Source organism: Stygiolobus azoricus, from assembly GCF_009729035.1.
In the GTDB taxonomy this organism is placed as follows: Archaea; Thermoproteota; Thermoprotei_A; order Sulfolobales; family Sulfolobaceae; genus Stygiolobus; species Stygiolobus azoricus.
Window position 1 is genome coordinate 1,138,537 of sequence record NZ_CP045483.1, and the last position, 230,686, is coordinate 1,369,222.

At 36.7% G+C, this 230,686-nt stretch carries 229 protein-coding genes, 12 pseudogenes and 3 CRISPR repeat arrays (2 of these 244 running past the window's edge); of the genes and pseudogenes, 137 read left to right on the top strand and 104 right to left on the bottom strand.

Annotated features, from left to right (window positions below; translation table 11 throughout):
* A protein-coding gene (locus D1868_RS06335; protein ID WP_196770211.1) for an ATP-binding protein crosses the window boundary here: on the bottom strand, positions 1-1,328 show its 5' portion. Its footprint begins 541 nt before the window's first position; only the first 1,328 of its 1,869 coding nucleotides appear in the window; the start codon lies at positions 1,326-1,328; its stop codon lies beyond the left edge, outside the window.
* Positions 1,329-1,595: 267 nt separating this feature from the next.
* On the opposite strand from D1868_RS06335, the gene D1868_RS11065 reads away from it, so the two are divergent.
* Together D1868_RS11065 and D1868_RS11070 are read left to right on the top strand one after the other, a co-directional pair.
* Entirely contained in the window at positions 1,596-1,739 is a 144-nt protein-coding gene (locus tag D1868_RS11065) for a hypothetical protein (RefSeq protein ID WP_231112317.1), read from the top strand.
* A 6-nt stretch (positions 1,740-1,745) separates the two neighbouring features.
* Positions 1,746-1,952 carry a winged helix-turn-helix transcriptional regulator gene (locus D1868_RS11070; protein ID WP_338055776.1) on the top strand — a complete coding sequence of 69 codons (207 nt, stop codon included), beginning with the start codon at positions 1,746-1,748 and terminating at the stop codon, positions 1,950-1,952.
* Here D1868_RS11070 and D1868_RS06345 read toward each other — a convergent pair.
* The 5 genes from D1868_RS06345 to D1868_RS06365 all read right to left on the bottom strand — a co-directional run bounded on the left by D1868_RS06345 (position 1,949) and on the right by D1868_RS06365 (position 4,450).
* The gene (locus tag D1868_RS06345) at positions 1,949-2,383 is read right to left on the bottom strand and encodes a nickel-dependent hydrogenase large subunit (protein ID WP_156006643.1); all 435 of its coding nucleotides are present in this window, start codon (positions 2,381-2,383) and stop codon (positions 1,949-1,951) included. The genes D1868_RS11070 and D1868_RS06345 overlap by 4 nt on opposite strands.
* A gap of 133 nt (positions 2,384-2,516) precedes the next feature.
* On the bottom strand, positions 2,517-2,930 hold the full coding sequence (locus D1868_RS06350; protein ID WP_156006646.1) for a DUF3211 domain-containing protein: 414 nt from the start codon (positions 2,928-2,930) through the stop codon (positions 2,517-2,519).
* 111 nt (positions 2,931-3,041) lie between these two features.
* On the bottom strand, positions 3,042-3,296 hold the full coding sequence (locus D1868_RS06355) for a hypothetical protein (protein WP_156006647.1): 255 nt from the start codon (positions 3,294-3,296) through the stop codon (positions 3,042-3,044).
* A 170-nt stretch (positions 3,297-3,466) separates the two neighbouring features.
* Complete coding sequence (locus tag D1868_RS06360) at positions 3,467-3,775, bottom strand: hypothetical protein (RefSeq protein WP_156006650.1); 309 nt, start codon at positions 3,773-3,775, stop codon at positions 3,467-3,469.
* 33 nt (positions 3,776-3,808) lie between these two features.
* Positions 3,809-4,450 (bottom strand): D-glucuronyl C5-epimerase family protein, encoded by a 642-nt coding sequence (locus D1868_RS06365; protein ID WP_156006652.1) that lies wholly within the window; start codon positions 4,448-4,450, stop codon positions 3,809-3,811.
* A gap of 538 nt (positions 4,451-4,988) precedes the next feature.
* Between D1868_RS06365 and D1868_RS06370 the strand changes: the two genes are divergently transcribed.
* The 8 genes from D1868_RS06370 (at position 4,989) to hypF (ending at position 11,421) form a co-directional block, all read left to right on the top strand.
* Entirely contained in the window at positions 4,989-5,990 is a 1,002-nt protein-coding gene (locus tag D1868_RS06370; RefSeq protein ID WP_156006654.1) for a (Fe-S)-binding protein, read from the top strand.
* A complete protein-coding gene (locus D1868_RS06375; RefSeq protein WP_156006656.1) occupies positions 5,987-6,214 on the top strand; it encodes a hypothetical protein in 228 nt (75 codons plus the stop codon). Before D1868_RS06370 ends, D1868_RS06375 begins: the two co-directional genes overlap by 4 nt.
* A gap of 3 nt (positions 6,215-6,217) precedes the next feature.
* Positions 6,218-6,667: a hypothetical protein gene (locus tag D1868_RS06380; RefSeq protein ID WP_156006658.1), complete on the top strand. Its 450-nt coding sequence runs from the start codon at positions 6,218-6,220 to the stop codon at positions 6,665-6,667.
* On the top strand, positions 6,613-7,155 hold the full coding sequence (locus D1868_RS06385) for a hypothetical protein (protein WP_156006660.1): 543 nt from the start codon (positions 6,613-6,615) through the stop codon (positions 7,153-7,155). The genes D1868_RS06380 and D1868_RS06385 overlap by 55 nt, the downstream gene beginning before the upstream one ends.
* Positions 7,156-7,235: 80 nt before the next feature.
* Positions 7,236-8,000 (top strand): hypothetical protein, encoded by a 765-nt coding sequence (locus D1868_RS06390; RefSeq protein WP_156006665.1) that lies wholly within the window; start codon positions 7,236-7,238, stop codon positions 7,998-8,000.
* Positions 8,000-8,536 (top strand): hydrogenase maturation protease, encoded by a 537-nt coding sequence (locus tag D1868_RS06395; RefSeq protein ID WP_156006667.1) that lies wholly within the window; start codon positions 8,000-8,002, stop codon positions 8,534-8,536. The genes D1868_RS06390 and D1868_RS06395 overlap by 1 nt, the downstream gene beginning before the upstream one ends.
* Before the next feature lie 133 nt (positions 8,537-8,669).
* Positions 8,670-9,185 (top strand): hypothetical protein, encoded by a 516-nt coding sequence (locus tag D1868_RS06400; RefSeq protein ID WP_156006669.1) that lies wholly within the window; start codon positions 8,670-8,672, stop codon positions 9,183-9,185.
* 13 nt (positions 9,186-9,198) lie between these two features.
* Positions 9,199-11,421, top strand: a complete 2,223-nt coding sequence (gene hypF, locus D1868_RS06405; RefSeq protein WP_231112318.1) for a carbamoyltransferase HypF — start codon at positions 9,199-9,201, stop codon at positions 11,419-11,421.
* A 44-nt stretch (positions 11,422-11,465) separates the two neighbouring features.
* On the opposite strand, the gene D1868_RS06410 is transcribed toward hypF, so the two are convergent.
* Together D1868_RS06410 and D1868_RS06415 are read right to left on the bottom strand one after the other, a co-directional pair.
* Positions 11,466-12,998, bottom strand: a complete 1,533-nt coding sequence (locus D1868_RS06410; protein ID WP_156006672.1) for a nickel-dependent hydrogenase large subunit — start codon at positions 12,996-12,998, stop codon at positions 11,466-11,468.
* The gene (locus D1868_RS06415) at positions 12,995-13,489 is read right to left on the bottom strand and encodes an NADH-quinone oxidoreductase subunit B family protein (RefSeq protein WP_156006674.1); all 495 of its coding nucleotides are present in this window, start codon (positions 13,487-13,489) and stop codon (positions 12,995-12,997) included. Before D1868_RS06415 ends, D1868_RS06410 begins: the two co-directional genes overlap by 4 nt.
* A gap of 162 nt (positions 13,490-13,651) precedes the next feature.
* On the opposite strand from D1868_RS06415, the gene hypE (D1868_RS06420) reads away from it, so the two are divergent.
* The 7 genes from hypE (D1868_RS06420) to D1868_RS06450 are packed head-to-tail and all read left to right on the top strand — an operon-like array spanning position 13,652 to position 17,623.
* Positions 13,652-14,707, top strand: coding sequence for a hydrogenase expression/formation protein HypE (gene hypE / locus D1868_RS06420; protein ID WP_156006676.1), 1,056 nt, complete (start codon positions 13,652-13,654; stop codon positions 14,705-14,707).
* 9 nt (positions 14,708-14,716) lie between these two features.
* Positions 14,717-14,968 carry a hypothetical protein gene (locus D1868_RS06425; RefSeq protein WP_156006678.1) on the top strand — a complete coding sequence of 84 codons (252 nt, stop codon included), beginning with the start codon at positions 14,717-14,719 and terminating at the stop codon, positions 14,966-14,968.
* A gap of 1 nt (position 14,969) precedes the next feature.
* On the top strand, positions 14,970-15,242 hold the full coding sequence (locus D1868_RS06430) for a HypC/HybG/HupF family hydrogenase formation chaperone (RefSeq protein ID WP_156006679.1): 273 nt from the start codon (positions 14,970-14,972) through the stop codon (positions 15,240-15,242).
* Positions 15,235-16,386, top strand: coding sequence for a hydrogenase formation protein HypD (gene hypD, locus D1868_RS06435; protein ID WP_196770212.1), 1,152 nt, complete (start codon positions 15,235-15,237; stop codon positions 16,384-16,386). The genes D1868_RS06430 and hypD (D1868_RS06435) overlap by 8 nt, the downstream gene beginning before the upstream one ends.
* The gene (locus D1868_RS06440) at positions 16,383-17,111 is read left to right on the top strand and encodes a class II aldolase/adducin family protein (RefSeq protein ID WP_231112319.1); all 729 of its coding nucleotides are present in this window, start codon (positions 16,383-16,385) and stop codon (positions 17,109-17,111) included. The genes hypD (D1868_RS06435) and D1868_RS06440 overlap by 4 nt, the downstream gene beginning before the upstream one ends.
* Positions 17,089-17,355, top strand: coding sequence for an iron-sulfur cluster assembly protein (locus D1868_RS06445; protein ID WP_156006681.1), 267 nt, complete (start codon positions 17,089-17,091; stop codon positions 17,353-17,355). Before D1868_RS06440 ends, D1868_RS06445 begins: the two co-directional genes overlap by 23 nt.
* The gene (locus D1868_RS06450) at positions 17,327-17,623 is read left to right on the top strand and encodes a hypothetical protein (protein WP_156006683.1); all 297 of its coding nucleotides are present in this window, start codon (positions 17,327-17,329) and stop codon (positions 17,621-17,623) included. The genes D1868_RS06445 and D1868_RS06450 overlap by 29 nt, the downstream gene beginning before the upstream one ends.
* A 733-nt stretch (positions 17,624-18,356) precedes the next feature.
* Here the strand turns inward: D1868_RS06450 and D1868_RS06455 are convergent.
* The gene (locus D1868_RS06455) at positions 18,357-18,920 is read right to left on the bottom strand and encodes a cysteine hydrolase family protein (protein ID WP_156006685.1); all 564 of its coding nucleotides are present in this window, start codon (positions 18,918-18,920) and stop codon (positions 18,357-18,359) included.
* Positions 18,921-19,055: 135 nt separating this feature from the next.
* On the opposite strand from D1868_RS06455, the gene D1868_RS06460 reads away from it, so the two are divergent.
* Positions 19,056-19,481: a hypothetical protein gene (locus D1868_RS06460; RefSeq protein ID WP_156006687.1), complete on the top strand. Its 426-nt coding sequence runs from the start codon at positions 19,056-19,058 to the stop codon at positions 19,479-19,481.
* Here the strand turns inward: D1868_RS06460 and D1868_RS06465 are convergent.
* The 3 genes from D1868_RS06465 to D1868_RS06475 form a co-directional block, all read right to left on the bottom strand.
* Positions 19,456-19,701, bottom strand: a complete 246-nt coding sequence (locus D1868_RS06465; protein ID WP_156006689.1) for a HypC/HybG/HupF family hydrogenase formation chaperone — start codon at positions 19,699-19,701, stop codon at positions 19,456-19,458. The two genes, D1868_RS06460 and D1868_RS06465, sit on opposite strands and share 26 nt — an antisense overlap.
* Before the next feature lie 202 nt (positions 19,702-19,903).
* Positions 19,904-21,670, bottom strand: a complete 1,767-nt coding sequence (locus tag D1868_RS06470) for a chloride channel protein (RefSeq protein ID WP_156006692.1) — start codon at positions 21,668-21,670, stop codon at positions 19,904-19,906.
* A gap of 641 nt (positions 21,671-22,311) precedes the next feature.
* A complete protein-coding gene (locus D1868_RS06475) occupies positions 22,312-23,469 on the bottom strand; it encodes an AAA family ATPase (RefSeq protein ID WP_231112320.1) in 1,158 nt (385 codons plus the stop codon).
* A gap of 400 nt (positions 23,470-23,869) precedes the next feature.
* On the opposite strand from D1868_RS06475, the gene D1868_RS06480 reads away from it, so the two are divergent.
* The 6 genes from D1868_RS06480 (at position 23,870) to D1868_RS06505 (ending at position 28,756) form a co-directional block, all read left to right on the top strand.
* Entirely contained in the window at positions 23,870-24,448 is a 579-nt protein-coding gene (locus D1868_RS06480; RefSeq protein ID WP_231112321.1) for a 2-oxoacid:acceptor oxidoreductase family protein, read from the top strand.
* Positions 24,445-24,705 carry a 4Fe-4S binding protein gene (locus tag D1868_RS06485; RefSeq protein ID WP_156006696.1) on the top strand — a complete coding sequence of 87 codons (261 nt, stop codon included), beginning with the start codon at positions 24,445-24,447 and terminating at the stop codon, positions 24,703-24,705. The genes D1868_RS06480 and D1868_RS06485 overlap by 4 nt, the downstream gene beginning before the upstream one ends.
* 2 nt (positions 24,706-24,707) lie before the next feature.
* Positions 24,708-25,868: a transketolase C-terminal domain-containing protein gene (locus D1868_RS06490; protein ID WP_156006698.1), complete on the top strand. Its 1,161-nt coding sequence runs from the start codon at positions 24,708-24,710 to the stop codon at positions 25,866-25,868.
* On the top strand, positions 25,861-26,775 hold the full coding sequence (locus tag D1868_RS06495) for a 3-methyl-2-oxobutanoate dehydrogenase subunit beta (protein ID WP_156006700.1): 915 nt from the start codon (positions 25,861-25,863) through the stop codon (positions 26,773-26,775). Before D1868_RS06490 ends, D1868_RS06495 begins: the two co-directional genes overlap by 8 nt.
* A gap of 191 nt (positions 26,776-26,966) precedes the next feature.
* Positions 26,967-27,788: a DUF1028 domain-containing protein gene (locus D1868_RS06500; RefSeq protein WP_156006702.1), complete on the top strand. Its 822-nt coding sequence runs from the start codon at positions 26,967-26,969 to the stop codon at positions 27,786-27,788.
* 71 nt (positions 27,789-27,859) lie between these two features.
* The gene (locus tag D1868_RS06505; protein WP_156006704.1) at positions 27,860-28,756 is read left to right on the top strand and encodes an Ldh family oxidoreductase; all 897 of its coding nucleotides are present in this window, start codon (positions 27,860-27,862) and stop codon (positions 28,754-28,756) included.
* 130 nt (positions 28,757-28,886) lie between these two features.
* Here D1868_RS06505 and D1868_RS06510 read toward each other — a convergent pair whose 3' ends face one another.
* A complete protein-coding gene (locus D1868_RS06510) occupies positions 28,887-30,602 on the bottom strand; it encodes an alpha/beta hydrolase family protein (protein WP_156006706.1) in 1,716 nt (571 codons plus the stop codon).
* A 278-nt stretch (positions 30,603-30,880) separates the two neighbouring features.
* Here D1868_RS06510 and D1868_RS06515 point away from each other — a divergent pair, with 278 nt between their 5' ends.
* Positions 30,881-31,333: a hypothetical protein gene (locus tag D1868_RS06515; protein WP_156006708.1), complete on the top strand. Its 453-nt coding sequence runs from the start codon at positions 30,881-30,883 to the stop codon at positions 31,331-31,333.
* Between the two features lie 81 nt (positions 31,334-31,414).
* Here D1868_RS06515 and D1868_RS06520 read toward each other — a convergent pair whose 3' ends face one another.
* The gene (locus D1868_RS06520; RefSeq protein ID WP_156006710.1) at positions 31,415-32,614 is read right to left on the bottom strand and encodes a PIN domain-containing protein; all 1,200 of its coding nucleotides are present in this window, start codon (positions 32,612-32,614) and stop codon (positions 31,415-31,417) included.
* A gap of 417 nt (positions 32,615-33,031) precedes the next feature.
* Between D1868_RS06520 and D1868_RS06525 the strand changes: the two genes are divergently transcribed.
* Both D1868_RS06525 and D1868_RS06530 read left to right on the top strand, forming a co-directional pair.
* Complete coding sequence (locus D1868_RS06525) at positions 33,032-33,907, top strand: pirin family protein (protein WP_156006712.1); 876 nt, start codon at positions 33,032-33,034, stop codon at positions 33,905-33,907.
* A gap of 153 nt (positions 33,908-34,060) precedes the next feature.
* Positions 34,061-35,824, top strand: coding sequence for a serine/threonine-protein kinase (locus D1868_RS06530; protein ID WP_156006714.1), 1,764 nt, complete (start codon positions 34,061-34,063; stop codon positions 35,822-35,824).
* Between the two features lie 49 nt (positions 35,825-35,873).
* On the opposite strand, the gene D1868_RS06535 is transcribed toward D1868_RS06530, so the two are convergent.
* A complete protein-coding gene (locus D1868_RS06535) occupies positions 35,874-36,341 on the bottom strand; it encodes a peroxiredoxin (protein ID WP_156006716.1) in 468 nt (155 codons plus the stop codon).
* Between the two features lie 186 nt (positions 36,342-36,527).
* On the opposite strand from D1868_RS06535, the gene D1868_RS06540 reads away from it, so the two are divergent.
* Together D1868_RS06540 and D1868_RS06545 are read left to right on the top strand one after the other, a co-directional pair.
* Positions 36,528-37,811, top strand: a complete 1,284-nt coding sequence (locus D1868_RS06540; protein ID WP_156006718.1) for an acetyl ornithine aminotransferase family protein — start codon at positions 36,528-36,530, stop codon at positions 37,809-37,811.
* Complete coding sequence (locus tag D1868_RS06545) at positions 37,808-38,245, top strand: hypothetical protein (RefSeq protein ID WP_156006720.1); 438 nt, start codon at positions 37,808-37,810, stop codon at positions 38,243-38,245. Before D1868_RS06540 ends, D1868_RS06545 begins: the two co-directional genes overlap by 4 nt.
* 111 nt (positions 38,246-38,356) lie before the next feature.
* On the opposite strand, the gene wrbA is transcribed toward D1868_RS06545, so the two are convergent.
* Positions 38,357-38,848, bottom strand: a complete 492-nt coding sequence (gene wrbA / locus D1868_RS06550; protein ID WP_338055777.1) for an NAD(P)H:quinone oxidoreductase — start codon at positions 38,846-38,848, stop codon at positions 38,357-38,359.
* A 573-nt stretch (positions 38,849-39,421) separates the two neighbouring features.
* Here wrbA and D1868_RS06555 point away from each other — a divergent pair.
* The 6 genes from D1868_RS06555 (at position 39,422) to D1868_RS06580 (ending at position 46,388) form a co-directional block, all read left to right on the top strand.
* Entirely contained in the window at positions 39,422-39,829 is a 408-nt protein-coding gene (locus D1868_RS06555) for a PadR family transcriptional regulator (RefSeq protein ID WP_156006722.1), read from the top strand.
* The gene (locus D1868_RS06560; RefSeq protein WP_156006724.1) at positions 39,822-40,817 is read left to right on the top strand and encodes an ATP-binding cassette domain-containing protein; all 996 of its coding nucleotides are present in this window, start codon (positions 39,822-39,824) and stop codon (positions 40,815-40,817) included. The genes D1868_RS06555 and D1868_RS06560 overlap by 8 nt, the downstream gene beginning before the upstream one ends.
* 2 nt (positions 40,818-40,819) lie before the next feature.
* Positions 40,820-41,707 carry an ABC transporter permease gene (locus D1868_RS06565; RefSeq protein ID WP_420824468.1) on the top strand — a complete coding sequence of 296 codons (888 nt, stop codon included), beginning with the start codon at positions 40,820-40,822 and terminating at the stop codon, positions 41,705-41,707.
* A 50-nt stretch (positions 41,708-41,757) separates the two neighbouring features.
* Positions 41,758-43,765: direct repeats of the CRISPR family, unit length 24 nt; unit sequence CTTTCAGTTCTTCCTTATTTCGAC.
* Between the two features lie 626 nt (positions 43,766-44,391).
* Positions 44,392-44,583, top strand: a complete 192-nt coding sequence (locus D1868_RS06570) for a hypothetical protein (RefSeq protein ID WP_156006726.1) — start codon at positions 44,392-44,394, stop codon at positions 44,581-44,583.
* A 95-nt stretch (positions 44,584-44,678) separates the two neighbouring features.
* The gene (locus D1868_RS06575) at positions 44,679-44,819 is read left to right on the top strand and encodes a hypothetical protein (RefSeq protein WP_156006728.1); all 141 of its coding nucleotides are present in this window, start codon (positions 44,679-44,681) and stop codon (positions 44,817-44,819) included.
* 201 nt (positions 44,820-45,020) lie between these two features.
* A complete protein-coding gene (locus D1868_RS06580) occupies positions 45,021-46,388 on the top strand; it encodes a CRISPR-associated DxTHG motif protein (RefSeq protein ID WP_156006729.1) in 1,368 nt (455 codons plus the stop codon).
* Between the two features lie 519 nt (positions 46,389-46,907).
* Here D1868_RS06580 and D1868_RS06585 read toward each other — a convergent pair.
* From D1868_RS06585 to D1868_RS06610, 6 genes are read right to left on the bottom strand one after another with little or no spacing between them, the layout of a single operon-like run.
* Complete coding sequence (locus D1868_RS06585; RefSeq protein WP_156006732.1) at positions 46,908-48,197, bottom strand: MBL fold metallo-hydrolase; 1,290 nt, start codon at positions 48,195-48,197, stop codon at positions 46,908-46,910.
* Positions 48,198-51,236: a protein NO VEIN domain-containing protein gene (locus D1868_RS06590; protein WP_196770213.1), complete on the bottom strand. Its 3,039-nt coding sequence runs from the start codon at positions 51,234-51,236 to the stop codon at positions 48,198-48,200. It lies immediately after the preceding gene.
* A complete protein-coding gene (locus tag D1868_RS06595) occupies positions 51,199-51,636 on the bottom strand; it encodes a hypothetical protein (RefSeq protein WP_156006735.1) in 438 nt (145 codons plus the stop codon). The genes D1868_RS06590 and D1868_RS06595 overlap by 38 nt, the downstream gene beginning before the upstream one ends.
* A 5-nt stretch (positions 51,637-51,641) precedes the next feature.
* A complete protein-coding gene (locus tag D1868_RS06600) occupies positions 51,642-55,073 on the bottom strand; it encodes a DUF499 domain-containing protein (protein ID WP_156006737.1) in 3,432 nt (1,143 codons plus the stop codon).
* Positions 55,074-55,079: 6 nt separating this feature from the next.
* On the bottom strand, positions 55,080-58,064 hold the full coding sequence (locus tag D1868_RS06605) for a DUF1156 domain-containing protein (protein ID WP_196770214.1): 2,985 nt from the start codon (positions 58,062-58,064) through the stop codon (positions 55,080-55,082).
* Complete coding sequence (locus tag D1868_RS06610) at positions 58,057-58,386, bottom strand: hypothetical protein (RefSeq protein WP_156006741.1); 330 nt, start codon at positions 58,384-58,386, stop codon at positions 58,057-58,059. Before D1868_RS06610 ends, D1868_RS06605 begins: the two co-directional genes overlap by 8 nt.
* Positions 58,387-59,247: 861 nt before the next feature.
* Between D1868_RS06610 and D1868_RS06615 the strand changes: the two genes are divergently transcribed.
* Positions 59,248-59,985, top strand: coding sequence for a magnesium transporter CorA family protein (locus D1868_RS06615; RefSeq protein WP_196770215.1), 738 nt, complete (start codon positions 59,248-59,250; stop codon positions 59,983-59,985).
* A gap of 413 nt (positions 59,986-60,398) precedes the next feature.
* Here the strand turns inward: D1868_RS06615 and D1868_RS06620 are convergent, their stop codons facing one another.
* Complete coding sequence (locus D1868_RS06620) at positions 60,399-60,689, bottom strand: C2H2-type zinc finger protein (protein ID WP_196770216.1); 291 nt, start codon at positions 60,687-60,689, stop codon at positions 60,399-60,401.
* 453 nt (positions 60,690-61,142) lie between these two features.
* On the opposite strand from D1868_RS06620, the pseudogene D1868_RS06625 reads away from it, so the two are divergent.
* The 4 genes and pseudogenes from D1868_RS06625 to D1868_RS06640 form a co-directional block, all read left to right on the top strand.
* Positions 61,143-61,346 (top strand): annotated as a pseudogene (locus D1868_RS06625) (hypothetical protein); the annotation flags it as partial.
* 56 nt (positions 61,347-61,402) lie between these two features.
* Entirely contained in the window at positions 61,403-61,582 is a 180-nt protein-coding gene (locus D1868_RS06630) for a hypothetical protein (RefSeq protein WP_156006745.1), read from the top strand.
* A gap of 237 nt (positions 61,583-61,819) precedes the next feature.
* Complete coding sequence (locus tag D1868_RS06635; protein ID WP_156006747.1) at positions 61,820-62,377, top strand: hypothetical protein; 558 nt, start codon at positions 61,820-61,822, stop codon at positions 62,375-62,377.
* Complete coding sequence (locus D1868_RS06640; RefSeq protein WP_231112322.1) at positions 62,370-63,089, top strand: RAMP superfamily CRISPR-associated protein; 720 nt, start codon at positions 62,370-62,372, stop codon at positions 63,087-63,089. Before D1868_RS06635 ends, D1868_RS06640 begins: the two co-directional genes overlap by 8 nt.
* A 69-nt stretch (positions 63,090-63,158) precedes the next feature.
* A CRISPR array of direct repeats spans positions 63,159-63,477; the repeat unit is 24 nt; unit sequence CTTTCAGTTCTTCCTTATTTCGAC.
* A gap of 1,225 nt (positions 63,478-64,702) precedes the next feature.
* On the opposite strand, the gene D1868_RS06645 is transcribed toward D1868_RS06640, so the two are convergent.
* Positions 64,703-65,383 (bottom strand): hypothetical protein, encoded by a 681-nt coding sequence (locus tag D1868_RS06645; protein WP_156006749.1) that lies wholly within the window; start codon positions 65,381-65,383, stop codon positions 64,703-64,705.
* Positions 65,380-66,357, bottom strand: coding sequence for a YncE family protein (locus D1868_RS06650; RefSeq protein WP_156006751.1), 978 nt, complete (start codon positions 66,355-66,357; stop codon positions 65,380-65,382). Before D1868_RS06650 ends, D1868_RS06645 begins: the two co-directional genes overlap by 4 nt.
* A 743-nt stretch (positions 66,358-67,100) precedes the next feature.
* Here D1868_RS06650 and D1868_RS06655 point away from each other — a divergent pair.
* The 5 genes and pseudogenes from D1868_RS06655 to D1868_RS11330 all read left to right on the top strand — a co-directional run.
* Complete coding sequence (locus tag D1868_RS06655) at positions 67,101-67,625, top strand: hypothetical protein (protein WP_156006753.1); 525 nt, start codon at positions 67,101-67,103, stop codon at positions 67,623-67,625.
* Complete coding sequence (locus D1868_RS06660) at positions 67,610-69,772, top strand: hypothetical protein (protein WP_156006755.1); 2,163 nt, start codon at positions 67,610-67,612, stop codon at positions 69,770-69,772. The genes D1868_RS06655 and D1868_RS06660 overlap by 16 nt, the downstream gene beginning before the upstream one ends.
* Positions 69,773-70,250: 478 nt before the next feature.
* Entirely contained in the window at positions 70,251-71,342 is a 1,092-nt protein-coding gene (locus D1868_RS06665; protein WP_156006757.1) for an MFS transporter, read from the top strand.
* Positions 71,343-71,798: 456 nt separating this feature from the next.
* Complete coding sequence (gene csx1 / locus D1868_RS06670; RefSeq protein ID WP_196770217.1) at positions 71,799-72,800, top strand: CRISPR-associated CARF protein Csx1; 1,002 nt, start codon at positions 71,799-71,801, stop codon at positions 72,798-72,800.
* A 7-nt stretch (positions 72,801-72,807) separates the two neighbouring features.
* Positions 72,808-72,867, top strand: a pseudogene (locus tag D1868_RS11330) (TM1812 family CRISPR-associated protein); the annotation flags it as partial.
* Positions 72,868-72,986: 119 nt separating this feature from the next.
* Positions 72,987-73,418: direct repeats of the CRISPR family, unit length 24 nt; unit sequence CTTTCAGTTCTTCCTTATTTCGAC.
* A gap of 48 nt (positions 73,419-73,466) precedes the next feature.
* Here D1868_RS11330 and D1868_RS06675 read toward each other — a convergent pair.
* A pseudogene (locus D1868_RS06675) lies at positions 73,467-73,701 on the bottom strand (hypothetical protein).
* Positions 73,702-74,022: 321 nt separating this feature from the next.
* On the opposite strand from D1868_RS06675, the gene D1868_RS06680 reads away from it, so the two are divergent.
* A complete protein-coding gene (locus D1868_RS06680; protein ID WP_156006761.1) occupies positions 74,023-75,039 on the top strand; it encodes a DUF973 family protein in 1,017 nt (338 codons plus the stop codon).
* Here the strand turns inward: D1868_RS06680 and D1868_RS06690 are convergent.
* Positions 75,036-76,592 (bottom strand): RNA-guided endonuclease InsQ/TnpB family protein, encoded by a 1,557-nt coding sequence (locus tag D1868_RS06690; RefSeq protein WP_196770218.1) that lies wholly within the window; start codon positions 76,590-76,592, stop codon positions 75,036-75,038. The genes D1868_RS06680 and D1868_RS06690 overlap by 4 nt on opposite strands.
* Positions 76,573-77,016, bottom strand: coding sequence for an IS200/IS605 family transposase (tnpA, locus tag D1868_RS06695; RefSeq protein ID WP_156006765.1), 444 nt, complete (start codon positions 77,014-77,016; stop codon positions 76,573-76,575). Before tnpA ends, D1868_RS06690 begins: the two co-directional genes overlap by 20 nt.
* Positions 77,017-77,192: 176 nt before the next feature.
* On the opposite strand from tnpA, the gene D1868_RS06700 reads away from it, so the two are divergent.
* Together D1868_RS06700 and D1868_RS06705 are read left to right on the top strand one after the other, a co-directional pair.
* Positions 77,193-77,618 (top strand): hydrogenase maturation nickel metallochaperone HypA/HybF, encoded by a 426-nt coding sequence (locus D1868_RS06700; RefSeq protein ID WP_156006767.1) that lies wholly within the window; start codon positions 77,193-77,195, stop codon positions 77,616-77,618.
* Positions 77,605-78,366, top strand: coding sequence for a P-loop NTPase (locus tag D1868_RS06705; protein WP_156006769.1), 762 nt, complete (start codon positions 77,605-77,607; stop codon positions 78,364-78,366). The genes D1868_RS06700 and D1868_RS06705 overlap by 14 nt, the downstream gene beginning before the upstream one ends.
* Positions 78,367-78,544: 178 nt before the next feature.
* Here D1868_RS06705 and D1868_RS06710 read toward each other — a convergent pair whose 3' ends face one another.
* The 4 genes from D1868_RS06710 to D1868_RS06730 form a co-directional block, all read right to left on the bottom strand.
* Complete coding sequence (locus D1868_RS06710) at positions 78,545-79,042, bottom strand: hypothetical protein (RefSeq protein ID WP_156006771.1); 498 nt, start codon at positions 79,040-79,042, stop codon at positions 78,545-78,547.
* A 261-nt stretch (positions 79,043-79,303) separates the two neighbouring features.
* The gene (locus D1868_RS06715) at positions 79,304-79,837 is read right to left on the bottom strand and encodes an adenosylcobinamide amidohydrolase (protein WP_156006773.1); all 534 of its coding nucleotides are present in this window, start codon (positions 79,835-79,837) and stop codon (positions 79,304-79,306) included.
* A 96-nt stretch (positions 79,838-79,933) separates the two neighbouring features.
* The gene (locus tag D1868_RS06720; RefSeq protein WP_156006775.1) at positions 79,934-80,656 is read right to left on the bottom strand and encodes a hypothetical protein; all 723 of its coding nucleotides are present in this window, start codon (positions 80,654-80,656) and stop codon (positions 79,934-79,936) included.
* A gap of 378 nt (positions 80,657-81,034) precedes the next feature.
* Entirely contained in the window at positions 81,035-81,181 is a 147-nt protein-coding gene (locus tag D1868_RS06730) for a hypothetical protein (RefSeq protein ID WP_156006777.1), read from the bottom strand.
* A gap of 451 nt (positions 81,182-81,632) precedes the next feature.
* Between D1868_RS06730 and D1868_RS11225 the strand changes: the two genes are divergently transcribed.
* The 3 genes from D1868_RS11225 to D1868_RS06745 are packed head-to-tail and all read left to right on the top strand — an operon-like array spanning position 81,633 to position 83,705.
* Positions 81,633-81,755, top strand: coding sequence for a hypothetical protein (locus tag D1868_RS11225; protein WP_269194898.1), 123 nt, complete (start codon positions 81,633-81,635; stop codon positions 81,753-81,755).
* A gap of 9 nt (positions 81,756-81,764) precedes the next feature.
* Entirely contained in the window at positions 81,765-82,553 is a 789-nt protein-coding gene (locus D1868_RS06740) for a hypothetical protein (RefSeq protein ID WP_156006779.1), read from the top strand.
* Positions 82,554-82,598: 45 nt separating this feature from the next.
* Positions 82,599-83,705 carry a putative phosphothreonine lyase domain-containing protein gene (locus D1868_RS06745; RefSeq protein WP_156006781.1) on the top strand — a complete coding sequence of 369 codons (1,107 nt, stop codon included), beginning with the start codon at positions 82,599-82,601 and terminating at the stop codon, positions 83,703-83,705.
* Between the two features lie 373 nt (positions 83,706-84,078).
* Here the strand turns inward: D1868_RS06745 and D1868_RS06750 are convergent, their stop codons facing one another.
* The 3 genes from D1868_RS06750 to D1868_RS06760 form a co-directional block, all read right to left on the bottom strand.
* Complete coding sequence (locus tag D1868_RS06750; protein WP_156006783.1) at positions 84,079-84,777, bottom strand: mechanosensitive ion channel domain-containing protein; 699 nt, start codon at positions 84,775-84,777, stop codon at positions 84,079-84,081.
* A 398-nt stretch (positions 84,778-85,175) separates the two neighbouring features.
* Positions 85,176-85,328, bottom strand: coding sequence for a hypothetical protein (locus D1868_RS06755; protein ID WP_156006785.1), 153 nt, complete (start codon positions 85,326-85,328; stop codon positions 85,176-85,178).
* Positions 85,329-86,034: 706 nt separating this feature from the next.
* Positions 86,035-88,092: a xanthine dehydrogenase family protein molybdopterin-binding subunit gene (locus D1868_RS06760; protein ID WP_156006787.1), complete on the bottom strand. Its 2,058-nt coding sequence runs from the start codon at positions 88,090-88,092 to the stop codon at positions 86,035-86,037.
* A gap of 218 nt (positions 88,093-88,310) precedes the next feature.
* On the opposite strand from D1868_RS06760, the gene D1868_RS06765 reads away from it, so the two are divergent.
* Both D1868_RS06765 and D1868_RS06770 read left to right on the top strand, forming a co-directional pair.
* Entirely contained in the window at positions 88,311-89,036 is a 726-nt protein-coding gene (locus D1868_RS06765; protein WP_231112324.1) for a molybdate ABC transporter substrate-binding protein, read from the top strand.
* Positions 89,037-89,041: 5 nt separating this feature from the next.
* A complete protein-coding gene (locus tag D1868_RS06770; RefSeq protein ID WP_231112498.1) occupies positions 89,042-89,353 on the top strand; it encodes a DsrE family protein in 312 nt (103 codons plus the stop codon).
* Between the two features lie 493 nt (positions 89,354-89,846).
* On the opposite strand, the gene D1868_RS06775 is transcribed toward D1868_RS06770, so the two are convergent.
* Both D1868_RS06775 and D1868_RS06780 read right to left on the bottom strand, forming a co-directional pair.
* Positions 89,847-90,281 (bottom strand): PIN domain-containing protein, encoded by a 435-nt coding sequence (locus D1868_RS06775; RefSeq protein ID WP_156006791.1) that lies wholly within the window; start codon positions 90,279-90,281, stop codon positions 89,847-89,849.
* Positions 90,241-90,468 carry an AbrB/MazE/SpoVT family DNA-binding domain-containing protein gene (locus tag D1868_RS06780; protein ID WP_156006793.1) on the bottom strand — a complete coding sequence of 76 codons (228 nt, stop codon included), beginning with the start codon at positions 90,466-90,468 and terminating at the stop codon, positions 90,241-90,243. The genes D1868_RS06775 and D1868_RS06780 overlap by 41 nt, the downstream gene beginning before the upstream one ends.
* A gap of 437 nt (positions 90,469-90,905) precedes the next feature.
* On the opposite strand from D1868_RS06780, the gene D1868_RS06785 reads away from it, so the two are divergent.
* The 3 genes from D1868_RS06785 (at position 90,906) to D1868_RS06795 (ending at position 93,872) form a co-directional block, all read left to right on the top strand.
* On the top strand, positions 90,906-91,436 hold the full coding sequence (locus D1868_RS06785) for a DUF998 domain-containing protein (protein ID WP_156006795.1): 531 nt from the start codon (positions 90,906-90,908) through the stop codon (positions 91,434-91,436).
* Positions 91,437-91,594: 158 nt separating this feature from the next.
* Entirely contained in the window at positions 91,595-92,659 is a 1,065-nt protein-coding gene (locus D1868_RS06790) for a glycosyltransferase family 4 protein (RefSeq protein WP_156006797.1), read from the top strand.
* Positions 92,660-92,876: 217 nt separating this feature from the next.
* Entirely contained in the window at positions 92,877-93,872 is a 996-nt protein-coding gene (locus D1868_RS06795; protein ID WP_156006799.1) for an alcohol dehydrogenase catalytic domain-containing protein, read from the top strand.
* 202 nt (positions 93,873-94,074) lie between these two features.
* On the opposite strand, the gene D1868_RS06800 is transcribed toward D1868_RS06795, so the two are convergent.
* The gene (locus tag D1868_RS06800; RefSeq protein WP_156006800.1) at positions 94,075-94,887 is read right to left on the bottom strand and encodes an HpcH/HpaI aldolase/citrate lyase family protein; all 813 of its coding nucleotides are present in this window, start codon (positions 94,885-94,887) and stop codon (positions 94,075-94,077) included.
* 262 nt (positions 94,888-95,149) lie between these two features.
* On the opposite strand from D1868_RS06800, the gene D1868_RS06805 reads away from it, so the two are divergent.
* The 4 genes and pseudogenes from D1868_RS06805 to D1868_RS06815 all read left to right on the top strand — a co-directional run bounded on the left by D1868_RS06805 (position 95,150) and on the right by D1868_RS06815 (position 99,979).
* Positions 95,150-96,529 carry an MFS transporter gene (locus D1868_RS06805; RefSeq protein WP_156006802.1) on the top strand — a complete coding sequence of 460 codons (1,380 nt, stop codon included), beginning with the start codon at positions 95,150-95,152 and terminating at the stop codon, positions 96,527-96,529.
* Between the two features lie 172 nt (positions 96,530-96,701).
* Positions 96,702-97,718, top strand: coding sequence for a GH12 family glycosyl hydrolase domain-containing protein (locus D1868_RS06810; RefSeq protein WP_156006804.1), 1,017 nt, complete (start codon positions 96,702-96,704; stop codon positions 97,716-97,718).
* Between the two features lie 308 nt (positions 97,719-98,026).
* Positions 98,027-98,226, top strand: a pseudogene (locus D1868_RS11335) (RNA-guided endonuclease TnpB family protein); the annotation flags it as partial.
* A 478-nt stretch (positions 98,227-98,704) separates the two neighbouring features.
* Positions 98,705-99,979: an ATP-binding protein gene (locus tag D1868_RS06815; RefSeq protein WP_156006806.1), complete on the top strand. Its 1,275-nt coding sequence runs from the start codon at positions 98,705-98,707 to the stop codon at positions 99,977-99,979.
* A 363-nt stretch (positions 99,980-100,342) separates the two neighbouring features.
* Here D1868_RS06815 and D1868_RS06820 read toward each other — a convergent pair whose 3' ends face one another.
* The gene (locus D1868_RS06820; RefSeq protein WP_156006808.1) at positions 100,343-101,029 is read right to left on the bottom strand and encodes an HAD family hydrolase; all 687 of its coding nucleotides are present in this window, start codon (positions 101,027-101,029) and stop codon (positions 100,343-100,345) included.
* 390 nt (positions 101,030-101,419) lie between these two features.
* Here D1868_RS06820 and D1868_RS06825 point away from each other — a divergent pair, with 390 nt between their 5' ends.
* A complete protein-coding gene (locus D1868_RS06825) occupies positions 101,420-101,866 on the top strand; it encodes an HPP family protein (RefSeq protein ID WP_156006810.1) in 447 nt (148 codons plus the stop codon).
* Between the two features lie 703 nt (positions 101,867-102,569).
* On the opposite strand, the gene D1868_RS06830 is transcribed toward D1868_RS06825, so the two are convergent.
* From D1868_RS06830 to D1868_RS06865, 8 genes and pseudogenes are all read right to left on the bottom strand, one after another.
* Positions 102,570-102,893 (bottom strand): PaREP1 family protein, encoded by a 324-nt coding sequence (locus tag D1868_RS06830; RefSeq protein ID WP_156007978.1) that lies wholly within the window; start codon positions 102,891-102,893, stop codon positions 102,570-102,572.
* A complete protein-coding gene (locus tag D1868_RS06835; protein WP_156006812.1) occupies positions 102,880-103,254 on the bottom strand; it encodes a PaREP1 family protein in 375 nt (124 codons plus the stop codon). Before D1868_RS06835 ends, D1868_RS06830 begins: the two co-directional genes overlap by 14 nt.
* Positions 103,255-104,029: 775 nt before the next feature.
* Positions 104,030-104,794 (bottom strand): glycosyltransferase, encoded by a 765-nt coding sequence (locus tag D1868_RS06840; RefSeq protein ID WP_156006814.1) that lies wholly within the window; start codon positions 104,792-104,794, stop codon positions 104,030-104,032.
* Positions 104,795-105,035: 241 nt separating this feature from the next.
* Positions 105,036-106,445 (bottom strand): oligosaccharide flippase family protein, encoded by a 1,410-nt coding sequence (locus tag D1868_RS06845; protein WP_156006815.1) that lies wholly within the window; start codon positions 106,443-106,445, stop codon positions 105,036-105,038.
* A 141-nt stretch (positions 106,446-106,586) separates the two neighbouring features.
* A pseudogene (locus D1868_RS11340) lies at positions 106,587-106,869 on the bottom strand (oligosaccharide flippase family protein); the annotation flags it as partial.
* A gap of 96 nt (positions 106,870-106,965) precedes the next feature.
* Positions 106,966-107,604: an FkbM family methyltransferase gene (locus tag D1868_RS06855; RefSeq protein WP_338055778.1), complete on the bottom strand. Its 639-nt coding sequence runs from the start codon at positions 107,602-107,604 to the stop codon at positions 106,966-106,968.
* Complete coding sequence (locus tag D1868_RS06860) at positions 107,564-107,881, bottom strand: hypothetical protein (protein WP_156006820.1); 318 nt, start codon at positions 107,879-107,881, stop codon at positions 107,564-107,566. Before D1868_RS06860 ends, D1868_RS06855 begins: the two co-directional genes overlap by 41 nt.
* A complete protein-coding gene (locus D1868_RS06865) occupies positions 107,878-108,033 on the bottom strand; it encodes a hypothetical protein (RefSeq protein WP_156006822.1) in 156 nt (51 codons plus the stop codon). The genes D1868_RS06860 and D1868_RS06865 overlap by 4 nt, the downstream gene beginning before the upstream one ends.
* Before the next feature lie 442 nt (positions 108,034-108,475).
* On the opposite strand from D1868_RS06865, the gene D1868_RS06870 reads away from it, so the two are divergent.
* Entirely contained in the window at positions 108,476-108,772 is a 297-nt protein-coding gene (locus D1868_RS06870; protein ID WP_156006824.1) for a glycosyltransferase, read from the top strand.
* Between the two features lie 28 nt (positions 108,773-108,800).
* Here the strand turns inward: D1868_RS06870 and D1868_RS06875 are convergent, their stop codons facing one another.
* Positions 108,801-109,865, bottom strand: coding sequence for a glycosyltransferase family 4 protein (locus tag D1868_RS06875; RefSeq protein ID WP_196770219.1), 1,065 nt, complete (start codon positions 109,863-109,865; stop codon positions 108,801-108,803).
* A gap of 52 nt (positions 109,866-109,917) precedes the next feature.
* Here D1868_RS06875 and D1868_RS06880 point away from each other — a divergent pair, with 52 nt between their 5' ends.
* From D1868_RS06880 to D1868_RS06910, 8 genes and pseudogenes are all read left to right on the top strand, one after another.
* Positions 109,918-110,910 carry a hypothetical protein gene (locus D1868_RS06880; RefSeq protein ID WP_156006828.1) on the top strand — a complete coding sequence of 331 codons (993 nt, stop codon included), beginning with the start codon at positions 109,918-109,920 and terminating at the stop codon, positions 110,908-110,910.
* A 587-nt stretch (positions 110,911-111,497) separates the two neighbouring features.
* Positions 111,498-111,754 (top strand): annotated as a pseudogene (locus D1868_RS06885) (hypothetical protein); the annotation flags it as partial.
* 119 nt (positions 111,755-111,873) lie between these two features.
* Entirely contained in the window at positions 111,874-112,866 is a 993-nt protein-coding gene (locus D1868_RS06890) for a glycosyltransferase family 2 protein (protein WP_156006830.1), read from the top strand.
* Between the two features lie 256 nt (positions 112,867-113,122).
* On the top strand, positions 113,123-113,323 hold the full coding sequence (locus D1868_RS06895) for a hypothetical protein (RefSeq protein WP_156006832.1): 201 nt from the start codon (positions 113,123-113,125) through the stop codon (positions 113,321-113,323).
* Positions 113,324-113,394: 71 nt separating this feature from the next.
* Complete coding sequence (locus tag D1868_RS11080) at positions 113,395-113,781, top strand: hypothetical protein (RefSeq protein ID WP_231112325.1); 387 nt, start codon at positions 113,395-113,397, stop codon at positions 113,779-113,781.
* Positions 113,772-114,317 carry an FkbM family methyltransferase gene (locus D1868_RS11085; protein ID WP_231112326.1) on the top strand — a complete coding sequence of 182 codons (546 nt, stop codon included), beginning with the start codon at positions 113,772-113,774 and terminating at the stop codon, positions 114,315-114,317. Before D1868_RS11080 ends, D1868_RS11085 begins: the two co-directional genes overlap by 10 nt.
* A 292-nt stretch (positions 114,318-114,609) precedes the next feature.
* Entirely contained in the window at positions 114,610-115,284 is a 675-nt protein-coding gene (locus D1868_RS06905; protein WP_156006834.1) for a glycosyltransferase family 2 protein, read from the top strand.
* Positions 115,285-115,555: 271 nt separating this feature from the next.
* Positions 115,556-118,036, top strand: a complete 2,481-nt coding sequence (locus D1868_RS06910; protein WP_156006836.1) for a hypothetical protein — start codon at positions 115,556-115,558, stop codon at positions 118,034-118,036.
* Between the two features lie 369 nt (positions 118,037-118,405).
* Here the strand turns inward: D1868_RS06910 and D1868_RS06915 are convergent, their stop codons facing one another.
* Together D1868_RS06915 and D1868_RS06920 are read right to left on the bottom strand one after the other, a co-directional pair.
* Positions 118,406-119,431 carry a glycosyltransferase family 4 protein gene (locus D1868_RS06915; RefSeq protein WP_156006838.1) on the bottom strand — a complete coding sequence of 342 codons (1,026 nt, stop codon included), beginning with the start codon at positions 119,429-119,431 and terminating at the stop codon, positions 118,406-118,408.
* A 256-nt stretch (positions 119,432-119,687) separates the two neighbouring features.
* Entirely contained in the window at positions 119,688-120,908 is a 1,221-nt protein-coding gene (locus D1868_RS06920) for a glycosyltransferase family 4 protein (protein ID WP_156006840.1), read from the bottom strand.
* A 36-nt stretch (positions 120,909-120,944) separates the two neighbouring features.
* Between D1868_RS06920 and D1868_RS06925 the strand changes: the two genes are divergently transcribed.
* Positions 120,945-121,952: a glycosyltransferase gene (locus D1868_RS06925; RefSeq protein ID WP_156006841.1), complete on the top strand. Its 1,008-nt coding sequence runs from the start codon at positions 120,945-120,947 to the stop codon at positions 121,950-121,952.
* Between the two features lie 143 nt (positions 121,953-122,095).
* Entirely contained in the window at positions 122,096-123,145 is a 1,050-nt protein-coding gene (locus D1868_RS06930) for a glycosyltransferase (RefSeq protein WP_196770220.1), read from the top strand.
* Here the strand turns inward: D1868_RS06930 and D1868_RS06935 are convergent, their stop codons facing one another.
* The gene (locus D1868_RS06935) at positions 123,146-124,300 is read right to left on the bottom strand and encodes a glycosyltransferase family 4 protein (RefSeq protein ID WP_156006845.1); all 1,155 of its coding nucleotides are present in this window, start codon (positions 124,298-124,300) and stop codon (positions 123,146-123,148) included.
* Between the two features lie 56 nt (positions 124,301-124,356).
* Between D1868_RS06935 and D1868_RS06940 the strand changes: the two genes are divergently transcribed.
* The 5 genes from D1868_RS06940 (at position 124,357) to D1868_RS06960 (ending at position 131,261) form a co-directional block, all read left to right on the top strand.
* Positions 124,357-125,394, top strand: coding sequence for a glycosyltransferase family 2 protein (locus D1868_RS06940; RefSeq protein ID WP_156006847.1), 1,038 nt, complete (start codon positions 124,357-124,359; stop codon positions 125,392-125,394).
* Positions 125,391-126,389 carry an FkbM family methyltransferase gene (locus D1868_RS11090; protein ID WP_231112327.1) on the top strand — a complete coding sequence of 333 codons (999 nt, stop codon included), beginning with the start codon at positions 125,391-125,393 and terminating at the stop codon, positions 126,387-126,389. The genes D1868_RS06940 and D1868_RS11090 overlap by 4 nt, the downstream gene beginning before the upstream one ends.
* A gap of 408 nt (positions 126,390-126,797) precedes the next feature.
* Entirely contained in the window at positions 126,798-127,526 is a 729-nt protein-coding gene (locus tag D1868_RS06950; RefSeq protein ID WP_156006849.1) for an FkbM family methyltransferase, read from the top strand.
* A 376-nt stretch (positions 127,527-127,902) separates the two neighbouring features.
* Complete coding sequence (locus tag D1868_RS06955) at positions 127,903-128,883, top strand: hypothetical protein (RefSeq protein ID WP_156006851.1); 981 nt, start codon at positions 127,903-127,905, stop codon at positions 128,881-128,883.
* A gap of 911 nt (positions 128,884-129,794) precedes the next feature.
* A complete protein-coding gene (locus D1868_RS06960; protein WP_156006853.1) occupies positions 129,795-131,261 on the top strand; it encodes a hypothetical protein in 1,467 nt (488 codons plus the stop codon).
* Between the two features lie 360 nt (positions 131,262-131,621).
* Here D1868_RS06960 and D1868_RS06965 read toward each other — a convergent pair whose 3' ends face one another.
* On the bottom strand, positions 131,622-132,728 hold the full coding sequence (locus tag D1868_RS06965; RefSeq protein ID WP_156006855.1) for an MFS transporter: 1,107 nt from the start codon (positions 132,726-132,728) through the stop codon (positions 131,622-131,624).
* A gap of 1,116 nt (positions 132,729-133,844) precedes the next feature.
* On the bottom strand, positions 133,845-134,582 hold the full coding sequence (locus D1868_RS06975) for a DUF973 family protein (protein WP_196770221.1): 738 nt from the start codon (positions 134,580-134,582) through the stop codon (positions 133,845-133,847).
* Between the two features lie 380 nt (positions 134,583-134,962).
* On the opposite strand from D1868_RS06975, the gene D1868_RS06980 reads away from it, so the two are divergent.
* The 3 genes from D1868_RS06980 to D1868_RS06990 all read left to right on the top strand — a co-directional run bounded on the left by D1868_RS06980 (position 134,963) and on the right by D1868_RS06990 (position 137,855).
* A complete protein-coding gene (locus D1868_RS06980) occupies positions 134,963-135,283 on the top strand; it encodes a hypothetical protein (protein ID WP_156006859.1) in 321 nt (106 codons plus the stop codon).
* A 291-nt stretch (positions 135,284-135,574) separates the two neighbouring features.
* Positions 135,575-136,489, top strand: coding sequence for an ABC transporter ATP-binding protein (locus D1868_RS06985; protein ID WP_196770222.1), 915 nt, complete (start codon positions 135,575-135,577; stop codon positions 136,487-136,489).
* Complete coding sequence (locus D1868_RS06990; RefSeq protein WP_156006863.1) at positions 136,470-137,855, top strand: ABC transporter permease subunit; 1,386 nt, start codon at positions 136,470-136,472, stop codon at positions 137,853-137,855. Before D1868_RS06985 ends, D1868_RS06990 begins: the two co-directional genes overlap by 20 nt.
* 682 nt (positions 137,856-138,537) lie before the next feature.
* On the opposite strand, the gene D1868_RS11230 is transcribed toward D1868_RS06990, so the two are convergent.
* Positions 138,538-138,699: an MFS transporter gene (locus tag D1868_RS11230; protein WP_269194916.1), complete on the bottom strand. Its 162-nt coding sequence runs from the start codon at positions 138,697-138,699 to the stop codon at positions 138,538-138,540.
* Here D1868_RS11230 and D1868_RS07000 point away from each other — a divergent pair.
* From D1868_RS07000 to D1868_RS11240, 3 genes and pseudogenes are all read left to right on the top strand, one after another.
* Positions 138,679-138,941, top strand: a pseudogene (locus D1868_RS07000) (hypothetical protein); the annotation flags it as partial. The gene D1868_RS11230 and the pseudogene D1868_RS07000 overlap by 21 nt on opposite strands.
* Before the next feature lie 17 nt (positions 138,942-138,958).
* Positions 138,959-139,177 carry an SDR family NAD(P)-dependent oxidoreductase gene (locus D1868_RS11235; protein WP_269194899.1) on the top strand — a complete coding sequence of 73 codons (219 nt, stop codon included), beginning with the start codon at positions 138,959-138,961 and terminating at the stop codon, positions 139,175-139,177.
* Positions 139,155-139,298: an SDR family oxidoreductase gene (locus tag D1868_RS11240; protein WP_269194900.1), complete on the top strand. Its 144-nt coding sequence runs from the start codon at positions 139,155-139,157 to the stop codon at positions 139,296-139,298. Before D1868_RS11235 ends, D1868_RS11240 begins: the two co-directional genes overlap by 23 nt.
* 85 nt (positions 139,299-139,383) lie before the next feature.
* On the opposite strand, the pseudogene D1868_RS11345 reads toward D1868_RS11240, so the two are convergent.
* A pseudogene (locus tag D1868_RS11345) lies at positions 139,384-139,554 on the bottom strand (hypothetical protein); the annotation flags it as partial.
* A gap of 163 nt (positions 139,555-139,717) precedes the next feature.
* Between D1868_RS11345 and D1868_RS07010 the strand changes: the two are divergent.
* The 11 genes and pseudogenes from D1868_RS07010 to D1868_RS07060 all read left to right on the top strand — a co-directional run bounded on the left by D1868_RS07010 (position 139,718) and on the right by D1868_RS07060 (position 152,056).
* The gene (locus D1868_RS07010) at positions 139,718-140,266 is read left to right on the top strand and encodes a hypothetical protein (protein WP_196770223.1); all 549 of its coding nucleotides are present in this window, start codon (positions 139,718-139,720) and stop codon (positions 140,264-140,266) included.
* A gap of 133 nt (positions 140,267-140,399) precedes the next feature.
* On the top strand, positions 140,400-141,761 hold the full coding sequence (locus D1868_RS07015) for an MFS transporter (RefSeq protein WP_231112328.1): 1,362 nt from the start codon (positions 140,400-140,402) through the stop codon (positions 141,759-141,761).
* A gap of 82 nt (positions 141,762-141,843) precedes the next feature.
* Positions 141,844-143,124 carry an MFS transporter gene (locus D1868_RS07020; protein WP_156006865.1) on the top strand — a complete coding sequence of 427 codons (1,281 nt, stop codon included), beginning with the start codon at positions 141,844-141,846 and terminating at the stop codon, positions 143,122-143,124.
* 333 nt (positions 143,125-143,457) lie between these two features.
* The gene (locus D1868_RS07025; RefSeq protein WP_156006867.1) at positions 143,458-144,921 is read left to right on the top strand and encodes a sugar porter family MFS transporter; all 1,464 of its coding nucleotides are present in this window, start codon (positions 143,458-143,460) and stop codon (positions 144,919-144,921) included.
* 645 nt (positions 144,922-145,566) lie between these two features.
* Positions 145,567-146,552 (top strand): annotated as a pseudogene (locus tag D1868_RS07030) (thiolase C-terminal domain-containing protein).
* Positions 146,549-147,703 (top strand): thiolase domain-containing protein, encoded by a 1,155-nt coding sequence (locus D1868_RS07035; protein ID WP_156006869.1) that lies wholly within the window; start codon positions 146,549-146,551, stop codon positions 147,701-147,703. Before D1868_RS07030 ends, D1868_RS07035 begins: the two are co-directional and overlap by 4 nt.
* A gap of 25 nt (positions 147,704-147,728) precedes the next feature.
* Positions 147,729-148,220: a Zn-ribbon domain-containing OB-fold protein gene (locus D1868_RS07040; protein WP_156007982.1), complete on the top strand. Its 492-nt coding sequence runs from the start codon at positions 147,729-147,731 to the stop codon at positions 148,218-148,220.
* Positions 148,221-148,640: a Zn-ribbon domain-containing OB-fold protein gene (locus D1868_RS07045; RefSeq protein WP_196770224.1), complete on the top strand. Its 420-nt coding sequence runs from the start codon at positions 148,221-148,223 to the stop codon at positions 148,638-148,640. It abuts the gene before it with no gap.
* Positions 148,637-150,457 carry an AMP-binding protein gene (locus D1868_RS07050; protein ID WP_156006871.1) on the top strand — a complete coding sequence of 607 codons (1,821 nt, stop codon included), beginning with the start codon at positions 148,637-148,639 and terminating at the stop codon, positions 150,455-150,457. The genes D1868_RS07045 and D1868_RS07050 overlap by 4 nt, the downstream gene beginning before the upstream one ends.
* A 583-nt stretch (positions 150,458-151,040) precedes the next feature.
* Entirely contained in the window at positions 151,041-151,310 is a 270-nt protein-coding gene (locus D1868_RS07055) for a hypothetical protein (protein ID WP_156006873.1), read from the top strand.
* Positions 151,311-151,318: 8 nt separating this feature from the next.
* Positions 151,319-152,056 (top strand): DUF973 family protein, encoded by a 738-nt coding sequence (locus D1868_RS07060; RefSeq protein ID WP_156006875.1) that lies wholly within the window; start codon positions 151,319-151,321, stop codon positions 152,054-152,056.
* A gap of 270 nt (positions 152,057-152,326) precedes the next feature.
* Here D1868_RS07060 and D1868_RS07065 read toward each other — a convergent pair whose 3' ends face one another.
* The 4 genes from D1868_RS07065 to D1868_RS07080 all read right to left on the bottom strand — a co-directional run bounded on the left by D1868_RS07065 (position 152,327) and on the right by D1868_RS07080 (position 154,458).
* Positions 152,327-152,656, bottom strand: a complete 330-nt coding sequence (locus D1868_RS07065) for a nucleotidyltransferase domain-containing protein (protein WP_156006877.1) — start codon at positions 152,654-152,656, stop codon at positions 152,327-152,329.
* On the bottom strand, positions 152,640-153,056 hold the full coding sequence (locus tag D1868_RS07070; RefSeq protein WP_156006879.1) for a HEPN domain-containing protein: 417 nt from the start codon (positions 153,054-153,056) through the stop codon (positions 152,640-152,642). The genes D1868_RS07065 and D1868_RS07070 overlap by 17 nt, the downstream gene beginning before the upstream one ends.
* 737 nt (positions 153,057-153,793) lie before the next feature.
* Positions 153,794-153,973 carry a hypothetical protein gene (locus D1868_RS11100; RefSeq protein ID WP_231112329.1) on the bottom strand — a complete coding sequence of 60 codons (180 nt, stop codon included), beginning with the start codon at positions 153,971-153,973 and terminating at the stop codon, positions 153,794-153,796.
* 389 nt (positions 153,974-154,362) lie between these two features.
* On the bottom strand, positions 154,363-154,458 hold the full coding sequence (locus D1868_RS07080) for a redoxin domain-containing protein (RefSeq protein WP_156006880.1): 96 nt from the start codon (positions 154,456-154,458) through the stop codon (positions 154,363-154,365).
* A gap of 136 nt (positions 154,459-154,594) precedes the next feature.
* On the opposite strand from D1868_RS07080, the gene D1868_RS07085 reads away from it, so the two are divergent.
* The 5 genes from D1868_RS07085 to D1868_RS11105 all read left to right on the top strand — a co-directional run bounded on the left by D1868_RS07085 (position 154,595) and on the right by D1868_RS11105 (position 159,913).
* Positions 154,595-156,277 (top strand): MFS transporter, encoded by a 1,683-nt coding sequence (locus tag D1868_RS07085; protein WP_156006882.1) that lies wholly within the window; start codon positions 154,595-154,597, stop codon positions 156,275-156,277.
* Positions 156,264-156,698: a MarR family winged helix-turn-helix transcriptional regulator gene (locus D1868_RS07090; RefSeq protein ID WP_156006884.1), complete on the top strand. Its 435-nt coding sequence runs from the start codon at positions 156,264-156,266 to the stop codon at positions 156,696-156,698. The genes D1868_RS07085 and D1868_RS07090 overlap by 14 nt, the downstream gene beginning before the upstream one ends.
* A gap of 631 nt (positions 156,699-157,329) precedes the next feature.
* Positions 157,330-159,048 carry a hypothetical protein gene (locus D1868_RS07095; RefSeq protein WP_156006886.1) on the top strand — a complete coding sequence of 573 codons (1,719 nt, stop codon included), beginning with the start codon at positions 157,330-157,332 and terminating at the stop codon, positions 159,046-159,048.
* 340 nt (positions 159,049-159,388) lie between these two features.
* Positions 159,389-159,832, top strand: coding sequence for a hydrogenase/urease maturation nickel metallochaperone HypA (locus tag D1868_RS07100; RefSeq protein WP_156006888.1), 444 nt, complete (start codon positions 159,389-159,391; stop codon positions 159,830-159,832).
* Between the two features lie 27 nt (positions 159,833-159,859).
* A complete protein-coding gene (locus D1868_RS11105; RefSeq protein ID WP_231112502.1) occupies positions 159,860-159,913 on the top strand; it encodes a hypothetical protein in 54 nt (17 codons plus the stop codon).
* Between the two features lie 690 nt (positions 159,914-160,603).
* Here the strand turns inward: D1868_RS11105 and D1868_RS11110 are convergent.
* The 14 genes and pseudogenes from D1868_RS11110 to D1868_RS07170 form a co-directional block, all read right to left on the bottom strand.
* Positions 160,604-160,913, bottom strand: a pseudogene (locus tag D1868_RS11110) (IS5/IS1182 family transposase); the annotation flags it as partial.
* 119 nt (positions 160,914-161,032) lie between these two features.
* Complete coding sequence (locus tag D1868_RS07110; RefSeq protein ID WP_156006889.1) at positions 161,033-161,650, bottom strand: hypothetical protein; 618 nt, start codon at positions 161,648-161,650, stop codon at positions 161,033-161,035.
* A gap of 40 nt (positions 161,651-161,690) precedes the next feature.
* On the bottom strand, positions 161,691-162,170 hold the full coding sequence (locus tag D1868_RS07115) for a hydrogenase maturation protease (protein ID WP_156006891.1): 480 nt from the start codon (positions 162,168-162,170) through the stop codon (positions 161,691-161,693).
* On the bottom strand, positions 162,152-162,583 hold the full coding sequence (locus D1868_RS07120) for a hypothetical protein (RefSeq protein ID WP_156006893.1): 432 nt from the start codon (positions 162,581-162,583) through the stop codon (positions 162,152-162,154). The genes D1868_RS07115 and D1868_RS07120 overlap by 19 nt, the downstream gene beginning before the upstream one ends.
* On the bottom strand, positions 162,583-162,798 hold the full coding sequence (locus D1868_RS07125) for a hypothetical protein (RefSeq protein ID WP_156006895.1): 216 nt from the start codon (positions 162,796-162,798) through the stop codon (positions 162,583-162,585). Before D1868_RS07125 ends, D1868_RS07120 begins: the two co-directional genes overlap by 1 nt.
* Before the next feature lie 10 nt (positions 162,799-162,808).
* A complete protein-coding gene (gene hypE / locus D1868_RS07130; protein WP_231112330.1) occupies positions 162,809-163,825 on the bottom strand; it encodes a hydrogenase expression/formation protein HypE in 1,017 nt (338 codons plus the stop codon).
* Positions 163,818-164,138, bottom strand: a complete 321-nt coding sequence (locus D1868_RS07135; protein ID WP_156006899.1) for a HypC/HybG/HupF family hydrogenase formation chaperone — start codon at positions 164,136-164,138, stop codon at positions 163,818-163,820. Before D1868_RS07135 ends, hypE (D1868_RS07130) begins: the two co-directional genes overlap by 8 nt.
* Positions 164,116-165,327 carry a hydrogenase formation protein HypD gene (gene hypD / locus D1868_RS07140; protein WP_156006901.1) on the bottom strand — a complete coding sequence of 404 codons (1,212 nt, stop codon included), beginning with the start codon at positions 165,325-165,327 and terminating at the stop codon, positions 164,116-164,118. Before hypD (D1868_RS07140) ends, D1868_RS07135 begins: the two co-directional genes overlap by 23 nt.
* Positions 165,314-165,949 carry a hypothetical protein gene (locus tag D1868_RS07145; protein WP_156006903.1) on the bottom strand — a complete coding sequence of 212 codons (636 nt, stop codon included), beginning with the start codon at positions 165,947-165,949 and terminating at the stop codon, positions 165,314-165,316. Before D1868_RS07145 ends, hypD (D1868_RS07140) begins: the two co-directional genes overlap by 14 nt.
* Positions 165,942-166,265 (bottom strand): Rieske (2Fe-2S) protein, encoded by a 324-nt coding sequence (locus tag D1868_RS07150; protein ID WP_156006905.1) that lies wholly within the window; start codon positions 166,263-166,265, stop codon positions 165,942-165,944. Before D1868_RS07150 ends, D1868_RS07145 begins: the two co-directional genes overlap by 8 nt.
* A complete protein-coding gene (locus D1868_RS07155; protein ID WP_156006907.1) occupies positions 166,262-168,160 on the bottom strand; it encodes a nickel-dependent hydrogenase large subunit in 1,899 nt (632 codons plus the stop codon). Before D1868_RS07155 ends, D1868_RS07150 begins: the two co-directional genes overlap by 4 nt.
* Before the next feature lie 59 nt (positions 168,161-168,219).
* Positions 168,220-169,581, bottom strand: coding sequence for a (Fe-S)-binding protein (locus D1868_RS07160; protein ID WP_156006909.1), 1,362 nt, complete (start codon positions 169,579-169,581; stop codon positions 168,220-168,222).
* Positions 169,581-170,399, bottom strand: a complete 819-nt coding sequence (locus D1868_RS07165) for a hypothetical protein (protein WP_156006911.1) — start codon at positions 170,397-170,399, stop codon at positions 169,581-169,583. The genes D1868_RS07160 and D1868_RS07165 overlap by 1 nt, the downstream gene beginning before the upstream one ends.
* Before the next feature lies 1 nt (position 170,400).
* Positions 170,401-171,657 (bottom strand): NADH-quinone oxidoreductase subunit B family protein, encoded by a 1,257-nt coding sequence (locus tag D1868_RS07170; protein ID WP_156006913.1) that lies wholly within the window; start codon positions 171,655-171,657, stop codon positions 170,401-170,403.
* Between the two features lie 155 nt (positions 171,658-171,812).
* Here D1868_RS07170 and D1868_RS07175 point away from each other — a divergent pair, with 155 nt between their 5' ends.
* Positions 171,813-172,367 carry a tetratricopeptide repeat protein gene (locus tag D1868_RS07175; protein WP_156006915.1) on the top strand — a complete coding sequence of 185 codons (555 nt, stop codon included), beginning with the start codon at positions 171,813-171,815 and terminating at the stop codon, positions 172,365-172,367.
* Here the strand turns inward: D1868_RS07175 and D1868_RS07180 are convergent.
* Positions 172,334-173,215 carry a UbiA family prenyltransferase gene (locus tag D1868_RS07180; RefSeq protein WP_338055779.1) on the bottom strand — a complete coding sequence of 294 codons (882 nt, stop codon included), beginning with the start codon at positions 173,213-173,215 and terminating at the stop codon, positions 172,334-172,336. The genes D1868_RS07175 and D1868_RS07180 overlap by 34 nt on opposite strands.
* 82 nt (positions 173,216-173,297) lie before the next feature.
* A complete protein-coding gene (locus tag D1868_RS07185) occupies positions 173,298-173,588 on the bottom strand; it encodes an antibiotic biosynthesis monooxygenase family protein (RefSeq protein WP_156006918.1) in 291 nt (96 codons plus the stop codon).
* A gap of 292 nt (positions 173,589-173,880) precedes the next feature.
* Here D1868_RS07185 and D1868_RS07190 point away from each other — a divergent pair, with 292 nt between their 5' ends.
* Entirely contained in the window at positions 173,881-174,435 is a 555-nt protein-coding gene (locus D1868_RS07190; RefSeq protein ID WP_196770226.1) for a hypothetical protein, read from the top strand.
* A gap of 100 nt (positions 174,436-174,535) precedes the next feature.
* On the opposite strand, the gene D1868_RS07195 is transcribed toward D1868_RS07190, so the two are convergent.
* Positions 174,536-174,841 carry a hypothetical protein gene (locus tag D1868_RS07195; RefSeq protein WP_156006920.1) on the bottom strand — a complete coding sequence of 102 codons (306 nt, stop codon included), beginning with the start codon at positions 174,839-174,841 and terminating at the stop codon, positions 174,536-174,538.
* Positions 174,831-175,346, bottom strand: a complete 516-nt coding sequence (locus D1868_RS07200; RefSeq protein ID WP_156006922.1) for a hypothetical protein — start codon at positions 175,344-175,346, stop codon at positions 174,831-174,833. Before D1868_RS07200 ends, D1868_RS07195 begins: the two co-directional genes overlap by 11 nt.
* A 229-nt stretch (positions 175,347-175,575) precedes the next feature.
* Between D1868_RS07200 and D1868_RS07205 the strand changes: the two genes are divergently transcribed.
* From D1868_RS07205 to D1868_RS11350, 6 genes and pseudogenes are all read left to right on the top strand, one after another.
* Positions 175,576-177,084 carry a cytochrome ubiquinol oxidase subunit I gene (locus D1868_RS07205; RefSeq protein WP_156006924.1) on the top strand — a complete coding sequence of 503 codons (1,509 nt, stop codon included), beginning with the start codon at positions 175,576-175,578 and terminating at the stop codon, positions 177,082-177,084.
* Positions 177,085-178,152 (top strand): hypothetical protein, encoded by a 1,068-nt coding sequence (locus D1868_RS07210; protein ID WP_156006925.1) that lies wholly within the window; start codon positions 177,085-177,087, stop codon positions 178,150-178,152.
* 277 nt (positions 178,153-178,429) lie between these two features.
* The gene (locus D1868_RS11115) at positions 178,430-178,870 is read left to right on the top strand and encodes a CBS domain-containing protein (RefSeq protein WP_231112331.1); all 441 of its coding nucleotides are present in this window, start codon (positions 178,430-178,432) and stop codon (positions 178,868-178,870) included.
* Positions 178,871-178,876: 6 nt separating this feature from the next.
* Positions 178,877-179,134 (top strand): CBS domain-containing protein, encoded by a 258-nt coding sequence (locus D1868_RS11120; protein WP_231112332.1) that lies wholly within the window; start codon positions 178,877-178,879, stop codon positions 179,132-179,134.
* Between the two features lie 24 nt (positions 179,135-179,158).
* Complete coding sequence (locus tag D1868_RS11125; RefSeq protein ID WP_231112333.1) at positions 179,159-179,416, top strand: Lrp/AsnC family transcriptional regulator; 258 nt, start codon at positions 179,159-179,161, stop codon at positions 179,414-179,416.
* Between the two features lie 86 nt (positions 179,417-179,502).
* Positions 179,503-179,700, top strand: a pseudogene (locus D1868_RS11350) (TrmO family methyltransferase domain-containing protein); the annotation flags it as partial.
* A gap of 148 nt (positions 179,701-179,848) precedes the next feature.
* Here D1868_RS11350 and D1868_RS07225 read toward each other — a convergent pair.
* Positions 179,849-180,688, bottom strand: a complete 840-nt coding sequence (locus D1868_RS07225; RefSeq protein ID WP_156006928.1) for an MBL fold metallo-hydrolase — start codon at positions 180,686-180,688, stop codon at positions 179,849-179,851.
* 267 nt (positions 180,689-180,955) lie between these two features.
* Here D1868_RS07225 and D1868_RS07230 point away from each other — a divergent pair, with 267 nt between their 5' ends.
* A complete protein-coding gene (locus D1868_RS07230) occupies positions 180,956-181,963 on the top strand; it encodes a HoxN/HupN/NixA family nickel/cobalt transporter (protein WP_196770227.1) in 1,008 nt (335 codons plus the stop codon).
* 175 nt (positions 181,964-182,138) lie between these two features.
* Here D1868_RS07230 and D1868_RS11355 read toward each other — a convergent pair whose 3' ends face one another.
* Positions 182,139-182,261 (bottom strand): FmdE family protein, encoded by a 123-nt coding sequence (locus D1868_RS11355; RefSeq protein ID WP_420824469.1) that lies wholly within the window; start codon positions 182,259-182,261, stop codon positions 182,139-182,141.
* 79 nt (positions 182,262-182,340) lie between these two features.
* On the opposite strand from D1868_RS11355, the gene D1868_RS07235 reads away from it, so the two are divergent.
* Positions 182,341-183,348, top strand: coding sequence for a glycosyltransferase (locus D1868_RS07235; protein ID WP_156006930.1), 1,008 nt, complete (start codon positions 182,341-182,343; stop codon positions 183,346-183,348).
* Here the strand turns inward: D1868_RS07235 and D1868_RS11360 are convergent.
* The 5 genes from D1868_RS11360 to D1868_RS11140 form a co-directional block, all read right to left on the bottom strand.
* Positions 183,335-183,475 carry a hypothetical protein gene (locus D1868_RS11360; protein ID WP_156007984.1) on the bottom strand — a complete coding sequence of 47 codons (141 nt, stop codon included), beginning with the start codon at positions 183,473-183,475 and terminating at the stop codon, positions 183,335-183,337. The two genes, D1868_RS07235 and D1868_RS11360, sit on opposite strands and share 14 nt — an antisense overlap.
* Positions 183,476-183,489: 14 nt before the next feature.
* Positions 183,490-183,819: a TrmO family methyltransferase domain-containing protein gene (locus D1868_RS07245; RefSeq protein ID WP_156006932.1), complete on the bottom strand. Its 330-nt coding sequence runs from the start codon at positions 183,817-183,819 to the stop codon at positions 183,490-183,492.
* Positions 183,820-184,013: 194 nt separating this feature from the next.
* Positions 184,014-184,715, bottom strand: coding sequence for a SufD family Fe-S cluster assembly protein (locus D1868_RS11130; RefSeq protein WP_338055780.1), 702 nt, complete (start codon positions 184,713-184,715; stop codon positions 184,014-184,016).
* Positions 184,660-185,079, bottom strand: coding sequence for a SufB/SufD family protein (locus D1868_RS11135; RefSeq protein ID WP_231112334.1), 420 nt, complete (start codon positions 185,077-185,079; stop codon positions 184,660-184,662). The genes D1868_RS11130 and D1868_RS11135 overlap by 56 nt, the downstream gene beginning before the upstream one ends.
* A complete protein-coding gene (locus tag D1868_RS11140) occupies positions 185,080-185,220 on the bottom strand; it encodes a hypothetical protein (protein WP_231112335.1) in 141 nt (46 codons plus the stop codon).
* Between the two features lie 182 nt (positions 185,221-185,402).
* Between D1868_RS11140 and D1868_RS07255 the strand changes: the two genes are divergently transcribed.
* On the top strand, positions 185,403-185,708 hold the full coding sequence (locus D1868_RS07255) for a hypothetical protein (RefSeq protein ID WP_156006935.1): 306 nt from the start codon (positions 185,403-185,405) through the stop codon (positions 185,706-185,708).
* Positions 185,709-186,020: 312 nt separating this feature from the next.
* On the opposite strand, the gene D1868_RS07260 is transcribed toward D1868_RS07255, so the two are convergent.
* The 3 genes from D1868_RS07260 to D1868_RS07270 all read right to left on the bottom strand — a co-directional run bounded on the left by D1868_RS07260 (position 186,021) and on the right by D1868_RS07270 (position 187,191).
* A complete protein-coding gene (locus D1868_RS07260; protein ID WP_156006937.1) occupies positions 186,021-186,299 on the bottom strand; it encodes a hypothetical protein in 279 nt (92 codons plus the stop codon).
* Positions 186,300-186,458: 159 nt separating this feature from the next.
* Positions 186,459-186,839 (bottom strand): nickel-dependent hydrogenase large subunit, encoded by a 381-nt coding sequence (locus D1868_RS07265; RefSeq protein ID WP_231112336.1) that lies wholly within the window; start codon positions 186,837-186,839, stop codon positions 186,459-186,461.
* A gap of 1 nt (position 186,840) precedes the next feature.
* Complete coding sequence (locus D1868_RS07270) at positions 186,841-187,191, bottom strand: NADH-quinone oxidoreductase subunit B family protein (protein WP_231112337.1); 351 nt, start codon at positions 187,189-187,191, stop codon at positions 186,841-186,843.
* A 405-nt stretch (positions 187,192-187,596) separates the two neighbouring features.
* On the opposite strand from D1868_RS07270, the gene D1868_RS07275 reads away from it, so the two are divergent.
* Entirely contained in the window at positions 187,597-188,040 is a 444-nt protein-coding gene (locus D1868_RS07275) for a hypothetical protein (protein WP_156006939.1), read from the top strand.
* Here D1868_RS07275 and D1868_RS11365 read toward each other — a convergent pair.
* The 3 genes from D1868_RS11365 to D1868_RS07285 are packed head-to-tail and all read right to left on the bottom strand — an operon-like array spanning position 187,950 to position 189,332.
* Positions 187,950-188,273 carry a hypothetical protein gene (locus D1868_RS11365; protein ID WP_420824470.1) on the bottom strand — a complete coding sequence of 108 codons (324 nt, stop codon included), beginning with the start codon at positions 188,271-188,273 and terminating at the stop codon, positions 187,950-187,952. The genes D1868_RS07275 and D1868_RS11365 overlap by 91 nt on opposite strands.
* The gene (locus tag D1868_RS07280) at positions 188,270-188,632 is read right to left on the bottom strand and encodes a succinate dehydrogenase/fumarate reductase transmembrane subunit (protein WP_156006941.1); all 363 of its coding nucleotides are present in this window, start codon (positions 188,630-188,632) and stop codon (positions 188,270-188,272) included. Before D1868_RS07280 ends, D1868_RS11365 begins: the two co-directional genes overlap by 4 nt.
* A 1-nt stretch (position 188,633) precedes the next feature.
* On the bottom strand, positions 188,634-189,332 hold the full coding sequence (locus D1868_RS07285) for a succinate dehydrogenase/fumarate reductase iron-sulfur subunit (protein ID WP_196770228.1): 699 nt from the start codon (positions 189,330-189,332) through the stop codon (positions 188,634-188,636).
* A 198-nt stretch (positions 189,333-189,530) separates the two neighbouring features.
* Here D1868_RS07285 and D1868_RS07290 point away from each other — a divergent pair, with 198 nt between their 5' ends.
* Both D1868_RS07290 and D1868_RS07295 read left to right on the top strand, forming a co-directional pair.
* Positions 189,531-190,046 (top strand): hypothetical protein, encoded by a 516-nt coding sequence (locus tag D1868_RS07290; RefSeq protein WP_420824471.1) that lies wholly within the window; start codon positions 189,531-189,533, stop codon positions 190,044-190,046.
* Positions 190,047-190,147: 101 nt separating this feature from the next.
* Positions 190,148-190,828 carry a class I SAM-dependent methyltransferase gene (locus D1868_RS07295; protein ID WP_156006947.1) on the top strand — a complete coding sequence of 227 codons (681 nt, stop codon included), beginning with the start codon at positions 190,148-190,150 and terminating at the stop codon, positions 190,826-190,828.
* A gap of 15 nt (positions 190,829-190,843) precedes the next feature.
* Here D1868_RS07295 and D1868_RS07300 read toward each other — a convergent pair whose 3' ends face one another.
* The 4 genes from D1868_RS07300 to tsaA all read right to left on the bottom strand — a co-directional run bounded on the left by D1868_RS07300 (position 190,844) and on the right by tsaA (position 193,183).
* Positions 190,844-191,020: a hypothetical protein gene (locus tag D1868_RS07300; protein WP_156006949.1), complete on the bottom strand. Its 177-nt coding sequence runs from the start codon at positions 191,018-191,020 to the stop codon at positions 190,844-190,846.
* Positions 191,021-191,071: 51 nt separating this feature from the next.
* Positions 191,072-191,245: a hypothetical protein gene (locus D1868_RS07305; RefSeq protein ID WP_156006951.1), complete on the bottom strand. Its 174-nt coding sequence runs from the start codon at positions 191,243-191,245 to the stop codon at positions 191,072-191,074.
* Between the two features lie 277 nt (positions 191,246-191,522).
* Complete coding sequence (locus D1868_RS07310) at positions 191,523-192,269, bottom strand: DUF364 domain-containing protein (RefSeq protein ID WP_156006953.1); 747 nt, start codon at positions 192,267-192,269, stop codon at positions 191,523-191,525.
* 446 nt (positions 192,270-192,715) lie between these two features.
* The gene (tsaA, locus tag D1868_RS07315) at positions 192,716-193,183 is read right to left on the bottom strand and encodes a tRNA (N6-threonylcarbamoyladenosine(37)-N6)-methyltransferase TrmO (RefSeq protein ID WP_156006955.1); all 468 of its coding nucleotides are present in this window, start codon (positions 193,181-193,183) and stop codon (positions 192,716-192,718) included.
* An 88-nt stretch (positions 193,184-193,271) separates the two neighbouring features.
* Between tsaA and D1868_RS07320 the strand changes: the two genes are divergently transcribed.
* The 13 genes from D1868_RS07320 to D1868_RS07375 all read left to right on the top strand — a co-directional run bounded on the left by D1868_RS07320 (position 193,272) and on the right by D1868_RS07375 (position 207,955).
* Entirely contained in the window at positions 193,272-194,078 is an 807-nt protein-coding gene (locus D1868_RS07320) for an alpha/beta fold hydrolase (RefSeq protein WP_156006957.1), read from the top strand.
* A 25-nt stretch (positions 194,079-194,103) separates the two neighbouring features.
* Positions 194,104-194,724, top strand: a complete 621-nt coding sequence (locus D1868_RS07325; protein WP_156006959.1) for a hypothetical protein — start codon at positions 194,104-194,106, stop codon at positions 194,722-194,724.
* Complete coding sequence (locus D1868_RS07330) at positions 194,721-195,524, top strand: Rossmann-like domain-containing protein (RefSeq protein ID WP_156006961.1); 804 nt, start codon at positions 194,721-194,723, stop codon at positions 195,522-195,524. The genes D1868_RS07325 and D1868_RS07330 overlap by 4 nt, the downstream gene beginning before the upstream one ends.
* Positions 195,525-195,937: 413 nt before the next feature.
* Positions 195,938-196,639, top strand: coding sequence for a hypothetical protein (locus D1868_RS07335; protein WP_156006962.1), 702 nt, complete (start codon positions 195,938-195,940; stop codon positions 196,637-196,639).
* Positions 196,640-197,142: 503 nt separating this feature from the next.
* Positions 197,143-198,222 (top strand): HoxN/HupN/NixA family nickel/cobalt transporter, encoded by a 1,080-nt coding sequence (locus D1868_RS07340; RefSeq protein ID WP_156007986.1) that lies wholly within the window; start codon positions 197,143-197,145, stop codon positions 198,220-198,222.
* Positions 198,223-198,725: 503 nt separating this feature from the next.
* A complete protein-coding gene (locus D1868_RS07345) occupies positions 198,726-201,836 on the top strand; it encodes a molybdopterin-dependent oxidoreductase (protein WP_156006964.1) in 3,111 nt (1,036 codons plus the stop codon).
* A 37-nt stretch (positions 201,837-201,873) separates the two neighbouring features.
* Positions 201,874-202,593: a 4Fe-4S dicluster domain-containing protein gene (locus D1868_RS07350; RefSeq protein ID WP_156006966.1), complete on the top strand. Its 720-nt coding sequence runs from the start codon at positions 201,874-201,876 to the stop codon at positions 202,591-202,593.
* Entirely contained in the window at positions 202,590-203,882 is a 1,293-nt protein-coding gene (nrfD, locus tag D1868_RS07355) for an NrfD/PsrC family molybdoenzyme membrane anchor subunit (protein WP_156006968.1), read from the top strand. The genes D1868_RS07350 and nrfD overlap by 4 nt, the downstream gene beginning before the upstream one ends.
* A gap of 6 nt (positions 203,883-203,888) precedes the next feature.
* Complete coding sequence (locus tag D1868_RS07360; protein ID WP_156006970.1) at positions 203,889-205,310, top strand: 4Fe-4S binding protein; 1,422 nt, start codon at positions 203,889-203,891, stop codon at positions 205,308-205,310.
* A 2-nt stretch (positions 205,311-205,312) separates the two neighbouring features.
* Entirely contained in the window at positions 205,313-205,855 is a 543-nt protein-coding gene (locus D1868_RS07365) for a TorD/DmsD family molecular chaperone (RefSeq protein WP_156006972.1), read from the top strand.
* A 131-nt stretch (positions 205,856-205,986) separates the two neighbouring features.
* The gene (locus D1868_RS07370; protein ID WP_156006974.1) at positions 205,987-206,142 is read left to right on the top strand and encodes a hypothetical protein; all 156 of its coding nucleotides are present in this window, start codon (positions 205,987-205,989) and stop codon (positions 206,140-206,142) included.
* A 33-nt stretch (positions 206,143-206,175) separates the two neighbouring features.
* Complete coding sequence (locus tag D1868_RS11245) at positions 206,176-206,307, top strand: hypothetical protein (protein ID WP_269194901.1); 132 nt, start codon at positions 206,176-206,178, stop codon at positions 206,305-206,307.
* 445 nt (positions 206,308-206,752) lie between these two features.
* The gene (locus D1868_RS07375; protein ID WP_156006976.1) at positions 206,753-207,955 is read left to right on the top strand and encodes a radical SAM/SPASM domain-containing protein; all 1,203 of its coding nucleotides are present in this window, start codon (positions 206,753-206,755) and stop codon (positions 207,953-207,955) included.
* Positions 207,956-208,522: 567 nt separating this feature from the next.
* Here the strand turns inward: D1868_RS07375 and D1868_RS07380 are convergent.
* Entirely contained in the window at positions 208,523-208,804 is a 282-nt protein-coding gene (locus D1868_RS07380) for a hypothetical protein (protein ID WP_156006978.1), read from the bottom strand.
* Positions 208,805-208,936: 132 nt separating this feature from the next.
* A complete protein-coding gene (locus D1868_RS07385) occupies positions 208,937-209,632 on the bottom strand; it encodes a hypothetical protein (RefSeq protein ID WP_196770229.1) in 696 nt (231 codons plus the stop codon).
* A gap of 89 nt (positions 209,633-209,721) precedes the next feature.
* Between D1868_RS07385 and D1868_RS07390 the strand changes: the two are divergent.
* Positions 209,722-210,145: pseudogene (locus D1868_RS07390) on the top strand (metal-sulfur cluster assembly factor).
* Between the two features lie 112 nt (positions 210,146-210,257).
* On the opposite strand, the gene D1868_RS07395 reads toward D1868_RS07390, so the two are convergent.
* The 3 genes from D1868_RS07395 to D1868_RS11150 form a co-directional block, all read right to left on the bottom strand.
* Positions 210,258-210,467, bottom strand: coding sequence for a PaREP1 family protein (locus tag D1868_RS07395; protein ID WP_156006982.1), 210 nt, complete (start codon positions 210,465-210,467; stop codon positions 210,258-210,260).
* A 798-nt stretch (positions 210,468-211,265) separates the two neighbouring features.
* Positions 211,266-212,060: an ATP-binding protein gene (locus tag D1868_RS11145; RefSeq protein ID WP_231112338.1), complete on the bottom strand. Its 795-nt coding sequence runs from the start codon at positions 212,058-212,060 to the stop codon at positions 211,266-211,268.
* The gene (locus tag D1868_RS11150) at positions 212,035-212,511 is read right to left on the bottom strand and encodes an ATP-binding protein (protein ID WP_231112339.1); all 477 of its coding nucleotides are present in this window, start codon (positions 212,509-212,511) and stop codon (positions 212,035-212,037) included. The genes D1868_RS11145 and D1868_RS11150 overlap by 26 nt, the downstream gene beginning before the upstream one ends.
* A 536-nt stretch (positions 212,512-213,047) precedes the next feature.
* Between D1868_RS11150 and D1868_RS07405 the strand changes: the two genes are divergently transcribed.
* The 3 genes from D1868_RS07405 to D1868_RS07415 all read left to right on the top strand — a co-directional run bounded on the left by D1868_RS07405 (position 213,048) and on the right by D1868_RS07415 (position 217,160).
* Positions 213,048-214,061, top strand: coding sequence for a DNA double-strand break repair nuclease NurA (locus tag D1868_RS07405; RefSeq protein WP_156006984.1), 1,014 nt, complete (start codon positions 213,048-213,050; stop codon positions 214,059-214,061).
* 1 nt (position 214,062) lies between these two features.
* Entirely contained in the window at positions 214,063-215,745 is a 1,683-nt protein-coding gene (locus D1868_RS07410; protein WP_156006986.1) for an ATP-binding protein, read from the top strand.
* Positions 215,746-216,146: 401 nt separating this feature from the next.
* The gene (locus tag D1868_RS07415; RefSeq protein ID WP_156006988.1) at positions 216,147-217,160 is read left to right on the top strand and encodes a coiled-coil domain-containing protein; all 1,014 of its coding nucleotides are present in this window, start codon (positions 216,147-216,149) and stop codon (positions 217,158-217,160) included.
* Positions 217,161-217,192: 32 nt separating this feature from the next.
* Here D1868_RS07415 and D1868_RS07420 read toward each other — a convergent pair whose 3' ends face one another.
* From D1868_RS07420 to D1868_RS07430, 3 genes are all read right to left on the bottom strand, one after another.
* Positions 217,193-218,068 (bottom strand): AAA family ATPase, encoded by an 876-nt coding sequence (locus tag D1868_RS07420; protein WP_156006990.1) that lies wholly within the window; start codon positions 218,066-218,068, stop codon positions 217,193-217,195.
* A gap of 608 nt (positions 218,069-218,676) precedes the next feature.
* The gene (gene malA, locus D1868_RS07425; RefSeq protein WP_156006992.1) at positions 218,677-220,725 is read right to left on the bottom strand and encodes an alpha-glucosidase MalA; all 2,049 of its coding nucleotides are present in this window, start codon (positions 220,723-220,725) and stop codon (positions 218,677-218,679) included.
* Positions 220,726-220,759: 34 nt separating this feature from the next.
* Positions 220,760-220,951, bottom strand: a complete 192-nt coding sequence (locus D1868_RS07430; protein WP_156006994.1) for a hypothetical protein — start codon at positions 220,949-220,951, stop codon at positions 220,760-220,762.
* 364 nt (positions 220,952-221,315) lie between these two features.
* On the opposite strand from D1868_RS07430, the gene fdhF reads away from it, so the two are divergent.
* From fdhF to D1868_RS07450, 4 genes are all read left to right on the top strand, one after another.
* Positions 221,316-223,271, top strand: a complete 1,956-nt coding sequence (gene fdhF, locus D1868_RS07435) for a formate dehydrogenase subunit alpha (RefSeq protein WP_156006996.1) — start codon at positions 221,316-221,318, stop codon at positions 223,269-223,271.
* 329 nt (positions 223,272-223,600) lie between these two features.
* On the top strand, positions 223,601-223,963 hold the full coding sequence (locus D1868_RS07440; RefSeq protein ID WP_231112340.1) for a hypothetical protein: 363 nt from the start codon (positions 223,601-223,603) through the stop codon (positions 223,961-223,963).
* A gap of 170 nt (positions 223,964-224,133) precedes the next feature.
* Positions 224,134-224,625, top strand: coding sequence for a nucleotidyltransferase domain-containing protein (locus D1868_RS07445; protein ID WP_156006998.1), 492 nt, complete (start codon positions 224,134-224,136; stop codon positions 224,623-224,625).
* Entirely contained in the window at positions 224,615-225,043 is a 429-nt protein-coding gene (locus D1868_RS07450) for a HEPN domain-containing protein (protein ID WP_156007000.1), read from the top strand. The genes D1868_RS07445 and D1868_RS07450 overlap by 11 nt, the downstream gene beginning before the upstream one ends.
* A 254-nt stretch (positions 225,044-225,297) precedes the next feature.
* Here the strand turns inward: D1868_RS07450 and D1868_RS07455 are convergent, their stop codons facing one another.
* Both D1868_RS07455 and D1868_RS07460 read right to left on the bottom strand, forming a co-directional pair.
* A complete protein-coding gene (locus D1868_RS07455; protein WP_156007002.1) occupies positions 225,298-225,849 on the bottom strand; it encodes a nucleotidyltransferase family protein in 552 nt (183 codons plus the stop codon).
* A complete protein-coding gene (locus tag D1868_RS07460) occupies positions 225,804-226,097 on the bottom strand; it encodes a hypothetical protein (protein WP_156007988.1) in 294 nt (97 codons plus the stop codon). Before D1868_RS07460 ends, D1868_RS07455 begins: the two co-directional genes overlap by 46 nt.
* Positions 226,098-226,443: 346 nt before the next feature.
* On the opposite strand from D1868_RS07460, the gene D1868_RS07465 reads away from it, so the two are divergent.
* The 3 genes from D1868_RS07465 to D1868_RS07475 form a co-directional block, all read left to right on the top strand.
* Complete coding sequence (locus D1868_RS07465; RefSeq protein WP_156007004.1) at positions 226,444-228,393, top strand: GH116 family glycosyl hydrolase; 1,950 nt, start codon at positions 226,444-226,446, stop codon at positions 228,391-228,393.
* A 642-nt stretch (positions 228,394-229,035) separates the two neighbouring features.
* Positions 229,036-229,680, top strand: a complete 645-nt coding sequence (locus D1868_RS07470; protein WP_156007006.1) for a TenA family protein — start codon at positions 229,036-229,038, stop codon at positions 229,678-229,680.
* A 575-nt stretch (positions 229,681-230,255) separates the two neighbouring features.
* Positions 230,256-230,686, top strand: partial view of a metallopeptidase TldD-related protein gene (locus tag D1868_RS07475; protein ID WP_156007008.1) — the 5' portion only. The gene runs 574 nt beyond the window's last position; only the first 431 of its 1,005 coding nucleotides appear in the window; its start codon is at positions 230,256-230,258; its stop codon lies beyond the right edge, outside the window.

Genomic DNA, 230,686 nt, shown 5'->3' on the forward strand with positions numbered 1-230,686 from the left:
TTCAGACTCCTCATCAACCTATTAATGTTAGACTTTGTACTGGAATGTAAATCGAGCTCTTTATCCATTACGTATTTTAACAACGTATATAAGTAAAAGACTGGGGAGTCAGAGTTCTCGTTTGACTTCTTTATAATGATATACTTATCTTTCTGATTATTGGAAGTCTTCACCACCTCGTTTACTTGTCTTAACAGACCACCCTTAAGATACAACGGCTCGTCAACAAGGTTACTCAATGTAATATTGTTGAGAATCCATCCCCAAAGACTGTCTATAATCTGTTTCGACTCATTGGTTAACTGTTTAGCATTCTTTCCAACTATTAGCTCCTTTAAGCTCTCGTATAGGTCTCCCTTGAAGCGGTTATATATCGCCTCCCACATCATCGATGCTTGTTCGCTCATGTAAGGGCTTATGTTGTTAAAGTTCTTGAACACATTTGAGAACTTCAACGAGAAGGGATAGAACCTCACTTTTTCACAAGTTACGTAATCCACTTCACTTATAGCATCTTCGCAATACCTACTCCTTATCATCTCCTCAAAAGTCTTATACTGTTCCACTAGCTGTTTAGTAATGGGAACTACTACAGATCCCTCTAACCCCTTTTCTAGGGCAAACCTTACGAAGTCCCCTTGTCTGTCAAAGACCACTGACTGTTTAGGTATGCCGTTGTCGTAGATTATCGACTTCAGGAGTGTAGTCTTACCAGACCCGGTAGTACCTATTATTAAAACGTGGTGTCTCAGTGTCTCTTCGTCAAGAATAACTCTAGCACTAATTTTTTTAAAACCTGAGAATACGTTACCTATAGTCACTCCTTCCTTAGGCATATTAAGTGCTATTTCTATGAGGTCGTCCTTAGGCAAAAACACTGGGGACTGCGGGTCTATAGGTGATATTACTGGTGTAGGTTTTGGGGTTCCTTTTTCTAAGTCCTCTAAATTAACCTCAGCTAGGGGGTTAATGGTGAGCACGGTATTGGTTATTATAGTGGAGGGGTCTTCTCTCCCTCTTATTTCCTTAATACCTAACGCGGTCATCATGTCACCTCTCGTTATGGTGTCTACAGAGCCTATAACAATTACCTTTGGTATTATCGAAGCTATGGCGATTATTTCTCCTCTTTTTACCGGGTTTTTAAAATAGCTCTCAAAGGATATGTCCACTTTTATGAGGGGTTTGCTTCCTACATTAATGTATTCAAAACGCGTTACTTTACCTATAATGTTCCCATCACGTGAATACTTCGTTACGGCTTCGTAAGCTTCTTTTAATCTCCCCCTCAGTTGCTCTATCAATTTGTCAGTGTAAAGCTCTTCCATAAAATGAAACTGCTTATAGACTTTAAAAAGTATTACGGAAATAGTAGAGGAAATAGAGTTCACGTACTCGTGTGGATTCATTAAGAAATCTCTAATAACTTTTGATGACAAGAGAGTTAAAGCCGAAAGTGGAATCTAAGACCCCTAGAGCACATTGACGTTGCATGAGATAATTAGAGATTTTAAACGGTGATTTTTCATTGTAGCTGCGCTTTCCTCACTACCCAATTCCAAAAAGCTTATTTTGAGGTGAAAATGAATTACACTATGTCTTCCAATTGCTGTATAAGAGATGCTGACTTATGTCTTGCCTATTCTTCAAGGTTATTCGAACTCATAGCGAAAAAATACACTTATGCAATTTTAGTTATCTTAGATAAATACGGTAAGATTAGGTTTAATGAACTTTAGAGAAAGATTAGCGGGATAACACAAAAGGCATTATCTACACGTTTAAAAGAGCTAGAAGCTCTTAAACTGGTAAAGAGAGAGGTAGAACAAGAACCTTTGAGAGTTTATTACTCTTTAACTACTGAAGGTAGGGCTGTAAAAAACGCTATCCAAATACTAATAAGTGTAATCAATCTCATTGATAGTGAACATAAAGACGCTTTCCTATGCTAATGCACGGTACAAACTAGACACGGATCTTGTGCTCTAACTATGTGATAAGCTTCTATAGGATCTCTTGGATCTGTCACTTCAACCCCAATTAACGCTTTCGCTGAGTGACCTTTATTACCCCAAGGATCTTCAGGGCTCATGTTTATTTGGGTGGGTGTAACAATCTGGTAATTACTTATCTTCCCGTCTTTTATGATCACCCAATGTCCCAGTGCTCCTCTTGCAGCTTCAACTAGACCGAAGCCCCTTCCGTCTCTTTGTTTAACACTTTTGTAAGTCGGTTTCTCGGGCACAAACTGGTCTAACCCTTCCTCGATCAGTCTGTGAAATAATGATACCTTAACTATCCTCGAGATAACTCTTGCTAATACACTTGGTCCATATCTTCTCACTATGTCTAAAATTAGAGGATGAGAGTTTACAGTTAACATAGATAGAGCTCCGACCTCTGGAGCTAAAAGTAAGTCCTTATATTTATATCTGAAACACTTCGTGAATGTATACTTTATTATTAAAAGTAAAAAAGAACTTTTCAAAAGGTACGTATTCTTTTTACGGCTTTAACTATATTTTTCTTCTTATCCTCTCTAATCTTATTTCTTCGTTGATATTAGAGATAAAACTCCCTATCCATTTTTTTAAGAGAATTGTAGCTCCTTTTTCCATAAAACCGCTATACTCCAGTGATATATCTAACCTCCCATCAGCATTTATGTTAAAGGTCAATTTTCCTGAAGCGCTATCTTTATCCCTTCTGATTTGAAATACATATGTGACTTTATTGTAAGAAGAGTATACATTACCTTGAAAATAGTGTTTGATGCCTAAATAGTTCGCCGTACCGGAGAAGGAAGAACCCTCGCTTCGTATTTCCTTTATAGACCTAAAAATTTTGGGAAGGACGAAATTCGGATCAGACAAGATTTCCCTGAGTGCATCAGGGGTGTGAGTAGTCGTAACAGAATACTCGAGCCTCATTAATATAATCTTTTATGTTTGGGATTTATAATTATAATGTGGTATACTATGAAATAAAATTCGTGGTTAAAAACAAATTTAAATCTTACTTTTCCTACTTTCTAAATTGCTCTATTCTTTTTTATACCTAAGGAATAAAATACCAATTATCACTAGGGCTGCTAGTGAGATTACGTCTTGAAGAACCATATACCAGATGAGAGATAAATCAAAATCATAAGCTAGAATAGCGAGTACTGGTAAAACTAAACTAAGTATTAAGTTAATAAACCAAATCAGACTGGTTAAAAACGACGACCATAAGGAATGAGAAAGCCTGTAAGCTAAAAAACCTACAACTATCACATTTATTACTGGAACAATCATTAAGAAAGAGACGTAACGGGATAGCCCGTTTAAATTAATCAAGATATCGACTATAAGCACGGCTAAGATTGCATAAGTTAAGAGTGGGGTAAACTAACCCATGCGAGAGCACAGACAAAACCTGGTAAAAAAATACACATTGTCCTAGCCCTATAAGCCCTAAATATACTTTAGTGATTAAACTTACCAAGCAGCTCACCTAGGACGAGAGCCAGTTGTGCTTGGTTAAAATAGGAATAGTAAATGTAGCTAGGTAAAATGTCTTCAACTATCTTTTCAGCTTCTTCTTTATTACCCATCATCAAAAACGCTTCAGCTAAAATTGAGTCATCATATAGAAACTTAAACCTTCCTATTCCTTCTCGAGTGGCAAATTCGAGCGTAACGTCGTAATATGAACCGTTACCGTAATACTCACTTAAGGAGGAAAATACGTTACTTGTAATACCGTTATCATGAACATATAAATACGCTCTCAATAAATATGCTAGATCGAAGAGGTATAATGTAGATTATTTATAATTGTCAATTCTGTGGTGTTTAGCTCCGGAAAGAGACTCTTGAAGCAGTTTAGCCCTTTCCGAAAAGTCCTCATAATCTTTCAAGCTATAGAAAGCCTCTAAAACGAGAGCGTTAACATGCAAAAAGGGTCTTTGATCAAGTTTGTCAAAAGCTATGCCGTTCATGATTAGTCCATCATCCCTTGTTAGTGATTTGAGGAACTCCCCAGTCCTAATTGCGTAATCTAAATAATTATCGTCCTTAAAGACCTTGTAAGCCTCGAGAAGTAGGGAAACCATACTTGCATTGAAATCAGCCATTTTAGCCCTATAAGGCTCTTTCCAATCGACGCTCTTAGAGAAGAGGTAGAACCCGTTGTCCCATAAGTGCTCTATTGCGTTGTCTAGGGTTATAAAAACCATAGATTGGTGGTAGGAGTCATTAAATTTAAGGAAAAGCCTCAAGACCTCTGGGGACACAAATTTCGGCTCTTTTTCAAAACCCCCAGAGATCCAGTCAAAGTAACTTTCACACCTCCTCAATATATCTTTAAATACATAATCCAGAGGGAACCTTTGTAACTCTTTCTTGACAGTGGGCGGTTTAACTAATTTTTCCTTATCATCTAAAAGTGTAATGGAATTAGAGATCATCTCACTAATTTTTTCGCTCTCAACGAAACCGAAGCTTCCCCCTATTATTCCTCTTTCTGAGATTATACTAATACAAGGATATATCTGAGGAGTATACCTTATAGCTAAGTCTGGTCTTTCATCAGCGTCTATTATCAGGAATTTCTAAGTCTTTAAACTCCTGCTCGACTTTTTTAACTCTTCCTCGAGGTAACAGCGAGCATTTCTTTCATATTGTACTTTCCTCTGAAAGTAGGACTCCATTCCGTAAATATCATATAATAGTTATATTGTGGGGATAATTTAAAAAGGTATACTAGGTATAATAAGGTAAACTTTATAATTATTATTAGAAAAAGTAATTATATGAACGGTGGTATTCACCAATTAGTATTGATCTATTTACTCTACATTATTACCATGACAGTGCTTATTTCTTACCTCATAAAAACATGGACAAGGCTTTTCTATTTCTCGAAGTATCGTTCATAATGACCGCTCTATTTTTTGTATTAATATCAGGTTCCCCTCTACTATCTCTAGCTATTAGCATATACCTATGGTTAATACCGAGACTACTCACTCCTTTGGAAAACTCTCACTAGCTTCTATATCTTCAACTATTTCCCACGAAGTCGTCATGAGCTTAATTTATTACGCGATTATTAAGGGTGGACTGATAAATTCTCTCTACTCCCTTTACCTTTTATGTAACAGATATCCCATTGTTATCATAGCAAGTAACACTAAGGAAAGCGGAAATGCGCTGGGTATAAGTAAAGACCAATGGACTCTAGCTGCGACTAATGCAGGACTACCGATAGATAAGAGAGGTGCCGAAGTACTCTACATACCTTCACCGTTAGAGATAAAGGACCAGGAGAACTTAGCCAATGTAGCCTCTGTAATGTCAAATCTCGGAGTTAGTTACACCGTCAGCTCTTCAATTTCAGATCCAGGCTATTATGCCTACATGGTAGGAGACTTCGAAACAGCTAGAAAGGTCTATACTAATATAGCAGAAATTTCAAAAACTTTAGGAATAAAGAAAATAGTGGTTACGGACGGTACGGCGTACTTCTGGTTGAGATGGCAAGGACCTAAGAGCACAAGGTTAGAACTACCAATTCCAGTTGAACACATAACCCAGACGGTATACGAGAGGTATAAAGCAGGAACGGTAAAGCTAAAGAAAGCCGATGTGGATACTCCAGTCACTGTTCATTATTCAGAGTTTCTAAGCAGGTTAGGAGGAGTTGAAGAACCGCCAAGGGAGTTAATGAGGCTCATCGCTCCACAGTTTAAAGAACCCAAAGTTTCACCCTCATCGGATAAATTATACACTTGTGGACATATGCTAGAACTGTTTGACGAAAAGAAAGATACGTTAAAGAAGGTCAGAGAATATGTTATGGCGCAGCTAAATAAGTGGGAGGGAAGGACCGTCGTAGTGTTCGACCCCAATTGCAAGTTATCGCTTGAAAATGGAGTTAAGGATAATCAAGGGAATTTTAAGGTAGTAAATATCACTAGTCTACTTAACAAGGCGATTGTGAAATGAGCATATTGTCTCGTATACTGGGTCTCGATGAACTGAAGAAGACGATCTTGGAGGACTACGACACTTTCAAGAAATTACTAACTATAAAGGAACCGAAAGAGGAAAGTCCCGACATTCTTAAAGAGCTACTCTCGTTATACGGTATAAAAGTCGATGAAAAATCCACTCAGGAAGAAATGTTTAATAGACTTGTTGACGAATTAAGACCAAAGAAGCGTGGGTAAGAATTGACTACGATTGTGGCTGTAGGATATTGGTATAAGGGTGACTACCAGATTCCACTTATAGCTATGGAGGAATTAAGAAGAGAGGGGATAGAAGTAATAGATTTAAGTATGGGTGCAATTAAGGCATCTACTTTTTTATACGAAATTTCTCCCTCTAAGCTTATTGTGCTAGTCAGTGAGAAAAGAGGTAAGAGGGAACTTAGGGTCTACAAACCGGAAAGGGGAGACGCATTCAGTGATTGGGCTGATATTTATAATAATATGAAGGCGTATTTCATGGATGTCGAAAGCTTCATAAAATCTTCAAATGCATTAGGCAGTTTACCCGATGAAACAATAATTATAGAGTGTGAAGTAGAAAACGAGGATGGAGAGATGAGTGACTGGGGTAAGGAGTGTTTAAAGCTGATGAAAGAGGAGGTGCACAAAATATTGGGAGTGAAGTCTTAGGAGATTTAAAGGAAAAGGCATATCTAATAACTTTCGTGAGGACTATCCCTAAAGACTTGCTCAGTAAGATTTTAGATGGAATACCTGTTGAAATAATCCCTGATGATAGGAACCCTAATTTTGTGAAGCAGGTGGCTTTTCTTTCCGGAGATGTTCAATATTATGCCGATTCTCTAATTGCAAGACTTTTAAGAAATAACATAAATCCCGATGACGTAGTCTGGTCTTACGAGGTTTACCTTGAGCTAGAGCTTAAGAAAAAGCTTAACTTATTGAAAATCCCGTCTGTATTGCCTCTAGTAGGTAACGTCACTACTACCGGGATTATAATTAGTAATGACCCGGACTTAAAGATGAGGGTGAGGAAGTTCACAACTGTACAAATAGACAAGACCGTGAAGGTGATAAAAAGAGATGAGAAACAAATTAAGATCCAAAACGTCATCTCTGAGTTAGAAGAGTTAATAGGCAAGTTACTCTCACCCTGAGTCATTAAGTAAGCTTCTTCCTCTTCTTTTTACATCACATTTAAATAATTATTTTAAATAACTATTATTGTGAATAAAAAGTGTCTGGTATATTTCCGTTCGATTCTCAACTAAGAAAAGTAAACGTGGCTGAACAGCTCGAAAAATACCTTAATGAAGCGAGGAAAATTTATGATGCCTGTACCAAGGAAGGAGTAAAGCTCCTCCTATACGGCTCTGTGGGGATATACAGCGTAGTTAAAGATAACAAGTTAGCTAGGGAGTTGATAACACTGTACAGACGTAACGGAGTTCAGGACATAAACTTTATTGTTAGACCGGAGAGCAGAGACAAGTTTAAGGAAATAATTTACAGCTTAGATTATACACCTTACATACACCTCGAAAAAACTTTAGGTCATATAGCAGGTATGTTCTTCAAAGAGGACATAATAGTCAAGGTTTATTACTCTGAGGACATGAAATTCAATCACATTATCCCTGTAAACTGGAATTCCGATTTTACATTCGATAAACAAGACCTCCTCTTATCAAAACTTCAAATGCATTTCCCTACTAATAAGGATCTTTCTGACATCATTGCGTTAGTCCTCTTTGATGTACCTGAAGAGAAGATACTCGAACTCACTTCAAAGGACTGGGGTCTTTGGAAGGATGTGACGAGTAACTTGCAAAAGAGTAGAGAGTTGGTGGCAAAGCTTATAACGGATGAAGTGAGGGAGAGGGAAGAACTAATGCCGGTAATATCTAAGCTGATCAAACTCCACGGAAAGATAATGAACTCTCCGAAGGCTGAGTCTTGGAAACCGCTACCGGAAGATGCTAAATATTGGCGGGATTTTTGATGAAGAGGATAGCTATAGTGGGTGTGGGTAATAGGATAATGGGTGATGACGGCCTAGGTTCGTATTTGGCACAAGCTATGCAGGGCAACGTAGAAGGTGCTGATGTAATAGATCTGGGCAGTGCCGGAGTAAATGCGATAGACTACCTGAAAGAATACGACATAATTATTATCCTCGACGCAGTAGCGGTAGATCAAGAAGGTGTTTATGTTTCTGAGGAAAAAATTGATGAAGAGGATGCAGATCAGGTTACGTCAACGGTCTTGGACATGCAAATTTCTGGATCCCACGGTATGGGGATCCAGAGTATTCTTTTTATCCTGAAACTAATGGGCTACAACCCTAAAATTTTCATTATAGGACATAGACCCTACGTCTTAGAACCTATGAACGGAATTTCAGAGAAGTTAAAGGAGAAAGTACCCCAAATACTTGATGCACTTAAAGATGTATTGAAGCCCTATAATGTTAAGATAGATAAAGAAAGAGTGTTAAAGAATTTTGAGGAGGTGATTAGCTCTGATAGACCTTTCTAGTAATAGAAATAGTATTGCGGAAATAGTAGGAGAGATCCCTATAACGCCCTATTGCTGTCTAGTATGAATATGTGGTTAGAGAGAGAAGTTTGCAAAGGTTGCAGAAGAAATACCAGAAGCAAAGACACTTTACATGTTTTTACCGTCTGATGTGATCTTATCATTAATTTTCAATGAGAAGGTGAAGATTGGTCAGTTGAAGATAAGCATTTCTAAGCCAAGTGTAATCTTGTCACCTTATTATGTAACCAAGACACTAAAGGAATGGGACTTGATAGCACATGAGGTGAAGGTATTTAAGGATGAGGTGTTGGCCAACTCGAGAGAGGACATATGCAAGAACGAGAAAGTCGTAGTGTCACAGTATGATATCTCCAAGAGGTTAATGGACAAAAAGTTCGTAGCGTCATGTGGGGTCGAGTTCAAGCCCCCTTATTATTTCGTACCCTCTAACGAGAGGCTAGATATAGCCCTTGAAGGTGCGGTAACAGTATTATATAAGTCTGAAGCCGACAGACTAAAGGTTAATTACATACAGACGGGGCTAACCATAGATTTCCATGTATCACTGTTTAAGAATTTCTCCAACCACGAAGTAAAGTTATATGAGGGTTTAAAGAATATTTTTCAGGTGAAAAATAATAGTTGAGTGCTATAAGATAGTGATCACGGGCATAGTACAAGGTGTAGGATTCAGGCCCTTTATATTCAGGATAGCTAAGAGGAGCGGAGTGAAAGGATACGTTAAGAACATGGGAGGAAGTGAAGTAGAAGTCCTAATACAAGGAGACAAACAAAATATTGGTAAGTTCATGGAGTCTCTCTTTAAAGACGTTCCAGAAGTCGCCAAAATAGATAAAATCATAACAGAAGAGACTGAATGCGGTGACTGGAAAGATTTCTTTATACTTCCCAGTGGTACTTACGTAAAAGAGCCTAGCCAAATACCTCCAGACTTTGCAGTATGTGAGGACTGTATGAGGGAAGTGCTCAACCCTCAGGACAGAAGGTATAGATACCCCTTCAACAGTTGCGTGAAGTGTGGTCCCAGGTTTTCTATGATGTACACAATCCCTTATGACCGGGAAAACACTTCCATGAGGGACTTTCCCCTTTGTAAAGAATGTGAGAGAGAATATCATAATCCGGAAGACGAGAGGAGATTTGACGCTCAGGGAATAAGTTGTCCTATATGTGGTCCCAGACTATTTCTATCTACAATAGAAGGAGAGATTATAGACGGAGATCCCATAAAAACTACGGCTAAACTTATCTCCGAGGGCTATATAATAGCAGTAAAGGGAATAGGCGGATTTCATATCGTAGTTGACCCACTCAACGATGACGTAGTGTTAAAGCTCAGGAAGAGGAAAAACAGACCCCAACAGCCCTTTGCTGTAATGGCACAGTCGCTCGAGATAATCGAAAATTACGCTATAGTAAATGAAAAGGAGAAGGAGCTTCTAACTTCTCCTCAAAGACCTATTGTTCTGCTGAAGAAGAGAGAGGATGGTGAGTCATTATCTAAATATGTTTCACCGGGCCTCGATCGTGAGGGATTCTTTCTTTTTTACACACCCCTTCATTACCTTCTGTTGGAAGAATTTCCTCCGCACCTCTTTATAGCCACGAGCGGTAACAAACACGGCTTTCCCATGTGTGTTGACGAGCAATGTGTTAAGGAGAAACTGAAAGACGTTGTAGACTATGTCCTATACCACAATCGGAAAATTGTTAACCGTGTGGACGACAGCATGATCAGGGTCTCCAATGGTAGGCCGCTTCTGTTGAGGAGGAGTAGGGGTTATGCCCCCTTATGGATACAGCTGAAGAATAAGGCCTTACACCATGATATATTAGCACTGGGTGCGGAGCTTCAGAATGCTGGGGCTGTAGCATTTAAGGACAAGGTAATCCTAACTCCTTACATCGGTGATACCGATGAATATTCAACTCTAATTGACTTAGAGAACTACGTCTTAAAGTTCGTCACAATGTATTCTCTCAAACCTAAAGTTGTTGTAGTTGACAAGAATCCCGCTTATCAGAGTGTATACTTGGGAGAAAAGCTTGCGGAGAAGTTCTCAGCTAAAGTAGTAAAGGTTCAACACCATGTAGCCCATATCCTGAGTGTTGCTGCAGAAAACGGTATTGAGAGTGGTGTCGGTATAGCCATTGACGGTATAGGTTACGGGGATGATGGCAACGGTTGGGGAGGAGAGGTGATTAAATTTGAGGGTGTAAAATACGAGAGAAAACACCACCTGAAATATGTGCCTTATGTTGGAGGTGATGTTAATGCTCTAAGACCTAGGAGGATGTTGGCGATGTTTTTGTCAACTTTTATGGATTGGAATGAGGCCGGAAAGATAGCTGGAATAAAGGAAGAAGAGGCGAGATTGTTGGAAAAAATTACAAAGAAGCCCGGTTTAATGACGTCGAGTACGGGGAGGTTCTTAGACGCAGTTTCTGCTTTTCTCAACGTGTGTGACCAGAGAACTTACGAAGGCGAACCGGCCATAAAGTTAGAGGCTTCCGCGAGAGGCGGTAAATTGCTCGACTTAGATATTAAGGTTGTGGGTGAGGAGATAGACACTCCTAGTGTCTTCAAATGGCTCATTGAAAACAGGGGGAGATATAGAATAAATGACATAGCTTATACTGTCCAGTATAGGCTCGGAGAGGCTCTAATTAAGACGGCGTTGAAATACGGAGACAAGGTAATAGTGTCGGGTGGAGCAGCAGTGAATGAGTACATCTTAAAGGGTATGATGGAGAACAGTGAAGGAGCTGAGATAATTCTACCGAGGAAAGTTCCGCCTAATGACGGAGGAATAGCTTTAGGACAAGCCTATTACTACGCTTTAATTAATGATACTTCTTAACGTTTTTAATCTGGCTAACTCAGTGAGATGACGTCTATAGTCCTTTATGGAACCGCTTGTATACTAACAATCTTCTCTCCCTTCTTGTTGAAAATGTGGACTGCACAAGCTGAACACGGATCAAAACTCCTTACTACCCTGAGTACGTCAAGGCCTGTTACACCGGTCTCCTCTGTTACCTTCTGTCCTACTATTGACTTCTCTACTGGTCCACCCTTGCTGAAGTTTCTGTCCGTGGGAGTAATTATCTCGTAACGTTGTATAACCCCTTGTTTTGCGATCATCCAGTGAGCGTTTCCTCCTCTCGGTGCGTCATGTGCCCCCACAGCCATTTCGCTCTCTTTACCTAAAGAGAATGTCTTGAAGTTCCTACTCACCTCTACATTAAGCAAATACTCTGCCAGAAAAGCGACTGTAAAAACCCTTGCGAAAAACCTCTCCATAACGTCGTTACTTTTATACTCCCACTCCTCATCAAAAGCTTTAGGCTTTCCTTTTATTTTTCTATAAGCGTATAACCTAGCTATATCTCCGGTAGTGGGTAGAAACTCTTCTTTACCAATATTCTGTCTTACGTGAAATAAGTAGTTCCTCCCAGAGACTTTAAGCCGAGTCTCTTTGTTCCAAGGGTGCCTTTCATCGACTTCATTCCCTAAAGAGTCTCTTTCAATGCTCCTTGTCCACTTCTCATAAGGAGTTCCTTCAACGTCCACCCTCACTCCTAACAGTATTTCCCTAAGGTCTCGTGAAACTATTTCCCCTCCTTTGACTAACGCGGGAGGGAAATACCTCTTCGAAGCCCAGTAACTCATGTTTTCATAAGTAGCGTCATACTCGTGGGGTTCTAATAAACCGTAAGTTATGAAGTCTTCACCTATATCCTTGTACATACCGACGAAAAACTCCCTCAGCTCTTTTGCTACGTAAAGTAATCTGTCAATATCCCCTTTTATGCCTTTTATGCCATCCTTAATTTTCTGATCTGCGTTTTGATCTCTGATTTCGAGACCTCCAGCCCGTAATGAAACAGGTTGCGGGTATCTCAACCATATCAAGGTTGCCATCTCTCTGATCTTAGTCTGGACTTTCAGCGCTGTCTTATATATTTCCCCGCTAAAGTAGAGCTGTTGCAGTAAGTCTGAGACCCTAACGTAACCGTGTCTATCCTTATATGTACAATAGGTTTCCTTCGCCTTATTGAACAAGGAGGGATTATAACGGGATACAAAGTTCGAAGAAAAATCTATAGCCTCAAACATAAATGCCACTACTACGTTATTATACATTATGTCGGCTAAAGAATAGGCTATATTCCTGAAGTCTATATACCCCTCACTCGGATAAACACCCTTAGCCATCTCTAACGTCTCCGTCGATACTAATGCGTGAGTTGCACCGCATACTCCGCAGATCTTTTCTGTAAGGTTAGGGGCTAGCTCTACCTTTTTACTCTTCAAAAGTATCTCAAAGCCCCTGAACATGGTTATCTCTACGTTAGCCTCAGTGTAGACATTACCGTCAATTTTGACGTCTACGCCCAGATGACCTTCGACCCTTGTGATGGGCTCTAATTTCAACTTTTGCTACCCGTTACAGCATAGTATATTGCAGCAACCATCATCTTATCCGAAGCCGGACAGCCCGGTACCTCATATACTTGTTTTCCTAAATACTCCTTAATACCCACGTAACCTAATTCTCTGATAACCCCTCCGTTAACGGCACACGAACCTACGGCGATGATAGCCTTGGCATTTTGACTCAGCCTCCTTATCAGTTCTCCACAAGTCATATCCCCTACATGACAGAGCTTTTCGTCCTTGGGTAAAGCCCCCTCAATTACCAAAATGAAGTCTTGTTGTTGGAGGATCTCTCGTAGATATTCCTGGCCACTTCTTTCACCACTTATAATGGAAAACATCTTAAATGGTGAGGAGTGAAAGAAAATGTCTTCTAATGACTTACAACCCGATTTAAGTATCGACACACTTTCGCCGGAGCAGGACTGGGCTTCGATCCAAACTACATTACTCTTAAGAACTGTCTCTAAAGCTTCACAATAATCCATAGAAAATTTTAGATTTACTGATATTTAAACTTGTGAGCCGGTTAAACGGGCATATAATAAAATTTTTCATAATTATATTGAAAAAAATAAAAATATTATTAAGATGATATTTTAGAACACAATATTTAATAAGTCCTGCGGTGATATTATAATGTAGCTACCATGAGTGATCCAAAAAGTGTGATCACTAGACTGCACGGAGCTGGAGGAGCTTATATGCATAATCTCATTAAGGAATACTTCCTTCAACTCTACGACGGTTACGGAGAGGTCGGTCTTGATGTGCTTGATGACGGAGCGGTGATAAACGGTATAGTCTTTACAACGGATTCCTTCACAGTCAGACCCCTTTTCTTCAAAGGAGGAGATATCGGTAGACTTGCCGTAAGTGGGACTGTAAACGATATCGCCATGATGGGCGGGGATCCTATAGCCTTAAGCTTAGGAGTTGTAATAGAAGAAGGATTCCCCAAGAGTGATCTAGCTAAAATAGTTGAGAGCATAAAAAATACAGTAGAAGAAGCAGGGGTTCACATAGTCACTGGCGATACTAAAGTTATGGAGAAAGGATCTTTGGACAAAATGATTATCAACACCAGCGGTATAGGCGTTGCCTCAGACGCACTTAAATATAACTTCACCGTCCTCAGAAAGACCAGGCAGGTAAAGTACGAATGGTTAGTCCCTATGAATTTACGTGATGGTGATAAGATCATAGTGTCGGGGAACATAGGCGATCATGCGATAGCAATACTTTCCTCTAGGCAGGGAATAGAGTTCGAAATAAATGTTGAGTCGGATGTAGCGCCGCTGAATAAGATGATGAAAGCTGTCCTCGAAGTAGGGGGAGTTGCCGACGCTAAAGACCCTACGCGGGGTGGGTTAGCAGACTTATTAAACGACTGGAGCGAAAAATCCGGCTTGGGAATTTACATAAGGGAGAACGATATACCGGTGAGGGAGGATGTCAGGAACGCGATAGAGTTCTTGGGCTTAGATTTGATGGAGTTAGGGAATGAGGGGAAAGCTGTTTTAGCCGTTTCACCAGAGATGGCTCGAGACGTTTTAGATACACTACATAAGACGCCCTGGGGTAAAAACGCTGCTATAATAGGTGAAGTCAGAAAGGATATTCAAGGAGTTATCTTAGAAACAGCTGTAGGAGGAAAGAGACTTGTCACAAGACCAGTAGGTGATCCCGTCCCAAGAATTTGTTAGGTGGTACCAATGGCAAGGTTAGTTTGTCTTGATTGTGGGCACGTAGAAAAAGTCCCACTGCATTGCAACAAGGAAATGACGTATGAATTGAAGGGTAACTTCAGGAAATACGAATACCTAAAGTGTGATGTATGTGGCTATGAGATTACGATGCCTCTTCACTGTTCTATCCCGATGCTTTACGTAGATGAAGACTACCTACCAGTTTCTAAGCCCAGTAAAAGCGAGCTAGAAGAGATTAGGAAAATTTACGGTGGTTGACATGTGTGTTGCATATCCAGGTAAGGTAATAGAAATAAACGGTGAATTCGCAAAGGTGGACTTCGGAGGGACAGTGAAGGACAACGTGTTGATATCGTTGGTAAACGCCAAGGTAGGAGACTACGTATTAGTTCACGCAGGTTATGCCATTCAAATAGTGGACGAAGAAGAGGCTAGGAAGACAATAGAGTTATGGGAAGAGATGACAAAAGAATTAGACGAAGAACAAAAAAGAAGAGATTTATACGAGGCGATAGGTGGTAAAGGTGAGTAGCGAGAACAAACAGAATCAAGAAAGACTCCCCCAGATTTTGAAGTATTACAGAAACCCAACCCTAGCGAAGGCGATAGTGGAGAAAATTAACGATCTAGCAAAGAAAATACAAGAGGATATAGCCATAATGCACGTTTGCGGTTCTCACGAATGGACAATAACCCATTACGGCATAAGGTCACTCTTACCAGATAATGTTCAGATCAGGGCTGGCCCTGGTTGTCCAGTGTGCATAACCCCGGCTACAGATATAGACGATGCGGTAAAACTTGCCTTAGACGGTGTGGTAGTCGTAACCTACGGCGACATGAGCAGGAGTAAAGGAACTAAGATGAGCCTACAAGACGCAAAAGCTTTGGGAGCTGACGTAAGAGTGATATATGGTGTCCAGGACGCTGTAGCGATGGCAAGAAAAGAGCCAAACAAAGAGTTTCTGTTCTTCGCCGTAGGTATGGACACTACTGCACCAGCTACAGCCTTCGAGGTACTCAAGGGAGTACCAAGGAACTTGAGCTTCCTAGTTTCATACAGATACACACCTTCAATTCAGGGCTCTGTAATGGAGTCAAACGTTCTAGGGATAGACGCTTTCATTTCAGCTGGCCATTCGGCAACCATTACCGGGATGAAACCTTATTACGAGTACTTCCTGAGGACTAAAAAACCTGTAGTTTTCTCAGGTTTTGAGCCCATTGACGTCCTTCTTTCAATTTACATGCTATTAAGGCAGATCTATGAGGGCAAGCCGATGTTAGAGAACGAGTATACTAGGGCTGTGACTTGGGAAGGGAACGTTAAAGCTCAGGAGGTGATGGAGAGAGTCTTCGATCTAGAGGACGGTTACGTTAGGGGGGTAGCTATATTTCCCAAGGCAGGCTTTAGGTTGAAGGATGAGTTCAAGGAAGTCGATGCAAGGGAGAGGTATGGGTTGAGGAAGGGGATTTCAACTAAGGACGAATATGTTGCTGGAGCAAGATGTGGTGAAGTAGTGATGGGTCTAATAGATCCCCCAGAATGCCCGCTTTATATGAAGACTTGTACCCCGGAAGACCCTAAGGGGTCTCCTATGGTATCTCAGGAGGGGACTTGTTGGATATGGGCTCACCACAAGATACTCAACTACGTTCCCAGATGTAAGAGGTGATTACTACGGTCTATATGATAGGTAATACGTTCTGTAAGTTATGCCAAACAGACGAAGAACAGCTCAAAAGAGAGCTGGTAAGGACTGTGAGGGCTTTTTATTATAAAGGATTAGTCACCAACGCAGGGGGTAATCAAAGTGCAAGATTGCCTGGGAGTAATAAGATATGGATTACTCCTTCCGGTTATCCCAGAATGAGCTTAACAGAAGAGGATCTGATAGCAGTAGACTTAAACGGTAATGTAATAGTTGGCGACTTAAAACCCTCTATAGAAACTTTCGCTCATTTAGAAGTGTATAAGAGGAGACCTGATGTGAATGCTGTTATTCACGCTCACGTCCCTTATGTGATGGGGGCAACTATTTCGGGTTACTTAGAGGTAACTCACGGTGAGGCCGCAGCGATACTCGGTGAAGTTAAGATAGTCCCCTATGCGCATCCCGGGACTAAAGAATTGGCTAAGTATATAGGAGAGGCGTTTCAAGGTGAGGGGATGAAAGTCCCCAGGGTAGTAATAACTCAAAATCATGGCGCGTTTTCAGCAGGTGCTTGTATCCACGAAGCTAGGGCTTTCATAGAGATACTTGATGAGTGGGCTAGGTTTAACATAGCGGCTAAGGCACTGGGAGGTATAAAACATAAGTTAACTTTGATCGACTTAAGGAAGCCCGGGGCAGGGTATATTAGGGCGGTGAAGTTCGGTGGAAGGACCGGATTTAAGTGAGGTTTTAGAGCCTGAGACCGGTGTACCAGTTGTAGAGTTGGGACTTGTCAGGGAAGGTGAGGACGGGACTTTATATTACAAACCTATATCTCCTTATACTCCTCAGATACTCGTAATAGCGTTAGGAATAGAACTTGTCCTATATACTAGAAGAAGAGTTAAGTTAGAAAATTACTATTTAGAAGAAGAAATAAACAAGAGGTTGGAAATGCTTTATGAAGCAATTAGCGATCAAACTACTTGAGATTGCTGAAGTAGAGAAAGACCCTGCAATAAAACTTTCTGCCTTATTAGAATGTATAGAAAATTTAGTCGAAGTGGACGATAGTGAGCCTGATTTTAAGAAGAAGGTTCTAGATACGATAAGACAAGACAAAGAATTGTATGAAATTTATGAAAGAATTATAGATGGGATGTTCGATCTTATAATTACGGGGAGTGTTACTGAGATTGATAGTTTAGTTACCGCTGTAAAAAAGAGAGTATCAGTAGTAGAAGGAAAGTCATTATAATCAACATAATGCTAAAGAATTGAACAACGATAAAGTAGATGTATAGAACTAGCTAAGGTCTAGTAACACTTAACACGTATATAAAGCTAGTTAAAATATTAGTTATAAAAAAGGAGTAACGGAATCAAAAGCGTGTGCGGTGGTGATGAAGAATACATTATATCCAAATTTAAACACTTATTTTTCAGAAGATCTCTCACTGATGCAAGAGACGCTCATCCGCAGTTTGGCTAAGCTCTTAATGGGAATGAGGAGAACAATAAGTACCTTTCCCCTATCACGGGACTAGGCATTGCGGATGAAAGCTCGGTTTGATTAAGTAATTTTTCTAAATAACAAACTAGGAATGAAGAAAATTTATCCAAATATTAACAGAGGAGGACTTCAACCATCTTTCACGTACCTAAGACTACCATACAGTATTATTTCATCTTTAGCTATAATTCTCCTCATAGTGATTTTTACAATATTGATGACGCAAGTATTGAGTAGTTAAAAGGATGTGTCTTTCATTGAGATTTTTCTAAATAAGAGTTCCAAAGTGATGTATGTTATATAGATAACCCTTTCATTTGGCCCTTCTGTTATGTGTAGTAACTTACCGTCATGTCTCCACTTACAACTATGGCAACATATTTTAAACTTTGTATCTACCCTCCTAAGGAGTTGACTTAGGGACTGCTTACCGTGCTCTGGAAATTGTGGAGTAGATTTAAAAAAGATTTTTAGTTATTTATTCAGAACTCCACCTTTCTATTATTTCCTTGTTGTCTAGGACTAACATTAACCTACTCATGTTAGCCAAAGACCTCTCATGGGCTTCCTTGTCTGCTGATGACACGGCTTCTCTAGCTATTACCGGTAAGAATCCCAAGGTTTGGGCGTGCCTCGCTGATGTTTCTACACCGATATCCGTAGCGATCCCCGTGAAAACAATGACGTTGATTCCGGCATTTCTCACCATGAGTTCGAAGTTAGTCCCTACGAATATAGAAGCAGTGTTCTTGTTCAGTACTACGTCACCCTCCTTAGGGTATACCTCTTTAACTATGTCACCCGGATCAAATCTCCTCCTCAAGTATGGGGGCTGAAACCTCTCAGGTAAGGGTGTTATCTTAGTGTAAACTATTGGCACGTTGTACTGCCTAGCAGCGTCGATTAACTCCTTAAGCTTGGAGAGAAATTCATCTTTGTTAAATATTGAGTTAACTAGGGCTTCTTGTACATCCCATACTACAAGAACGGAGTTCTTCCTAGTTATAAACTTTTTTACTTCGTCTTTGTTATACCAAGCCATAAATTCATAATTGATCAGTGGGTAAAAAGTTTATCACCAAACAAAATGTCAAGCAAAACTCGCCACGAGAGCCCTTAAAATTTGGATCTCATATCGGTGGTAAACATTTAATGTCTAATTTACGAAATAGTTGTTATGGAACTTAAACTCCCGCCCAGAATTAAAGTGCTTGAGGCACTTGGAGCTATTGCTGATGGTAGAGTTGAAAAGACAGAGGAAGGTTGTAAGGTAATCTCCTCAGAGAGGGATAAACAGTACGAGGTGAAGATCAAGGGGCAAGTGGTCTACAGTGATGATAACGGGACAAGGTTTAGGGGATATATAGGTTACCCTATTATATCCTGTCTTATGTTAAACGGTTCCCTCCCTTTTGACGATAAGTATGCAAATGCTTTAAGGGGTATACCATGGAAGAGGCTTAACGAGGAGTATAAGAATTACACTAGGGTAGAGGAAATAGTGTTTAAGGTAAGTGAAGAGAGGGGTGTTAAGAGGGAGGAACTTGAGAAATTTGTAGATCACGTTATGAACAAACTCAAGACCCTTCATCTACGTCGTTAATAACTGAACTTATTTTCCTCTTTAGGTCATCCTCGACTTCATCCTCTTTGAGGACTCTTATAGCGTAGCCAGCGTGTACTAGCACCCAGTCACCTTCCTTAGCGTCTACTAAAGAGAGCGAGATGTTTTTCCTAACACCTCCGAAGTCCACAATCCCTTCTTCTCCTTGCTTTTTCACCACTTTTCCTACAAAAGCCATATCGTAGGGGTCGTATTCCATAAATAAATATCTCCAAAGAAAGGATTAAAACATTGAGTTTTTACCCGAGGCGTAACTTATCCTGACTTTTAGTCTAATTTCACAATGTCTATAAAAAGCTCATGTTAACTTAAGTTAAAAGACTTCACTACGATCTTAAATCAGAAACCTCATGTGGATAACTCTGTTGATCAAGAAATGAGATAAAATAAAAATAATCTGGTTATTTTTGTGGAGTAGTATTCTGTTTCAATTCATTTAGTTTTTCTTCATATGATTTAAGTAGGTTATCTATGGTCAATACTCCTAAATATTTGCCATCCTTTACTACACAGACCCATCTACTCCTAAGTCTAGCCATTACGTCCCAGCAGTCTTCAAAGGTAGATTCTAGTCTAACATACGGTACTCCTCTAACTACATATTTCCCTACAATATCATCACCGTTAGCTTTCTCTAAGTCCCTTAAATACACTGCCCCTACAAACCTATCGTTTTCATCTGTAACGGGCAAACTCAAGAAATTGTTCTCCATCATCTTAGATAAAGCTGAGCTTACTTTATCACTTATCTTTACTCTAATGTCAGAAAGTTTGGCATCACTTACCTTCAATATTTGTAATAATGGTATTTCATATTCAAGCTTATGTGCTGGTGAATCTCTCCTAGTAGGGACTTGAGCTTGATAAATGGTGTAATTTCCTGAGATTAAGTAAGAGAGTGCTACGGCTATCATAGTCCCGGGCAAGAGCTGTAAACTCCCTGTCATTTCAGTTACCATTACTATCATTGAGAGAGGCACTTTTCCTGCAGCACCAAAAAACGACGCCATTCCTATTATAACGAAAGGTGCTATTGTAGGAACTATGTTCGGGAAGATATGATGGAAAATAAGACCTAAATCAGCTCCTACGAAAGCCCCTATGAAAAGCCCAGGTGCAAATACTCCTCCACTACCCCCTGAACCTATTGAAAAGGAGGTAGCTAATATCTTTAATAAGGGAAGTAAAGCGAGGAGTACTACAACAGGTAAAATGGGAGAGTAAAATACGTTAATTTTCTCGTACTCAACCAAATTTATCCATCCATAACCCGTACCCATTACTTCAGGAGCTACTAACGCTATACTCCCTGTAACTAACGCTCCAAGTACAGGTTTAAAGTATTTGTTTATCTTTAACTTCTTGAAAAACGAGTGTACACCATAAAACAGTTTAACATAAAGTATTGCTACGAGTCCGTTAACTATTCCCAATATAGCGTATAAGGGTAATCTGAGCGGATTAAATGGTTCTGAGTAATAACCGAAGACCGGTGTAAAGCCGTAAATTGACCCGAATATTACATAACCCACTGCTGCAGCTATTAAAGAAGGATACAATACTTCAGGTTCAAGATCTCTCCTATATAATATTTCTGCAGATAATAGCGCTCCGCCTATGGGAGACTTAAAGATAGTTCCTATACCTGCTCCAATACCCACAGCTACCATTTTCCTTCTATCCTCGGGAGGAAGTTTTAACAAATCAGCAAGGACAGAACCTAATCCTGCTGAGAACTGAGCTGTAGGTCCCTCTTTTCCAGCACTCCCTCCTGAGCCTATAGTTATCGATGATGCTATGAGCTTCACCGGTACTACTACCCACCTTATCTTACCTTGGTAATAATGATAAGCTCTTATAGCCGCATCAGTCCCATGTCCTTCAGCCTCAGGTGCAAATGTATAAACTATAAGTCCCGAAATTAGACCACCAATAGCCACTGAGACTGGAATTAGATAATAATTTCCAGGATGAAAAGTGAATGAAAGACTTCCTCCTTCTCCTAAAGGTTCTGGATAAGAAACACCTACAAATTTATGTATGAAGATAAATTCGAATAAATGTAATAAAGTGTAAAATATTGTAGCAGCTATACCTGCTACAACACCCGCTATAACACCTAGAATAAACCACTTTTCATAGTAATTTAGTCGTTCAAAGTAGTTCATAATGATCTTTAACAATATCAAGGTTTAAAGTTTTAAATAAAATTGAGGTTTAGTAGAAAATCTGCTAAAATAATCTATCAATCGTATTGCAATCGTTATTGACTACTTTCGTATAAGTAGTTACGGATTAAGAAAGCAAACATTTAGCAAGATCCTTTCCGTTCTCTTCCTGCCTACTAGCTAGGGTTCCTCATTGATTAGAAGATACGTTTGAGGGGAAGCCAAGAAGCCACCATTTAAGTTCGTGACATCAATTACGTTAAGGTAATTCTCAAAATGAAAATACTTATAACATGCCTCGACCTTTTTCCGTATTTAGGACACGAAATTGAGGAGTATTTTTGGGTTTAACTAAGCCCACAACGAGAGCACGTGTTTATTACCTGCCAAACAACCTAGAAGTCTACTTATGAAGTAGAATCTGGAAGTGACTCATTTTATAAATAGGGAAAACCCTAAATGGATGAACACAGTTACTCTCTCCTCATCGAGGGACAGAAAGACTAAAGTGCCTTTTTAGAGCAAATACAAGACTATATATTGTTTGGTTTGTGATATTAAGCTAAAATAGAAGATAGTGAAAGTAATCAGAGTCATTAAAAGTTTATCAGGGTTTGACCTTCAATGAAACTCCTAGTCTGTTAACTCACTTTACTTAGAATATCCTTAGAAGCTAATACCAAACCCTTTCTATCGGGCTCATCTTTAGGTAAGTAATACTCATCACCTTCTTTCTCTATGAAACTCACGTCTACCAGCCTATTTAAAATCTCGTAAACCCTCGGTTCCGGTACTTCGTTTAGTATACTATTCACGACCTTAGTAACATCCCTTAAACTCCCATGCCCGCCTAGCCTATCAAGTGATAAAATTACAGCAGAATACCTCTCGGGTGATTGCGTGTTAGAAATGAAGTCTTTAGCTTCCTTTCTTACCTCCTCTATAGCCATAGCCTCAATTTCATCAATGTCAGCCTTCTCCCCATGTTTAACCCTAAATGAATACTCTGCACCGAAAAACGTTAACCATCCTGGGATACCGTCAAACCTCTTTAATGCCTCCCTGATAACTTCCTCATTAACTTTTATTCCTTCCTCATCAAAGCCCTTGAGTAGGAAGTCCTTAGACATCTCTTCATTGAACTTTTCCACTTTAATCCTCCTTATGTATCTACCAAAAAACGGTTTTTCGTATTCAAGCCCCTTAAGCGTTTTTTCAAGTATTCCTACTGTACTCCCGGTGAAGATTACAGTAGTTGATTTGCAGTAATCGTAAATATCATGGAAGAATGAAGGGAAGTTAATCCCGTTCACTTTCAACAGCTCTTGTGCTTCATCAAATACTAGGACTAAGGTCTTCTTATTATCGCTTGAAAGTAAATCAAGTTCCCTTATTACGGAACTTAAGTCCTCATCCCTAAACCTCTTAAGCTTAGCCCTTATTTTTACCACATTAAATTCTATGAACGATTTCTCATCTATTCCTAACACATTAGAGATAAACCTCACGACCCTACCGCCTAAAGTGTACTTCTTTATAGCCTCATTAACGCTCTCTAAAAAGAGGCTAATGAAGGAGGATTTAGGGTACTTCTTTTTCTTCGGGTCGTAAATCCTAATTAAGTTGAACTTCACTACTATATATTTAGGGTCGTTGATAGCTACATTAACTACACTGGTTTTCCCTACCCTACGCACTCCATAAACTGCAAGCCATACCTTCCTTTCAACGCTCTCTTTTATTTCTTCTACCTCTTTATCCCTATCGTATAAGTCCTTTCTGTCCTCTTTCGGTCTCACGTCAAAAAGCATTTTACGCCGACGTAATAATTACGTCGACGTAAAATAAAAATTTAAGGCCTGCAACTTTTGTACTGTTAAAGATGCGTGGACAGTATAGTATTTTATTATCTTCGTTTACTCTTTTTGTATAACTCGCGTGCAGTTAGAAATATTACTATAATTATAATCTTAACTTCTAGAAAATTTAGTGTCAAGTCTTAACTTACCTACTCACTTTCATCCGTTGTGCTCTCGTTAAGGAACTCCTTAGCCTGAAGTGTATTTAGCAGTATTAACCCCCTTATCAATTTAGCAAATTATTAGCCTCTTAAACGGCTTGTAAAGGAGTAAGTCGATTTACCTCATCACCGTTTAAAACTTAAACTGGGTTAATTTGTCTCTCCTAATTTTATCTATAATGACAAATATTACCCTCGAAAGAGAAAATTATGTTATGAGGCTTGAAATAATTCTTAGAGGAAGAGGCGGTATGGGAGTAGTAACTGCAGGTGAAGTACTCGTTAAGGCTGCCGTCATTGAAGGTAAGTACGGCCAGTCCATTCCCTCCTATGGTGGGGAAAGGAGAGGGGCTCCGGTAACTTCTTATGTTCGCCTCTCGGATGATCCTATATACATACACAGAGAGGTTTATAACGCTGACCTCGTCGGGGTATTTGACCCCTCACTCTTTAAGGTCATGAACCCTTTAGAGGGTTTGAAGGAAGATGGGATCTTGGTCATAAACACCAAGACCCCGCAAAAGTTATGGAAAAAAACCTTTTACTTGGATGCAGTGGAGATCGCTGAGAAACTGAACCTTGTAATTGCGGGGTGGAGGTTAGTTAACATCCCTATGGTTGGGGCAATAGCTAGAATAACTGGAATGATATCATTGGACGCAATTGAAGAAGCTGTAAAAGAGGAGTTCGAAGGTAAGTTAGGTGAAGCTAATGCTGAAGCGGCTAAACTGGGTTATGAGATGGTGAGGGAGGTATGATCGAATATCCGATCCCCTTAGGAAGACCGAAAGTAGGTGCGTCTGGACTTACCGGGCATTGGAGGATAATAAAACCCGTAATTCACTACGACAAATGCACGAAATGTAGACTTTGTGTAATTTACTGCCCCGAAAACACAATAGACCTTTTGGAGGGATTCGATGTGAGGATAGACTATGATTATTGCAAGGGATGCGGAGTCTGTGCACAGATATGTCCTCAAAAAGCCATCGAGATGGTCCCGGAGGTGAAATGAAAATGATGACCGTGACAAAACACGTAACGGCAATGGTAGGTAACCACGCAGTAGCTTATGCAGTAAAACAGGCTAAACCACAAGTCTTAGCAGTTTTCCCAATAACTCCTCAAACTACGATGCTAGAGAAACTAGCAGAGTATATAGAAAAAGGAGAACTAAAGGCGGAGTTAATAAAGGTTGAAGGTGAACACTCAGCACTGGCTGCAGTTTACGGTGCAGCAGTAGCTGGAGCTAGGGTTTTTACTGCAACGTCATCCCAAGGTCTGTTATACATGACAGAAATGATTTACTGGGCTGGAGGTGAAAGAGTACCTATCGTTAATGCAGTAGCTACTAGGGCTTTAGCTGAACCTTGGTCAATATGGGATGACCACCAGGATTTCTTCAGTAAGAGAGATGCGTCTTGGATCATGATGATGGCGGAAAACGTCCAAGAGGCCTACGATATGACGTTGCAAGCCTTCAGGATAAGTGAAGACAAGAGGGTATTACTCCCGGTAATGATGGGATTTGACGGTTTCATCTTAACCCATACTATGGAGAGATTGGAAATTCTAGAAGATGAGATTGTAAATAAGTTCATACCTCCTAGGGAATTCAATCTAATAGATTTCAACGACCCAGTCAACGTAGGACCAATTGCTGCCCCTGACGATTACATGAGGATTAAGTTCGAGACTATGAAGGCAATGGAAGGGAGTAAGGAAGTCATCGAGGAGATAAGTAAGGAATACGAGGAGATAAGCGGTAGAAAACAGTTTGGCTTAATCGAGTGTTATATGTGCGATGATGCGGAATACGTGTTCGTAACTGCTGGCGCATGGACTGGGGACGCGAGAGAAGCCGTAAGGAGGATGAGGAGTCAAGGAAAGAAAGTGGGCTTACTGAAGATCAGAGTGGTAAGACCTTTCCCAAAGGAGAGGATCAAGGATTCGTTGAAAGGAGTACACGGTGTTGTAGTGTTTGACAGAGAATATTCATACGGTATCGGAGGGATTTTAGCTACAGAGATTAAGGCTACTTTATACAACAGCGGGATCGATGTTTATAGTGTAATAGCAGGTATAGGAGGGAAAGACGTAAGACCTCTCCACTTCCAAAAGGTAATGGAAGACGTGTTAAACGGTCACAAATTTGATGAGAGGTGGTTAAATGAGTGAGGAGTTAATTCCTGAGTATATTAAACAAAAGAAAGTGATCAGACAACAGTACTTCTTCAGGGGAAACGCCGCTTGTCCAGGCTGTCCTATACCGAAAGAGCTCGACCTACTGTTAGAGGTAATGGGTAAGAAAACAGTATTAGTAGTCCCAGCCTCATGTTCAACAGTGATCATGGGAGACATCAAAGGCTCTCCTTCACCAGTACCAGTAGTCCACAGTGCCTTTGCATCAGCTGCAGCCATAGCTAGCGGTTTATCGAGGCAGTTGAGGATGAGAGGAGAAGATGCCAAAGTAGTGGTTTGGGCTGGAGACGGTGCTACGGGAGATATAGGCTTTGCTGCAGTTAGCGGGGCGGCGGAGAGAAACGAGGACATAATTTACGTATGTTATGATAACGAGGCCTTCATGAATACAGGTATTCAAAGGTCATCGTTAACGCCCTTCGGAGCTTGGACTACAACTACACCAGCAGGTAAGAGGGAGTTTAAGAAACCAGTGCCCTTTATTATGATGGAGCACAAGATACCTTACGTTGCTACTGCTTCAATTGCCTACCCGTTTGATTATCAAGCTAAGTTAAGAAAAGCAAAGGATATGCAGGGGTTCAGGTATATACACTTACTCTCTCCGTGTCCTCCAGGCTGGAGGTTCGACAGTAGTTTGACTATCGAAGTGGCTAAACTTGCCGTGGAAACTGGAGTATGGCCGTTATTTGAGGTTGTTAATGGAGAGTTCTCATTAACGGGAATAAGCAAGACCTTACTTGATAAGTCTAAGAGGAAACCGGTAGAGGAGTACTTGAAGTTGCAGGGAAGATTTGCAAAGATGAGTGAAGAAGAAATTAAAGTGTTCCAAGAAGCCGTTGATTCGATGTGGGAATATATAAAGGATTTAGTAAAAAGATAACACGTTAAGGGAAACTTATTTTTTTAATTTTAGAAAGATTTTTCTCAACTCAACTTAGTTATAACACTTTTGAGCAAAAGATAACCCTCATGTTTAAACTCAAATTAAGGAGAAATTGTTTTTCACCTTCTAGGTATTAAACTCATTTTTTGAAAAGTCTAATTTATTACTCATTCCCTCTAAAGTTACATATGACTTTCTCAATTGTGATATACGATCCAAATGAAGAGGCGTGGGGAGTAGGCGTTGCAAGTAAATTCTTGGCTGTAGGTGCATTAGTACCTTGGTTGAAACCCGGTGTAGGTGCGATAGCTACACAAGCATTAGCTAATTTAGATTACGGAAGAATTGGCCTAGAACTATTAGAAAAATATGATGCAAGGGAGACGTTAAAGAGGCTTATTGAATCGGATCCACTAAGGGAGAAAAGGCAAGTTGGGATAGTAGACTCTAGAGGTTTGGCCACAGCATTCACCGGTAAGGAGTGCCACCCTTATGCTGGACATATTGTGGGAAATAATTTCACAGTCCAAGGAAATATACTGGCTGGTGAGGAAGTTTTAGAAGCTATGGCTAAAGAGGCAGAAGGAAAGGGTAAGGTTTATGAAAGAATTTTAAGAGCTTTAAAGGCTGGAGACGAGAAGGGCGGTGATAGAAGAGGGAAGCAAAGTGCTGCAATAATAGTTGTTAAGAAGGAAGAAGGGAATGACATAGGTAAAATAAATCCAGTTAAAATTGGGAAATATGTTGATGTGAGAGTTGACGACCATAAAGAACCAATAAAGGAGTTGGAAAGAATATTAAACATATGGATTTCAATGTTCATAGATGAGGAAATGGTTAATGTTTCAGAATACACAGAAGTTATTAATAGGGCTTTAAGGAAATTAGGTTATAGCAATTTAAGAGATTGGGTCGAAATAAACAACTTTGAATCAAAATACACGGGTGATAAGATAGGTAAGACTGTACTTAAAGTGTTGTTAGAACAAGCCGGTGAAAATGTTTCTTAAATAGCAAAGTCTTTTTCATCGTGATTTTATACTTACCTCATCTTTTTAATTTCGAGATAATATTCTTAATTATGAGGTTAAAAGTAGAGGAGGCACAACAACTAGTTTACAAAATATTCTCTAAGGTAACTTTTGAGGAGTATGCAGGGTATTTGGCTGAGGAAATTGTAGATGCAGAAGTAGATGGGCACTCAGATCACGGTTTACAATTAATCCCCTACTATGTCAAATCAGCTAAAGGGGAGGAAGTTGATATAGGTGGACAAAGGGTTCCTCCTATAAATCCCAAGGGGAAAGTCGAAATAAACGGTGAAAATTTTATTACAGTAAATGGTAACATGACTTTTGGACAAGTGGTTCTAAGGAAGCTAGTATCATACTTGGCTGAAAAAAGGTTGGACTATTACATCGTAATAGGTAAGAATGTAGGTCATCTAGGAAGGCTTTCAACATTTACTAAGAGAATGGGTGAGAAAGGTTATGCCAGTGTAATCATGGCTAGGTCACCTCCATTAATTTCTCTTAAGGGGATGAAAGGGAGGGTTCTAGGTAATAATCCTATTAGCTTTGGTTTCCCTGGCATAGTTATAGATACAGCTCTAAGCATAACTTCTTTCGGTAAAGCTTTACATAAGCTTATAAAAGGTGAGAAGTTTGAGGAAAAGGTCATAGTTACTAAAGAAGGAGAATTAAGCGATAACCCCAAGGATTTACTTGAAGGAGGCGCTTTATTGCCTATTGGAGATTATAAGGGGTTTAATATTGCTTTAGGAATAGAAATGTTAACTACAATGTTTTCGGACGAAAATGACGTGAACCCCTTTATAGCTCTTGTTATTAAGGCTAATGCCAATTACAAAAAGGTGTTAGAGAGGTTACCTAGAGATTATCATTTGCTAAATAAGAAAAGAAAGGAGGAAATTGAAATTCCTGAAAATCTATGGATAAGTTTAACAAGTATACTATAACATGAAATCACGTGTTTTATTGATAATTCATGATCATCAAATTACTCATCTAACTCACGGGACTTGGTTACAACTTCTGTTACTAAACAAGAAGGATTACTCTTGCTAATGATTGCACTTGTCAATTTAACTAACTTTTCTCTTTTTTAGTTTCTCTTTCTAAGAATAGAACAGCCGGTAGTATGATCTTCATTGTATCATCTACAGTATACGGTATGTGGCCCATGTCTGGTATTAGGTGTAACTCAAACTTCTTACCCAACTCTTGTAACCTCAGACAATATTTCAGCACCGGCAATGCAGGAGTTCTAGAGTCATTTTGCGGTTGAATAACACATAGAGGTGCTTTAACATTCTCTACATATGATATAGGTGACCTCTCTTTCATAAGCTCCTTGTTGCCACCGTTAAATACCATGGTTATAAATCCCTTGAAGAAACTGTCTCCGAGTTCATACATTTCCACCCAATCAGCTACAGCTGCACCAGCAACTCCGAAGTCCCACTTGTCCGGTTCTCTTCCTAAAGCCAGAAGTGTCATATATCCGCCGTAACTATATCCCATAATACCCACCTTGCTCACAACTTTTTTCTCTACGATATAATCTCTCACTCTCACAACGTCACTTAGATCTCCTCCCCCTAAATCTCCTATGTCCATTAACATGAACTTGTTACCGTAGCCCATAGATCCTCTAAAATTCGGCGCGATTACAACATACCCGTTAATCAGTAACGAGGCTATGATAGTATCCCAGCTGTTATCTACCGAGCCCCAAGGACCACCGTGAACATATATCACCCCTACATCTTTTTTGTTCTCCGGTGTAACGATAAACGTGGGCACTTCTACGTCCCCGTTCTTAACCTTCATAAACTCTACTTTACCTTTTATGCTCGCACTACTGTCTATAACTACTCGGGTAGTCGAATCCCTTAAGTCGTGTAAGTATATGGTAGATTTATTCAAGAGATGCGTATGAGTGAAGTAAACTTTATCTCCTACCTTTGTGGCCCCCGTAACATTTCCTTCAGGTGTCTTTATCTCCTTTCCGTCAATGTAGAGTTTACTCTCACCGTTCTTAGAAGCTATTACCAACCTGTCATCTGGGTTTATTGACAGACTAGTAGGTTGTGATTTCTCTAGATCGTCATAAGTAAACTTCACTCTACTGATCTCACCGCTTTTAACGTCGTAAGCATAAATCCACTCGCGTTCACCTGAGTACTCGTAATCGCTAATGAAGTACAATTTCCCCTCTTTAAATGCACTCGGTGTATTTACACTACCTTCTTTAGGAGTTATAACCTTGACTTCACCGCTTTTGTCAGCAAGGAATATCTCAAAAGATCTGAAGTTTTTGGTAAAGACGCCATAACCCGCTATGTGATCTCCATCAACGTCTGTAATTGCACTAAAAGGTGGTAGCTCTACTATCTTTCTTAACTTTCCGTCTTCAACCATATATAATGCTGTTGAATCTTGAGTAGAACCCGTAAATACTACTGCCTTTTCGTCATATGCAATTGATGTGATCCTCATCTTCGGTGATGCAAGTTCGTATTCTTCTCCCTTTAAATTCACTACGAAGATTGAATGTAACTCCTTGCCTCTCTCTACATCCCTGATTATAGGAACATAATCCAATTGAGGTTTAGGGTTGGCTAGTTCTGCTATAGGGTCTTTAGTTATTCGATCTAGCTTATCCCCACGTAATACAGATAAGTTAACTACACCTTCTGTAGTTGTCAAGAGCAGTGGTACGTCCTTGAGCTTACCTACCATATGGTATGAGGGGGCTTTTATAAGTTCCTCAAGTTTCTTTAATAATTCTGAATATTCCATAAAATATGTTACTCTAACCCAAGATAAAAGTCTTTCGTAAATTGTGACTTATTCAGATAAAATCTTGGTAAATTAATTTTTACTTGATTAGAAACCCTAGTTATCACTGACACAGATGCCACTATTCAAGGCACAGTAGCTTCTCTGATTTACAAGACTGGTATTAGCTCAGTTTCTTCGCACTCAGTATACTAATGCTTTATATTGTAACTATTATTTTGCTTAAATCTCATATTAATTAAGTAAATTTTTTAAACTAGCCTTCAAAAAAGAGTAATATGCCATTACTTGACTACGGCGAGGTAAAACTCGAGGTAAACGGTCTGAATGAGCAGGAGTTAAAAGACCTACAACAGAACATAGACAAACTATTCAAACTGTGCCATCTAGTAGCTGAGAAGTATGGTATTGCAATGAACGATGACGAAGTGAGGAAAATCGTGGACTATTTAGACCAGTTTACGGAGAACATGCGGGACGCTGTATTTAAGAAGGGAAACAGCACCATAAAGGTAATCCTAGAGGAATGGGTGACACTACCCAATCAGAGGAGGTTAATCGGCCTATGGTACTTATTAGATAGGCTTGGGTATAAGACCGACAGGCAGGCTGACCTTGAGCTAATAAAGCAAAGGCTCCTCGAGTGGAGGACTAAGGCTCAGGAAAGGAACGACAAAGACGTACTAGAACTGTTGAACTACTTCACAAAGTTAGGATTCTACAACTTCTAATCTTTTTTCCTTCTTCAACGATATTGTACATAGTTAGTATTAAGTAGTTCTCCTCAGAAGGAGACCTCCATTAGTCTTATTCTAGTTTTCACTTCCATTATTTTTCATTATCTCTTCCAATTTGCTTAATACATACGCGTAATTATATTCAGCTTTGAGAGTCTCTACAGTCACCTTTCTCTCATTCGGGAATTTGCTCTTCAGTATTCTAGCGAATGGCTCTCCATTAACACTTATCTCTATGTTGTTTTTGTAAAATGACTCACAGAATAACAACTCTCCTACGTTACGTTGTCCCTTAACCTTATCGTGTAATAAAATTACTTTAACACCTTGACTAGTTCCTGATGTTCCAACACCTCCATCAGCAGTGATCAATGCTAGAGGGTCTGGTAATTCCTTCTTCAATGCTTTAGCTTCCTCAATTAGAACTACATCAGAACCTCTACTAGATTCGGAGACCGGGACTTGCTTGTGAATTCTTCTGTACGAACTCATTGCTAGGTGAAATTTAGGATCTTCCCCCTTTTGTGTTGAAGTGGTATGCCTTAAAAGTTCATTATAAGTCGACCTCGAGGCGAGTAGACGGGGCCCAAATTCTTTAGACCAAGTAATCTTACCAAGTCTTTCCCCTAGAAAAACGTAAACGTTGACATCAGCTAAGAAAAAGTATCTATCCTTAACATATTGCATAATTTTTTCCTCTTCCTTAAACCTTATGTCACCAGACCTTAACCTACATATTTCTTCAAAATCTTCATCATAGTCAACATTACCTAAAAGAGAATAGAGGTTAATTAAGGCCTCTAATGACTCCACATCTATCTCAACTTTTCTAGGTAAGTTTTCCACTGTTTTAGGAGGGTCGTATGGGATACTTACACCATTCCTCACGTCATAAACTGTTATTTCCTGAAGTGGAACGTAACCGAAGATATTATATCCCTTGCTCTCTTCTTTTAAGTAAGCATAACGAACCTCTTTAGCCTTAGAGTAGTTGAGCACAGCAATAGCCATATACTTCCTCCCCGGGGTTATGTCAGCCACATCTATTTCAATATCCTTAATCTTATCTCTCCAAGCGTTTATCCCAATTCCCAGCTCTAAGTTTTCTGTTTCAACATTAAATCCGAAGGCTTTCATTACCTCACTTAAGTCTATGCGTCGAGCTTCTTCCGAAAGAATTAGAATTTTGTCGGGTTTGACCCCGGTAAATATTTCTGTCATTATTGCATCTAACGTAGTGACAAGTTTATTTGAGCCTAGCGTAGCGAAGATCATTAATAAATAATGAAAAAACTAATATTTATGTTATTGAATGGAAAATAAATGCATTTAAGGTGTACAAAGTCTAATCCGGGATGAGTAACATCCTTATAAACGTACGACACTGATCACGTCCTTTCTAGGTAGAAGAACAGTAAGCATATCATCAATGGGGAAAGATTTAGATGGATTTACTTTAAATTGGTTGTAGGCCTGAGCCAATCACATTGACGATTTTAGGAAAACTTGTTGTTCTCGTGTTAAGATAAGGGGGAGAATTGCGACCTTCTAGGATTTAGAAGTTACTACCAAATACTCGAAAATTAGGGCTTTGCACAATGTTAATTACTAAATTTTAACTTCTACCCTCCTTTCTTATTAACTTAGCTAAGTTGAATCACGTTTAAATAGTTTGTAGCCAAACTGAAACCTATGAGAAGGAAAGTCGAAGGCTTAATACAAGGTAAGATCACGAGAGACGGGGCAGGGGTAAAGCTATACCGTGTCTTTGGTGGCCCAGAAACTGTAGACATTACAGACCCCTTTCTTTTACTAGACTTCTTCGGCTCTGATAAGCCTGAAGAGTATATCATGGGCTTTCCTTGGCATCCTCACAGAGGGATAGAGACCGTAACACTGTTATACAAAGGTAGAGTAGAACATGAGGACAGTGAGGGTAATAAAGGTGTAATTTACCCCGGTCAAGCCCAATGGATGACGGCAGGAAGCGGAATATTTCATCAAGAGATGCCGAAACCTATGGACAAAACGTTTAACTACCCTTATGATCCAAACACAGTGTCTGGTCTCCAGCTCTGGGTCAACTTACCTGCAAACTTGAAGATGACAGACCCAGTTTATAGAGACGTTAAACAACTACCCAAAGAGGAGTTCGACTTCGGCACTATTCAAGTACTATCAGGAGAATACAAAGGACTAGTGGGACCGGTGAGAGTTAAGAGCCCAGTAGACCCGTCTTACTATGACGTGGAACTACACGGCGAGTTCAACGCTTCTTTCAAACATGGTTACACTGTTCTGGCGTATGTCGTAGAAGGAAGGGTAAAAGCTGAAGAATCCCTCCCTTCAATACCGAGAGGAAACTTAATAGTCTTCAGCAGAGAGGGAGAAGAGATTAAGCTCAGCGGAGAAGGGAGAGTAATAATTCTGGCTGGTAGACCATTATACGAACCGGTGGCTTGGTACGGTCCAATCGTCATGAACACAAGGGAACAGATCTATGAAGCTTTAGATGACTTAAGAAAGGGGACTTTCGTGAAAAAGACCGGATTAAGGGAAGATGTTTAATACCTTAACGTTAAGTTTATAAAGGCAGGTATATATAAACACACGCGGCCATATACTACAATTAGATAGTTGTATCATCGCTATACTTAGGTTAAAGTGACTTAATCTTCCTAACTAGTTTAGTTTATAATTTAGTATCACCGTAAAAATCATGTGTCGTCATTAAGGTCACTCATCTCACAAGGAAGACAATTTTACGATAGTAGGGATTACTACAACGCGTACAAGACTTTCGAAAGAGCCTATAAGATGTTTCCGGACCGTGAGGAAGTGCTACTGTGGAAGGGGAAGACAGAAATAAAACTGGGGAAGTTAAAGACGGCAATTAACACCTTGAGAAAGGTCGTAGAAGGTTATAACAAAGACTCATGGGAAGCCCTTTACACTTTAGCTTTAGCGATTTACTATTACTCCTTCTTTTTGGCGACTTCCTCTTCGAGGAAAAAGAACCTCAAAGTAGCCCTAGATTATACTGAGAAGGCTTATATTAAATCCAAGAAGAACAAGAGCGAAATAGCGTCTTTACGTTCGGTTATTATTGCCGAATTAGGTCAGCTGGGGGAAGCGGAGAAATCCTTATCAGCCGTGAGGAAGGGAAACAACTTCAACCCCCCGGTAAGCATAGCCCTCACACACATTTACAGGCTTAAGGGGTTACTCACGGAAGCCATATATGAGATAGACCGAGTCCTACTTTACGAACCCAATAACGTGGACGCGTTAATCGAGAGGGCTCTGGTACTCAGGGACAAGGGAACTTACGACCAAGCCTTAGTGACCTTGGACATCGCTTTGCAGACTGAACCCACAAACATCCTAGCCATGTTCTTCAAGGCTGAGGTACTCGAGACGGTCGGCAGGAGAAATGAGGCAATGGCACTCTACAAGGTCATAGACTCGATAGTCCCGAGCCCTCTAATCAAGAAAAAGCTCTCAGCGTCCCAGCCTAAGTCCTTGCCCTCTAAACCCCTGAGCCCCTCCGCTCCGATTAACTGGAACCCGAAAGTGTGGGTGGGGAAAAAGCTCTCCATATACGAGGTAACTGACGTCTTGGGAGAGGGAGGTAACGGTTACGTGTTAAAGGCTAAGACTCCTAAGGGAAATGAAGTTGCTGTCAAAGTCCTGAAGATCTACACCGGTGTACCTGAGGAACACTTCGACACACTCATAAGTGAAGCTAACAGTTTGTCAAAGCTCTCCAGCGACCCTAACGTAGTTAAGGTATACGCAGTACACGTGGACAAGTTCCTCATTGAAGAGGTCTTAACTGGGAACCTCACGTTTTACAAAAGAGAACCCCCTATGCTCGTCATGGAGTTCATGAGGGGTGGAAACATGGCCGAGTTAATGCATGAGGACAAGTTCTTTTATTCTACCCAGTGGAATAAGGCGGTGTATAGGGCTATAGCAAGTGTCGCCTCGGCTCTGTATCAGATGCACAAGTTAGGTTTGGTACATATGGACGTCAAGCCCCAGAACATCTTCCTAACCGAAAAGCCCAATTACCCTTATGACCTCCAGAACGTTAAGTTCAAGCTAGGTGATCTGGGCAGTGTTGTCAGGGTAAACGGGAAAGTGTTACAGCTGACCGTGGAGTACGCCAGCCCAGAGGCGTATTTGGAAAACGCTAAGCCCTACTTCGACGTGTTCTCTTTAGGCATGACCATGTATGTCCTACTTACCAGAAAACTGGACAGACCAGACCTTCAGGAGATGAACAACGCTTACAACTGTTACCAGAGAAAGGACTTTAATTGCGTGAGGTACGAGGTCAGGAAAGCTCAGGGAAAATTAAGGGGATGGGATCCCAATGTACCCACTGAGGTAAAGCCCTTGTTAATGTCTATGATATCACCAGACCCCGTCAGGAGACCTACTTCCTTAGAGGTACATAATCTCTTGTTAAAATTGTTATGATGATAAGAGTTCTAGGGAAACAGAACAGAAAAAACAAGAAAGAGTACCCTTATTTTATTTCGTTTACCACTTTCTCTATCTCTTGATAAGGAGGTTCCTTTGTAGGGTCATCAGACACCCACTTGTACCTTATCACCCCTTCTTTATCTATCACGAACACCGCTCTCTTAGCGAGTATATAGCCAGGTAGTGCAGGGAACTCCCAATAAACGTTATACTTCTTCACGAGTTCTCTATTATAGTCACTGACTACGATGAAGTTGAGTTTGTATTGCTCTTTAAATGCCTTGTTACTGAAAGGAGGGTCTACACTGATCCCTATAACTACAGCGTTCATGTCGTTGAATTTAGCCATGGAGTCCCTGAACGTGCACATCTCTTTAGTACAGACCGATGTAAAGGCTGCGGGGTAAAAGGCTAGGACTACTACTTTGCCTCTAAAGTCTGACAACCTCACTTTTTTCAACTCAGTATCCACAGCCTCGAAGTCCGGGGCTTTCTCTCCGATTTCCGGCATAGGAAATGTTATGTAACGTAAGAATTTAAACAAACTTTTGAAAAGTGCATAAATACTAATCATAAACACCTTTATATTGAAGGTTCACAACGTCTCTTTCTCCACTTTTTCCTCCTTTAACTTGAAACTTACATAATTTTTTAAAAATTAGCAAATGGATTTAAGCAACCATTCAAAGATCATATTATGGAGAGCCGGAAAATAGTAGAAGAATCGGAACAGTTCTTAGCTACCTCTACACGAGAACTACCGTTAGTTTTGGACAGAGGGGAAGGTGTGTGGTTATATGACGTTGATGGTAATAAATACCTAGATTTTACCTCAGGAATTGGAGTAAATAACCTAGGTTGGCCATCTCACCCTGAAGTCATAAGAGCAGCGGAAGCACAAATGAAGAAGCTAGCCCACTCTATGGGGAACGACTTTTATAACGTCCCTCAGTTGGAGTTAGCCAAGAAGTTAGTACAACTAACTCCGGGTGAATTCCCCAAGAAAGTGTTCTTTTCTAACAGCGGAACAGAGGCTGTAGAGGCTTCCATCAAATTAATTAAACAATCCGACCCTAAGAGAAAATACCTAATCGCGTTTATTGGTTCCTTCCACGGCAGAACTTTCGGTTCTCTATCCCTGACCGCCAGTAGGCCAGTGCAGAAGTACTTATTCGGTCCCACTTTACCGGGAGTATTCCACATACCTTACCCGAACCCATTCAGGAACCCGTGGCACATAAACGGGTATGAGGACCCCGATAGTCTAATAAACGCGGTTTTAGAGTACTTAGAGTCTTGGGTCTTCGCCCACTTGGTAGATCCAGAAGAAGTCGCCGGTATAATCTTTGAACCCATACAGGGTGAAGGCGGTTATGTAGTCCCGCCTAAGGGTTTCTTTTCACAGCTGGAAAAGACGGCGAGAAAGTACGGTATATACCTTATAGACGATGAAGTACAAATGGGCATGGGTAGGACGGGGAAAATGTTCGCAATAGAGAACTTCAACTCTACTCCAGATGTGATCACTTTAGCTAAGGCTTTAGGTGGAGGACTTTATCCTATCGGCGCTACAGTGTTCAGGAAAGACCTAGACTTCAAGAAAAAAGGAATGCACAGTAACACTTTCGGCGGTAATGCAGTAGCTTGTGCTATAGGGGTAAAAACGTTAGAGATTGTGAAAGAGCTCTTACCTAGAGTTAACGAGTTAGGCAAGCTTTTCCAAGAAGAGCTTACGCAAATGAAAGTAGATGACGTAAGAGGGTTAGGGCTTGCTTGGGGTATAGAGTTCGTGAGAGGTGAAAGGAAAGAGCCTGACACAAAGACGAGGGACAAAGTGATAGAAGAGAGTTTTAAGAAGGGATTATTACTCCTTCCCGCAGGAAAATCTGCGATAAGGATTATACCTCCCCTAGTGATCAGTGAGGAAGAGGCAAAGGTAGGTCTCTCCATCTTAAAGGAGGTGATTAACTCATTGCGTTGAATTGGAAATATTTCGGCAGACCTTGGGAAAAGTGCAGAGAGTGTTGGGCCAGTTATGAGAGAGGTATACAACATGAAAATTCGTTAAGGTGTTATAAGTTAGGAATACCCGTAAGGGCACTGAAAGTAGGTTTAGAGGAGTTCATCAGGTTACTAGAGGAAAAAGGATATACTGGTAAATATGCTGTGTTCCCTTTTCCCATATCTCTAGCTAGTAAGGGAGTTATACTCTTGTATTTCGAGAGCAGGGAAGAAATGGAAAAGGCGATTAATGAACTTTCAAAGCACATAGTGAATGAACCTAAGGATCAGTTCTTCTTCGATACATTTGTCAATGTAGATTGGATAAATGGGTTTAATTACAGAAGGGGATGTCCTGAATATGATAAGGTTTTTGGGGACTGGAGAAAATGGAAAATACAGATTGATTGGTAGATAAAATAATAAATAGGAAAAAGAAAAAGGGTACGTGTAATTTAAATTATCCCCGCCCTGAAGGACGAGGCCTTCAACCATTTGTAATTTAATACCCTAAATTTACCCCCTTTACGGGCATTTGAGCTTCCTCGCTACCTGGGCTAATCTTCTCCCTTGAAATCTCGCTATCTTTCTCTCATTTTCGTCTAACTCTTTTTTAGAACCTAGATGCGAGGCACCATAAGGGCTCCCTCCAGTGGTAGTAGAAGATATTTCAGGGATTGCGTAACCTAAGGGTACTATAATCATGCCGAAGTGATAGGCGTAAGTTGACATAGTTAGGATGGTAGTTTCATGTCCTCTGTGAATTGTAGACGCTTCAGTGAAGAAAGTTACCGGTTTACCGTATAACACTCCAGAACTCCACAAGGGAGCAGTGGTGTCTAGGAATGTTTTCATTCCTCCAGCCATGTTCCCGTATCTAGTTGGAGAACCTATAGCTAACCCATCAGCCCATTTAAGGTCTTCTAAACTCACCTCAGGTATATTATTATTGGTCTCAATAGGAACGTGAAACTTTTCTATTAATTCAGGGTATAAGGTTTCTCTAACTCTTCTTATCCTCGTTTCAGCTCCTTCTTCTTCAGCTCCTTAGCTAGTTCAACTATAGACCCGTACCCGTAGAATAAGACCAATATTTTTACGTCCATACGCAAAAAGAGCTAATTTAAAATTTGATTCAACATGAACAAGTAAATTGTCGGAGTGATTAACAACGGATAAATCTCTCAGTTTATAGAGTACATGTCTAACGATCCTTTCTCTTTAACTTGACTTCCTACTCGCCATCGATGTTCCCCTCCTCATAGTTCCCACCATCAATTCGGGACTAAATCTATGGGCAGTCAGTGGCCTAGAGATCCCTAAATTGATAACAGGGACTTTAATCCAAAAAGGAGAGATGCTGATTTCCACACTCCCATTAAGCTGGGGATGAATGTGGTTAGCATCACTAAAAGGGAAACTGAACAAATTTCATTTATTTAAGCGGACTATCCATCCCCTTGGCTAGACCTTCCGCTCCCTTTAAATTTGCTACAATGCTTTTCTCCCACCCTTATTTATTATTACTCCAGCAAAATTTTTACTATCGATTTCGAAAACTTTAAATATTTTACTATCGATTTCGATCTTATGAGTGAACTAATAGCAAAACAAAGAGGAAGACTAAGATCAATGATACTATGGCTACTCTACCAATCGCCTAAGAGAGGAATAGATATCATAGATGACATATATAAGATGACATGGGGCTTCTGGAAACCTTCACCTGGATCAGTATACCCCCTGCTAAGCAAAATGGAAGAAGAAGGATTGATCAGAAAAATCGACGGTGAGAAGTACACCATAACCGATAAGGGAATTAAAGAGATTGAAGGGATTATACCTTTAAAACACAGAAGTAGCATTATCGACGCAATAGAGGAACTGGAAGGATTAGCAACATTCTTCGCTGAAGCAGACAAGACACAACTCTCTCAATACAAGGAAAGAATAGAAAAGGCGTTGAGGAAAATCGAGGAGGTGATAAAAGGTGGGTGAGGCGATAAAGGCAATAAACCTCACTAAGGCTTTTGGTAAGTTAGTAGCAGTCGACCATATAAACTTCGAGGTTAGAGAGGAAGAAATATTTGGCTTCCTAGGACCTAATGGTGCTGGAAAATCAACCACCATAAAAATGCTTACTACAGTACTAAAGCCTACGGAGGGGACTGCTATAGTTAATGGCTACGATATAATCAAAGACCCAGCAGGAGTGAGGAGATCCATTGGAGTAGTTCCACAAGAGTTCACAGCTGACGAGGACTTAACAGGCTGGGAGAATATGATGATGATGGCGGGACTATACGGTATAAATAAGGACGTAGCTAAGGAGAGGGCTAAGGAACTACTCGATATGGTAGAGCTGACACAAGCCATGAACAGAAAAGTAGAGACATATAGTGGAGGAATGAGGAGGAGGTTAGAAATAGCAATGTCTTTGATAAGCAGACCTAAAATTCTATTCTTGGACGAACCAACTTTGGGTCTAGACGCTCAAACCAGAAACGCAATTTGGAACTACATTATGAAGCTTAAGAGGGAGTACGGAATGACTATCTTCGTCACTACTCACTACCTAGAGGAGGCAGACCTTTACGCTGATAGGATAGCTATAATCGACCACGGCAAGATACTTGCTATTGGATCGCCAAAAGAGTTAAAGGAAAGTATAGGCGGTGACGTGGTTACATTGACTACCTCGAACGATGATGAGGCTATGAAATTGTTACAGAATCTCGATGGGGTACTGGATGTTAAGAAAGTCGACGGCATGTTGAGGATAAAAGCGAAGAACGGAGAAGAGACTGCCCCTCAAATTCTTGAGAGGTTAATAAAGAACGGGTTGAAGGTGTCTAGAATGTCCATAACAAAGCCTACAATGGACGAGGTCTATATGGAATATACGGGTAGAAAGATGAGAGATGAAGAAGGGGATTCAAGGGAGGCTTTCCTAATGAGAAGGACTCTTAGGAGGGCGAGGGGGTAAACATGGTTGAGGAAATACAACAAAGGAGAGAAGAGGTAAACAACTCTCCATTCCACGGTCTCTGGACTTTAACAAATAGGGAGTTAAAGAAGTGGTATAAGGCTCCAGTTATCCTCCTTCTATCTATAGTACAACCGATATTCTGGATAGCACTTTTCGGAAAGGCTATGAACCTACAGAGTTTATTCTCAGGAACTTCTCTTTCAATACCAGGGTTGAACATACCGAAAAGCGTAATTGACCAAATAGGGCAGGAGATATTGAAACAAACTTTCGGTACAACAGATTACTTTTCCTACCTCGCTGCGGGAATGCTATCATTCATTGTATTGTTCACTTCAATGCAGAGCGGTATGTCAATGGTATGGGATAGAAGGTTAGGAGTATTGGATAGGCTTTTAACAACCCCAGTACCGAGGGGTAACATAATCATGAGCAAAGTCTTGTCTTCTGTGATCAGGTCATTAGTACAGGCTACTATCGTATTAGCTGTAGCAGTGCTGTTAGGGATGTCCTTTTACCCTGGAATAAACGTCTTTGACTTTCTAGGAGCTTACGCCGCTCTATTCCTGATGTCCTTCGGACTTTCCTCCCTCTTCTTAGTAATTGCCATTAGAGCAACCTCATGGCAGTCTCAAATGTCTGTGATGAACCTACTCAATCTACCGTTACTATTTACCAGCAACGCGTTTTATCCTATAAAGTCGATGCCCTCCTGGTTAAAGCCAGTTGCTGAGGTAAACCCGTTAACTTATTCAAATGCAGTAATAAGGGATATGCTACTAGGTATACAAACAAACCTAACAATAGACTTCATTTACCTCGTTGTGTTTGCCATAATCCTATCCGGAATCGGTATAGTCCTATCGTGGAAATATCTCAGCTCTTAAGGTTTTCTCTTTTTTCTACAGATATTAGAATCTTCTAGCGTGGAAATTAACTTTCAGATCTTCCTTATTTCGACCTTGCTGGAAAGCTATCTGTGAGAGAAGCGTTGGACTTTCAATTCTTCCTTATTTCGACACTGTTACACCACCCAATATCGGGTAAAATCTTTCAATTCTTCCTTATTTCGACTCCTTGTGACTGATAGACTAAACAAGAGTAAGCATCTTTCAGTTCTTCCTTATTTCGACAAGTGAGACAGTATGTTATTCGGAGTTCTGGAGTTCTTTCAGTTCTTCCTTATTTCGACATACAAGTATATGGGGTATGTTAGCTATAGAAAGCTTTCAGTTCTTCCTTATTTCGACGAAACATGATATGCTTGAGGTATTGGAGTGGGTTACTTTCAGTTCTTCCTTATTTCGACAAATGCTCAATGTTCCAACTTTCTTTGGGATTGACTTTCAGTTCTTCCTTATTTCGACCCTGAGGAGAAAGGAATTCCAGTAAATTGTCCAGGCTTTCAGTTCTTCCTTATTTCGACGATTAAATGTAGATTGTGTGGCAAGGAACTTATGCTTTCAGTTCTTCCTTATTTCGACTCTTATCGCCAGTAAGATCGCCAATAAGGATGACCCCTTTCAGTTCTTCCTTATTTCGACGAATCCCAAATACAACAAATACCTGAATATATAACTTTCAGTTCTTCCTTATTTCGACATAATAACGATGACGTTTTCACTGGCGACGAGTAACTTTCAGTTCTTCCTTATTTCGACATTTACTCAAGGATTTGCTGTATAATGCGGAGGACTTTCAGTTCTTCCTTATTTCGACACCTATTAGCGGCATCAGTAAGTGCATCTTGTAACTTTCAGTTCTTCCTTATTTCGACGAACTGATAACAAAGGATGTACTATTCAGTGCAACTTTCAGTTCTTCCTTATTTCGACACGAATGGCAAAAAGAAAAGTATGTTCAAAAAATTCTTTCAGTTCTTCCTTATTTCGACTGTATGGTCTGCTACGTGGTTTTAATTTCATACTAGCTTTCAGTTCTTCCTTATTTCGACTAATCTTCACAATCGTTTTGATGCTAAGAAGCTTACTTTCAGTTCTTCCTTATTTCGACTAGAGGAGGGAAAAATATTATCACAAAAAGAGTTCTTTCAGTTCTTCCTTATTTCGACTAGAGGAGGGAAAAATATTATCACAAAAAGAGTTCTTTCAGTTCTTCCTTATTTCGACTAGAGGAGGGAAAAATATTATCACAAAAAGAGTTCTTTCAGTTCTTCCTTATTTCGACTAGAGGAGGGAAAAATATTATCACAAAAAGAGTTCTTTCAGTTCTTCCTTATTTCGACTAGAGGAGGGAAAAATATTATCACAAAAAGAGTTCTTTCAGTTCTTCCTTATTTCGACTAGAGGAGGGAAAAATATTATCACAAAAAGAGTTCTTTCAGTTCTTCCTTATTTCGACTAGAGGAGGGAAAAATATTATCACAAAAAGAGTTCTTTCAGTTCTTCCTTATTTCGACTAGAGGAGGGAAAAATATTATCACAAAAAGAGTTCTTTCAGTTCTTCCTTATTTCGACAAATATCCCTTTAGCATAATTAAATAATGGGGATCTTTCAGTTCTTCCTTATTTCGACTGATCTTCTTCGTATTTTATTTTTAGTTCCATTTTCTTTCAGTTCTTCCTTATTTCGACTAAAGTTTGACGATAGATTGCTAACTAACCTGGACTTTCAGTTCTTCCTTATTTCGACACTTATGGCACTACTATCGGTGGTTATGGTGCCTCTTTCAGTTCTTCCTTATTTCGACATGAGGCACATCATGCTCATGTAGGAACTAAGCTTTGCTTTCAGTTCTTCCTTATTTCGACCCGTCAAAGAAACAGTCTATTCCACCGAAATTTACTTTCAGTTCTTCCTTATTTCGACTGGAACATTGTTAGTGATGTTTACTTCGTAGCTCCTTTCAGTTCTTCCTTATTTCGACTGGAAACTTGTTGAAGAAAAGAAAGATCTTGTGACTTTCAGTTCTTCCTTATTTCGACCGTGCCTCGCCCCTACGTCCTTTCTTTCCTTCATTTTACACTATTCTCTACTGATAGTGTAGAAGTAGTAAGTAATAAGCGTTGCTTTTCAACAGTGATTAAGGGGGTTGAGTGTAGAAACTATCATTAACCCCCTTATTTTTACGTACTCGTTTCAACAGTAAAATTAATAACCCCTATTTAAACTCTGTAGAATGCCTAAAAGTTAAGTCGTCAATTTCAACAGTAAAAATGACATCTGTTTGACTAGAATTTTTACTCCTCCCTCATTTTGAGGAGTATAAAATGATTATTAACAAATAAAAAGACAAGAACAGTACTAGACTTTGAATTCACAAAGTATTTTTCGAATTAATCTGAGATAATTTAAACTAGGTAATAAACCTTTCTATTAACGTGTATAAAGTGTTTGTAGAATAGAAGAATAATGCTAAGAAGAAAAGATCTTAAATTAACTATAAATAGAAAGATTCCTACTATTCAACTAGTTTTACCTCTTTTCACGTAATACCTTTCAGCTGGATCGGAAGATCTACTAAATAAAGAATTGGAAATGATTTTATTCCTCCATGCAGTTAATTCTGTGAGGTGGTTGTTTGGGATATAAATGTGTTCGTATACTACCCGTGGGCACATCGCTGTTGAGGAACTATGTCAATACTTCTGAAGGAAAGACTTTTGTTAATGGTCACGGGATCTCTGAGTGGGAGAGAAGACTGTGCGAAAAGCTGAGGGAGATTGAGAGGCTTTTTTCGTATGCTAGGGAAGGCTTCTGGGGACCTCTCATCCTTGTGCCAAGCTTGGTGTGGGGCTTCTGAGACCCTTGTGAAGCTCTTTGCTACTAATGCGTGTAACTCTATCCTAGCCGTCGAGAAGAGGGTTGTGGCCATGGCTTCTTCGGTGGAGGATTTTGATGCTGCGATGGCTGAGATTGTTGAGATGTTGGTCACAGCTCTATGTAAACGTTACCCCTGAGCTTAAGGCTGAGTCTGCTCATTTGACTACTGCAGCTGTCGTGCTTGGTGTTGATAACATGAGGCTTCCAACGACATAGAGATTCTTCAGGTGTTCCCCCCTAGAGATGCTCAAGAGCCTTTCAGAGGAGGCTGTGATGCTGAGAATGGAGGCGCTAGAGAACTTGGGCCTAATCTGGGAAGGAGTATATAACCAAGAGTGGGTTAAGGCACTATTAGAGCCAGGAGTCCATGGGCTTAAATAGTGGAGGAATCTATATCTTAAATAGTGGGGGGTCTATATGGGTTTAGAGAATGCCAAAAGGATACTTGTGGTTGCTACATGGGGCCTGCCCTCCCCATGGCGAAAGGTTAATTATCTTCTCGAGGTCAAGCCCCCAAGTATTGAGGAGTGGGGGAAGTACTCGGAATGGCAACCCTATGATGGGAAGCCCATCCCCAGCTACTCCACTACTGTAGCGCTTATAAAAGCTCTTGAGGAGTCTGGCTGGAGTACTAAGGCCCTCATATTTGGGCTCGAAACACTCACCTCCTCGAGCGCGGGCGGGGATAATGAGAAGAAGGATGTGAACCAAAAGCACTCTGAGATCGTTGGGAGGTTATGTGGTAATATCCCATCGTGTTTAAGAGATGCTGCCCGCGAGATCCTCAATTTATGGGTTAAGAAGTACTTTGAGGATATGATGGACAAGGTTGCGGGGATCCATATTCTTCCTGGTGCTGGTGTCTATAATATAACCTGTAATTCTGGGAAGAGGGTTTTTAAATATAATAACTCTCCACTATTATTTTCATTTCTCTTCGAATATATAGTATTTAAGAGTCTGCTCGAGCTAAAACCGGACGCTGTTATTCTGGATATAACCCATGGTGTGAATTACATGCCATCCCTAGCAATAAGATCTATTGAGAGGCCTGTCAAGGTCTATAGCGCTCTATCTTCGGGAGAGGTTGGGTTAGCTGTGACAAACTCTGATCCTGTTCAACAAAACACTCAGGAATCCACGATCCATTTCGTTATGGTTAAGAGAATTTCTGAGGAGCCCTTACCCCTCCTCAGGGAGATCTCAGATATTGTTATTGAGAATGCTAAGGGAAAGCTCTACTATATGAGGAGACCCGAGAAACCCCAGAGCATTGGATTGAAAAGTCTAGATGAACTTAAGCAAAAGGTTAAGACCCTCAAGGAAGACCTTAAAGTTATAAGCAAGGCATATGATTATGGGCTAGCACTGTACCTGATCGAGAAGCTTACCCAAGAATACGATGTGAAAATACCAGATTTCGAGGAAATAGTTTGGAATGAGTGTAACATAGAGAGCAAGGATAGTGAGGTAACTATATCGAGAGAATATATTCTAGACCAAGACCTGATCATGAGCATAATATATGCAAAGGATCTACTTAGCAAAGTCAGGCAAAGCATTGGAAAAGAGATTAACTACACAGTAATCAACAACGAATATAACCTATACAGCATAGAATGTTTAAAGAAGATATGCATTAAATACATTGGAAAACTACTACTAGAATACGAGCTAGATAGTATAAGAGAAAACATAAAGGAACTCCTAACGGGGGATCAGATTTACCCTCCCGCCTCTGATGGCTATGCCGTCATCAAGGCAGGGCTCCCCCACATGCTCTGAGCTGTGGGCAGATGCCCAAGATCTGTATTGCTCGTAGGTATCTAAGCTTTTAGCGGGGTTCCACACCTGTTTTTGCATCCTCGACGAGCACTCCTAGCAATAGTAATGGTGCAAAAGAAAGAAGCATGTAGTTATTCTGATGATAAGGGGTTCTCAAAAAATGATCCATCAAAGCATAAGTGATCAACCCAGTTATTAGGATTATTAGTGCAAACGGAAGAAGTGCCGGGGTTTTTAATGATTGCTGCCGGGGTTATTTGTTGAATAATGCTAGGCACTAGCTGAAAAACCATAACGCTCAAATAAGCGAAGAGTCCCTCCGAATGCTACCGCAGTGAAGGATAAAGCCCGACAGAGCGGGAGAAAAAAATGAGGGGATGATCAACTGACTTGGACCCCACAACCGCCTCATTGCTCGCTATTGGGGGCTATATCAGCGGCTCAGTAGCTAAACCACCTTAAAAATTACCTAGTAAACAGCCAACATACCATGGTGGTATGGTTTACCTAATCTATTAGTTATCGACTATTTGCTAGTTTGAGTACTAGGCTTGGATGCCTAGTGTGTATTGGTATTAGCTTCTTCGGTTTTACTGTGTTTAGTATGTTTTTTAGTTCGTGTGGGTAATAGTGTCCGGAGAGCCTTATTCTGTAGACATGTACTCCTAGCATGTATAGCCAGTATGCAAGGGTTTTCTCCTCGACCTCTGCCTCAGCCTCTAAGGGTTCTGGTGTGGTTAGGATTGCTATAGCGCCGTTTGGTAGCTCCTCTCCCCAAATCCTCATCCGCCTAAGCATCTCCAAGAAGCCTATGGGCTCTTGTACCAGCAGGAAGCCACCTGGATCCTTTAACACGTCGTGCTTCAGGCTAACGTAGTCTACTGGTGCTAGGGATGGCTTCTCTAGATCAGAGGCTACAGCTAGCATTAAGTTATTCGCATTGAATGCGCTGCTAAGCCACTGCGGGAGAATATCGACCAGCCTAGAGGATGATATGACAACTGTTCTGCCGTTAAGTGATGCCAGCTCTGAGATTGCTGTCAGTAGTTCGAAGTCTAGAGGATCAATTGAGATCATCGCTAGTCCGCTTCCCATTAGAACCTTGTTTAGTATGCTCCTGAATTCTTCAGAACCTATAGGTGTCTCTATACCCCCTATATTGGTGCCCTCTAATAGAGCAATGTCAGCGCTCCCGGAGCCAAGAACTCTATCTATATTATCTGTGGTATTAATTCTGGGGCCTAGTGGCCCGCTAACTCGGAAGTCACCACTATAGAATATCGTCTTGTCATACCCATTGTAGACTAGTGCGTAGGAAGGGTAAGCACTATGGCTTACTGGTATAGGTGTTACACCACGCTCGTCTTCTCGGTGTGGTATTAGCTCAATAACCTCTATATGTAGCTTGCGAGGCAGTTCTGCCAGCCATGTAGATGATGCTCTATACCATTCCTCAATCGTCTCCAGTATGCTTATTGATGGAACATAGACCCTGGTTCCGGGAGGTAGTGCTCCAAGCAACCCTAGGTGGTCTAGATGAAAATGAGATATGTAGAGTGCATCGATATTCTCAAACACATTTAGCGGGGGTATGGCACCAATGCTTCTCAGCTCGTTTATGCCTAAAGGCCGTATACTCCCGCGATAGTATTTCCTAAGGACCTGGAATCTGATACCATTATCGAAAACTATCTTCTTATCTCTATCCTTGATGACTATACAGTTTCCACCAATCTCTCTATACCCACCATAGATCTCAAGGGTTATCGAGCCCTCAGTTAGGGTCAGTTGCGGCCTCAGGGTTGACACCTACTCTGGCCTGAGTCTATATCTCTTAATAATATCCTCTCTCCACTTCATGTTGTTAACAGGGTCTCGCACAGCTAAGAGCCTGGGTTTCCCTGTCCCAATCCCGTAAACTATGTAGAGCCAATACTTCTCCCCCTTCTCCTTGGCAACACTAAACTCTGTCTCGGTAAGCTCGATTTCGAGGTCCAAGCCGGACTTCCCCTTAACCTCTATAAACCGTATCTCGCCAGTTCGAGGATCCCTACTTAGAATATCAAAATGCTCTCTCATACTGACATCCTCAGGTATTCTCCCCGACTTCTTCTCGTATTCCATGGCTAAGCTCATTGCAGCTTCTTCCACTTCCTTAACACTGATTGGTGGAACAGCCCCGCCGGGACTAATTTCAGAAGGCGTTGTGAAAATAATTGCTCCAAGATACTCAGACCTATTGCTGTATACACCCAAGTCCCTGGGTTCCCAATCTTGGTGGCGTGTACTAAAGCCTAGTTCCTCAAGCTTCGATACGTAATTAATTAATTCCTTTATCGCTCCTCGTGCAACAGTATTCGTAACTTCCCCTAAAGCTCTCCCCTTTAAGTCTTGTAAGAGCTCATTTGAGATATAGTATTCCTGTGGACTCGATACAACTTGGCTCGGTGATAAAGCCTTAACAATTATATCAAGTAATTCTCTTCCTCTGAGCAACTTAATAGAGTCTACTTTAACCCCAACGCCCGCAGTTTCTGAGTAGATAGGCCTATTTTTAAAGAATACCGTGATTTTGAATAAATGCAACTCCTTCAAACCCTCTATCTGTGCCGAGGATACTAGGTAAACAGGTTTATCCAGGCTACCAGTATTTGAAAGAAGCGTGACAGTGCTGCTGTAAAAGTCATATGCATTGTTTAGTATAAATGCTCCAGCAAATACCCTATCCCCCTCTTTTTTAATACTCAATCCCCTAAGCTCTGCCGCTATCATGAATAGTTCCTTGAGTACCCTATCAATATCATTCCCGCGTAAATCACCTAAAACGTTGCTGAGAAACTTCTCAATCATATCTGTAATATTCCTCCTAGTTAGACCTACTTTCTCAAGGTTCTTCTTTAGAGACGCTAGAGCACTTATGATATTTTGAACATACTTCTCTAGCGCTTTACGACCCCCACTTATATATGTCAATATTGCTTTGTACTCGCTGTACCTCGGTGTTCCCTTCCCTACATCAATAGGGATCGTTGTAGAACCCTCATCAGTCATCATGTCTATGACCACCTCCTCTCCAATAGCTACCCTGGATTCCTGGAGGGAGCGTCCCCAAGCAAGCAACTTTCTGTACAGAATATCTAGAACATCTTTATCGCTTTTTATTGCTAGAAATACCGTGTAGCTTGTCACCTCTCTTTCTTGACCGAGCCTCCATACTCTCCCAAGACGCTGTTCTACTTTGATAGGGCTCCAGCTGGGTTCATAGTTTATAATGATGTTTGCCGCCTGTAAGTTCAGCCCCTCGGCCGCGACATCTGTTGAAATAATGAGTTTAACCTGTCCATGCTGGAGATACCGTTTCAGGTCTTCAATACCAGGTCTTTCACGCTTCTTCCAGCCTGGGATAGTTATTCCCTCGGATGTGATGAGTGCTGTTACCTTGAATATATCAGGCATTTCATCCTTAAGCTTGCTGTAAATATACTCAGCTGTATCCTTATACTCGGTGAATACCACAATCTTATCTCCTTTATCGAGATGGTCACGTATAAGCTTAAGGACGCCCCTTAACCTGCTATCATTGCTGTCCACTATGGTTCTTGCTAGTTTAAAGAGGTTCTCAATTTCTTGTAGATCCTGTTCCTCGAGCAGAGTACTACACTTATCTACAAATCTATTAATGAGCTCGTCGGGCTCAACCTCTTTATCCAAGTCACCTGCTTCACTATAGTCTTCAAAGCCCAGGCCTAGGTAAGCCTCAACTATGCTTTCAGCTTCTTCGTCAAGCTTGCTGGCCTCAGCCAAAGAGGGAGACTTTCCCTCGATTACAAGAGACCTCTTATGGAGCATTCTCTCCAGCGTTAACATAGCAGCATAGGGGCTTGAGGAGGCCCTCTTAGCTATAAGTGCGAGTAGCAGGGGGAGAGCCTTAGGCTCGTCATCGAGGTATTCATAGTACTTTAATAGTTTATCTCGCAGAAATTCAAATAGAAGCTCGTTGAACTCAGTCTCTTCTCCTGTAGCTTCTATGACCCTAGCGATGAATCTGGCTTTCTTGAATATCTCTCTATGCTCGTAGACCTCATTCACATCCATCTTAGTTCTGCGCATCAAGATCGAGTCACGTGTAAGCCTGTAGAATGGGTCATTATCCAGCTCCTTTTCGTCGCCTTCAAGGTAGGGGTCTACAAGCTTTAACCTAGAAATGTAATCTGTAGCATGCCCCCTGTGTGGGGTTGCTGATAGTAAAATGATGTTTCGGTTAGTAACCTTTGCTAGCTCCTCCACTAGCTCATATCTCTGCGTAATGCTCTTCCGGCCCGACCTAATTATCCCTACTCTATGAGCCTCATCAACAATAACCACATCCCAGTCTACACCAACAATCTTTGGCTTGTACTCCTCCCTTTTAACAAGGTCTATAGAAGCAATATACCATCCTTCAGGGAAGCCTTGCTTAGCGAGATTAGAGATATTTCCTCTCTCTATGACCTTCGCATGAATTCCAAACCTCTTAAGCTCTAACCTCCATTGTTCCACGAGAATCCTAGGAACGAGTACCAGTATTCTCCTAACTCCATCTCTATATTCGAGAAACCTGACTATAAGTATTGCTTCAATGGTCTTGCCTAAGCCTATCTCGTCACCTATTAGAACCCGCACGGGCTTACGGAAAGCTAGCCGAAATAGTAGCTCCGTCTGATGGGCTAACGGCAATATTGGTGGGTCAGCTTTAGTATTCAGGATAAAGAGGAAGGGATGGAGCCTATACCCCTCAAGAACTTTACCGAGTAAGCTCAGGATCTGTTCTCTAGTCGATTCTGTAGAGAACCCGGAAGGCCCTTGCAACCCTACACACCCCCCAGAACCCCCTCTTTTCATACTCTTCGAGGACTCTGCTGTACCAGAAGAGCGTCGCGACCTCTCCAAGACTAGCTACCTTTTCCGCTATCTCAGGTATCTTAGCCTGGCTTCTAGTGCACTGCCTGCAGGCGGCAAGGATAATGAGCCTCCTAAAGAGATCATCAGCTCTATCTCCCTCCAAATATATGGTTCCACCTTTTCTGCCCCGCCTCACATCCGCATTTACCCTTTCGAGAAAGCTTGAGATAACCCCACGCTCGCAGTAGGCATGGAAGTCTTTTACACCATATGAGCTGTAGAAATGGACAACCTCTACTGGTCTCCTTTGCTTTCCAACCCTCCTAGTGGAGAAACGCAGAATTGCTCGTTTCTCGCTCGCCTCCATGGCTATCAACCTCCTTCGAAGACATTATAGGTCATATAGTCCCCAATCTCCCTCGCCTCCTCTTGAGTAAACTCTGGAGCTATAATGTAGTCCCCATTACGCGGCCTCAACCTAATCCAATAGCTCGCGCTCTTCACGGCGATACCGTATCTCTGTGCGATAGCTGGGAAAATATTTATCACGTCATCGATGCTCACACTGCTAAGCCTTAAGGATGCTCTGGGCTTCTTACCAGATATTTCAGCCTCTAACTCAAGTACTGCCTCCTCGACTTCGCAGTTAGAGCTAAATTTCGTGTCAATTATTCTAAGTGGTTTGAAGTTGAAGACGGGAACCTTAACCTCTATCACCGAGAGCTTAGTGTCCTTAGGCGGAACACCCTTGACCGCCTCACGGCCTTTTGGCTTAACTATGATTTTTAGTGAAGAGGTCTTTAGCACATTTCCAGAAGCGTTCATAACTCTCACTTCATAGCTGTAAGTACCTGGCTCCTCCGGCGCCTTTATCCTCCAATCTATTTTTGCCGACGGACTCTCGTCACTGATACTGAGTGCATTAGAGCTTAGCGTGCCAAAGGTAGCCACCAAGGACAAGTCTCCTTTGAACCCACCGATTCTCTCTATAAGCACTGTTACTGTTACCTCCTCGCCCGGCAGAGCAGTAATTTCATAGTTGTCCAGCTTAACGTCCACACCCTCCTCTATAAACTCTGTAATTCTAACCAATGGGCTATTATGCAGTACCTCAAGGTCTGGTCTCTTCGAAGCCTCAGCTACAGGCACCAGGCTCCCATCAATGTAGAATGCATACCATATCCTTCTTATTCCACCCCCTACTCTCTCCTCCTTCACATGTCCCAGGCCTTCAAGCTGTTCCTGGAGAGCTGTTCTCCACGGTAGTATCAAATCACTCGGCTCCAAGCTATGCGGAGCTTCTCCTTCCACTATCGAAGGTGGGTTGCAGTCTTGCCTAGACCTACATTCATACACCTTCTTGAAGAATATCTTGTCCTGCCTCTTAACTCCAATCTTAAGGCTCTTTACACCATCAATTAAAGCTTGCTTAATGGTCTCTTCCCTTACCATAGGTAGTCTGGGGTTAGAGTAGAAGTAGTCAACAATATCCGAAACTGTTTTTGCGAAATTTCCTTCAGATAATTCTATACCAATCTGGGATAGCATGTATTCGAGCACGCTGAAGTCCAGCTCGTCGTATAGTTTTGGCGGATTATCGCTCTTGAGAGCATGTGTAGCTGTCTCTATTATAGTATCAGCCATGGTTGCGTTTGTAAACTTATATGTATTCCTATGACTCTTTTCATCGAAGCTTGGGTATGCAACGAGGTTTAGGCCAGCAAGTATACTTCTAACGAGCTTACCCTCTACTCCCTCCATTCCCTCGCAATATCTTTTAAGCTTCTTTTTCATGACCTCACGGTCGTCTTCATCCTTATACATGGAGTCGAGCTCCTCACTCACTATATCACACGCGATTAAGTGCTTGGCATCTCTGATCATCTGCAAGACACTATTACTATCACGCGGATATATTATGTAGACTGTGTTGGCGTATCTCCTTAACTCGCCATTAGTGGTTTCATAGATTACTTTCTCTATATCGCTACTCTGGATAGGTGAAAGAACCGCCACCAATATGTAGTCTCTTGAGTCATGATCCACGGGTTTGGGCTCGACCAAGACCATGCTGGAGCCTGTGTTGAAGGGTGTCTCTGCTGCTTCTCCTCCCTGCTTATGCTTCCGCGAGCCTGATACCACATCCTTATAGGAAGTGGTTAGAAGCCTCCAACCATACTCTTCGACCTTCTTAAGCGCCTCATGGTCATCTATAGTTTTTGCGGTCATCTCAACCATCCCTATTGGTGAGACAATCTGGGTGAACCAGTAACGCTCGCTCTCGCTTAGCAGGTAGACAAGGTTGTTGGAGGCCCACTCCAATGCGTCCAGGTAATCCTTCGGCTGTAGATTAAGGGCTCTCGCCATGCTGGGCTCGAATGTCGATACTATGATCTCGTGCTTGTCAGGGTATAGTTGGAGCTGCTGCTTAATCGAGCCAGTATAGACGAAGGTCTTAACGAGTATTGTTTTAGCTATAGTCTTGGCTAGCTCGGGTTTCTCATAGCTCTTAGTCCTCTCTACCACATCATCCTCCAATATTGTGTCGTACTGTCTGTATAGCACGTCAGAGAATAATATGCCCCTTATCTCTCGATCCTCAATATCAATATGGAAAGGCATAACGAGTTCTGCAGCGCTCTTTGCATTTACGAGTTTTCTGATAACCTTTCTAGTAATCCTGATGGCGTCCCTGGTTTTCTGTAGACCCTCATGCTTGTCCACGATGTCCACTAGTGTGTTGATGTAGGATGGGTGGAAGGGGTAAGTATTCTCGATTAAGTGAGCCTTTCTCACCACGTCATCTCCGAAAACCTCTTTGTTCTCCTCGGCTCTATATAGTTCTGCGAGGCTAGAGGATACCGCCCTAGCCGCCTTATGGTCTATGCTCTCAAAAATCCTTACCTTGAGTATGCTTGCTATATCAGAGGAGGTTACAGGAACTATTCTCTTAGACTCGACCCTGCTCACAGACTTATGCAGGCTCTTAACCACGTCAAGCTGAGACTTATAGCGCTCCTCGACCTCAAGCCCTTCCCCTCTCTCTTCTACAGGCAGTGAGACTATGAGGACAACTGGATGTCTAGAAAGATCAATAGCCTTAGCGAGAGACTCAACAAATGATAGAACCTGGTCACCGTAGTTCTGGAGCCCGGGGTCGCTGGTGGACTTAAGCCCGACAACATAGTGGGCTAACTCGTCCACTAGAATCAGGACGGGCTTGTTTCCGAGTAGCTTGAGGATCACATCGGCGGGAGGCGCTAGTAGCTTCTCATCGTTCTCCCTCACCTCGTCGAAACGACCCAGCTGATGGGCTAGAGACCCCCAGATAGTCTGAACCCTATAACCTTCAGGAACCTTTAGGGGGTTAACAGGGGTTGGGGCTAGCTCGCTAAAATAGCCATCAAGCACAACCACTCGCACTCCTCCCATCTTGGATAGCTCCTCGGCAAGCCTGTGCAGACGCTCCCTTGTCTCGTTATCCTCGGTCTTAGCATTCAGGAGAGCGTCTGGTTTACGGAAAGCATGGTAAATAGTGAGCAACATATGGGTCTTACCGCCACCAAACAGCGATAGGAGCATGACTAGCTTATGACCACCTCTGCCCATGAGGGCGTCAGCAACGTTCTCGAGAGCCTCAACCATGTGCTTGGTAATAAGGGTTCTCTTGAAGAACTCTACAGGATCCGAGTAGATATCCTCCTCCTTACCCAGATGCACTCCTCCTAGGCTTGGAGCCGCCTTCTCGTCAAGCCTGGGTTCGAGCACGTCGCTCCAGACTTTAACATAATTTAGGAACCCCATAACTCATCACTCCTCATCTACTTTATTAATACTAACCCATTTATCAATACCAACCTGTCTGGGTGCAAGCGTATCAACAACTCTGTTCACAAGCTCACGCTCCGGGTCATTGGATTGGAGAACCTCTGCTAGGATGCGTGCCAGGCCCAGGGTTTCCTCATATAACGCGGGATACATGGTGCGAAGCTCCTCAGCCCTCTTGGTAAACTCGCTCTTAGGCATGGTCACAGCATAGTACTCGAGAAGGTGCAGGAGGTCTACAGCAGTCCTAACCACAGGATTCCTCAGATTAACACCTCTCTTCTCCAATGCAGACCTCACAGCACCGGCAGGGTCGCGCTGATCCCATGCAGGCTCAAGCAAGCGGAACTTATCACTCTCCTGCTCCACCAACCCAAACTCCTTCAGCCTCCCCATCTCGTTACGGGTGCCAATAGCGAGGATAGCCATAGTACTCCTATCCAGCGTCCTCCTAACCTGCTGAGGCCTCCTAGCAATAAGCACCTTACCAAGAAGATAGAAGAGGGACATACTACTGAGCCTCCCAGCCAGCTTGCCTCCGCCAAGGGCACGAGCAATAGCCTCGGCGGTAGCAGGATACACGTGCTCCTCCACAAGCTCCTTAACATTCTTAACACCCACTATCTTCTCATATCTTGTGAAGACGAATAACACACAGCCCAAGACACTGACAAACAGATTGACACCATCAAACCCCTTTTTCAAAAGACTACCCGCATATTCTGTGCACTCCTCGAGCGCCTTGGAATAAGCCTCTCCTGCGAGTACCTGCCCACTAACACCCTTACGCCAAACAGCAATAATACTAACATCAAGACCAGCCTTACCACGAGCAGTAACCCGGTCCTTAGACTCAGTAACCATGGCGTGAGCAACAGTAATCCTAAGACCAGCACCCCTCCAACCAGCATCAAGCAAAGCCTCCCAAGCATCAGGACTAGTATGAGCATAATACGTAACAAGAATTCCATTATCAGCTAACTTGCCAGCCATTGTTTGGAATGACTTAGTCAAGAGCTTCTTGAAATATTCTAAGCTACCAGTATCTCCACCAAAGAACTTGGAGCGACCACTACTCTCACTAACTTCTTTATCCGCGAAATACTTCCACTGAACCTCGATCTCAGCTCCATCTCTAAAGAAGGCCTCTGGAACAAAGCGAGGCTGTCTAATAGCCAGACCACCAACATCGATAACATCGCTCAATGCACGCTTAAGCCACACATAGTAAAAGTCACTAAGCTCGGCATAAGGCACATCATCCCTATAAGGCGGGTCAGTAACAATAACATCAAACTTCTCACCATCTAGCTTACTAAGCACAGTAGCATCGTCAAACAAAACCCTAACCCTACTAGGACTATCTCTAACAGCAGAAACAAGATAAGACAAACCATCAATAACAGATTTTAGCGACCTCTTATACGAGCCAAGAATATCCACAATAGGGTACTCCTCTACCCAGTTCCATGTCATAGCAATACCCCTAAATGCGAGAGTTTCTCTGATAAGTTTCTGTGTAGGTTCGGTAGAGGTCACAATACTATTGTAATTAATGTGTTTAAGTAATGCTATTGCTAGGTATGTTGTTACTGCTTCGGCGTATTTGAGCGCCTCCTCCCTGCTCCACCCTTCCCTGAGCTTCTCCTCCTCAACCCTCTTACCTGCTTCTCGTATCAGCTTGACTAGCTTGACTAGGGTTAATAGCTGTCGTGGGTTGAAGAGCTTATAGAATTTATCAAATCCCCAAGTCCATATACTTAGTGCTCCTCCTCCACTAGCAGTATATTTCCATAGTTCTTCTGCTGGTATGTCTGGGTCTCCCCATAGTTGTCTTAGCTTCTCTAGTGCTTTCCACAGTTTTTCTTGGTCTTCTTGGGTTGCTGGCTGGAATTCTAGGTCTCCATTAACAATCTTGACTTTTGCTAGGATTCTTGGTCTGGCCTTCGTGGTTTCTTTGAGTGTCTGTATGTCTATTTGCCTGGAGAGGTATTGTTCTAGTTTTTGGTTCCACTCTCGTATTGCTTCCTTGACGATCCAGTCTCTTGCGCCTTTGCGTATTTGGTTGTTACAGTGGAGACAGATCGCGGTCTCTCTCCTCGCGTCTATGTTACTCTTAGACACCCTATACGTCTTGCCATCAACTACCACTGTGCCTTGGCCACTGTTCACCTTTGCTTTTAATATCTTTCTTCCTAACTCCTTGTTCAGGTCTACTATCTTTATTACTATTTGGTCTCCCGCTTTGACCGGCTCCATCCACGCTAAACGACTGAATACACCACTCCTCGTGCCCTCCTCCTCTTCCCCTTCCTCCTCAACCGTCTCTTTGGATACCCGTGCTAGCCACCAGTTCCCGACTAGTGGTGTCTGCCTACCACAGTGTGGGCATCTTATCTCCCATGTGCCTATGTATACCGCTACGTCATCATCGTATAGCTCTCTGATGTCTGGGTCTTCTTGTAGCTTCTTGGCTACCCACTCGCCCCAGCGTTCCACATCCTTTACCAGCTTCTCACCTAGGCCACGCTCAACGGCCCACTTAGGGTATTCTAGCACCGCCTTGAGTAACACGTAGGCTGTGGGTAGCAGCTCGACAGCCACTACTTCCCCCACTCCGAGCCTGACCGCCTCAAGGGGTATACTTCCAAATCCCGCGAAGGGATCCAAAAGTCTGGCTCTGCTAAGCCTCTCCCTCCACTTTGGCGTTATTAACGGATTCTTCCTATGAGCAACACTCTCGGTAAGGTGCAGGTTATACTTAAACTCGAGCGAGTTAGTATCTGCTGGTAGCAACGCCCCAGCAACAACTGACCTAGCCCCAGCCAAGGGCTTCCTTGTCCACCAGAACACCATCTCCCAATAGGGTGGACGACCACCACCCTGCTTCTCCTTAGAAGAAGCCTCATTAACAACATCAGCCGGGAACCCAGGGGCCTCGATGAACCTCCTATCCTCTCTACTACTCACGATCATCACCCTTCACGCATTTGTCTATTATCTCTTTTCTCTCGTTCTGTTTTCTACTGCTCTGCCTCATGGTATAAAGTAGGAGTAAGTTTACGTCCCTCTTGGTCTGCAATAACGCGAGAAGGTTGTTAATTGTGGTTTTGCTTACAGCATGCTTGGACTCTTCATCCTCATCCTCTGAAGTAGGAGGGGTTTCGCCTCTAGATGGCTTTTGCTGTATGCCTTTTCCACCACCTGAAGCAGAAATAGGTTTGTATGCTGAAATTGCTATCTCAGTGGCGATATCTAACAAGTTTGTGTTTGCTTTAGTATCTTGCGTCATGAGATCCTCTGTCTTTATAGACATTAATAAACTTTAGTTTTCCTCAGTTGTTCGAATCTTGTTAGTAAAGGTTCTACTCTTCGATTAGGAATAACATCTGAGGGGAGTCGAGAGGGTAAGAGAGTCTTTGAAACTAAGCACCTCAATTCGTCATTGTCGTTCTAAGAATTGCTGGAGGAACATGAAAATACCTCGTTAACCTCTTTGATCTTAGCATGTAATTGATTGAGTAGCAGTATATCCAGAGATTGTATATTTTTTCTAGATAAATCCCCTAATGACTTATTTTTATCCCTTCGTTAATTTTGGGGTTGTTAAAGGGGTTGACTACGTTCTATACTAGAGAAAAAATTTAAAAATGAAATTTTGTATTAATATAATTAATATATAAAAAGTTAATATATAAAAAAAGAAGATTTATTCCTTATTTAAAGCCTCTGAGGTAAAAACCATAGATAACATCATTACTTAAAGATAAACTAAGAGCATATACAAATGCAATAAACCTAGGAAATGAATTAATTAATAAAAATAGTTAAATCAGTATATAAAAGGACTTGAACATTTTTTCAGATAAAATCCCCTAATGACTTATTCTTATCCTTCGTTCACAGTTGTCAGAGTGATCGGAGAAAAAATTTAAAGTCTAGAAGGTAAATGTCTAAAGGGGTGATAAATTGGGTCATCACCACCTAGGACTTCTAATAGCTAAGTTATTAAAGGATGCATCTCAAGCAGCTGCACATGAAATGAGAAAAGAAAAAGAAAATAAACAAAATCAGTCAGCTCCATAACAAAAACACCATTACCCTCACTACGTTATGATCAGCTTATTACTCCCAATTTCATTTTCTCTAATTCATGAAGTGCGGAATTCAGTTGGACGAGGATGTTTCCAAACTCCCGCTGGAAGACCTAAACGTTTACAGAGTAGTCTTCACAGACGATAATTTACACGTCAGGATCGATATAGACGGAAAGTCCACATATTTTTCCGTGACTAACGGTAAAGTAATCATACACAGCAAGGAGTTATTTAACATAATTAAGGACTCCGACTTTAGTAACTGCGATGTAAATACCATAATAGACGTAATCCTAGACGAGGTAGTCTATTACTTGGGTACAAAGAGGACAGAACTCTTCCGCAAGTTCGACGATCTCTTCGAGAGGATAACTGAGGGGGAGGTGAAAGACGTAGGAGAGATGAAAGACCTAAGGAGGGAGATCCAAACGCTTTACTCCGACTCATCCTCATTATTTTACGTAGCTAAAAAGCTCTCCAAATTCATAAGTAAGGACACCTTGGATAACATATCTTTCGCTTACGAGAGGTCTGAAATCCTTATTACAAGGTCAGCGGATTTGTACAATATCTACTTAACAGAAGTCCAAAACGAGTTAAACATCATAATAAAGAAGCTCACGTCTATTTCCTTCATATTTTTACCAATTACAGCCATTGCCAGTCTGTACGCTGTGTCTTATTCATCTTTACCCTCAAGCCTGGACTCAATTAATACGGTATACTTTCTCACTCCACTAGTGGTCTTGGGAATAATACTGACGCTGTACTTAAAGAAGATAAATTGGTTATAAACTTTAGCATTATATGACACTTTGCAGAAGGATGCATACACTACACGCAAAATTCGTACGCCAGTAGACTTGTAACTTTTAGTTCAATTATGCATCGAGAGAAACAGAAAGTGGTAAAAAACATTTGTTTATATAACAAATTGCCATTTAAGTTACACAGATCACGAGTTCTGTTAAAAGGGAATAATCAGTCACCCTAAATGTACTAACTGACTCTTAACAACCACCGACAGATGTTTCCAAGAGCTTGTCCTAGAAGTTTCATCTCTCAGCACCTTGTCAACTATCGCTTACACTCGTATTAGTAAAAGAAAAAATTAAAAGAATGCCATCGGGTATGCCACTACCGTTATTATTTTTATTTACTGTACCTTTATTCAGTTTAGGGACTTGAAGAAAAAAGTCTCTTTCCTTCAACTTCTATAACCCGCTTCAGTAAACACTATCTCCACTCGTAACATCTTCACCAATAACCTCTCCGCCAGTTCCCTCTCCTCTTCATTAAGCGATGAAAACCCATCAATTAACACTAAGTATATTAAGTGCCAGACGTCATCCTTTTTCTTCATACAGTGCATAACGTAGTGCTTCACACGCTTTTTGCATAGACTACAATAGTTATTTCTGTGTATCTTTATGAAGTGGGATCTGAGGGCTTTGAGGTCTTTGAAGACCTTACCACACTCAGGACACCTATAGGCCATCTTTGACACCATTCAAAATAAGGAAGAACTGAAAGAGAAGAACGGTTATAAACTTTATATATAAACTTTACTATACGTAAATACCAAGTAAGGAAGAACTGAAAGTAAAACCCTCAACGATCCGTGTAATTTGTATTCCTTCTACGAGAACCAAAAGGATTTCCTTAGTATCATAGAATTTTCATATTAAGAAGAATGCGGAATTTGATGTGAAGGTTGAGAAATGCGTGAAGATTATGCAAAGGTGAGGAGAGAGTTGAAGTATTAAGGAACAAAAATATTTTAGCGAGAGTAAGAGGACTGTGTTGGAAAAGGACCCTAATACTAAATTACTCCTCTTCGGGAGTATCGTTAGGGGGCTGAATCCTTTTTCATAACGAATGAAGTCTTTTTATATTCATTGAAATTAATTTCGTGAAGAGGATGATGAGAAGTAAGTAAGCTGCAAATCCGATGGGGGCAATCCCCCAAGGGTTAGAGAAGTGGCATAGGGATTTTGTTGCTGTGTTGAATCTACGCCTACGGAGAGATGATGGCAATGTTCCAAGCCCCGTAAACGGAGATGTGAGCACCGTGCCGTTGGGCTCGAAGGAGACCCATGACCCACCTGGTAGGTGGTTGAGGGCTAAGTCCCTACACTTGATCATGAGAGTGTAGGGACAAACAGTCAAACAATAAAAACTTTTAAACTGTGATGTAGCTATTTTCTTAGAATGTCTATTAAAAAAATTGCAATCGGAGTCTTGGGTGCCATCCTAATAGGACTAGGAGCTTACTTATTATATTTAGCGGGTATAAGTATTAAATTAGAACTAACAATATACCAGGGAGATTCAGCTGGTAAATTGTTAGTTCTAATTGGTCTTTTCCTCTTAGACTATGCCAGCCGTTGATTAATTTCAAAACATAACAAACTTTTTAACCTCTATGTATCAATATTCTCGTGACGCTGCTCTCCAGAGTTTTTAAAAAGTCAGAGTTCCATTCATTCATCACACACTAGTTTAGAATTATTGGTGAAGATGTTACGAGTGGAGATAGTGCGTACTGAAGCGGGTTATAGAAGTTGAAGGAAAGAGACTTTTTTCTTCAAGTCCCTAAACTGAATAAAGGATTTAGAAAACTCACAAATGACGTTTTACTCACGTTTTACTGCTGACTCAATCATTTCAATGCACGTAGCCATCAACAAGAAGCTTGGCTCTACACAACACGGTATGTTATTCGCTTACGAGTACAAAAAGCTTGGAAACATGTGGGCATTAGCAAAGCCAAGTGAGGTAATAGATGTGATCAAGTCAAGTAAGTTGAAATTAGGGAGGGCTAAGAGCAGGATGAACACTGAGGTCAAGGTAGAAGTCAAGGGAGAGGTGGAATTGCCAGAACCACAAGGACTGAGCTATTGCCTCTCACAGTGCGTACCAACACTTTTCGGCAAAACTTACTTCACAGTGAAGAAATTACATGAACAGAAAGTGATCATAGGTGACACTTCAGTTTACACTGGTTGGTTCACCAACGACCACATGTCAGGGCTAAAACCAGTGTTCAAGACGTTGAGCGAAGGGACTTTAGTTTTCGTCGAGAATAAGGGAGAGTACGACAAGTTACTCCCAGCTGGGCTTAACTTTATGGTGAGCATAGAAGACCTGAGGTCACTACTCGATAAGGTGAGGGTTAATGGGTAAAATGGAAGTATACTTGTTTAAGTTAAAGTTCAACACCCCATATGGTCTGAGAGTCGGAGGGCCTAAGGAGAGCATAGACACTTTGACAGCCCTGAGAATGGAGGGATATTACGTGATCCCGTGGAGTAGCTGGAAGGGGATCTTCAGAAGGGCTACAGAGATACTTTTCGCTAGCGAAAACCACTTCAAAGAGCACAGAGAGGAGAAAGTCGATAATCAGAAAGTCGAGGAGTTACTTAAGGCTAGGGGGTTTACGTTGGAAGAAGTGATGAAGGCTAAGAATCTAGAGTCAAAGTCAGATGAATTACAGAGGTTCATCGCAATGCTCAACTGCCCAATAGAGAGGTTATATGGTAGTGAGTACTTCGCTTCTGCAGTGACTTTCTCCGACACGTTAATAGACGCGGGGATCAACTTGAGGACACACGCAGTAATCGACAGAGTGACCGGAGGAGTGAGGGAACAACACTTGTTTAAGGAAGAGATAGTAGATGTGAAGAGCGTAAGCGCAAAGGTTATTGTCAGGGATGGGATTAAAGAGTGGTTAGAGACCTTAAAGTTTCTGAGCCAAGTAGGGACTTTCATAGGTGGTGGGAAGTCGAGAGGAATAGGTTATGCCGCATTGGACTTAAAGGAGAGCGAGTACGCTAAAATTGACAGCCTCACCGGAAGGCCTAAATTCCAACCGTTGAGCGACATTATTAAGGGATAGTTACTCTTTTTTTCTTTCTTTCTCCTACTTCTTGTCCTACTCCCACTCTTTTTACCACAGACCAGAAATCTTTCAGTTCTTCCTTATTTCGACGCAAGGAGATATTTCATATAAAATTCTTGACTTATCTTTCAGTTCTTCCTTATTTCGACATTTTGGTCAAAGATAACAAATGTCTTGTGGATGTCTTTCAGTTCTTCCTTATTTCGACTTCTTTCTAAGCGTTTTTCCGCTACGTGGTTTTAATTCTTTCAGTTCTTCCTTATTTCGACCGGTTCTGGAGCTACAAGGCACGCAGGAGAATAACTTTCAGTTCTTCCTTATTTCGACAGAGAGAGTGAGTTGGTATGAAAAGAGAAAAGTTCTTTCAGTTCTTCCTTATTTCGACCGTGCCTCGCCCCTACGTCCTTTCTTTCCTTCATTTTACACTATTCTCTACTAGTAGTGTAGAAATAGTAAGTAATAAGCGTTGCTTTTCAACAGTGATTAAGGGGGTTAAGTGTAGAAACTATCATTAACCCCTTATTTTTACGTACTTGTTTCAACAGTAAAATTAATAACCCCTATTTAAACTCTGTAGAAGTCGTAAATCGGGTTAGGCTGTTTTCAACAGTAAAAATGACATCTGTTTGACTAGAATTTTTACTCCTCCCTCATTTTGAGGAGTATAAAATGATTATTAACAAATAAAAAGACAAGAACAGTACTAGACTTTGAATTCACAAAGTATTTTTCAAATTAATCTGAGATAATTTAAACTATCTAATAAACCTTTCTATTAACGTGTGTAAAGTGTTTGTAGAATAGAAGAATAATGCTAAGAGTAGATGATTTTTAATTTATACAAATAGAAAATTCTTATAATTCTACTAGTTTTTCCTTTTTTCACGTAATACTGGTTTAGGAAATTAGTATAAGTTTTCTAGCTCGGTATTATTTCTAGCTTACTATTGCCTGAGCTTGGATGTTTTCTCACCTTACCTACCAGTATTATTTCTAGCTTACTATCGTGGCAGATTTTCAATTTGGTTGAATATTTTCATGTAGTATATTGACTTCCTCAATCGATTACCGTTTAAAGAGAGGGAAGAGTAGTGGTTATGTAGCTTCTTAATAATAAAATAGGATCATTTTTCATAGCACGAAATAGTAGATCCCTTTTTATGTTCTGTCATGCGAATGCTCAAACTCAGTAGTTAGCCGTTTGGCTCGAAGGATTACTTGTGGAGTGGTTGAGGTATAGGGACAAACGTGATGGTATGACTACACAGTAACTAGTTAAGCTGTTAAGGTATAGTACAGCTATGCAGTGTCAACACTCCACTGTTAGCTGGCGTTACACCCCTTCGTGGGTGCTACTCCGTGTAGTGAGGGTCTGATTACGATGACTTATTGTCAGCAGGGAGTAATCAGTATAACTTGACCGACGGGACTTTATTACAAGTTTGCCAAAACCACCTAATGACTTGGTGATAAGTTTATTGTTGACTCAATTCTGTTTTGATTTGATTTTGCTCTTCCTCCTCTCGTTTGACAACTTACTGGCTTAGCGGTTACGGTGGTCACTCCTATATAGTGTTTTTCCCTAGTAAATTTGCGCGTTTGACAGCTTTCTATACTGAGATGACCCTAGACACCCTTAAGGCAAGTAAACTCGCAATAGGACTGATAATTGAGCTACTTGCCATATACGTTATAAACAAGTAGAGAACCCTCTCTTGGCTGGGGATGAAACCGTGGATCAAAGGTGCTATGAACCCGTATGTGAAGAACGGATGGACGAAGGAGAATGCGAAACCTAGTAATATCCCTTCTACAATGGCTTTCAAACTCTGCCTGCTCACGTCACTCTCTAAGACACCGAAGAGGTTTCCCTTAGTCAGGAATATAGCGACGTCCATGAACAGGCCGTAAGTCAACGCGTCCTCGATGAGCCATAAGGGTTCGCCCTCGAAACCGAAGTGCAGAATATCGCTTATGAGGTCGTAAGTTGTAAATACTGCCATTCCACTCCCCACTTTCCTTACTAAGGCGATCACGATGAATGACGTTATGATCCTGAACCAGAACGGGGGGTTAATAATAGGGTAAATCCCGTTGGGTAGGAATATCATATCGCCTATCGTGTGGTCGGCAATTGCAACAAAGGCCCCTCCTATACCGATGTAGACCAAGTCCAAGGTGGTAAACCTGGGCTTACCTTTCCAGACTATTAGTCCAGCTATTATCCCGGCTATGATGAAGTAACCTAGGACTATTGGTAATGGGGTCATTCCGGGCTTGAGTGATATCATATCTTCCTCCCCCTGATAAGTAATGAACCTACCACCACGATGACTATGGCGACTACTATGATTGTCATGTAGGGTAAGAGGGAAGGTGATTGTATTTTGGTGGTACTGTAGGTAGTCTGTGGTGGGGGAGGTGAGAAATAAGACACCTCGTTAGAGGCGTAGTCCATGACGTAGAGCTGGTGGTTTTGGGGATCGTAAACTATGCCGTTAGGTGCGTTACCCACGGTGACCAAGGCTACTATACTTCCGTTTATCAAGGCCACTTGGTCGTTGTTATGTGCTAGGGATATAGCCACTAAGCCGTCATATGGTATATAGACAATCTGGGAGTAACCGTTGATCCCTGCATCACCTACCGGTAGCGTTGTGATGGCTATTACTTTACCTGTAGTGGCATTGAGGAAGAACACTTGCTGGTCGTAAGTGGCTACAGCTATCTCGTCTGGGGGTACGAAAGTCATTGTGTCCATTCCACTCTCGTTGAGAGTGAAGTTGTAAACGATCTTAAAGTCTTTTAAGGATATCCCGTAAATCACGTTTGTAGCCACGTCGTAAGCGAGGCCCTGAGGTGAGGGCATTACTGTCACGTTGTGTACTATTCCGTTTTTGATGAAGTAGACCTTGTTACCGTCTGAGGCGGTGACTATTACGTACCCGTCAGCGGAACAAATCTCGGGGAACTTACCCGTATTGGGTAGTCTGAAAACTTTTATGACATCCCCGTTACTGTTGATTTCAGGGCCCTTTTGGTAGACGATGTAGAAGTCGCCATTGCATTCGGTTACCTTGAACGGGACTGCTGGGGGGTATGAGGGCAAAGTGATAGTCTTGATTACGGAGTTATTAGATATTACTTGGAGTTGGTTTGCGCTTTGGGCTACTATGTATATTTTCCCATTATAGTATACACCGTAGGAGGGACCTGAGGAGGTGCTTATACTCGAGACCGTTATAAGAGTTTTAACCAGCTTCATTAGTCCCTTTCCCCGAATTATATGTATGGTCATATATATTTAAACTTATTCATAATATTAATAAACCGTAAAAATTATAGAAATTTAATCCTTTCTGGGTTGTGGTGTTTTTCTAGGTTATGAACCTGCAAGCGAGGGTTCCATCCTCATAGTTCCCACCATAGGTTGGGGGATCTAGCTCGAAGAGTTAATGCAGGGCTTTAGTTCATAACGTCAGAGAGGGAAGGAAATCTAGTCACTTAGAGCGCCGTACTAGAAATAATTGAACTGCTTTACTTTCTAAAATTGACTATGCATTTGCGAGGCTCCCCTTTTAGAAGACGCTGGAGTTAGGGGAAGTATGTTTTTATGAAAAGGGTTGTGTTTAAATCTGTACAAATATTGTTTGTGGTCATAAAGAAGAAGGTTAGAATATAAGGAGTTGAAACATCACTTATAACTGAAATAAACAAAAATTAAGTTTGACATGAAATTAAAAAGAGAAAAATATAATAATGGAGCTACTAATACATTTTTAATAAAGTTATTAAACATTAATAATAAGCGGTTAAACACTGTTAGAATTGATTGAACATATATTGAACATTTTACAAGTATATTAACATATACTAACTAAAGAAAAACTTATTCTTAAGTCCTTACCATATTATACACTCTTTAAAAATTTCCAAAAAACTGTTTGACAACGATATAAGACACTTAAGGAGTCACATTTAAATATTAGTTAATTATAATTATCAATTATGGAAAATGTACTCAGTGTTTTCATGTTGCTCATAGCGACTATAGTTATTGCTCTAGTAGTTTTTGCCATAACAGCTGTCTTCTCTGGGTTTATAGCTAATAGTTCGGCTATTTCTAGTTACGCTAGTGATGTAGCTCAAGGTTTATACATCAGCAAGACTGTAGCTGTAAGCACTGGAAATTATTATTCTATAGTCATAGTACCTACTGATTTCAACTATAATGGGACTATATATTTAACAGCAGTTGCAGTAAACCCATCACTGTACGGTAGCAACCAGATTTCACCATACCAAGGTAATTTTACAGTGGAAATTAACGGTACAATACCTACTAGTACTCCTGTCACGCTCTATACAACTTCTTTACATGAGTTATATGCGGGTAATGTCCCCATTTGGAAAAGTGTTACGGGTGCTACCCAGTTAGTAAGTATCCCTAATGGTTATGACGCAATTGTTTGGATTTTTATCCCAACTCAGAAGGGTTTGGTGGAGGTGGGTTATGTATGGCTAAAAGATTAAATAAAGGGTTATCTGAAATAATTGGATATCTTATACTACTAGTTCTATTAATTGCAGTATTAGTACCCTTAGGACTTTATTTACTATCACTTCCAACGCAACAAGCCCAGGCACAAGAGAGCGCTAGTAGTTATAAAAATCTTGCTGAACAGCAACTTTCTGAGTTTCAGCTCGTGTATAATCCTACAGAACCCTCTCCCGCCCTACCTCCATTGTATTTAGCTTACACTAACGGTAGGTTATATATTATATTTACCAGTAAGACAAATCCTCCTATACCAGTTGTGATTAAATCTTATTTAATAAATTACAATAATTCACAATGGCTCGTGCTGCCAACGCACTTAATAGTAAATTTAAGTGAAGCTAATGCAACTTATGGTTACGATAAGGCAATAGAAATTCCCTTAGCGTCAATTTACAAACTTGATATTAGTAAAATAGTGACTGTTGCAGTAGTCACCCAATATGGTAATATAATCTACGCCTATCCACCGACGTATTTATCCTTATTAAATCTAGCGGGACTGCTGAAACCAACGCTAGCGTTCATTTCAGTAGTTCCCAAGTCATTGACGGTGATACAAAAGCCGCAATTCGAGCAAGTTCCATTGCCTAATAATGGAGAACCATTAGCAAAGTTCTTGGAGCAGTACGGAGGCACAGTGAGTTTTAACGGGCTATTTGGGTCTCCACTCTTGGCCGCTAGCCCAGGAAATAAAACACTTGAATTGGACTTGAATTGGTATGGTCCTATAGGGTTCACTACTAACTCATTATTCCCAACAAACTTACCAAATCCACTTGCTAAATTTAACGGATATTTTAACGGCAGTTTTACTAACGCTTATCTCGAAATTTCGGGTCAGCTAAGCGGATATTTCGTTTCACCCAACTCAATATCGTTAAACGGAAAGGCTCAAGGTATAACATTAAGTGGTGGTTTCATTAATGCGACGCTAAAGGACTTAGTAGGTTTCACTGGGAATATAAGTTTCTTACCCGGAAGTTACTACAATTTCCAACTCCCCCCAACGTCTCAATTTACCCTATCAAATGCTAAAAATGTAAATATAGTAATTGTAAATGTTTCAGTAAATGGTGTATTTAACGGTACCTTCAAGGGGTATGTTAATGGTAAACCTGAAACTTTAAAGGGTAATAATATAAAAATTTCGGGATTTATCAGTAATGGAACGTTAGTAGGCAATATCAATACAATGTCGTTTAACCAGGTTTATATCAGTCAACTGTTAGGAGTTCAGTACCTATACCTAGGAGGATATGTAGCCGGAAATATAGGGGAAGTAGGAGAAATGCGATTAAACTCAGTTATAGCAAGTGCGAGTATTAGCAGTTCTAAAGTGAGCTATTTAAACGCATCATCAGAATTGACCCCATCCATGATTTTGCCACCAACGTCTTCTTACAACGTCAGTGTCGATCAGCTGAACGGTGAGGCAATTGTTAATGGTGCTAGTGGTAGTGTTACAACTAGTAGCAACACAGAAGTAGTATTTTACCAAAGTTCTAGTATACTTAATCCAGGTCTTTCAGTTCAAGTTTTCGATGGAACTATAGATGGTAATCTATATTTCGAAGCTCCTAACGAGTACATAAAACTAGGGAGTGGACTTTCATTCGACATATTATCTATTAATCCTAGGAATATCAATAACAATAATGGGTATATAATACCTGGTCCGTCATCTTCGGGTGAAGTCTCGATTGTTACTCCAATAGTTTTGAGATTGCAATTTGAGGTCGAAAACCCAACTAATGTAACAGAAGTATTTACAAGTATGCCCGTAGCATTAAAACTTTATGAGTACTATTCAATTGTTAATACACCTAACGAACAAGCCTTCTATGTAAACTATCTTGGAGTTAGTGATGTAATTTTAAATCCACCTCTAGTAGTATCCCCACTACAAAACGTAACTAAAACGATTACAATCTCAATACCTGTTACTGGGATATTAACACCTAATATTCAAAATATTAATGACGCATCTGTTCTAAATAGTGGTCAAATAGAATATATTGAAATGAACATTGGTTTAACTACATCTAATGGGTACACGTTTACAACAGAAATAATAGTGACGCCTTATGCTGTTTACACCTATCCCACTTCATTTTCATAAGATACACTTTTTTTAAAGGTTGAAAGCCCCCACCTTTAGGGTGGGGTCGAAATAATGATGAACTGAAAGAAGAAGATGAGAAAAACTATTGTGTAAACCGTGTAAAACAGTTGAAATAAGGGAAAGGAAAGTTTTCTCTCCTATCTTGTCTATTCTCAGTATCGTGTCGAAATAATGAAGACTCAAAGATGCAGTTTATCTTGATCACCAGTTATTCTGAGTTGTGGGCAAGGTAGGCTCGTAAGGCTTATGGTGATATCTCGTTGTTTTGTTTACAAGTAGTGTTTTCTCCTTTTGCTGGTCCATTTAGTAGTTTACGAGTATAGGGGCACCTTGGTGAGGAAAAAGTTATATTTACTAAACTAATTTTCTCTTGAACCTAAAGGATTTTAGTACCCTGGTGATTTGAAAATTGTTATAATCTCCTCATGACCCCAGAACTTCTCGATCGAACAATTTTTAAGAGCTGAGCAGTAATATGGATGATGTTTATAGGCTTATTCTTTCTACCTCGATGAGCGGTATAATTTGGGGGGCTAACACAGTAGTAGTATCGTTATACTTACTCTCCCTTCACTACTCTCCCTTGTTTATCGGAGTCCTGTTTACTTTATCCATCTTAGTCTCGTCTGTAGAGGGCTTTATATTCTCGATATTAGGGGACTTGTACGGGAGAAAGAAATTCGCTTTGCTAAGTAGGGGTCTATCGGCTGTATTCATTTTCCTCTTTTACCTGAAGTTCGTTTACGCATACATCTTTATGGTAGGGTGGGGTAGTGGGTCGTTGATCAGTGCGATTATAGCTGATAAGGCTAAAAACCTTGAAAGAGTTTATAGCTATCAGACGTCTTTAAACATCCTTTTCAGTGTTCTCGGCTCTTCACTCCCTTTGTTCTTAAGTTATAGTCAGATATTCCTCTTAGAGTTTGTGGTTTCCTTAATTTCCTTTTCGCTTTTGTTCACGGTAAGGGAGGATTATAAGGGGAAAATTAAGTTAATTAACTTAATTAACGTAATTAAGTTATCCTCACTTCCCACAATAAGTAAGTTTTTACCGGAAGCTTTGATCGGATTTGGTGCGGGGCTGATCCTGCCCCTTATGTCCTTATGGTTCAGGCTTAGGTTTTACGTAACGGCGTCAGATATTTCACCGGTTTTCATGAGTTCTCAGCTGACGTTAGCCCTTGCGGTAATTTATTCCTCAAAGCTATCTGAGAAATTGGGGATGGTTAAGACAATAGTTTACACTCACGTTGTTGCAACGCTACTACTCTTCGTCCTCCCCTTCTCACCAACGTTTTTTGTAGCTTCAGTAATATACGTCCTGAGAAATGCTCTGATGAATATGGCTTCACCAGTCTTAGTGATGAGTCTTATACCTAGGGACGAGAGGAGTAGGGCGAGTAGTCTTATCCAGTTAATTGATTCTCTACCGAGGGCTTTTGCACCTTCCTTAGGAGGTTATTTATTTAATAAGGGGAATTTGGTTTTGCCCTTTTTGATAACCGGGGCTTTATATTTCACCTCAACAATCGTATTTTACAGCCTTTTCAGGAACGTAAAGAGGTGAAGGTCATAGGACTCTTCATTTGAAACGGGAATTCACGAAAGTTAACTCTCTGCTATCATTTCCAAATGCGATCCCTTGTAATCAGTTGAAGTTTAGTTATGATTTCTCCTAAATTACACCTATTCAGCAGTTTATCATGCTAACACGTTGTAATGTTAAGAGTTGAAAACCTACCTAGTATGAAGAAATGCGCCAATCTACTACTGATTTGGCTAAAAACTCAAAGAGTCTTAGAAGAAAGAGATTCACTCGCGTTTTTCCCTACATGAAGGTAATCTCTCTGCTTCTCACTTGACAGTAGTGTCTTATCTAAATTAAGCAAACTGTCCCACTTGTTATTTAAATATTGAAAATGATAACTTCTATTTATGAAAATTCTCTTCGCGCCGATAGGAGATCCTAGTGGTTATAGGGAGGTAGAGTAATGCTGTCGAAATTGAAAGCGAAGGAAAAGAGGTGAAATGCAAGACAAAGGCAAGTTTCAAAGCTATCCAAAAGGCTTTAAACATAGATAAGGTCGTAGTTTATGCCGGGTTAAGTCTTTGTAAAGACACTAGTAAACCGGATCAATCGTCACTATACCTTGAGTGTTCAAATGAGGTTAAGAGGATTGTGGAGAAGGAATTGCAACTCCAGGGGGAGGATGTTCTGGTAGCACCTAATGTATTCGGAAATAAAGTCAGGCAGGTGGACGGAAAGACTACCCTATACTTTAACTACGTGTACTATAACTCCCTGAAAATCCTTGAGGAGAATAATCCTGATGAGGTTTACATTGACATAACCCACGGAGTGAATTATATGCCATTATTGGCTACGGAGGCAATAAAGTTAGCATCTTATGTTTATGCAATTGATAAAAAGAACTTGACAATTAGGATTTACAACTCGGAGCCAGTAATAGGAAAAAGCGAAGGACCTTATCACATTAGCAAGGTATTTGAGGAAAAGGTTAATACTAGAATTTCCCTGCTGGCTGTTCTAACTCCCTTCTTACAGAGTAACATAAAGAACTTGATAATTAACAAATTGTCCAAGGAGCTGAAATGCGACAAGGAATTAATACTTCCTTCAGCCAACGCACTGTTTTCAGGGATCTTCCTATTCCTATTAATGAATAAGAATGAAATAATGAAGTGCATGGAAAGCGTGGAACAGAGGATTAAGGTGTTAGATTACGGTCAACCGTCAATTAACTTAGCTTTGGAGGGAACCACTTTAGTATATAAAGACAAGATGGATATAGAACTCAGCTACCTACACGCATTGTTAAAAGTACTCAGCAAGATAATTGGAAGTAGAAAAGTTGAAGAAAATTGCGTAAAGTTAAGTGATATCAGGGATTTAACTGAGAAATACTATACGTCTGAGCTAATTAGGTCAGCAGTATTGAACGAGATTGATAAGCTAGAGGGAAATAGGGACAAATTAACTTCTGAGCCCGAAATTTTTAGCTGAAATCCTGCTGGAAGAGAAGGTAAAAGAATGTGAGCCTAACAAGCGTAATCTATTTGCCCACGGAGGGTTTGAGAAAAATGTTACCTACATGTGGAAACGTGATAATGAAATTTGTGTTAGTTATCGTGACTGCTTAGAGAACGTGAAAAACATCTTGAATGAGATTACGGAAATCAAAATTTTAACCTTTCAGTTCTTCTTTATTTCGACTTTATAGAGGATACGGTAAGAAGGCCTATAGTCACTTTCAGTTCTTCTTTATTTCGACAGAAAAGTTAGAGACAAGCAAAATTATGGAGTTAACTTTCAGTTCTTCCTTATTTCGACGAATGCAAATATATTGATGATATTAAATGAAATAACTTTCAGTTCTTCCTTATTTCGACTAAGAGTTCTAAAATACGAGTTCGATGCTCAGCACTTTCAGTTCTTCCTTATTTCGACCAATCCTTCTGTACCGGAGGTATACCGCCGGTGTCTTTCAGTTCTTCCTTATTTCGACTTAACGGTGTATATATTATATTATAATAAAAGTCCTTTCAGTTCTTCCTTATTTCGACCGTTGTAGCTCCTCAGGCTTTTCTTGCAACACCTCTTTCAGTTCTTCCTTATTTCGACGCTGTTATGCTCATTAGCAAATCCATTTTATAACTACTGAAGCGTCGACTACTGCCAATTCTTGACACGCAACTCCCTAATTGTCTCTTCTGATCTTCTGCCTCCGTAATTAAGGAAGAACTCATGAGACCTCAATGAAGCCTCATTAATCCTTCTTTTTCTTTTCCTCTTCCTCAATTACTTCCTCTATTTTTCTCCTTATTACTTCACTCCAGTTTATGTAGCTTAGCTCGTCCATTTTCCTCTTTAACTTTTCATCAATCCTTATACTTATTGTTGGCATAGTTAATGATCAGTAGCGTAAGTTACTAAGATTTAAGATGCATTTACAGCATACTCCCCGATCCTACAGAGTATTTAACACAGTTGGACACGAGTTGCAAAAGTTTGTTCGTAATCAGATTTTTTTAACAAAAACTTTAGGAAAATCTTTAAACCACTCCTTGCGCAAAATATTAACTCTCAGAGAAGAAATAAGATATTTACGTAGTTTAATATCGAATTTATTGTCATGTCTTAGACTTCCGTAAGGAGTCAGAGAAAATAAATATCATCGTCTATGTTACCAATTTAATTTATTAGTTTAGAATGAGAGACATAATCAATGAGTTACAATGTCGAATTGGTCGGACTGGAAAAGTTGAAAAAAGGGTCACTTTATTACATATTCTCCACATTTCTAGAAGCAATTTTCGCCGCGTTATTTGTTGTAGCTATATCAATAGGTTTCGGGGCTTCAATTCTTACAGTGTATAACTCTACATCAGTGTATAACTCTACATCAGTTCTAACGAATTCTTCAAGTTCAGCTGCACTTTCAATATTTGGTATAGCTATAATTCTCTTCATAGTAGCCTTAATAATTGGAATTCTGGGTATAATTAATTTGAGGTCAGGCTTTTCTCTTCTTTCTGGTGTGAGCCAGAGTGTAAGTGTAGGGAAGACTGGGACTACTTTGTGGATAATTGCATTATTATTTTCTTTCTTATTACCAGTGTTAGTAATAGGTCTAGGTATAGCTGCTTCATTAAGTAGTGGCTCAGTTTTAGTCGGTATATCGAGCTCACTCGGCGCAATCTACTTACTAGATTTTATAATCACCCTCTTTACTGTTACGGCTAACATCTTAATAGGCATTGGTTTTTATAATGTCGGGAATTTATACGGGTCTACTACCACTAAGGTTGGAGGGATACTAATAGCGACGTCGATCTTAGCGTTCATAGGGTTCATACTGACTTACATTGGGATGGGAGAGATAATAAGGAAGGTTAGGAGCGGGGTGAGCTTAATGCAAGGCTTGAGTCCACAACCCGTTAATGCTCCAATAGTGATTTACCAATCCCAACCTTCAGGTACTATAAGCCCTAACGGTGTCCTAACTTTCCAAGTTTATTCAAATGTGTTAGCTCAACTACTTTCAGCCACTATTGAGGGGTTGAACGTAAGTACTAGCTCCTTTAATCCACAAATAATACAACCTAATCAGCCTGTTAATGTGGTAGCTTACTTTAACCCATTACCTATAACTCAAGGTGTTATGTACAGAGTGATAGTTACTGCTTCTGCAGGAGGGACGATCATTAGATTTACAGTTAACGCTGTGGGTACACAATCTTAGAAGGCCATAATTTCTTCTCTGATTTCTTTCTCACTCATCATAGCTATAGCCCTCACGGGTGAGCCGTCAACCCCTACAATGTTTAAGGGTAAAGCTTGGAAGTACACGAAAGACCCTACCAACCGCTTGAGACAAGTTTTCAACAATGAGTACTTCATTGCGTAGTAGGAGCTTGTGTACATCAGTGTCTCCGATGCTAGCTGACCTCCTCCCCACCCTAAAGGGCGGGAGTTCCCGCCAGAGCGGGGAGGTTTGGAGCCACATTTTTTTGATTCAGCCTCGGGCTGGGTCTTCAACCCATTACCCCTATCCCTTTTGCGGGGACTCGGGGTTATGGAGATTCCTCTCACAAGGATGTTGTATGCTGCTGTCAAGTCGGCATTGAACACTTTGCCCAGTTTTGTGCACTTGAATAGTCCTCTCAATATCCTTTTTCCACAGTCTTTACCGTGTAGAGGACATGTTGAAGAGGTATACGACTCGGGCACAAGCCGGATTTCCATGCCCTCCTCTTCGGCAACTTCTTTGAGCCTCTTCAGAATGTAGCCATACATCCATATCCTCTCAGTGTACTCATTACCTTTTTCATGGGCAATATCATGTGGAAGCCCAACCACAACAGTGCCTATTCCATGTTCCCTCAACCATCTATAAAGTTTCCTGATCTGGCGGTCTATATAGTTCTTCATCTGCATCTTCGCCTTTCTATGCATCAATCTAAGTCTTCTGCTTGTTCTGAGCCCGCTCAGCAAGGATTGGAGCATTGATATCTTATGTTTCCAATAGAACCAGATCGACTTGAGAGGTCTGCCGTTGAAAAGAGCACTAACATGCTTTCCATCAGAGGTTATGCCATAGACTGCGAAGAGGTTGTTAACCCCAAGATCAATGCCAGCAATACCAGAGCCTGGGAGAGGCAGAGGGACTGTTCTCCAACCATCACTGTATAGCTTTTCTGTGCCGTAGAACTGCATATACGCATACCACTTCTTTCTATCTATATCATACCTCAGCATCAGCTCCCCTCTCTCGCCACTCCAGTGAACCCTTCCCTTAATTTTCAATACTGCTCTCAGCCCAAACGCTGGAACGCCCTTGATGATGATGGTATCACCGCTCAACTCCCACTGTCTAGACTTCAGCCTTATGAATGGTATTCTCCTTTTGCCACTCTTACTATAGCCTGGCGGGTTGACCTCAAACCAACTCGGTAACACCTCTTTTTCCTTAAGCAGCATAAAAAACGCTCTCCAGTTATCATCGCTCAAGTTAAGCACTGCCTGCAAAGTGTTCGAACCGAGGAGGCAATGCCCATCGGCGGTCTTGTACTCATCTGCATACTTCCTATATACCTCGTTATATGTTTGCCTCATAGCCTCAGGCGTCAATTCCTTGTCGAAGAACAGTTTTCTCCGCATGTAGTTTATCTCATTATAAGCCATTGCGAGTATGTTTGCGATAGAGAGCAGAACGTCATGAATCCGCTCATCTACAATAATCTCAACTATTACAGTCCTCTTCAAACCCTTCTTCCTAGTTCTCTTCCTCGGCATTGTCGTCACCTCTCTTTCTCTGCTGTTCTATGTATCTCTGTATTGTTTCTTCATTCACATGTCCAACCGTTGAGACGAAGTACTCCCTAGTCCATAGCTTACCATCTCCAACTCTACTCCTCAGCTCCGGGAACTCTTGCATTAGCAGTCTCGCTGATTTACCCTTAATGTGCTTAATTATCTCTGCGGGGGCGAGGCGGGGAGGGCAAACAACAAACAGATGAACATGATCAGACGTAACTTCTAGTGCTTTAACTGAGCAACCTAAGTCCAGTTCTGCTATTTGGACTATTAGCTCCTTTAGTCTCTCAGCGACTGAATCTACTAAGATATTCTCTCGATATCTGGGAATCCATACAAAGTGGTACCCGCAGTAGTACTTTGCGTATCTTGTGCTGTAGTATTCGTCTGAAGCCCTCTCCAACCTCGCCCCCCGTACAGTCTAGGGAGTTCAAACTTATAAGTGTTTTATGTCCTTCCTCCCTTAACGGGGGACTCATGATAAGTTTTTATACCCTTCCTCCCCGCTTTTAAAAGCGAGGCCTCCGGGCATATCTTAATGGTGAAAAAATAATAAGTTAATTTACACACTTATACACTATGCATGAGTGGTCTGTCGGTGAAGGGATTTTGAGGAGTGTAATAGATTGGGCAAAGGAGAATAACATTAACTCAGTCAAAAGAGTTAAGGTTGCTATCCCCTCATTCACATTCCTCGAAGCTGACATCCTGAAAGAAGCTTACGACACATTAAAGAAGGGAACGATAGCTGAAAACAGCGTTTTGGAAATCTCATTCAAAGATCCGGTATTTAAGTGTAGGAATTGCGGAAATATCTTCACCATAAGAGAAGTGATCAATGAGGTCGAAAAAGTGAAGGACGAGTTCGGGGAGGAATATCCGCTCCATTTAATGTCAGGCTTAGCCCCAGCTTTCATCAAGTGTCCCAAATGTGGATCTAATGATATCGAGGTTAGCTCTCAGGAAATAATGATAAAAGGGGTAGAGGTAAATGGAACCCCTTGAAGTTTTAGCTAAAAGTAAACTCTCAGGTAAGAAGACTATAGCAGTTATGAGTGCTAAGGGAGGAGTTGGGAAAAGCCTCATTTCCGCACTACTCTCTTTGGCTATATCCTCCTCTAACCCTACTACGCTTATTGACTTAGACATACACACAATGGCAGTGACTAAACTATTTGGGTTAGAAAACAAGCTCCACGAGGTGACCAAAAGGGGGATAGAGCCCTTTACGATAGGGAATTTAGGAGTGATCAGTCTGGGCGGGGTCGTTAAAGACAAATACGTGATATTGTCGGGCTCTAACAATAGGAGCGTAATGGAGTCACTCATCGCGTATTCTGTAATCAACGACGTGGTAGTGTTTGACCTCCCACCGGGGTTGGGAGATGAGGTCTTACTTCTCGAGCACTTAACAGACTTCGTACCAGTAGTGGTAACGACCCCTTCAAAAGTCTCCGTAAAGGTAGTTGAGTATCTTGTGAGGTATCTAACCGAAAAGAGGAAAAGACCTCACCTCGTGGTCAACATGGCTTATTACGACTGTGAGGGAGGCAAAAAGGTAAGACCCTTCGGTGACGAAAGAGCAGTTAACGAGTTAGTGAAGAAATACGGTCTTGAATACACTGAATTACCTATAGATCCCTTACTCGAGGACTACATAGGGAGAATCGACAAATATGATGGAGTGGTTAAGCAGAAAGTGATCGAACTAGCAAGGGATTTGTTAAAGCCGAGAAGAGATGAGAGATCCTGAGCTTTACATTACAAAAGTATTGAGACTTTACCCTGCTCATTATTCATCTCAGATACAGAGTATACGTCTAATGAAGAAGTTGCGACTAAAAAGGAGGTCTATGTATACGAGAACGCAAAAGAGGGCAATGGACAATATGACTTGAGGACCAAGTAGAATGACTAACAAGATAGCTATATCATAGAGCTCGGCGAGTACTCCTGTGCCTAAGTTCTCCTTTAAAACTTCTAGCTCTCAAAAGAAACTTTGACGTAACACACGTTATAAGCTCGTTCCAAGACAAGCACGGGTACACCTTAACTTTACCCAAGGATACAGATTGGATACACTCGTCGAGTAACGGGCAAGAGGGACAGTGAGGTGAGGAAAGGTCAACGAAAATCAGTGCTCTTCTTTTCTTGTCCACCAGTATTATCTTCTTCTCTATTTTTAGTTCTCCCTGAATTACACTGAAAGGTAAGATGAACTTGAAATTGATAGCCTTATCTTTGATAAGTCCTAGTCCCTTGAGCTCTCTTAAAATTCTATAATAGTAGCTTTTACTTACCGGAATGTCTCCTGCTAGAACACGTAAATAGACGTCAGAGGAAATCTTGTTGAATTCTTCGCTCCTAAGCACTATCCCGTCCTCATTGATTATATCTCTAGTAATGATGAAAAATTTATAAATACACATAATTAACTATTTTGCTTGAAGTATAAAATATTTAAAGCGTTGGAGTGAATTATGTTGTTTTAGGTAATAGTCCTTTTAAAGCAGGCGTTGTCATTTTGGGACTATCGTTTTAACGTTGCGTAATTTCCCTTTCTATTACGAGTGCTCTTAGTGAATATTTTCGTAACTTATAACGACGCTGTATCTCCACATGATGAAAGAACAGTGACAAGTCTACGGAGTTTTGAAACTATTGCATTTTGATAATCTTTTGCAGCTCCGTTACTCAGGAGTTATTAACAGTTCTCTCAACATATTTCTAACGTCTTTGGCAACACTCTTACCGATGACTGTTCCGGGTCCCGCAAAAAACTCCTTACCGGGTAAGGCTCCTACAGCGATTGCATCACTCACAGTTCCCGTAAGGTTGAATTGTCTTAATGCTCCACTCTTGGCTTCTGTAACAGTTCTGACTAGGTCAACTAACCCGTTTACAGAGAGAGGGTAGTTCACGAAAGCCCCTATATTAATAGTACACCCCGCGTCCTCACCGCTCTTATCAATTCCGGCTGAAATGAATAACTCTCCCCACTCCCTCCTCTCAAAACGGAATTTCCTCGCGGCAGTCATGAAAACTACTGCCTCCTCTTCCTTGACCTTATCAACGTCTTCGAAGGCGTTTCTGCAATAGTCTTTGCTTACAAGGATTAGCTTAATTTTTCTCACATAGGATATTCCTTCGGGATACAAAGCTGAAGTAAGAGTGATGTATTTCCTTGAAAGGAGGAACTCGTGTAACTCGAGGTCAGTTGACATTAAAAACTAGTTGGCTGACTCACTAATAAATTAGCCTTTATTAACAGTGTAGTCTTTTAATTACCTGTTGTCTTTATAATTGTCTTTAAAAAACTGTTAACTCGACTTTTCGAAGACTTCAGAATAAGGCAAATACACCATATGTGGAATATAAACTACCTCAACTTTTATCCACTGTACCCCGTTGTAAATTTCTATTGAAGTAGTAGGAGGTATGTATCCTTTGACCAATATTACTCCATTATAAGTACCAGAAGCGTTACTCAACAAGTAGGTCGTGTTGTTTATAATAATCTTTAACGGTGGTTGAGGTAGGACTATCATCGAATAAGATCCGTTAGTGTATATGATATCACCGGTATAGACGTTTAAGGTAAAGTTGAAGTTAAGCGTAAGCCCGGTACCGTTTACAACTAGGGTGTATCTCCCTGGTGGAAAAGGCAAGCCATTATGTTCTATTAACGGAAGTAAAGTCGCGTTTGAAGTTATGTTAAAAACGCCAAATAAGCTCAAGTTATCTGATAAATAGTATAGATAAGCTTTCGCTGGAATTTTATTCCCTTGTATATCGAGGAAATATGTATCATTACGGAGTACTAGAGATACTGAGGTGGTGTAACTCGTTGTCTTTACGGTTGTCGAGTTTGTGTAAACCAAATGTATGGTGGTAGTGGGTGAAGTCGTGGTATTCAAAATCACTGTAGTTGTTTGAGTCTCTGGTAATTTACTTGGCTTATCTCCGTGGTGATTAAGGAGTAAAAAGGCTAGGATTATCACTATTACGACGGCTATTATTATGATTAATAGCTTTTTGTTCATGGTTGATATATTGAAAGAAATAGTGTTAAAAGCGGTTTGGTGTTTTAAAAAAGGCGTATGTGATGTAAAGGCAAATCGATGAGAGGGGAACCTAGCCCTCCTAAGGCAGAGAGGAGGTCAGTTAACAAGGACTAATTGTTTAATTCATTCTTCTTTAATTTTTAAGTCACCAAAGTTAAGCCCTTATTAATAGCTTGAGCGGAAATCAATATGTCGAAATCTTCATATTAGCTTACCCTTAACCTCTTAGTGAGATTAATGCCGATAAGAAATCAAGAATTTTACCTTCTTCAATCTTGCCTAATAAAACCTCAAAGACTGTTAGGGAACTCACGTAAAAAATCCTCAGCCTTAACTTTTTCATTCCCCTTTAAATACTCAATAATTGCTGAGCTTTCTACTAATACTTTCATCGTTTTTCTCCCTCATCTCCTTAATCTTCTTCATTAATTCTTTAGCATCTTCCTTATTAAGTGTGCTGAAATACCTTTCTAACCTTTTCTTCCTTAAACTTATCGTCTTCATATATATGTATACATGCCATATGTAAATAAACTTTGATTTGGTGATGTTCTCCTAACTAATGACAAGCACCTTCACGAGGTCTTGGGAGTAATAAAATCGCGGATAATGGTGTTTCCTCAACTACCCCCAGGGAGTCAAGGGTGAGGATGTACGATCCCTTAAGAGAGCCTCGGCAAAATCAGATTAAAGGAAAAGTTAGGCCACGGGTAAACACGTCATACAATAGGGAAAATCCAAACTCTTTTTTACCTAATCACGTATTCACTGATATGGTCAAAATCATAACCGTCGACGGCTACCCAGTAGTGGTATATGAAAAAACGGTGTTAAATATTATTGGCTAGCCGGTTGTCCCCACAAAAAGAGACCATTAAGTGAAGGTAAAATATTTGAAGATAAGATAGAGTGTCCTTTTCACCACGCGGTATTCAGCTTAATCACTGGAGAATTGGTGAAAGAGCCTCAGTCCAAAACTCCTTGTGTGAACTGCAAATTGATAAAGGTAACTTTCGATGGAGGAAGAGCAAGATTTGAAAGGGAACCGTTCATCCCTGAACTGCCTGGAAAGAAATAGTGACTAAGTATGGTGAAGAGACTCTCATTGGCTGAGTACTCCGCGAAGATACCTAAACCCGGGAAAAGTGACTATTACGTCGTCGTACTACTATTCAGAGGTGATGAGACAAAGGAATTCCCTAAACTTAAGAGGCATTCGATAATAAGGAGATATTGGTCTAAGGACTTTCTTGAGGCGGTAAGAGAGGCGATTGCAGTCAAGGAATGTGGCAACCTCACCGTAGACGGAAAGCCCCTGCCTAAACAAGATGTCAAAGTAATGTACTACCTTAACCCGGTGGACTTTCTTAAACTTTCTTACCTCGTGTCAACGACCTTTATTCAGGAAAAGATGAACATAGTCCTCGCCTCTCTCAGGAAGGGTGATTTAAGGAAGGCTGAAAGTGAGTTATTAAGAGGTGATGTCTTCTCAATTGCCTTCTCTAATGTGGCTAAGGCTGTTAAGAAACACGTGATAATGGTGGACGTAGACACTAAGGACAAGGAGTTCTTATCACTTTTAGAAGGAGTTCCGGTGAGGTTTGTAATAGAAACTCAACATGGTTATCATCTACACGTTTATATCGAGGACGTCAAGGACAACGAGACGTTGAGGAAGCTCTATTCACTAAACGAAGCCTTTTCGAAGAAGGACTCCTTCAAAAGGCTGTTTGGTGAAAAGTTGTTGGACAAGTGGGAGGAGAGATTAATAGAAGTAAAAGGAGTTAACCCCTTAGAATACGTGCCTACGGATGAATACCCGGTGTACGAGCTGGAGAGAAGGGATGTTAGAGAGTTCGTTGAGTTTAGGAGTTGATCCTTGTGCAAAATAATTTAATCTGTTGAAACATCATTCTAAGCAATGCAAGAAGCTTATGAGGACGTTTGTAAGAGCCTACCTAAACTTTGTCCTAGACTGGTACCTGCACCATTATGGAGTTATTCCTTAGCCGGGTTTGCCAGATTAAATCCTTACGTAGCCTCTGCTATATGTGATGAATGCGAAGACATAGTAAGGAGGTTAAACTATTTCTGGTTCGGACAAAAAGAAGAACATTGTGAGGTGTGTGGAGAGGAGGGAAAGGAAGTAGATGAGGAATGGAGATATTACATAGAGGGTAATAAGGGGATGGCAGTGTTGGGAGGTCTGAGGACCCTCTGTTGCAGGTGTCATTTAGCAAAACACCAAGGGTACGCTAGAATAAAACACCAAGATAAAGAAGCACTAATTCAACTTGCTAAGGTGAACGGAGTGGAAAAAGTGGAATCGTTGGTGGAGAAGACCTTTATGATCCACATGAGGCTCAGCTACATAACGGATTGGGAGTTTAGGTTGGATGCGATTGAAGAACCGTTGAGGTCAATGTTTGAGAAGTTACTAAACACTGCGTATAAAAGGGGTTTCAGGTATGAAAGAGGGTGGTTATTTTACACAAGTAAAAAAGCATTGGAATTAGAGTCGAGATCGTTAAGGGTAAGTAAGGAAGTGATGGAAAAGGGAGAAGACTTACTCACTTTAGCAATTTCCTCACTGAGCGGGATTGAAGTTCTTGAAAAAGAGTTCAAGGTATTCCTCGATATGATCTCGGATAAGCTGGAATTGGTATCCCTAGTTGAAGACGAGGAATTTTTAACTGCCTCCTTAAGCGAGAGTCTGTCCGGTAAGTGGATGGTCTTCGTACGAAAGGAAATTTATCCCCGCTTCTTCTCTGCGCTCGTTGATAGGTTGGGTGATTTGGGTTACATGGCGAAAATTACGAACAATGTTGAAAGCCGGGATTTACCGGTAATAGTTTACGTACCTTCAGTTCTTGACTTCGAGCTGGTAATGAAGGTCAAAGACGTGATTAGGAGTGTAATGAGGGAGTTTGAGGTAGAAAAACCGATCTTCTTTAAACCCGATGTGTTTACTGACAATAACATTTACAGCGGTAGGTCTGATATTAGACCGTATATTTTTGTAGCCTAATTAGAGTGAGGACTGTATGAGAAGAGTGAACAGGGTTCGAAATTTGTGTAGGGTTTAAACTTCTCGATACTAAAAACGACTTGTTACGAAACGTTGGGAAAGTAAGGGTTAACGTTACTATTCATGGAAAAACTTTCTCTTTTGGAATTTACGGACAAATATTTCCCTAGGAGTGTTTACACTGGTGTAGCTTTTCGAATCAGGGTTCAATTACTTCTGTTGGTGGTAAGATGATGAGCCCGCACTTTCGATACACTTCACGGTTTATAGGAAAGCGGCAAGAGAGATTAACGTGTGGACATAAAACTACTACAAATTGTCCGAGAAAGGAAAAGAAAATCTTCTTAGTGTATTTAACTTACTCGCCAAAAGGCTAACTCTTCTGTTGTTGCTTTTGTTTAGGTAGTAAGTAGATCTTGTTCCCGATAATAGAGTTATTGGGTATTAGCACTACGGTACCATCAGGTTTGTTTAAATATGTGAACAGCGTAGTGACCTCTTCCACTATCCCTTCCTCACCGACTACATTAACATGATCCTTGATCCTAAACGGCCTCGCTAAGAGTATGAACAGACCGGCTACCGCTTGCCCCAGTACTTGTTGTGACGCAAAACCTATTACAATGCCTATGAATCCGCCCAGTGCAACACCCGCAGCCCCACCAGCTACTCCACCAGCTATTGCAGCTACTAACGCGCCAATACCTATTAGTCTGAAGACGCTCCTCATTGAGGCTGCCGTAGGGTGGTCGTACTTCAACCTCAGATTCCAGTACACGACGTTAGCGAATGCTTGGACTATGAAGTACCCGAACAATAGGGATATTAAAACATTCACGTAAGGTTCGTAGGCCGCTAAAGACGGTGTACTTGAAGAAGAGCTTGTTGAACTGCTTGTGTACGGAATACTAGGTAATGATGCTGACAATCTCTCTAGAACTGGAAAAATTAAGTTGTTGATTATTGCCTCTACTACCACGTAGAGTACTATGTAAAAGACAAGTTTTGCAGTAGCTTCTCCTATTTTTTTCCTTATTTCTTTTACGTCGGTTATTTCCTCGTCCTTTACCATCGGTTATACACATTCTACTCAGAAATATAAAATTATCGATACTTAGAATAAAATTCTATGTCTTTTTAAATCCTTTACTACAATTTTGTTCATACAAAATAATGAAAATACGAGGAATTAAGAGTTATTTGTCCTCGTTTGTCAACGTTTTTCCCATAATTCCAAGTACCCCAAGTGTAACGTATGGAGTGCCTCCTTGCTTTGCTTATAACTATCACCAGGAATTCTGGGTAAACGACCGTATATAGTCCAGCTTCTAGTGAGAGAGGACACGTTAAAATTAGAATTCACCGTATGCATCTATTAACCACCACACTATTCCTCTTTTTAAGGGTCACAAAATATCTAATCTTCTATAATGCGGTTTCCCTAAAGTCGTACTTGAGGAGGGTTATGACTTATTTAAGAGCTAATTGTAATGTCAGCCCTATGCTATAGATAGCTGAACCGTTTTTAATATCTGCAGTGAAAACTCCCTTACCGAGCGACGTAACCTGAGGCTTTACCAATGTATTAGAATTTGTTAGAATAAGCTTTACGTTTGAGCTCATGCGGATCACTCAATAAATCGTCTACTTTAACGCTGTCAACCATCTTTGGGACACGGGGATAAAGCCCGATCTTTTCCCTTTTAAAACTAATAAAAACCTCGGTATTGGATATATTCCCCCATTCCTTTGGTATAATAATCCTACCTTGCTGTACCTTTTTATTGCTATTTTGTCCGTCTATATAAAATAACGGATTAGTAACAATCAAGTTCTAATCATCGGGGTCAAGATCATAACTCCTCTTTTGCTTTACTGAGTATTGCTCTCGATGCTAGATTGTTAAAAAGAACCGCCTTTCTGATGGACGAGAGTACCTCGTGACGCAGAAACGTATTTTACAGCTTATGTGGTTTGTAAAAACCATGAGATTTTTCATGTATTGAGCTACTGGCATTATCGTTTAAAACTCTCTTAAACGACTTGTGTTTGTTTTTTGGTATAATAATTAGAGTCTAGAGAAAAAAGTTCTTATTAAATAAAATCGGCAGTGTAGCGTTCAATTCAGTAATAGACCTTGGGGAATTTGAAATAAAGTCTCAACTAGCTCAGATCTACTTTTTACCAAGTGCTTCAGCAATTGTATTCAGGTAAGGAGAGGAATACTCTTTGGTCTAGCGTACAAACTGTAAGTTCGCAAAATCTGAAACAATTTAAAAACCTTCTTTTTTCGTAACTGATTATGGTTAGGTAATTACTGTTTGCAGAGTTAACTCACGATATCCCATGGCAATACCGGCGTCTTGAAGAACTTTTTCCCCGTAGCCTTTTCTAACGCAATAAAGACTGCTGGTAAAGCTCCAGTAGTCCCAGCTTCTCCAACTCCCCTACTCTTTGTAGGTAATGAAGAGGGGAAAGTCAGCGTTTTCAATTCCACTTGATAGTCCGACTCTTTTGCAGTGGGAACTCCGCAATCAGCTATTGAGTAGAATAATGGGTTACCGTACTGGTCATAGGGCGTCTGTTCCCAAAGGACTTGTGACACTCCTTGAAGGATACCCCCTATTATCTGACCTTCCACCTCGTCTTTTATCAACTCCTTACCCACGTCTTCTACAGAGTAGTATTTTAGAACTTTTACAAACCCCGTCTCCTTATCTACATCAACTACTGCGACATGAGCTCCCGGAGTGAAAATATCATCAGCCTTGTAAAATACTTCAACCTCTAAACCGTTCAACTCCTTCAAGGCCTTATCTATAGGCATGTTAGCCTTTTGGAGTAACTGTTTACATGCCTCAATTACAGCTGATCCTCCCACTGTACCGCTCCTAGACCCGAAACTCCCGATCCCCTCCTTAACTGTTTCTGTAGTATTTGTAATCACGTCTATTAAGTCCTCTTTTATCCCCAATGTCTCCGCAGCTAATTTTGCAAAAGTATCTTCGTGCGCTTGACCGTGTGGCCCACTTCCAACAAATACCTTAACCCTACCGTTTTCAATTCTAACCCTAGCCCCTTCACCAGGAGAGAGTCTATCGATGTCTGTAAATACTACAATTGAAACACCTTTGTCCTTGTATTTTTCTTTACTCATCCTATAGTAAATCTCGGCAGTGCTTAGTACTGTCATATATCCAGCAGGATCTATCCTAACTCCCAGAGGCGTAACATATTCCTCCATATCTCCTATGATGTTCCTTTTTCTTATTTCCACTGGATCCATACCTATTTCTTGGGCTAAATCCTCAACTAAAGTCTCATGAATTAGAGCAGCTTCTGGTCTACCTGCTCCCCTATAAGGGCCGGTGGGTGGTAAATTGGTAAATACACCGATAGCTCTGATCGAGGCGAACTTCATCTTATAAGGACCCGTGACTAGTCTAGCTATGAACTCTGGTGTAGTTGGGTTTATTGTGAAATTATATGCCCCCAAGTCTACTGCTATATAACCTTCAACCCCTAATATCTGCCCGCTCTTTGTTGCATACATCTTAACCTCTGATAATACTCCTCTACCAATTGTGGGATTTTTCAGGTGTTCTGATCTGGTTTCTATCCACTTTATTGGTCTGTGTAGTTTCATTGAAGCTATTGCAGCTAACGCGTATTCAGCATATAATGGTACTTTGTTACCGAAGCCACCGCCTACTAAAGTGGAGTAAACCTTGATTTTTTCAGGTTGTAAGTTAAGAGTCTCACTCAGGTCGTTTCTGATCCTAAACGCTGACTGGAAAGATCCGTAAACGTTAAGGTTTTCACCATCCCAATAAACTAATACTCCCTTGGGCTCCATGGGATTGGATACTATTCTGTTCTGGTAGATCTTTCTACTAACTACTATTTCAGCCTCTTTCTTTGCAGAGAGTTGACCTCCCTCTATGACCTTGTCCACTGAAATATTTTTCTCCACACCGGGATGTATTTGGTCTTTGCTATTCATTGCTGTCTCTATGTCTAATAAAGGTGGAAGTTCTTCATAATCAATAGAGACTTGTTCGGCTATATCTTCTCCTTCATATCTGTCTTCTACAACAAAGGCTAAAACTGGCTGACCTACAAAGTTTACCCTGCCATCTGCAAGTATTGGCATTCTAACAATCTTCCCGCTTTTCATGGTTCCAGGGTCAGCCCTTACGGGTAGGTAAGCCTTTACGTCCTCCCAAGTAAGGGTTAAGAGAGTTTTTTCAGGTTTAGATATTCTTTTTATCACCCCTCTTGCTATGGGGGATCTCACTACGAAAAGGTATAAAGTGTTCTTAGGAGTGAAATCGTCAATATAGACTCCTTCACCTTTAATTTTAGGTAAGTGATCCCTTAACCTCATGAGATAGTTAGCGGTTATAAGAATTATAAAGCTTTATATCAAACCTGGTCAATGCGTATTGTGTATTAATGGAAGCTCGTGATAACTTGCATTCTAATGAATCTTGATTGCTTTTGTTTTGTCTCTGATCCTAGAATCTTTGTATGCATCCTTATGAGCACTTCACAATGCCTCAGTTAGATAAGGTTTAATACATTAGAATTTATTTTACTAATCTTATGATAGACGTAACACTTCAAGGATTTGACGAGATCTACGACTTTTGGGGAAATATAGAAGGGCTCAAAATCTTCATGGCTGGTAACCAGTGGTTTGTAGTACCTGATCTACTGGATTTCTTAAATAGCAACGGTATTTCGGCATTTATCGAAACCTTACCTCCCGGTATAGTGAAAGAACATTCAAAAGGAACACCTATAAAGGTTGGTAATCTAGTGATAGACTATAAGCCTGAGATTGTTTCACTTCCACCTTTAATGATTAAAGAGTTAGACGTGATAAAGACCTTTGAGTACGTAAGTAATTCCCTAGCAATTGTATATAATAAAAAGCAAGTTGATGATTGGTGTTCTTTGAAGGAATTAAAAATTGCAATACCTAATCCGATAACTGAGGGAATAGGGCAACTATTCAAGGAAATATATGAGGAAACATGCGGTAGTTATGAAGAACTATTAAGAAGGAATGTATACTTAACAAAGATTCATCACAGGGAAATTCCTAAAATGTTAATGAATAACGAGATCGATGCAGGTGTAGTCTGGGTTACCGAAGCACTTTATTGGAAATTTAAGTTCTCAGTCCCCTCTCCAAATAAGGAAGGTAAGCTAGCTTTCGGTTTAATGAAGGTACACAGTGAAATGGCTGAAAAAGCCTTTTCACTCCTGAGATCTGAAAAGGTTAAGGAGATTTACACTAAGTACGGCTTCAGGTGGATAGCTTGAAAGTAGTGGTTCAGGTTTCGGAGAAGGAAAAAATAAACCAAGCTGTAAAGTCTGTCATGAACCTAATCAACGATCTGGGAGAAGAATTAGAAGAAGTAGAAGTAGTGTTTCACCAGTCTGCAATAACTGCTACGATAGACGAGGGGATTATTAAGCCTCTCCTTGAAAAGAAGATAAATGTGATTGCATGTAGGAATTCGTTAATATCTCAGGGAATTAATGAGAGTTCTCTAGTAAAAGGTGTAAAGATTGTAAACTCAGGTGTGGGAGAAGTTGTTAGAAGACAGAAAGAAGGTTGGATATACTTGAGATTATGACATTGAGTAAGTTTATGGAGTCAGAGAGTTTAAAAAATGCTTTAACTAGTTTAAAATTCGTCTGTGTAAATAATTAATCTGTATAACTCAGGACTTAGTTATGAAGGGGCCTTACTAACGTGGATGTATAATCCCGTTCAAAGTTGGAGAGACGAAACTTACTTGCTGATGCAGATATAGTAATAGGTGTAGGTGGGGGATAAAGTCGCCGGAAAACATAAGACTTGCTGAGAAACTAAATCCTGCCAAGAGGGTGGTGGATGAGGTGGAAGTCTCTAGAGGCGACTCACCCTAAAATAATCAGGATGACCCTCTGGGGACAAACGGATTCAAAAACTATTATCCTTGTGTGTCGTTATAACTCAGAGAAAGGTCAAACAGTAGAGGACGGGCTAGCGTGTTCGTCGTTAATCACGCTTCACCAATTGTTCCTTCATCGTAGACCCGTTCCCTAGTTAGAATAACGCGGCATTTGCTAATGCTGCACAGAGGTCTATATTAAAATAACTCCGCTAGTTTCCAGTCCTTTTGTGCTTAAGAAGTTATAAAAAGACTTGTCCATAGTAAGCATGGGTATCCCAGTACTCTTATAAGCCGAGTAAAGAATGGCGTCGAATATATCGTTCCACCCTGAGTTCATTATTTGAAACACAGTAACTATATCAGTCTGATCTAATGAGATCAGTCTTACGTTAGCATTTATATATGACAGCCCTTTAATTACATCCTCTGGGACTTTCTTTAGTCTCAGTTTTTTTAGTTCCTTAATTATAACCGCTAAAAGTTCGGTCAGTATAAGTGAAGGGTAGTATAAAGTTTTACCTTCTAGTAGATCTTCTTTAACACCTCTTACCTTTATTCCTACAAAGGGTAGTAAGAATGAAGTATCAACTATCAATTCCGAGAGCTCTAGTAATCTCCTCTCCAACCTCTTCTACCTCATCTGGGTCTACCTCAGTCCAATACCTAGAAGGCTTCCTAAGGGGTATAAGCTCGATCTTATCTCCCTCCACGACTAAGATCATCTTATCTCCCTCCTTGAGGTTCAGTTTTTCGGTTACTGTTTTGGGAATGTAAATAGCATTCCTTTTTCCTAGTCTAACTGTTATTTCCATAAGATTATTCTGATTAATCTGACTAATAAGTATTATCTGATCTAACAATACTAACTGTCAATATCAAAACTCAACTAGTTACCCTACCTAACAAGGCGAGGATTGCCTCTCATCGATGTCGAGATGGTCAGAGACCTTAATTTAAGTTAGACTATAATTACATCAAGGTAGTTATCATAACTGCAGTTCATATAGCGAAAAACCTTAACTTATCTCGACCATTTTACGCTTACGCCAATATCAATTCTCGAACTACAATGAACTAATATTTGGTCTCAACTCGCAGATTTTTCCAGATAAAAAATTCTTTCTCTGAACCCCACTAACGATTTCGCACAGTTATACATGATCCTATACTTTGATGACAAACAAGTCGTATCACTTATTAAGTACAAACATAACGTTTAATAATGACTAAATACACACGTGTATAAAGAATGACAAAAATACCAGGATATTTAATCCTCTTGGGGGTTTCTCAGTTTCTACTATTAATGGTAATTAGTGAATCACTTTACCCTGGTTATTCCGTTCACTCTAACTATATTAGCGACCTAGGAGTAGGTAAGACAGCAATATTATTTAACGCTTCAATAATACTGATGGGCTTGTTAGTAATCGTATCGTCTTTTTCGCTTAATAGAAGGACTTTATCCGTTTTATTATTTATTGTAGGGTTAAGTTCTATGCTAGTAGGAATATTTCCTGAGACCACGGGTTTTCCTCACTTAATATCAGCCTTGTTTACTTTCCTCTTTGGCGGGATTACGGCTATAGTCTCTTCCATTTATTTTAGGTTTTATCTCTGGGCTCTCCTAGGTTTTATCTCACTAATAGCGCTCGTCCTTTTTATTGCTCACATTTACGGCCCTCTAGGAGTAGGTGGTATGGAACGGATGATAGCATATCCTGAGTTGATATGGGGTATAAGTTTCGGTTCGCGTATATCCGTTAATAAGCCAGACTAGCTTTGACATACTAGCTGAAATTATTCAAGATGAAGTTAATACTAAAACCTTCGCTTAACTATTTAAGTGAATTGTAGTTTAGCGCAAAACCCATCTTTTGCAGGAAGTAAGAGCTTTTATCTCAAACGTTTTATTCTGTACATCTAATTTATAATCACATGAGTTTCACCATTGTACTCAGAGTATTGTGGAACGGTGGAGTTGCAAGGATAGCTGTAGAGGAGAGCAGGGTAACTAAGGCTAAACTTTTGGTACTGAGAGAAAGTTCTAACGATTATAACCTAAATGATATCGACGTAACATATTTGAGGAGAAAGGGGGAGATAGGGTTCTTAACCCCTCTTTTCAGGAAGATAACAAAGCTCTATGCTCCACAAAGGGGTGACGAGGCAACAGTAGATCTGGATCTAATCTTGAAATCTGTACGTTTAGTTAAGGGTAAAGCCCTATACCACGATCAATTTGCTGGAATTTCAGGATACCTTAGAAAAATATTTTACGGTGAAGATTATGCTTTATATTTACATGAGACGTCCTTACCCTTAAAGGGGTTGAAGTATTCCCTACCTAGGTTAATGGAGTGGAAGATCTTAAAAAAGGCTAAAATTGTTATGACAAACTCAAGATGGAATGCAGAGACACTTAAAGAGTTTGGAATTAAATCTGAAGTTCTCTATCCAGGCTGCTATCCTGACGAGAATGTAAATCAAGAGAGGGAGAAGATTGTCCTTGCCGTATCAATGTGGGACGCTGGTAGAAAACCTGAACTTTACGGTGAATTAGCAAGGAAAATTAAGGGAAAAGTTGTAATGGCTGGATCTTGGACTAGAAAAGACACTATGGAAGAGTTTAAAAGAAAATACCCAGAGGTTCTAGTTACCGGTAAGATAAGTGAGAATGAGCTGAACTCCCTTTACAAGAGGGCGTCACTATTTATACGCTTCGGTTTTAACGAGAGAGGACCGGGAATGGGGGTTTTAGAAGCATTGGCTCACGGAACACCGGTGATCGTAAATGATGGCTTAGGTGGAAAAGAGTTTGTAAGGAATTACGAAAACGGATTCGTAGTGAAAGATGTGGAAGAAGCAGTTGAAAGAGTAAATGAAGTTTTAAGCGACGAAATGTTGAGAAGGAAGATGATTTATTCAGCTTGGGAAACGGCAAAAGAGTATTCTTGGTATAAACATGGTGAGAGGTTATTAGAACTGATGGAGAAGGTGTAGCTAGCTTCTTTGTTTTCCAGTGACAAACATTAGGAAATAAACAAAATAAGGGAAAGAAGTTAGTTTAGTTTATGAGCATTAGGAGTCTGCGTAATTAATACATTATCTAAAATTAATTTAAAATGTCTGTATTTATCTAAATTATTTTAATAAATATAGAATAGTTTAAGATATAACCCAAATTAATTTTTAAAATCTTATAACCTAAAATTCCCTCATGAAAGCGTTAGTCTTCGAAAGAAACGGATTAGAAAACCTAAAATATACAACTTATCCTGACCCTAATGTAGGTCCCAACGAGGTTTTAGTAAAGGTAGTAATGGCAGGGGTCAACCCAGTAGATTACTATACGGTAAATGGTTTGAAAGTTAATCCTATACCTCATATTCCGGGAGTAGAATTTGCAGGTGAGGTAGTGAAGACTGGTGAAAAAGTAAAGAACTTGAAAGTGGGTGATAAGGTGGTAATTTATGGTAGAATATTTGACGGAACTTGTGATATGTGTATGATAGGATATGAAACTGTGTGCAGAAACGGAGGTAGAATAGGTATAGACACTAACGGTGGATGGGCTGAGTATGTATCACTAGAGGAGAAGTATGTGTTTAAACTACCAGAAGATTATAGTTGGGAATTAGCCTCAAGCCTAACTGTTGCTGGATTAACAGCATATCATTCCTTAAAAGAAGCAGATTTAAAACCATCTCAGACTGTAGTCATTTTTGGTGCTTCAGGAAATACGGGAATGTTCATTGTACAGTTAGCTAAAAAGTTCGGAGCTAAGGTTATAGCAGTAACTAGAAAACCTTGGCTGAAGGATTTTGGTGCTGATTTAGTTGTCGACTATGAGGAAGTTGAGGAGAAAGTCAGAGAGTTTACAAATGGAAAAATGGCTGATGTTGTAATTAACTCTTTGGGAGAAAAATTTTGGGACAAGAGCCTTGCTGTGGTAGGAGTCAAGGGTAAGATAGTTACCTTCGGAACACTATTAGGTGCTGAAGTTAAGGTCAACCTTAACCAAATATATTCTAAGCACATTAGTATACTAGGTGTTAATAGAGGTAATAGAAAGGATTTCTTAGAATTACTAGATCTATGCAGGGATTGTAAAGTGAAGATCTGGAAAAAGTTTAAACTTGAAGAGGGTGTAGAAGCTTTAAAGGAACTGTTCTCGCCAAGCAGAGACGGACGAATATTAATATCTATGAACTAATAACTACATAATAAAATAACTATACGTAATAGTTAAAGTTTTTATTTAGTCAGAAAGTTTTGACATTAAGAATGTAAATAATCTATTATTAGATTTGGAAAAAAATTAATTACATTAACTGAAGTAAATGGCCACTTTAGCATTCTCCATTACAAACTAGGGTTAAAAGGAATGTGTTAGTTAACTATCAACTCGTTTCTATTTATTCCCCTCCAAACTCCATTATCCTTTTAGCTAATTTATAGTGTACATAATCTATTAATTTATCATCTAGTCTTATCGCTCCTTTACCTTCCTTCCTAGCTTTTTCATAAGCTTCAATTACCCTTGACGCCCATTCCACTTCTTCTCTACTTGGTGAAAATACCTCATTAGCTATACTTATTTGAGAAGGGTGAATAACCTGCTTACCTACATACCCTAACCTCTTTGCCTCCTCACATTCTCTCTTAAATCCCTCCATGTCCTTTAAATCAAAGAACACTTTATCAACAGGGTCAACATCATAAGTTCTCGCTACCGAAACTATTAACGTCTTTATATACAAGTTTCCCTCATAAAACTTATAATCACCGCCTAAAGATAATGCCAAATCAGCTATACCGTAACTAACACCGTCTACTCCCTCAGACCTGATTATATCTTCTATCTTGGTTAATCCCTTGGCGGTTTCAATTAAGGGAAATATCCGTTTCCCAGTAGCTTTATATAAAAAAGATAGATCATTCTCAGCTTTAGGTACTACTAAACAGTCTATTTTATCTTCTCTAGATAAGACTAATAAGTCTGAAAATGATTCAGGGCTCTGTAAAGGATTTATCCTAACACATAATTCCTTCTTTCCCCAATCTAATTCCTTTAGGGCTTTTGATAGTAACTTTCGTGCGGTGTCCTTTTCCTCTGGAGGTACCGCGTCTTCTAAATCAAAAATAATTGAATCAGCGTTGAGCTCTACGGATTTCCTAATCATTTTCTCAGATATTGCCGGTACGTATAATTGCGTCCTCCGTATCATAAATCTTTTATTGTATACGAAAAAATAAAACTTTACCTAAAAATTCTTGAAATATAAAATTATTTAAAAATTTAATAAATATGAAATAGACCTACACTATCAGAGTCTTTGCGTAATCTAAAACCGTTTTATCGTAACGCCGAAAAACATCTACTAGGAACAATATATAGTTTATAGACGACTATATACTCTATAACTTTAAATATAGTACTAGATAAAATAAGTAGGTTATTTTTATAAGAAAGAAGGAGTAGTGTATAGTATGACTTTAAGGGATGTGTTCAAACCTCTAGACCAAAGGAGTTTTGATGTATGGCACATAAAATCTCTAATAACGACTGGAATGGGTGTCTTCACCGACGGATATGACTTGTCTTCAATAGGACTGGTTTTAACTACAGTTCTATCTTACTTCGGAGTGACAGCTGGCTCTCCAGAATACAAACTATGGTCTTCCCTCCTAACCGGTTCAGCCTTAGCAGGAGCTGCAATAGGAGCCCTACTTTTCGGTTACTTAGCCAACAAAGGAAGGAAAAAGTTTTACGGTATCGATGTAACTTTAATGACGATAGGAGCTTTACTACAAGCAGTAGTAACGTCACCGTTACAGTTAGTCTTAGTTAGAGGACTTTTAGGTGTAGGAGTGGGAGCTGACTACGTATTGTCACCTATGATAATGGCAGAACATTCAAACGCAAAAGACAGAGGAAAATTAATCGCATTCGGTTTCGGGATGATGTGGGGCTTCGGTTTTGTTACGGCATCTACATTAGACTTGGTGCTAACTAGCTTAGGCATAAGCGACAGCATAATATGGAGAGTGGTCTTGGCTGCTGGTGCGATACCAGCTGTTGCAGTAGTATATTTGAGGAGGAAGATCCCAGAGACACCTAGGTACTTGTTGAGGATTCAAGGTGATTCTAAGGCGTTCAAGGAAGTCGTGAAAACTCTGGCTAAAACCGACGTGAATGTCAAAGGCGAGTACAAGGACATACGCACTTTCAAGGACTACTTTGCGAGGTTTTACAAAGTATTTATAACCGCTGCTATTTTATGGTTCCTATTTGACATAGTTGCTTATTCTGGTATCTTATTTGGTCCCTCAAAAATAGCTCCAGCAGTTGGTATTAAGAACGGTGCTGTCTTCAACTTACTCGTAGAATTCGTGTTTGTCTTCCCCGGAGGAATAGTTGCCATCCTTCTGATAGACAGAGTGGGAAGGAAACCCTTACAAACTGTGGGCTTCTTAGGTATGTTTGCCAGTCTAATGTTGTTCTCCCTGACGAGGTCATCAATTCCAGTAATAGGAGCTTTCACACTCTATGGGTTATCGCATTTCTTCTCACAGGCTGGACCCGGATCGATCAGTGCCGCCGGTATGTTAGGCGTGGAACTAGCGCCAACTAAAGTAAGGGGAATTGTACAAGCAATCACTGTAGCTGCTGGTAGAATTGGTGCTGTAATTACTGCGTTCCTATTCCCGTATTTACCGTTGAATGTGGCTATAGGAGTATTAAGTGTAGTAGCCTTAGCAGCTGCTGTCCTCACCTACTTCGTAATCCCGGAGACTAAAGGTAGGCCTTTGGAGGAGAGTTCGGGCGAGATCAAAGTCGTAGAAGTAGAGGAAAAGAGTAAAGAATAAGTAAAGAATAAGGTATATATCCTTCCTTTTTTAAAGAAAATAAGGCTCTGATGACTTCTAGTTCTGTTAAGTTGCTCACCCTTTTAGGGACAGAATGACAAACATTTTAATGACGTGTAAGTTATCGTTGTCCTTATGAGAATTTATATTACACGATCACGAATTCTTAAACATGAAAAAAGGGATAATCATTCTAGTCACAATTACATTACTCATTTCTTCCTTAGCTCTCGTACTCTCTAACGTTAACCATAGTGGTAAAAGCTATTTCAGCTCTTCCACTAACTCTTACAGTGCTCATTCTAATAGTTTCACCTCGTCATCTATTAGGATAAACTTAATGGAGTTTAACACTTCCTTCAGTTTGATAGGGGAAAAGGGACCAACTCTCGCCTACCCCATTGCGGAAGTTTACAGTACTCATAATTCCCTCCTTGCCTCTACTTTCCTCTGGAACATACAGAGTTCTGACGGAGTCGTGAACATGACTTTTAAAAACGGTATACTCAAAGTTTCAATAAACCTCACCAATTTCAAAAAAATACAAAACAATATCCCAGTAGACGGTTATCCAGGCTTAATGTACGGAAGGGAGGGCTGGTTCCCATTTTACGGCTCTACTATTCAATTACCTCAATTAACTCTACCCCAAAAGCTAGATTCTTTACCCAAATTTTACTCTGAGGTAGACTTCAAACTTTACAAGGTAAACGGGAGCATAGACGACTTCTCCTACGACATTTGGTTGACTCAAGACCCTAACGTGACCGTCTTGCAATATCCTTCCATTGAGGTCATGGTCTGGATGTATCATGAGGAGAACATTTCCAGTCAGTATTTTGTTAAGGTAGGTAACGTTACAGTCACAGCTATTATTAACGGTAGTATGGAAAACGTTATCTTCGATGTTTACGTCTTACCTCATACAGGCTCTAGTGACGGATGGATTGGTGTATACTACGTATCTCAAGAGCAGCTAGAAGGTGATATAACCCTACCGTTATCCTATTTAATAAAGCAGTCCGTCTACTTCGCAAGTAAAATCTTTCCATCTCTTTCCCCCAGTCAGTACTATTTAAACGCTATACAAGTTGGTATGGAATTTAACAACGACCCTCAAGGTAACGCTAATTTAGGGTATGAACTATACGGATGGTATTTAATATTTAACTCAACGGCAGGATCGTAAAATACCGGCTTTAGAGAGTTCGTGAAGAAATTTCTGTTTTTTCTTTATCAAACTGATAGGGGCAACTCATGGGGGATTGTTCAAGTTTAGCTATAATTTCCTCCTCACATATAGACAGAATGTTCATTACGGGTTTACAAAATGTCTCTCTCATGTTACTTTTTCATTCATCATCAGTGACTTTATACCTCCCGATATTAGAAGTCCCACTATTCCTATCATTTTAACGATATCCCCTAAAATTGACACTATTCCTAAATTTACAAGATATAATGGTAAACCAGCCGTAAATACTACAGAACGTTCAAGCTAGGGAAAGTGTAGCTGTTGATATCTCAAGTATGGCTGAGATTATTTTAGGAAAAGACGATGTCAATTACATTAGGATCCCAACCTGCCTTGATGAGGTATACCGCTGGAAGTCATTAGCTGAGAACCTCTAAAGGAAGTGCCCAAGGAGGTTGAAAGGACAATAAGAGAATCTTAGTATAGGATTCGTTCCTTCCACTAAAAGGCTAGGAGTATAATAGATCCTCGCTTGCAGGGAGGAAGTCAGTGAACTCCTGAACAAAAGGAAGCTTAGCATCAGATTTGAGTGAATTTATTAGAGTGAGTCAAAAATAATATCTTAATTTTAATCTAAAAAACTCCCATCAACCTTCAGCTTATGTAATAAAATTTTCCATCTCTCTTGCGATTGTTTCTGAATCTTTCAATGACGAGTATATTCAGAGTAGGTGGCTTTCCTTTTCCATAAGTACAAAAATAATGTATTCCTCATTATTCTAATAGCTTACCTCTCGCGTCATTCAGTACTTTCAAGTTTCTTTATCTAATCAATGTCTCGGATAGGAAGCAAAAGTCGTTATTTTTGACTCACAAGTGAATCAATTTTTCGTTATTTTTGACTCACAAGTGAATCAATTTTTCGTTATTTTTGACTCACAAGTGAATCATTTTTAAATCACTTCTCCTTATTTTTACATGTGGATAGAGAGAAAATAATACAAGCGTTGATAGACTGGAACTTCTGGTACAAATCTCAATTCACCGGTGTCCTCAGAGATTACACTGATAAAGTAATCCAAATACTAAAAGAAGGTATAGTTTGTGACCTAGTTGGGGTAAAGAGATCAGGTAAGTCCACTATCTTTAACCAAGTGGTAAAGAAACTAGTGGAGGAGGGCGTAAACCCTTTTCTCACCCTCATTATAAACTTTGAAGATCCGAGATTAGCGGAAATTAACGATGGGAAAAAGCTTTTTGACCTCCTTAACGTATATAAGGAAGAAACCGGAGTAAAAGGTAAGCCTTACATTTTCTTAGATGAAGTTCAAAGGGTAAAGGGATGGGAGGGATTTGTGAGGTCTTTAATAGATAGAAAAGAAGCTTTTATCTCCGTCTCAGGCTCAACGTCCAAAGTGAACAAAGGTAGAGTGAAAGAGGTGTTAGCGGGCAGGCACATCTCTCTAGAAGTATTACCCTTCTCTTTTAAGGAGTTCCTTAACTTTAAGGGAGTGAAAATAGAGAGACAATTAGACGCGATAGCAAGAAGTAGTGAGATAAAGTCCCTTTTTCAGGAATACCTTAAATTCGGCGGATTCCCTATGGTGGTTAACAGTGACGTAAAGGAGAAAGTATTGTTACAACTCTACGATGACATAATCAGTAAAGACGTAATAGAGGAGTGCAGCATTAAAAGGTCAGATAAACTGAGATCCTTAGCACTATTTTACATATCTAATGTAGGTAACAGAGTCTCCCTCAGGAGGGTGTCACGTGCCTTAGAAATCCCCCTGAGGACCGTAGAGAGGTTTACAGCCTGTATTGAGAACTCCATGTTAATACACTTTGTTAGACCTCTTTCCCCTTCCTTGTCTCAGATGGTAAAGGGAGAGAGAAAGGTGTATAGCGTTGATACCGGACTCTCAAACGTGGTAGGTTACAGACTGAATCAGAACTTAGGCTCACTTCTTGAGAATCTCGTCTATCTAGAGTTGAGGAGGCGTTATGGTGGTGAGTCTATCTACTATTATCACGGTAAAAACGAAGTGGACTTCTTAATATTACAGCAAAATGAGGTGACGGAAGCCTATCAAGTAACTTACACGTTAAACGATGAGAGGGAAATGAAGGGGATAAGGGAGGTGATGAAGAGAAAAAAGGTGAGAGCATATATTCTCACTTTTGATGACGAAGAAAGGATAGAAGAAAACGGAGTTAGAATAGTTAAAATATGGAAATGGGCTCTCGGTTTTTAGTCGATTTCTGAAATGGAGTAATCATGGTATCTAACTTCCTCCCTGCCAGCGAAGGTTTCCTCCTCATAGTTCCCACCATCGGTCCGAGACTAAACCAGTCCAGTAACTCATAGATCCTCCAATTTGGGATAGAGAGTGAACAGAGACTTTTATCGGCAAGTTACTTTGAAGAAATGCCGTTAATTGCCCCTTCCTCAATTGAGCTGGGGAGGAGTGTCATTAGCATCATTAAAAGAAAATTCGATAAAAGAAATAAGAGGAAAAAGATAATTAGTGAATTAAGTTACCACTACATAATGTTTTTAGCTATAACTGATCTCCTCCCCCAAAGGACGAGGCTTTCCGATATTTTGTAATGTTTTTTCACGTTTCTTTCTCTATAAATATACTCTCTTTTTCTATTTCCTTAAGGACTTCCCTTAGGCTAGAGTATTTTTCACTGATTTCATCGTAAGCGTTTCTCCTGTCTAACAGAACACCTCGAAGCCCGGCATTAACTGCACCTACCACATCAACTTCGTAAATATCTCCTATGTGAACAGCCATCTCTCTACCTTCAGGTATGGCTAGCTTAAATATCTCGGGATTAGGTTTTACCTTCCCTACTTCAAAGGAAAATACTACCTTGTCAAAGTATTTCCTCAGACCGAACGTCTCTAGGTGTTTCTTAGCCCTACCGTTATTTGCAGCATTACTTATGAGTACAGTCTTTAATCCTAAAGACTTGGCAGCCTCTAAAAACTCTATAACGTCATCATACATTAGAACTTCTTTTTCGGCTTTTCTCCTCGCTTCCTCAATTTTCTCTATGTCTCTGTCGCTTAATTTAAGCCCTAACTCGTTAAATATTTCTCTCAGCGAGGGTGTGTTATTTCCGTTCGGGTTAGGTTCTAATTTTTTACCTCTTATCTTAGCTGAAACCCTGAAGAGCTTTTTTGCAGGTATATTATAGCCTAAGTCTTTGAGCGCTTGTGATATTACTTCGTATCTCCACGGCTTGTTGTATATCAATGTGTCACCTAAATCCAGAGAGATTATTTTTATTTTCATTGGAAGTTCTAAAATTCATATCAGATAAAAAATTTTGTTAACTCTCATGTGAAGACTAAATAACTTTGTTGAACACTATTTGCTTAATAGAGAAAGTAAGGCATTAACATGCAGTAGATACAGTAAAAAGGGCGAAGATAATATATTATTTAGATTTAAAGACTCTATGACTCTAACCGTTAACACTTGTGTTATAGGTAGAAAAATTATATCTCTGATATTACTGATTTTGGATTATAAGTTTAGTAAAGGATTAATATTAAAAATTACAAAATCCTATGAAGCCTAAATATACACTCTACTTAATTTGAATAAAAAAAGTAGTAGTTTCGTGAGAACACGATCTAAAGAATGGATAAACCATAAATTTTGATAGTCATCACTTTCTTTATGGAGGTAGGTCGTAAATACAAACTATTTGCATTTTTAAACCTTTCAATCTCAATCTTGGTAATCACTATAGCATCAGTAGAAACTCATGTCTCATTTATCTTACCTCCCTTTTTGGCTACAGCTGCAACTAAGCTACCGGACCCAGCATGGAAGTTTCAGAGGAGTCTCGTGGTAATATCTTCCTATCTGCTTTCCGCAAGTGTGGGAGTGATCTTTGTGCCTCTAGGTTCGAGCATCTTTATAGCTGTCTTAGCGTCAATAATAGCCTATGGTATTGAATTACTTCTAGATATAGAACACCCACTGTCAATTCTGGCTACTTTTCTAGGAGTTTTAGAAAGGGTTTCGCCCATTTATATTTTACATCCTGTCATTGTAGGAGTACTCACTATTGAAGGGATTAATTACATGATCTCGAGGATAATGAAGGTGAGTATGAAATAAAAACAATTGGGGAGTGAGTTACAGAGGGTAAGTAAAACGCGATTTACCCTAGACTGAAGATAATTTGAAAGATATTTTTGAAGAGAAAGCTCGTTACTTAAAAATTCACCACTAGTTGGGTTGAGGAGAAGCTGATGGGACAAGAGGTCTTATTTCTCTCTACCCGACCTCTAACGTTGTACACTATGAATTCCTCATGTCCAGAAAAATGTAAGTCGAGCTTACGTTATTTAGAATCGATTTTACGATTCATCTTACAAATTATGAGAATTTCACTACTTCAGTTGTAAAAAGCTGAAATCCTTGAGGCTTATTGGCGAAAGAAATAACACTTTAGCTTCCTAATTTTTAATTAAAGACAACAAGAGGAGAGGCGGGCTACCGTAGTAATTGACAAGTAGCTTCTGAAACGTCCATGCCATAGCCTTTGTACTCCTCTACTATCTCATCCTTTACCTTCAGTCTGGCCAAAAAGTCAGCATTAGTATCTAATCGGAAAAATTAGCTGAGTGCCCTTTCTTCTAAGCCTTCACGAGATCTAGGTGACCTTCTTCCAACCCATTATCACTTACGCTCTCCCTGTCAATCAACAAAGAATTAGATACTTCAAGAGCAAAATTTTAAGCTTATCTTGACATGTAAGGCATTTTCGTTTACTGAGGAAAGTATAAACGAAACAAGTTATTGAAACACCTCTTATCTTTTATATCAGTTTAATTAATTTTTCTATATCTTTTTTAAGAACCTCAACTACTTCTTTCTGTAGCCTGGCCTCATGAAAACCTTCAATATGTAATATCCATGCAGATTTCCATAACGATCTTATATCAGAATAAATATTCTCAAGTTCATCGATAGCATCAAAGTAGAGCCTCGAGTTCCAATGTCCGATTTGATTCGCCTTAGAAATAGTCTTTATGGAATTCCTATACGATAGAATTTTTATTGCCTCTTCCGCCACCTTATAATATTTTTCACTAGCTTGGACAACATCGCCTTTCGAAAGTAACTCATCAGCTTCTTTCAATAATCTTTCTATTGAGTCTTTCGTCAGCAAGCTGAACTAACTTAACTATATCTTCCCTATATTTCTTTATCTGGCTAATGTCGAGATTAACCGTTATTAGTGCCACTGCAGAGCCCCAACTGTCCAGTACCCACTTACCAAATGTTGACGACAGTTTAAATACTGCTTTAATAACCGTCTCTGTATCCCAGTTCTTTCTCATAACTTCAGAGAGTATATCCCCCTCAAGACTAGCTAGAATTTTTATTGCCTCTTCTGCTGCCTTATAATATTTCTCACTTGCTTGGACAACTTCGCCTTTCGAAAGTAACTCATCAGCTTCTTCTAAATAAACATCAGCAGACGATTTCAGGAGTTGCATTATTATCAAATAATTTTTCTACATTCACACTAATAAGCCCTCAGGAGGCAAAACAAGTTTAGTGTTCACAACCTACCTCAAGCATTACCACGTGGTGTTTCCAGCGTTCATGCCACTCATCAGTTTTGAAACACGAGAGTAAAGTTCAACTCATCATCTTTTAAAATTCGTCGATGTTGAATTTATCCCTCCATTCCATGACTGCCAACCACTGTCAAAACGATATAGCCTAACTACCAAACAAACCAGTCTTTTCTTTAACACCCTTTCCTCTCCGTCGTGGAACGTGTGACGTAATTTTCCCAAAACAACATTGCCTTCACTTCAACCTCATTGAAACCAAACATCTGGTATAGAACAAGCTTATGAGGATAAGTTATGAGTACTTAAGATCAGTATATTGCTATCCCTCTTTATTCCACAATTACTAAATTTGAGTTGTAAAGGTATACTATTACCTCATAGAAAATCAATAATTCAATTAAAGAGATTTCTATAGGAATTTTACTAACGTCAACGTCGGGTATAAATAGTGTTACGTATCTCTTTTTAATTTTCGCCTCAGCAGATGAGACTATTTCTAGTAAACTTAATAGGTTTTCTCGTACTGCAGTCTATTTTTAATATCTACTTAAACTTTTTAATCTTCTCCTCATACTCTACACTGTTACATAAGGCGTATCATTTTTGCCATCTAGTAGCCTTACAAATAAGGTAACAGCTAGACCAGTTATGCAAAGAAAGTAGTCCTTACTCTTAACAGCATGTTACATGGTTAGAGATAATAACCTAATGCGAAGGGAACCCCTTTGATCACCATCAAAGGAAACAACTTAACCTTCTCTCCCAAAGTTAGTCCCGGCCTACTCCTCCTCTCGTAAATAAACCTTTCATACTCAGTCCCCCTTAATAATTTCGCGTTCTTCCCGTACTTATACCACTTCCTCATAAATCCCCACAAGGAATCGTCCTCAATGTGATAGACAGCATTAGGAATGAACTGAACCTTACCTTTATACAACTTCATAACGTTATAATAAATTACGCTGTCCTCAAAGGCGTTAAGCTTATCCTTAAGACTCGAAGGGATCATTTCGTAAGCCTTTAACAGCAACTGCCTATCATACATTCTGGGGATTATACCACCATTGAGTACTGTTAAATTTTCACTCCATTTCTTGTGTACTATTTCCCTATCCAGTATCATAAGCTTGTGAACAATCCCCTTTCCTACAGTTATCTCTCCTAGGGCAATTACCTTCTCCTCAAAGCCCTTAAAGTTCTCTGAAAAATACATATCAGAATCCAGGTTTACTACATAGTCACCGCTTGCAGCCTTAGCACCTTCAATTCTGCCAATTAACCTACTGCCCTTTACTTTGAGAACTTTCGCTCCCTCTTTCTCAGCGATTTCCACTGTTCTATCCGTAGAATATGAGTCAACAACTATTACCTCGTCAGCCACTCTAAGAGAGGAAACAACCGCGAGTCTAATAGTCCTCTCACTGTTAAGCGTTGGGATGACAACACTTATTTTCATAATTAGAAATTAGGGCTGAATAATTTTAGGTTTTGTGACAATAAGTAGAATACGTCAGTGAGTTTAACTACTACTGTAACTGCATACGACAAACAGTAGTGGGTAAAGGTGTCGGTGCTTATATATCTGAAGACGGTGAATTTACGGTTGAGGCAACTTTTTAAGTTTTAGCTAGAACTACGCCAATAAAAACTAGCAGTAATAACTTGTTATCTTGTTATTCTTTAATAAACTTCTTCAGCTAAATTATTACCTTTAATATCGAAATTACAAATTTCAACCTAGAGGGTAAAAACGATTGTATTAATTTCACATCATCAACAGTGAGTATTTTGAAGAACTTGAAAAGCAAGATAACGAATAATAGTAAAAGAAGGTCTAAATAAGGAGGGTCAATGAAAACCTCATATACTCCTATTAAAGGCATCATAGCTAACAATATACTTTCCTTTCTACCTAAAAGGAAGGTGGAAGCCCTTAAGGCATAAACTAATATAAAGGAAGAAGAAATTATAGAAACAATAACCTGAGAAATTGCACCACCAATTATTCCTATTCTAGGAATTAGAAGGTAAGAAGTTAATAAAACTAGACTGGCATTAAGCAAGGAAAGGACTAGAAAAGGTCTTAATGACTTCTTAGCTGCTATAATGAAATTTGTTAAGGAGATTACAGGGAAAGAAAGAGTTGTAGCTAAAAGGAGAAGGATTAAAACCCTAATACCAGCTTCATAATCTGGGAAAAATCTGTCTACTACTAAGATGGCAATAGGTATAGAAATAATGACAGATAGGAAGGAAATTAAAGATAATACGCGAAAAGAGATTGAAGACATCTTCTTTTCGTCACTTCCTAATGCCTTATAAAATGATGCCGTAGGTAATAGAACCCCTCCTAATGCACCTAAAACCATTGAAGGAACGCCAGCTACTAAGGCAGAAAATTGATACAAACCTAGATAGTAAGAGCCTAATAGATAAGCAGTAGTTATTCTATCACCTTGGGAAGAAAGAAAAGATGTTATAGAAGATAAGTAAAGAGGTAAGCCTTCCTTGAAATGTTTTAAAAGAAAGGCAAAGTCAAAAGAGGGTAAAAGGGTTCCAACTTTCCTGCTGAGAAAGGCATAATTCATAGAAACTGAAATGATTCCCCCTAAAATCCATATTTCAAGAAAGAGGTATATATTACGTGAGAGAACTGCGATTATTGATACTCCCCATCTTATAATGAGGAAAAGATTTCCAGTTATTGCAGACTCAGTGAACATGTCCATTCCTACCATTATTGCTATCATTACGGTGTTAAGTAAGTAAAGGAAGAGATAAGGAATTGCTAACTTAACGTAATTTGGAAAAAGAAGAAGAATAAGAAAAACTGGCAAAACTAGGAAAGGAAAAGAAAGGAACTTCTCTACTATCTTCTTATCTATCTCTTTCCTTGCGTAAAGGTAAGAGATCTCTCTGGTTATAATTTGAGTGGGGACAATGCAAAAGAAGGCAGAAGTTACTACTTCGAGGAGTTGAATTATTGCAACTTTTCCGAAAAATGCTGGGTTAGTGATCTTAGCTGTAATGATAAAGAAGATTAACGCAACTATGAGATTGGTGGTAGTGACACTAAGGGTCTTCAACGCGTTCTTTATGGGATTCATTCAGTTTAGTTCTTTGAAGAAAAAAATTAAAGCTTTATGATACTGCCACATCACAGAGTAAAAAAGAGTGATGTTTGTATCCTTAAGTGAGGTTTCTCGTTAACACATCATTTCTTTGATTTGAACATAGCAAGAGAGGGGAACTAAGAGAGAGGATGAAAATGAAGTATAGACTATCCTACTCGTAATATTAAAAGGAAGCGTAAGAGTATGAGACTTCTCTTATAACTAATTAGTAGGGAAGGATAGAGAGGAACGTCCCCATAATAGTCTCCGTTAGCTGGATTATTGCTATTTTTCCTACAAAATGTGGAGTGGTTAAGTGCCCAGCTATAAGAAAGAATACTAATGCGAGAACTGAGTTAAATAGCGTAGTAGAAAAGAATTTTAATGCCCCACTTAATGGATTCCATAATGTAAATATAGTGAGAATTTTTAAAAGTTTATGTTTAGAAAGTCTCGCGGAAATATTTATTCCAAAAAAATTAATTGCATTTTCACTAATACAACATCATTTGAGTTAAATTAGCCCATTATTATTCTTATATGCTTTCATAAGACCTGTAGATTTATTATCATATTCTACGGTAAACCCGACTCTTTTTAAAATATCCGGGAGGTCTTGAATTTGATTGTGATACTCTAAGATTATATTATCTATACGATTTAATATATCTTCTGGGAGATTCCTTAATACGTTATATTCACATCCTTCACAGTCCATCTTAAGTAAGAATATCTTGTTAATATTGTACTTTTGGATTATAGATGGCAAAGTTATTGTGGGAACTTTAATTTTCTGCTCAAATTTAATTCCTAGTTTTTCAACGTAAGGGGAAGGGTTAAAAGTATTCGCATTGGGATTTTCTGAGGATATTACAAAGTCAGTATATCCATCGTAGTCAGATAATGCATAGGGTAGCAATATTATCTTATGGTCAAGGTTATTAATCTTGATATTATATTCTCCGAGTTCATAAGATTCAGGGAAGGGTTCTAGTGCAATAACTTTTTCAGCCCCATTAATAGCAAAGAAAATAGAAGAGTCTGCATTAGAAGCTCCTACATCAATTATAACTCCTTTGAAAGCATTGCCATAAATCTTATCCTCATATATTTCAGTTATGTGTAAAATATCGGCTCCCTTTATAGTTCTGATCTTGAGGCAAAACTTCTTTACATAAAACTATACTATCGCTATCACATACTTCTTTAACTTTCCAGCCCTTCTGTAATAAACTTAAGAGTCCATACAGATCATATATATTCTTTATAAAAAACTTATGACCACTTTTTAACTCAACTTCTAAGGGGGTTAGCTCTTTACCACTTATTATATTGTATACAATAGTGGGACTGTTTTTGACAAACTTCATTAACGTGCGCAAAAAGCTTATGGAGTTTCTGAACTTCCTTATAACTCCCCTTGTCTTCATTTCTCATCCCTCCCCAAAGATGCTCCTATTAAATGCTTAATTTTAAAATGTATCAGTTTGTAGGATCCTTTGCTTAATATGTCTAAAAATACTTCTACGTCTTCTACTCCGTTAATATAGGTCTCATCAAATAGGACTCCACCTTTACTCATAATATAATGTGGACTTACTATTAAGAATTGTCCAAAAAAAAAGCCATGTTTCTCACAACCACAATTGGATTACATAATATATTAAAGAATTTTGAATATTTATAAACAAAGAATTTTATGCCAAATTTCTTTAGAATGTTAAATTCTTCTTTATTATTTTGTGAAAATTAATATATCTGATAAGAAGGAGAATTTACATAGATTGAATATTCCTGATCCACCTGCACCAACAAATGCACCGATCTTTTTGTTATCAATCTCCATGAGATATGAATACAGTTTCTTAATATCATCTTCAATGATTACGTCATTATAAGATACAATTATCCATACTGGGGTTATATTTTAAGGCTATTGAAACTCCTCTATTCACACTTCTAGCGTAATTGAAGTACTTGCCTTTGCTCTCCACTAGTATTGTATGAAAAATCTTTGAAGGAAAATATTATGTAAAGCAAAGGTTATTTTTCATGCTAAGGTTGAAGAACCCTTTGGAATTGCAATAGTCGAAGGAATGAGTGCCGGTGCAGTTCCTGTGGTTCATAAGAGTGGAGGTAGCTGGACTGATATAATAGAAGAAGGCAAATATGGGTATGGATACCTTACAGAGGAAGAAGCAGTAGAATTTTTGTATCAAGCTCTAAATAACGAGAGCTTAAGGAAAGAAGTAAAAGAAAGAGCTAAATTATTTAGTAGTAACAATTTTGAGGAAAAATTTCTTAAAATAACAAATCTCTGAATTTAAACTACATTTCGCACTTTCAGTTTTAAACTAAGAGTAAAAGACTCTTACAAACAGAGTTAATAGAATGTTTTTCCACTATGTACTTCCTTAAATTATAATATTGTTTATTCAGTACTAAACTATTCATCAAACGAACATACTCATCTATGTCTTCAGCATGACTTATCAAATATATTCCGTCAAGTTTCTCTACATTATTAAGACCTTCTATCCCTTTCATAGTAGTTATTACTGGTCTGCCATAAGCCATGCACTCCAAAACCTTAGTTTTTACCCCAGTTCCCGTAGTCAAGGGGATAAAACACACATCAGCTTCTCTATAATACTCATGTAACGAGGGCACTTTTCCTAAGAACTTCACGTTAGGGGGATAATCTTTAAACAGTTCCCTTCCATCTCCCACTATTATGAACTCTATATCCTTCACTCTCTCAGCGACTTTCAAAATAATTTTAACAGCCTCATAATTTTGGACGGAGTGTAAATTACCTACAAAAATGACTTTTCTAACCCTCTCGTGAGGTACTTCATAAAAGGGGATATTCTCTACATCAACTGCGTGCCTCACTACTACTACCTTTTGCTTATTCCTTGTGTATTTCCTAAAAATCTGGGCGTCGTCTTCAGAGACAGTTATTACAACGTCTGAAAGCTTGGTGGAAATTGAGTCCAAAACTCCTCCTATCACTCTGCGGAAGATGAAATTCTTTATACCCTTTAATCCCTTGGAAACTTCTACTATAGAGCCGTGTGTATCGTAAATTACGATCTTCCTCAACAGCTTTGCTGTTATTATAAAAGGAAGGAAAATAGAGCCCTCAACAACTACTTTATCGTGAGATTTAATCAGCTTAATTGAGGAAATTGATTTAGATATTATTTTTACCGCGTAAGAGAGATAATTTTTGCCGATCTCAACGTTTATAATCTTCTTATTACTGTTGTCACTGCTAATTTTAGAATTGACGAATTGTATTACAGTAACATCATGTTCTTTAGATAAGCACTTATAAATTGTCGAAACTCTTATTAAATACCCGTTTGTAGGGTCATTGATATCGCCGAACGTTACTAGGAGTACTTTCATTAATGTAGATGTGATAAAGTTTATTAATAAATTCATTCACGTATGATTAAACGTGTCTATTAGAAGATTTAATAAGGAGTACCTTCTGTACTTAATCCCTTTAATAACTTCTGTCATAGAGTGGTATATTCTAAATCATAATAACATCCCTCCAGCTTATCCTACAATTCCAACTTCGGTGGAAAGACAGTTAGCATTTAGCATAATGAGCGGGGGCGCTTTTACGGGTATAGTTTATTTACTCATTGCTTTTCCGTTAGATGTTCTTAACCTTTATTTAGGTGTCCCGCTTACCTTAACTTCTACTTTGTGGAGCTTCTTCACTTTTGAAATACTCTTTTTAGGAGTTTTCTTTTCTTCAAAATATTTCATCAAAAAGTACTTTAACGGTTCCGGTTTCCTCCTCTACTTTGGCCCTACCCTAGCCTCTATCCCGGTACCAATAACATGGTATACTATTTCTGGAGTAATATACTTCTTTCCCGGGGTTTATGCATTAACCTTAGCTTTGTTAGATTACTCCTTAGATATTAACGCGAAATTAACGTTTAAAGAATCTTTATTACGCTCTATGATTGCTGCAATTGGGGTCACACTGGACTTTACAGACCCCAGGGGGATAATTTTTGGCATACTTACCTTCTTCATCTTTTCTGTCTATTTTCTATTATTAAAAAGAGGAAGGAGACTCCTTTATTTGAGAGAGTGGGCAAAAGTCTTCCTTCTTGGTATAATTTTCTTTATCCTATTAAACTCCAGCACGATCGCTTTTACGGAGTTCATAAAGCCTTACATACCGCTAGTTGCGAGTTCTACTATTTATAACCAGTTGGGTATAGCCTTACAACAGGTACAACCGTTTTATACATTATCTAGAGTTATGTATTGGTTAGGTGCTAATTATTACATTTCCCACTTTCATGCGAATTTAATTCTAGGAGTGATAAGTACAACAGTCGGTCTTGCGGCTTTGCTAATTAGAAAACCAATAACATATTTCCTCTGGGCTCTGATTTTTGCAGTAGTTACTTATAATTATTATTGAGTTCAATAAGCTTAATGTTAGTTTATCTTTAATATCCGGAGTAGGTATCACAAAAACAATATCTGAGTTTCCCTCAATTTCACTGATGTTTATATTAGCGGATGGTCTGGATCTGGACCATTTGATTAACTCTTCGACGTCATCAAAGCAGTAGTAAAATCGTATTATATCATTAATATTATCACTAGTATAAAGGTCGTCTACGTCTTCTTTTTTACAGTCTTCTCGCATAAAGTCATTTAGCATCTGGATAATATAAAATTCTTTTTTATGGGAGCGTATAGTATTTTTCGTACTTTCCTAATTCTAAACTATCACTAAAAGTGAGAGTGTTGCCATTAACCTATTTACATAGCGAGTATTACTTATGCGTAGGCCTATAAAAGAGAAAGATATTTCTTGTCCATCTTGTGGTTCTCGTCACGCTGTTAAGTTTTCTGGTAGTAAGAAGTATTTGTGTAGGAATTGAATAAGTACTTTTTAGCTTATGTTAGTTATTATTCTAGGCTCGTTTATTTACTTTTTTCTTATAGTAGCTGGTTGAATTCGTTTTCTTGTTTTACGTGAATTCCCCATGGAAGGGCTCAATAAGTAAGGGTATTTCTGAAAGGGGCAATAGGTACTTGAGGAGTTTGTATTATTTTTACCGGAGATGAATTATCTAAGAATCCTACTTTGCTGAAGTTTTATGAAACTCACAAGGATGGTTTCATGGTAAGAAGTTATTCATTGCTTTGGTTAGGAAGTTAGCACGGGTTGTTTGAAGTGTTTGGTTAGGTCTTATGAGCCTAAACAGATAAGCCCCGAATCGCCGCGCGAGTTAAAGAGTCACTTACAATCTTAGCTAATGCTGTGCTTGAAGTTTGGCCGAAAGATTTAATACTGAACACAACGGTTCTTAAGTTTCTAATAACTGGAGAATGCACAATAAAGTTTTTTATCAACTTATTCTAGTCATATTTCATGACTAGTATTTGTGTTTATGGTACTGTTTTTAATAATGTTAATACTGTTGAGGAGAGTATAAAATCAGTTTGGAGTCCTGACTATGATATCGTTATCGTTGATAATTACTCTACTGATGGGACATGGGAAAAGTTACAAGAGTTAAAAAAGGAGTATAATTTAACTTTACTGAGGTTGAAGTCTACTAGAGGAGGAGGTAGGCAATATGCGTTATATAATTGTCCAGAAGGTTCAATAACAGCATATTTTGACCTGGATAATTATTATAATGAAAATTTCCACAAGCTATTAGATTTTACGAAATCTACTAACAAGGTAATTCATGGAAATTGGTTTATGGGTGGTAATAGAGAACATATCTTAAGAAAGGGAGGATGGAGAACTGATTTAAATTTTGGCGAAGACGTAGAATTTGTTGCTAGGATAGGATTTGATTACTATGTTCCAGTAATAATACATTATGATCTTTATCCTAAGTATTGTAGAAATAAACAAAGAGAAGCTCGGTATGCAAAAAACATTAGACTATACTGGAGAAGATTTAGAAATTATATAGACGATCTCACTGGAAAAGCTTATAATTTTAAAGAAACTATTATAAGGTGGAGTGTATATCATAGAACTTTTACTATTCCCATAGGTATGTTAGGATTTCTATTATCAAAAACCAAGAAAAGTAAAAGATTTTGTAATAAATACGCAAATCCCGTTTATATCGAAATATTAGCATTAGAAAAAATGATAGATAATAAGGAATTGGGCATACAGGATAAGTACTTTGCACATTTAATTCCAGAAGAGCTCTATTCTTTATATCCTTTCTTAAGAAAAATTGTAGTAAATAAATTGAAGGAGAAAATAGGTTACTTTGAGGCATTCCAGTGTCCACTTCTTACTGTGTTTGTAAAAAATGAGGATGGTCTAAATGAAGCGTTAAATGTGTTTAATATAGACAGAAATAAATGTTTTAAAGTTTTAATGGATAGTTAGGTAAATTAAAATCATTCTATAATATTAGTTATTATTAGTCTTCTATTTATCTAACATTAATAATATTAAATTTATTTAAATAATTAAGTAAGTTCTTTATTAAATTTTCCCAATTTGTAATTTCAAATTTATTTTTTACAATTCTTTTACTGTATTTTTCTCTAAGTTCTTCGTCAATTACAAGTTTTTATTGCATCACTTAATGCATATCCATCATTTACTAGAACTATGACTTTATCAAGAGTTTCTTGAAAACGTGGTAATGCACAGAGGGAACGTCCTAAAGGAAAATCAATATTCTGGCTTTCTTGAAGAGGGATATGAGTTAGCTGAGTATTTAGCTAGAAACGGAGTTAAAACGAGAAAGTTTTTTGCCAAGTTCACGAGATGCCTCACTATGTGGAGTTTACAAATAGTATCTATCCGATATCTAAAAGATTCTCTAGAGCAGGGATGAATTTACATAAAGCGGTAACGATATAAAAAATATAAGCAGGAAAATAAAGGAATTCATGAAAGGTAACTATAATGGGAGTCACTAAAAGCGAGATTCTTCTAGCTAAGCTAAATAATTTCTTTCGATGGATTAATCCTAAAAATCCTAAAAATATTTTTAGTTTAATTTATGTTAGTTATAGAACTTATGAAAATTACAAGGGCGTTTTACTTAATATAGTTAGAGGAAAATATCCATTTCAAGCCAGGTTAAGAGACGGAAGAAATGTAGAAATTAGTAACCGTTTTGCAGCTTATATTTACGCCGTGTACTTTAGTAACCTACACATAATAAAGCTTGCGGACGATGTTCTGGAGTTTATGTTTAATGGTAGGAAAGGAATGTTATTTTTTATGACTGGAAAAAAGGAGATGTTTTGGCACCCTTTGTTTTTCACGAGTACGATTTTTTGGATGTAAAGGATAAGACTGTTGTTGATATTGGTGCTAACATTGGAGATACTGCAATTTATTTCGCTTTAAAAGGTGCAAGGCGAGTTATAGCCTTTGAACCTTTCCCAAAAATCTTTCACATAGCACAAAGAAATGTTAAGGTTAATGGATTGGATGATAAAATAGTTTTAATTAATGCTGGTTGTGGTTATGATGGAGAAGTCCGAGTGAGAGAAGATATAGAAAGTAATGCGAGTACCCAACTAGTAGACTTTGGGGAGGGTATTAAGGTACCAGTATTTAGTTTAAACACTATAGTTTCAAAATTTAATATTGAAAAAGGTTCTGTACTTAAGGTGGACTGTGAAGGGTGTGAATATGATTTATTTAGAAACGCGAATAAGGAAACGTTAAATCGGTTTGAGAAAATCCAAATAGAGTACCATTATGGGTATAAGGAGTTAGTAGATATTTTAAAGGAAAATGGATTCAAAGCTAAGATTACAATTCCAAGATCCTTACAGGGAATAATTTTTGGTTATATTTACGCGTGGAGGCAATGATATCAGTTACAATTCCGTCCTATAATGAAAGAACCAATGTTACAAGCTATAGATAGTGTATTGCATGGCCTTAAAAAGAGATAGTGAGGTAAAGGGTGTAAGAAGTATAGATTACAACGTGAGCTGAAAGGTTAACGTGATAATCTTAGCTAATACTATGCTTGAAGTTTAGCCGAAGGATTTAATACTGAGCGCATAACTGTTGAGGTTTCCCATGAAATGTTTATCATTTTTAGGATATACTGAAGTAATGAACAACAAAGCTTTTATCAATTTATTCTAGTCATATTTCATGACTAGTATTTGTGTTTATGGTACTGTTTTTAATAATGTTAATACTGTTGAGGAGAGTATAAAATCAGTTTGGAGTCCTGACTATGATATCGTTATCGTTGATAATTATTCGAAAGATGGAACTTATGAGAAACTAATGGAATTAAAGAAAGAATATAATCTCAAAGTTTATAGATTAAGATCATCGAGAGGAAAAGGAAGAGCCTATGCGTTAGAACAATGCCCAGAAAACTCAATAACCGCATACTTTGATCTAGACACCTATTATAATCAGAACTTTCACATTACTATAAAATCTGGGTTGAAAGAATTAGTCATATTTGGTCCAGTAATGACTTATATAAATTCCAAAGAAGATATTCTTAAATCTGGAAACTGGAAAGATTTGAACTATGGAGAGGATATAGAATTTCTAAGCAGACAGAAAATCTCTATAACTTTTCCATTGATTATAGGCAAAAATGAAGACGTAATAACAAATAATCTTTTTATAGAAAGAGAAAAAAGATACGCTAAGTTTTGGAAAATAAGAATGCTAAAAAATGTAATTGATATATATAGGGGTTTGGCAATAAAATACAGTGATTTGATTTCTATATATCCATATGTTAAAAAATATGGTATTATTCTATATTTCTTATATTTATTATCCAAAGTTAAAGGTCAAATATAAAAACGCTAATCCAAATAATTACGTATATTTTTATAAAAAAGTTATAGATACCATTTCAGATCCCAGAGAATATTTGAATAATTTAGATATAAATAACGTTAACATTACTTTATCTAGATACGTGTATAATTATTTAGAAAAATATGGCGTTATAAACCATAATATAATAAAATATATATCGATAATACCATGAGTAATATTTTTATTTAACCTTGTATACCTCTCGCTAAGTAACGAAAAATGTTTTAAGACTGCTCAAGAATATCTCATGATGCTTAGTACTCATCATAAGTACAGCAAATTGACATTCCTATTATTATGGATATTCTCGTTTATTCCTATATCTGGCTATCTTTTTGGTAATGGATATCTAAACTATTACGGGCCTCAGTTTCCTTTTTTCTCTGGATATGAAGTTAAATATCTTTATACTCTATTTGTGTATACCCCTGAGACTGGGATTTCTCCTAGCGTTCTAAGTATTCTATATCTATTTATGTATATTATACCTAGCAATAATATTATCATATTAGCTAAAATATTTCTAATAATAATATTTAGCGTAATATACGTTATATTATGGAAATTAACTGACATAATCCTGAATACTTTAAATATACACAATCTTGCAGTAAAAATATTGCTAATATTATTTTTCTATTTAATACCTCTTTACATGCAATTAATTGCTTCTGACTGGTTTAATGTAATTTTAGGAATACTCTCATTATCTTATGTATTGACAAATCTTATAAATATACAACTCAACAACGTTAGCCTTACTAGAAAAAATATTGCTTTATCTGGTATAGCCTTAGGATTTTCTGCAATGATGGATCCAAGATTTTACATTTGGTTTATCTACATCGCAATTATATTTTTACTATATACTATCTTTGCTGATAGAAAATCATTTAGAAATATTATTAAAGGTCTAATAGGTATATTTGTTACATCTTTACCTTTTGTATTTTACGTATACTACATATTTATATATCCGTCTCTTATTACAGTTCCAATAAGTAAAGCAGTAAGCTTTCCCGCATTAAGACCTGATAGTCTATCTTATATATCAGGGTTTTCCCAAAATGCAGATTTTATAAATTTTTTAACATTTATAAGTAGTTGGTGGCCCTCAGTTATTCCATCTTCACCTTCTATACTTTTTTATCCTAGAGACAAATGGTTTTACTTACCAGCCTATGGGTTTAATGACCAAATTCTTTTACCAAATGACTTACTATCGTATATATGGCTTTCTTCTCTATTCATTTTTATTACTATAGTGTTTATTAGTATTTTTGATAAGTCTAGAAGAAAAATATCTTCAGAATTATTATTGGCTCTTCTATTTATGATAGGCGTAGAAAGTGGAACTAACTTTCCACTTATTGACTTTACATATATATTTGACGTCCTTCCTTCAAAGTTACCAGTAATTGGAGGAATAATGTCTACAGCATTTGCAATTCCGTTTTACGCAGAGTGGACTAATATCTCACTATCTTTAATATTAGCAGCAATAGGCTTCAATTATATAATTACCTTTTTCAAGAAAGTCAAAACGAGATACATAATAGCAGTTGTATTAATCCTGATTATGAGTTTTGCTAGCTGGCAATACTTTAATGGAACACTTTATCCTAGTCAAGATACTAGGTCATTCCCTGGAAATAGTATATCCTTAGAAGGATATTACTATCCTTTAAATCCTCCACCTCAATGGGTTCACGTAATGAATATCTTATCAACCTCTAACGCAGGAGTAGCGTATGTAGGTGAAATAGGGTTCAGCGAGAAGTGGACAAATTATCAATTCATTTCATATTCTCCTCCCCTTATGCCGGGCTACGTTACAATCTCTCCTCCACCTATTACTAACGTTAATCAGACTCCTTTAGCTTACGATATTGCAGGAATAAAGTACTTATTCATAGACAATACTTCTTATATCCCCTTAAGTAATTCCTTCATTTACTCTTATGTGAATAACTCTGGACTAAAAGTGGTTTACGCAAAAGGTGACGTATACTTACTTGAACAGCCAAATGCTTCAGTATTTAGGGAAGCTAAAATGGGCATTTATTTCAATTCAACTAATGAAACTGTTCTATTTAAGGCTGAATGTTTACTTTATCCCTTACTTAACTACACTCCTGCCATAATTAGTCCAGAAAAAACTAACAATACTATAACAATGCTACTTAATCCTTCTATAGTTAACGAGAATTATATCTCATTATTTAACGATAGTAAAAACGTAACGATTCTCCAAGGATCTTATATAATCAATCATGAGGGAAATATAATTCACGAGACTATACTCAGTGAGAAAGATATAACTGTAAAACCTTGGACTATAATAATTCCAGAAAAACTAAATCTGTCCGATTTTGTGTCTGTGCCAATTAATTTCTCCTTCAATCAGTTAATGGCAGAATTTGAAGTAAATAGTAATCCTTCTTACATAGTGGAAACATCTTTACCTTTACCTTATGGTGGAATTGAAGTAAATAACGGAAAGATTTTAGGCTTAAACGGTTTTGGCCAATATGTTTTTGAATCTAACGGTAGGCTAACAATTTCAATAAAGCTAGGTTTTATAACTAATTTACTAATAACTGCAGTAGATATTTTCTTCTATGCGCTGTTCATTTATTTCATCATTTACAAGAGCTTTTTTAATGGTAAAATCGTAGAGGTTATTAATAATGCTATCATTAGGATTAGCAGACTCAAGAGCAATAAGTAAACTTAATGCTGGTTCAGAAAGGCATGTGAGAGAGTAATTAAACGTTTTTCCATAAATTCTTTATTATTTACCTACTCACTCATTTGTTGACGTTTCTGAAGAACAGCTTAAGAAGAAAAATGATGGAAAAGCCTAATCACGTCTAGGGTTGGGGATAAACCGCTCACAGAGGAACCCTCGACTCTGTAAGGTAGAGAGGAGTAGATGATGATATGAATATTTGGACTTATTAACTAAATTGGAATGTAGTTAATGTTATTTAAAAATAGTGATTGACTTATTTTCTCTTTCCTTCCGCTGCATTACATACGCCTTGCTTGTCAACCTTAAGTTTTAAAGCTAAAACACATAAACTTTAGTAAAACATTGTCATAACCTTCTTATTATTTTGTAGATTGCTTTCTTTTCCATTTCGGCTGCTTTTTCCCAGCTTAAACTTTTAGCAAATTCCCTACTTTTCTCTCCTATAGACTTCCTTAGATTCTCATCTTTTAATAATTTAATAACTTCTTCAGCAAAAGAATCAACGTCAGGAAATTTTACTTTTATTGCAACAGAGTATCTTTCACTCCATTTTAAATCCCAAGTAACTACGGGTAAATAGGATGCTAAAGCCTCAGCAACTGCTAAAGCAAAACCTTCATATAGAGAAGGAAAGACAAAGACTTTAGACTTTGCAAGTAATTCAATTTTCTCCTTCTCGCTCACAAAACCGTAATAAACGGAATTTTTAGGAATTTCACTCCATCCTTTCCCTATAATGCAAAGCTTAGCGTTAATTCTCTCGTTAACTTTATTCCATATTTGAAATAAATACTTTGAGCCCTTCCTCTCGCCATAATTTCCTACAAAAATTCCGTCACATATTTTCTCATCTGACGTGTGATATTCCTCAATGTTAACTCCGTTAGTAGAAGTTAATATGATCTTGTCGGGAAAGAGCTTTTTAAGTTCCTCATATACCTCTGGATTATCCAGGCAAATAATCCCTTTACTTTTTGCAATAACACTACGCAAAAATCGACTTTCTCTTATCTCTTCAGTAACGTGATGAACTACTACAATAAAAGGCTTCCGTGAAAATAGGGATAATAACCAAGTATAATAAACGCTTAATGAATATCCACTATAGCTTATTAAAACGTCTGCTTTCCTAGCGTATTTAAGGCAATTGAAGAACCCTTTCAAGTAGGTTTTTCTATCAGTACTTGATGATCTAACTAAGTAAAATTTTGAGAGTAAAGGAGATATTTCTGGATCTACTTGTGGCAAGGTTCTTTCGTCTACACATAAATAAACTTCTTCCCCTATTCTACTGTAAACTTCGAGCGTCCTCCTCATTGCACCGAGGAATTCCTTACCGAACCTCATAGGAGGAGATATTAAAATCCTCATTACTATTGTCTCTAAAGTGAAATATTATAAGAGTTCTTCGCTCTATATTTCATTTAACAGATGCACTTCTATATCGCGTATCACAAGGTTCCAACTTATCATTTTAAATATGAAAATTTATTATATTTAGTAAAATCTGAAACTATAACTAGGACGTAATTAGTATCACAAATATAGTAACATCAAATACTGAATTATCAAATTCGTACACTTTACATTCAAATAATTTAACTACTTTTATAATAAGCAGAATTAATTAAGATGTATTTAATGAATCTTTTATAATTTTTGCAATATTTTCTGCAACGTTATCCCAATTATGAAACTCTATAAACGCGTCAACTCTTTTATCATGTATTGCCTCTTGTAACTTACCAGTTTTAAGCTCACTCTCTACCTCATCAGCGAATTTTCTTATATCTCCTTCTTTCACGAATTTCACAGCAGGTACGTCCTTGAATACAGAATACACGGTAGGTATAGAATAAGCTATTACTGGAGTTCCTAATGCTAACGATTCTAAAATTGTAATGGAAAACCCGTCAGCTAACGACGGGTATATAAGAAGTTTTGCTCTAGACACTGTAGCGTAAAGCTCTCTCCTATCTAAAAAGCCCAAATACTCCACGTCTAACCCATTATCTTTTATGTAGTTGAAGAAGAGCTTCTTGAATTTATCATAAAGAAATTTCCCTGCAACCTTTGCTTTTATTGATATACCTCTCTTCTTAAGTAAATTGATTATGTAAAGAAAGTTTAGAATACCCTTAGGTGGGATTAAAGTAGTCCAGAAGACAACATAATCCTCCTTCTTATTAGTTCTATATTGCAGTAATTCTTTATCTACTCCATTTCCAGGGTATAAAACGTACTTCTTTGAATTTTTTATATTCACAGAATCTAGCGTACCTTTACTTACTGCAGCTACGAAGCTTAAGTGCCTCGATTTGCGCAGGTAATAAGCTTTAATTCTCGTTAGCAAATAAAGTCCTATCGATCTCTTTAGAAAATAATCTAAGGATTGTAAAAAGAACGGACGTAGAGTATAATACGTGTAAAACACAGATTGAGAAAAAGAATATAATGGTACATGAAGCGTTAAACCTAGAGGTATTCCTACCTTGTTTGAAATGAAAATGCTCTCGGGAGTAGTATAATCTGGATCATAAATAAAATCAGAATCTACTTTCTCCACTTTTTCCACATACTTATTATACACGGAGGAAGAATAAGGTAAGAAGGAAGGTTTCAAGTTACGAAATTCCGACAAAGAGATAACAAAATCTGGAATTTCTATGCCAAGTTTTCTTATATTTTCGATCTCCTCATTTACCCTATCATTATTTATGAAAAAATTTATGGAGGGAATAAATTCTACCTTAAAGTAATTTACAAGTCTTTTAACTACATTTCTAACATGAACACTCCCTCCAGTGTAGTTTGACCTTAATCCTGAGGTTACTACTGTTATCTTCACGAACAGCTTTATTGACTATAGGAATTAATAAATTCTGTGAAAGTACTATTAATAGCAGGAAAGGACGACTTTAATGAAGACGTAAGTAAAGTTACTGGAATAGGAAGATACGTTAGAGAAGTTTATAGAGGACTAAAAAAGCAAATAGACGTGGAGCCTTACCCTCTTTTTGATTATTCTTCAATCTTCTCTTCAGTAAATAGCGTGATAAAAGGAATTTTTCACGACTACTCTGGTTACGATATAATTCATTTACTTTCCCCCAAACCTTTCTTCCCTCTGAGAAAAGGTAAGGCTAAATGGTTAACTACAGTACATGACCTCTTCTTTCTTAAGTATAGGGAATCAAAACCATCACCTTATATGCAGAAGGTTTACTTGAAGAGTATATTAAACTCTGACGCATTAATTGTAGTTTCTAGTTTAGTTAAAGACGACGTAGAAAAATTAGGTTATAAAAAGAAGATTTTCGTAGTGAATCCTGGAATAGGAGATGAGTTCTTTACTAAGCCTTTGGCAAGATATGAAAAGCGTGACGTAATAAAGTTAGGTTATATTGGAAAGTTAGATAGTGAGAGAAAGGATGTAATTAGAGGGATAAAAGTCTTTAGAAAAATAAAGGAAAAGAACGTAATATTCGAGCTTTGGGGAAGTTATAATCCTAATAGTGAGATTTTTAAGAAAATAAAAGAGGAAAGCGAGAAAGACCCTAGAATCAAGATCATGGGACCTGCACCAGATGAGAAATTAGTTGAAATTTACGATTCCTTTGATGCATTCTTCTTCCCTACAAAAGAGGAAGGCTTTGGGTTACCTATAGTTGAGGCACAAGCAAGAGGTGTTCCAGTAATACTGTTCAAAGATGCAAGAATCCCAGATGAAGTTTGTGAAAATTGTATAAAAATTGATGAAGAACTTCCTCCACTAGATTATATAAAATCTTTTAAGGAAAAATATTATGATAAGCTAAGAAATAGCATGAGGAAGTTCTCTTGGGAAAACTCTATCAGGAAAATAATAAATGTTTATACTAATTTGATATAAATCCTAATATACTATATCTTGTTACTTTTCTAGTACTACAATATCTCTAATCATGATTCAATAAATTTTGTAATTTCAAAATAATGAGAGGTCTAAATCGTATCTAGTTAAAAATAAAAAACTGATTCTGGATAGGTTGTATGATGAAAACTGCCGTAATTGTTACTGTTTATAAGCGTTATAATTATGTTAATGAGGCTATAAATTCAGTATTACATCAGACAGTATTACCGGATCAAATAGTCGTGGTAACTGATAATACAAAAATTATTGAAAATTCTCAAAATTTTCATAATCTAACAACAATTGAAGCTAATTATCCTGATTATGGAAAAAAGATAGTGCAGGCAATAAATAGCCTTGATGATGACATAGATATAGTATTTTTTCTAGAAGATGATGACATTTTTGATAAATATAAAATAGAGTATATAAAACGAATTTTTGAACGAAATAATAATTTAGTTATGATTCATAATCTTCAAAAATACATAGATATTAACGGGAAAGAAATCAACAATTCTTTTACAAAAAGTATTGAAGAAACTCAACCACAAGAGGACACTATTATAAATTTAGATAACATATTTGTGTTAATCAATCGTTATCCATTTCTAGGTTTTAATATAAGTTCTATGAGTATTAAAAAAGATATACTAGATAAATATAAAAATTTTATAAATGAACTCAAAATTATGTTAGATACCTCTCTTTTATTTATTTCAGTGTTAGAAGGTAATGTATTACACATTTCAAATCGTTTGACATATTTTAGAATAGGATCTGGAATAAGCTCATATGGGAATATTACTAATTACACTGATTTTCTTAAAAACCAACATAAAATCATTTGTTTACAAAATAAAATTTTAGAAGATTTAAGAAAATTGTATAAAATAGTCAAAAATTATGAAAGTTGTAGAAAAATTGTAGAACGTGGAATTCTGATTCATGAAACTGATCTATATTTATTAAATAATTATTTCAATTGCGACTATAAAGCTAGCACATCTTCATATACCTCATTATTATTTAGATGCATTAAATACTTGTTTAATAATGAGATATCTTTATCGGAATTTATTATTTATATGGCTAAATTAAATTTACCATTAATTTATGGTAAGAAAAAATCTTCAGAATTAATTCTAAAAAGAAGATTTAAACAAATATTAGAATTGAATACAAAATAATTATTCTTTTAATGCTTTTTCAAAGTTATCTACAGTTGAATTCCACGTAAATTTTTTAGCAGTTTCTAAACCATTTTCTATTAATCTTTCTCTTAACTTGTCATCTTGTAATACTTTCAACAAATTATTAGCCAAGGAGTTAATGTCACCAGGTTGAGAAACCAAAGCATTAAAATTATTTATAGCATAATCCCTAGAACCTTTATTATCAGTCATGACTACTGGAGTTCCACAAGCCATAGCCTCTAACGGGGGTAAACCAAAGCTTTCAGCATAAGAAGTGTGGAGAAAGGCGTCTGATGACGAATAAAGCTCCGCAAGAACTTCGTCAGATACGTTAGAAAATACTGAATATTCGAAGTCTAATCCTATGGACTTTGAATAATGCTTAACTAGACTTTTACTCCCTACAAGAACCGCGTGGATAGGCAACTTTTTATTAAGGTTCTTCAGAACCTCCATAGCTACCTCATCGCCCTTTAATCTTGAACCCCTTAATATTACCATAACCCTCTTCTTTCTATTTTGAGCATTTACACTTCTTGGTCTAAAAACGTTTAAATCGACTCCGGGGTGTGCTATAGTTACTTTCGCTGTAGGATTGTTTTCTACAATTAGTTGTTTAGCATAAGAAGAGACTGTTATAAAAGAGAAAGGTAATTTTAGCGATTGGTAAAAGATGTTTAAACCTAACTTTCCTTCATTTTCTTCAACCAGTTCTGGAAAGTCTTGCATCAAATAAAATGGGTTTTTATTTTGTGAAAACCAGACTGAAAATGCGGTCAAATAATAAGTCGCAACAGTAACGTCTGAGTCAAAGTTTCTGATCAACTCAGCTAATTCAAAAATGAAGTCCGGTCTTACGCCGAGCCTAAATGAAATTGCATAGAAAAAGTCACGAGGATTTATCTTAACACTTCTCAAAAACATATACTTATATATCTTGAACAGAGTGTACATTAACGAGCTAAATCTGTTCATATTCAATGGTCTATAAATAACTTCAGCCCTCAAATTTTTGAACCAACTATGATCTCCAGCCAAAGCCACTATTTTCACATCATGACCTTTATCCTTTAGCCCGTTAGCTACTTCAAAGATATATCTAACTCCACCCGCTAGTCCAGTGCCAATTAACGCGAACAAAATTTTCATAAATTAATCTAAGGGAACCAATAAAAATTATTAACCGCTTATGAATTCTATCCCTAATGTTAATTAGCGTAATTATATCAGCTTATGACAGAAGAGAGTTCCTTAAAAACGCAATAAGAAGTGTTTATAGACAGTTACTAGATAAAGGATTATATGAAGTAATTGTAGTTAAGAACTTTGAGGATAAGGAGATAGACGACTACATTGCAAAGCTAGGCTATAAAAATATTATATACGATACTCCTAAATATGGAGAGCAAATTAGTGCGGGAATTGAGGAGTCAAAGGGCGAAATTTTAGCATTCCTAGAGGATGATGACGAGTTTAAACAAGAAAAACTAAGTAAAATATACAATGTATTTACTACACAAAAAGAAGTGTCATACTTTCATGATACAAGGGAGTATATTTATAATGATAAAATAATTGACATAAACACTAAAGACCCTAAGATTAGCGAGATTATTAAATATCTTGAAGAAATAACTCCGCATGAAGACGTTCTAATAGATCCTTTTGACAAAAGGGTCAAAAATTTTCTTGTAAAGTATTATGGTATTGCAGTAACTGTAAGTTTAATGTCTGTCAGACGTAGTTGCATAGAGGATAAAATGGCTTTATTAAAACAAATAGATGTTGGTGTAGAGGATTTTATCCCTGCTTTTGCAGCTGAATGCGGTAAACTATTTCATGCTGCAGACAGATTAACGAGATATAGAATTCATAATAAGAACTCATCAATAGCCTTAAATGAAAAGGATATTATTAGACCTCTCTTTAACTTAATGAGGTCTATAAATGACTGGAAAATTATAATTAATAATATATCTCCAAGAAATCAGATGCGTAATGTTGTAAAAATGAGGGTATTAAGTGCTAAATTAGCCTTGTATACCTCACCAGATGAAATCAAAGAAAAATTAGGTTACAAACAGAACATATTAAGTGCGATTAAGGACCTTACGGATTTGTCCTTAATTAATCATGACCTACACTGGTATCTTAATTTTCTTCCATATGTTATTTTTACCAGTATTCCTTCAAAACGGGTAAAAATGTTAATTAAAAGGATAATTAAAGGTGTGAGGAAATGAGTAATTTTATAACTAGAGCTAAAATAGTAATAAAGTCTAGAAAATTGTTAAAAAATTGGATATCTAGTATCTTTAGCTACATTCGTAAAAATCCAGAAATACTTCTTAAATGTAAGGATAATAGTACGATTAAAGTCAATAGAGAAGCGTTTAGAACTATTTTAGTATTGTATTATAAAGGGAATATAACTAATTGTTCTAATAATTCTATCGCGTTTTACGTTAATGGAAATACTTGTTGGATACCGATAAATGAAATACTTATAGCTTATGGAGACTTTGCTGCCATCCTAGAAGCCCTCTATCATAACTGGATATATAACGGCAAATACTGGGAAAAGGGAAGTATAAAATTTAGACATATGCATCATGTAATTATGGAAACATTCGTGGATGAACAATATAGTTATGTGGACGTTAAGAATAAATCGGTAGTAGATATAGGAGCTTTCGTAGGAGATTCAGCAATTTATTTCGCGGCAAAGGGTGCTAAAAAGGTATATGCAATAGAGCCTCATCCTGGGGCATATGAAGAATTAGTGGAAAATATTAGGATAAACGGTCTTGAGGAAAAGATCGTTCCATTAAATATGGCTGTAGGAGATAAGGAAGGATATATTGTTATTTCTAACGTGGAAAAGAAGCAAGCACCAGGAATATGGTTCAAAGAGTCTGATGGAAATGGAGTAAAGGTTAGAATGGAAACATTAAATGATATTATTAAAAAGTATAATTTAGAAACTAATGTATTAAAGATGGATTGTGAAGGATGTGAATATAATTTAATTTTAAACGATTATGAGGCAGTATCTAAATTTGATCAATTAGCATTTGAATATCACGCGTATAATACTAGTATACCAATATCTAAGTTGATAGAATTACTTGAAAGGGATTATAATTGTGAATTTGTGAATGAGCACATATACAAGAAATATTTTCCGAACTGGGATAAGAATAAGTTAGGTATGCTTTACTGTGTAAAAAGAAAATAAGTAGTTTATTATATTTTCATGATTACGCAAGTGGTTACAGTAATTTTTTATTTATTTTAACCTAAAATGTTGTCCTTTGCCAATTGTTATTCCCTAGTCTTACTCACTTCTTTCCTTATTCTCAAGTGATAATGTTAGTTTACGTTTTGAGAGAGGGTATAAGGTGCTGCTGGCGTTCATACCTTCTTTGCATTGAGGTTTTCGTAGACCCTTTCCTATTTGCTATTGCTGTCAGTTTTTGCCTCTTTAGAGAAGCTCATAGCGTCGTTGTTAAAGGTAAGGGGAGAGAAGGTAATTATTGACTTAAACTAACTAAGGTGAGAATTTTACGTGGTGAGTCTTTCCGCACACAGCCTGCTACTACTTATTAATTGAAAATAAGTATTTTATATAAGGAGAGAGGTCTTCATGATTTTCACTTACGGTAAGACTAGGTTGAAAGTCCCTGAGGGTTACGAATACGTTTATTACGCTACTTTCATAGCCGGTGAATGGGACTTCTTGAAAGTTAAGAACACGGATACTGTGCTGGATGCGGGTGCATTTATAGGGGACTTCACAGTAAAGGTGGCTAGGAAGGCTAAGGAAGTAGTTGCTGTTGAACCTTTACCGTGGGCTTTCAAACTGTTGAAGGAAAACGTGGAGTTAAATAATTTAAAGAACGTGGTTTTGGTCAACAAGGCTTTATACGACACTGACGGTGTTAGACTAAAAATCATCGATGAGGGGACAGGCTCAAGGATTGGGGAAAATGGGATTGAGGTGGATGGTGTTACAGTAAGCTCTTTAGGTAAGTTCTCAGTTGTGAAGATGGACATTGAGGGGGCTGAGGGGAGGGTGATGAAAAGTGGGGAGTGGTTGGATCACGTTAAGCAAATAGCTGTAGAACTTCACGGTAGGGAGAACATAGAGATCATACCAAAGTTGTTGAGGGAGAGGGGTTTTGTGATCAGGTTCATGACTAGGGGTGATTTGGTTAGAAACACTGTCAGGAACGTGTTACTCCACCCCTTTTCGTTTATAAAGGCTGAGGCTAGGACTAAAGTGGTCTTGAACTACTTCAGAAGGAGGTATAGCGTACCGGCTTTAAGCAGAGAGGAGTATAAGATTATTTACGGTAGGAGAGGTTGTTTATGATGTTAGTCTAATAAAAAAACTTACTACGCGTAGTCAGGTCCCTTCACTATTATCCCAGGATATGTAAGTTATACTTTCTTTCTTTTTAGTACTTACTTATAATCAGCTCGTCCATTTTGCTAAGTCTATTCGAAATCTTGGCTAATTGTAATAGGGAATTCTTAATACAAAGGTGTCTTTTACGTTAAAGTTATAGCTGCGCATTTCAGTTAATTGATTCTAAGTGTTAGTGCAACAAGAATAAGTTTCTAATAAGCTCTCTTTCCGTGTACAATCCTCATCTATCGGTAAATTGTTTCTAATTCATTACAAGGTCTGGTGATTATAAAATAACTAACGAGAAAATTTATTAGATTAATTAATCGCTTATGTTTTCGTGAGATTATTATTACCACTATTCACACTAACACTAGTCCTACTCTCCTCAGTTACCGCTGCCTCAATTCTCGTGCAATATCCTAAAGAAGCTTTTATAGGTAGTAAAATTTCTATAAATTTTGCCTTGATTCAGCAAGAAATAAATAGTACTGCATTTCCTTTCATTACGCCGGGTACAAGGGAAATTAGTACTTCGCCATTAATACTAGAAGGAATTCCAATTGGCGGTGCATTTGCAGTTTTTCATGTTCAAAATTTCTCTAATGAAATAACTATTACTTTTAAAGGTAAAGTAAACACTCCGATTTACTGGAATCCGGGAATAGTAGTATACGGTGGGAATTTTAATCCACATATTTCCGATCTTCGACAAAATAACTTTACATCAGTCTTGTTAACGTTTACCGGAAATTTAGTTGTACATAATGACACTGGATGGATCTTTCTATCAACATCTCTACCTAAAGTTGGTCCACAAAACGGAATTTGGATAAATACTACTTATCCCTTCAATTATACGGTAATACTAAGTAACGTTAATGGAGATATTTATGTAAACTGTATATTCATAAATGGATCTAAATACGTTGTAAATTATCAAACATATGTTCCTTGGAATTTTTCATATATAGGAGTTATGACGGATAATTTAGATGTTGTTACAATTTGTGATTTTTATGCTAGTAATGTAACAGTTACTTTACCTCATCAGCCTTACGTAGTTTACGTTAATGATAAGGAATATGCTACGGGGTATACAAACAGCCTGGGTGAAGGTTCAGTCACACTTACTGTATCTTCTCCTTCTATGATCGTTAACATAACTTTTCCTTCAGCCCACGTATTTCACGTTATAACAATTTCTGCTCAGAAAGACGCTAACATACACGCTGAGTACCCAATCCTTCAATATGTTGTTTTAGGCGTTTCGGCACTTTTAGTTGTTATTTCTTCGATAATTGAGAGGAGGAAACGCTGATAAAGGGGGAGCGCTATCTAAGTGAGGTCTCTTCATTACCGCTGAAAAGTAAGGACAAACAGTACTTAATTGAGGAGAAAGTTATTGCGTTAGGAAAGGAGTAGTTTGCAAGACATGAGCGTATCGGGGGATCTGTCAGTTAGCAAGAAGGTATAATACGTGATAGGCAGTTGTTATTAAAGAAGATGAGTAGAAGACTTGAGGAGTAAAACTAGTGCCTTTGAGGGTAGTATAGGAAAGTTCAGTTTATTTCCGACACGCTTCACATAGAAGTTGGGCATTGAGGAGACGTATTTTAGACATCTATTTGTTGGCTACGAAACTATGAAACTTTTCAATCTCTTTAATGACGTTGTAATTGAAGAATAAATTACTGACGTTAATTTGAGGGATATTGCGTGAGAGAGAGTATTACCGTTACTATAAGAGTTTAATAGATTTGGCGTTGAGAGTACTCCTTAGGAAGATGTGTAAGTGGTGTCAAAGGACGTTTCATCTTGTTCTCTTTATTTAGTCATCAGAGATAAATAATCTAATAAATACTTTAACGAAATCGCATTATCCATGTAATCAAGTGAATATAAAGCTGAGGCATTAAATAGAGTTCCTTATCTTTCATCTTTGCTCTCTCTAACAGCTCTTATCCATTCATCTTCGTATACATCTAGCTCCAAAGTCAGATCTTTAAGCTCTTCCCTCTCCTTCACTGCTTCCTCTAAAATAAATATTAATTCCCAGCTCCTCCGTATACGAAACTGTGAATACAATCGTATATTTACGCTGAGCAATAACGTTTTCTTATCAAATAGATAAATCTGTTTGGCGTCTGTATTACATTTTGTTCGGTATTCCAAAAGAGCTTGTCAATGTCGTTAGATAAGGTTTAATTTCATTGGTTATATTTAGTGACTGTGAAGAGAGAAATACTCGCAATAGCGCTCTTCTTAGCATCTTTACTTCCATTTAAATATTTCATTCCTCTGGCATTAATATTGCTAGGTTTTCTCAAGTTAGAGAAGGAATGGAAAATTCTTCCAGTTGTATCAATCCTCACTTTTACCGTTTCGTTTTTCCTTGACTACACGAGAGAGAACGCTGTTCTCTTGACTTTGATTCTACCTTTGATCCTAGTCAAGTATGACAGATTGGTTTCATCAATCCTCTTTTCACTAAGTGTAGCCTTTTTGCCTTTTGGGACTGAAGATTACATTATCCTCTTCTTAACTTCTATCCTTCTCGCCGGTATAGACTATAGAGGGACAATAATTTCTGGAATTTTCCTTTTTATTATTTCGGCATTTGGGTATCCTTATTCCAATCTAGCTTATTTCTATCTAGTATTTGGAGTAATATCTGCAGTACTTCAGGATAAGATAGTTATAAAAAAGGAGTATTATTTGTCGCTGGGTGCAGTCCTCTTTCCATTACTCTATCATTACACCATACCTTCAATTCTTCTTTCTTTGGGATTTGGAATGTTCTTTCCTTTCTCTATTGTCCTTTCTGCAATCATGTTTTTCATTGAAGGGGTAAAAGATGGATTGTGGTTAATACCAACAATTATTCTACCTTACGTTTTTAAAAGATGGAGGAGTGTTATTTCCTTTTCATTAATATCTGCAGGGTTAAGTTGGTTCTCAGTGATTTTTCCTCCCTTATTGTTATTTCTTTTCCTTGTCTATAGGATAGAAAAGAGAAGTTTGATGATTTCTTCAATTTTATTACTATTATTGTCAGTGTATTTTACACTTTCTGGAATTTACAACGTGTTGTTGTATTCGACTATTGCATCAATAATTTCATCAGCAGTACTAATATCTTCATTCAATAGTCGTCGTGTTAAAATTAGTCACAACTTGATACTACCTGGTATTATTGGGATTGTCGTAGTGTCTTCAATACTAAGTATTATTGAGTATAATTATACATTTGCATACCTAGCCCTGTTAACTTCATCTATCTACTTCTCTTATGTTTCTTACAAAAGGAATTTTTCACAATTCCTTCTCTTAATTGTGTTATCATTTATATCTAGATACCCTTTCATATCGTTAAGTGGATACAGGCTAAAAGACGAGGTAAATATTGCTGTAATAACAGTAACTTTAATGATAGCAATATTCCACACTAGCTTAGTTTATTCGTTAGTTGCATTGTCTGCATCATTAGCTTATTTAATGCAAAACTTTAGAATACCTAGAATATTCTCTTACATTCCACCCGTGGCAATAATCTTCTCTCTGGATTTAACAAGAGTATTGCTTTCCTTGCTAGTAGTAATCTCTGGGTATTTGATAGGAAGAAAAGTATACTTTATTGGATTAATATATGAAATTAGCCTAGCCTTTTCTTTACTCTACATACTCAAGTTAATATAATCATCACAAAATGTAGTTATGGCTTCTTTAGCAGATGGACTTACTGCATATAGTCTCCAAGGTCATATTGCAATACAACTACTTAAGGCAATGACTCCAGCTTAAGTAATAAGATTTCACTTATGAATGGCTGAATCCTTTGCCTCATCTTCAACTGTCTTAAATTGGACTTTAGAACAGCAGGCTGGGTATCCAGTTTTCTAATTGAAAGTGAGATGACTAAGGCTGAGAAGGTACTAGGAAGAATTAGAAAAGACTAATGTCATTTTCTACCCATCAATTTTAATCTAAAGCGTGATAGAAATATTCAGAAAATTTAAGTTTTATATTAGTTAGAGAATTAATCTGTCCATCCATCCATTATATAATTCTCTTACCTTTTGTTTCACTAACTAAAGCTAGACATATTAGAGTCGTAACGGCATAAGGCAAAACTACTATTAGTACTTGATAATTGGTTATTCTCAAAATAGTTGGGGCGATTGATCCACCTATTATACTTGCTAACTGGTAGGAAAAGTTTGCTGCCGTAATGCGATATTTTTTGTCAAACAATTCAGTAAATAATGAGGATTGTGGAGCGTATAAAGCTGCATCAGATACTGAAAGCGTTAATTCACCTAATATGAGATTTAACGGAAAAAGGAATGCTCCCACAATCATTAAAATTGTTCCAGCTAATATTACCATACGTCGTCCTATTATATCGCTTAAATAGCCGAATATTGGCATTAATAACAATTGTAATGAAATTGAAACTATAACAATCACGGATATAATGTTGGTCAAAGTAGATTTTACAAACACGTAAGATGTGAAGATATAAAAGTTTGCACTTTCACTAATTTTTATTCCTATCGCTTTAAGAATATTTCTCCAATCGTTCTTGAGAGCGTCAAGAAGTGGTAGTTTTGATTTACCTTCTACTTTTATGTCTGTTGCGTCCTTAATCAAATAAAATGAAATTAAAGAAATTATTATGGCGATTATTAATGAAAATCTCCATCCTCCTAAGTATGAGAAAACGGAAAGAAGAAATATTGAAAATGATGACAAAATTACTGATATTGGGACTGCTAATTGAATTATGCTTGCCATAAATCCCCTAAACTTCGAAGTACTATACGCCTCAACTATTATTGTACTAGCCCCTCCCCATTCTCCACCTAAACTTAGACCTTGTAGAAACCTAAACACAACTACAGTATAATAGTTGTACACCACTATCATCAAGATTGACGAAATTACCAATATTAACGCAGTTAGGTACAATACAGTTTTTCTACTGACTTTATCCCCAACATACCCAAAAATTATACTTCCCATTCCTCTTCCTATAAAACCCAAGATGAAGATTATTACACCGAATACAACTGGAAAGATGAATAATGAAATTTGAGATATGAGAAAGAAGGCATACCACTGGGAAACTGTTAAAAGTAAGCCTCCCAAAAGTAATTTCTTCACAGGTTAAAAAAGTGAAAACTAGATTTTAAACGATGTGGAATATCTACTATTTCGTTAAATTATAGAAACTAGTCATCTCGTCACTCTTAAAGTCTTTTCTAAAGGTAAAAAGTCTTCCATTATGGCAGCTGTGGATCTAGAGGAAAAATTTACTCATACTGATTAAAAAGTCATTCCAAGCATTGAGGATATAAGCGATTTTCTTCCACCGAGATATAAGGGTAGCGTTGAAACTGGAGTTAGAAAACTTGTTTGAAGACATGGGAAGGATAATTTACTACAGTATAAGGATAATCAAGGCAAAGAACAGGTTAGATAAAATGAGTGAAATTAAAGCAATAAATTTAACTAAAAAATTTGGAAATTTTCTGATATTGATCACAAATTTTTCGGATTTCTAGGCCCTAACGGAGCTGGAAAAATACAAATGCTTACAACAGTTCTACTGAAGGTAATGCTTATGATATAATAAAACAGCCTTCTCTAGCTAGGAAATAGGAGTAGTACCTCAAGTGATGAAGATTTAACTGGTTGGGATAGGGGTGTTTGTAATTATTAGGTACAATACTATCTTGGTCTTGGAAATATCTATCAAAGTAATCAAAATTCATTACAGTTTCCATCTAAGAAGATCTCTACAATATTTAAGCATTCGCGAGACTTCCTTTTAGGAAGTACTTGAGGCAATGTGGAATACCATGTTAAGACTCTAGCATCAACGTTATCTGTAGTTAGCATTTGGAAAAGACATTGTTTATTGTTTTTAATGTCATTACGTCTATTATATTCATTTCTATACAAAATCCATACTCTATATCTACTTCCTCGCAAAGGAGACGAATTAAAAGATTCTTGTCCTTCTTCTATCAGCGTCTGAAGAATTTCCCATGCCTTATGCTTAACGTCTTTATAAATCAACTAATGAAGGAATTAACTTAGGCTTAGGCTTTATTTTATTGACGACAGTATCTTGATTAAAAAACTCGTTCGATAAATCCGTAACTGAAAATGAGGCTTGTTTCAACTTTCAATTTCTCTAGAACTAACATACCACGAGAATAAGAAAAATTTATATTAAGAAGAAATAAATTTGAGATTAAAAAACACAAATCTATTTTATATTCTTTTTAGTACTTTTCCTGCTGAGGTATAAATTAATATTAGTCCTATAATCTGAAATATTGCATATATAATTCCTCTGAACTGGAATAAGGCAAATATTAATAATAATACTATAGCTATTATGAAAAGGTATGCAGCATTTTTGAATCCTTCTTCCCCATACCTTTTACTTAATTTAAAGTTGCCTACAATTGAATACAAAATTTCTCCTATAAAAGCCATTATTCCTGCTATAATTATCACTATTAATTCTAATCCAAGTGATAACAAAATCCCTGAACTAATAGTGTGTACATGTTTTTCAATAAGAGGAATTATGGAAACTATAGTTGCCGTCACAGCTATTATACCGGGTATAAGCAAAACCGTACCAATTAATGCCAATGTAGTTCCTGTGAATGGAGAATTAAAATCCGGAGAAAGAGTCTTCAATATTCCATATCCTTTTCTCAACTGCAGTATAGCTATAATATTAATTATTAAAGGTATTATAGTGAATCCAATTAGAACGTCAATATAGGGTTCTAACGCTGCAAATATCTTAATTGGGATTGAAACTCCCGTAGATGAGGCTAAGGTTGGAATTATGGCAACTATAACTATAGTTTCAACTAAAGTAACTGTAATTGCTATAATCCCAAGAATAGCGTATAATCTTATTTTATTTAGTGCTTCTCTATCTTTTTGAAAATTATTAGGATTATTTGGAACGTTTTGACTATTATAACCCATATATCTATTCTTCAATGCATTTTTATATACTTTTCCATAAACTTTTATGAACTTTGCTAGACTAGTTCGTTGCAGGACGAATTTTATACTAAGAAAATAAACTGGTAGTTCGTTAATAATGTTTCTAGACAAATAATAAGAAAAGTTTTTTCTCATATCAAAACTATGAATATGAAATCATTAGTAAAAATTGGTCTTATACTACTTATAATAGGAGGCATTTATTATGAGTATGCAATGAGCATGTTAGCTTCCGCCCATCCTTCACATCTTTACGAAGTACTGTACGTATTTCTATTTATTATACATGTAAAACGTTTAGATTTTAATTACTCACTGGGCATTTCTAAGTATTTTTATAATCTTCATAATTTCCTCTTGTGAGAAGTGAGAGTGGGAAAGAATTATTTATGGGTTTCCTTAAATCTGTAGTCATGGAAATAAGAAAAGCGGACAGTAAAGGAAGAATTTATCTCGGTAATAAATACGCTGGAAGGAATTTTTACGTGGTAAAAATATTTGACGGTATACTTTTGCTTAATGACGAGATTAAAGCTAAGGAAATTGAGGAGAAGAAGGAAGAATTCTTAAAAGGAAATATAGAGAAATTATTAGAACTTTTAGGTGAGCCTACAGTAGAAGAAATGAAGGAGGTAGTTAAGAGATCGAGGGAGAGAAGATTCTCGTCGATACAAACGTAATAATAAGCAAAAAAATCTTGATCTTAATAATACTGAGAGTGTGGTTTAAGAGCTTGCGGAATTTATATATCAAGAGTAGGGAAGGTATTAGGGAAAGAAAATAGGACAGTATACGTTAATAATGAAATTGAAAAATTTATTCATAGAAAGAATATATTTTAAAATATTTTAAACTATGTGGTTGCTAAATGGCAATGATTAATTATTTTCTATAATTAATTGTTAATGTTACTGTTCAGAAACTGAACAGCTAATGAGAAAATTTAAATACTAAAATCCAATTCAATGGTGATGATTGAGGTTTTATATATATGGAAGAAATATGGTAATTTTACTGCTTTGCAAGACGTTAGGTTTACTGTATATAATGGAGAAGTAGTAGGATATGTAGGGCTAAATGGTGCTGGTAAAACAACAACTATTGAAATAATTGCAGGTGTTTCATATCCTACTAGAGGAGACGTCATCATTGATGGATATAGTATTGTAAAAGAAAAGAAGGAAGCAGCAAAAAACGTGGGCTGGGTTCCAGAATTACCTATATTTGAACAGGATGTGAGAGCTCTCGATTATTTTATTTATCTTGCAGGATATTATGGTATAGATAAAGAAGAAGCTAAAAAGAAAGCAGAGGAACTGTTTTCCTTAGTTGGTTTGCAAGGAAGGGAGAAGGACAAGTTAAAAAATTACTCTCAAGGTATGAAAAAGAGATTCGCCTTAGCTGTGTCCTTAATTTCAGATCCAAATAATTTCCTATTTGATGAAGTTCTTAATGGACTCGATCCCGAAGGGATAATGTTCTTTAGAGATCTTGCTGTGAAATTGAAAAGAAAAAATAAAGCTGTACTCTTCTCTTCCCACATCCTTTCTGAAGTAGAAAATATAGCAGATAGAGTTGTTTTTATACATAAAGGAAGAATAATAAGGCAAATGCCAATGAGGGAAATTAGAAATTTCATTAAGACTAACACTTTCAGAGTAGTTTTAGGGAGGATTGATAAGGACGTAATTAAGATAGTAGAAAAATACGGTAATCCAAGAATTCAAGGAAATACAATTTTTATAGAGAATTTTGATGGAAATATTTCAGGATTGTGTGCTGATTTATCAAATTATGATATAATAGAGATGGGTAAAGTAAAAGGTAACCTGGAGGAAGTGTTCTTTAGGTTAATAGGTGAGCAAAATGAGACCAGTATTTTATGATTTTAAGAGAAGTTTCCTTAGATTATCTGTTATACTTTTTATAGTAATATCTGCTACAATAGGTATAGCAGTATCTTACGTAATTTATGCTAAAGTCTTTTCACCTCATCCTTACTATTTTTACAATCTTAACGTAATAGGCGTAAGTATACAAAAAGGTAATGGAGTTAAAGTCATAGGCTATATATTTAATAATCATGGAATTCCTATAAGCAATGCTCAAATTAACGTAAATGGAACGTCTTATACTACTAATGCTTCCGGATTCTTCGAACTTAATTTACCTAACTTCTATTTTAAACCTATTACCGTGAGTTATAATAATCAGAAAATTGAGTTTCTTCCACTTCCAGTATTTGTAAATGGTTCAAGATACTTATCATCTGTAGGTTATGTTCAGAAGAGTAATTACGTTTTTGTTATCGTTAATAATAATGGAAAAGGTACACTTATTTTAGCCGCAGATAATCCAAATAATCAGAAAGTTTACGTTAGTTTCTTAGACTTAGAAAATTCTTCCAGTTTCAATATAACTAACATTTCTTTTAAATATGTTGGAAATGTTACTAACTACATTAACTTTTATCATCTTCAAACTCCTCATTCAATAAAATATTTAGTAGTTCAAGTTAGATCCCCAAGTTCTTTTGCATTTCAAACAGTGGAAGAGTATTCCCCAGACGGTTACATAATACCAACGTTAGTAAGCACAATGATGGTGGAAATTAGCAGTTTTTCTTTTATTTTCCCTGCTGTAATGCTGTATTTAGCCTATATTCTATTCGCAAAACCGAGAGATTCTGGAGCATTGAAGTTCATACTAGCTAGACCTATAACCAGAAAAGAATTTTACATTAACAGATATCTAGGAGGAGTTCTAACAGCTATACTATCTTCTTTCTTGCTCTCTTTCCTAATTTACGCCACTCTTTCAATTCTGCTATCATCATCAGGAGTTTTATTACCTATAGATGTTCCAATAATACTGTTTGTTTCAACTTCTGGAGCTTTTATTGGATTCTTCTCATTAGTATATATGTTACCATCTTTTATAAGATCAGGAGGTATAGCGTTGGGAATTTCGATATTTCTCTTCTTATTCTTTCAAATAGGATTAAGTACTATTGCTGAGATAATAGCCTATATAACTGGACATATGAGTGAACTAAGTAACATACTCAATGAAATTTACTACTTAAATCCTCTTGGAGCAGAAGCGTTCGGTACCTATTACTTAGAAGTTCAATATGGAATAACATCGACAGTAAGCTCAATCCATTTACCCTTAGTAATATTATCGTCTATAGCATGGATAGTTGTTCCGTTTATAATAGGTTTAATAAAGTTTAATAAGACAAATATTTAATTTTTTGTGATATACACTTAGTAGGTGAATTAACTTTTAAATTGTGTTAGAACTTTTTCGCTTATGGTTCTGTTCTATTGGTCCATAGTCGAGTTAGCTAAAGAAATTGTAAAGAAAGCTGAAGAAGGTGTAGAAACTAGGAAAAAGTTTAGGTAAACTCTGTATCCAGACTTAATAGAAAAATTTCATGTACCGCTTAATAATACTAAGGACATTCAAGAAGTAAATTTATTATAGGCGACGGTTTAGTTATAGGTTCGTCAATAAGGTATGGCTTGAGGAATGAAAACATTTCTTGACACTATTGGCCTTTATGGAGATCTCTATGGTAAACCAGTAACTTTCTTTACAGAGGCATCGACAATTCACGGCGGACATGAAACGACTATCTTAATAAGATAACTTACGCTTTTCACTTTGGAATGATTATAGTACCTTTCCAGCTAATAATACTGGAGGAGGTCCTTATGATTCTTCACATTACTTTCTTGGCTTAAGATTTCTTAGACTCAGAAGTGATTGTGAAAGGAATATAAGGTTCAATTGTATCTCTACACAAATCTCTTAAATCCTTGGCACAAAAATTTGCTCAAGAAACTCTACATATTTCTAATAATCTTATGTCTATCTCGAATAAGATAACTACATGAGAATATTCTCTTTAACTCACTTAATAACTCATCTAGTTATTACATTTGGGACTTTCAGGTAAGAATGCTCTTAAGGCTACTAAGATTACTGCTGGAATTACTCCAAGGCCGAGCATAAGTCTCCAATTAGCTGAAAAAGAAAGTATGTATCTGGCCCAGAATGATGCGGTTAATACAGAGAGATTCTGGAGGATGCACTAAATTACGGATTTACAAACAAGACTACCTCCTTCACTAGGATTAAAGCTGGAATTTATAAGACTGAGAGGGAAAGGCATAAGGGCTTGAATTCGCACTACATCTACACCGCTTGTAAGGATGCAAGCGATAGACTACGTAGTTTCGAGAAGATGAAGAAGAGAGGTATGGCTCACACTGAGAGACCGTCTGCGAGGAGAGTTACTATCCACCTGGATGATCACTTTGGAAGTTTAGCCAGCATCAATACAGAGTTTGGTTGTACAGAAAAGAGTAGCAGCATATGCTACAAGTAAGCATGCGTTGTTAGGACTGACTAGAAGTATAGCAGTAGGCTACGCTCCTCAAATCAGATGTGTAGCAATATATCCAGGAACACCATTGTTAGAATGGCGGCAGAAAAGGAGGTTGGAAAAGAACATGTTGAAGAGAATGGGGATAAGTTTATCCTATGAAAAGAGTAGGAAATCCTGAAGAAATAGGATACTTAACAGCTTTTCTTCTCTCAGACTTAGCTTCGTTTATAAACGGTACTTGTATTGTGATTGACGGAGGATTAATTTCGTTAATACCTATAAGCAGTCCAGCTAGATAAATCTAAGATTTTTATTAAAAATTAATCAAGATATCTGTAAATTAAACTTACTTATCAAATCATTTATTACTTACATTTTAAGCATCTATTCCCGAGAAGTTATCATAGCTTTAGTAACTTTATTAAAGATCTTTACCGAACCTCTCCTATAATACACTAAAACTTCGTCGCCGGCTTTAAGAGGATGATCAGTATATGACACTATTTCAAGGCTATTATTTAATGGGGTTACAGTTATTCTAAACGTACCTCCTTGATATACTGTAAACCTTTACTTTACTAACTACGCATATGACTTTCTTAACACTACTGCATATCCATCATTACCTCAATATATTAATAATCCTAACGTAACCCTTATAGAAGCCCCATTTCCAGGAACTGAACATTATTATGCATTAGTTATAGACTCAATAGGTGTGCCAGTAGGTCCTCAGGAGCAAGAAGGAATTCAGCTTGCTCATTTCTGGTCTTCTTATGCAGGACAAGAGGTTTGGACTAAATGGAAAGCAGTAACTTACTATAAAAATGCAACGGACTGGTACAATACTCCAGCGCAATGGTACGATTATGAACAGTTAATTAATGATTCATCAAATCCCCAGGATTTTGTTTATCAACTATCTGACGGTGGACTTTTCGACAACGTATTTGAACAAATGATAAGTGGATTGTTAACTCTTCAGGAAGTAGGTCCTGCAGGATTATCAGCATGGAATTCTACATTAGTTTCCTCAATGCATGAGGAGGAACAAGAATGGTTACAAGCAGCTAAATTAGGATTAGGTTATATGGGATGGCCTGGACATCCATTCGGTAACTATTATCCTCCATGGGTTAAATCATCAGATCCCTCTAAGTCCGTCACTTCTAAAAACTCTACTGCTGTAACTCCTTTAGTGCTATTATTGCCAGTATTAGTAGTCCCAGAAGTATTTCAGAATAAGATATATTTAATTAAGTATTAAGTCATACTTGGTTTTTATTTTCCTTTTCATACCCTTATCCTTATTATGTTCGATATATATACTTTATAATTTATTTAAATATATGATACACGTAAGGTTTATTAAATAGTAAATTAAAAAAGTCATGATAAATATGGCTAAAAAAGAGGAGATGGGCAAACATTTAGAAAGTGACGGACCTTCGTCCTTTAGTAGGGATACTGTAAAGGCTATAATATCGCAGTTTTTAGGGTTTCTTCTTGATGCGTATGATCTAACAATGATATTGACCATAGCTCCAGTTTTAGCCGTTGTACTTTTTCCACCCTCATCTTCTTTATTAGCTACATTTAATGTCATATTCGCCTATTCCTTGACTATAATATTTAGACCTCTAGGATCTGCTATCTTTGGGCATTTAGGAGACAAACTAGGTAGAAGGACTGATCTAATTATAACCGTACTAGGTCTAGGAATTACTAGTGCACTAACTGCAGCATTACCGACTTATGCTCAAGTAGGAATATTGTCTTACATCCTATTTGTTATAATAAGAATAGGAGTAGGAATATTTGCTGGAGGAGAATACGCTGCTGGACATCCTTTTGCAATGGAATGGACTCCGTATAAATGGAGAGGTTTCATAAGTGGACTGGTTCAGGGAGGATTCTCATTTGGTAGTATGTTAACAGCTGCCGTCTTGTCCCTCTTTATCTCAACTTTTGGGGTGAAAGGTCTTGAAACTTATGCATGGAGATATCTCTTTCTTACAACGTTAATTCCAGCAGTTATAGCCCTAGCAATAAGACTATCCATGAAGGAGACTCCAATTTTCTCTGACCTAAAGGCACAAAATAAAATAAGGAAAAGTCCTTTCCTTGATCTCTTTAGAAAACCTTACAGAAGAGATTTCTTCCAAGTAATGCTTTTTATGACTGGGCTGTTCTTCTACTCTTACTCCCTATTTGCATTCGTACCTACAATACTAGAACATAAACCTTCTGTATTTTCACTAAGTACAGCTAACCATATTTATACCATCGGTACAGTGGCAGCATTTTTTGGCGCGGTGCTTTTCGGTACATTAACTCAAATAGTTGGACGAAGAAGACTAGCATTAATATGGGCTGTGATAACCTTTATAGTTTCTATCCCTATGTATTATATGCTAATGTATGGTGCTAGTATAGGCAATGTAGCAATAGCAACAATTGCAGTAATAATTATAGGAATAATAGCACAAGGACCTTGGGGAATGATACCAATTTATCTTTCTGAAAGATTTAAAGCTTCAATGAGGTCTTCTGGACTTGGTTTCGGATATTCTTCAGGAATATTTCTTGGTGGATGGTTCAGCATATATGTACCTTTAATGCACGAATATCTATTCAAGTCCATAGATACTCCTACTAATGTTTGGTTCTCTACTGCAGTACTTCTCATGATAGGCGCGGTAATTGTTGGTATAGGACAATATTTAGGACCAGAAACACTTGGAACACGTCTTTCAGAGTAATCTAAACCAAAATAGAAAAATAAAAGTCATATTCCTTTTTTAAAAAATTAAATGTTTTTAATACTTCAAACATATTCTACTTATGAGCTCCTCAATATGGAACACACTATGGAAAAAGAGGGTAACGCACATTATACTCTTTGTTCTGGTGTTATATCTGATTAATTTTCTAGATAGAGTAAATATTTCTTATGCAATAGACGCTGGAATGTTTAAAGATCTAGGGCTGAGTTCTGCTGCAGCCACTGTAGCTGCATCATTGGCTTCTTCACTATTCTTCATAGGATACTTTATTCCACAAATATTCTCGAATTTACTTATTAGTAGAATAGGAGTTAGAAAAGTTTTTGCTCTAGCTTTCCTATCCTGGGGTATTATTACTGTTTTAATAGGATTATCTACTTCAGTTACTGAAGTGTACATACTAAGATTTTTATTAGGAATTGCCGAGGCCCCATTTTATGCTGGCGTAATATTTTACTTAAGTTTATGGTTCACCAGAAAAGAGAGAGCTACCGCAAATAGCTTATTTAATGCCGCAATACCTATTTCTGGAATTATAGGAGGATTAATAGCAGGAGCAATATTCTCAGTTTATGGTAATTATCCAGGATGGAGATACTTATTCTTTTATGAGGGAGGCTTAGCTATAGTGGCGGTAATATTTATTCTCGCCCTAATGACTGACTTCCCTAAAGATGCAAAGTGGTTAACAACAGAGGAGAAAAATCTTCTACTTTCGGAAATAGAAACTTCACCAAATGTTCACACTAAATGGACCAGAGCCTTGGCAGATCCAGACGTGATAAAACTAGCTATTGTGTATTTTCTTGGAGTCACTAGCCTGTATGGTTATACTATATGGCTTCCTTCAATAATTTCAAGCTTTTCTGGACTCTCAGCAGCCTTATCAAGCTTCCTTAGTGCTATACCTTACCTCATAGCTTCCATAAGTCTAATATTTATAGCTAGGTATGCTGATAAAAAACAAACACATAAATGGGTTACTTTTTACGTATTTTTAATAGCTGGTATTGGATTGGCTGCAAGTGCTGCAGCTCTAAGAATCTCGGCTGTATTATCCTTCGTATTTTTCGTTATAGCTGCAATAGGCATATACAGTTTCCTATCGCCATTCTGGGCAATACCTACAAAATTCTTAAAAGGTGAATCTGCTGCAGCGTCAATAGGACTTATAAATGCTGTAGGAAATCTAGGAGGAATAGCTGGACCGATAATAGTAGGAGTTTTAAAGGCCTATACTAACTCTTTTCTACCAGGGATTTATACTATGGCAGCTTTCGCTTTCGTTGCAGGAATTGTAGTTCTGCTAATAAAGAAAGATGTAAGAACCATGACATGACTTATTCCTCTTTATTTACTTTAATATTAAGACTTAATTTTTCTATTTTGGTTAGCCGATTGTTACCTTTCTTAATAATTTCTGTTTTAATTAAATAAATTAAAAATAAAAAGTTAATATATTTTGTTTTTTAATGAGATCTATCTCGTTATCGGAAATAAAATATCTGACATCTAGATGTAAACATTCTATATAATTATATTTGTAATAACATTTATATCTTTCATTCTATATCCTATACAGTAACCTAGTGAGTATAATAATGCTTTTACAAGCTTATATCGTAGGAAAAGGTTTAAAAAATATGAATTACATAATATTTTATGATGTTTAATGTCCTCCCAATCTGCATTACAACAAATTCTAGATCAACTAGATACTAGAAAAGTAACTAGATTCTATTGGATAATAACGATCTTAGCTGCAATAGGAGGTTTTCTATTTGGTTACGATACAGCAGTTATAGCTACTGCATCAGTTTTTGTCCCATATCATTTTACTGGATTTGTTTACGGATACGAAATAGCGAGTGCATCATTAGGCGCAGCCATAGGTGCTATTATAGCTTATTTTTATACTGATAGATATGGTAGAAAATCGTTATTAATTACAGACGCAGCAATTTACACTGCTGCGGCAATTCTCGCAGCACTTACTGTAAACGGAGCAATGCTTCTAATAATGAGAACTATAATTGGTATCGCTATAGGTGCAGATTCTGCTGTAGCTACTGCCTACATAACAGAATATGCACCAAGAGATAGAAGAGGTTCGCTCGGAATAATGCAACAATGGATGATAACAATTGGTATTTTAGGATCTTACTTGGTAGGATCAGCGATTTTAATATTAGCTCCATCTTTAGCATATACAGTAGATTGGAGATTAATGTTAGGTTTAGCGGCTATTCCAGCAATGATAGGTTTAATATTTAGATTTATGATGCCTGAATCTCCAAGATGGTTATTATTGTCTGGACAAATAGATAGATTAAAGAGAGATTTAAGAAAATTTGGATTAGAGGTTAACAATACACTACTTCAGAAAGCTATTCAAGAAGTTAAAGAAGAAGCTTCAGCTAAGTTTGATACTGCAACTAAGAGAGCACTACTTGTAGTAGGTTTATGGATTGTCTTCCAACAGATAACAGGAATAAATGTTCCCTTCTATTATGGTCCTACAATAATACTCGACCTACATTTATTTAGAAGTACTTCAAATCCAGTCTACAGTGAAATAGATTCAGTATTAGCCGCATCTATATTAGCCATAATAAATACTGCAGCTACATATATCGCTTTCAAATATATTGATAAGATAGGTAGAAGAAATCTAGGGATTTCTGCTTATGCTGGAATGTTAGTCTTCGATCTACTGGGAGGAATATTAGTAATGAAAGGCGTATTAATAGGTGCTCTGATAGCTTTTGCAGGATTTATAATATTCTTTGCCTACGGCGTAGGAGGTACTGGATGGCTTATTCAAGCAGAATATTTTAAGACTGCAGTTAGAGGTAGAATGGCTGCAATAATAGCACTAATAGATTGGTTATCAAACTTCGCTTTAATAGAAGTCTTTCCTATAATGTTATCATCAATAGGACTAGCTGGATCAATGTTCGTATTTGCTGCACTAGACGCTATAGCATTAGTAATAGTATACTTCTTACTCCCAGAAACTAAAGGATTGTCATTGGAGCAAGTAGTCAAAATGTTTGGAGAAACACCTGTATCACAATTAAGGAAAGGAAGAGAAATTGTAATGAAAGAAGAGAAGAAAGAAAAATCTGTTTCATAATCTATATAGTTTTTTAAATATATTTCAAATACAAACTTTGGTCTAAGCACGTGGAAAAATCTTCAACTAGATTAAGTAACTTATACAGTATAATAGATTTAATTGGATAATTATATTATTCAATAAGTTAAAAGTTATTTCTTCCTCAGTACATAAAATATGACGATTTAATATGAAAAAGTACTCGTTAAGATCAGATTATTGATTATTGAAGTATATTTCAAATAATTTACAAATAACTTAACCCTTGTACTTCAAAAACTTATAAATATTGAGTTCTTAAAAATAACATCCATATCTGCATTATACGTGGCTCCATGTTCTGCATTTATAACAAACCTAGAGAGGTTTACAATTTTCACCCTCTATACCTACTTCTGATCCTTCAGCCAAACGTTCTTTTGATTTGCATATTACCTTACCTTGTCCAACATCTATTTTGATATAATAACTTCTTTCTTCGAATCCTTCTAGAGAATAGAAATTAATAGCAGTTTTTAAACCTTTTCTGGTAATGAAATTTATGAAATCATTTATATTTTTGAAGATATATAAACTCTTGTGACTAAGTTGAAAAAAGTAGGAATAATTGGAGCAGGTTGGTATGGCTTTCGTCCGCAAATAAAGGACTTGTCTTTTAGGGAAATGGTTTTTGAAGCAGCAAGTAGGGCATACGAAAATGCAGGAATAGATCCAAGAAAGGACGTAGATACTTTCGTTTCATGTCAAGAAGATTTTTTGGAAGGAATATCAATAGCTGACGAGTTTGCTCCAGATCCAATAGGAGGTGCAATGAGACCTACTATGACGGTAGCAGGAGATGGACTTCAAGGAATTATCCACGGTGCAATGCAGATTTTATCTGGAGTTTCTAATGTTACTGTAGTTGAGGCCCATGCTAAACCTAGTGATATTGAGAGAATCGATAAAATTATTGAGTTTGCAATGGATCCTCTTTTTTCTAGGTTAGGAATTAACGTTCATTTCCTTGCCGGACTCGATGCTACAAAGTTCATGAAAAAGTATGGAATAAAAAGGAAAGATTTAGCAGAAGTAGTATCAAGAAACCTTAGTTCTGGATTTAAGACTCCTAGATCTTCTTTTGCTTCTAAAGTAAGTGTAGATGACGTATTATCTCAGGATTTCGTAGTTTATCCCTTATCACGTATGGATATAGCTAAATATGTTGACGCTAGTATTGTTTTTATTCTAGCTTCAGAGGAAATAGCTAGAAAATATGATCCTATATGGATAGAAGGAATGTCCTTTGCTACTGCAGAAAAACTCGGTGAAGCTGAGTATTTGTCTATAGCAGCAAAGCAAGCTTATAAGATGGCTAACGTAAAACCTTCTAAAGTAGATGGAATATTCGTGGACGATAGGTATAGTTATAAGGAACTTCAACACCTAGAGGCTTTAGGTATAAGTTCTAAAGAATTTCTGAGAGACCAAAACATTGAGGTTAATCCTTATGGAGGACATTTAGCTAAAGGTGTTCCTTTAGAGGCTTCAGGACTTTCTTTACTTTTAGATGCCATAGATTTTATTAAAGAAGGACATGAAAGTGCTATAGTAGCTAGTTGGAGGGGAATCCCACCTACACTGGCGCAGTATTGGTGGTGAGAAAATGAGAAAGGTTGGAATAATAGGAGCTGGATTAACGTTGTTTAGGAGAAGGATGCTTGAGACTCCACAAGAATTAGCATATATTGCAGCAAGTAGGGCATTGGATGAAGCAGGTCTGGAGTTGAAGGATATTGATTGTGTAGTAATAGGGAGTGCTCCAGACGCTTTTGACGGTATTCATATGAAGGGAGAATATTTGGCTAAAGCTGGAGGAGAGAGAAAAATGACTAGTAGAGTTTACGTAGGTGGAGCTACTGGTGTTATGACAGCAATTTCTGCGTGGTACCATGTAGCTAGCGGTCTTTGTGAAAAAGTTTTAGCAATAGCTGAAGAAAAAATGAGTCCCGCTAGACCTCATCCTCAATCTGTATTTAAATATATTTGGGATCCTATAACTGAAAAGCCACTCAATCCTAACCTTATCTGGATATTCGCTATGGAAATGCATAGGTATATGGCAAAATATGGTATAAAGAAAGAGGATATAGCACTCGTATCGGTCAAGAATAAGAGAAACGCAATGAATAACCCCTACGCTCAGGCAGCAGCTAACATCACGGTAGACGACGTCTTGAACAGCGAAGTCTTAGTTTGGCCTGTCAACAGGTTAGACGTGAGCCCTGTGAGCGACGGTGCGGCGGCTATGGTATTAGCTACTGAAGACATTGTAAGAAGATATACTGATACCCCCGTATGGATTGAAGGAGTGGGATGGACTTTAGATAACACATCTTGGCCAGGGAGAGAATTAGCTTATCCAAGGTATTTAGAGAATGCAGCCAGGATGGCTTACAAGATGGCTAAGATTGAAAGACCTGACAAGGAGATAGACGTAGTAGAACCCTATGATCCCTTTGATTATAAGGAACTTCATCATTTGGAAGGTTTAATGATAGCTAAAAAAGGAGAGGCTCCTAAGTTACTTAAGGAGGGAGTATTTGACATTGATGGAGATATTCCTTCAAGCCCTTCTGGAGGACTCTTGGGAGTTGGAAATCCTATAGCAGCTGCAGGTTTAATGAAGACCATAAGCATTTATTGGCAATTAAAAGGAACTGCAGGTAAAATGCAAGTTAAGAAACCAGTTCATACTGGTGTTGCACAAGCTTGGGGCGATTTGATGCAAGCCGCAACAGTTATAGTTATGAGGAATTGAGGTGAGTTGGATGGAGAGAAAAGAATTGGAAACTCCTCTAAAAAAGGAGGAGTTAAAAGAACCCATAACTATAAGCTATAAACCTTACGCTAAATACGAATATTCTGCCGGTCAATCCATATCTAGATATTTGGAGGGATTAAAGGAGGGTAAAATAATAGGGAGAAAATGTAATAAATGCGGTAGAGTTTACGTTCCTCCAAAAATGTATTGTGAAGACTGCTTTAAGCCTACAGATGAATGGGTAGAAGTTAAGGATGAGGGGATTGTAGAGACTGCAGTAGCTAGCTTCATTTCGTGGACTAGGGAAAGGCTTGAGGAGCCTGGGATTGTAGGTACAATTAGGCTATTCCCGTCCAAAGAAAACGATTACGTCTTCCCTGGAGTGTTTCATAGGATATGTTGTTCATACGATGAAGTAAGGAATATGTCTATAATAGGTAAGAGAGTGAAAGCAGTCTGGAGAAGTGAAAGAAAAGGAGACATTGATGACATAGAATGTTTCAAGGTGATTTGAATGGCATGGGATAAAAGTGCGAAATCAATTCAAGTAAAAGGTGAAATGGAAGTATATGAGTATGTATATACTGCGGGAAAGAATGGAGAAGAGTTCTTTAAGGCACTGAAGGATAAGAAAATTTTAGGAGGAAGATGTGAAAAATGCGGTAGGGTATTTGTCCCTCCTAAAATGTTCTGCGAGTATTGCTTTGGGCTACTAAAATTAGAGGAAATTAAGGGTAAGCCGATTATAGACTCTTTCACTGTAATCTATTACGATAATGACGGTAAGAAGTTAGAGACTCCTATAACTGTAGGTTTCATATCCTTTGAAGGTGTAGAGGGAGGAATTCTTGCTTATGTTGAAGGAGTCCCTGAAATTGGCAAGGAAGTTGAAATACTTGAATATAATATACCATTAAGGGTGAAGGTAAAATGAGTTGGAAACCGAGCAAGGAATGGATTGAGGAAAGTAATGTTTATAATTTTATGACTCAAAAATCTTTAGATTTTAATTCTTTTTTGGAATATTCCACTACACCAGAATTTTGGGAGTATTTTGCTAATAAGATTTTTAATTTTCATAGAAAATATGCTAAAGTTCTTGACTTATCTGAAGGAAAACAATGGCCTAAATGGTTTGTAGGTGGAGGATTAAATGTAGGGAATCAATTGAAAGAAAGTAGCGAAATTTTTGTTAAGTATATGAATGAAAAAGGAGAAAAGAAAGAATTAACTTACTCTCAAGTTTTAAATCAAACTAAGGCAGTAAGCAGTTGGCTTCACAAAATAGGATTAAAGAAAGGAGATAGAGTAGCAGTTTACATGCCTATGATTCCTGAAATTGTTCCAATATTTCTCGGAATAATAAGGGCTGGTATGATAGTGGTTCCTCTTTTCTCTGGATTTGGTAAGGAACCAATTAAGACAAGAATTGACGATAGTAACGCTAAGCTAATCTTTGCCTCTGACATTACAATAAGGAAAGGAAAAGAAATAGATATGCTTCAGAACATAAAGGATATTCAAATAGAAAAAGTAATAGTAAAGCGAGGACACGGAAGAGAGGAAAAGGATTACCTGGATTTTAGTGAGGTTCTTAAAACTCCTGGAGATTACGTTGAGGACACTTCTACAGAAGATCCTATTATGATCATTTACACTTCTGGCACTACGGGTAAACCTAAGGGATGTGTACATACACACGACGGATTTCCTCTTAAGGCTGCTGCAGACCTCTTCTTTAATTTTGATTCGAAAGAAGGAGAGACAATATCTTGGATTTCTGATATGGGGTGGATGATGGGACCTTGGTTTTTATTTGGTGGAATGCTATTAAAGAATAAAATAGCACTGTTTGAAGGTTATCCAGATCAAAATACTTTATCTAGATTTGTTGATGAATTGAAAGTAAATATTCTAGGATTGTCTCCAAGTCTAATAAGGGCATTAAGAGCAGAATCTGAGATATATAAACTTAATTTAAGAATAGTGGGAATCACTGGTGAACCCATAGATGTAGAAAGCTGGAAATGGTCATTAAAAGTTACAGATTCACCTATAATTAATTACTCTGGAGGAACAGAAATTTCAGGAGGAATTTTAGGAAATTATGTCATTAAAGAGATAAGACCTTCATCATTTAACGGTTCTTGTCCAGGTATAAAAGCAGATGTATTTGACGAGGAAGGTAAGAGAGCAAATCCCAATATTGTAGGAGAATTAGTAGTCTTAAGCGTATGGCCTGGAATGACAAGAGGATTTTGGAAGAATAATGAAAGATATATTGAAACTTATTGGTCAAGGTGGAAAGATGTGTGGGTACACGGAGATTTAGCTTATTATGACGAAGAAGGGTACTATTATATTGTAGGAAGGAGCGATGATACAATAAAAGTTGCAGGTAAGAGAGTAGGTCCAGCTGAAGTAGAGGCAGTTATTAATTCTTATCCTGGTGTTATTGAGTCTGCTTGTGTTGGAGTTCCTGATCCTTTGAAAGGTGAAAAGATAATTTGTTTCGTAGTTTCTAAAAATAATGATGAAAATAAAATTCTAGAATATACTCAAAAAATGTTAGGTAAGGCAATTGCTCCTTCTGAAATTAAAATAGTCAAGGAATTACCTAAGACCAGGAATGCAAAAATTATGAGAAGGTTAATAAGAGCTATAATTTTAGGAAAGAATTTAGGAGATATATCTTCCTTAGAAAATCCCTCATCAATAGAAGAAATAAAAAAGACTGTTCAGAATATCTAATTTTTATATTCTAAACTTTCATTTATATGAAAAGGAAAGTAACCTAATTGTAAGGGCTTTTTTATTACTTCAGGCAATAACATTCTTAGTGCTTCTCTTACTGGCTTTCTACTCATGTTAAGAACTTTATATAATAGGTCTTTAGTTAGCCTTTAACAATTGAGGATTTCGCTAGGACTTAGAGAGACAAATAATTCCCAAACATGATCCTGATGATTCTCTTGCTCATACATAATTGAGTGTAAAATTCCCAGATTTTCCCTTCCTAGGAATTCATCTACTCGTTTACTTCCTCCAAAACACTTAAAATAGGTTTTACAGTTACCTACCTTTTTCCTTTAATGTTCCCAAATATATCGTCAATACTTGAAAATGTTTTATTACATTTAGATTCTTAGTTACCTTTTTTAATACAGTTTAGATTTTAAAAACGCATTCAAGCAAAGAAGTGTTTTTAATGATTATGTCCTATCAAATCTTCTAGATATAACATCCGAGTCTCCGTAAAGTTATTTAATGAAACTATATTCCATTCTATAAAAATGCTCAAAAAGTTTTTAACTTAGAAATATTTCAATTACTTATGGGCTTTGCTCCAAATTCTCCTAATGAAGCACAAGAATTAGAAATAAAAGGATTAGAAAAAATTAGAAAAGGATTACTCTACCTAACAGTATTGTTACCACTAATCATTGCAGGAGATTTTTTAATTTTTAAAGCATACATATACAAAATATCTGGAGAAGTTGGAGGTCTTATGCTATTTACAGCTTTCATGCTAAGTATAATAGCACTCATACTCTTTTTTATTCATATGGAATATTCGGTCATTATGTCGAAAGAAAAACATTAGAACGTCGTATGAAAATTTATCTAGAAAAATATAATATAGAAAAAAGAGTTGAAGATGAATTAGAAAGTTTAGACAAAGACGAAATAGAAGTCTTAGAGAAGACTGGTAAAATTAATGACTCATTCTATTGGGGTCTTAACTTCTTTTTTGGAGGAGTGGGAGGCGACCTTGGCTTAGTAATAGTCTTAGCTATAGCAGTAGTATTCGACACCTATCATCCGCATTCACTACTCTACTTCTTACTAGCTTTCCTATTTTTAATTATAGGAGAAATGATTTTAGGCATAGAATTATATGGGATTGGTCAAGCTTACAATGAAGGTCTACTCAAAAAAGGTGGTATTCTAGTAACAAGCGTAGTAACTTCTATCATAGGTTTCATTTTAGCGTATATGGGTTTAGGTAATGTAATTAGTAAATTGAAGAGTGGATTTGTGACTACGACGATTACACAACAGTCTGTACAATCAAGCATTCATCAAATAGGTGTAGGTAGTTTGAATGCTTATGGTGAGGCTCACATAGTAATTTACACCCCCTCACCAACTAAGATAGTTTCGGCAGAAATTGTAGGAAAGTCAATAGTAAGCTCATTTATAATTCCAAACCTCCTATCCCCTGGAAATAATGACGTTACAATACACTTTGGGACAATAACTGGATTAACACCAAATGCTACATACACAATAAAACTCACCTTAGGAGACGGTAAAACTATCGAAACCACTGTTTCATATAAACCATAATTTCATGACGAGAAATCTTTCAAATTTTTAAAGTTTATAAAATTTCGATAATGCCAAGATATTCCTTCATTTTATATAGTATACTCTTTCCAAACATGGAAAAACTAAATATATTGTAAGAGAATATTCACATCTTATTTGAATGACTTTTCTAATAGATTTTAAAAACGAGACTGCTTGTATTTATAAGATAAGCATGGGTAAGTAGTATAGAATCACGTCTTTAAGTTAAAGTTCCTTACTCTCCTATACTGTTACACACTTCTTAATTTACGCTATTTCTATAACCTTAGAATATTTTGAGTATTCTTTGAACCCTTCTAAATCAGTTACGTGAATTTCGACTGGTGCATCGAAAGGTAGACCGTAAATATCGAAGGCTCTTAACAATACTGCCCTTTTAAAGCTTCTCTTATCTTTAACATCTGTAACTATTAATATATCAATATCACTTAACACAGTAACTCTATCTTCCGCTACACCGCCAAAGACAAATACTCTTGACCTAGGGTCGAGGTCCTTGGAAGCCTTTGCTATAGCTTCAGCGTATTCCCTCCATTTTCTTAAGTGTTGGAATTTTCTCTTAACCCAACTTGACATTTTTACTCAACTCCTCAAGGAGTTGGATTAGTTCTGAGACTAGCTTGATAATATCTGCAGCCAAATTAGGTTCGTATAAATCTTCTTCTCCATATCTACTTTCAGTATAACTTTCTTCTAAAATAATTAGCTTCTCCCTGTTTTGAGTAACAAAGTCTTTTATCTTCTTGGACTCTTTTTCAAAATGATGATTATCAAGCTCTGTTATTAGTTGCCCTAACAAACCTCTTATTTGTCCCCTTATTTTCTCTCCAAATAGTTCGTAATAAATCGCTTTAATGTACAGTTGTGCTGCTTGTTCGGAAAGAAATAAGCTCCAATTTACGTCTTTCGAAATCTTAGCCAATTCCAATGCGTTCAAAGCTCTCTCCTTAAGTATCCTAACGTAATTACCACTCATGACGTATAGTTTACTTTCTCCTATTAAAAATCTTAGTCTGGTTGATTTGACAAGACAACGTGTTTATTATTAAACCTGATAAGGGTTCTTAATAAACAAACTGTCAATGACGATTAACAATAATATTCTCTGACAAGTCAAAGGGTTAGTGAGAATAAGCTTTGGAAGAATCGTTTTACATTGAAAAAGAACTTAATTTCAAAATTCATGAACAAAAATTTGTAGATAAAATTTTTGAAAATGATGTAAGAATGAACTCCTAAAAGTATCAATTCCTCTTAGCTAATCGATTATATATGACAGTTAGCCAATCTGAAATTGAGGAGATACGAAGAGACAAGAGACTTATACGAGAGCAGAGTTTGTAATTAAAGCGTATAAAAAGTATCTTGACGCATTAGCAGAATTTGATAGAACTGGAATACTTGAAATAGATGGAGAAGTTCTTTACGTTGATAAGTATAAGGAGAATAAGCAGACATAATTTCTTCTATAACTTTCTGTAATTTTCTTATATCTTTCTCCTCATCTTTTGATTCTCCAGAATATCAATAATAGTTATCGGAATTTCTAGTTTCTCGTTTATTCTAGAGCAATCGATGACCATCCCCACTCTCCTATACTTGTCTTATTACTTATCATGCATTTTCCTAGCCTTCTCTAGTGCCTTCTTCTCGTCATCAAAAGAACCTACATATATACCATCGCATACTAAAACATACTTTCATCGAAAGCCTTTACTGCCTCCTGACTAGTTTTAAGCATAATTTTGATTCGGAAATACTATCTGCTACACTAAGTCGTAATAAAATAGCCTGTAGTATTGCATCAGAAACACTTATTCCTAACATTGCTGCCTTTGCCCCTAGCTTTCTGTAAATGTTTTCATCCTTTGTTATAACAAGCTCTGTCATCATTAGTTAAATTTTGATCACAATACAATAAATTCTATCTTTATTAACACGAACGTCACTACTTTCTTTCCCGTCAATCTAAAAAGCTCAACGTTAGCTCAAAAGATTATTGGCGTAAGTTTGGCAAAATTTATTTTATTATCTAAAAAGACAAAGACAAAATATTTTAATTACACACTAAGCTATTCTATTTTAAAACATTCAGTTATGATATATACTCTAGATCTTGTATCATCTAAGCATATTCTTGTTTGTATTAAACCTTCCTCCTTTAATTTTCTTATAGCTTCTCTAATTGTCCTATCTGGTAATCCGGTCTCATTGATCTTGTAAACTAATTTTGCAGAACAAGGAAGTCTCAAAAACTTATCATTATACATTGAATTTAGATTTTAAGATTTACCTTGAAAATCTGATAATTTAACTCTTTTACCTTCATCGTCTTCAGCTTCAAAATCTGGTGCTTTATCTCCTACTTTGAGCTTCATATCATGGCTGACTTTTTAAATTCTTTTTATGAATGCTTTCTAATTTTGCATCACTAATTTAAAATAATAACTTAAAAATCTAGTGTTTAATGGTTAGGACCCAAAATATTAAATATTTAAGGATCTATTTAAGTTCATGGAGTATAAGTGGGTTGTACTAAGCAATACTACTTTAGGAGTTTTAATGGCATCAATAAATAGCACCATTACGATAATTTCTCTCCCTGCAATATTTAGAGGAATAGACATAAATCCGTTCACTTCATTCCAATACTTATTATGGATTTTAATGGGATACAATATAGTAACTGCTACTCTTCTAGTATCCTTTGGTAGACTCTCTGATATGTATGGAAGAGTTAGACTTTACAATTTAGGTTTTCTAATATTTACTATAGGTTCAATACTTTTATCAATAACTCCAAACACTGGAAGTCTAGGAGCGTTAGAACTAATATTTTTTAGAATTATACAAGGTGTTGGAGGAGCTTTTCTAATGGCAAATAGTGCTGCAATCATAACTGATGCTTTTCCTTATAATGAAAGAGGAAAGGCTTTGGGAATAAACCAAATTGCGGGATTGGCAGGATCTCTTATAGGATTAATTTTGGGAGGAATACTTTCAACAATAAATTGGAGATATGTATTTTTAGTTAGTGTCCCTGTAGGGATATTCGGAACAATATGGAGTTACACTAAATTGAAGGAATTAAGTAAGCCCAGTAGAAACGAGGGATTAGATCCTATAGGAAATATAACTTTCGGTTTAGGCCTAATACTCATATTAATAGGTGTAACTTACGGATTAATGCCATACGGAACATCTCAAACTGGATGGGAAGATCCTTGGGTAATAGCTTCCATGGTTGTCGGTGCTGGACTTTTGGTATCTTTCGTTTATGTAGAAAAGAAAGTTAGATATTCCATGTTTAGGTTGGAACTCTTTAAGATTAGAATGTTTGCCGCAGGCAATATAGCAAACCTGTTAAGATCGTTCGCTTATGGAGGATTAATGATAATAATAATAATTTTCCTTCAAGGAATATGGTTACCATTACATGGATATAGTTATTCAGAGACACCATTCTGGGCTGGAATATATACAATACCTTTAATGCTAGGATTCGTAACTATGGGACCCATAAGTGGGTGGTTATCAGATAAATATGGAGCAAGAGTACTATCTACTTTGGGAATGGTGATAGTAGGTATTGGATTTTTAGCATTAACAACTCTTCCATATAACTTCAATTATCCAGAATTTGCATTAATAATTTTCATAATGGGATTAGGTAATGGAATGTTTGCGTCTCCAAATACTGCATCAATAATGAATAGTGTACCTCCAAAATATAGGGGAGTAGCATCAGGAATGAGATCTACTTTACAGAATACCGGACAAACTGCTAGTATAGCTTTATTTTTCACTATAGTCATAGCATCTCTTACAACTACACTTCCTCATGCCTTAGCCCAGTCCGTCATTCAAGCAGGGGCACCTCAATTAGCTCCTCTAGTTCAAAAGGTTCCAGTTGCTGGAGCACTTTTTGCGGCTTTCTTAGGTTATGATCCAGTAAAATCCATGTTGTCAACATTACCCCAAAATATATTGTCCACAATACCGTCAACTGCTATTTCCACAATGGAGCAAAGAACGTGGTTTCCAACAGCTATAGCCCCAGCCTTCATGAGCGCCTTAAGAGATGCATTTTACGTAGGTGCAGGGATGTCATTTATTGCAGCAATTACATCAGCTCTTAGAGGAAGAATTCAAATAGCAGAACTTGAAGAAAAGGTTGGTAGAAATGCAGAAAAATGAGGAAGACATTCAGATTTTCAGCACTATAGCAAAGATACATAGGGCTATACAGAGAGAATTAAATAGACGTTTACAGAAGCTTAATATTACTTATTTAGATTTCCTCATTTTGAAGGCTACAAATGAAGGACCTAAAACAATGGTGGAATTAGCTAAAAGATTTTATGTAACTCAAGCAGCAATTACTTCAGCCGTAGATAGATTAGAGAAGTATAATTTAGTTGAGAGAAGAAGAAATTCTAAGGACAGAAGAGTAATCGTTATATCAATAACTCCAGAAGGTAAAAGAACTTTTGAAGAAGGCGTTAAAATATATAAGGCGTTCGCATCAGAGATTCTTGGAGATATGGGAGAAATGAGAGACGTATTAATAAAATTAAATAGAATCTTAGAAAAACTGAATAATATTGAAGAAAAATAGTTTTATTCTATCCCCACATCTTGTACACGTCGATGTATTAACGGTATTATGCGATGTATGAACTGGTACCATAGCTAAGACTACTCTTACTATCACTATAATTGAAATTACCAATTCTATTTCCTACAATTAAATTTAAGAATTCATTATCTTCCACTCTTGGTAATTGTTGAATTAAGAGAAAAACTCATTAACGGAGATATGTAACTCCTTCAGGAATTGATAAAGGGGGTTATAAGGAAATTTATAGGAAGATGCTACAAAGGGGGAAATCATTAGTAGTGTTCGAGGAACAAATTAGCGTACCGGAGAATCTGCTAGAGTTATTTAGGGAATGAAGGAGTTTCAACTGCAAAGGAAGCTTAGTATAAGTTTATTCCTGAAATTGTAGAATTCCTTCATCATAAGATGTCAAGTAATGATTGTCCAGAATCTATTACTAAGCTTTTAGAGTCTAGAGGCCTTGAGACCATAGTATAAGGGAAGAACTTATGATGATATAAACTATCCTAACTGGCGTGGCTTTCTTGACAGAGGGAGGAGCTCCACAGTATGAAAAGTGAGAAAATATTGATAAAAAACGGAACAATAATGAAGAAAAGTTTATATAAGTAATCTCGTACAATCATTTATGTATTGGTGGATTAATAAACTACTAGAAAAAGATTCTTTGAGAATACTAATAGTGATCACAATCACATTTGTTGTTACATTAATATCAATATTATCAATTCTTTATTACTTATTCCCACCAATATTAATAGGATACCAAATAACATCAAACGGAATAATAGAATACTTCGAAAAACTTATTGGCCCATCGTTATTCATAATAAAAGTATACTTAAATAATACTCCAGTCAATGCAATAATATCAGTCTTCATTAACCAACCTAACAAAATAGTATTTTATAAAGAGTTTTACGGGAAATCAGTAGAAATACCGTTCACAGCAATAGAGAATTACGTGGGACCGTGGGGAAAATACAAGAATGCAAATACTTCACTACTAGTAATAGCAACATACGTAAATGGGAATGAGACATATTCAAGTGCAGAAGAAATAGAGTATAATCCAAGTTGGGTGTTACAAAGCCTACCAATAGAGGTTTACCCAATAGAGGTTGTAGCAAAAATCAACATAATACCAAAATTAATAAAATTGAATATGACGATGATCCAACAAGAAATTAATAAAATACAAACATTAAGAACAGAAATATTAAAAAGAGGCTATATGAATTCTCCCCCTGGTAGTCTTCATCCTTACATATTACACATGAGCAAAGAAGAGTACGAAGAATCACCAGTTTTTAAAGGAGGATACGAATACCTCCCAGTTACAAGCATAGTGTATTTCTACAACTTCTCAGTACCACTAAGTTGGGTAACATTGAGCAATAACGTGAATAAATACGATAATTACTCTTCAATAAGTCTTCCTACTGCTCTTGTTGGCGAGGTTAGTTGGTTTGCAGTAAGTAATTCTACTAATTACGGTGGTTCGTACATAGGAGTTTCCTACTCGACTAACGCATATTGGTATACTAGGGTATCGTATACTAATTATACTCTTTCTAAGTTATATGATCCTACGATTTATACTTATTATAATGCTACAATTGCAGTAGTTATTTACCAGGTTTATCATGCGATTGGAATCTCCCATAGTCTAGCGGGTTATGTTACTGTTTTTGAAATTTTGTGGGCTAGTCCAAAGATTGGTACTGCCGTTGAGAGTGGTAATGGTATAACGTGTGTTATTTACACTAATTCTAGTGGCGAATATCGTTATCCTTTGGCAGTGGGTAATGGTAGTGTGACATTACTATATACCTATTTTAGTAAATTTATTGGTAAGCAGAAAAGTAGTCCATATGGATATGTTCGGTGGGTAGATGATGAAATTACCTATTTTACAGGTAATATTGTACCATGGTATAAAAAGATTGATATACCACCATGTATTATACCAATTGGTTTCTTCTCTTATTATATTCACTTAATAATTCAACATTCTCAAAATACTAATCATACTGCCGACCCCATTTTTGATCCTGCAGCTCTAATTATCAGTATTCTGAATCCTGAATTAGGGATTTCGAACAAAATTGTTGCTACTGCAATAAATATTAATCCTGAATATTCCGAACTCAGTAGTAATCTAATAGAAAAATACGTTATAGATATTCATGCAATTGTGTATTTTCCGGTTCCGGTTAATAGTACGTATGTGATTTTTAATAATAGTGGTCAGGTCTATGTTAGCCTTTTGAATTATCCTAACTCTTTAGGGGTTCCTTTATTTGGCTTTATAATGAACTATTCTTCTTACTATTATGGTGGTTAAATGAACAAGAAGTTAATTTATTTTTTACATTTCTTACTTGTTATTCTTTTCCTCTCCTTCCTTCCCAATATTTATTATACCTAGTGTAATAGCCTCTGGTATAGAAATAATGAAATTGAGACAATTTTAAGAAGTATTTCTGTTAATCTAGCCCTAATGTAAGCTTTTCCTATCAATCAGGTGAAATTATTCTTCCTATTTCTATATTCTTTCCGTTATATATTTATGCATATGTGTTGAAAATAGAAAAGATCACGCGAAATTGAAGGATAAAATTTCTGGGTAGTCGTGATGGTGTAAAACCTTTAAGATTTTTAATCATAGAATGAAAATTAGTATTATGCATGAATGGTCTGTAGCAGACGCAATTATTAGGACTGTAATAAATTGGGCTAATGAGAACCACGTAAAGGAAATTGTTAAAGTTAAGGTTGGAATTCCTTCTTTTTCTTTTTTAGACTTAGAGATATTAAAGGAAGCATTTGATATAATGAAGAAGGATTCGGTTTTAAATAATGCTGAATTAGAGGTGGAATTTAAGGATCCTACTTTTAAGTGTAGAAACTGTGGATTTACTTTCACTTTATCCGACGTTAAGGACCAACTTGATTCGGTAAAATCGGAATTTGGAGAGGAATATCCATTACATCTTATGCCTGCATTAGCCCCATCATTTCTTAAGTGTCCAAAATGCGGTTCTCATGATATAATTACTCAAACTCAGGATATTACAATAGATGGAATAGAAGTGAAAGATAGTGGAACCACTGAGGCAGTTAGCTAAAAAAAGATGGAAAAAGTAATCGCAGTAATGAGCGCTAAAGGCGGTGTAGGAAAGAGTATAATATCGTCGCTTTTAGCTTGATCTTCCAAACTATACTAAGACTTAACTTTAACTCCCTTAGCTCTACCAACAAGTAGGTTAACCAACTAGCTTAGCATCGACAACAAAACTTGTAGCCCTCATACTCTCACCAAAACCGCGGAGAACAAGGACTCAACCAACCACCTTAATCAAACTTTCTCATCACGCCAACGCTCATAAACCAATCTTAAGAACATTTTCCTAGCAGGATGACCATGTCTAAAGCCTTCTTCCTAGGAGGAACACCAAGATTATAAATATCGACAACATAAGCCCTTACCTAGAACCTCTTAACTTCCTTAACTCGCCCTCAAAATCCTTCACGGTCTGCAGATTTAGCCTCGTTGCTCGTCAACTTAGCGCTTACTATCTTGAACTCGTTCTTTTCGATAACTACTTCGATCTTGAGGATTTTTAAATCCCTCATTTTACCGTTTGTCTCTACACTCTCATGATCAAGTGTAGGGACTTAGCCCTCAACCACCTACCAGGTGGGTTATGGGTTTCCTTCGAGCCCAACGGCACGGGGATCACATCTCCACTTATCTCTCTCTAACCCTTGGGGCATTGTCCCATCGGGTTGGTAAACCTCCTTAGTCCTCATCATCCTCTTCACAAAATTAGTCAATAAATGAATATAGAAAGAGATTTCTATTGTTACGAAAAAGAATTCAGTCCATTTTGCTACTATTGTCCTCCTTTTGTTGTGCTTATTCCACTACCATCAACTTCAAGTTCGTCACTCGTTTCAGGGAAATTAATGCATATTTCTTCTCCTTTCCCATATTGTTAATCTAGGCTTGCTTGGATTATCTTCATTTCAACTAGCGCTTAATATTCCTTAAGAACAAGTGCAGGAATGCTAGTCGTTGAATTCCTTTGAATTGTACTTTGTTTTCGCGCACTTGTTCTCCCCTTGGAGTAAGTTCCAGCAGCGTTAGAAGACGTAGAAGGGGAACATTATCTCGTATCTGGTTATCACGTTCTCTTCATACTCCAATCCCTAGTGTTTTTCTTTTCCATGGTAATACTTAAAGTAATTACTTAAAAATCGTATAATTCTGACGACCCACAAAGTAGAACTTAGAATAATATTAAAATCCTGAATATAGTATGTAATTAAGAGATTCCATATAAAAATAATGACATTCCAATAATTTCTGAAATGTATAGTGCCTCTATAAATCCGCTTGCAACTAAAGTTCCTCCAAACCCTAATATAACTATACCTAAAATTACTGAAACCATTTTTATTTTATTGCCTTTAAAAAGTAACGCTCTTGCAGCAAAAAATAGAATTACGCCTGAACCCACAATTGTTCCCATAGATGAGGTTGCCATAACAACTGGAGGAAAATTCATAGGAAGGTAATTTTCAAGAACGTTAAATCTTTGAAGAAGAATAGAGACAATTATAGCGATTGTAACGAAAAGTGAGTACCAATAATAAACCTTAATCCAATTCTTTGGTGCTTGTTGTATTGAACCTAAAGAAAGAATTACTACTAACTCTGCTACTGAAAAAACATAAATTGCACTTAACAAATATCCTCCTATTCCAAAAGCGAAGAATTCTTGGCAAATAGCAGCTACAACAAATAAAATGAATCCTAAAAACCAGAAGAGCCACATTATATTCCTAGATTTAAAATAACGCCTTCCTGCAAAATATGTTAGTAAAATACTTAATACAAGAGTTATTGATGCCCAAATTATTGCTTCTTCCTGTATGCTCACAGGTGAAATTTAATGAGTTCAAATAAAAATTTTTAATTCACTATTTCCAAGGAGTATTACTTTTCTCCTTTAGACAATTAACAACACTCTCTACATTTACGTCTATACCAAATTTTTTCAAAAAATCTTGATATTTAGTTAACAGTTCTTTGATTCTTTCAATAGCCTTATCTGATATACCCGGCCAATCCAATTTTTCAGGCTTAATAGCTAAAATATAAGCTTCTTTAGGCACATTCCCTGACCTTTTAGCAAGTGAGATAACTTGAATTGGGGAAAGTCTATGAGGATCTGAGATTTCTACAAAGTCAGCATTTTCTATATCTATTTTGAATAAGTTAAATTCCTCTTCCATTATAACTGCATCAATAAAAAACACTATATCTCCTTTTTCTATAAAAGTTAAAGCTTGGAAACCATTAGCCTCTGCATCAAAAGCGTTCATACATTCTGCGGTCAAAGATCCTATAGCATCGTCTCCGTAAAGCCTATTCCCCATGCCTATAACTTTGACAGCCATTCTACTTTTTCCTCTACTTTCTTATTTAGTTCTTTGACTTTTTCTTCTGAGTATTCTCCCTTGTAGTATATTGCGTAAACTTTCTTGTATCCTCCGAAAATTAAAATGCCGTAAGCTATGTCTTCAACGTAATATCTTCCATCTAGGCCGGGTCTTATAAGCTCCAGCATTTCCCAAGGATCGTTAGTCTCTAAAGTGAATTCCTTTTCTGATATACCTTCTGGCGCATAACGGCTGCTTCCTACCAGGAGAACTTTATCTGCAGACAATCGTTTAACTTGCTCTGCAGCATCTATTGGATCTGTTACCAGTTCTATTACATTCTTCTTATTTTTCCATAAGTTAAAAACTTCTTCGACTACTTGACCATCTGGAGTAGAGATAAAAGGAATAAAGCCTATTACAATATTCATCATTTCACCATACTATTTCTTATCTTCTTTACTAATTCAATAACATCCTTTGCGTTATTTTTTTCCAATAATTCGTCTAGGTTAATATCTTCCTTAGTATTTTTTATCTCGTATAATAGGCTTAGTAATTCTTGCTTTAATGGTTTCTGGACCTCATACTTTATTGCATCCTTAAGAGCAAGAAGTTCTAGAATTATATCTAACACTGAACTCATGTTTATCACCCTAACAGATTCTTGGTACTATGTCACCAGTAGGCATTTCAACAATTCTAGTTCCTCCTACCTCTGTCCTCATAATTACTATACCTTTATTATTCTTATCTTTAGGCTCAATAACCTTACCTATAATTCTAGGTTCGAAGTCCAATTTCTTTAACTCTTCGACAATATTTTCTGCTTTATCTGAAGGTACTGAAAGTACTGCAACACCCTCGTTAGCTAGGGTTAAAGGATCTAATCCCGTTAATTCCGTTATGGATTTAACCTCTTCAGGAATTGGTAAATCTTTCTCCTCTATAATTATCATTTTGCCAGATAATTGAGCCCATTCGTTCAAAGTAGCTGCTAATCCTCCTCTAGTAGGATCTCTAGCAGCGTGAATATCTCCTTGGAATTTATCAAATATTTCAAGAAGTTTCATTAATGGTTTAACGTCGCTCTTAAGATTAGTCTCAATGCCGTATCTTAATGCAGCTACCATTGCACCATGAACTCCAATAGGCCCAGTAACTATAATTGAATCTCCATCAACCACTCTATCTATTATAGGATTTTTACTTACTCCAATTCCCACAGTATTTATAGCAATTCCCTTCATAGAGTCTGAAGGGATGACTTTGAAATCTCCGCCTATTAATGGAATGTTAAACTCTTTCAGTATGGATATCATATCATTAGTTATTTTATCTAAATCGTCTAAAGGAAAACCTTCTGCTACTATTATAGAATCTAATAATGCTATAGGATTTCCTCCCATCATTATAACGTCATTTAGAGTCCCAGAAACTGCTAGTTTTCCTATACTTCCACCAGGGAAGAAATAAGGCTCTATAGTGTGAGAATCAGTGGTAACTATAATCTTATCTTCAGGGTCAATTACTGCACCATCATCTAGGTAATCCAAACCTAAACCATTCACAGTCTTTTTCAAATATTCAGGTAATTTTGAAAATATGTATTTTTGTAAAATGTTCTGTGTATCTTTACCACCATTACCATGAGATATTAAAATTCTATCCACCACTACTCTCACCCTCGACGTCTTTTAGAATATATGAAAAAGCATCCATAAAAGATTTCACTGCCTCATCAGGGTTAATTCCTTCTATTTCTGCAACTTCTTTAATTTGTTCTGCTATAAATTTTATGTTTTCTATAACTTGTTGTTTAGTTAACTTTGCTATTATTACACCAGCGTGAACCATCACGTAATCTCCTACTTGTAGATTGTCTACTCCTATAGCGACCTTCTTTAATGTATTTCCTCCTAAATCTACAGTTGCTACAAAATCAGAATCTATTGAAACAACTTTAGCCGGAACTGCCCAACACATTCGATTTCACCTCCTTTATTATTTCCAAAACTCTCTGGGAAGATCCAAATCTTGCCCACACAGCACATGCCCCTTCCATTGATACCATACATGGTCCCCAAGGTCTAGCAGGAGTACATGCCTTCATGAATAATGGGCATTCATCTGGATACGCAGTGCCTAATGTGACTTCATTGCATCTACATCCAGGAGGAAGATCGTAGTCCCATGGCTTTTCTTTCAACCCTAATTGAAGCCTGGCATTGTACTCTGAATATTTCTCATTCAAATCTAATCCGCTCTTAGGAATTGTACCTATTCCTCTCCATATTGCGTCAACAACATCAAATACTTCCCTAATTTTTTCTTGAGCATAAAGGTTTCCTTTTATTGTCGTAACCCTCTTATATTCTAGGTTAGTGAATTTTATATCACCAGTATAGAGATCTTTTAGAATTACTAAAACTCCAGTTAGTACATCTATTGGTTCAAATCCTGATACTACTGCAGGTATCTTATACTTTACTGGGAAGAAATCCCAACTCATTGCTCCTATAATTGTCGAAACGTGACCAGGGCCTATAACTCCAGAGACAGGAGTTCTCTTAGTTGCCTTATGTAGTTTTACTGCATATTCAGCCGCTGGAGCTGTTAATTTAATAGAAGAGTAAAACATTAGGTTCTTAGGTACTTTCCCTTTAGCAAATAGAACTGCATAGCTTGGACTAGTAGTTTCAAAACCTATTCCAAAGAATACTGAAGGTTTATTATCCTTTTTAGCATCTTCTATAGCATCAACAAAACTATATGCAATTCTAACGTCTGCACCAGCAGCTTTAGCCATAGCTAGGCTACCTATTTGATCCTTCTTATAGTGATTTACTGTAGGTAATCTAAATGCGTCACCAAAAGTGTAAACTCTATAGCCATCAATTGCTAATTTTATCATATTTTCAATATCACTTGACGGAGTAACACAGACTGGACAACCTGGACCAGGAATTAATTCTACCTCTTTTGGCATTAGAGCTCTTAATCCGTAATGTGTAGTAGTCCATTCATGAGAACCGCAGAAATTCATTATCTTTATCTTATCTAATCCAGTTTTTTCTATAACTTTTGGAGTTAATTTAGCGATTTCATCAGATATTTTTGCTGCTAAAGGAGTATTCTCTCTGAAAATTAATTCAATCTGTTTAGGTAGATCCATAGCTTTCACCTTTAATTTCTCCTTCTACTTTAAAAAGATTTTTATATATTTTATTCAAAAAATCCACAGTCTCATCCATTTTAGGTTTAAGCATTGATATTATCTTAGCTATAGTCTCATAATCCCCCCTTATATATATAGTAATTAGGTATCTCGATAGATCATCGTTTATTTTAGATATAGAAATCTGTTCATAATCCCTTGAATTTAATAGGTTTCTCGATATTGTAAAACCTCTCAAGTCCCAACCTTCAAAAGAAATGCTAGGTAATTTTATAGCTCTTTCATAGCTTATAGACAATTCTGCATAATCTATACCAGTGGAACCACTCTCTTTTAAAGCTCTTACCATTTCTCCTGAAGCCAATTGAAAATTACCTAAATCATTTGAGACTACAGTAAACGTTCTTGGTTGATAAAATATTTCTCCCAAATTCTTCTTAGCAAAGGCTCCGCTTTCATCTATAGGAATATACACATATCCAGTAGCTCCGCTCAACTTTATTTGAGCTACTGAATAACCTAAACCTGCTAATCTACCAGCAAAAGCATACAAATCGGGATCTGAAAAAGATCTAACTGTAAATACTCCAGTAAATCCAGATGCTGAGATTTCACTCACTTACTATCACCTCTTCTCCTTCAATTTTAACATTATATTTCTTAAGATCTCTTTTTGCAGGTCCATCAAGTACTTTCCCAGTTTTAACGTCAAACACTGAACCATGCCATGGGCAAACAATTCTTCCATCCTCAGTCAGAAATCCATCTTCTAATGATAGTCCATTATGGCTGCAGAATGCTTCCAGTGCATAAATTTCTCCATTAAAATTTATTAAAAGAACAGGTTCCCTTTCCCATGGTTTTTCTGCAGGAAAATAAAACTCTACCATGGAGTTTTTAGGGATTTCCTTGTATTTCACCTTAAGGCATGTCATACACTACACACTGGTGTTATTAAATGATCTATACTCCTATTCACTTTTCCTTTAATTTCGAAGTGGGCTGCGCATACTAAACATGGGTCGAAACTCCTTATAGCTCTAAGGAAATCATATCCTACCCATTCATCTGGTGGTACTTCTTCCATAACTTTAGTATTTATAACTGACATCTCGAATGCACCTATAGCTTGTCCGTTTATACACCAAGGTCCATTACATCTATTATCTCTTGGACTTACATTTGCTGTAGTAGGAGCGTGATACTGGTAATTAGCTATGCTATAATTACTATTAACTAACCAATGTCTAACTGTCCCTCTAGGAACTTCATATTGTCCAACACCTAAGGAGAATGATGGTTGCTTCCAAGGCCTAGAGGTCTTTGGACTAGTTTGATTTTTCATTAATAATTCTAATCCGTATTGTAAGTTATCCCATGCAACAAATATTGCAACTGCTGTGTCAACAGCTCTTCCTAGTATTCTACTTAATGTAGTAGAATAATCCGGAGGTTCCCATTCTACTGTCCATTCTGCAGATGAGCCTGATGGTAACCACGCAGGAATTTCACTTATTGTAGGTAAAGTTACAACTATTTTACCGTTTTTGACCACAGGACTATTTGGATGATAATGGGCAAGGGCGTGAAGTCTTGCCCACGGACCAGTTTCGTATGACCATATAGTTCCGTCCTTCCAGATTAATCTAGGTTCTGCATCCCAACTATATTTATCCATAAAGTTCATGGCTTGAGGATTAGGTATTGTAGTCTTATTCCATGGATGATACATATATAGAGGTGTTCCATCAGTGTCTGTTAATCCCCACGCTAATTTATTCCCTATAGGATCAGTCTCAGTAAAGGGCGAAGTTGTATGAGCCCAATCTTGATAGTAAGAAGAATTAACAAATTCAAGTTGACCTACATTAAGATCTATGAAACTTTTACTTAATAATTCGCCATTTCTCACAATAGCAGCCCTAAATATTGTCTGGGGTCCTTCAGAAGCTTGTTGGGCTAAAGTATCATAATTACTATAAATATTCTCATATGTATCCCCTAGGTTACTATACAATTCTGGACTTTCAAAACCATAGCTTGATATATAAGTAGGAGCACTATATGTTAATCCTTGACGTTCATAATCACAGTTATCTATAAGGAAGTTAGCTAAGTCCATCCACGCCGCTACTACCACTTTAACCCATGCAGTTAGAGTTGTTAGTCTATACATGTATTCTACAAATAATGATTCACCTACAGATAGATCTGTACCTATTCCTCCGGGTATTAGCATTGGTGGATGAGAGTGCCTACCATATATTAGAACTCCAGCTTCTCTAGCTAGTATTTGAGCCTTTACCGCATGAATCCATAGCCATCCTGTGAAAGGATTCAATGCCGTCATTATATCTGCTATAGTAGAAAATCCATGTATGTCACTATGTTCTGCTTTAGTTTGCTGAGCTGCTTGCCAACATGATGGATAATACGTTTGCATAACTTGAGCTGAAAAATCTGGACCTTCCAAGACGTTAAGTATTATTGGATGGTCATAAGTCATATCTGTCATGGCATACGCCATATTTCTCAAAACTTGTCCTAGAGGATACGGTACTGCTCCTAAAGCCATATCATTAGCTCTTACTGAACCGTTAGCATGAGCGGCACCGCAGACTCCACATGATCTAGAAGTTATGTGAACAGCGTCTGGTGGCTGCCTACCTCTGAGGAATACTTCAAATCCTCTAAACATAGTTACATATGTATACGCTTGGTTGTTTACTACTTGCCTTGTATTTGTATCTATAGTTGCGGTCATACCTAAATGTCCCGCAACTCTAGTTATAGGATCTATGGTTAAATTTTTTGTTGAAGACGAGGACATACATTTTCACCTCCTTTTATATATATTAACTATAAGACAAAATAAAAAAACATTAACTTTCATTTTTTACTCACCTTTATTCTATCAGCTAATATATCTACTATATGATTAACTTTCGAATTAGCATGATAGTAATCTATTTGGAAGTTTATACTTTCTATGCAGACTGGACATCCAGTAAGAACTTCTTTAGCCTTTATCTTATTGATTTCACCCACTTTAATCTTACCAGCTTTTATTAGTGGTTCTGATGTTTTATCTAGGAACTTCTTATCGTCATCGCTTATAGCAATACCTAATGCTTTTGCCATATTATTAACCATAGAAGGAAGTCCGCATCCACCACCTCCTCCACTACAGCAAAAACTATTTACGCCATGACTAGGTAACTCCTTGAATTTTTTAGATAAAGCTTTCATGAGAATTCTAGGTGCTTCAAAAACTCCTCCCCTTTTGCCTAGCTGACATGGATCATGCCACGTTATAATCTCATCTAACGGTTCTATCTCAAACTCCTTATTTTCGTACCATTTTGCTAAAAGTTCTGTGACATGAACAACTTCGTATTTAGGTTCCACTTTTAATGTTTCATGCATAGTATACCTTAATGCAGGATATTCAAAACCTCCTGCCGTTAACATAACATATTTTGGAGAAATATCAGTAAAGTACGAATAAACTCTTTGCATAACTTTTACAGCTCCATCCTTATCTCCTATTACCAATCCAATTGGAGGTCTTATTCCAAGCGGCTTTGACATAAATGTCCAGTCCTTATTAAGCATATCGAGAATTTTTGCCACTTTTACTAAAACATCAGGATAAGCTAATGCTTCATAAATGCTGGCATAAAATAAGACTTCGCTACCTTTTTTATCTAAAGGTACTTCTTTCCCTATAGCATCCTTAATTTTTGAAATTAAGGAATTCCATGAATTCTTAAAGAAATCTATTTCCAAGTATTTTCCAGAAGCCTCTAACTCTGCTATATCTCTATAAACTTTAGGTCCCATTCCTGCTTTAAATGCAACCTGCTTAAGTAGATCTATCATAGCTCCGCTATCAATTGCCATTGGGCAGACAAATGCGCATGATCCGCAATTAACACAATGCCATGCATAATCTACCATAGTTTCTGCTTCTTCTAGGGAAAGATACTTTTTACTTCCTCCTATGACCCTACCTACAGTCCTTCCCCATACAGTAAATCTATACCTATAAAGTTGCCTAGCTACTTCTGCTTTATTTACTGGAGAATAATGTAATGACGTTGGAGTAAATGGACAAGCTGCTTCGCAAGCCTTACAATTAACACACGCTTGGAAATAATAAAGCAGAGTAGAGTCTAACTGACTATAGAATACCTCGTCTATTGCCTTATTTAACGCTTCCATATCTACTTTAGCTTCTGCTATTGCCATTATTTTTCACCCCTTCTATATGTCATAAAATACCATTCCCTAATTTTTCCAAGATAGAATTCAAACATATGGAAACCTCTAGTGAAGGGCAATGTGGCTATTAAAATTTCTGCAACTAGTATATGAGCCCCTAGTAAATTATCGTAATATGCTACGCTATCAGGAATGTGGGAAGTAGCTAAGAATCCTAGTATTATGTCGATGTAAAGTAGTAAGAAGAACCACCAATCCCCAGATCTTAGCGTTAATCCTTCAGCTAAAGCATGAAACTTATGACCCAAATATATTCCTAAAAGTATCACCAGGATATATGTTATATATTGGCCGTTTAGAATTATCGTTAAAGGTCCCCATATATCATGAACGAAAGGATATGATGTGGGAGTATAAGGTGAAGTAGCTAATGTAAAGGCTAATTCACCATCTACAGAACTTTCAGGAATAGCTAAAGGAAATAGAATTTTATAAGGAGAAATATAATAAGCCCAAAATATCATATGCTGAGCTAGAAGAAATATTATAACAATTAATGATAAGTGCATAAGAAGACCTACAGCAGTAGTTACTGGTTTTCTTTTCATTCCTACTTTACTGGAGTTGGCAAAAGTATCAACTAATTTCTTAACTTTTTCTGTTGACGACGTTTCTCTCGTAACAGATGTAGCGTAAGGTATAAACGGTTTCTTATAAACTGCGAAGTATCTAAATACTCTATATGATGCACTAAAAAAGAAAAAGAATATTGTAGGAGTGAACAAATCTAATGCTAAAGGATATAATGAATTGCCTACTAAATAGTCCCCAAAAGGTAGCTGCATGCTATTTCGACCTCACTCCTCCTTTTTGTACCATTTTCTTTTCTGCTAATCCTGCAGCAGCACCTATCACTATACCTGCACCTATTAACCCTGCAGTTGTTAGAGTAGAAGACGGGGTTGGAACTTGTAAGGGCTTATAGAATGGTTCGTATAGATCAGAGAAACCGGGCATAGTACATCCAATACATACTGCACCAGTTCTTGTCGGCCCTCCTATACCGCCAACCCAACCGTATTTATTCCATGGGCAATTAGATACCGGACCTTTACATCCAACTTCAAATAAGCATGCAGCGGTAGGCTCACCTGGCTGAGTTCTAAACGCTCCTGCAGCATACCATGCAGCTCTGGGACATTGTTCATGGACCGTATTTTGGAAGAAGTACAGTGGCCTCCAATATTGATCAAGTTCTGGTAATGGAGCTAAACCTCCTGCCCATAACACTAAATTAGCTAATGTTCTCATTATACCGTCTCCATTGGCTGGGCAACCAGGCACTGCTATCGCTGGCTTTACCGAAGCAGAAGGAGATGGTGTTATATCAAGATAAGAATTAGGATTCTTAACGAAAGTATAGAATGGTGCTGCGGCAGCTTGCCCATTTAAGTAATTATCCTCATATAATCTGCTTAATAATCCCTTATATCCTCTCAATGGATCGTCGAAAAATCCAACAGCACCAGTAGGTGATGGAGACCATGTTGGCGTTATAAATTTAGGCGGTGGTTGATATACTTTATCAGCTATTAACCCTCCATAGGATGCACAATTTCCTACTGCTAGAACTGCAACTGCATTAGTTAAAAGTTCTGCTACCCATTCGTTTAAAGTCTTTGGACCTAACATTCCCCAAAATCCACCAGAATTATATTGCTGCGCAGTGTTCTCATCAGGGAAACTTCCTTCTAGTACTAGTACATAAGGATTGTATTTCCCATTAATTATGTCATTTAATATATTTACTGCTTGTTCTCCTTGTTGAGGCATTATACTTGGCCAAAAAGATATTTTTACACTGCCCGGTCCTACTAGAGGACTTGCGCCAAAAAGAACTTGAGCTACTGTAGGATCTGTAGCTTGGAGTATAGCTGTTGTATTTCCTTCACATGCTTGTGCTTCAAACCATACTATATTTACGTCACCATTTTTTATCATACCTACTGCTTTTCCTATTGCCTTATCCCATTCTGGTGCTGCAACCATAGTAGCCGTTAGCGCTAACTTTAGGAAATCCCGCCTAGAAATTTTGAATGACATGTTGTTTTCTTATTAATGATACAAAATTAATAAATATTTTTATGAAAAAGAAGCCCTTTCTCGTTTAACTGCGTTAATATTATCATAACTTAATTTAAAATAATAATATTAAAATAGTGAACTTTATATATGCTAAGTTCTATTATACTTTAATAATGGTCGAATCCCCGCAAGGAACTAAACTGAAAATTGAGGAATTAAGAAGGCTTTCACAAATAAATCCCTCAGATCCATGGCCTCACTTTCTTCTTGGAGAAATATATAGTACATTAAATCCTGAAGAGGCATTGAAAGAATATAACGAGGCTATTAAATTGGATCCTCATGTAATAGATTTCCATTATAAGAAAGCCCTACTACTTTTTAATTTAGGAAAAATTGACGAGGCACTAGAATGTCTTGAAAAAGCATCCATCATTGATTATAAAAATTCTTCAATATACTATTTTCTTAAGGGAAATTTTCTTGATGAATTAGGAAAATATGACGAGGCTATAAAAGAGTATGAAAAGGCTATTAAAAAAGATCCTAACAATCCATGGATTATTGAAGCAAAGATATTAGATATGGTGGAACTAGGATTAGTTAATGAAGCTTTAAATGAAATAGATAATATACTTAAAACTAAAAATTTCAAAAATTTAATAATGCTCAGAGAAAAAATAGTTAAAATTAGTCAAAATGAACTTAGAAGCGTCAAGAATACGTAAGTTAATCCAAATATCATTAGAACTTTAGCTGTTTGTGGATCAGAATCTGCAGGTAGATTTGTATATACATATTTTCCTATCTTGATAGAAAGTGGCAACGTAAGTAATACTAATATATCTAGGTAAGGTAAGTATCCAAATAATATTAGTAATGGTATAAGTGAATAAGGAAGAATTATCAAAAGGAATAAATAAATCTTCTTTATTTTATCTGGAAAAATTGTTGCTAAAGTCTCTGTTTTGTTTAACTTATCAATATTAGCGTCTCTCATATTATTGGCTACAAGAATTGCAGTTATTATTGACGCTATAGGTAAGGAATCGAGGAAAGATATTATTGAAATATTACCTGTTGCAATATAATAACTTGCTACAACAATAAATGAATATGTTATAAAAACTTCTATTTCTCCTAAAGCTCTATATTTCAAAGAAAAAGGTGGTCCGTTATAGGCGTAGACCATTAAGAAGCCTATTAAGGCAAATATTATTGCATAAAATCTAAATAAAGTTAAATATATCGCTATTGCCATACCTATCATCCCTAAAATAAGTCCGTATAATAGTGTATTAGTAGGAGTTAATACTCCGTGGACTATTGGATGAAGTCTATATTTAACTGTGCCTGAATTTTCCGAATCTAAACCTTTCTTATAATCAAAATAATCGTTTAAAACGTCAACTGACGCATTAAAAAGAACAGTACCCAAAATTGTTAAAATGAAAAACTGAATATTAAATATTCTATAAATATAATATGCAAGAGAGAAAGAAAAACTTGTACAAACTATCGGTAAAATAAAACCCCAAGGTCTAGTTATTAATATCATTTGATAAATCTTCTTCATCAATACTACTATCTTCTTAGACAAAAATTTAAATTGTATTATGTAAAAATAATTAATATAATAAATGCTTTAACTTAGTTAACTATGTATTTATCTCTTGTAAGACCTTATGTTTTGGCATGCCTTCTAATATACTCTTTCCATATTCTGTAGTATCTTTGTATTCTCTACTAGAAATAAATCTTCTAAAAGCATCAAGTGAATCCCATTCACTATAAATCAAATATTCTTGTGGATCATCGACTCTCCTATATAGCTTAGCGTCAATAAAACCAGGAAACGTTTTTAGGAAATTTATTACTCCTTGAAATGCCTTCTCAAAATCCTCTTCATGACCTTTTTTTACCCTATAATACAAACCTACATTTATCATAAAGTAATTTTTTCCTAAGTGTTTAATATGTTTATCTCTAGGAAAATGAGAAAACCTTAAAAAGTCCGACTCATTTAAAATTTATTTTTACATTTTTTCTGCTCTTTTTGACAAAAATTTAAAAACGATAGTGAATTGTTTTAAATGGTACGTAAGATAATATACTGTTTGCGCAATTTTACCTTAGACTATTCTTTTTTACGTTTATTTTAGGACATATTGGTCTAGAAGTAGCATATAAACTCTAGTTTAGATTTAAATTATTAAATTACAAAAATTCATACAGACTCCTATGTGCGATTACAGGTTAGTTAAGATTAATAGAGTTATAGGTAAGACAGAAAATCTTGTACTTTTACCAAGAGAATATTTTAATAAACTTTCTGATGATAATTACTTAGAAGTTTTAGTTAACGATAATAGAGAAAGTTTACATTTAAGTAAAAGTTACTATTACTATATATTATCTCAATTAAAAAAATTAGCATTGATAGAAGATAATGCAATATCGTTTAAAGCTATAATTCCAATAGTAATCCACGAAAAAGGTATAGAATTTGATAATAGCATAGCATATGTTGATAAAGACAATAAGATGCTTATCTTTATAGATATGAAATCATCAAAGTATGGCTGTCCAGAATGTCCAGTTTACATGGAATGTGTTTTCGGATTACGAAGAATAGCTAGTAGTATAGGAGCGAAAGTAGGAAAAATAGGAGATGAAGGAAGATATTCTAAGCTTCCAGCTAAACTATGGAATACAATAGTAGATGAAATTTTACATAAATATCTAAAAAATCTACACAATATTAAAATACCTACTCTCAGAGACTATCCTATTTAAATTGGAGTTTTTCTTAAAAAACTAGTATATTTAGCTTAATCAAAACATATCTTATTATATTGTTATGCTAAAAATATACCCTTTCTTTTCTTTTTATATTTTAGATTCCTAACCATCCGTGTATGTAACCGAAGATCTGATATAGTGGATTTATTCTTAGTAGCAACGCTATTGGTATCCATACTAAAAATCCATAAAATAAATACATGGACAACGTTGCTATATCTTTATGTTCGTTTCTACATAAGAAGTATAGCATTATTGAACCGAAAGGACCTAAAAATAGCATTAATCCAAGCCATCTACTAGGATCTTTCTTAGTAATCATTAAATAAAACACTCCAAATATATAACCAACTCCTGCTAATAAACCTCCCAAAAACCACAATAGATTTTTAGATAACATTAATTACACCAGTCGTTAGATATTTATTTATCATATTAAAGAGCGCATTTTTAACCTTTTCGTATAAATTTGTATTTCTACCATCTTCGATTCCTAATTCTGCTAGTAATTCATATTCCATATTACATCTCCTTCGTGAATCGAAGATGCACATATAGTTCTTCCCTATAAAGATAAATGCAGGATCTATTTTGATTAATTTATCTTTATTATCATAAAAATATGATACAACAAGTTTAAAATTAATTTTCCTATCTCTAATTAAATTAATTTCTTTTAATTTTTCTAATGCGTAATAATAATAGCTTTTACTAACTCCTGCTACTTTAAAGTCTGAGTAAGATAAGACTTTAAGATAAATTTCGTTCTCCGTAATTTTTCTAAAAAGTTTTCTATTTAGCATAATTAAAGTAGGTTTTTCAGTTATTTCTCTCTTAACTTCAAAGCATAAGCCATTCCTCATTATTACATAACTCTCGCTCTGATTTTTATTACTTTCTATCATTAAATTGAATTAGGGTACAACTATTATTGAACTTATGATGAAGTTTATTTCCTTTTTCGATTAACAAAATAAATATTTTTATAGATTTTAATTTAATTGTTAATTTCTAAAATTTTTAAATTTTTGTAGGACTTAACGGCGTAAAAACACGTTTTAGTCCAATATGTACTACTCATTAAAGTTTATAATGATCAATCCATATTCAAATAATTTAGATTAGGTGAAAAGTATGGATCTATTCGTTTTCGATAGAGTACTTGCAGCGTTTACTATGGCCGTACATGTGCTCTTTACATATTGGGCAATAACTCTCCCGTTTTTTATAGTAGCTGCAGAATACTTAGGATATAAGAAAAACGATCCCTACTATTTAGCAATAGCAAAAAGATTTTCAGTAGTTATGGCAGTACTTTTTGCAGTAGGTTCAGCAGCAGGTGCAGCAATAGCTGTAGAATTCATAACAGTTTGGTATAAATGGATGTATATAGTAAACGTGGCAGATATACTACCTTTTTCAATAGAAGTATTAGCGTTCTTCTCGGAAGTGATATTCCTTAGTTTATATCTATACGGCTGGGATAGGGTAAGCAGAACTGCACACATGATATTAGGGCTATTAATTGGTGTAGGATCGACAGCGTCCGCTCTTCTTATAATCCTAGTAAACTCTTGGATGAATACGCCAGTAGGATTTAATATAGTTCAATTTGCACAAACTGGTGCAATAACTAATATTGATCCATTAGGAGCATTATGGGCTCCAGCAGCAAATGCTGAAGTACCTATGGGAGTTGCAGGAGCATGGTTTGTAGGTTTCGGAAGTTTAGCTGGATACTTCTCATTCAGGAAATTATTTAAGAAGAATTTAACACACGACGAAGTAGAATACTATAATAGAGGATTAAAATTAGCGATATTCCTTGCAGCAATAGACGCAATATTCTTAGGTTGGGCAGGCGATAATGCAGGAAAGACACTTTATGCAATACAACCGTTAAAGCTAGCAACATTAGAAGGTTTAATGCAAACTGCTAGAGGAGCACCATTGTCTGTTGGTCCAATATCAATTCCAGGCGGTTTATCACTACTAGTTTCATGGCCTCCTAATCCTAATGCGTTAGTATTAGGATATTCTAGTTTCGTACAGAGTGTACAAGATCCAATATGGTGGTTAGCTCACAATGCATACGATCTTCATGCTACATTAGGTATATTAGGTGCTATAGTATTCTGGATCCTAGCATTGTTCACGTTCTACGGAAATAAATTACAGTCACTGAAAAATGCTTTCAAATTTTTAGGTTTAGATGCTCCATTAGATAAGAAAGTCCCATTATATGCTACATTCTTAATAGGATGGTTACAATTAGTAGCGTGGGAATCTGGTTGGGTAGCTGCTGAAGTAGGAAGACAACCATTCGTTATATGGGGACCTATGGTAGCAACATCTAGCGGACTATATACAATAGAAGCAGGATTGCTCACAAGTCAAGCATATAACAATAATCCAGACGTTTTACCTATAGGAATTGCTATAATGACCGTATTAGTTATAGCAGTTGCAGGAACATTATATATATTAAAAAGATTATTTAGTGGAAAAGAAGTAGCTCAAGACGTAGCATCATTAACTACTTCATTGACTACTTTTGGAAGTGCTGTTGCCCAGTCTCCTAACATTTCCTCATTAAAAACTGAAATTTCTAACGATAATGGTGAGAAAAAGGTGGTGAAGTAAATGAATCCCTACATATTATTCTTCTTTATCCCATTATCTTGGTTCGTAACAATGTTTATGATAGAAGCAGGATCACTAGTAATGTTGCCTATATGTAAGTACGAAAATTATAGGGAGAAAATGATGTTAGTTTTAGGATCTCTATGGGCTATAATAGCCACGTCTTTAGTATACTTAGTAGTTTCATTAGATGCGCTCTTCGCTCCGGTAATGTTCGTTACTGGAGAAGCCCTATTCGGACTATTAATGACATTGATTATAATCTTAGCATTTCACCATTATTTCATAGGATCAGCAGAGGGTGCAGAGTCTTTAGGTAGACATATGAGTTCTAAAACGTTCCTCATACTTGCAGCACCTTTCGCGTTAATAACTGCCTTTATAGGAACTACAATATTCACATCAGTATTTAGTGGATATGGAATAGGATTAAAACTTCCATTATCTACAGTTGCTACAGTATTAGAAAAGAATGAATTATCAGAAGTTATGCATGAAATGCCTAATTTACAAGTATTCTACCCGGATTTCATGACCATGATATTCAATGCGTTCAACTGGGTATTCTTCATAGGTATAGTAATGTATGTAGTATACTTTACTGTGGCATTCTATGGAATAAAAGAAAGATTCTTAATAGGTGCATTAGCATTAACATTAGCTAACATCTTACTATTAGTTAGTACGGACATATGGTTACCTACAGTATTTAATAGTGCAGTAGGAAATGCAGGCTTCTGGATATATCTTGTAATATTATACGTAATACTATATCTGTCAACTCATAAGAATTTACCATGGAGACAAGCCTGGGTATTCTTCTTTACGTTCTTAGGCGGAATGATGTTTGGTGTATTTACTCAAGGAAACATCCTAGTAGATGCAGTACCACCTAGTGGAATACCTGCAACATTATTATTAAACAATCCAACTACACTTGCTGCAAATGCAGTAGTATTAGGTATGGCAGGAGTATTGGTATTAGGAGGAGTAACTGCTGTATCCTATAAAGTACTTTATAAGACTGCTGTAGAGAAAGCCGAAGCTAGGAAAGCTTCTGTAAAATAAATTTAGAATAGAGATGGTTAGATTCGTTAAACCCTGTTAAAGAAAAGTTAATCTTTTTTTTTAGCTTATGTGTTTCTAATTAAAATTAGAATATTTTAAGCTTTTAATAGATTAGACGTTAAAAATTATTAGGTAATGAAGTAGGTAGAGCATTATTATGCAAATTACTATAGTCTATGATTATAAATATCCTAGTAATTCTCTTTATCAATAGTTAGTTTGTATATAATAACTCTATAAATAGAAGGATTATAATCTTAGGATCTAATTTTACTTTATGTTAAAAACTATAATGTCTCAAAATATTAAAACACTAAATATAGACTCGACCCTTAAAGATGCAGCTGAATTAATGGTAAAATCTGGTATAAGGCGTGTAGCAGTAAGCGCTGCAGGGAATATAATAGGAGTAGTATCTGCAAGGACAGTAGTAAGGGAAGCATTAAATAATCAAAATTGGACATCAAAGAAAATAGGAGATGTAACAAGACCTGCGATCTCAGTAGATGCTGATACTTCGAATAGAACTGCAGCTAAGTTAATTTTAAAGTATGGAGTTGGTTCCTTATTAATAAAAGGGCAAGGAATAGTAACTGAAAGAGATCTTGCGAAAGTAATACCAAGAGTGATAATTCCTGCAATAGCTGTAGGCACACAAGGTGTTATTACACTCAATGGTGATCAAACAGTATGGGATGCAACAAATGCAATGGTATAGCTGGGAATGTCTCATATTCCAATAGTTTCTGGAGCAGATATAATAGGTATAGTTTCATTAAGAGACGTGCTTAAGGCCTACTATGAAGGCAATTCTTCCTCTAAGTTATCAGATATAGCCTCAAAGAATATAGTATCTGAAGATTTAGATGCTACAGTAGGAGACGTAGCTGATTTAATAGCTACAAAAAATGTAGGCTCGGTTTTATTACTTGAGGATAATGAATTAAAAGCCTCATCATTGAGAGGAATAGTTACGGAGTAGGATCTAGTAAGGACTTACGCTAATATGGAAAGAGCTCATGTTCTTATTAAGGCAGATCCTTCTAAGATAAGAACTTTGTTAACAACGCTTTTTGCAATACCCAGGGTATCTAATGTAGCAATAACCTATGGACCGTACGACTTGTTAGTGAGTATAGACGTGGAAGATATAGAACAGTTAGGGACTTTTATAGTAAATTCTATAGCTTCGTTGCCAGGAGTAAAGGATACTTTAACTCTCATAGAAGCAGAGCTTTTTTTAAAAAACCATTTTCATCTTTGAGCCATTTAAAATATATTTACGATTATGTAGTTTCTATTTAATGTATCTAAAGGAAATAGGAGTCATAAAATCTAAAGAAAAAAAGAAGAACTATAGAAATATTTAATGAATATAAAGAAGGACTAGACGGAATAGAAGAATTCTCTCATATAATTCTCCTGGCATGGTTAAATAAATTATGTAATGAACAAAGAAAAATTTTGAAAATTAAACCTATGAGATTAGATAATCTACTAACAGTTGGAGTATTTTGTACTCATTCTCCAATAGACCTAATCCAATAGCTTTATCTAGTTAAAATAGAAAAAGAGAAGAGGATCTTCTCTATTAGATGAGTTGGACTTATTCGTTGGAACTCCTATAAAGGCTTTCTCTCCAGTATTTTGTCCTAAAGATGTAAAAGTACCACGTTGGAGTAATGAATTTTTAAAATCAGAATGATATAGATTTCCCTACACCGGCATCTAACCATTTTTCTTTATTTTCTGAAATTATTGATTTTATCGCATTTCCACTACAATGAGCTGGACCTATTTTCTGTAAATTCTTAGTTAACTCATCTGCCACTTTTTCTACATGCTCCTTCGGAGAAGAAAGAAGATGAAATCCTCCTATTGCTGCATAAACGTTCTGATTTGTAACTTCTTTAGCATGCCTAATTATATTAAGAATTCCAGAATGTCCACAACCGGTTAAGATAACTAGGCCTTTTTTGGTATTAATATAAAGTGCTGCATCGTCCTTCATGCTGTCTTTTACTAACGAGGAATTTGAGAATGTATATAAACCTGAAGTATATTCTTCATATCCATACCTCTTTATCTCTCCGCTAAACATTACTCCATCAGCAATTTCCAGGGGTTCTGACGATAGTATTAGGTTAAATTTCTTCTCAATCTCGTCTCTAGTTAATGGCATTCCGATATATTCCAATTTACCATACCAATTAAGAACTTTCTTTTCAAAGACTGAGGGGTGCGCTATTAACATTTTACCCTTTAATTTTGTCACAACATCGTTGTTTGAAAGCCCGCCAGTATGGTCACTATGACCATGACTCAATACTATGAAATCTATATCTTCCAATTTTATACCCAATTTTTCTGAATTATAAACTAATGGATAACCTGAATTTCCTACATCGTAAAGTATCTTTACATCATCAGCTTCAACAAGGGCAGAAAATCCCCATTCACCAATTAGAGGAGGAATTAGTGTTGAAACGAAATTATCACTTAAAATCGTTATTTTTAGATTGTCTATAGTCTTCATTAAAATATATTCTTTCCCTTAGTTTAAAAATCTATATAGTCAGAAACAATTTCTGCTAATTTTTATAATGATAAAATATTTTTAACTTATTGGATAATTTGTACATCTTTTTAAATAAACTATCATTGAAATTGATACTAGTAAGTGCAGGTAGCTTATATATTGGATAGGCTATCCATATAATTATGGGGAAAATATTTAGCAAAAAGATAATAAAGCCAATAATTTTTATCTTAGTGAATTTATTATAACATCGGCATTAATAATATGGCTAATGCAAATATCTCAGTTTACAGGAAATGTAGAGTTCACGTTAAGGGTGTTTTGGCAAGTTTTATAACGCTAGGTGTTTTGGCATATCTTTTTGGTCTCAGACATGCAGTAGATGCAGATCATTTAGCAGCAATAGATAATTCAACTAGGAAACTTGTTCAAGAAAGCAAATCGTCATTATTTACTGGACTATTTTTCTCTTTAGGACATTCAACAGTAGTTATTTTACTTTCAGTTGCATTAATGATTGCGACTCGAGTTATAGAATCTAGTATACCTCAGCTTGAGAATATAGGATCTATCATAGGAACGTTGGTAAGTGGATTCTTTTTGTATATCATAGGTTTTCTCAATTTGGTTGTATTATTTGAAATATACAAGTTATTCAATGAAGCTAAAAAAGGAAACATGAATGAAAACAAATTGAATGATACATTATTGAAAAGAGGTTTCATGAATAGATATTTCAAAAATTTATTTAAAATAGTAAATAATCAGTACTATCTTTATCCTATAGGATTCTTGTTTGGTCTTGGTTTCGATACTGCTTCAGAAACTGCTCTTTTAGCAATAAGTTCCGGAACTGCAGGAGTATTCACTAAAATACCATTATGGACATTACTTGTTTTTCCTCTATTTTTTACAGCCGGTATGACTCTCATAGACACTACAGATGGATTTTTCATGAATGGTGCATATAGATGGGCATTCATGGGCAATCCTATGAGAAAAATCTGGTATAACTTAACAATGACTACAATATCAATTTTAGTTGCGTATGTAGTAGGTAGCCTAGAACTTCTGGGGTTAATACAATCAGAGTTTAGCCTAAATGGAGGATTTTGGAATATAATATCGCTAATAAATGGAAATGTATGGTGGGAAAATATAGGAATGATAATTATAGCTACTTTTGCGTCAGTATGGATATTATCCATAACTATCTATAAGGTAAAAATAAGAAAATATGAAGAAAAATACAAAAATAAAGTAAATCTATGATTAAAAGATTTAAAAAGGAACAATATTATAAAGATAAAATCATAACTCTTTTATTAAATCAAATCTGTTTTTATCGTTCCTTCCGTTTTTCCAGTCCGTCTTAACGTCAGTCCATTCACTAAAATTCTTTAATCTATCCTTATATTGGTATAGATCAGTAAGTATAGAATATATCTCATTTCAAGGCATATTTGCCTGCTAAATAACCTAATGGCATTGCAGGACATCTATGCCCATGAAATTCAAATGCCCATTCAGGTATTTCATGGATTCTTTTCTGTTCTATTTTAGGTCGCAATAAATTGATTAGTCAGTCAATTACTTAAATCTTTCTATTAAAAGATTTAAAGTTCGTTATACATTAGGATATATTAATAATGAAGGATTTTGTTTCAGTAATAATAACAGCCTATAATAGGCAAAAATATTTAGGCTATGCATTAAATTCAGTCCTAAATCAGACATTAGATAAGGATAAATTTGAAATAGTTGTAATCACAAATTTTGAATTTAATAAGCCAAATTATAAAAACATAATAGATATTTATGATAATCAGGAATATTTAGGAGAAAAAATCTACAAAGGCTTGCATGAGAGTAAGGGAGATATTATTTGTCTTCTAGACGATGACGATATGTATAGAGAAGATAAGTTAGAAAGAGTAACTTCCTTTTTCAAAACATTTTATCCAATATATTATCATAACAACTTTGTTACTATTGATGATAAAGGTAATGAAATAAAAATCATTGAAGAGTATCTTAAGATTCCTCCATATGCATCGTTTAATTTGCCGGAGTTTACATTAGCTATTGAAAACAATCGTAAAACTGACATTAGAAATCTTCTTAAATTAAATGTTAATTTTAATTCAAGTTCAATATGTGTAAGGAGGGAAATACTTGAAAATAATGCTCAATATCTTAGAAAAATAAAGGCAGTTATCGATTCTTTCATCTTTTATTCTTCCTTATTATTAGAAGGAAATATTTTGCTTGATCCTGCAAGATTAACTTACTATAGAATTCATACTCTTCAAACAAGCTCAGGAAATACTAAAAATATAAAAGAATATAAAGATTCATTTTCTAATCTTTTTAAGAAGGCTGTAGAAGATTTTTATATTATCACGGAAATGTTAAATGGCAAAATAAACGAAAATATTCTTGAAATAGTAAATGAAGAACTATTAAGATATAAATTACTTTATAAGATATTTTCAGGAAATAATATTTTAATAAAAACTAAATTTAACATACATCTTCTTAACTATTATCTGCTTTCATTACTTCCAACTTTTCTAGGAAACTTGTATATAAAAGATCAATATAATAGAACGAAAAAAGTTAGATCATTCCAAGTTAAGAGTTCTAATATATTCTAACATCTTTTTTTCTCCACTCAGCTATTCTAACTTTTTCAGATACAGTGTAAATATAAGGTTTAATGTCTAAAATTAGTATCTTATTGTATAAATCACAATCATCAATAATTATGATATTATCTTGAATTTCGAGAAGTTTAACTACAGATAAGCCTTAGGGTTAGGCCTATATGGAGCACACGTACTAAAAATACCTACTATTGGAATATTAGTTTCAATTTTCAAATTATTAGCTTTTATTTTAGGTTTAAGTGGTTTAATTTGTAACGATTCGCTTTTAGCTCTAGGTAAATAAGATATTAAAACTATATGACTGAATTCATCTAAACCCTTTAACTCATCCTTATATTCACTATAAACTACTACTTTGGTCATAAATTTTTTGAAAGTTTTTGCAATTAACTCGTCGGAAATATTATGTTCAATATTGCCTATAGGTTTTAACTCAATTGTTGACCAAACGAACGACAAGCCTCGCTAGGGCGTGGAAGAGGTCAGATAAATATTTAGAGATATATGGTAATATATATGTCTTATAGGAAATATTTGTAGTTAGAATAGTTCTAAGTCAAGAAAACAAAAAATGAAAAAATAAAAAAGTCGTAATTAAGCTAATGCTCCTATTTTATCTAATTCTAAGGTCATAAGATTATTTAGCATTGTAGCTATTGGAAAGGCAGTTCTTTAGTTATTTCGTCCATAAAACCTAATACCAGAAATGATATACCTTCTTTTTCCTTGAAACCTCTATTTTCTAAATAGAAAAGCTGGTCTAGACTCATTTTCGTAGTAAAAGCTTCGTGTGTAACTTCTGCACTTTCTTCTAAAACCTGGTTTTGAGGAAAGGTATATGCTTTGCTCTTATCATCAAGTATGAGAGAATCGCATTTTACATAAGCTTTTGAATTAAGAGCTCCTTTGTTTACTTTCACTAATTCTCTATATGATACGTTACCTCCATTAAAGCTTACACTCTTGCTTACTATCCTAGTCTTAGTATATGGAGCTTTATGAATTATTTTAGATTCTCCTTCTTTCCAATCACCTTCTTCGCCTGCTATAGTTAGTAATAAACTAGTTGATGATGAATTTTCACCGTCTAGAATGGTTGATGGATAACTAAATGTATGTTTAGACCCTACAGAACCTTCGACCCATTCCAAATTAGCATTTTCTCCAGTAATTCCTCTTTTATTACTCAAATTGATTACGTTTTTACTCCAATTCTGTATAGTAACGTATTTTACACTGGCATGATCTTTAACATAAACTTCTACTCCTCCATCTATGGGTGTCTGAAATCTTACTCCCTTAGGAACATAGACAAATACTCCACCACTCCATATAGCACTGTGTAGCGCAGCTATTTCTGAATTCTAATACATTCATGAAATAGTCTTTAAGTATGTCATACTTTTTTACCGCTTCATCCATAGGCATCATTATTATTCCTCGTTTCTTTAATTCTTCTCCAACTTTAGAATAAATTGATTCTGAGTCAAGTATTGATACTGCTCCTGCAAGAATATTTCTTTCTGATTCTGGAATTCCTAAATATTCATAGTATTTCTTAAGTGAAGCTGGCAATTCCTCCCAACTACTTATATGATCTAATTTGGGTTTGCTGTATATGTCAAAATTTGAAAGATCAAGATCTATATTGTTAGGTATCCAATTAGATTTTGGAAGTTTCATAGCTTTTTCAAAATATTTTATTCTTAATTTTAGCATTCAATCCTGCTCTTTTTTAGATTTAGAAATTTCTTCTATTGTACTTCTGGTGAGTTCGAATTTAATTTCCTTATCAAATTCTAAACTAATGTCGTCATCTTCTCTTGAGATTAGTTGTGTTATGTTTTTGTTCTCTTCCATATCTTTAACTCTGTTAAAGAAATATTTAAGAATTTTTATAGTTAATCTGCATAAGAATTAATTTAATTTACTAACTATTCCTTAATATCGTTTAAACTTTTATTATTTCTTTGGATTATATCTGTTACTATAATATCGAAAGATTTATTAATTCCGATATCGAAATTGATATCGGTGATAAAATGTATGGAATACTAATGAGAATGGGTGGATACCAAATACTCGAAAGTCTAAAAAACGGTCCAGTAAAAATATCTCAACTAAGGAATAGTGTACCATTATATGGAAGTGCATTCGATTTCGTACTAAGTCAATTAATGGTAACAGGATTAGTAAGAAAATTTGAGAAAGATGGGGAAGAATACGTAGAAATCACAGAACTAGGAAGAAACTTCCCATATCAGTGGGCATACGGATCATATCAAGGTTTCGGACCTTATTACGGATGTGGACCACATCATCATGGACATCACGGAAACTGGTGGTAAAAAGTTAAATTTCTTTTTTTTAAGTTTAAAGTAAAGAATTATGAAATCTGATATGGGATATAAATATTTAGTTTTTTCAAGAATTTTTAGAAGTATAGAAATAATTTATATTACATTAGTAGCTCCCTATATCTTAAATTCATAGGATTTTCCTTAGTATCGATCGGTATTATATTCCTCTTTATAATTCTCTTTAATACTATCTTAGTCTTTGCATTAGGACTTTTAGGAGATAGAGTAGGCTACAAGAAAACCCTTATAATAGGGGATTTATTTCCTTTCTTAGCAGCGTTTTTACTTTTTTCTAGTTCCTTAAAAATAGTTATCATCATTTCTCTCCTCATAGGAGGTATAGGAGGTACTGCATGAGGAATGAGAGGAGTATTTCCCAGGTTTAACCGCACTAGTAGCAAGTAACTGGAAGAATGATCTTGAAAGAGTAAGAAGACTTAGAATTTTAACCTCTGCAGCTGTATTCTCTAGTATAGGAGGAAGTTCAATGCTATCAATAAAATCATTTTTACCTTTCTCTCCAGAACTGAAATTTAGATTCCTCTTCTTAATATCGACAATACTTCTAGAATTATTCATCTTAAGTCTGTCTTCAGTGAACGAAGTAGTCAGGCCAAAAAAGAATTCAAAAAAATGAAATTATCTAGCTTAAAATATAGTGGAAAAGTAATGTTATCTAATTCTCTCTCCGGAATGGGAGTAGGATTAGCAGCGCCATTATTACCATTATGGTTTGAATTAATGTATAAAATATCGCCTTATGACATAGGAATAATTTATAGACTGAAATAAATATGTGACAGTCACATTATTATACATAATATCCGCTAACGAATAAGCTACATTTCTAAAAGCTATAGCTCTTTCTGAAGGATACAATCCAGAAGCCATTTCCAATGCTTCAGTAGAAACTAAAGTATGAGTTGCTCCGCAAACTCCACAAATTTTGGCTGTTATATTTGGAGCCAAATGCAATTCTTTTCCTTTAAGTAAGTTTTCAAAGCCTCTAAACATTGAGACTTCTACTTTAGAATCCATATATTCCCCATTCTCTACTTTAACGTGAATTCCTAAATGACCTTCTATTCTACTTATAGGATCTAAGGAAAGATCTACCAATTTATTTTCCACCTTGTAGAACAGAATAAAGCATTGCTACCATAGTCTTGTCAGATGCAGGACAACCAGGTACTTCATAAACTTTCTTTTTTAAAACTTCATCTACTCCAAGTCCTCCAACTTCCCTAATTATTCCACCATTTACCGCACAAGAGCCTACTGCAACAATACCTATAGCTTTTTCAGAAAGTTTCTTAAGTATTTCGCTACAAGTCATCCCACCAAAATTACACAGTTTATCGTCTTTAGGTATTGCTCCCTCTACAACAAGAAGATAATTATCTGAATTCAAAATATCTTTCATCATATCTGGACCAGATTTCTCTTCTGAAATCATTGATATTAGTTTCACAGGCGAAGAATGGAAAAATAGGTCATTAACACCCTTCACATCCTTCTTTTAACATCATTATTGTTTCTCCAGAACATGATTGAGCCTCTAGCCAAATAATATTGTGTTTAAGAATTTCTTTTAATGCTTGGCAATAATCCATAACCTCATCTATATTCAAATCATAAAAATGTTTTCTAAATAATACCTTATAAACGTTTACTTATATTGAAAAGGAATATTTTTATTCTATGGAACTTTCATTTAATATATGGATCATAAATCCTTTGGAATTTTAGGTTCTTTATTTTTTGCTATAACTCCGTTTTTAAATATTTTTGGAATAATAACATCTACTTTAGGAGCGATCTTACTTTATCTTTCTATAAACATTGTATATAAAAAGAGTATAAAGAGAAAAAATTAATGAAATATTTTGTTCTAGCAGATGACTTATTTTATGCCTCAATGTTAGTTCTTTCGATAGGCATGTTCATGGCTTTTGGTCTAAAAGTTTTCTTCGTATTAATTCCATCTTTTTCTCTTTATTCATTAGCGTTACTAGTTTACATGTATATTCTATCTGAAATATTCTACGTATCGTCCGCAGTATATTTTATAAAAACATTCAATTCTATAACAGCTCTAAGCGAAATAAGAACATTTTCCATATCTGCTTATCTTATAGGAATATCTGGTTTGATGCTGTTCACTATAGTAATAGGATCTGCAGGACTAGTTCTTTCACTAATAGCATGGATTTTTAGTAGGAATAAGTTTTACACAAATGAAGTAAATAGAAAATATAGAAGAATAAAGAGTATGGCAAACATTGTTATTACTACTCCTTTAGTGTTTTTTATACCGTAATCGTGTAATGTTCTCCTGACTCCTAAAGTTGCATGAATAAAGGCAAATATTAGCAAGAGACTAAGAGCAGTATCGTAGAAATAATCTCTCAGATAATAATCTATAGTAGCTGTTGAGGTTCTCTCTACAAAATTTAGAGGTGTAATGAAAAGCATACTAAGATGAACTGCCAAGAATATAGCAGTGAGAATTCCAGCAATATAGAACCAGAATCTTAATTTAGCCTCATTCATTTGTAGATCACCCAAAAGGAAATAATTAAAGATATAGCCAATATTATCATCATTATCATTTCATAATTTCTATGTTTCTTATATCTAAGCCAATTCTCATTAATGTGGCCTTTTGGAGTCAAGTATCCATATTCAATCAATAGTATTCTTATACCATTAGAAATATGAAAAGTCAAAACTACACCAAAGATGACTAGAAGAGGCATTAGAAAGGAATCATTAATAGTGACTCCATGAGCTAATCTATTAACATATATAACATGGAAAACAAGATACGCTAAAATTATCCAACCTGTTATTATTTGCAAAAGAGAAAGATATCTTTCAAAATTCCAACCGAATTCAAACCACTCTTTCATTTCATAACACCAACGCTTTTGTTTTTTGAATAGCCAAGGAAGGATCAACTCCTCTAGGGCATACTACAGAGCATGATCCAGCAACTCTACATGCCCAAATTCCGTCTAGAGAATTTACGCGCTCTATTCTTTTTTCTGTTTCAGTATCTCTAGGATCTGAGATAAATCTATAAGCCTTAGCTAAAGCTGCAGGACCTAAAAAATTCTTATTATATTTAGTAACTGGACATGCGGAGTAACAAAGGCCGCACCATATACACTGTGCAAAACTCCACAGCTCTCTTTGATCCTCTGGTTTTAATCTGTGTTCTTTATTTCCGCTTAATACGCTTTCCTCAGGTCTTAATCTAGGATCTATTTTTTCCATCTTTACGTAAAACTCATCCATATCCACTATAAGATCTTTAACTACTTTCATATCTAATGGTTCCAATTTTATTTCTCCGTTTTTGGCTTCTTTCAAAACTATTGTTTTACATGCTAATTTAGGTTTTCCATTTATTTTCATCCCACAGCTTCCGCACACGGCCATGTGACAAGATGCTCTAAAAGATAAAGTAGGATCTTGCGTTTCCTTTATTTGCCTTAATACTTGAACCACTGTAGTAAATCTGTCTACCTCTACTTCATATTCCTGCCACCATCTTTTGCCATTTAAAAATCTCCTTACCTTAAAGCGTACTTTTACTTTTTCAGACATCATAATTATTTGAACTGATTATTTTTAAAAGATTTCCTATAGATTTTTCATAAAATTGATTATTTTCATCATTAACAATAAATTGTCACTATAATATAGATTTTATACCTTCTTTTACTTTTTCTTTAAAAATATATAACGACAAAATTAGAGGAAAAACGTAAAGATTAGTATTTCAAAAGAATATATAAGATAAGTATGAAACCATTAATTATAGGTAACATAATAAGTTTGATAGCTGCTTTCTTCATACTTTCAATCTTATTTCTCTTAGGGATATGTGGACTGGATTTTGCATTCAATAATATAACTAAAATATTAATGTGGATAGTGTGGATTTTAGCATTTCCAGCGTATCTTGAGTATAGAAAGTCTTCTCTAAAAGCGTCTTACCTTATAAACTATCTTCCGCCCATAGCTATCTTAATAACATTTATAGGATTAGTTCTACTTATGGAAGGAAAATTCTTAGGATTAGAGATAATAGTTCTAGGTTATATTTTAGAACCAATTTCAGGAATTTCTATTTACTTAAGTATAAAGAATATACAAAAATTTTCCGCATACTTATTCTTCTATGGAGCAGTAATATATACTATAGGACTTCCATTTTACTTAATTAATATTCCTGAAATAGCGATCATTGGCGATTTAATAAAGATAATCGGATTATTGTATTTTATGAGATTTATGATAACAAATAGTTCCCAATAATATTTATCATGATGAAAATGTTAATTAAACTTCATTAATATAGGATTTGATGAAACCGTTAATATAGGATTTTAATATTAGGATTTGATGAAATATATAATATGAGGAAAGCTACAAACGAGGAGCTCAGAGAAATTTACAACGATATCCCAGAATTTTATGATAGAGCAAATGCATTGATATCCTTTTTCCAAGACGTAAAATGGAGAGCTGAGTTAATAGCTACAGTAAGGGAATACTGTCCTAAACCTAAGATAATATTAGACGTTGGCAGCGGTAAAGGTGAATTATCTTACGTAGTGTCAAAATTAATGAACGCAAATATTGTAATGCTTGATTACGCAGAGAACATGCTAAAAAACTCTATGGTCAACGGAGATAAGGTATTAGGATCTTTTTATAATCTTCCCTTTAGGGATGGAGCATTTGATGCTGTAGTAAGCAGTTTCGCTTTACATGCAGCAGATAACATAGAAGAAGTAGTAAAAGAAATGGTAAGAGTCTCAAGAAAAGTTGTTGGAGTTATTGCAATGGGAAAGTCTGATAACTTCATTCTAAGGAATTATGTAGCATTCTATTTGAGATTCATACAGCCTTATCTAGCCGCACTAGTTGGAGCAAAACCACTTGACTACAAATATATTTATTACATATATAAGAAAATACCTACAAATTCCCAACTAAAAGAAATAGTAAAGAGAAATATGGATTTAAAGATATTCAAAGAAAAAACACTTGGAGCAGTATATATATTTGTAGGTGTAAAAAAAGAGGAAAAATAAGACAATCACTACAACTTAACTTTCTTTTAGCAGGTCGTTTATTTTAGATCCTTTATCGTATCTTATGGCTATGTACCCGACTATTATTAAATATAACCAAGCTATTACTGATCCAGCTCTCCCAAAAGAATATTGTAAAAATTCTATATGCCCAACTAATGGCTGCGGAGTTACCCCTGGAACTGCTGTCATGCCCGAAATAAAAAACAGCGAAATATTTAATACTGAATATAATAATGCTGGTCAATACCACATTCTTAATCCGAAAGTATATATCATTGCTACAAAAATGTAAAGTGCTACCTCGCTATCAAGATACATAGTCGCTATAGGCGTTACTGCAGGAACTGCATAAAGATGTGCAGCTATGTTCAGCAACGCAGCAAAAGCTAATGAAAATCTTAAAAATTTTATCAAGGAATAAGCTCCCTTATTTTCATTTTTCATATAAACACCGTAATATCTTTCTGGAAAAACGCTATTTATTTTTTCTAATTATTTCTTTATTTATGATTTATTCAATAATATTAAAATATATTTGTTAAATTACCTTATAATCCTTATATTCCATAAATTTATTATAATTATTAAAATTTAATTTTTTTATGTCAATTTAAACAAAATTTTAATGAAGAATCTAGTGTTTAACAATATGAATAGATTTCTTACTACTAAAAAAGTTACTAATAAAGTCTTATCGGGTTCTTATAATAAATGAGATATCACCCTCTAACTTATTTGGATTAATCATTCCACATCCTTGACGTATTTTATTTATAAAGGAATAAGGTCTATTTACTTTTATTCCAGCTAATACGTCAACTCCAAAATCAAACATTAAATCCAACATAGGAGTACTTGGACCTATAAGAATTACGTAAGCTTTCGCTTTTTTTGACAGCTCTAAAATTCTGTCTATCGACTTATTAATTATCGTAGTTGAGGTTATTATCACTACTTCGCTATCCTCTATTACTGTCTCTACAGCTGTAGATGGCAAGATTCCTTCTGAAGGATTTATCAAAAAAGGATTAAGTTCCAAAACTATAAATTTCTTTGCAACATATTTAAATTTCTGTATTCCTGGAAACTTACCTATCATTACTATTTTCTTTCCTTTTCCGTACTCTAAAGCTACATCAAGACCATTAGCCTCAGCATTACCTTTAGGCTCTATAATTGAATTTATTGAGGCTAAACCTATACTCGCCTCTAAAAGGTTCCACGATCTAAGATATTCCGCAAGTTCACCTACAGTTTTCTCCTCCAAATGACCGAAATCTCTAACATCTAGATCCTCATTACCGATGCTATAAGTCATTGAAACTCCACAGTATCTTGAAAGGACACACGTCCATGTTTTGCCCATTGTTACGTTTTTTACTTCATTATCATTTTCTTTAGCATAAGAGATTAGAGAATCTATAACTTTGTTTTGCATAACAAATTTTAAAGCAAGGCTTATTTATGTTTTGATATAAATATTTTTCATTAAACTTATTTATCCCCGTTAATATAAAGAGCGAAGCATGCTTTACAATAATTCTGAAATACCTTAAAGTCTTTTTACCTGAACATTTATAAAACGTTTTTGAGTACTCGATAATTATTCTTGGCTGTTCTTTGCTGAGTTTTTAGTAACTTTAAAAAAGTTTTAAGTTCTATAGAATCTTTAGTTTATTCAATTAATACATCTATATTCCTATTGATTTTTATCATTTAATTAAATTATTGGATTATTATTACAATAATTGGTTAGAATCTATCGGTATTATTGAAGTTATAGTCCATATAATTCAGAGTTGTTCTATACAGTTGTTCTATGCACAGAATCCACTAACATGATGACTGATGATACTAATAATAGTTTAATAATCAATTTTGAAATTAATAAATTCTATGTGATTTCTCGAGCCATTTCGGAATTTTTACGTCTTTTAAATCATATGGATAATAACCTTTGATATCTAAGATTGGTGTACCATCGTATAAATCCAGACCTTCAACATAAAGTAAGTTATCTTTCCTTTCTATTAACTTCACTATTGTTATCCCTATTGGATTTGGCCTTATGGGCGAATGTAGCGCAAAAACTCCTAGAGCAGGTAATTCGTTAAGCTTAAAACCTAGATTCGTCATTCTTAAAGGTTTTACAATAAGGATTTTCCTTTGATCTTCGGTAATTTTATGTAGCCAAGAGACTAGTATTATATGAGAGAAATTTTCTATACCTAATAGACCTTCTTTAAATTCTTCATAAATCTTTATTATTCCTTTTACTCCACCCTTCCACATGTTCTTATTAACTTCGTCTTCTGATGGCCCTATAACTACTCCTATTGGTCTAAGTTCCATATATAGTAATATGTGTAATAATATATAATTCTAACGATGTAAAGCATAAATTCATGTTCCTATCATTAATTCTATACTAGAAGAATTAATGGGCAAGTACGTAGAAGTAAAAAGCATAAAAATATATTATGAAAAAATTGGTAACGGAAAGCCAATAGTTATGATTCATCCTTCCGGTTTTGATGATAGATTTTATCATAAGTTATTGATTTTTATAACAAGAGATATAACTAATATAATAGTAGATTTATCTGGTCATGGGAAATCAGATGCCGATCCAAATCAATTAAGTGGAAAAGAAAATGCAAAAGTGGAATTTTATGGGGATTATATAATTCAATCTATAAAAAATCTTGGACTAACTAAATTTTCCGTACTAGGTATGTCATTAGGAGGAGATATAGCATTAGCTGTTGGAATGAGAGGAAATGCAGAAAACATAATAATGATCAGTAGCTCTATTAATACTCGTAGTACTTTTATAGAAAAAGATATAGAAAACTCAAGTAATTCCAATCCTCAAACGATAATATGTTTTGCGGGACCTAATGCTGATAAAAAACTTGTTGAAGAACTGACATGGATTAGAAGTGCAAATAGTCTTGAGATACTGAGATGGGATCTTTATGCCTGGGATAATTTTGATTACACTAAAAAACTGGAAAGAGAAATAAACACATTAATTATAAGAAGAGAATATGAACAGTTGGTTTCAAAAAAGATGATCGAAGATGCTTGTAAATATGTAAATGCATGCAAAAGCCTTGAATTTAATGGATTCGGACATTACGTTCTGGCAGAAGATCCTAAGAATACTGTCAGAGAACTAGGAAAAATTCATATTAAGTTGAAATTTATTCTAGGAATCTCGATACTGCTAAGACAATACTTTTAAATATATATAATTAGAAATATTTCTTATGAACTATAAATACTTGTTTAGGGCATTTAATGGAGTAATAGGTTTAATAACGATATATAGTTTTATTCACACTTTTCTAGTTCCTTTTCCCGCTCCTTTATTCGTCAGATTTGCAGGTCCAGGAAGTTTATTTTTAGGTGGTACAATTGCATTAACAAGTGCTTTGGCACCCGACAAATTATATACTTTATTTACTAAAGAGAAATACGGTAAGATAATTAGAGGTGCCATAATCCTTTTTGTCATATATATGATCAGTACAGTGGAAATATTCCTTGCCCCAAGAAATTACGTTGGTGAGTTAAGTGCTGTCCTCTCTTCAATTTCGTTTGCGGTTTTACTTCCATTAATTGTTTTTTACTATAATAAAATAAACAGAAATATAGTTTATATAATGATATCTTTATTAATACTAATGTTAGCTTTTTCACTTCCTAAGCTATTTTCGTTGGCACGATTACTGGGTCCTGCAGGGCCTCCAGGATTATATTTTACTGGAGCGTTCCTATTTCATTTTTATTTTGAGCACATATATACGTTAGTTTTTGCTAACGTTGTTGCGCTCAAACCCAAAGTATTACAATCCTTATCAAGACTTAAGGAGAGGTTATTAAAGTGATACTCGACTTAATAAAAAGGAATGTAACTGAATATTTACAAAAGAACGAGTTATCATTAAAAATAGTAGATGCAGTAGTGGGATATTTTTATACTATAGTAGTTACAGAAGACGAGAACAGAGATAAATATATAGGGCTTAATATAACGCCTTCTTTTGAAATTTCGGATATTGCTGAAAGAATGCATAATCCGATTTTCTATTCTTCTATTCATGAAGAAATTGAACTGCTGACATCTGAGAGTTGGATAGAGAGATCCTTAGCTTTAGCCACTATAAATTCTTTAAGTCAAAAACTTTTGCGTTTTCAACAAGTAAATAACACTACTGAATGGATTATTAGGAAATTATACGATATAAGTGCTAGCAAGGTAGCAATAATAGGAAATATGCCTCCTATTGTAAACGAGTTAAATAAATACTTTTTAGTTTACACATTTGATAAGAAATTATGCGGAAAAGTTATGTCTGAATCACTTGAGAAAAGAATTCTTCCTCAAATTGATGCTGTTATAATGAGCGGAGCGGTTATAATAAACGAAAGTATTGATGAGATTCTTAAATATTCGAGTAACTCTAGATTAAACTTGATAATAGGTCCTTCAGCTCAGCTCTATCCTATGTTTGTTAAAGGTTTAAAAACAAACTACTTAGGAAGCACTGCAATTATAAATAATAAAGAGGAGGCTATACGACTGTTAAAAATAGGTTACACTAAGGGAATATTTTATGACCCTAATTATTCAGTACAATACTTTGTACCAACAGACGGTTCTTTTATTACTAATATTGAGCAATAATCTTTACAAAATCTTACCGACAACAGTTTCAGGCACATTGCTTCACAAATGTTTAATATTATATCCATGTATTCTCTAGGTATATCTATTATTAAATATTCTCCAAAATCTAATTCGTTTGCGTATATAAAAACTATATTTGAGATATTCCTACATTCCTCGACTCTGCAGTCTATCCTCTTTATATAGTATCAAATTGTATTAACATCAATATAATCGTTACTATCGAATTAATTAAATAATATTTTAAAACTAGTATATAATTTGAAATAATATTGGAGTGAAATTGAACCTATAATAATAAAAACTCGTAGAAATTAAAAATTAGTACAATATTAGATTTAGATTCGTAAATGGAAAATCAAATTTAAATAGGGAAAAAGATACAAAATTAACATAAAGGTAGATTTATCATGATAGAAACAAGCTATGAGTTTGAATACAGCGAGAAACCTACGGTCTTAATGGAATATTTGAGTAATCCTGAAAATTTGGTAAAATATTTTAAACCTGCTAAAAAGATGGAGAAAATAGGACCAGACGAATGGATATTATATCTTCATCGGTTTAAAACTGTGAAATCTAAGTTGACCAGAGTAATAACCAATAGAGAAATTGAGTTCATCATAACTTCTTTAGAATGGCCTAAATTTAAGATGGCACTAATAATCTACATTCTTCCTACAGTCAACATGACAAAGATTAGAATTAAGTTTATTTATGATGGTCCAATAGAAAATACTTCTAGAAAAGAAATGGAGGAAGCGTACAAAACAATAGCGATCAGTCTGAACGCAGATATTAAAAAGTATTGTGAAGAAAAGAAGTGTTATACTGAGGAAAAGGATTCTACTAAGAAATCTGATAATATGTCTTTTAAGGGACTAAAAATTTATGAAATGAAGACAGTACTAAGGAAAGAAATTAAAAAATCAGAATTAGATAAAATTCTAGATCAAGCAGCGATAGACAGTATAGATAAGGATATCATAGTAATAATAGAGAACGGTAATGGAATTATAAGGTTTCACTTTTCTAACGGTGATCTCGTAGAAAAGGAAGGAGATTTAGACAAGTTAGGAGATAACTTAAAGGTTATAATAAAATCTACTTAAGGACTATAACAATGTATACATAAACTAAAGCAGTTTACTTAATATTTCAAGTTTAAATTTACTTTATATAATTTTTTCCATCTCATTATTGTATTGTGGGATTGTTCAGTTTTTATCATCTCTGTCTATAAACCAATTTTCAATTAGAATTTATCAAATGCTAAGAAGATCAAGATTTATAAAAATCAACTACTTCACAAGGCATCTCATTATTATAGGGAATTGAAGCATTATGTACCAAAGATACTATTGGAACAAAAAATTCATATAGATGTATAACAAGATTCTCCTAATAAAAGTATTATGTTTGCCTATACTCGTAATTTATTTTCTTTCATCTAGACGCTGAACATTTCTTTGTACTTAAAATATGTTCTCAACCTTTTATATAAATACTAGAGTAAAATAATGATAATTTAAACGACATTAAACGTATTGGAAGTATTTCCTTAATTAATAATATTTAAAATCGCACTCTGGTAGGAATTATTATGGAAAAAGGTATGAAAAGTTATAATAATCGTTTAAAAAACATAGGAAAGAAAAATTTGTTTTTTATACTTTTATTCTATATAATAAATATAGCTCTTACGGTTTACCTTTTTTACTTTCTATTTAGTTTGCCTAAAACGAATATAAAGGTACAAACGGATACTGGGCCTATTGTAGGTACATTCATAACGTTAGGAGTTTTGGCATATACTTTCGGATTAAGACATGCAGTCGATGCTGATCATCTTGCGGCAATAGATAATACAACAAGAAAGTTATTGCAAGAGGGTAAGAACCCGTACTTCATTGGTACTTTCTTCTCTTTTGGCCACTCTACAGTTGTAATTCTCTTAAGTGTAGCTCTAATGATAGCTACTAGGTATGTGGTAAATAATTTGACAAATATAGAAAATCTTGGTAGTATAATAGGTACATTAGTAAGCGGAGGTTTCCTTTATATAATAGGATTTTTGAATTTATTAGTAGTATTAGAGATTTATAATATATATAAGACAATAAGAAAAGAGAAAGTTTTTGATGAGCAGAAACTTAATGACATATTGTTAAAAAGAGGTTTTATGAATAGGTTTTTTGGTAAGCTTTTTAAAATTATCACTAAACAATGGCAAATGTACATAGTAGGTTTCCTATTTGGTTTAGGTTTCGATACTGCCACAGAAGTAGCAATTTTAGCTATTTCCGCAACGTTGGCTGGTGCTTTCGTAACCATACCAATCACTACTATTTTAGCTTTACCGATACTATTTACGTTGGGTATGTCATTAGTGGATACAGCTGACGGAATATTCATGAGAATGGCTTATGGTTGGGCGTTTAAAGATACGTTAGGCAAAATATGGTATAATTTGACCATGACCCTAATTTCAATCATTATAGCTTACGGTGTAGGCACTATAGAGTTATTGGGATTAATACAATCCGAATTCAATCTGAATGGGTTCTTCTGGGATCAGATAGCAGCATTAAATAACGTATATTGGGAAACTATAGGATATTACATAATAGGAACTTTTGCAGTAACTTGGGTCATATCTGGAATTTTGTATAAATATAGAATTAAAAGGCAATAGATATTGGAGAAGACAGTAATAATAATAAAAAATAATTATTTTCTATTTTTATCTACTTCTGCATCTATTTCATATACTGATTATATCCATAGTAAACGTTTAGTCGGTTTTACCTAAAGATACTATTTTCCCTTCTTTAAGAAATATTGAAATATCAGAATACTTATAAGCTAAAGTTATTGGGTATAAGTTACTCTATCAAAATCTCAAAAGTTTCCATTTTCAAGAAAGATAATTCGGTCGAAAAGAACACATACTTAAGACTGTACATTAATAAGAAAAGTTCTTATCTCCTTAACTTTATTTATAATATTCTAACTGTTATTAACAATACTTATTTTTATAACTTATTTTTATATACCTTAATTTCCTGAATAGATAACTATAACAATTTTCTTTATTATTCTTCTTTTTGTTTTTATAAAAAATTAACTCTGTTAAAGGGAATAACGAAAAATCTTACAAAAAAAAGAATTTATATACGGAAAAAGGTAGTTTACTACATGGAGAGTAAGAATAGCGATGGCGTGAGAATTTCAAGAAGAGATTTTATAAAGGCATCAGCAGCTGTTGGTTTAGCGGCCGGTGCTGCGTACGCAGCGTCAAAGAATTTTGTATTTAATATATTTTCACAAGAAGATCCAATCAATGACGAAACACTTCAACCGGGATGGCAGTATTCTTATGTTCCTAGTGTATGCGCATTTTGCTCATCAACATGCGATATTCTAGTCACAACAGAGAGTAAAAATGGGTACATCAGAGCGGTGGAAATAGATGGAAATCCTCTCTCTCCACTGAATAAAGGAAAGATATGCGCAAGAGGAAGATCTGGAATATTTAGGACATATAACGTAGATAGAATAAAGACACCGTTAATAAGAACAGGACCTAAGGGAACATGGGCTTTTAAGGAAGCCACATGGGAAGAGGCATTAAACTATATTATGCAAAAGCTTCAAGAGCTTAACGTACAGCCTTGGGAATTTTTATTAGTTGGTGGAGCACTAGCATGTGCTAACTATAAAAGGTATTTTATACCATTTACTCTAGGAACTCAAATTCCCAATATTAATGGAACGCCTATGCAAACTTGCATGTTTTCTGAACAACTACCTACCGGATTTGTAATTGGAGGATTTGATCTTCACGCCTCAGATCTTATGGATGATATGAGTAATTCTTCACTTATAGTAGTCTGGGGAAATAACGGATTCCCTACTGGAATTTTCGTCAATAGAGCTGTAAGATTAGGCGAAGGATTGGCTAATGGCGCATATATGATAACTATTGATCCTAGAATGAGTGAATCTGCTTCTAAATCTGATTTATGGGTTCCAGTCAAGCCCGGTTCAGATCTTACATTAGCTATGGCAATAATTAATTATATAATTCAGAATGGATATTATGATGATAACTTTGTAAGATACTACACTAATGCACCGTTCTTAGCATATGAAGAAAACGGAGTTCTCAAACTTCTTGAAGATGATTGGCCAGACGGAACAGTAAGAGGTTTTTACGTATACGATGAAATAAGTGGCCAGGTAAGAGAGGTTCCTCCGTTTTCTAACACAAATCAATTTGATATAAACGGAAATGAAATAAGACCTGCACTAAAATTATCTCCAATTGAGTTTAATGGTAAACAAGTTACTACAGTGTTTCAACACCTAGCTAATCGAGTAAGTAATTATACACTAGAATATGCGGCTCAAGTAGCTGACGTTCCCTTGGATTTAATAAAAGAAGTAGCACATAGAATAGCAACAACTAAACCCATGGACATAGTTACTGGTCTAAAAGGATTCTGGTCTGATTTATCTCCACAGTTTAGAAAAGCTACAGCCATAATAATGGCACTAACAGGAAACATAGATATAAGAGGAGGATGGGTATATTCTGGGCAATACCGAGAAGGAGTAAAAGAGGTTTTAAATGCATATAACTCTGCAATACAATCTGGAAAATCTAAACCTGGAATACTTTTGCAGAGACCTGAAATCTTGGGATCTGTACCATTACTGGATTTGCCAGGAGAATTACTTCCAATATTTGGAATAATTTATGCTTATTATAATCCGCAGTTCTGGAAGACTGGTTATCCTGCATTATCATACGCATATGCTCAAACACTTATGCAACAAGGAAAAACACCGGTAGCTACTTTTGGGATGTTTTTAGATACTGGTGCTTATGAGGCATTGAAAGGAGAAGTAATGTGGAACGGCAAGCCTTATACGCCAAAGGTTGTAATGTCATATGGAGGTACACCTTTCAATTTCCTCTGGAAACAATACAAGAAGATTCTTGAAAATACATTCTATATAGATATTAATATTTTACCAACTGAAGATACGCTTTATGCCGATGTAATATTACCTGATGTGACATATCTAGAAAGAGATGAAGCTTTCAGAGATGACGGTCCAGCTATGGATTCCGCTTTGAGAGGAAGATGGCAAGCTATCCCAGTGGTCTATCCAAATACCGCTAACGGATTAGATTTATTTGTTATGTTTGCGTACATGCTAGGGAAAGAAGCTGGGGATGGCTATGTGGAATGGATGGCCAACTCAAAATCCATTGATAAAGAAGTTTTCAAGCAAATCATAGCATCAGAAATGCCAAAATATCAGGAGTATCTAATTAAAAATAATGGTTATCCACCGTGGGGTAGCTTTACAGCTGAGGCTTGGAGAGAAGCTACAGTAAGCTCTTTGTCAAAGAAATTAAATATTCCAGCAGAACAGATTACTGAAATTTTAAGAAATAATGGTGTGTTCATTATAACTACTGTAGATGAGTTTTTTGCGAATAATGAAAGGATACCTTGGAATTTACCTGCAGCAACTCCTACTGGAAGAATAGAAATTTATTCTACAGTACTGTATTATTATGTTATCAAAACATTTGGTTATAATCCTATATGGGATCCATTAATAGCATATATTCCGCCATATTGGAATGGTGGTTATGCGGTAAAGCCTGGAGAATTTGTAGAACCTCCATCGCCATATAATGATCCTACATTTAAACCGACACCGCCAGAGATGTTCTTTATAGAATTTAAAGTACCTCCATTTGCATATACATCAAGTACAGATAATCCGCTCCTAATGGCAATAGCAAGTAGTAGCTACCATAAAAATATTTACCAGATGGCATGGATTAATCCTATTACAGCGTCTCAATTAGGTATAAATGAAGGGGATTGGATAACTATAATTAGGTGGAAATTACCTGATTCCAATGGGAATTATCCAAAGTTAACTATAAGGGCACATATTACGCAATGGATAAGGCCAGATACTATAGGAGTACCAGAACCTTATGGTCAAAGAAATCCAGCATTAACCACTGCAATAAAGGCAATAGAAAATGCAGGAAATAAACCGGTAAGTGAGCTGTGGCCAGAAAGTTATAATCCGTTAGGAGGATTTAGACAAGCAGAACAATTTACAGTATATGTTAGGAAAGCAACTCCTGATGAAATACAAGAAGCTACTACATTAGCCACCGCGCAAACTCCTAATACTTTACCTTCAGAAGTTGTAGTTACACCAAATATGGAAATTAATTCTACAGAGTGGGAGAAATATGAACAAAGTTAGTTGTTTTTTATTCAATTTTTAATAAAGGGGTGATAAAATGTCCAATTCAAATATACTTGAAAAAAATCAATTAATAAATCCATATACTAAATTCGGAAATACAGGAACATGTGAACATTGGGGATTCGTAGTTAGAGTAGATCAATGTCTTGGATGTAATGCTTGTGTGGCAGCATGTACTATAGAAAACCAAACACCGTTTTGGGAAGATCTATGGAGAACTCATGTAGAGGATTTAGAAATAGGAGAGTATCCATACACACAAAGAATGTTTGTACCAAGATTATGTATGCAATGTGAAAATCCTCCTTGTTATTATGTATGTCCTACTGGAGCTACACAAATAGTAGATGGAGGAATAGTTGTTGTGGACGAGTACAAATGTATGGGCTGCCTATATTGTGTTGAAGCTTGTCCATATGGAGCTAGGTATTTCTATACATATGAGGATATTCAAAAAGCAAAGGAAGTATATGGAGAAAATTTAATTCATGTAGTTCCTCATGTCGATAAATGTACATTTTGTTATGGTACTGCCCCAGATGGCACATATACGCCAGCTTGTGTAAGAACTTGCCCAGGAGGGGCTAGAGTATTTGGATGCCTTGATGATCCTAATAGTGAGGTTAGTATCCTTGTAAATACAGGACAAGCGGTTGTACTTAATCCAGAACTTAATGTACAACCAAAGGTATTTTATGTATTTAATAGGCAGATTGAAAGATATGTGCCTCAAAATGGGGGTGATAGTTCATGAATAAGATTTTAATTATATGGACTATAATATTTATACTAATAGGTGGAGGAATACTATTATATGGAACTAGTATGAACCCAGTGGCATGGCTTAACGGTGATGTAACGTTTACAGAACCAAATAACGCTCCGATACCGTGGGGATTACTAGTAATAGGATATATGCTCTTTGGAGTAATTGGAACAGGAGTTAGTACATATAACTCGCTTTACGAATTATTTAATAAGAATCACCAGGAAAGAAATCCTTTCGATAAAATTAAATTAAGAAATGAATGGCTAGCGTTGGCGGTACTAATTCCTGGCTGGATAATGGTATTTGCATCAACATATAAGCCTGGTAATGCTATATTCATATATCTAAGCTTTAGAGATACATCAAGAATAGCATGGAACGGTGTATTATATGCGCTAGTAGGTATAGGAATTATAGCTGAGATATTAGCACTCATTGGAGAAAAGATTAAAGAAGAAAAAATATCTGGAATTTTAAAGATATTGGTAGATATAGATGCATTAATAGTTGGATATGCTATCTTAGTTGAGTTAATTTTAGATGCTAATTTAGGTTCTGTATATGGCTATTTATCTACATGGGTAGAAGAATTTGGAGCATTTATGCCAATTCTGTTTGTAGTCCTATCGTTTTATGGAGGAATTGCTATGATATCATTCATGACCATACTTTATGATTGGATAAAAAGACCGGCCTCTATAGCTCCAAGCGATCCAAGCGATCATAAAGATTCTATATATAGAGTTTTAGCTAGGGACGGACTTCTTTCTGTAATATCTATAGGTTTCTTAATGTTATGGTGGATATGGTTAACAGCTACAAATCAAGAAACTAGCCCATGGGCTTCACTACTAATTACTGGCGCATATGCTCCACAATTCTGGATAGGGTTAGTTCTGATAGGCATACTCTTACCTATTACTCTATACTCCATAGCGTATAAGAGAGAAAGCAAAAAGCTTCTCTTTACATCAGCTATCATAACACTGATTGGCATGTTTGTCATTATTACTTTAGTAACAATAATACCGCAGTCAATAACATGGTACTATAGCGTAAGTCCTATAACACCTTCTGGTTCTAACTGGGTTTACGAACTAAGGAGTATATTCAATAATGGGCCATTATGGACGTTATTGTCATTCGAAATAAGCGAATACGATATAGTTTGGTTTACCGGTTCAGTGTTACTACTACTTGGGGTTTATACATTAGGTGTATTATTACTCCCTCTTGAAAGTGATGAAAAGCCTAAACATTGGATATTCAAGTGAAAGATAATGTCTAATTTTTTAACAGAACCAAATCCTCTTATTAAATTTAAGGTAGGTATTTTTTATCATCATTGTCAGCATAATCCTTCAGAAAGTTTTCAGTCATGTGATCCTGATGAAATAGCAAAAAAACTAAGAGAGTTCCAAACTAAGGCGATAATAATAGTAGGAATTTATGATGATGAACATTTAAAATTATATAGAGAAGCAATATTAAAAGCAGGATTAAATCCGTTATTGGTAAGAATAGTAGACTATAGATGGGGAGAGTCCGCAATAAAACAGAACATGGTTATATTGGAAAATGGATGGACAGCAGATTTGGCCAAAATAGAGGAAAAAGGTATTAATATATCCAGAAGAGATCTAATCTCCGGAAATATAAAAACAGTTAAAGACAGAGTAGACAAACCTGTATATATTCAATGGATGTGTGGATATCTCTATAGAGCATGTAATTTATGCGAAGCTACATGTCCATACAATGCAATTCAGGTTGACAAAAAATCAGGTGTTATCATTAATTACGAGAAATGTACAGCGTGCGGAATATGCGTGAGTGCTTGTCCAGTGAGTGCAATACAATTTCCATCAGTTTCTCAACAAGCTATTTTCGAAATAGCAAAACTTAACGGGGATAAAAAAATTTCATGCTATAAGAATCATGATAATTCAATTAAAATACCTTGTTTAGCAATGCTCTCAGCTGTAGATATTGCACTTCTAAGAAGTAATGGTTCTATTACATTTGAGTGCCCGGGATGCGAACTCAGCAGGAATTTGAGTAATTTCATAATGACCTTAACCGATTTAAATGATAAAATAGGTGGTATAGAATTTATTTCACCAGATATAAAAATTGAACCTAAACCTCTGAAGGAAATAAAAATAAAAAATGATACTTTCTTCAAAAGAAGCGAAGCCAGGAAAATCATAGCTAGTAGTGAAAATTTACCTGATATACTCTTTGATATTGATATTAATAGCGATATGTGTACTTTATGCGAAAGTTGTGCTAAATGGTGTCCTACATCTGCTATATCTATTCAACGTGGAGAGAACAATGAAAAGTTGATATTTGATCCTTTAAAGTGTATGGGTTGTAATATTTGTATAAATGTATGTCCAGAGGGTAGTGCTTGCGGTACTGTTCCAGGAAAAAAGGCCATAAATATTCATAGTATGAAAGAAACAAATCTAAAACAAAAAGTAATCTTTGAAGATGAGTTAGTAAGATGTAAAGTTTGCGGTACTCCTATTGGATCTAGAAAAAGTTTAAATCGAATTAAGAAAATTATGAAAGAAAAAGGAGTAGAATGTGATGGCGAATGGCTAGAAAGATGCCCAAAACATAGAGCTGAATATTCATTTCAAAAGATATTCGGAATGAATGCAAAATTTAAACCAAGAAGAACTCTTGGTGAGTAAAAATGTTATGGGTTGACTACAAATTATTTTCATACTTAATGCTAGGTCCTAGGTATACTTACGAAGTAAAATCTCTCTATAATGCGTTAGAAGGAAAACCATACTATGAAAATGTAGTAGAGGTAGTAAATATTCTTAGTACAAGAGATGAGAACATTTTAAAGACAGAATATACTTCGTGCCTAATTAACAACTATAAACATTTAAAGTGTCCTCCTTATGAGTCATGGTATAGAGAAAAAACGATCTATGGAAAATCTACTCAGGAAGTTTTAGAATACTATACAAAATACAAGCTTATTCCACGGAAACAACTTCCAGATCACATTTCAACTGAGTTTGAATTTGTATCATTTCTATTTTTTATAAACGAGGAAAATGTCGCTAACGATTTCATAAAAAATCATATACTAACCTGGGTTCCACAACTAGCTCAAGACATAATTAATAATGCGTACGGAGAATATACGAGGGCACTAGGCAAGGCTTTATTAGCTTTCGTCAATGCAGAAAAAGAGAGAATTTTCTCCAATTTAATCAAATAGATAATACTTTCTTAGACTCTAAAGAAGATCGTTATTCATCATTGCCAGTCTATAGTACCTAATTAGACAAGTTTCACAACTATTTAGTGTCCTTTAAAACATAAAGATATTTTAAAAGTTTTGCGACATCTATGGATTGGTCAATTTCTCCTACAAAAAGTAACTATGATGTGAAAATTTTTTCCCACAAATATATCTTTGTTGAGATAAATGAGGTTAGGCATAGGCATAATGTTATTAGTGAAAAGATAGCCAGAGCCTCTCCTGAGGAGAGGAGCTCTTATTGAAGAGGCTAAGAGGCTTCTCTCACAGCTCAAGAGATGGAGAAGAGAACGAAGAAATTTAACGAGCTCAGGGAGAGATCTATATTGTCTCTTCTAAGCACTGTTCACGATTGTGTGCCTATTGGTGATGAGAGTGCCTCTAAGCCTATAAGGGCTTGGGGTCTCTAACCTGCATCTCCAGCAGTTTCAAGATTCATTATTTCAGCTATTCGTTATTAAGCAACGGTGTAGTGTAAACTTCGTGATCTATAATCTTTTTATCCCTAGTAAAAGTAGTCTCTTTATCAAATTCTAACGCAGACGGTTCTATCTTCTTTAGCAACGTCTGAGAAAGTAAATTTTTCGTTTGCTATCTTTATCTTCAGGACGATAATTTGACGATATTCATAAAAATATTTTAAGAATAAAAATTGAAACCTTCACTTTTTTATCCTAGTATTGTTATTATATTTTTAACACCGTTTACCGTAGTTTATTTTGGACTTATTTTAAAAAGATTCTTATACCTTTTATCATCCTTTTTCATATGAACTCTAAAAAAGTAGTAAAAATCGAAAGAAAAATGGGAAGATGCAACTATTCTCCATCGTGGGGACAATAAGGTGAAATAAAAATGAAACTATCTAAATTCAATGTTTTTCTTTATGATTATAATATAATTTTTAATACCCTTACAGGGTATGCAATTAAAGTTTCGGACGATGAAATGAGTAAGCTATCTAAAGGAGAGATACCAGAAGATCTAAAAGATATAATTGAAGAAGGTTTTTCTGACCAAGAGTTTGAGCCTGAAAAGATGATTTTTGAAAAAGAATATTTAGAGCCTACTTTGCTTTTAACGTATGATTGTAATTTTGATTGTGTCTACTGTTTTCAAAAGAACTTTAGAAAGAAAGGCGGAGTTTTGGATAGTGTTGTCAGAGGGTTTATAAATTATATAAGGAAAAACGCAGAAGGTAAAAAAGTAAGGGTTACATATTTTGGAGGGGAACCATTACTTGAAATGAAAAGAATAGAAGAGATATCAAAGGAATTATCAAAGGAATTAGACTACTCTTTTAGTGTAGTTACGAATGGTTCTCTTCTAACTCCAAGTGTACTCGATAGGCTTAACTCACTCGGGCTATCCCATGTGCAGATAACATTAGACGGTCCTAGAGAAGTTCACGATAAAAGAAGATATTTCGTAGGTGGTAAAGGATCATTTGATATAATATTAAATAATCTAGTGTATGCACAAGATCATACTAAGGTTGTTTTACGGATTAACGTTGATTACAGAAATGTTGAGGAAATAAAATCTTTGCTTTTAACCTTAAAAGAAAAAGGAATCACAAAAGTGAGAATAGATCCTCATTTAGTCCATGAGAATGTTTTTAGAAACGAATATTGGGATAACTTGTTTTCCAGAGATGAAGAAGGAGAGGTTCTAACGAAAATTTGGGAATTTGCTAAAGAAGAAGGCTTTGAGATTCCGCAGGAAGTTTTTAGACTAGGAATATGTGCTGCTCATGTAGATAAAGACATAGTAGTTGATCCATATGGGTACATTTATCCATGTTGGGCCTTTACTGGAAATCCTTTGTATATAAAAGGTAGGCTAAAAGAAGATGGATCAGTTGAGTACAATGGAAAATTTACAAGTAAAACTGCTAGAGAAGTTTGGAAGGGGAAATGTGATAATTGTCCTTATTTACCTATGTGTATGGGAGGATGTAGGTTCTTCTCAGTTTTAGAAAATAAAGGATTTGATGGTATAGATTGTAGAAAGAAAAACTATGAGGAGATTGTTAAGCTAATAAGATATTTTATATGATACTATAGTTTTATTGAATTTATATTTATATAATAAGAGATTTTTGAAATATTGACGAAACAAGTTTTCCCAAACATTTTTGCTGGAAGTCAGACGAATCAGTATTAGCTTTAACTTTCATTTCTTTGGCTATTTTTCTTAATCCATAAATACAGAGACTTACAACAGGACATTTCCGCAGAAATAAGTTATAGATCCCGTATCTATATGGAAAATCATATTTTCGTTAACATAGAGTGTACTGCTATCAATTTAATATATGTTCCCCCGCTTATAAAAGGTATTAAGCTTTAAATGCTATTGCATTGTCTTCTATTATTCCATTCTCTTTTGAATTCTTATATTTAGATCACTTAAATTAGTTAAATCAACATTTCCTAGCTCATTATTGATTTTTACTTTTATTTTATTCAAAAACTCTTAAAATGCTATTTAGTTATTACGAAACCTTCAAGAACATTTATGTTGTAATAATGTAAGTCTCTTAAGTAAGCAGCTTTTCTTCTACGAGCTTATCATATTTGCATATACCTAATTTGATTTAACCTTTGATTATACATTATTATACTACTTATTTTCTAATTCCTTCTTTTCTCTCTCTATAGAATCTAAGGCTTCTTTTAAATCATTTTCTATCACAGTTAAAATCTCTAACTTCACTTGGTTAGGTAAATGTTCTAAGAGTTTTTCTACAGCCTCGTCGGATACTTTAGCTCTATGCTTCCAAAACAATGTCTTTTTTTGTTCTCCTACAATTTGTCTTATTTGATCTGGGGATAAATATCTTAAAGCTTCATTGTAGACCTGTCTTCTAATGTTATTACTTATGTAAAATGTATAACGTTTCATGTAACTATATATGAGAGATAAAATTTAAACTTTTCCGTTTAAATCAAATATTCGTGAAATATAATGATTTAATTCTTCCTCTTTTTGAGTATTTTCTTAATTTTAGTAAGGAATCAGTATCTGAAAAATAAATTAATATCTTATAAATATTTCACAAATAATAATAACAACCATTAATACCATACTTCGTCTAGCCATCTTCCTACCAAGGGTTTTTATATCCTTTGCAGAACTCAACTTATTTCCAGGATTTAGAAATCTTATTGAAGGTTCTATTATACCTAATAATATTATAGGGATATAAAGAGAAAAGTAAACTATAAAAAATAGACTTATTATCCATGCTAATCTAACAATATTCTTCGATATTTTCCTATAAGGTATCTTATATTCAACATATAATGATTGAGTCAAAGTATAAAGAAACCAAAGCACGAATATCGAAAAAACCTTAATATTTACCTCATAAAGAATTGCGGTCCAAGGTAAGTAGAGAGAGGCTATAGCATATGTTCCAAAAAGTGTAGGTATAATTTTAATTTTTAGATAAGAAGTAATAAAAGCTAATATTATAAAAATCAATGGTATAATAAGATAAAGTGTAAAGAAAAATAAATACGGAAAGGAATTTAAAACTACTAAAAAGTAGTCGAACTTTGAAAATTTTCTCGATAATAACTTGGCATAAAGTCTTTCTATACTAAATGCATTTAAAAGTACTAAAGGAACAAGTTCAGCAAGAATCAAGAACCTAGAAGTTAAAACCGCAGAAAATAGGAATGTAGTAAATATTAGGCTTAGCGCTCCAGTATTTGTTATCCTCAACATAGGATCACATTTTGTTTTGGTATATAAATTACTAAGTTTGACAAATAATAAATATCATTATAAGTGAAATAATATAAACTGGTAAACATATTTTACATTTGCCAAGCAAAATTAACGTTGATGAATGGAGAAAAAATTCTAGAAGGCTTAACACAAGTTTACGATCCTGAGATTCCAGTAGATGTCGTAAATCTTGGATTAATTTATTAATTGAAAATTAGTGACGATGGAGACGTGTATGTTAGACTAGGTTTAACTGCTCCATGTTGCCCAGTTATTGATGATTTAGTTTACACAGTTGAGCAAGTTATTAAGGAAAGTGTTCCTGCTAAAAGTATTAATGTAGATGTTGACCTAGATACTCCTTGGTCACCACTAAAGATGTCTGTGGAAGGTAGAGAGAAATTTAAGAAAATGTACGGTTATGATATTGTTGAAATGTGGCTACAAACGTACGGAATGCCACAAGAATCTGGGCAACAACTATTTTATAATAGTAATAAGGATTTTTAACTATATTTCCATAAAATGTTATTTTCTCTTTAGTTAATCTAGTTTTATGAAATCCTTCAACGGAAGTATCCAGGCACTTTTCCATATATCATGGAATAATTGGCAGAGAGCTCTAACGACGCTTCAAATAAAAACTCTGATCACCATCTATAAAATTTTTTACTTCAGAAAGTACTTTAATGTTATTTTTATTTGATAGTATTTTCGTCACTTTTTCTGTTGCTTTGTAGTATTTTTCGCTTGCTTGAACTAGGTCGTTTTTGTTAAGGAATTCATCCCCTTCCTTCAGATAAATGTCTGCTAAAGTTCCTAGATTTAACATTATATTAAATTCTCAACATTAACGAATAAATTATATTCTATGAATTCTAGAAGTTTTATCTTCTCATTCTTAGAATCCTTCGTAAAAATCTCTGTTTTCCATATACAATAAGAGAGGTGAGAAGATTATTTAGTTGAAGGCTACACTTTCATACTCGCTTTTATTTTAGACGTGAAAAATAATAACCATAATTTTGGATTATGTCCAACTGTTTTACTAGCCTTGTTGTAACGCATAAGGGAGTAACGACCTAAGCCTTTGCTCAATTCAAGTCTTACCATGATATTGTTAAGAAAGCCTCGCATTTTAATGTGTGGAGGATGCCAATACGACGTACATGAGCCATATAGTAGCCTGTTCGATAATGAGCCACTTGTCCCCCATGTCGTATCCTCAACATCAGCGGGGCTTTCATATGGAAAAGAGAAAATAAAAATCTTGTCTAGGAAAGAGAGCTTCTTATTCTATTAAGTCTGTATGTTAGATCCTAACGTGAGAATTAAGATAAGGTGTTCGCTGGAATATACCAGTGAGAAATGTGGTTCCGTAGTGAGCTAGCGTAAAGGTAAATGGGAGTCTGACAAGATTTTAGTTGCCCTTCATGAGGTCATGGTGGAGCACCCTGAACACGGAGTAGTTAAGATTAAAGTTGATAGATTTATTAGGCTAAAGCTGAGGGAGATAAACGCTACAAGAGATTTATTGAGGATCGTAGCAGGAGATTTCGTTATCACTTCATGTAAGTCGTCAATAGGGACGAGCTTTCCAATCTGTAGTTTTCCCCATTTGCTTAAGTGTTCATGTGCTTTTTAATAACCACTTCCATAGAGGAGTTGCTTTAAACCCGTTAATTTTCCCTTCATAATCCCAAGTTATTATTACTCCTTCCTCGGCTTTCAAAGACGAACTTGCCTCCTTTAGACCTTCTATTTCTCTTTCCTCCACCTTCTCCGTAGCGTAAGTCACTTGAATTAAAACTTTAGGTTCGAAATTTTTAGACACAACGAAGTCGACTTCTCTCTTTTTACCCTTCCAATAAAATATTTCTCTATACCCCCTTCTCAATAGCTCGATATATACTGCGTTTTCCATTGCCCTAGAAATTGAGAACCCATAACCTAGGGCAGTTGGATAACCGGTATCAATTATATAAAGCTTTTTGGGATTAGTTCTCCTTTTACTCTCGCTCCTTTCGAATTCCTCAACTAGAAATGAAAAGTAAGTTTCCTTAGCCTTTGAAAACAGTTCTAGAATGGTCTCCTTACCTATCTTAATTCCTAACCCTTTAATGTAGTTGTAAACTCTGTTCACTGTAATGGGATTAGAGTAATTAGCTATTAGGAAGCTTGCGAAGGTTTCGGCGACATTAGGTTTAACTATCGAAAGATCTCTTACTATTACCGAATCGAAATATGACCTCAGGAGCCTAACCTTATCTTCCTCAAGAACAACTGCAGGGTAAGAACCGAACTGTAAATATTCCCTCAGAAGGGAGAGTATTTTGCCCCGTTGCAGAGTATAGTCCATCAAGGGATTGTAGACGAACCCCTTAAACCTAAGGAACTCCTTAAAAGATAAAGGATAGACTTTCATAATTTACACTCCTCCCCCTAAGTTCATCAGCTATATTTAAAGGAGTTAATTGTGAGGACGAACCGGAGAGAAAGATCTTAGCGTTTAACCTCTTCCTAAACCAACTACCGTAATCCTCTACGTTTTGAATCTCGTCGAAGAAAATATACTTAGGAGTTTTCCCAGTGAGTTCTTCAAAGTACAAAATTATCTTATCCAGATCGTTAACAGTTACGTTCTTTAACCTGTAATCGTCAAAATCAACGTACAATATTTCGTCACGAGAGGCTAAACCTCCTTCAATTATTTTCTTTATCGTCTGATAGATGAGGAAAGTTTTACCACTTCTTCTTCCACCGGTTATTGTGATTATATAATCCTTGTCCAATGGCAGGGATAAGTCCCTTTCTACTACATTAGGTAAAGGTGAAGTAAGCCACTCTGCTATAAAGCTCTTTATTTCCCCTTCCACAAGAATGGTGGTGATTACGAGTTTAAGTCTTTTTTCGACCAGTTTTGCGTAGTAACTGGTCGCTAAGAGACCACCTTAATTTCACTAATGTGATTCTAATACTATTAAAATATTTAGCGTTAAAGCGTCAAGTTTTACTAAAATACTTTCTAACATTATGAGGAAATTCCGAGGATCATACTAATTTAATTAGACTCTCTATAAGGGATATGTCTACTCCCCCAGAAGGAGTGAAACTTCTTATCCAATTTCTGTAACTCCTCAAACGAGGCTAAAAGATCACACGTAATACGTTGTGCAAGCCTTACTTTAGAACCTACGGAGCAATATGTTTAATTAGGTGAAGGCTGTCCTAAAATCACCTAATCAAGTGTCTGAAAAATAAACCCAAATACATTCAATGGACTAAAAGTATGCTAGACTCTTTGTGGGGGGTTTTTGATTTGTCCACACCTAGGCAAGTGTCTCACTAATCATAAGGAGTCTGTAACATCACCGTAATACATATTAATGTATAAACTTCTTTTTATTATAAAATGGAGTTTGGAGAAGTAATAAAGTCACTTTTTAGTTTACTGACTACACTCGATCAACCTTACCTCGGGGTCTCTCCTATTTCCAACATAGAGGACTCGACAACGGTACAAATAGTGGAGGAATTAGGAGAATGTGAGAGTTTAGCCACTTTCTCCTATCTAGATTCATCTTCAAGGATGATGGTCGTTAAAGGGGCTAACGTCTATTTCGCGTCACTGTATGCGAATCTTGTGACCGAGCACTTAATGATCCCGCAACAAGTGGAAAGACCCTTCATGGCTATAAAGGCATCAGAAGAAGTAAGAAAGTTGATTGAAGGAGACCAAGTGCTTTCCCAATTGGTCGCTATAAACAACGTAAATGGAGAGCCGTACTCAGAAGATTACAAGGATGATAACATACTTAACGAGTTGAGGATTTCCTTGGAGAACTATGCAATACAAAAGTCTAAATATGTGACCGTTGTAGATGGCCCAATAATACCTGGTCCCTACCTCCAAATGGTAGGAGAACCTTACAAATCCGCATTCATCACTTTAATAAACCAACGCAAAAAAGACAACCTGATAGGGATAGTAAAGAGGTTGAACTACAGTAGGAAATTAAGGAGGTCAGAGCTCATAAAAGAGCCTAAGTTATATAACGCTACGGACGACATAGTCGTAGAGTACTTAGGAAGGGGGAAAGAGTTTTACACTACTCCAATCTTGGAGGAGGAGGTAGACATAGGAGGGAATAAATACACTAGGTACATGGTTTACGTTAAGGTCAGGGATGGGGTGTTCAGGGTTGAGAGCCTATCTAAGAACTTACTTTGCAGAGGAGTTTACACAGCGAGAAAGTACGCGTCATACCGCGGTATACCAGAATTTATAGAAGCAGCAGATAGGTTATCAAGGAAGCTAAGTGCGTCAGCTTTCATTTTTGCCTTTAACATTGCCAGAATTACCACGGGTGTGAATTATGAAGATTGGGAGGGCTTAAGAACAGCAGTGCTGGACGTGAGTGATTGATATGGAAGAGAGGGAAGAGAACTTACAAAAAGGAGATAGGGAGGAGGAAATGAAACAGACTATTTCTGAGTCAACTGAAGCTCATCCTCTATCCCAGTTGATAGATGAGGCGAAAGAGAGGGCGAGAGGAAAGATAATAGGTATGGTATCCAGGGTTTATCCTGCTGAGTACGGAGAAGAGGAGAGGGAAGTTAAAATAGAGGTCTCCTTTGACACTTACTTGAACAGTAATGTACTCATAGGGTCTTATCTGGGTATCTCGTTACTCGTCTCGAAGACTTTAATGCTATCTAGGGTGAAGGCAGTTGCGAGGCAGGACATACTTTCGATATCTAAGGTACCTTCTCTGTTATCTCAAGAGAACGCAAGCGGTCTAATAACGCCTTTGGTAATCACCGTAGAACTACTCTCGGAAAAGGTTAACGGGGAAGTTGTACCGCCTTCTTCCCCCATTGACCCTCAAAGTCCCGTTTTCTTACCGTCGCTGGATTTCTTAAAGGAAATGTTGGGAATTCCAGAGGATGGAGTGAGAATAGGAAAAGTAATGGAAGGCTATAGGGAAATTGAAGTTGATGTAAGACTCAGCAAAGAGGCGTTAAAACACCACGTCTTAGTAGTAGGGACTACCGGTGCAGGTAAGACTAACTTGCTGAAAGTAATAATGAAGAACTCAGAGACCCCTTTAATTGTCTTTGACATTCAAGGAGATTATGTGAAGCCTGCGGTAGAAATAGGGGGATCAGTTATAGTCCCGGTGACACGGGACTATGGGACGGAAGTTGTGGAATTTATAAACGTCTTTCTAAAGAGGAGTAACTTGACGGAGTTTAGAACAATTGAACAAAAGGACAACAAATTCGTCTTGAGTAACGGTAAGTCGTCTTTCAACCTTTATTTGATCGGCTTTAGGTTTCCAGAAAATTACAAATTATTACCAGACATCGCTACTTACTTTTCAGCCCAGGCAGGTGAGTTCTTTAAGGTGATTTCAGAGAAATGTGTAAACGAAAACGACATCATTGATAATTGGGAAGAATACTGCAAGGACTTTATGGAGGATATGAACGTGCACCGTGCAACTCAGGATAATATAATAAGATCGGTTTACTTACTCTCTCAGACCGGTATTTTCGACGTGCCATATGGTAAAGGTGTAAATAAGAACTACTACCACGAGCCAAACTATACAGATATTATGAAAAGTAAGGCGGTAGTAGACTTAAGGTGGGCATTAGAAAGGGGAATAAGTTCCGCTACAATCGCCTCTTTCCTTATCATTACTAAGATCTTTAAGATAATTGATGATCGCTATAAGAAAGAAGGTAAGGAAACTGAGTATTTAATGATCTTCGACGAGGCTCATGAATATTTCCCGCAAGGAAGTAGAGAAGAAAATAAGGAACCTCTGGAGAGGTTGATAAACAAGATTATGAGGCTTGGGAGGGTTAGGGGAATAGGTACGATACTAGCTACACATAGGCCCACGGACTTAAACGATTTGATACTCACGTTAGCTAATACTAAAATCGCGATGAGAGCAGACGAGGACGCATTAAAGAGGATCGGTATGGAAAAATATTCAAAAGTTCTAAGTGTTGCTCCTCCAGGTTTCGGTGTAATCTCCTCATACACAATAAAGGTTAAAGAGCTGAATTTCAGGGCTGAAAAGTATCGAACAGAGTAAAGCTTTTGTCAGATAAGTCTCTCTTATCCCTTCAAAAGTGTTGTTGATAATTGGATAACGAGATATTATTTTTGCATACTAACTAAGGTATAATAATTTCCTCAAGTTCCCTCATACCTGCTGAAACTGATATAATCGATGTAAAAAATTACAGACTTTGATATTAACTCAATTAAAGCTCCCTTCAACTTGTTATCTATAACTGCTTACTATGTATCTCCCTGAATATACCTAAGTATCCTAGCCGCTAAAATACATTTAAACTGTGCAAACATGTTCACCTTTAATCTCTTCTTAAAGAAAATTTTATAATGTAATTTTCAAAGTACATTTATTATACTCGTTTCTTTCTGGTTACCCTCCATATGTTTTATAATCCCCGATTTAAAAAGTAATTAAATATGAGCGGAAAGATTACTGACGAGATACTTAACAATCCTCAATTACTATCAGCGTTGGCAGAAAAAATTTATGAGAAGCTTAAAGAAGAAATTGTGATAAAGAAGCTAGAAGAGAATAGTCAGAGTATAAAAGCTTTGCAGGAGGAGATAAGAAAGCACACAGAAGCGATCATATCATTACAACAAACTGTAAATAAGCACACGGATGCGATCGTATCTCTTCAACAAGCAGTAAAGGGTTTACAGGAAACTGTGAATAGACATACTGAAGCTATTACATCTCTTCAAGAAGCCGTGAAGTCATTACAAGAGACTGTTAAAAGACAAGGAGAAGCAATAGAGGGATTGCAGGAGGCTGTCAAAAAACAAGGAGAAGCTATTCAATCATTGCAAGAGGCGGTGAAAAGGCAAGGTGAAGCGATTCAGTCATTGCAAGAGACAGTCAAAAAACAAGGAGAAGCAATTCAGTCACTACAAGAGACAGTCAATCGGCATACACTAGCAATAGAATCTCTTCAAGAGGCTGTTAAGTCATTGCAGGAGGCTGTCAAAAAACAAGGAGAAGCAATAGAGGGATTACAAAGGGCGGTGCTTAGATTGGAGAGAGATGTTAAGAAACTCTCTGTTGAGGTGGGTAGTTTTACAAATAGAGCCGGAAAAGGTATAGAGAAAGTGATGTTGAAGCTTTACAAAAAAGCGTTAGAATTACACGGGGTCGATCCTAAGAAAGTTACTCATGGTACAATTGTAGATGAGGAAGGGATAATTGAGAAGGGAAAGGTGTTTGAAGTTGATTTTTATGAGACTAATGATTATGTGTATGTATTTGAGATAAAGAATTTAGCCGATAAGGGGGCATACGACCAAATTATTATCAGGAAAAAATTATTCTCTATAAAGTACAAGGATAAGAAAATAAAGATATTCTTAGTAGCGAATTTTGTAGATAAGAGCGTAAAGAAGAAGCTTGAGGAGGAGGGAGTAGAGGTTATTGCTTCACATGTAATCAAGTGATTATTAAACCTGTCGCTTTTCTCGATCTTCACTCAGTCCAAATTTACAATGTTTTCAAAAAGAGAGGCGAATGATTTATCCCTCGTCGTCATAACCACTTTCTTCTTATTAATCACCTCTTCTACCAACACTTTCTTCATCTCCTCATCCAAATACACCTCAGCGTCATCTATGAGTACTAGCTCACCATTCTTACTGGAGAGCAAAATCTCAGCAATCCTCTTCAAACCACGAGAAACTACTGGGTATCTTCTCCCGTCAATAAATACGCCGAAGTCAGTGATGGCCACCCTCTTATTCCTGATTACTACCTCGCCTTTAGTCTCAGTCACATAGACAGCTGGCCTAAAGCCCGAAAAGAAGAGGTCTAAGAAGGAGTTTATTACTGCGTTACTCTCCACGTCTTTTAATATGTCCTTGAGTAGGTCGAAATACTGGTATTTCTCTTTCCCCTTTGTGCCATAAACAATTTCCACATTAGTGCCTTTCGTATTAACTTGTATTTCCCCCACCGGTAAATCCTTATTTTCCATTTCTCTTACTTCGAACTTCACATCTCTTTTGAGGCTTAATCCCACGTTTACTCCCTCCCTCGTAACCTTTACTGACATAGTCCCTAAATCGCCTTCGAAGTCTACTTCACCCTCCCCGTTAATGATCTCCTTTATATCGGAACGGAAAGTCTCTTCAATGCTCCTCTTAAAGGTGTATGCCAATGCCTTTTTGAAATAATCGTCTATCTGTAAGGACTTTAACTTCGCTTCCTTTGCCCAGGCGTTAATCAATGCGTATAAAATCAAGAGAAGGGTTGTTTTACCACTGCCGTTATTACCAACGATAACGGTTGTCTTGTTTATTGAAAAACTAACGTCACGGATGGCTCCTATTCCCCTTACAGTTACTCTCATCAGTTATTCACCTCTTAATCTGGTAAGATTAAACAGTGTTTGTGTGAATTTTAACTTTGGGCAAAAAGTCTCACTATTAAGTAAATCACCATTCATTGAAAGCAGAAGGAAGAGTATATAGTTATAGTTATGAATTTGATATGTGCTCCTAGGAAAACTACTAAAACATCAGAGGTTTAAAGTTCAACTGAGGAACTAGTTAAAACTCAATTAACCTGCTTATAACGATTCAAGCTATAAAGTTCATAAAGGCTTTCCAGAAAAATTAGCAAAAGTGTCTTTAGTAAACATCGACATGACATGAACTAGTCGACAAATCTCTGCCAATAACGCTAACTCATTAAAGTCCTCGCTAACAGTGCCCCATTAGATAGTCGATCATTTAGTCAGATACTCACGTCTTCTTCACTCATACCACGTTGGGCTTGAGAGAAGCATATACAGCCTCACTCATAAAAAGAGACCTCTGAACTTTCTATAAGGGATTGCCTCTTTGTAACCACCTCACCGTATTGATCTTGTCTCAACTACTCTGTTACACTCAACCACACGACCCCAAAGTGACACGCGTGTAAATATGACTGAAAAAACGCTAAAGATGCTCTCGGCTAAACAACCTTTACTTCCCTAACCTCACTTCTAATGTCCACCATAACGATTTTTCCATTAATCTTATAATTAGCCTCTTTACCATTAACCAGTACTTTTCCTTGTAGTGAATAGAGTGATAAACTCTCTAGGTATAACGGCTTTGAGAAAGTTATTATCCCACCCTCGCTCTGAATCACAACACCATTATACACAACCCTACCGTCTCCGTAAACTAATAACCCGTCTGATAAAGGTATTATCGAACCCCTCCTCACGTATATCGGGAGTTCATGTTTTGAGTCCACCCAGCCCCTCACCTCTTCACCGTTCCAAAAATCAGCCCACTGGACCTTTATCGGTAAATATACCTTCCTCTTCTCACCTTGAAGTATTGGTGCATAAAGCAAATATTTACCGGCTATGTATTCATCATCAATACTGTAAGTGTCCTCGTCTTGCTGGAACTCGTAAAACAACGGCCTAACAATAGGGTGCCCTTTTTCGTGTGCTTCGACAGCAAGCATGTAAAGGTACGGGAGAAACTTATACCTCAAGTTTATTACTTCCTTAATCTTCTCTTTGTAAAACGAAGGTAGGAAAATAGGTTCTGTGTCTATCCCGTCCTTAGCCTTATGAGTCCTAAAGAGAGGGAAAAATAGGGAGATTTGGAACTGTTTAAGCAGCATCTCAGGTGAGTTATCGATCTCTTTCAGGTCCCTACCTAGAAAACCCCCTATATCTATACCTACGTAGGGTATTCCTGAAATCGACAACCCCAGTACTAACTGTAGCTGCAACTTCAACTGGTCCCACGAAGGAGTGCTATCCCCAGTCCACACAAAGGCATATTTCTGTATCCCCGAGTAACCGCTCCTCGATAGTATGAATACGTCCTTCCTACCCGCCTTTTCAAAGCCCTTAAACGTGGCTTCAGCCTCGTAGTAGGGGTATGCATTTCTTACCTTAGAGTGGGGTACGACCTTGTCCTTCAATTTATGAACTACGTTATCCGGGAAGGCCTTATACTCGGCTAGGTTCTTTAAATTTATTGGTAACTTCCCGAGGACATCGTTTATACAATATTCCATGCTGAAGTCTGTGGGCTCATTCATGTCTAACCATATCCCGTCGATCCCTTGAGAAAGCCATTCGGCTATTAGATTACTCCACCACTCCCTTGTTTCTTCCCTAAAGAAGTCCGGATAAACGCAGTTACCTGCCCATAATTTTCCCACGAAAAGGTCTCCTTTATCAGTCTCACAATACTTACCCAGACCAGATAAGAAGATCTTATAATTTTGGTCAGCTCTGACGCCATGATCAACTATAGTAATTATTTTAACCCCACGGGAGTGGAGTTCATCAATGAATTTTTTAGGATCGTAAAACCTATCCTTATTCCACGTGAAGAGCTTGAAAGAATCCATATAATCAATGTCCAAGAACACACCTGTGACCTTTATACCTTCTTTTTGGAGTAAGTCAACTAGCTCGACAATTTTGTCTTGTGGGTAGTAGGAATACCTTGAGATCATGTAACCGAAGGCCCATTCTGGTGGTAAAAATGGCTTTCCAGTAACTTCAACATACCTCTCAATCACCTCTTCAATACTAGGACCTTCTAGTATGTAGAATTCAAGTCCGTTTTCTGGTACTTTTATCTTGATTTTATCATAATCTTCAAATCCTATGTCAAAGATCAACTTAGAAGCAGAATTAATGAAGTAGCCCATCGCTTTTCCGTGAAGTAACGTGATCATAAAGGGTATATTAATGTAAAGGGGATCTTGGAACTTCTGATAGGCATAGTGATCCAAATTCCACATGATATACCTTTTTCTCCTCCTATCTAACTCTACTGCTTTTTCACCGAGGCCAAACACGTGCTCCCTCAAATCCAGAGGTTTCTCGATCACTATGTAATCCTTCTCTTCATAAACATTTAAGGAGAAATCGCTTAAGGACTTACTTGATTTAACTCCCTTAAAACCGAAATCCACTGGTGGAAGAGGGTCATTGACCTTCACCTTGTAAATTCCGTCCCTCTCTTCTATTTCAATCCTCATCGAGTTTCAACGAATTATCTCGTTCTTATGGTAATTAAATCTTACCGATCCTCTTCTTCGTTTTTCGATCCAGAAACCGAATAAATTGAGGTTTAAACTCAGAATTGAAGGGGTCGTAGATTACAAACCTCATTTTAGGAGACATTGCTAGATGTTTGTAGTTTTTAACAAAGGCTAGGAGAGGTTCAGTGAGGGCGATCTTCATAAAAGCAGTGGTTATAAGCACTTTATTACTCCTCCCAACCATCAAAAAAGATGATTAGAAAAAGAAGTGTTTACATTATCATCATCTTCGCCTCCAGAAGCACAGATGATTTCAATTCTAGAATTTAATCACTTACCTTCTCTTAGCTGCTCACAATATTTTAATAATCTGTCAGTTTACGACAAACAAGGTAAATGCACATGCAATTTCGGTAAAGTAATTTAAATCTCATGTTTAAAATTACAACATTTCTATAAATCAATTGTCAGTTAAAATTTTATAAAATAAATAAAGAAATATGGTTACACAGTGTTAATATATTTTCCATGAGGGTTATGTAACTTATACTTAATAGGATAGAGGTGAAAATATACACTCGGTCGGTATGTTAATACCAACAATTTGTCCTTTTTGTGGAGTTGGTTGTGGCTTACTATTAGACGTCGAAGGTGGAAAAGTAGTTAGGGTAATTCCAGAGAAAGACCACATAGTCTCAAAGGGGAAAATATGCGGTAAAGGAGCGACAGCCCACAAGACCTTATATTTGCCTGGTAGGTTAACAAGACCTTTAAAGAGGGTAGGAGACTCATTTGTAGAGGTTGGATGGAACGAGGCTTTAAACGAAATAGTTGAGAGGATTAAAGAGGTCAAGGAAAAATATGGAGGAAAAGCTATCGCTATTTACGGAGGTTGTCAGAACTCATTAGAAGAGGTCTATTTAATGTCAAAGCTGATCAGATTTTTAGGAAGCAATAATGTAGACTCATGTGCGAGAATTTGCCATGAGCCCTCAGCTACAGCATTAAAAGAGGTAGTGGGCATCGGAGCTTCAGGTACATCAGTAGAGGAAATACCTAACGCGAAAGTGTTAGTTATTGCAGGCGAACAGATAACGGAGAGTCACCCAGTGCTAACAGAGTACTTGATAGAGGCTAAGAAACATGGGACGAAAATTATAGTAATTGACCCAAGGTTTACGAAGACAGCTAAACTCGCTGACTTGTACATCCCGGTAAATCAAGGTACAGATGTTTACTTATATAATGCTGTCGGAAACTACCTGATAAAACGTGGTTTATACGATGAGGAGTTCGTGAAGGTTAGGACTAAGGGTTTTGAAGAGTACGCAAAGACTGTGTCACGTTATACCCTGGAAGAGGCTGAGAGGATAACGGGAGTCCCTAAGGAACTCATTATTAAGTTCGCTGAAATGATAACTATAAAACCAACAATCTTCTCATGGGGTTTAGGTCTGAGCGAAGGTGGGGGAATTAACGCCATAAGAGCGTTCCTCAACTTAATGTTATTGACAGGCAACGTAGGAATAAAGGGTGCCGGTCCCATAGTTTATAGGGGACAGTCTAACGTACAAGGTTCAGGTGATTTACTGAAACCGTGGATATTACCCAACGGACCGTTAAACGAGGAAAACGCTAAGAAGCTGGGAGAGCTATGGGGTTTTGAAATACCTTTAGAAAAGGGATTGACTGTTACAGATGCATTACTTACCGAAAATGACATCAGGGCAGTAATTTTGGTTAATTATAACGTTGCCCATAGCTTGCCTAATAAGAGCAAGGTGATCAAAAGGCTTAAGGAAATGGATCTGGTCGTGGTATTGGACTCTTATATGACGGATACTGCGAAGTTAGCCCATTATGTTTTACCAGTTGCTATGTGGGCTGAGAGTGAGGGTTCTGTAGTATCATTGGACAGATTAGTAAAGTGGAGGTTTAAGGCAGTTGAACCTCCAGGGGAAGCTAAACAAGCTTTATGGGTCTTGGCTGAACTGGCTGAGAGATTGGGACTTAAAGTTCCTAAAGACCCTAAGGTTATTTTCGAGGAGATGAAGAAAGTAGTAAAACTATACTCGTCGCTGAAATTGGAGGACGTCATGGATCACTCTAAGAACAGCAGATACCCTAACGGTGAGATTGTACTTTATGAAGACAAGTTCTATACTTCTGACGGTTTTGCTCATTTCATCCCAGTTGAGTACAGACCGGTTAATAGAAAAGGTCTAGTTCTCATCACGGGTAGGATAGTGACTAAGTACAACACTGATACTTTAACGACTTACATGAACGATGAGGAGGACATAGTCTACTTGAATGCTGAAGACATGAAATCGATGGGAATTAAGGAAGGACAAGAAGTTATTTTAAAGAGCGAGTGCGGTGAAGTAACTGTTAAGGCTAAGAGTGATCCAGGTTTGAAGAAGGGTTACGCGTTTATGATTAACTCCAGTGACTTAGTCAACTACGTGGTTTGTGATATATTAGATCCCGAGACTAGGATCCCGTATTATAAATCAACAGAGGTTGTTATTTTATCAAGATGACATCCCCCGGAAAAGCGAGGTTCCTATCATAGACTTATTATTTTTTGACTACATCTCTTATTTGAGAACCGATAGGGAGCTCCAGAACCTAACAAACTTTAATTCATAACGCCTAGTCCCCAAAGAGGAAAGGAAGACATTAATTAGGCAATTCCTGTAAGAACATAAACGTGCTTTGTCAACATGGAGCAAAATTGGTCCGTTCAAAGTATGCTGTCTAGTCGTGAAAAGCTAATAGTGTAGCATTCAAGTGACTATCCTTATACGACAAGCTATACATTATATGGGTTTTTTAGTCTAAGTGCAAATACTCTCTGGAGGGTATAACGTTGAAAAACACAAAACTGTGGTTGATATGTGCTGGAGTTGCGATAGTTCAACTTATACTGGGTAACGCGATCGTCATTTACGGCGAACTGTCGTACTTGATAGGAACTCACGCAGTATTAGCCGTCATATTACTCATATTATCAGTATACGGTTATACTAGAGTAAATGCTAACGTCCAGAAAAGGATTTTAATCGGGAACATCGCGTTGGTAATTACAACGTCAGTCTTGGGGTACTTATGGACGATTTTTTATAGCCCATTAATTACACTCATCCACTTTTTCCTAGCCTTGGGGGTTTTGTCGAACTTCTCGGTGTTATATGGGTTGGATCGAGGTAGTTATCAGTCCCCCAAAGCATAAAGGGACAATGATTAAGCTAACTGGTGTCGGACCAGATCGATATTACGTAGAACAGTGGAACATAGATGAAGACATAAGTGAAAAGAGAGGAAAATAATACCACTCCATTCAAATTTGGCATTTCATTTAACTTCGTAACATTTATTACACTTTCAGGATTATAATATCGCATGATAAAGGAACCTTACTCTACCTTAATTACCAACATGCTTGAGATAATGAAGGAGGAGTTTAAAGACGACTTAATTTCAGTAATAGTTTACGGAAGCGTTGCTAGGGGTGATAATAGAAACGATAGTGATGTCGACCTACTAATAATTATGAAAAACCTTCCTAAGGACAGCATGCTTAAGAGGATAAGGCTATTCGAAACTAAAGTAGAGGATAAGCTGAACTTAGACAAGTACTGGAAGATGGGGTATTACGTATCTCTTTCACCCGTGCTAAAAACACCGGAAGAGGCTGAGAAATTCTCCCCGCTCTATTTAGACATGGTTTATGATGCCGTAATACTCTACGATAGGGATTACTTCTTCACAAGAATATTGGAGAAATTAAGGGCTAGGCTACAAGAGTTAGGTGCTGAAAGGGTTAGGATGGGTAAGAAGTGGTATTGGGTGCTTAAGAAGGACGCAAAATTCGGTGAGTCAGTTGAACTTTGACCAATTCGCATATTCTTATATTTCACAAGCTGAAGAAAGAATACACTTGGCTAGAATAGAGAATGAAAGGAAGAAGTATAATATTGTGGTAAGATTGTGTCAAGAGGCTGTGGAGTTATCACTTAAAGCCTGCCTTAGGCTTGTTGATATAGAACCTCCTAAATTTCATGACGTAGGTCCTATATTGAAAAACAATTCTGACAAGTTTCCCCAGTGGTTTAGAGAGAAAATAGACCTTTTCGTTTCGTATTCTAGGTCTTTAAGGAAAGAAAGAGAGTTATCAATGTACGGTGATGAGGAATCTAATACACCAGCAGAGTTACTGTATTCTGAATACGATTCACAACAAGCGTTAAAGATGGCTGAAGAAGTATTGGACTATGCTAAGAAATTATATGAAGAGAAAAGAAATAGATAGTTTCTATAAAGGATTATTCAATTTGATGCCACTTGCTCAAATAGTTTGGACTTCATCTATTCATTTAACATAACCTGACTTTCTTCCTACCAGCGAGAGTTACCTTTCGAGGATTCGTAGTTTTCGTCTCGATTCGGTGGGCAGTCGAGTTGATCATGAACTAATCTGAGGGACTATTATCCTACGTATCGAGGAAAAAGGCTCCTCTGTTGTGAGTTCCTTGGAATGTTTACCCGTGGAATAAGTATACTTTTTCACGTGTCAGAGAGTAAAGCTAAACATAAATGTTCTACCTTATTTTCCCTACATTTTTTAAGAAAATATTCTTCGTTAAAGTCATTACGAACTTTGGAATACTTTATGACGTCCTTTGCTTTTATGACGTCTTTTACCCCCCTCTGTTTAGAAGATATTACGTAAAGTACGGCTAAATCTTCAGGTGACGTTAAGTAAATTCTTCCGACTCCTTTGATTACGATCTGCCTCCTTTTGGAGAGGAACTCTTTGGTTATGTTATATCCCGGAGGTTTAACTAAGTCAACCTTTATATCGTCGATAATCATTACGTATTGCCAATGTCCTACGTCATTAGGGGTTATTTTGTATTGTGAAGATACGTACTCGATTAATTCCGCTAACCTCTCATAATCATCTAAATCTACCAAGAAGTCTATATCCAAGGTAGTCTCAGGTGGTGCATAAAAGTTCCTTGCAAATCTACCTATAAGTGCGTAATCCGGGTAGAACCTCTCTATTAATCTCACTGCTTTTCTGAAAGCGTTTTTGTATTTCCATTCAATCTCCAAAATTCAACACCCAAACTTAATGAAAGTAAGACGTACTCAACCTTGGTCATATTCGTTTCCTTATCTAAGTAGTAGTTTAAGTAATCCCTAACATCATCTTCACTAACCTTATATTCTCTCGCAATCGTAAACAGCTCTTCCCACTTCTTTAACTCCTCTTTTCTTCCTAGATAATACCTCTTTGGCCTTTTACTCAATTTGTCCCACATTGTCACGTAAATGTAGTCTCCTTTAACTTGGATTTTCATCACTAAAATATACTATGAATTCATAGTATATATGCATTTACAGGATTGGAAGTCAGTATGTGGAGACCGCTTCAGAACTTCAAACAGTTATCTGTAGGGTAAAGAATAGTCAAGGTGTGAGTGCAAGAGTTACTAAGTTACTGGTCCGCCTAGAAGGGTTAACAACCTAGGAGGTGACTTATATCCTGACAGCATCTACTTACTAACTTGGCACCTTCTTTCACCATGTACTTCGGGAGAATTGCAATTAGCGTCACTAATAGTCAGAAGTCTGAATTCATTCCATATTTGTTAAAATATCGAAGAAGGTTAGTAAATATATTAAGCCTCACTTGGATTAGTATTTGTGATAAGATATACTTCTAAAGAAGTATTAGACCATGGTATCCCTTTAGGAGGAATTGGAGCTGGGAAGGTAGAACTTAATAACAAAGGGAAAATGGTAAACTTAACAATTTTTAATAATTGGCAGAAACCCGTAACCGGGATGAGAGGTTTTCATGTTTTCATAATGGGAGAGAGGAATTATTTTCTAGAGGATGATGTAATAGTAAAGGGTCTAGAACACATGTCAACCCTCCTTACGTATGAGGGAGAGTACCCATTTGTAAAAATATCAGGTGGAGATGCACAACTGACGGCTTTCACACCCATTATAAGAAATGACCTCATGGACTCTTCTTTACCAGCTTTCGGGCTTACAGTAAAAACTAAGAAGGGAATAATCGCAATCTCTGTAGCTAATCTCGTGGGGAGTTTCATTATAGGTAGAAAGAATATCCCTATAAAGAACGGCTTTAAAATGGTGAACGTAAAGAGTAACGATTATGACCCTGCAAAAGGTGACATGACCTTCATTTGTGACTCCGGAAAGGTAATCCACCAGTACAACATTAACCTACCACCACAAGAGGTGTTAAAAAACGGTTGGGTTAAAGAGCTCTATGAGTCCCCAGAACCTTGGCTAAGACTCATGGATGGCAACCTTTTCCCTCTGAATGGAGAAGCAAGGGGAATGTGGGACGATTTTGCTGGTATGGTAATCTCTCAAGATGAAGTTAAGTGTGTGTTAAGCTGGTACTTTAATAACCCTACTCACTCCTTCCCTTATACCCATTACTATTCTAATTTCTTTAAAGACTCTGAAGAAGTAGCTAGGTATTTCCTTGAAAAATTTGATGAACTAGAGAAAAAGACGATTAAGTTTCCCGATAGACCTTTCGGGGAAATCATATCCAACTTGGCATACATCCTTTCCTCGTCAACGTGGTTAACTAAAGACTCTAGGTTTGGCATAATGGAAGCACCAGAAGCCCTCCCGTTACTAAACACTATAGGTGGACTTACTTATGATGCAGGCTCCCTCCCCGTACTGTACTTATTCCCTGAGTTAGAGAGAGGGGTATTAGAGATGTTCCTTAAGGCTATAAGGGAAGACGGTTACGTGCCACACGACTTAGGCTATTTAACCTTCGAAGCTCCTACCGATGGAACTACGGCACCTCCTGAATGGAAAGATACTAACTTAACCCTTATCTTGGAAGTGTATAGGTATTATAAAGTAACAAAAGATATTGAGTTTTTAAGGGAGTTCTATCCCTATATCTTAAAGGCGTTCTCTTGGCTAAGGGATAAGGTGCCCTTAAAAGAGGGTAGTGGGGATGATGCGTTTGACGTTAACCCAGTAAAAGGTTATGATTCATATATTACGTCAATGACATACATTGCATCTGAGGCAATGGAGAAAATAGCTGAATTGGTGGGTGATAAAGATACGGCAGAGAGAGCAAGAAGATTAGCTGAAAAGTCGTTGAAGGAGTTGAGATGGAATGGAAAATTTTATGAGGCGTGGGAGGAGCCCCGTACTGATGCTCTATTCCTCGGTCAGTTCATAGCCTTTTGGTGGGCTGAATTATTGGACTTACCTTACGACAAAGACAAGATAAGAACGGCGTTAAGGGAGGCTTATACCAGGATAAAAAAGGGTAAGCACTTATGCTGCGTCCCTAACGCAATTAACTTGGATGGCTCACCTTATGAGTATTCGCCCCAAACTAAGAGCTCTTGGATAAGGTTAGTATTTGCGACTGCCACTTTGGGACTTTGGTTAGGACTGGAAGAGTGGAATGAAATATTGGAGCTAGAGTGGAAGGCGTTAGTAGAGAGAGGGATGGTTTGGAATCAACCCTCCAGAATAAATGTAATTACGGGGTTTCCAGACGTTTACCTGGATCATTATATCGGGAGTCCTGTAATTTGGGGGATTTTAGTAAAAGAAATTATTAAAGAAGTATAGACTGAGATAAGATAAATTTTAATACTTTTTTATTTTCGATTAGAGAAGAGTATGATTATCATCTATCTAATGATGTTAACAACGACCTTCACCAGCTGTGTTGATCTTAACAGTTTTTCATCAGATAAGAGAAGCAGTAGTACAACAAGGAACAGAAAAACTGGCATCTCTAGTAAGTTCCCTAGCTAATAAACACGCTATTTTAGCTTTAATACTAGCATTCATTCACTTATTTATCTGCCTACTTCAATAGAAGGTTAAGCTCGTTAATCTCCTCGTTTAATAATGAAAAATGTTTTACAATTACTTCATACAACTTATATAAATTTATTTATAAGCAATATTCTAACCTTTACAATCCGATATTATGATCACTAGTGGAAAGTATTAGAAAAAGCTTATAAATACTAAAAGCATAAATAAATAAAAAAGGATTTCTAGAATTTTAGGATGTGTAACTCTGTGGAAAAATTTTCCTGCTCGTAAAAACAATATTATCTACCTAGGAAGAGAATAGAAACTAATTTGAGAAATTATTTATCAAGTATAAGCCTGATATTATATAATTTTTAAGTAAACTAGACTCTGTAAGTTACAACCTTATAATTAACTATAAATACCTCTTGAACGTAAAGGCTTACTATGAAGACTTCTGAAATATTAAGGGAAAAAGTAAGAGATCTATGGGAAAAATACGTTAAACATGAATTCGTCAAGCAAATGAGGGACGGTACCCTACCGTTAGAGTCCTTCCGTTATTATTTAATTCAGGATTCTAAGTACGTAGAGGTAATGTTAAAGAGTCTCATGAGGGCCTCCTCATTTGCACCTACTAACCAGGCTACTAAAGTCCTATCCTCTATACTTTTAACTAGGGACAAGGGAATGGAAGTACACAATTATCTCTTGAATAAGCTAAACATAACTCACGAGGAAATAATGAGGACTGGGTATAACTTAGCAAATTATGCATACACTCGCCACTTGTATTATTACTCCACTAAAGGTTGGAAGGAATTTTTATCAGCTTGGGCCCCTTGCATGTGGGGCTATTACGAAGTTGGAAAGTTTGTTATAGGCTCTCCAAACGAGCTGTATTCTAAATGGGCTGAGTTTTATGCTTCAGAGGACTATAAAATGAGGGTTGATGCGATTCTTGAAGCTTTAAACTCATATGAGTTTGACGAAAACTTGCTAAAACCTTTTTCTGCAAGTGTTAGATTTGAAATAATGTTTTGGGATTATTCCTTAAGAAGGGAAGAAACACCTTTTCACGAGATCACGTAGTTTTAGTAGAGCCTACTTCCTCACCACCTAGAAAGGCATGGTATTACAAAAGATTTTTCTATCGATGACCTCTTGATCAATAATTAACACTGCTCACTTGGGTAGGTTATTTCCCCACTAGTTAGGGGTAAGCGTGCATTGGTTCTTTGAAGGAATGTTCCGGCCACGGACAAAAACATCTCACAACAGTAGTACTAATGTGGAATCGTGAAAGAAGGGATAAACGATAAGGCTATACCACGTTCGGTGAGTTGTTGATTCATCTATACCTTCACCTCCTCTAGACTTTAACCTGCCTCTAACTCGCCTCTTATCTTCATATAAAACTTAAAGGCTAAATCCCCCTATGTTAATACTTTAACTTCACTACTTACAGCTAATCTCCCTTAATTTTCCTCAAAGACTGTATATTCCCTTCACATATTAATTATAAACCTTTTCTCATGATGCTTAACATTTGGTAAAAAGGTTTAATTTTAAGGTGCGAGAGAAACTCTCAATATTTAACGTCATACAATCCCTAATGACTCTTAACATCACGGTAAGCTTAAGTTTTCTGACATAAATATTATAATGTGCAGACTTTTACCGTGAAGGAGGTCATTTATCACATAACTCCTCACGGTAACTTTAAGGAGTACAGAGAAGTAACAGCTACTCGCTATTTCACGGGGCATGGGTGGACTTTAACTAAGGTAAATGAGGCCAAAATCCCAGAACACGAACCATGTACTTCGTATAGGTCTCCAACAGTAGATCAGTTTTCCAAAGCCGAGAGGATCAGAATTACCGAAGGTTATGCTATTTCTAAGTTACTCACTCGTGTAGTTGACCAATGCGTAGAAGAAAAAGTGGTTAACATTGTGGAATACAAAGGTGTTAAGTTCTCCTATGCTGGAGACCCTTCTGATATCCCCACGGTAATAGACTACTTAAAGGATACGGTTAAGGAGACTACACAGTTAAGGGTGTTTAGCTTAGAACGGACTTACGGTATTTTAGACCC

Excerpts from the sequence above, each read along its gene's own strand:
- D1868_RS11065 (WP_231112317.1), top strand. The coding sequence starts at position 1,596 with ATGTCTTCCAATTGCTGTATAAGAGATGCTGACTTATGTCTTGCCTAT.
- D1868_RS06345 (WP_156006643.1), bottom strand. The coding sequence starts at position 2,383 with ATGTTAACTGTAAACTCTCATCCTCTAATTTTAGACATAGTGAGAAGA.
- D1868_RS06350 (WP_156006646.1), bottom strand. The coding sequence starts at position 2,930 with ATGAGGCTCGAGTATTCTGTTACGACTACTCACACCCCTGATGCACTC.
- D1868_RS06355 (WP_156006647.1), bottom strand. The coding sequence starts at position 3,296 with ATGATTGTTCCAGTAATAAATGTGATAGTTGTAGGTTTTTTAGCTTAC.
- D1868_RS06365 (WP_156006652.1), bottom strand. The coding sequence starts at position 4,450 with ATGATCTCTAATTCCATTACACTTTTAGATGATAAGGAAAAATTAGTT.
- D1868_RS06370 (WP_156006654.1), top strand. The coding sequence starts at position 4,989 with ATGGTTAATACCGAGACTACTCACTCCTTTGGAAAACTCTCACTAGCT.
- D1868_RS06375 (WP_156006656.1), top strand. The coding sequence starts at position 5,987 with ATGAGCATATTGTCTCGTATACTGGGTCTCGATGAACTGAAGAAGACG.
- D1868_RS06395 (WP_156006667.1), top strand. The coding sequence starts at position 8,000 with ATGAAGAGGATAGCTATAGTGGGTGTGGGTAATAGGATAATGGGTGAT.
- D1868_RS06400 (WP_156006669.1), top strand. The coding sequence starts at position 8,670 with ATGTTTTTACCGTCTGATGTGATCTTATCATTAATTTTCAATGAGAAG.
- D1868_RS06415 (WP_156006674.1), bottom strand. The coding sequence starts at position 13,489 with ATGGATTATTGTGAAGCTTTAGAGACAGTTCTTAAGAGTAATGTAGTT.
- hypE (WP_156006676.1), top strand. The coding sequence starts at position 13,652 with ATGAGTGATCCAAAAAGTGTGATCACTAGACTGCACGGAGCTGGAGGA.
- D1868_RS06425 (WP_156006678.1), top strand. The coding sequence starts at position 14,717 with ATGGCAAGGTTAGTTTGTCTTGATTGTGGGCACGTAGAAAAAGTCCCA.
- D1868_RS06430 (WP_156006679.1), top strand. The coding sequence starts at position 14,970 with ATGTGTGTTGCATATCCAGGTAAGGTAATAGAAATAAACGGTGAATTC.
- D1868_RS06450 (WP_156006683.1), top strand. The coding sequence starts at position 17,327 with ATGAAGCAATTAGCGATCAAACTACTTGAGATTGCTGAAGTAGAGAAA.
- D1868_RS06455 (WP_156006685.1), bottom strand. The coding sequence starts at position 18,920 with ATGGCTTGGTATAACAAAGACGAAGTAAAAAAGTTTATAACTAGGAAG.
- D1868_RS06460 (WP_156006687.1), top strand. The coding sequence starts at position 19,056 with ATGGAACTTAAACTCCCGCCCAGAATTAAAGTGCTTGAGGCACTTGGA.
- D1868_RS06465 (WP_156006689.1), bottom strand. The coding sequence starts at position 19,701 with ATGGAATACGACCCCTACGATATGGCTTTTGTAGGAAAAGTGGTGAAA.
- D1868_RS06470 (WP_156006692.1), bottom strand. The coding sequence starts at position 21,670 with ATGAACTACTTTGAACGACTAAATTACTATGAAAAGTGGTTTATTCTA.
- D1868_RS06480 (WP_231112321.1), top strand. The coding sequence starts at position 23,870 with ATGACAAATATTACCCTCGAAAGAGAAAATTATGTTATGAGGCTTGAA.
- D1868_RS06485 (WP_156006696.1), top strand. The coding sequence starts at position 24,445 with ATGATCGAATATCCGATCCCCTTAGGAAGACCGAAAGTAGGTGCGTCT.
- D1868_RS06490 (WP_156006698.1), top strand. The coding sequence starts at position 24,708 with ATGATGACCGTGACAAAACACGTAACGGCAATGGTAGGTAACCACGCA.
- D1868_RS06495 (WP_156006700.1), top strand. The coding sequence starts at position 25,861 with ATGAGTGAGGAGTTAATTCCTGAGTATATTAAACAAAAGAAAGTGATC.
- D1868_RS06500 (WP_156006702.1), top strand. The coding sequence starts at position 26,967 with ATGACTTTCTCAATTGTGATATACGATCCAAATGAAGAGGCGTGGGGA.
- D1868_RS06505 (WP_156006704.1), top strand. The coding sequence starts at position 27,860 with ATGAGGTTAAAAGTAGAGGAGGCACAACAACTAGTTTACAAAATATTC.
- D1868_RS06510 (WP_156006706.1), bottom strand. The coding sequence starts at position 30,602 with ATGGAATATTCAGAATTATTAAAGAAACTTGAGGAACTTATAAAAGCC.
- D1868_RS06515 (WP_156006708.1), top strand. The coding sequence starts at position 30,881 with ATGCCATTACTTGACTACGGCGAGGTAAAACTCGAGGTAAACGGTCTG.
- D1868_RS06520 (WP_156006710.1), bottom strand. The coding sequence starts at position 32,614 with ATGATCTTCGCTACGCTAGGCTCAAATAAACTTGTCACTACGTTAGAT.
- D1868_RS06525 (WP_156006712.1), top strand. The coding sequence starts at position 33,032 with ATGAGAAGGAAAGTCGAAGGCTTAATACAAGGTAAGATCACGAGAGAC.
- D1868_RS06535 (WP_156006716.1), bottom strand. The coding sequence starts at position 36,341 with ATGCCGGAAATCGGAGAGAAAGCCCCGGACTTCGAGGCTGTGGATACT.
- D1868_RS06540 (WP_156006718.1), top strand. The coding sequence starts at position 36,528 with ATGGAGAGCCGGAAAATAGTAGAAGAATCGGAACAGTTCTTAGCTACC.
- D1868_RS06555 (WP_156006722.1), top strand. The coding sequence starts at position 39,422 with ATGAGTGAACTAATAGCAAAACAAAGAGGAAGACTAAGATCAATGATA.
- D1868_RS06565 (WP_420824468.1), top strand. The coding sequence starts at position 40,820 with ATGGTTGAGGAAATACAACAAAGGAGAGAAGAGGTAAACAACTCTCCA.
- D1868_RS06575 (WP_156006728.1), top strand. The coding sequence starts at position 44,679 with ATGCTGCGATGGCTGAGATTGTTGAGATGTTGGTCACAGCTCTATGTA.
- D1868_RS06580 (WP_156006729.1), top strand. The coding sequence starts at position 45,021 with ATGGGTTTAGAGAATGCCAAAAGGATACTTGTGGTTGCTACATGGGGC.
- D1868_RS06595 (WP_156006735.1), bottom strand. The coding sequence starts at position 51,636 with ATGGAGGCGAGCGAGAAACGAGCAATTCTGCGTTTCTCCACTAGGAGG.
- D1868_RS06600 (WP_156006737.1), bottom strand. The coding sequence starts at position 55,073 with ATGGGGTTCCTAAATTATGTTAAAGTCTGGAGCGACGTGCTCGAACCC.
- D1868_RS06610 (WP_156006741.1), bottom strand. The coding sequence starts at position 58,386 with ATGACGCAAGATACTAAAGCAAACACAAACTTGTTAGATATCGCCACT.
- D1868_RS06615 (WP_196770215.1), top strand. The coding sequence starts at position 59,248 with ATGAAGTGCGGAATTCAGTTGGACGAGGATGTTTCCAAACTCCCGCTG.
- D1868_RS06620 (WP_196770216.1), bottom strand. The coding sequence starts at position 60,689 with ATGGCCTATAGGTGTCCTGAGTGTGGTAAGGTCTTCAAAGACCTCAAA.
- D1868_RS06630 (WP_156006745.1), top strand. The coding sequence starts at position 61,403 with ATGTCTATTAAAAAAATTGCAATCGGAGTCTTGGGTGCCATCCTAATA.
- D1868_RS06635 (WP_156006747.1), top strand. The coding sequence starts at position 61,820 with ATGACGTTTTACTCACGTTTTACTGCTGACTCAATCATTTCAATGCAC.
- D1868_RS06640 (WP_231112322.1), top strand. The coding sequence starts at position 62,370 with ATGGGTAAAATGGAAGTATACTTGTTTAAGTTAAAGTTCAACACCCCA.
- D1868_RS06645 (WP_156006749.1), bottom strand. The coding sequence starts at position 65,383 with ATGATATCACTCAAGCCCGGAATGACCCCATTACCAATAGTCCTAGGT.
- D1868_RS06650 (WP_156006751.1), bottom strand. The coding sequence starts at position 66,357 with ATGAAGCTGGTTAAAACTCTTATAACGGTCTCGAGTATAAGCACCTCC.
- D1868_RS06655 (WP_156006753.1), top strand. The coding sequence starts at position 67,101 with ATGGAAAATGTACTCAGTGTTTTCATGTTGCTCATAGCGACTATAGTT.
- D1868_RS06660 (WP_156006755.1), top strand. The coding sequence starts at position 67,610 with ATGGCTAAAAGATTAAATAAAGGGTTATCTGAAATAATTGGATATCTT.
- D1868_RS06665 (WP_156006757.1), top strand. The coding sequence starts at position 70,251 with ATGGATGATGTTTATAGGCTTATTCTTTCTACCTCGATGAGCGGTATA.
- D1868_RS06680 (WP_156006761.1), top strand. The coding sequence starts at position 74,023 with ATGAGTTACAATGTCGAATTGGTCGGACTGGAAAAGTTGAAAAAAGGG.
- D1868_RS06690 (WP_196770218.1), bottom strand. The coding sequence starts at position 76,592 with ATGCCGAGGAAGAGAACTAGGAAGAAGGGTTTGAAGAGGACTGTAATA.
- D1868_RS06700 (WP_156006767.1), top strand. The coding sequence starts at position 77,193 with ATGCATGAGTGGTCTGTCGGTGAAGGGATTTTGAGGAGTGTAATAGAT.
- D1868_RS06705 (WP_156006769.1), top strand. The coding sequence starts at position 77,605 with ATGGAACCCCTTGAAGTTTTAGCTAAAAGTAAACTCTCAGGTAAGAAG.
- D1868_RS06710 (WP_156006771.1), bottom strand. The coding sequence starts at position 79,042 with ATGTGTATTTATAAATTTTTCATCATTACTAGAGATATAATCAATGAG.
- D1868_RS06715 (WP_156006773.1), bottom strand. The coding sequence starts at position 79,837 with ATGTCAACTGACCTCGAGTTACACGAGTTCCTCCTTTCAAGGAAATAC.
- D1868_RS06720 (WP_156006775.1), bottom strand. The coding sequence starts at position 80,656 with ATGAACAAAAAGCTATTAATCATAATAATAGCCGTCGTAATAGTGATA.
- D1868_RS06730 (WP_156006777.1), bottom strand. The coding sequence starts at position 81,181 with ATGAAGACGATAAGTTTAAGGAAGAAAAGGTTAGAAAGGTATTTCAGC.
- D1868_RS06740 (WP_156006779.1), top strand. The coding sequence starts at position 81,765 with ATGGTGAAGAGACTCTCATTGGCTGAGTACTCCGCGAAGATACCTAAA.
- D1868_RS06745 (WP_156006781.1), top strand. The coding sequence starts at position 82,599 with ATGCAAGAAGCTTATGAGGACGTTTGTAAGAGCCTACCTAAACTTTGT.
- D1868_RS06750 (WP_156006783.1), bottom strand. The coding sequence starts at position 84,777 with ATGGTAAAGGACGAGGAAATAACCGACGTAAAAGAAATAAGGAAAAAA.
- D1868_RS06755 (WP_156006785.1), bottom strand. The coding sequence starts at position 85,328 with ATGAGCTCAAACGTAAAGCTTATTCTAACAAATTCTAATACATTGGTA.
- D1868_RS06760 (WP_156006787.1), bottom strand. The coding sequence starts at position 88,092 with ATGAGGTTAAGGGATCACTTACCTAAAATTAAAGGTGAAGGAGTCTAT.
- D1868_RS06765 (WP_231112324.1), top strand. The coding sequence starts at position 88,311 with ATGATAGACGTAACACTTCAAGGATTTGACGAGATCTACGACTTTTGG.
- D1868_RS06780 (WP_156006793.1), bottom strand. The coding sequence starts at position 90,468 with ATGGAAATAACAGTTAGACTAGGAAAAAGGAATGCTATTTACATTCCC.
- D1868_RS06785 (WP_156006795.1), top strand. The coding sequence starts at position 90,906 with ATGACAAAAATACCAGGATATTTAATCCTCTTGGGGGTTTCTCAGTTT.
- D1868_RS06790 (WP_156006797.1), top strand. The coding sequence starts at position 91,595 with ATGAGTTTCACCATTGTACTCAGAGTATTGTGGAACGGTGGAGTTGCA.
- D1868_RS06795 (WP_156006799.1), top strand. The coding sequence starts at position 92,877 with ATGAAAGCGTTAGTCTTCGAAAGAAACGGATTAGAAAACCTAAAATAT.
- D1868_RS06800 (WP_156006800.1), bottom strand. The coding sequence starts at position 94,887 with ATGATACGGAGGACGCAATTATACGTACCGGCAATATCTGAGAAAATG.
- D1868_RS06805 (WP_156006802.1), top strand. The coding sequence starts at position 95,150 with ATGACTTTAAGGGATGTGTTCAAACCTCTAGACCAAAGGAGTTTTGAT.
- D1868_RS06810 (WP_156006804.1), top strand. The coding sequence starts at position 96,702 with ATGAAAAAAGGGATAATCATTCTAGTCACAATTACATTACTCATTTCT.
- D1868_RS06820 (WP_156006808.1), bottom strand. The coding sequence starts at position 101,029 with ATGAAAATAAAAATAATCTCTCTGGATTTAGGTGACACATTGATATAC.
- D1868_RS06825 (WP_156006810.1), top strand. The coding sequence starts at position 101,420 with ATGGAGGTAGGTCGTAAATACAAACTATTTGCATTTTTAAACCTTTCA.
- D1868_RS06835 (WP_156006812.1), bottom strand. The coding sequence starts at position 103,254 with ATGCAACTCCTGAAATCGTCTGCTGATGTTTATTTAGAAGAAGCTGAT.
- D1868_RS06840 (WP_156006814.1), bottom strand. The coding sequence starts at position 104,794 with ATGAAAATAAGTGTTGTCATCCCAACGCTTAACAGTGAGAGGACTATT.
- D1868_RS06845 (WP_156006815.1), bottom strand. The coding sequence starts at position 106,445 with ATGAATCCCATAAAGAACGCGTTGAAGACCCTTAGTGTCACTACCACC.
- D1868_RS06860 (WP_156006820.1), bottom strand. The coding sequence starts at position 107,881 with ATGAAGACAAGGGGAGTTATAAGGAAGTTCAGAAACTCCATAAGCTTT.
- D1868_RS06865 (WP_156006822.1), bottom strand. The coding sequence starts at position 108,033 with ATGAGTAAAGGTGGAGTCCTATTTGATGAGACCTATATTAACGGAGTA.
- D1868_RS06875 (WP_196770219.1), bottom strand. The coding sequence starts at position 109,865 with ATGAAAGTACTCCTAGTAACGTTCGGCGATATCAATGACCCTACAAAC.
- D1868_RS06890 (WP_156006830.1), top strand. The coding sequence starts at position 111,874 with ATGACTAGTATTTGTGTTTATGGTACTGTTTTTAATAATGTTAATACT.
- D1868_RS11080 (WP_231112325.1), top strand. The coding sequence starts at position 113,395 with ATGGGAGTCACTAAAAGCGAGATTCTTCTAGCTAAGCTAAATAATTTC.
- D1868_RS06905 (WP_156006834.1), top strand. The coding sequence starts at position 114,610 with ATGACTAGTATTTGTGTTTATGGTACTGTTTTTAATAATGTTAATACT.
- D1868_RS06910 (WP_156006836.1), top strand. The coding sequence starts at position 115,556 with ATGCTTAGTACTCATCATAAGTACAGCAAATTGACATTCCTATTATTA.
- D1868_RS06915 (WP_156006838.1), bottom strand. The coding sequence starts at position 119,431 with ATGAGGATTTTAATATCTCCTCCTATGAGGTTCGGTAAGGAATTCCTC.
- D1868_RS06930 (WP_196770220.1), top strand. The coding sequence starts at position 122,096 with ATGAAAACTGCCGTAATTGTTACTGTTTATAAGCGTTATAATTATGTT.
- D1868_RS06935 (WP_156006845.1), bottom strand. The coding sequence starts at position 124,300 with ATGAAAATTTTGTTCGCGTTAATTGGCACTGGACTAGCGGGTGGAGTT.
- D1868_RS06940 (WP_156006847.1), top strand. The coding sequence starts at position 124,357 with ATGTTAATTAGCGTAATTATATCAGCTTATGACAGAAGAGAGTTCCTT.
- D1868_RS11090 (WP_231112327.1), top strand. The coding sequence starts at position 125,391 with ATGAGTAATTTTATAACTAGAGCTAAAATAGTAATAAAGTCTAGAAAA.
- D1868_RS06950 (WP_156006849.1), top strand. The coding sequence starts at position 126,798 with ATGATTTTCACTTACGGTAAGACTAGGTTGAAAGTCCCTGAGGGTTAC.
- D1868_RS06975 (WP_196770221.1), bottom strand. The coding sequence starts at position 134,582 with ATGGGTTATAATAGTCAAAACGTTCCAAATAATCCTAATAATTTTCAA.
- D1868_RS06985 (WP_196770222.1), top strand. The coding sequence starts at position 135,575 with ATGATTGAGGTTTTATATATATGGAAGAAATATGGTAATTTTACTGCT.
- D1868_RS06990 (WP_156006863.1), top strand. The coding sequence starts at position 136,470 with ATGAGACCAGTATTTTATGATTTTAAGAGAAGTTTCCTTAGATTATCT.
- D1868_RS11240 (WP_269194900.1), top strand. The coding sequence starts at position 139,155 with ATGAAAAGAGTAGGAAATCCTGAAGAAATAGGATACTTAACAGCTTTT.
- D1868_RS07015 (WP_231112328.1), top strand. The coding sequence starts at position 140,400 with ATGGCTAAAAAAGAGGAGATGGGCAAACATTTAGAAAGTGACGGACCT.
- D1868_RS07020 (WP_156006865.1), top strand. The coding sequence starts at position 141,844 with ATGAGCTCCTCAATATGGAACACACTATGGAAAAAGAGGGTAACGCAC.
- D1868_RS07025 (WP_156006867.1), top strand. The coding sequence starts at position 143,458 with ATGTCCTCCCAATCTGCATTACAACAAATTCTAGATCAACTAGATACT.
- D1868_RS07035 (WP_156006869.1), top strand. The coding sequence starts at position 146,549 with ATGAGAAAGGTTGGAATAATAGGAGCTGGATTAACGTTGTTTAGGAGA.
- D1868_RS07045 (WP_196770224.1), top strand. The coding sequence starts at position 148,221 with ATGGCATGGGATAAAAGTGCGAAATCAATTCAAGTAAAAGGTGAAATG.
- D1868_RS07050 (WP_156006871.1), top strand. The coding sequence starts at position 148,637 with ATGAGTTGGAAACCGAGCAAGGAATGGATTGAGGAAAGTAATGTTTAT.
- D1868_RS07055 (WP_156006873.1), top strand. The coding sequence starts at position 151,041 with ATGGGCTTTGCTCCAAATTCTCCTAATGAAGCACAAGAATTAGAAATA.
- D1868_RS07060 (WP_156006875.1), top strand. The coding sequence starts at position 151,319 with ATGAAAATTTATCTAGAAAAATATAATATAGAAAAAAGAGTTGAAGAT.
- D1868_RS07065 (WP_156006877.1), bottom strand. The coding sequence starts at position 152,656 with ATGTCAAGTTGGGTTAAGAGAAAATTCCAACACTTAAGAAAATGGAGG.
- D1868_RS07070 (WP_156006879.1), bottom strand. The coding sequence starts at position 153,056 with ATGAGTGGTAATTACGTTAGGATACTTAAGGAGAGAGCTTTGAACGCA.
- D1868_RS11100 (WP_231112329.1), bottom strand. The coding sequence starts at position 153,973 with ATGATGACAGAGCTTGTTATAACAAAGGATGAAAACATTTACAGAAAG.
- D1868_RS07080 (WP_156006880.1), bottom strand. The coding sequence starts at position 154,458 with ATGAAGCTCAAAGTAGGAGATAAAGCACCAGATTTTGAAGCTGAAGAC.
- D1868_RS07085 (WP_156006882.1), top strand. The coding sequence starts at position 154,595 with ATGGAGTATAAGTGGGTTGTACTAAGCAATACTACTTTAGGAGTTTTA.
- D1868_RS07090 (WP_156006884.1), top strand. The coding sequence starts at position 156,264 with ATGCAGAAAAATGAGGAAGACATTCAGATTTTCAGCACTATAGCAAAG.
- D1868_RS07095 (WP_156006886.1), top strand. The coding sequence starts at position 157,330 with ATGTATTGGTGGATTAATAAACTACTAGAAAAAGATTCTTTGAGAATA.
- D1868_RS07100 (WP_156006888.1), top strand. The coding sequence starts at position 159,389 with ATGCATGAATGGTCTGTAGCAGACGCAATTATTAGGACTGTAATAAAT.
- D1868_RS07115 (WP_156006891.1), bottom strand. The coding sequence starts at position 162,170 with ATGGCTGTCAAAGTTATAGGCATGGGGAATAGGCTTTACGGAGACGAT.
- D1868_RS07120 (WP_156006893.1), bottom strand. The coding sequence starts at position 162,583 with ATGAATATTGTAATAGGCTTTATTCCTTTTATCTCTACTCCAGATGGT.
- D1868_RS07125 (WP_156006895.1), bottom strand. The coding sequence starts at position 162,798 with ATGAGTTCAGTGTTAGATATAATTCTAGAACTTCTTGCTCTTAAGGAT.
- D1868_RS07135 (WP_156006899.1), bottom strand. The coding sequence starts at position 164,138 with ATGTGTTGGGCAGTTCCGGCTAAAGTTGTTTCAATAGATTCTGATTTT.
- hypD (WP_156006901.1), bottom strand. The coding sequence starts at position 165,327 with ATGGATCTACCTAAACAGATTGAATTAATTTTCAGAGAGAATACTCCT.
- D1868_RS07150 (WP_156006905.1), bottom strand. The coding sequence starts at position 166,265 with ATGACATGCCTTAAGGTGAAATACAAGGAAATCCCTAAAAACTCCATG.
- D1868_RS07155 (WP_156006907.1), bottom strand. The coding sequence starts at position 168,160 with ATGTCCTCGTCTTCAACAAAAAATTTAACCATAGATCCTATAACTAGA.
- D1868_RS07160 (WP_156006909.1), bottom strand. The coding sequence starts at position 169,581 with ATGGCAATAGCAGAAGCTAAAGTAGATATGGAAGCGTTAAATAAGGCA.
- D1868_RS07165 (WP_156006911.1), bottom strand. The coding sequence starts at position 170,399 with ATGCAGCTACCTTTTGGGGACTATTTAGTAGGCAATTCATTATATCCT.
- D1868_RS07170 (WP_156006913.1), bottom strand. The coding sequence starts at position 171,657 with ATGTCATTCAAAATTTCTAGGCGGGATTTCCTAAAGTTAGCGCTAACG.
- D1868_RS07175 (WP_156006915.1), top strand. The coding sequence starts at position 171,813 with ATGGTCGAATCCCCGCAAGGAACTAAACTGAAAATTGAGGAATTAAGA.
- D1868_RS07180 (WP_338055779.1), bottom strand. The coding sequence starts at position 173,215 with ATGAAGAAGATTTATCAAATGATATTAATAACTAGACCTTGGGGTTTT.
- D1868_RS07185 (WP_156006918.1), bottom strand. The coding sequence starts at position 173,588 with ATGATAAATGTAGGTTTGTATTATAGGGTAAAAAAAGGTCATGAAGAG.
- D1868_RS07190 (WP_196770226.1), top strand. The coding sequence starts at position 173,881 with ATGTGCGATTACAGGTTAGTTAAGATTAATAGAGTTATAGGTAAGACA.
- D1868_RS07195 (WP_156006920.1), bottom strand. The coding sequence starts at position 174,841 with ATGTTATCTAAAAATCTATTGTGGTTTTTGGGAGGTTTATTAGCAGGA.
- D1868_RS07200 (WP_156006922.1), bottom strand. The coding sequence starts at position 175,346 with ATGATAGAAAGTAATAAAAATCAGAGCGAGAGTTATGTAATAATGAGG.
- D1868_RS07205 (WP_156006924.1), top strand. The coding sequence starts at position 175,576 with ATGGATCTATTCGTTTTCGATAGAGTACTTGCAGCGTTTACTATGGCC.
- D1868_RS07210 (WP_156006925.1), top strand. The coding sequence starts at position 177,085 with ATGAATCCCTACATATTATTCTTCTTTATCCCATTATCTTGGTTCGTA.
- D1868_RS11115 (WP_231112331.1), top strand. The coding sequence starts at position 178,430 with ATGTTAAAAACTATAATGTCTCAAAATATTAAAACACTAAATATAGAC.
- D1868_RS11120 (WP_231112332.1), top strand. The coding sequence starts at position 178,877 with ATGTCTCATATTCCAATAGTTTCTGGAGCAGATATAATAGGTATAGTT.
- D1868_RS11125 (WP_231112333.1), top strand. The coding sequence starts at position 179,159 with ATGGAAAGAGCTCATGTTCTTATTAAGGCAGATCCTTCTAAGATAAGA.
- D1868_RS07225 (WP_156006928.1), bottom strand. The coding sequence starts at position 180,688 with ATGAAGACTATAGACAATCTAAAAATAACGATTTTAAGTGATAATTTC.
- D1868_RS07230 (WP_196770227.1), top strand. The coding sequence starts at position 180,956 with ATGGCTAATGCAAATATCTCAGTTTACAGGAAATGTAGAGTTCACGTT.
- D1868_RS07235 (WP_156006930.1), top strand. The coding sequence starts at position 182,341 with ATGAAGGATTTTGTTTCAGTAATAATAACAGCCTATAATAGGCAAAAA.
- D1868_RS11135 (WP_231112334.1), bottom strand. The coding sequence starts at position 185,079 with ATGCTAAAATTAAGAATAAAATATTTTGAAAAAGCTATGAAACTTCCA.
- D1868_RS11140 (WP_231112335.1), bottom strand. The coding sequence starts at position 185,220 with ATGGAAGAGAACAAAAACATAACACAACTAATCTCAAGAGAAGATGAC.
- D1868_RS07255 (WP_156006935.1), top strand. The coding sequence starts at position 185,403 with ATGTATGGAATACTAATGAGAATGGGTGGATACCAAATACTCGAAAGT.
- D1868_RS07260 (WP_156006937.1), bottom strand. The coding sequence starts at position 186,299 with ATGAATAATTCTAGAAGTATTGTCGATATTAAGAAGAGGAATCTAAAT.
- D1868_RS07275 (WP_156006939.1), top strand. The coding sequence starts at position 187,597 with ATGAAATATTTTGTTCTAGCAGATGACTTATTTTATGCCTCAATGTTA.
- D1868_RS11365 (WP_420824470.1), bottom strand. The coding sequence starts at position 188,273 with ATGAATGAGGCTAAATTAAGATTCTGGTTCTATATTGCTGGAATTCTC.
- D1868_RS07280 (WP_156006941.1), bottom strand. The coding sequence starts at position 188,632 with ATGAAAGAGTGGTTTGAATTCGGTTGGAATTTTGAAAGATATCTTTCT.
- D1868_RS07285 (WP_196770228.1), bottom strand. The coding sequence starts at position 189,332 with ATGTCTGAAAAAGTAAAAGTACGCTTTAAGGTAAGGAGATTTTTAAAT.
- D1868_RS07290 (WP_420824471.1), top strand. The coding sequence starts at position 189,531 with ATGAAACCATTAATTATAGGTAACATAATAAGTTTGATAGCTGCTTTC.
- D1868_RS07295 (WP_156006947.1), top strand. The coding sequence starts at position 190,148 with ATGAGGAAAGCTACAAACGAGGAGCTCAGAGAAATTTACAACGATATC.
- D1868_RS07300 (WP_156006949.1), bottom strand. The coding sequence starts at position 191,020 with ATGACAGCAGTTCCAGGGGTAACTCCGCAGCCATTAGTTGGGCATATA.
- D1868_RS07310 (WP_156006953.1), bottom strand. The coding sequence starts at position 192,269 with ATGCAAAACAAAGTTATAGATTCTCTAATCTCTTATGCTAAAGAAAAT.
- tsaA (WP_156006955.1), bottom strand. The coding sequence starts at position 193,183 with ATGGAACTTAGACCAATAGGAGTAGTTATAGGGCCATCAGAAGACGAA.
- D1868_RS07320 (WP_156006957.1), top strand. The coding sequence starts at position 193,272 with ATGGGCAAGTACGTAGAAGTAAAAAGCATAAAAATATATTATGAAAAA.
- D1868_RS07325 (WP_156006959.1), top strand. The coding sequence starts at position 194,104 with ATGAACTATAAATACTTGTTTAGGGCATTTAATGGAGTAATAGGTTTA.
- D1868_RS07335 (WP_156006962.1), top strand. The coding sequence starts at position 195,938 with ATGATAGAAACAAGCTATGAGTTTGAATACAGCGAGAAACCTACGGTC.
- D1868_RS07340 (WP_156007986.1), top strand. The coding sequence starts at position 197,143 with ATGAAAAGTTATAATAATCGTTTAAAAAACATAGGAAAGAAAAATTTG.
- D1868_RS07345 (WP_156006964.1), top strand. The coding sequence starts at position 198,726 with ATGGAGAGTAAGAATAGCGATGGCGTGAGAATTTCAAGAAGAGATTTT.
- D1868_RS07350 (WP_156006966.1), top strand. The coding sequence starts at position 201,874 with ATGTCCAATTCAAATATACTTGAAAAAAATCAATTAATAAATCCATAT.
- nrfD (WP_156006968.1), top strand. The coding sequence starts at position 202,590 with ATGAATAAGATTTTAATTATATGGACTATAATATTTATACTAATAGGT.
- D1868_RS07360 (WP_156006970.1), top strand. The coding sequence starts at position 203,889 with ATGTCTAATTTTTTAACAGAACCAAATCCTCTTATTAAATTTAAGGTA.
- D1868_RS07365 (WP_156006972.1), top strand. The coding sequence starts at position 205,313 with ATGTTATGGGTTGACTACAAATTATTTTCATACTTAATGCTAGGTCCT.
- D1868_RS07370 (WP_156006974.1), top strand. The coding sequence starts at position 205,987 with ATGGATTGGTCAATTTCTCCTACAAAAAGTAACTATGATGTGAAAATT.
- D1868_RS11245 (WP_269194901.1), top strand. The coding sequence starts at position 206,176 with ATGGAGAAGAGAACGAAGAAATTTAACGAGCTCAGGGAGAGATCTATA.
- D1868_RS07375 (WP_156006976.1), top strand. The coding sequence starts at position 206,753 with ATGAAACTATCTAAATTCAATGTTTTTCTTTATGATTATAATATAATT.
- D1868_RS07380 (WP_156006978.1), bottom strand. The coding sequence starts at position 208,804 with ATGAAACGTTATACATTTTACATAAGTAATAACATTAGAAGACAGGTC.
- D1868_RS07385 (WP_196770229.1), bottom strand. The coding sequence starts at position 209,632 with ATGTTGAGGATAACAAATACTGGAGCGCTAAGCCTAATATTTACTACA.
- D1868_RS07395 (WP_156006982.1), bottom strand. The coding sequence starts at position 210,467 with ATGTTAAATCTAGGAACTTTAGCAGACATTTATCTGAAGGAAGGGGAT.
- D1868_RS11145 (WP_231112338.1), bottom strand. The coding sequence starts at position 212,060 with ATGAAAGTCTATCCTTTATCTTTTAAGGAGTTCCTTAGGTTTAAGGGG.
- D1868_RS07405 (WP_156006984.1), top strand. The coding sequence starts at position 213,048 with ATGGAGTTTGGAGAAGTAATAAAGTCACTTTTTAGTTTACTGACTACA.
- D1868_RS07410 (WP_156006986.1), top strand. The coding sequence starts at position 214,063 with ATGGAAGAGAGGGAAGAGAACTTACAAAAAGGAGATAGGGAGGAGGAA.
- D1868_RS07415 (WP_156006988.1), top strand. The coding sequence starts at position 216,147 with ATGAGCGGAAAGATTACTGACGAGATACTTAACAATCCTCAATTACTA.
- D1868_RS07420 (WP_156006990.1), bottom strand. The coding sequence starts at position 218,068 with ATGAGAGTAACTGTAAGGGGAATAGGAGCCATCCGTGACGTTAGTTTT.
- malA (WP_156006992.1), bottom strand. The coding sequence starts at position 220,725 with ATGAGGATTGAAATAGAAGAGAGGGACGGAATTTACAAGGTGAAGGTC.
- fdhF (WP_156006996.1), top strand. The coding sequence starts at position 221,316 with ATGTTAATACCAACAATTTGTCCTTTTTGTGGAGTTGGTTGTGGCTTA.
- D1868_RS07445 (WP_156006998.1), top strand. The coding sequence starts at position 224,134 with ATGATAAAGGAACCTTACTCTACCTTAATTACCAACATGCTTGAGATA.
- D1868_RS07460 (WP_156007988.1), bottom strand. The coding sequence starts at position 226,097 with ATGAAAATCCAAGTTAAAGGAGACTACATTTACGTGACAATGTGGGAC.
- D1868_RS07470 (WP_156007006.1), top strand. The coding sequence starts at position 229,036 with ATGAAGACTTCTGAAATATTAAGGGAAAAAGTAAGAGATCTATGGGAA.